General features: G+C 59.2%; 197 protein-coding genes, 1 tRNA gene and 4 pseudogenes (2 of these 202 cut by a window edge). 95 read left to right on the top strand and 107 right to left on the bottom strand.

All coding sequences use genetic code 11. The features are described 5' to 3' along the window. Nucleotides 1-101: the final stretch of a pyridoxamine 5'-phosphate oxidase family protein gene (locus H8F23_RS05435; RefSeq protein ID WP_194933656.1), read on the top strand. It extends 505 nt beyond the left edge of the window; the window shows 101 of its 606 coding nt (coding positions 506-606); its start codon lies off the left edge, out of view; the stop codon is at nt 99-101. A 120-nt stretch (nt 102-221) separates the two neighbouring features. Here the strand turns inward: H8F23_RS05435 and H8F23_RS05430 are convergent, their stop codons facing one another. From H8F23_RS05430 to H8F23_RS05420, 3 genes are all read right to left on the bottom strand, one after another. Then, nucleotides 222-710 (bottom strand): GNAT family N-acetyltransferase, encoded by a 489-nt coding sequence (locus H8F23_RS05430; RefSeq protein ID WP_194933655.1) that lies wholly within the window; start codon nt 708-710, stop codon nt 222-224. Between the two features lie 323 nt (nt 711-1,033). Continuing rightward, nucleotides 1,034-1,528, bottom strand: a complete 495-nt coding sequence (locus H8F23_RS05425) for a GyrI-like domain-containing protein (protein ID WP_194933654.1) — start codon at nt 1,526-1,528, stop codon at nt 1,034-1,036. Nucleotides 1,529-1,595: 67 nt separating this feature from the next. Next, nucleotides 1,596-2,258: a LysE family translocator gene (locus tag H8F23_RS05420; RefSeq protein WP_041479200.1), complete on the bottom strand. Its 663-nt coding sequence runs from the start codon at nt 2,256-2,258 to the stop codon at nt 1,596-1,598. 139 nt (nt 2,259-2,397) lie between these two features. Between H8F23_RS05420 and alaC the strand changes: the two genes are divergently transcribed. Beyond that, nucleotides 2,398-3,615 (top strand): alanine transaminase, encoded by a 1,218-nt coding sequence (gene alaC / locus H8F23_RS05415; RefSeq protein WP_093099119.1) that lies wholly within the window; start codon nt 2,398-2,400, stop codon nt 3,613-3,615. Nucleotides 3,616-3,791: 176 nt separating this feature from the next. On the opposite strand, the gene H8F23_RS05410 is transcribed toward alaC, so the two are convergent. Together H8F23_RS05410 and H8F23_RS05405 are read right to left on the bottom strand one after the other, a co-directional pair. Then, the gene (locus tag H8F23_RS05410) at nt 3,792-5,147 is read right to left on the bottom strand and encodes a GntP family permease (protein ID WP_099756982.1); all 1,356 of its coding nucleotides are present in this window, start codon (nt 5,145-5,147) and stop codon (nt 3,792-3,794) included. Between the two features lie 82 nt (nt 5,148-5,229). Further along, nucleotides 5,230-5,763 (bottom strand): gluconokinase, encoded by a 534-nt coding sequence (locus H8F23_RS05405; protein WP_095048167.1) that lies wholly within the window; start codon nt 5,761-5,763, stop codon nt 5,230-5,232. Between the two features lie 216 nt (nt 5,764-5,979). Between H8F23_RS05405 and gntR the strand changes: the two genes are divergently transcribed. After that, nucleotides 5,980-7,011, top strand: a complete 1,032-nt coding sequence (gene gntR, locus H8F23_RS05400) for an HTH-type transcriptional regulator GntR (protein WP_194933653.1) — start codon at nt 5,980-5,982, stop codon at nt 7,009-7,011. Between the two features lie 192 nt (nt 7,012-7,203). Here gntR and H8F23_RS05395 read toward each other — a convergent pair whose 3' ends face one another. Further along, nucleotides 7,204-8,076 carry a LysR family transcriptional regulator gene (locus H8F23_RS05395; protein WP_194933652.1) on the bottom strand — a complete coding sequence of 291 codons (873 nt, stop codon included), beginning with the start codon at nt 8,074-8,076 and terminating at the stop codon, nt 7,204-7,206. Nucleotides 8,077-8,198: 122 nt separating this feature from the next. Here H8F23_RS05395 and H8F23_RS05390 point away from each other — a divergent pair, with 122 nt between their 5' ends. The 4 genes from H8F23_RS05390 to H8F23_RS05375 all read left to right on the top strand — a co-directional run bounded on the left by H8F23_RS05390 (nt 8,199) and on the right by H8F23_RS05375 (nt 11,518). Continuing rightward, complete coding sequence (locus H8F23_RS05390; RefSeq protein ID WP_034153370.1) at nt 8,199-8,639, top strand: PACE efflux transporter; 441 nt, start codon at nt 8,199-8,201, stop codon at nt 8,637-8,639. 125 nt (nt 8,640-8,764) lie between these two features. Next, the gene (locus H8F23_RS05385; protein ID WP_194933651.1) at nt 8,765-10,189 is read left to right on the top strand and encodes an MFS transporter; all 1,425 of its coding nucleotides are present in this window, start codon (nt 8,765-8,767) and stop codon (nt 10,187-10,189) included. Nucleotides 10,190-10,344: 155 nt separating this feature from the next. After that, nucleotides 10,345-10,890: a hypothetical protein gene (locus tag H8F23_RS05380; protein WP_194933650.1), complete on the top strand. Its 546-nt coding sequence runs from the start codon at nt 10,345-10,347 to the stop codon at nt 10,888-10,890. Nucleotides 10,891-11,089: 199 nt separating this feature from the next. Continuing rightward, entirely contained in the window at nt 11,090-11,518 is a 429-nt protein-coding gene (locus tag H8F23_RS05375; RefSeq protein WP_194933649.1) for a hypothetical protein, read from the top strand. 67 nt (nt 11,519-11,585) lie between these two features. Here the strand turns inward: H8F23_RS05375 and H8F23_RS29220 are convergent. From H8F23_RS29220 to H8F23_RS05350, 6 genes and pseudogenes are all read right to left on the bottom strand, one after another. Continuing rightward, nucleotides 11,586-12,011 (bottom strand): annotated as a pseudogene (locus tag H8F23_RS29220) (methyl-accepting chemotaxis protein); the annotation flags it as partial. Nucleotides 12,012-12,128: 117 nt separating this feature from the next. After that, nucleotides 12,129-12,905: pseudogene (locus H8F23_RS29215) on the bottom strand (PAS domain-containing protein); the annotation flags it as partial. 565 nt (nt 12,906-13,470) lie between these two features. Next, nucleotides 13,471-14,484, bottom strand: coding sequence for an ABC transporter substrate-binding protein (locus tag H8F23_RS05365; RefSeq protein ID WP_194933647.1), 1,014 nt, complete (start codon nt 14,482-14,484; stop codon nt 13,471-13,473). After that, a complete protein-coding gene (locus H8F23_RS05360) occupies nt 14,481-15,008 on the bottom strand; it encodes a sigma-70 family RNA polymerase sigma factor (protein WP_194933646.1) in 528 nt (175 codons plus the stop codon). Before H8F23_RS05360 ends, H8F23_RS05365 begins: the two co-directional genes overlap by 4 nt. Nucleotides 15,009-15,196: 188 nt before the next feature. Then, nucleotides 15,197-15,988: a phosphate/phosphite/phosphonate ABC transporter substrate-binding protein gene (locus tag H8F23_RS05355; RefSeq protein ID WP_194933645.1), complete on the bottom strand. Its 792-nt coding sequence runs from the start codon at nt 15,986-15,988 to the stop codon at nt 15,197-15,199. Between the two features lie 140 nt (nt 15,989-16,128). After that, complete coding sequence (locus H8F23_RS05350) at nt 16,129-17,070, bottom strand: fatty acid desaturase (protein ID WP_194933644.1); 942 nt, start codon at nt 17,068-17,070, stop codon at nt 16,129-16,131. 325 nt (nt 17,071-17,395) lie between these two features. On the opposite strand from H8F23_RS05350, the gene H8F23_RS05345 reads away from it, so the two are divergent. Then, nucleotides 17,396-17,812, top strand: a complete 417-nt coding sequence (locus H8F23_RS05345; protein WP_194933643.1) for a GNAT family N-acetyltransferase — start codon at nt 17,396-17,398, stop codon at nt 17,810-17,812. A 123-nt stretch (nt 17,813-17,935) separates the two neighbouring features. Here the strand turns inward: H8F23_RS05345 and def are convergent, their stop codons facing one another. The 3 genes from def to H8F23_RS05330 form a co-directional block, all read right to left on the bottom strand. Continuing rightward, nucleotides 17,936-18,475, bottom strand: coding sequence for a peptide deformylase (gene def, locus H8F23_RS05340; protein ID WP_194933642.1), 540 nt, complete (start codon nt 18,473-18,475; stop codon nt 17,936-17,938). Nucleotides 18,476-18,477: 2 nt separating this feature from the next. Then, nucleotides 18,478-19,428, bottom strand: coding sequence for a YihY/virulence factor BrkB family protein (locus H8F23_RS05335; protein WP_007917840.1), 951 nt, complete (start codon nt 19,426-19,428; stop codon nt 18,478-18,480). 164 nt (nt 19,429-19,592) lie between these two features. Then, a complete protein-coding gene (locus tag H8F23_RS05330; protein ID WP_093430455.1) occupies nt 19,593-19,784 on the bottom strand; it encodes a CsbD family protein in 192 nt (63 codons plus the stop codon). 197 nt (nt 19,785-19,981) lie between these two features. Here H8F23_RS05330 and H8F23_RS05325 point away from each other — a divergent pair, with 197 nt between their 5' ends. Beyond that, nucleotides 19,982-20,359: a hypothetical protein gene (locus H8F23_RS05325; RefSeq protein ID WP_007917843.1), complete on the top strand. Its 378-nt coding sequence runs from the start codon at nt 19,982-19,984 to the stop codon at nt 20,357-20,359. Nucleotides 20,360-20,710: 351 nt separating this feature from the next. Here H8F23_RS05325 and fadD1 read toward each other — a convergent pair whose 3' ends face one another. Then, a complete protein-coding gene (gene fadD1 / locus H8F23_RS05320; protein ID WP_095048180.1) occupies nt 20,711-22,408 on the bottom strand; it encodes a long-chain-fatty-acid--CoA ligase FadD1 in 1,698 nt (565 codons plus the stop codon). Between the two features lie 347 nt (nt 22,409-22,755). After that, complete coding sequence (gene fadD2, locus H8F23_RS05315) at nt 22,756-24,444, bottom strand: long-chain-fatty-acid--CoA ligase FadD2 (RefSeq protein ID WP_095048181.1); 1,689 nt, start codon at nt 24,442-24,444, stop codon at nt 22,756-22,758. Nucleotides 24,445-24,642: 198 nt separating this feature from the next. On the opposite strand from fadD2, the gene H8F23_RS05310 reads away from it, so the two are divergent. Together H8F23_RS05310 and H8F23_RS05305 are read left to right on the top strand one after the other, a co-directional pair. Next, nucleotides 24,643-25,587, top strand: a complete 945-nt coding sequence (locus H8F23_RS05310; protein WP_194933641.1) for an alpha/beta hydrolase — start codon at nt 24,643-24,645, stop codon at nt 25,585-25,587. A 42-nt stretch (nt 25,588-25,629) separates the two neighbouring features. Further along, nucleotides 25,630-26,100, top strand: a complete 471-nt coding sequence (locus H8F23_RS05305; protein WP_003227420.1) for a MaoC family dehydratase — start codon at nt 25,630-25,632, stop codon at nt 26,098-26,100. Nucleotides 26,101-26,377: 277 nt separating this feature from the next. Here the strand turns inward: H8F23_RS05305 and H8F23_RS05300 are convergent, their stop codons facing one another. Further along, the gene (locus H8F23_RS05300; protein WP_038369175.1) at nt 26,378-26,845 is read right to left on the bottom strand and encodes a ferritin-like domain-containing protein; all 468 of its coding nucleotides are present in this window, start codon (nt 26,843-26,845) and stop codon (nt 26,378-26,380) included. Nucleotides 26,846-27,049: 204 nt separating this feature from the next. On the opposite strand from H8F23_RS05300, the gene H8F23_RS05295 reads away from it, so the two are divergent. Both H8F23_RS05295 and H8F23_RS05290 read left to right on the top strand, forming a co-directional pair. Continuing rightward, nucleotides 27,050-27,286, top strand: coding sequence for a DUF3820 family protein (locus H8F23_RS05295; protein ID WP_003227425.1), 237 nt, complete (start codon nt 27,050-27,052; stop codon nt 27,284-27,286). 31 nt (nt 27,287-27,317) lie between these two features. Then, complete coding sequence (locus tag H8F23_RS05290) at nt 27,318-28,499, top strand: aminotransferase class V-fold PLP-dependent enzyme (protein WP_194933640.1); 1,182 nt, start codon at nt 27,318-27,320, stop codon at nt 28,497-28,499. Here H8F23_RS05290 and H8F23_RS05285 read toward each other — a convergent pair. From H8F23_RS05285 to zwf, 4 genes are all read right to left on the bottom strand, one after another. Further along, nucleotides 28,496-29,071, bottom strand: a complete 576-nt coding sequence (locus H8F23_RS05285) for a peptidase associated/transthyretin-like domain-containing protein (protein ID WP_194933639.1) — start codon at nt 29,069-29,071, stop codon at nt 28,496-28,498. The genes H8F23_RS05290 and H8F23_RS05285 overlap by 4 nt on opposite strands. A 172-nt stretch (nt 29,072-29,243) precedes the next feature. After that, a complete protein-coding gene (locus tag H8F23_RS05280) occupies nt 29,244-29,909 on the bottom strand; it encodes a bifunctional 4-hydroxy-2-oxoglutarate aldolase/2-dehydro-3-deoxy-phosphogluconate aldolase (protein WP_008082815.1) in 666 nt (221 codons plus the stop codon). A gap of 17 nt (nt 29,910-29,926) precedes the next feature. Continuing rightward, nucleotides 29,927-30,637 carry a 6-phosphogluconolactonase gene (gene pgl / locus H8F23_RS05275; protein ID WP_194933638.1) on the bottom strand — a complete coding sequence of 237 codons (711 nt, stop codon included), beginning with the start codon at nt 30,635-30,637 and terminating at the stop codon, nt 29,927-29,929. Then, complete coding sequence (zwf, locus tag H8F23_RS05270) at nt 30,624-32,090, bottom strand: glucose-6-phosphate dehydrogenase (protein WP_064119140.1); 1,467 nt, start codon at nt 32,088-32,090, stop codon at nt 30,624-30,626. The genes pgl and zwf overlap by 14 nt, the downstream gene beginning before the upstream one ends. A gap of 226 nt (nt 32,091-32,316) precedes the next feature. On the opposite strand from zwf, the gene H8F23_RS05265 reads away from it, so the two are divergent. Continuing rightward, on the top strand, nt 32,317-33,177 hold the full coding sequence (locus tag H8F23_RS05265; protein WP_171057240.1) for a MurR/RpiR family transcriptional regulator: 861 nt from the start codon (nt 32,317-32,319) through the stop codon (nt 33,175-33,177). Nucleotides 33,178-33,385: 208 nt separating this feature from the next. On the opposite strand, the gene H8F23_RS05260 is transcribed toward H8F23_RS05265, so the two are convergent. From H8F23_RS05260 to edd, 11 genes are all read right to left on the bottom strand, one after another. Continuing rightward, entirely contained in the window at nt 33,386-34,240 is an 855-nt protein-coding gene (locus tag H8F23_RS05260) for a D-hexose-6-phosphate mutarotase (RefSeq protein ID WP_093430701.1), read from the bottom strand. Between the two features lie 114 nt (nt 34,241-34,354). Beyond that, a complete protein-coding gene (locus H8F23_RS05255) occupies nt 34,355-35,704 on the bottom strand; it encodes a carbohydrate porin (protein ID WP_093430461.1) in 1,350 nt (449 codons plus the stop codon). Between the two features lie 191 nt (nt 35,705-35,895). Further along, complete coding sequence (locus H8F23_RS05250; protein WP_038369188.1) at nt 35,896-37,056, bottom strand: ABC transporter ATP-binding protein; 1,161 nt, start codon at nt 37,054-37,056, stop codon at nt 35,896-35,898. Nucleotides 37,057-37,058: 2 nt separating this feature from the next. Then, on the bottom strand, nt 37,059-37,904 hold the full coding sequence (locus H8F23_RS05245; protein ID WP_007917872.1) for a carbohydrate ABC transporter permease: 846 nt from the start codon (nt 37,902-37,904) through the stop codon (nt 37,059-37,061). Beyond that, entirely contained in the window at nt 37,897-38,805 is a 909-nt protein-coding gene (locus H8F23_RS05240) for a carbohydrate ABC transporter permease (RefSeq protein WP_095048188.1), read from the bottom strand. The genes H8F23_RS05245 and H8F23_RS05240 overlap by 8 nt, the downstream gene beginning before the upstream one ends. Nucleotides 38,806-38,955: 150 nt before the next feature. Continuing rightward, nucleotides 38,956-40,257 (bottom strand): ABC transporter substrate-binding protein, encoded by a 1,302-nt coding sequence (locus tag H8F23_RS05235; RefSeq protein ID WP_007917875.1) that lies wholly within the window; start codon nt 40,255-40,257, stop codon nt 38,956-38,958. A 118-nt stretch (nt 40,258-40,375) separates the two neighbouring features. Further along, complete coding sequence (locus tag H8F23_RS05230; protein WP_194933637.1) at nt 40,376-41,635, bottom strand: D-mannose isomerase; 1,260 nt, start codon at nt 41,633-41,635, stop codon at nt 40,376-40,378. Nucleotides 41,636-41,944: 309 nt separating this feature from the next. Then, nucleotides 41,945-43,414, bottom strand: a complete 1,470-nt coding sequence (locus H8F23_RS05225) for an ATP-binding protein (protein ID WP_194933703.1) — start codon at nt 43,412-43,414, stop codon at nt 41,945-41,947. Continuing rightward, complete coding sequence (locus tag H8F23_RS05220; protein ID WP_003227460.1) at nt 43,404-44,135, bottom strand: response regulator; 732 nt, start codon at nt 44,133-44,135, stop codon at nt 43,404-43,406. Before H8F23_RS05220 ends, H8F23_RS05225 begins: the two co-directional genes overlap by 11 nt. Before the next feature lie 179 nt (nt 44,136-44,314). Continuing rightward, a complete protein-coding gene (locus tag H8F23_RS05215) occupies nt 44,315-45,274 on the bottom strand; it encodes a glucokinase (RefSeq protein WP_194933636.1) in 960 nt (319 codons plus the stop codon). After that, on the bottom strand, nt 45,271-47,097 hold the full coding sequence (edd, locus tag H8F23_RS05210; RefSeq protein WP_007917882.1) for a phosphogluconate dehydratase: 1,827 nt from the start codon (nt 47,095-47,097) through the stop codon (nt 45,271-45,273). The genes H8F23_RS05215 and edd overlap by 4 nt, the downstream gene beginning before the upstream one ends. A gap of 220 nt (nt 47,098-47,317) precedes the next feature. Between edd and gap the strand changes: the two genes are divergently transcribed. The 9 genes and pseudogenes from gap to H8F23_RS05170 all read left to right on the top strand — a co-directional run bounded on the left by gap (nt 47,318) and on the right by H8F23_RS05170 (nt 57,963). Further along, nucleotides 47,318-48,319 carry a type I glyceraldehyde-3-phosphate dehydrogenase gene (gap, locus tag H8F23_RS05205; RefSeq protein WP_034153396.1) on the top strand — a complete coding sequence of 334 codons (1,002 nt, stop codon included), beginning with the start codon at nt 47,318-47,320 and terminating at the stop codon, nt 48,317-48,319. 187 nt (nt 48,320-48,506) lie between these two features. Then, a complete protein-coding gene (locus H8F23_RS05200) occupies nt 48,507-49,025 on the top strand; it encodes an RNA polymerase sigma factor (protein ID WP_093430467.1) in 519 nt (172 codons plus the stop codon). A gap of 125 nt (nt 49,026-49,150) precedes the next feature. Then, nucleotides 49,151-50,116, top strand: a complete 966-nt coding sequence (locus H8F23_RS05195; protein ID WP_095048194.1) for a FecR family protein — start codon at nt 49,151-49,153, stop codon at nt 50,114-50,116. 122 nt (nt 50,117-50,238) lie between these two features. Then, nucleotides 50,239-52,824, top strand: a complete 2,586-nt coding sequence (locus tag H8F23_RS05190) for a TonB-dependent receptor (protein ID WP_194933635.1) — start codon at nt 50,239-50,241, stop codon at nt 52,822-52,824. 111 nt (nt 52,825-52,935) lie between these two features. Then, nucleotides 52,936-53,532: a biliverdin-producing heme oxygenase gene (locus H8F23_RS05185; RefSeq protein WP_194933634.1), complete on the top strand. Its 597-nt coding sequence runs from the start codon at nt 52,936-52,938 to the stop codon at nt 53,530-53,532. 165 nt (nt 53,533-53,697) lie between these two features. Then, the gene (locus H8F23_RS05180) at nt 53,698-54,108 is read left to right on the top strand and encodes a YbaN family protein (protein ID WP_194933633.1); all 411 of its coding nucleotides are present in this window, start codon (nt 53,698-53,700) and stop codon (nt 54,106-54,108) included. A 190-nt stretch (nt 54,109-54,298) separates the two neighbouring features. Next, nucleotides 54,299-55,579, top strand: a pseudogene (locus H8F23_RS29210) (PDC sensor domain-containing protein); the annotation flags it as partial. Between the two features lie 102 nt (nt 55,580-55,681). Beyond that, a complete protein-coding gene (locus tag H8F23_RS29205; RefSeq protein WP_407692549.1) occupies nt 55,682-56,437 on the top strand; it encodes a methyl-accepting chemotaxis protein in 756 nt (251 codons plus the stop codon). 179 nt (nt 56,438-56,616) lie between these two features. Next, nucleotides 56,617-57,963 carry a CoA transferase gene (locus tag H8F23_RS05170; protein WP_194933631.1) on the top strand — a complete coding sequence of 449 codons (1,347 nt, stop codon included), beginning with the start codon at nt 56,617-56,619 and terminating at the stop codon, nt 57,961-57,963. 126 nt (nt 57,964-58,089) lie between these two features. Here H8F23_RS05170 and H8F23_RS05165 read toward each other — a convergent pair whose 3' ends face one another. Both H8F23_RS05165 and arcD (H8F23_RS05160) read right to left on the bottom strand, forming a co-directional pair. Further along, complete coding sequence (locus tag H8F23_RS05165; RefSeq protein WP_194933630.1) at nt 58,090-58,953, bottom strand: DNA-3-methyladenine glycosylase family protein; 864 nt, start codon at nt 58,951-58,953, stop codon at nt 58,090-58,092. Continuing rightward, entirely contained in the window at nt 58,950-60,377 is a 1,428-nt protein-coding gene (gene arcD / locus H8F23_RS05160) for an arginine-ornithine antiporter (RefSeq protein ID WP_194933629.1), read from the bottom strand. Before arcD (H8F23_RS05160) ends, H8F23_RS05165 begins: the two co-directional genes overlap by 4 nt. A 438-nt stretch (nt 60,378-60,815) precedes the next feature. Between arcD (H8F23_RS05160) and arcD (H8F23_RS05155) the strand changes: the two genes are divergently transcribed. The 12 genes from arcD (H8F23_RS05155) to H8F23_RS05100 all read left to right on the top strand — a co-directional run bounded on the left by arcD (H8F23_RS05155) (nt 60,816) and on the right by H8F23_RS05100 (nt 75,610). After that, entirely contained in the window at nt 60,816-62,243 is a 1,428-nt protein-coding gene (arcD, locus tag H8F23_RS05155; protein ID WP_194933628.1) for an arginine-ornithine antiporter, read from the top strand. Nucleotides 62,244-62,276: 33 nt separating this feature from the next. Further along, entirely contained in the window at nt 62,277-63,533 is a 1,257-nt protein-coding gene (arcA, locus tag H8F23_RS05150) for an arginine deiminase (protein ID WP_194933627.1), read from the top strand. A gap of 69 nt (nt 63,534-63,602) precedes the next feature. Continuing rightward, the gene (locus H8F23_RS05145; protein WP_008086805.1) at nt 63,603-64,613 is read left to right on the top strand and encodes an ornithine carbamoyltransferase; all 1,011 of its coding nucleotides are present in this window, start codon (nt 63,603-63,605) and stop codon (nt 64,611-64,613) included. 150 nt (nt 64,614-64,763) lie between these two features. Continuing rightward, complete coding sequence (gene arcC / locus H8F23_RS05140; RefSeq protein ID WP_194933626.1) at nt 64,764-65,693, top strand: carbamate kinase; 930 nt, start codon at nt 64,764-64,766, stop codon at nt 65,691-65,693. A gap of 62 nt (nt 65,694-65,755) precedes the next feature. Then, on the top strand, nt 65,756-66,118 hold the full coding sequence (locus tag H8F23_RS05135) for a DUF5064 family protein (RefSeq protein WP_194933625.1): 363 nt from the start codon (nt 65,756-65,758) through the stop codon (nt 66,116-66,118). A 262-nt stretch (nt 66,119-66,380) separates the two neighbouring features. Further along, entirely contained in the window at nt 66,381-67,889 is a 1,509-nt protein-coding gene (locus H8F23_RS05130; protein ID WP_141126306.1) for a sigma-54-dependent transcriptional regulator, read from the top strand. Nucleotides 67,890-68,326: 437 nt separating this feature from the next. Further along, complete coding sequence (gene gcvH, locus H8F23_RS05125; protein ID WP_016983835.1) at nt 68,327-68,710, top strand: glycine cleavage system protein GcvH; 384 nt, start codon at nt 68,327-68,329, stop codon at nt 68,708-68,710. Nucleotides 68,711-68,721: 11 nt separating this feature from the next. Next, nucleotides 68,722-71,574 (top strand): aminomethyl-transferring glycine dehydrogenase, encoded by a 2,853-nt coding sequence (gcvP, locus tag H8F23_RS05120; protein ID WP_194933624.1) that lies wholly within the window; start codon nt 68,722-68,724, stop codon nt 71,572-71,574. A gap of 186 nt (nt 71,575-71,760) precedes the next feature. Then, entirely contained in the window at nt 71,761-73,137 is a 1,377-nt protein-coding gene (locus H8F23_RS05115) for an L-serine ammonia-lyase (RefSeq protein ID WP_194933623.1), read from the top strand. Nucleotides 73,138-73,283: 146 nt separating this feature from the next. After that, nucleotides 73,284-74,408 carry a glycine cleavage system aminomethyltransferase GcvT gene (gcvT, locus tag H8F23_RS05110; protein ID WP_194933622.1) on the top strand — a complete coding sequence of 375 codons (1,125 nt, stop codon included), beginning with the start codon at nt 73,284-73,286 and terminating at the stop codon, nt 74,406-74,408. A gap of 403 nt (nt 74,409-74,811) precedes the next feature. Beyond that, on the top strand, nt 74,812-75,024 hold the full coding sequence (locus H8F23_RS05105) for a cold-shock protein (RefSeq protein WP_003227496.1): 213 nt from the start codon (nt 74,812-74,814) through the stop codon (nt 75,022-75,024). A gap of 97 nt (nt 75,025-75,121) precedes the next feature. Continuing rightward, nucleotides 75,122-75,610: an RDD family protein gene (locus tag H8F23_RS05100; RefSeq protein ID WP_194933621.1), complete on the top strand. Its 489-nt coding sequence runs from the start codon at nt 75,122-75,124 to the stop codon at nt 75,608-75,610. A 134-nt stretch (nt 75,611-75,744) separates the two neighbouring features. Here the strand turns inward: H8F23_RS05100 and nadA are convergent, their stop codons facing one another. The 19 genes from nadA to H8F23_RS05005 form a co-directional block, all read right to left on the bottom strand. Then, on the bottom strand, nt 75,745-76,803 hold the full coding sequence (gene nadA / locus H8F23_RS05095; protein WP_024014083.1) for a quinolinate synthase NadA: 1,059 nt from the start codon (nt 76,801-76,803) through the stop codon (nt 75,745-75,747). Between the two features lie 271 nt (nt 76,804-77,074). Further along, nucleotides 77,075-77,150: transfer RNA gene (locus tag H8F23_RS05090), tRNA-Lys, on the bottom strand. A 62-nt stretch (nt 77,151-77,212) separates the two neighbouring features. After that, nucleotides 77,213-77,905: a 7-cyano-7-deazaguanine synthase QueC gene (gene queC, locus H8F23_RS05085; protein WP_194933620.1), complete on the bottom strand. Its 693-nt coding sequence runs from the start codon at nt 77,903-77,905 to the stop codon at nt 77,213-77,215. 1 nt (nt 77,906) lies between these two features. Then, complete coding sequence (queE, locus tag H8F23_RS05080) at nt 77,907-78,554, bottom strand: 7-carboxy-7-deazaguanine synthase QueE (RefSeq protein ID WP_007951198.1); 648 nt, start codon at nt 78,552-78,554, stop codon at nt 77,907-77,909. Between the two features lie 166 nt (nt 78,555-78,720). Then, complete coding sequence (gene ybgF, locus H8F23_RS05075) at nt 78,721-79,554, bottom strand: tol-pal system protein YbgF (protein WP_007912724.1); 834 nt, start codon at nt 79,552-79,554, stop codon at nt 78,721-78,723. A 6-nt stretch (nt 79,555-79,560) separates the two neighbouring features. Then, nucleotides 79,561-80,058 (bottom strand): peptidoglycan-associated lipoprotein Pal, encoded by a 498-nt coding sequence (pal, locus tag H8F23_RS05070; RefSeq protein WP_003178634.1) that lies wholly within the window; start codon nt 80,056-80,058, stop codon nt 79,561-79,563. 52 nt (nt 80,059-80,110) lie between these two features. Next, nucleotides 80,111-81,391, bottom strand: a complete 1,281-nt coding sequence (tolB, locus tag H8F23_RS05065) for a Tol-Pal system beta propeller repeat protein TolB (RefSeq protein ID WP_016983828.1) — start codon at nt 81,389-81,391, stop codon at nt 80,111-80,113. 17 nt (nt 81,392-81,408) lie between these two features. Then, nucleotides 81,409-82,491: a cell envelope integrity protein TolA gene (tolA, locus tag H8F23_RS05060; protein WP_093430487.1), complete on the bottom strand. Its 1,083-nt coding sequence runs from the start codon at nt 82,489-82,491 to the stop codon at nt 81,409-81,411. Continuing rightward, a complete protein-coding gene (tolR, locus tag H8F23_RS05055; RefSeq protein WP_161806672.1) occupies nt 82,491-82,943 on the bottom strand; it encodes a protein TolR in 453 nt (150 codons plus the stop codon). The genes tolA and tolR overlap by 1 nt, the downstream gene beginning before the upstream one ends. A 23-nt stretch (nt 82,944-82,966) precedes the next feature. Continuing rightward, nucleotides 82,967-83,662 (bottom strand): protein TolQ, encoded by a 696-nt coding sequence (gene tolQ, locus H8F23_RS05050; protein WP_008080223.1) that lies wholly within the window; start codon nt 83,660-83,662, stop codon nt 82,967-82,969. After that, nucleotides 83,652-84,119 carry a tol-pal system-associated acyl-CoA thioesterase gene (gene ybgC / locus H8F23_RS05045; protein ID WP_194933619.1) on the bottom strand — a complete coding sequence of 156 codons (468 nt, stop codon included), beginning with the start codon at nt 84,117-84,119 and terminating at the stop codon, nt 83,652-83,654. Before ybgC ends, tolQ begins: the two co-directional genes overlap by 11 nt. Before the next feature lie 127 nt (nt 84,120-84,246). Continuing rightward, nucleotides 84,247-85,308: a Holliday junction branch migration DNA helicase RuvB gene (gene ruvB, locus H8F23_RS05040; protein WP_007912736.1), complete on the bottom strand. Its 1,062-nt coding sequence runs from the start codon at nt 85,306-85,308 to the stop codon at nt 84,247-84,249. Further along, nucleotides 85,309-85,917, bottom strand: coding sequence for a Holliday junction branch migration protein RuvA (gene ruvA / locus H8F23_RS05035; RefSeq protein ID WP_034153418.1), 609 nt, complete (start codon nt 85,915-85,917; stop codon nt 85,309-85,311). A gap of 114 nt (nt 85,918-86,031) precedes the next feature. Continuing rightward, nucleotides 86,032-86,559 carry a crossover junction endodeoxyribonuclease RuvC gene (gene ruvC, locus H8F23_RS05030; protein ID WP_007962095.1) on the bottom strand — a complete coding sequence of 176 codons (528 nt, stop codon included), beginning with the start codon at nt 86,557-86,559 and terminating at the stop codon, nt 86,032-86,034. A 156-nt stretch (nt 86,560-86,715) separates the two neighbouring features. Beyond that, nucleotides 86,716-87,462 (bottom strand): YebC/PmpR family DNA-binding transcriptional regulator, encoded by a 747-nt coding sequence (locus H8F23_RS05025; RefSeq protein ID WP_007912738.1) that lies wholly within the window; start codon nt 87,460-87,462, stop codon nt 86,716-86,718. Nucleotides 87,463-87,591: 129 nt separating this feature from the next. Then, the gene (aspS, locus tag H8F23_RS05020; protein ID WP_053123083.1) at nt 87,592-89,367 is read right to left on the bottom strand and encodes an aspartate--tRNA ligase; all 1,776 of its coding nucleotides are present in this window, start codon (nt 89,365-89,367) and stop codon (nt 87,592-87,594) included. 100 nt (nt 89,368-89,467) lie between these two features. Then, the gene (locus H8F23_RS05015) at nt 89,468-89,689 is read right to left on the bottom strand and encodes an FmdB family zinc ribbon protein (protein WP_093430491.1); all 222 of its coding nucleotides are present in this window, start codon (nt 89,687-89,689) and stop codon (nt 89,468-89,470) included. Nucleotides 89,690-89,821: 132 nt separating this feature from the next. Beyond that, nucleotides 89,822-90,160, bottom strand: coding sequence for a ribbon-helix-helix domain-containing protein (locus H8F23_RS05010; RefSeq protein WP_093430492.1), 339 nt, complete (start codon nt 90,158-90,160; stop codon nt 89,822-89,824). 184 nt (nt 90,161-90,344) lie between these two features. After that, a complete protein-coding gene (locus H8F23_RS05005; protein ID WP_038366640.1) occupies nt 90,345-90,815 on the bottom strand; it encodes a Dps family protein in 471 nt (156 codons plus the stop codon). A gap of 311 nt (nt 90,816-91,126) precedes the next feature. On the opposite strand from H8F23_RS05005, the gene H8F23_RS29105 reads away from it, so the two are divergent. Continuing rightward, nucleotides 91,127-91,729, top strand: a complete 603-nt coding sequence (locus H8F23_RS29105; RefSeq protein WP_007912746.1) for a cold-shock protein — start codon at nt 91,127-91,129, stop codon at nt 91,727-91,729. A gap of 70 nt (nt 91,730-91,799) precedes the next feature. Here H8F23_RS29105 and H8F23_RS04995 read toward each other — a convergent pair whose 3' ends face one another. Then, on the bottom strand, nt 91,800-92,006 hold the full coding sequence (locus H8F23_RS04995) for a SlyX family protein (RefSeq protein ID WP_194933618.1): 207 nt from the start codon (nt 92,004-92,006) through the stop codon (nt 91,800-91,802). 3 nt (nt 92,007-92,009) lie between these two features. Further along, nucleotides 92,010-92,435, bottom strand: a complete 426-nt coding sequence (locus H8F23_RS04990; protein WP_194933702.1) for an HIT domain-containing protein — start codon at nt 92,433-92,435, stop codon at nt 92,010-92,012. An 890-nt stretch (nt 92,436-93,325) separates the two neighbouring features. On the opposite strand from H8F23_RS04990, the gene H8F23_RS04985 reads away from it, so the two are divergent. Continuing rightward, nucleotides 93,326-94,675 carry an OprD family porin gene (locus H8F23_RS04985; protein ID WP_038366660.1) on the top strand — a complete coding sequence of 450 codons (1,350 nt, stop codon included), beginning with the start codon at nt 93,326-93,328 and terminating at the stop codon, nt 94,673-94,675. A gap of 119 nt (nt 94,676-94,794) precedes the next feature. Here H8F23_RS04985 and H8F23_RS04980 read toward each other — a convergent pair whose 3' ends face one another. Together H8F23_RS04980 and H8F23_RS04975 are read right to left on the bottom strand one after the other, a co-directional pair. Continuing rightward, nucleotides 94,795-95,637: a mechanosensitive ion channel family protein gene (locus H8F23_RS04980; protein WP_034153426.1), complete on the bottom strand. Its 843-nt coding sequence runs from the start codon at nt 95,635-95,637 to the stop codon at nt 94,795-94,797. 181 nt (nt 95,638-95,818) lie between these two features. Next, on the bottom strand, nt 95,819-96,304 hold the full coding sequence (locus tag H8F23_RS04975) for a YajQ family cyclic di-GMP-binding protein (RefSeq protein WP_007912755.1): 486 nt from the start codon (nt 96,302-96,304) through the stop codon (nt 95,819-95,821). A gap of 140 nt (nt 96,305-96,444) precedes the next feature. Here H8F23_RS04975 and H8F23_RS04970 point away from each other — a divergent pair, with 140 nt between their 5' ends. The 3 genes from H8F23_RS04970 to H8F23_RS04960 are packed head-to-tail and all read left to right on the top strand — an operon-like array spanning nt 96,445 to nt 100,032. Next, nucleotides 96,445-97,362 (top strand): putative 2-dehydropantoate 2-reductase, encoded by a 918-nt coding sequence (locus H8F23_RS04970; RefSeq protein ID WP_194933617.1) that lies wholly within the window; start codon nt 96,445-96,447, stop codon nt 97,360-97,362. Nucleotides 97,363-97,407: 45 nt separating this feature from the next. Then, nucleotides 97,408-99,444 carry a sensor histidine kinase gene (locus H8F23_RS04965; protein WP_194933616.1) on the top strand — a complete coding sequence of 679 codons (2,037 nt, stop codon included), beginning with the start codon at nt 97,408-97,410 and terminating at the stop codon, nt 99,442-99,444. 3 nt (nt 99,445-99,447) lie between these two features. Then, nucleotides 99,448-100,032: a cob(I)yrinic acid a,c-diamide adenosyltransferase gene (locus H8F23_RS04960; protein ID WP_194933615.1), complete on the top strand. Its 585-nt coding sequence runs from the start codon at nt 99,448-99,450 to the stop codon at nt 100,030-100,032. A gap of 113 nt (nt 100,033-100,145) precedes the next feature. On the opposite strand, the gene H8F23_RS04955 is transcribed toward H8F23_RS04960, so the two are convergent. From H8F23_RS04955 to secA, 4 genes are all read right to left on the bottom strand, one after another. Then, nucleotides 100,146-101,093 carry a Nudix family hydrolase gene (locus H8F23_RS04955; protein ID WP_194933614.1) on the bottom strand — a complete coding sequence of 316 codons (948 nt, stop codon included), beginning with the start codon at nt 101,091-101,093 and terminating at the stop codon, nt 100,146-100,148. Continuing rightward, complete coding sequence (locus tag H8F23_RS04950) at nt 101,090-101,722, bottom strand: glutathione S-transferase family protein (protein ID WP_194933613.1); 633 nt, start codon at nt 101,720-101,722, stop codon at nt 101,090-101,092. Before H8F23_RS04950 ends, H8F23_RS04955 begins: the two co-directional genes overlap by 4 nt. Before the next feature lie 158 nt (nt 101,723-101,880). Then, nucleotides 101,881-103,098 (bottom strand): bifunctional glutamate N-acetyltransferase/amino-acid acetyltransferase ArgJ, encoded by a 1,218-nt coding sequence (gene argJ / locus H8F23_RS04945; protein ID WP_194933612.1) that lies wholly within the window; start codon nt 103,096-103,098, stop codon nt 101,881-101,883. Between the two features lie 122 nt (nt 103,099-103,220). After that, entirely contained in the window at nt 103,221-105,956 is a 2,736-nt protein-coding gene (gene secA / locus H8F23_RS04940) for a preprotein translocase subunit SecA (RefSeq protein ID WP_093430502.1), read from the bottom strand. Nucleotides 105,957-106,264: 308 nt separating this feature from the next. Between secA and H8F23_RS04935 the strand changes: the two genes are divergently transcribed. Next, nucleotides 106,265-106,720: a DUF721 domain-containing protein gene (locus H8F23_RS04935; protein WP_194933611.1), complete on the top strand. Its 456-nt coding sequence runs from the start codon at nt 106,265-106,267 to the stop codon at nt 106,718-106,720. 120 nt (nt 106,721-106,840) lie between these two features. Here H8F23_RS04935 and H8F23_RS04930 read toward each other — a convergent pair whose 3' ends face one another. Continuing rightward, nucleotides 106,841-108,328: a helicase HerA-like domain-containing protein gene (locus H8F23_RS04930; protein ID WP_194933610.1), complete on the bottom strand. Its 1,488-nt coding sequence runs from the start codon at nt 108,326-108,328 to the stop codon at nt 106,841-106,843. 190 nt (nt 108,329-108,518) lie between these two features. On the opposite strand from H8F23_RS04930, the pseudogene H8F23_RS29200 reads away from it, so the two are divergent. The 5 genes and pseudogenes from H8F23_RS29200 to H8F23_RS04910 form a co-directional block, all read left to right on the top strand. Next, nucleotides 108,519-109,550 (top strand): annotated as a pseudogene (locus tag H8F23_RS29200) (HAMP domain-containing protein); the annotation flags it as partial. Nucleotides 109,551-109,643: 93 nt separating this feature from the next. Further along, a complete protein-coding gene (locus tag H8F23_RS29195; protein ID WP_371043227.1) occupies nt 109,644-110,408 on the top strand; it encodes a methyl-accepting chemotaxis protein in 765 nt (254 codons plus the stop codon). Between the two features lie 254 nt (nt 110,409-110,662). Further along, entirely contained in the window at nt 110,663-111,775 is a 1,113-nt protein-coding gene (locus H8F23_RS04920) for a glycosyltransferase family 4 protein (RefSeq protein ID WP_194933608.1), read from the top strand. Next, nucleotides 111,768-112,544: a DUF2334 domain-containing protein gene (locus tag H8F23_RS04915; RefSeq protein ID WP_194933607.1), complete on the top strand. Its 777-nt coding sequence runs from the start codon at nt 111,768-111,770 to the stop codon at nt 112,542-112,544. Before H8F23_RS04920 ends, H8F23_RS04915 begins: the two co-directional genes overlap by 8 nt. Next, nucleotides 112,541-113,536 carry a lysylphosphatidylglycerol synthase transmembrane domain-containing protein gene (locus H8F23_RS04910; RefSeq protein WP_194933606.1) on the top strand — a complete coding sequence of 332 codons (996 nt, stop codon included), beginning with the start codon at nt 112,541-112,543 and terminating at the stop codon, nt 113,534-113,536. Before H8F23_RS04915 ends, H8F23_RS04910 begins: the two co-directional genes overlap by 4 nt. A 36-nt stretch (nt 113,537-113,572) precedes the next feature. On the opposite strand, the gene H8F23_RS04905 is transcribed toward H8F23_RS04910, so the two are convergent. Both H8F23_RS04905 and purU read right to left on the bottom strand, forming a co-directional pair. Then, on the bottom strand, nt 113,573-113,749 hold the full coding sequence (locus H8F23_RS04905; protein ID WP_194933605.1) for a hypothetical protein: 177 nt from the start codon (nt 113,747-113,749) through the stop codon (nt 113,573-113,575). An 84-nt stretch (nt 113,750-113,833) separates the two neighbouring features. Continuing rightward, entirely contained in the window at nt 113,834-114,682 is an 849-nt protein-coding gene (gene purU, locus H8F23_RS04900) for a formyltetrahydrofolate deformylase (protein ID WP_007912774.1), read from the bottom strand. A gap of 336 nt (nt 114,683-115,018) precedes the next feature. On the opposite strand from purU, the gene mvaT reads away from it, so the two are divergent. Further along, nucleotides 115,019-115,396 carry a histone-like nucleoid-structuring protein MvaT gene (gene mvaT / locus H8F23_RS04895; protein WP_007912775.1) on the top strand — a complete coding sequence of 126 codons (378 nt, stop codon included), beginning with the start codon at nt 115,019-115,021 and terminating at the stop codon, nt 115,394-115,396. A 97-nt stretch (nt 115,397-115,493) separates the two neighbouring features. Here mvaT and sbcB read toward each other — a convergent pair whose 3' ends face one another. Continuing rightward, a complete protein-coding gene (gene sbcB, locus H8F23_RS04890; protein ID WP_194933604.1) occupies nt 115,494-116,924 on the bottom strand; it encodes an exodeoxyribonuclease I in 1,431 nt (476 codons plus the stop codon). A 181-nt stretch (nt 116,925-117,105) separates the two neighbouring features. Between sbcB and H8F23_RS04885 the strand changes: the two genes are divergently transcribed. Genes H8F23_RS04885 through H8F23_RS04860 form a run of 6 tightly spaced genes read left to right on the top strand, consistent with a single transcriptional unit; the run spans nt 117,106 to nt 123,825 of the window. Beyond that, entirely contained in the window at nt 117,106-117,831 is a 726-nt protein-coding gene (locus H8F23_RS04885) for an RDD family protein (RefSeq protein WP_194933603.1), read from the top strand. Next, entirely contained in the window at nt 117,828-118,805 is a 978-nt protein-coding gene (locus H8F23_RS04880; RefSeq protein WP_194933602.1) for a stage II sporulation protein M, read from the top strand. Before H8F23_RS04885 ends, H8F23_RS04880 begins: the two co-directional genes overlap by 4 nt. Then, on the top strand, nt 118,792-120,339 hold the full coding sequence (locus H8F23_RS04875) for a DUF4129 domain-containing protein (RefSeq protein ID WP_194933601.1): 1,548 nt from the start codon (nt 118,792-118,794) through the stop codon (nt 120,337-120,339). The genes H8F23_RS04880 and H8F23_RS04875 overlap by 14 nt, the downstream gene beginning before the upstream one ends. Next, complete coding sequence (locus H8F23_RS04870) at nt 120,336-121,499, top strand: DUF4350 domain-containing protein (RefSeq protein WP_194933600.1); 1,164 nt, start codon at nt 120,336-120,338, stop codon at nt 121,497-121,499. The genes H8F23_RS04875 and H8F23_RS04870 overlap by 4 nt, the downstream gene beginning before the upstream one ends. Beyond that, nucleotides 121,496-122,497: an AAA family ATPase gene (locus tag H8F23_RS04865; protein ID WP_034153443.1), complete on the top strand. Its 1,002-nt coding sequence runs from the start codon at nt 121,496-121,498 to the stop codon at nt 122,495-122,497. Before H8F23_RS04870 ends, H8F23_RS04865 begins: the two co-directional genes overlap by 4 nt. Continuing rightward, a complete protein-coding gene (locus H8F23_RS04860) occupies nt 122,494-123,825 on the top strand; it encodes a DUF58 domain-containing protein (RefSeq protein WP_194933599.1) in 1,332 nt (443 codons plus the stop codon). The genes H8F23_RS04865 and H8F23_RS04860 overlap by 4 nt, the downstream gene beginning before the upstream one ends. Nucleotides 123,826-123,832: 7 nt before the next feature. On the opposite strand, the gene H8F23_RS04855 is transcribed toward H8F23_RS04860, so the two are convergent. From H8F23_RS04855 to H8F23_RS04830, 6 genes are all read right to left on the bottom strand, one after another. Next, nucleotides 123,833-127,861 carry a hypothetical protein gene (locus tag H8F23_RS04855; RefSeq protein ID WP_194933598.1) on the bottom strand — a complete coding sequence of 1,343 codons (4,029 nt, stop codon included), beginning with the start codon at nt 127,859-127,861 and terminating at the stop codon, nt 123,833-123,835. Continuing rightward, the gene (locus H8F23_RS04850; protein ID WP_194933597.1) at nt 127,854-131,915 is read right to left on the bottom strand and encodes a Tc toxin subunit A-related protein; all 4,062 of its coding nucleotides are present in this window, start codon (nt 131,913-131,915) and stop codon (nt 127,854-127,856) included. The genes H8F23_RS04855 and H8F23_RS04850 overlap by 8 nt, the downstream gene beginning before the upstream one ends. A 50-nt stretch (nt 131,916-131,965) precedes the next feature. Then, nucleotides 131,966-135,613: a Tc toxin subunit A gene (locus H8F23_RS04845; RefSeq protein WP_194933596.1), complete on the bottom strand. Its 3,648-nt coding sequence runs from the start codon at nt 135,611-135,613 to the stop codon at nt 131,966-131,968. A gap of 121 nt (nt 135,614-135,734) precedes the next feature. Then, nucleotides 135,735-138,869, bottom strand: coding sequence for a hypothetical protein (locus H8F23_RS04840; protein WP_194933595.1), 3,135 nt, complete (start codon nt 138,867-138,869; stop codon nt 135,735-135,737). 324 nt (nt 138,870-139,193) lie between these two features. Continuing rightward, on the bottom strand, nt 139,194-139,550 hold the full coding sequence (locus H8F23_RS04835) for a PilZ domain-containing protein (RefSeq protein WP_194933594.1): 357 nt from the start codon (nt 139,548-139,550) through the stop codon (nt 139,194-139,196). 228 nt (nt 139,551-139,778) lie between these two features. Then, the gene (locus H8F23_RS04830; RefSeq protein WP_042560673.1) at nt 139,779-140,165 is read right to left on the bottom strand and encodes a tetratricopeptide repeat protein; all 387 of its coding nucleotides are present in this window, start codon (nt 140,163-140,165) and stop codon (nt 139,779-139,781) included. Between the two features lie 170 nt (nt 140,166-140,335). Between H8F23_RS04830 and pyk the strand changes: the two genes are divergently transcribed. Further along, nucleotides 140,336-141,787 carry a pyruvate kinase gene (pyk, locus tag H8F23_RS04825; protein ID WP_194933593.1) on the top strand — a complete coding sequence of 484 codons (1,452 nt, stop codon included), beginning with the start codon at nt 140,336-140,338 and terminating at the stop codon, nt 141,785-141,787. A 177-nt stretch (nt 141,788-141,964) separates the two neighbouring features. Here pyk and H8F23_RS04820 read toward each other — a convergent pair whose 3' ends face one another. From H8F23_RS04820 to H8F23_RS04810, 3 genes are read right to left on the bottom strand one after another with little or no spacing between them, the layout of a single operon-like run. Beyond that, nucleotides 141,965-142,714: an enoyl-CoA hydratase-related protein gene (locus H8F23_RS04820; protein WP_194933592.1), complete on the bottom strand. Its 750-nt coding sequence runs from the start codon at nt 142,712-142,714 to the stop codon at nt 141,965-141,967. 29 nt (nt 142,715-142,743) lie between these two features. Continuing rightward, entirely contained in the window at nt 142,744-143,679 is a 936-nt protein-coding gene (locus tag H8F23_RS04815) for an iron-sulfur-binding ferredoxin reductase (protein ID WP_194933591.1), read from the bottom strand. Then, nucleotides 143,672-144,778: a GGDEF domain-containing protein gene (locus H8F23_RS04810; RefSeq protein WP_194933590.1), complete on the bottom strand. Its 1,107-nt coding sequence runs from the start codon at nt 144,776-144,778 to the stop codon at nt 143,672-143,674. Before H8F23_RS04810 ends, H8F23_RS04815 begins: the two co-directional genes overlap by 8 nt. 531 nt (nt 144,779-145,309) lie before the next feature. On the opposite strand from H8F23_RS04810, the gene H8F23_RS04805 reads away from it, so the two are divergent. From H8F23_RS04805 to H8F23_RS04775, 7 genes are all read left to right on the top strand, one after another. Further along, a complete protein-coding gene (locus H8F23_RS04805; protein ID WP_133340783.1) occupies nt 145,310-146,833 on the top strand; it encodes a fumarate hydratase in 1,524 nt (507 codons plus the stop codon). Nucleotides 146,834-147,035: 202 nt separating this feature from the next. Next, nucleotides 147,036-151,553 carry a SpvB/TcaC N-terminal domain-containing protein gene (locus H8F23_RS04800; protein ID WP_194933589.1) on the top strand — a complete coding sequence of 1,506 codons (4,518 nt, stop codon included), beginning with the start codon at nt 147,036-147,038 and terminating at the stop codon, nt 151,551-151,553. Continuing rightward, nucleotides 151,550-154,282, top strand: coding sequence for an RHS repeat domain-containing protein (locus tag H8F23_RS04795; RefSeq protein WP_194933588.1), 2,733 nt, complete (start codon nt 151,550-151,552; stop codon nt 154,280-154,282). The genes H8F23_RS04800 and H8F23_RS04795 overlap by 4 nt, the downstream gene beginning before the upstream one ends. 32 nt (nt 154,283-154,314) lie before the next feature. Beyond that, nucleotides 154,315-157,017 carry an RHS repeat-associated core domain-containing protein gene (locus tag H8F23_RS04790; protein ID WP_324187877.1) on the top strand — a complete coding sequence of 901 codons (2,703 nt, stop codon included), beginning with the start codon at nt 154,315-154,317 and terminating at the stop codon, nt 157,015-157,017. A 76-nt stretch (nt 157,018-157,093) separates the two neighbouring features. Next, a complete protein-coding gene (locus tag H8F23_RS04785) occupies nt 157,094-158,854 on the top strand; it encodes an ATP-binding protein (protein ID WP_194933586.1) in 1,761 nt (586 codons plus the stop codon). Then, a complete protein-coding gene (locus H8F23_RS04780) occupies nt 158,854-160,182 on the top strand; it encodes a sigma-54-dependent transcriptional regulator (RefSeq protein WP_194933585.1) in 1,329 nt (442 codons plus the stop codon). The genes H8F23_RS04785 and H8F23_RS04780 overlap by 1 nt, the downstream gene beginning before the upstream one ends. A gap of 385 nt (nt 160,183-160,567) precedes the next feature. Then, nucleotides 160,568-161,887: an MFS transporter gene (locus tag H8F23_RS04775; RefSeq protein WP_007912608.1), complete on the top strand. Its 1,320-nt coding sequence runs from the start codon at nt 160,568-160,570 to the stop codon at nt 161,885-161,887. A 157-nt stretch (nt 161,888-162,044) separates the two neighbouring features. On the opposite strand, the gene H8F23_RS04770 is transcribed toward H8F23_RS04775, so the two are convergent. Continuing rightward, on the bottom strand, nt 162,045-162,803 hold the full coding sequence (locus H8F23_RS04770) for a COG4705 family protein (protein WP_194933584.1): 759 nt from the start codon (nt 162,801-162,803) through the stop codon (nt 162,045-162,047). A 341-nt stretch (nt 162,804-163,144) separates the two neighbouring features. Here H8F23_RS04770 and H8F23_RS04765 point away from each other — a divergent pair, with 341 nt between their 5' ends. Both H8F23_RS04765 and H8F23_RS04760 read left to right on the top strand, forming a co-directional pair. Next, complete coding sequence (locus tag H8F23_RS04765; protein ID WP_194933583.1) at nt 163,145-163,504, top strand: hypothetical protein; 360 nt, start codon at nt 163,145-163,147, stop codon at nt 163,502-163,504. Nucleotides 163,505-163,763: 259 nt separating this feature from the next. Further along, entirely contained in the window at nt 163,764-164,393 is a 630-nt protein-coding gene (locus H8F23_RS04760) for a flavin reductase family protein (RefSeq protein WP_108225540.1), read from the top strand. Between the two features lie 4 nt (nt 164,394-164,397). Here the strand turns inward: H8F23_RS04760 and H8F23_RS04755 are convergent, their stop codons facing one another. Both H8F23_RS04755 and H8F23_RS04750 read right to left on the bottom strand, forming a co-directional pair. Continuing rightward, a complete protein-coding gene (locus tag H8F23_RS04755; protein WP_095048247.1) occupies nt 164,398-164,640 on the bottom strand; it encodes a hypothetical protein in 243 nt (80 codons plus the stop codon). Between the two features lie 43 nt (nt 164,641-164,683). Further along, nucleotides 164,684-165,037, bottom strand: a complete 354-nt coding sequence (locus H8F23_RS04750) for a putative quinol monooxygenase (RefSeq protein WP_093430529.1) — start codon at nt 165,035-165,037, stop codon at nt 164,684-164,686. Nucleotides 165,038-165,434: 397 nt separating this feature from the next. Here H8F23_RS04750 and H8F23_RS04745 point away from each other — a divergent pair, with 397 nt between their 5' ends. Beyond that, a complete protein-coding gene (locus tag H8F23_RS04745) occupies nt 165,435-166,364 on the top strand; it encodes an AraC family transcriptional regulator (RefSeq protein WP_095048249.1) in 930 nt (309 codons plus the stop codon). 134 nt (nt 166,365-166,498) lie between these two features. On the opposite strand, the gene H8F23_RS04740 is transcribed toward H8F23_RS04745, so the two are convergent. The 6 genes from H8F23_RS04740 to H8F23_RS04715 form a co-directional block, all read right to left on the bottom strand. After that, nucleotides 166,499-167,554, bottom strand: coding sequence for an ABC transporter ATP-binding protein (locus H8F23_RS04740; RefSeq protein WP_194933582.1), 1,056 nt, complete (start codon nt 167,552-167,554; stop codon nt 166,499-166,501). Between the two features lie 13 nt (nt 167,555-167,567). After that, nucleotides 167,568-168,416 carry an ABC transporter permease gene (locus tag H8F23_RS04735; RefSeq protein WP_093430532.1) on the bottom strand — a complete coding sequence of 283 codons (849 nt, stop codon included), beginning with the start codon at nt 168,414-168,416 and terminating at the stop codon, nt 167,568-167,570. Then, nucleotides 168,413-169,321, bottom strand: a complete 909-nt coding sequence (locus tag H8F23_RS04730) for an ABC transporter permease (RefSeq protein ID WP_194933581.1) — start codon at nt 169,319-169,321, stop codon at nt 168,413-168,415. Before H8F23_RS04730 ends, H8F23_RS04735 begins: the two co-directional genes overlap by 4 nt. Before the next feature lie 190 nt (nt 169,322-169,511). Beyond that, entirely contained in the window at nt 169,512-170,615 is a 1,104-nt protein-coding gene (locus H8F23_RS04725) for an ABC transporter substrate-binding protein (protein WP_093430534.1), read from the bottom strand. A gap of 217 nt (nt 170,616-170,832) precedes the next feature. Further along, a complete protein-coding gene (locus H8F23_RS04720; RefSeq protein ID WP_194933580.1) occupies nt 170,833-172,284 on the bottom strand; it encodes an aldehyde dehydrogenase family protein in 1,452 nt (483 codons plus the stop codon). Further along, nucleotides 172,281-173,918 (bottom strand): 5-guanidino-2-oxopentanoate decarboxylase, encoded by a 1,638-nt coding sequence (locus H8F23_RS04715; protein WP_194933701.1) that lies wholly within the window; start codon nt 173,916-173,918, stop codon nt 172,281-172,283. The genes H8F23_RS04720 and H8F23_RS04715 overlap by 4 nt, the downstream gene beginning before the upstream one ends. Nucleotides 173,919-174,055: 137 nt before the next feature. Here H8F23_RS04715 and H8F23_RS04710 point away from each other — a divergent pair, with 137 nt between their 5' ends. Further along, nucleotides 174,056-174,937 carry a LysR substrate-binding domain-containing protein gene (locus H8F23_RS04710; protein WP_194933579.1) on the top strand — a complete coding sequence of 294 codons (882 nt, stop codon included), beginning with the start codon at nt 174,056-174,058 and terminating at the stop codon, nt 174,935-174,937. A 196-nt stretch (nt 174,938-175,133) separates the two neighbouring features. Here H8F23_RS04710 and H8F23_RS04705 read toward each other — a convergent pair whose 3' ends face one another. After that, nucleotides 175,134-175,748 (bottom strand): NAD(P)-dependent oxidoreductase, encoded by a 615-nt coding sequence (locus tag H8F23_RS04705; RefSeq protein WP_194933578.1) that lies wholly within the window; start codon nt 175,746-175,748, stop codon nt 175,134-175,136. Nucleotides 175,749-175,793: 45 nt separating this feature from the next. Continuing rightward, nucleotides 175,794-176,672 (bottom strand): MBL fold metallo-hydrolase, encoded by an 879-nt coding sequence (locus tag H8F23_RS04700; RefSeq protein WP_194933577.1) that lies wholly within the window; start codon nt 176,670-176,672, stop codon nt 175,794-175,796. Nucleotides 176,673-176,786: 114 nt separating this feature from the next. Between H8F23_RS04700 and H8F23_RS04695 the strand changes: the two genes are divergently transcribed. Both H8F23_RS04695 and H8F23_RS04690 read left to right on the top strand, forming a co-directional pair. Then, a complete protein-coding gene (locus tag H8F23_RS04695; RefSeq protein WP_228759116.1) occupies nt 176,787-177,692 on the top strand; it encodes a LysR family transcriptional regulator in 906 nt (301 codons plus the stop codon). Between the two features lie 218 nt (nt 177,693-177,910). After that, nucleotides 177,911-178,087, top strand: coding sequence for a hypothetical protein (locus H8F23_RS04690; RefSeq protein ID WP_007912636.1), 177 nt, complete (start codon nt 177,911-177,913; stop codon nt 178,085-178,087). A 120-nt stretch (nt 178,088-178,207) separates the two neighbouring features. Here H8F23_RS04690 and H8F23_RS04685 read toward each other — a convergent pair whose 3' ends face one another. Then, nucleotides 178,208-179,092 (bottom strand): helix-turn-helix domain-containing protein, encoded by an 885-nt coding sequence (locus H8F23_RS04685; RefSeq protein ID WP_194933576.1) that lies wholly within the window; start codon nt 179,090-179,092, stop codon nt 178,208-178,210. Between the two features lie 177 nt (nt 179,093-179,269). On the opposite strand from H8F23_RS04685, the gene pobA reads away from it, so the two are divergent. Both pobA and H8F23_RS04675 read left to right on the top strand, forming a co-directional pair. Next, nucleotides 179,270-180,463 carry a 4-hydroxybenzoate 3-monooxygenase gene (gene pobA / locus H8F23_RS04680; RefSeq protein ID WP_194933575.1) on the top strand — a complete coding sequence of 398 codons (1,194 nt, stop codon included), beginning with the start codon at nt 179,270-179,272 and terminating at the stop codon, nt 180,461-180,463. A gap of 79 nt (nt 180,464-180,542) precedes the next feature. Then, on the top strand, nt 180,543-182,060 hold the full coding sequence (locus tag H8F23_RS04675) for an MDR family MFS transporter (RefSeq protein WP_194933574.1): 1,518 nt from the start codon (nt 180,543-180,545) through the stop codon (nt 182,058-182,060). 85 nt (nt 182,061-182,145) lie between these two features. Here H8F23_RS04675 and H8F23_RS04670 read toward each other — a convergent pair whose 3' ends face one another. The 4 genes from H8F23_RS04670 to H8F23_RS04655 form a co-directional block, all read right to left on the bottom strand. After that, nucleotides 182,146-182,994, bottom strand: a complete 849-nt coding sequence (locus tag H8F23_RS04670; protein ID WP_194933573.1) for a cache domain-containing protein — start codon at nt 182,992-182,994, stop codon at nt 182,146-182,148. A gap of 130 nt (nt 182,995-183,124) precedes the next feature. Next, entirely contained in the window at nt 183,125-183,979 is an 855-nt protein-coding gene (locus H8F23_RS04665) for an ATPase (protein ID WP_093430545.1), read from the bottom strand. A 116-nt stretch (nt 183,980-184,095) separates the two neighbouring features. Beyond that, the gene (locus H8F23_RS04660) at nt 184,096-185,088 is read right to left on the bottom strand and encodes an NAD-dependent epimerase/dehydratase family protein (RefSeq protein WP_194933572.1); all 993 of its coding nucleotides are present in this window, start codon (nt 185,086-185,088) and stop codon (nt 184,096-184,098) included. Between the two features lie 96 nt (nt 185,089-185,184). Then, nucleotides 185,185-186,084, bottom strand: a complete 900-nt coding sequence (locus H8F23_RS04655) for a LysR family transcriptional regulator ArgP (RefSeq protein ID WP_194933571.1) — start codon at nt 186,082-186,084, stop codon at nt 185,185-185,187. A 96-nt stretch (nt 186,085-186,180) separates the two neighbouring features. Here H8F23_RS04655 and H8F23_RS04650 point away from each other — a divergent pair, with 96 nt between their 5' ends. The 10 genes from H8F23_RS04650 (at nt 186,181) to H8F23_RS04605 (ending at nt 200,299) form a co-directional block, all read left to right on the top strand. After that, a complete protein-coding gene (locus H8F23_RS04650; protein WP_186622841.1) occupies nt 186,181-186,582 on the top strand; it encodes an ACT domain-containing protein in 402 nt (133 codons plus the stop codon). Between the two features lie 5 nt (nt 186,583-186,587). Beyond that, nucleotides 186,588-187,190 carry a LysE/ArgO family amino acid transporter gene (locus tag H8F23_RS04645; RefSeq protein WP_194933570.1) on the top strand — a complete coding sequence of 201 codons (603 nt, stop codon included), beginning with the start codon at nt 186,588-186,590 and terminating at the stop codon, nt 187,188-187,190. Nucleotides 187,191-187,366: 176 nt separating this feature from the next. Beyond that, nucleotides 187,367-187,963 carry a superoxide dismutase gene (locus H8F23_RS04640; protein WP_007918933.1) on the top strand — a complete coding sequence of 199 codons (597 nt, stop codon included), beginning with the start codon at nt 187,367-187,369 and terminating at the stop codon, nt 187,961-187,963. A gap of 436 nt (nt 187,964-188,399) precedes the next feature. After that, on the top strand, nt 188,400-190,451 hold the full coding sequence (locus tag H8F23_RS04635; RefSeq protein WP_095048267.1) for a putative bifunctional diguanylate cyclase/phosphodiesterase: 2,052 nt from the start codon (nt 188,400-188,402) through the stop codon (nt 190,449-190,451). A 226-nt stretch (nt 190,452-190,677) separates the two neighbouring features. Next, nucleotides 190,678-192,021: an imelysin family protein gene (locus H8F23_RS04630; RefSeq protein ID WP_194933569.1), complete on the top strand. Its 1,344-nt coding sequence runs from the start codon at nt 190,678-190,680 to the stop codon at nt 192,019-192,021. Between the two features lie 274 nt (nt 192,022-192,295). Continuing rightward, nucleotides 192,296-193,723 (top strand): di-heme oxidoreductase family protein, encoded by a 1,428-nt coding sequence (locus tag H8F23_RS04625; RefSeq protein WP_194933568.1) that lies wholly within the window; start codon nt 192,296-192,298, stop codon nt 193,721-193,723. 27 nt (nt 193,724-193,750) lie between these two features. Next, nucleotides 193,751-194,815: an imelysin family protein gene (locus tag H8F23_RS04620; RefSeq protein ID WP_099757042.1), complete on the top strand. Its 1,065-nt coding sequence runs from the start codon at nt 193,751-193,753 to the stop codon at nt 194,813-194,815. 14 nt (nt 194,816-194,829) lie between these two features. Further along, nucleotides 194,830-195,930: a DUF1513 domain-containing protein gene (locus H8F23_RS04615; protein ID WP_194933567.1), complete on the top strand. Its 1,101-nt coding sequence runs from the start codon at nt 194,830-194,832 to the stop codon at nt 195,928-195,930. 180 nt (nt 195,931-196,110) lie between these two features. Then, nucleotides 196,111-197,259, top strand: coding sequence for an efflux RND transporter periplasmic adaptor subunit (locus H8F23_RS04610; RefSeq protein WP_194933566.1), 1,149 nt, complete (start codon nt 196,111-196,113; stop codon nt 197,257-197,259). A gap of 13 nt (nt 197,260-197,272) precedes the next feature. Next, nucleotides 197,273-200,299, top strand: coding sequence for a multidrug efflux RND transporter permease subunit (locus H8F23_RS04605; protein WP_194933565.1), 3,027 nt, complete (start codon nt 197,273-197,275; stop codon nt 200,297-200,299). 131 nt (nt 200,300-200,430) lie between these two features. Here H8F23_RS04605 and H8F23_RS04600 read toward each other — a convergent pair whose 3' ends face one another. The 5 genes from H8F23_RS04600 to colR form a co-directional block, all read right to left on the bottom strand. After that, on the bottom strand, nt 200,431-200,658 hold the full coding sequence (locus tag H8F23_RS04600) for a hypothetical protein (RefSeq protein WP_093430557.1): 228 nt from the start codon (nt 200,656-200,658) through the stop codon (nt 200,431-200,433). 2 nt (nt 200,659-200,660) lie between these two features. Next, nucleotides 200,661-201,377 (bottom strand): lipopolysaccharide kinase InaA family protein, encoded by a 717-nt coding sequence (locus H8F23_RS04595; RefSeq protein ID WP_194933564.1) that lies wholly within the window; start codon nt 201,375-201,377, stop codon nt 200,661-200,663. Nucleotides 201,378-201,381: 4 nt separating this feature from the next. After that, on the bottom strand, nt 201,382-202,050 hold the full coding sequence (locus tag H8F23_RS04590; RefSeq protein WP_093430559.1) for a class I SAM-dependent methyltransferase: 669 nt from the start codon (nt 202,048-202,050) through the stop codon (nt 201,382-201,384). A gap of 161 nt (nt 202,051-202,211) precedes the next feature. Further along, on the bottom strand, nt 202,212-203,486 hold the full coding sequence (locus H8F23_RS04585; protein WP_194933563.1) for a sensor histidine kinase: 1,275 nt from the start codon (nt 203,484-203,486) through the stop codon (nt 202,212-202,214). Continuing rightward, a complete protein-coding gene (gene colR, locus H8F23_RS04580) occupies nt 203,476-204,159 on the bottom strand; it encodes a two-component system response regulator ColR (RefSeq protein WP_041068401.1) in 684 nt (227 codons plus the stop codon). The genes H8F23_RS04585 and colR overlap by 11 nt, the downstream gene beginning before the upstream one ends. 202 nt (nt 204,160-204,361) lie before the next feature. Here colR and H8F23_RS04575 point away from each other — a divergent pair, with 202 nt between their 5' ends. Both H8F23_RS04575 and H8F23_RS04570 read left to right on the top strand, forming a co-directional pair. Then, complete coding sequence (locus H8F23_RS04575; RefSeq protein ID WP_194933562.1) at nt 204,362-206,311, top strand: LTA synthase family protein; 1,950 nt, start codon at nt 204,362-204,364, stop codon at nt 206,309-206,311. 54 nt (nt 206,312-206,365) lie between these two features. Further along, nucleotides 206,366-207,109 (top strand): phosphatase PAP2 family protein, encoded by a 744-nt coding sequence (locus H8F23_RS04570; RefSeq protein WP_194933561.1) that lies wholly within the window; start codon nt 206,366-206,368, stop codon nt 207,107-207,109. 98 nt (nt 207,110-207,207) lie between these two features. On the opposite strand, the gene groL is transcribed toward H8F23_RS04570, so the two are convergent. The 4 genes from groL to H8F23_RS04550 all read right to left on the bottom strand — a co-directional run bounded on the left by groL (nt 207,208) and on the right by H8F23_RS04550 (nt 210,732). Next, nucleotides 207,208-208,854 (bottom strand): chaperonin GroEL, encoded by a 1,647-nt coding sequence (gene groL / locus H8F23_RS04565; RefSeq protein WP_093430563.1) that lies wholly within the window; start codon nt 208,852-208,854, stop codon nt 207,208-207,210. A gap of 50 nt (nt 208,855-208,904) precedes the next feature. Beyond that, the gene (locus H8F23_RS04560) at nt 208,905-209,198 is read right to left on the bottom strand and encodes a co-chaperone GroES (RefSeq protein WP_007916610.1); all 294 of its coding nucleotides are present in this window, start codon (nt 209,196-209,198) and stop codon (nt 208,905-208,907) included. Between the two features lie 260 nt (nt 209,199-209,458). After that, a complete protein-coding gene (locus H8F23_RS04555; protein WP_194933560.1) occupies nt 209,459-209,935 on the bottom strand; it encodes an FxsA family protein in 477 nt (158 codons plus the stop codon). A gap of 65 nt (nt 209,936-210,000) precedes the next feature. Continuing rightward, a complete protein-coding gene (locus tag H8F23_RS04550; protein WP_194933559.1) occupies nt 210,001-210,732 on the bottom strand; it encodes a HugZ family pyridoxamine 5'-phosphate oxidase in 732 nt (243 codons plus the stop codon). A gap of 165 nt (nt 210,733-210,897) precedes the next feature. Between H8F23_RS04550 and H8F23_RS04545 the strand changes: the two genes are divergently transcribed. Further along, nucleotides 210,898-211,656: an SDR family oxidoreductase gene (locus tag H8F23_RS04545; protein ID WP_064391936.1), complete on the top strand. Its 759-nt coding sequence runs from the start codon at nt 210,898-210,900 to the stop codon at nt 211,654-211,656. Between the two features lie 131 nt (nt 211,657-211,787). On the opposite strand, the gene apbC is transcribed toward H8F23_RS04545, so the two are convergent. After that, nucleotides 211,788-212,882 carry an iron-sulfur cluster carrier protein ApbC gene (gene apbC, locus H8F23_RS04540; RefSeq protein WP_095048283.1) on the bottom strand — a complete coding sequence of 365 codons (1,095 nt, stop codon included), beginning with the start codon at nt 212,880-212,882 and terminating at the stop codon, nt 211,788-211,790. 225 nt (nt 212,883-213,107) lie between these two features. On the opposite strand from apbC, the gene metG reads away from it, so the two are divergent. From metG to H8F23_RS04500, 8 genes are all read left to right on the top strand, one after another. Next, entirely contained in the window at nt 213,108-215,159 is a 2,052-nt protein-coding gene (metG, locus tag H8F23_RS04535) for a methionine--tRNA ligase (RefSeq protein WP_194933558.1), read from the top strand. A gap of 131 nt (nt 215,160-215,290) precedes the next feature. Beyond that, on the top strand, nt 215,291-215,860 hold the full coding sequence (locus H8F23_RS04530) for an electron transport complex protein RnfA (RefSeq protein ID WP_194933557.1): 570 nt from the start codon (nt 215,291-215,293) through the stop codon (nt 215,858-215,860). Further along, complete coding sequence (gene rsxB / locus H8F23_RS04525) at nt 215,857-217,065, top strand: electron transport complex subunit RsxB (protein WP_194933556.1); 1,209 nt, start codon at nt 215,857-215,859, stop codon at nt 217,063-217,065. Before H8F23_RS04530 ends, rsxB begins: the two co-directional genes overlap by 4 nt. After that, nucleotides 217,052-218,035, top strand: coding sequence for an RnfABCDGE type electron transport complex subunit D (locus tag H8F23_RS04520; RefSeq protein ID WP_194933555.1), 984 nt, complete (start codon nt 217,052-217,054; stop codon nt 218,033-218,035). The genes rsxB and H8F23_RS04520 overlap by 14 nt, the downstream gene beginning before the upstream one ends. After that, the gene (locus H8F23_RS04515) at nt 218,032-218,637 is read left to right on the top strand and encodes an RnfABCDGE type electron transport complex subunit G (protein WP_194933554.1); all 606 of its coding nucleotides are present in this window, start codon (nt 218,032-218,034) and stop codon (nt 218,635-218,637) included. Before H8F23_RS04520 ends, H8F23_RS04515 begins: the two co-directional genes overlap by 4 nt. Then, nucleotides 218,634-219,215 (top strand): Rnf-Nqr domain containing protein, encoded by a 582-nt coding sequence (locus H8F23_RS04510; protein WP_194933553.1) that lies wholly within the window; start codon nt 218,634-218,636, stop codon nt 219,213-219,215. The genes H8F23_RS04515 and H8F23_RS04510 overlap by 4 nt, the downstream gene beginning before the upstream one ends. Further along, the gene (gene nth, locus H8F23_RS04505; protein ID WP_008079405.1) at nt 219,212-219,850 is read left to right on the top strand and encodes an endonuclease III; all 639 of its coding nucleotides are present in this window, start codon (nt 219,212-219,214) and stop codon (nt 219,848-219,850) included. Before H8F23_RS04510 ends, nth begins: the two co-directional genes overlap by 4 nt. Before the next feature lie 106 nt (nt 219,851-219,956). Continuing rightward, entirely contained in the window at nt 219,957-220,133 is a 177-nt protein-coding gene (locus tag H8F23_RS04500) for a PA3496 family putative envelope integrity protein (RefSeq protein ID WP_194933552.1), read from the top strand. 89 nt (nt 220,134-220,222) lie between these two features. Here the strand turns inward: H8F23_RS04500 and H8F23_RS04495 are convergent, their stop codons facing one another. Beyond that, a complete protein-coding gene (locus tag H8F23_RS04495; RefSeq protein ID WP_064119001.1) occupies nt 220,223-220,849 on the bottom strand; it encodes a response regulator transcription factor in 627 nt (208 codons plus the stop codon). Nucleotides 220,850-221,360: 511 nt separating this feature from the next. Here H8F23_RS04495 and H8F23_RS04490 point away from each other — a divergent pair. Then, on the top strand, nt 221,361-222,077 hold the full coding sequence (locus tag H8F23_RS04490; RefSeq protein WP_095048288.1) for a hypothetical protein: 717 nt from the start codon (nt 221,361-221,363) through the stop codon (nt 222,075-222,077). Between the two features lie 133 nt (nt 222,078-222,210). Here the strand turns inward: H8F23_RS04490 and H8F23_RS04485 are convergent, their stop codons facing one another. Together H8F23_RS04485 and H8F23_RS04480 are read right to left on the bottom strand one after the other, a co-directional pair. Beyond that, nucleotides 222,211-223,428, bottom strand: a complete 1,218-nt coding sequence (locus tag H8F23_RS04485) for an argininosuccinate synthase (protein WP_007916658.1) — start codon at nt 223,426-223,428, stop codon at nt 222,211-222,213. A 129-nt stretch (nt 223,429-223,557) separates the two neighbouring features. After that, nucleotides 223,558-224,466 carry a flagellar protein MotY gene (locus tag H8F23_RS04480; protein WP_186622884.1) on the bottom strand — a complete coding sequence of 303 codons (909 nt, stop codon included), beginning with the start codon at nt 224,464-224,466 and terminating at the stop codon, nt 223,558-223,560. 160 nt (nt 224,467-224,626) lie between these two features. On the opposite strand from H8F23_RS04480, the gene pyrC reads away from it, so the two are divergent. Together pyrC and rnt are read left to right on the top strand one after the other, a co-directional pair. Then, nucleotides 224,627-225,673 (top strand): dihydroorotase, encoded by a 1,047-nt coding sequence (gene pyrC / locus H8F23_RS04475; protein ID WP_194933551.1) that lies wholly within the window; start codon nt 224,627-224,629, stop codon nt 225,671-225,673. Beyond that, nucleotides 225,670-226,347, top strand: coding sequence for a ribonuclease T (rnt, locus tag H8F23_RS04470; RefSeq protein WP_007916667.1), 678 nt, complete (start codon nt 225,670-225,672; stop codon nt 226,345-226,347). The genes pyrC and rnt overlap by 4 nt, the downstream gene beginning before the upstream one ends. A 78-nt stretch (nt 226,348-226,425) precedes the next feature. Here the strand turns inward: rnt and H8F23_RS04465 are convergent, their stop codons facing one another. Beyond that, nucleotides 226,426-227,028: a peroxiredoxin gene (locus H8F23_RS04465; RefSeq protein ID WP_003227723.1), complete on the bottom strand. Its 603-nt coding sequence runs from the start codon at nt 227,026-227,028 to the stop codon at nt 226,426-226,428. Between the two features lie 314 nt (nt 227,029-227,342). On the opposite strand from H8F23_RS04465, the gene H8F23_RS04460 reads away from it, so the two are divergent. Together H8F23_RS04460 and bfr are read left to right on the top strand one after the other, a co-directional pair. After that, entirely contained in the window at nt 227,343-227,561 is a 219-nt protein-coding gene (locus tag H8F23_RS04460; RefSeq protein WP_093430580.1) for a bacterioferritin-associated ferredoxin, read from the top strand. Between the two features lie 201 nt (nt 227,562-227,762). After that, nucleotides 227,763-228,236, top strand: coding sequence for a bacterioferritin (bfr, locus tag H8F23_RS04455; RefSeq protein WP_007916671.1), 474 nt, complete (start codon nt 227,763-227,765; stop codon nt 228,234-228,236). A 188-nt stretch (nt 228,237-228,424) separates the two neighbouring features. Here bfr and grxD read toward each other — a convergent pair whose 3' ends face one another. Both grxD and H8F23_RS04445 read right to left on the bottom strand, forming a co-directional pair. Further along, nucleotides 228,425-228,766, bottom strand: a complete 342-nt coding sequence (gene grxD / locus H8F23_RS04450) for a Grx4 family monothiol glutaredoxin (protein WP_008079424.1) — start codon at nt 228,764-228,766, stop codon at nt 228,425-228,427. A 97-nt stretch (nt 228,767-228,863) separates the two neighbouring features. Continuing rightward, nucleotides 228,864-230,686, bottom strand: partial view of a molybdopterin oxidoreductase family protein gene (locus H8F23_RS04445; RefSeq protein ID WP_194933550.1) — the 3' portion only. It continues 283 nt past the right edge of the window; the window shows 1,823 of its 2,106 coding nt (coding positions 284-2,106); its start codon lies off the right edge, out of view — the gene reads right to left on this strand; it ends in the stop codon at nt 228,864-228,866.

Below are 230,686 nucleotides of genomic sequence, written 5' to 3'. Positions count from 1 at the left end.
CCTCTGCCGGCGCTTTCCACAAGCGCCTGAATGACGGGCAGTTCGATGCCGACACTTACGATCGGGAAGCGCCGAAACGGGTAAGCGATACCCTTTACTGACACAACACGGTCCCCCGTGTAGGAGCTGCTGAAGGCTGCGATCTTTTGACCTTGCTGTTAAAAATCAAGATCAAAAGATCGCAGCCTTCGGCAGCTCCTACAGTGGAGATCGGTGTGGGGTTAGAGGGTCAGGATCATCTCGTGCCACGCCATGCCGCCGTGATCAGACTCCGACGGTTTGATGTAGGCAAAACCAAACCCGGCATACAACGCAATGTGCTTTTCCTTGCACATCAGATGAATCGTCGCCTTGTCCATCCCGCGCATGCGCTCGATGAACTCGCCCATCAAACGCTTGGCCAAACCCTGCCCCTGATAATCCGGGTGCACCACCACCGACATGATCACCACGTTCGGCCCTTTCGGGTCGTGGCCAATCAGTTCCTTGAACGCCTCGTCGGACATTTGCACATCAAACGCCGCGCCGGAATTGACGAAGCCTGCCACCACGCCATCCACCTCGGCAACGATAAAACCTTCCGGCCAGGTGGCAATGCGCGTGGCGATCTTCTCGCGGGTGGCCGCTTCGTCACCTTCGTAGGCAACGGTTTCGATGGCGTAGCAGCGGTCCAGATCGGCGGCGGTGACGTTGCGGATAACGGTGTTCATGGCGGCTCGGAAATCGGCAGAAGAAAGTGCCGAAAGCATAAAGGAATAAGGCCTGCATATCGATGCGCACGGGCGGCGTAAAGCCTGCGTATAAGTGCTTTTCTTCGGGTTCGCGGCGGGCTATTTCTCAGGTGTGTCTCTGATCACCCTTGGGGGAAACCGTTTATGAGCAGCGTTGAAATCGGCCTGTTGATGGTGTTGGGCATCAGTACGTTCGGCTTTATCACCCTGGGCATCGACCTCTTGCGGGCGCGACGGTTGGGCAAGGGTAAACGCGGTTGAAACCATGAGGCGGATCAGTGATCCGCCTCATGTCTGTTGGTTCAGGCCTTGTTATCGACCGGCACGCAGATTTCCAGTTTGCCGGTGTGCAGCCGCGGATTGAAATCGGCGCTATAGCGCTCCAGTTCCGGGGCATTGAGCTCTACGTAGTGCGAGGTCGGCAGCCAGGTCTTGTAGATGTATTGCAGGGTTTGCGGCAGCTGTTCGAGCGGTCCTTTGTGCTCGAACACTGCGTACTGGCGAGGCAGCACTTCGACCCACTGGTAGACCTTCTGGTCGAGGTCATCGAGCTTGCTGATTTCCACACCGGCGATGTAATCGAAGCCGCCCTTGCCGTCGAAATTGCTGCAGACACCGTAGGTCACTTCGTTCTTTTGCCCCTGGATCTTTCCCAGGTGCGGCAAGAATTTTTCCCACAGCGTCGGAATGTCCTTGGCTGTGTCTTGGGTAAATCGACCGCGAAAACCTGCAATCAGCAAGAAGTGTCCATGTTCGAAGCGAGGTTCAGCCACTTCGACGCGTTTTTGCTCATCCATGACTCGACTCCTGGAACAAAAAAAGGGTTCGGCTGGGAGTATAGAAAGCCCGATCCAAATCGCACGGTTACAGCGCGTGCAACTGCTCGACGGCGCCCGAGCCGACAAACTCGTTGTAACCAGATACGATCACGTAGACTGCGAAATAGCAGAAGATCGCTGCAGATGCCAGGTAGGAATAGCGCAATAGCTTATCGCCCAGCAGCTTGCCACCATGGCTCGCAGCGAAGCACAAACCGGCGGACCACAGTAATCCGGCGCAGAGGAACCCACCGAGGAACAGCGCCGAACTCAAAGGACCGCCACCACCGGAACGCGCAATCAAGGTGCCGCCCACCGCCGCGAACCAGAGAATCGCGCTCGGCGACGACATGGCGAGAAAAATCCCCCGGAAGAATTCCTTGCGATGGGAGTTCTGCCCCACCTCCGCCGTCTCGGCCAGCAGCGCTTCGTGATGGATCGCCGAGTAAATCATCTTTGCCGCAAAGTAGATCAGCAGCGCCGAACCACCAATCCACAACACCCAGCGCACGGTCTCGTATTGCAGCAAAACAGTCATGCCGGCCAGCGCCAGCACCGCATAAATCAGGTCGCCAACACAGGTGCCGAGGCCCAGCGCAAAGCCCTGAAAGTAACCGCGCTGCATCGCCAGGGTGATCATGGCGATGTTGGCCACGCCGATATCCAGGCACAGCGAAAGGCTCAGCAAGAAGCCGCTGGTGAATTCCATCTACCGATTTCCTTGGGACAAAATTGTTTACAAACGGGCTGGACAGTATGCCATCACTGACCTTATCTTCCGCCACAGGTCACCGCAGTGACCAGCGTCGCTCGGACGGTTCCGGGCGCTTACGTTATCCGAGGCAACAATGGCTGAACAAGGTTCGCCGCGCCGCTTTGCGCGCATAGATCGACTCCCCCCTTACGTTTTCAACATCACCGCCGAGCTGAAAATGGCTGCCAGGCGTCGTGGTGAAGACATCATCGACTTGAGCATGGGCAACCCCGACGGCGCCACGCCGCCGCATATTGTCGAAAAACTCGTGCAAGTTGCCCAACGCGAAGACACCCACGGTTACTCCACGTCAAAAGGCATTCCACGCCTGCGCCGGGCGATTTCCAACTGGTACAAGCAACGCTACGAGGTCGACATCGACCCGGAAAGCGAAGCCATTGTCACCATCGGTTCCAAGGAAGGCCTGGCGCATTTGATGCTGGCGACCCTGGATCAGGGCGACACCGTATTGGTGCCCAATCCGAGCTACCCGATTCACATCTACGGCGCGGTGATTGCCGGTGCCCAGGTGCGTTCGGTGCCGCTGGTGCCTGGCGTGGACTTCTTCGACGAACTGGAACGGGCCATTCGCGGTTCGATTCCGAAACCGAAAATGATGATCCTCGGCTTCCCATCGAATCCGACTGCGCAGTGCGTGGAACTGGATTTCTTCGAACGGGTGATCGCCCTCGCCAAGCAGTACGACGTGCTGGTAATTCACGATCTGGCGTACGCCGACATCGTCTACGACGGCTGGAAAGCCCCGTCGATCATGCAGGTGCCCGGCGCCAAGGACATTGCGGTGGAGTTTTTCACCCTGTCCAAGAGCTACAACATGGCCGGCTGGCGCATCGGTTTCATGGTCGGCAACCCGGAACTGGTCAACGCGCTGGCGCGGATCAAGAGCTACCACGACTACGGCACCTTCACCCCGCTGCAAGTGGCGGCGATTGCCGCGCTGGAAGGCGATCAGCAGTGTGTGCGCGACATCGCCGAGCAGTATCGCCAGCGCCGCAACGTGCTGGTCAAAGGCCTGCATGAACTGGGTTGGATGGTTGAGAATCCGAAGGCGTCGATGTACGTCTGGGCGAAGATTCCTGAGGCCTACGCGCATCTGGGTTCGCTGGAGTTTGCCAAGAAACTGCTGGCCGAGGCCAAGGTCTGCGTCTCGCCGGGGGTGGGGTTTGGCGAGTATGGCGACGATCACGTGCGCTTTGCGCTGATCGAAAACCAGGACCGCATTCGTCAGGCGGTGCGCGGGATTCGCGGGATGTTCCGGGCGGATGGCTTAGTCGCAAAAACTGGCGGCTAACACAAAACCTGTAGGAGTGAGCCTGCTCGCGATAGCGGTGTGTCAGTCACCGTAAATGGCACTGATACACCGCTATCGCGAGCAGGCTCACTCCTACAAGGGAATGTGTCCGGCCTCGAAATTTCACCCACAAAAAAACCGCATCGCTGCGGTTTTTTTGTGCCTGCGATAAGCGCTTAAACGAACAGCGACAACAGCAGGATAAAGCCCAACGCAACGATGGACAGGATGGTTTCCATCGCCGTCCAGGTCTTGAACGTCTCGGCCACGGTCATGTTGAAGTACTGCTTCACCAGCCAGAAACCGGCGTCGTTCACGTGGGACAGGATCAGCGAACCGGCGCCGGTAGCCAGTACCAGCAGCTCACGGTTAACGCCCGGGATCATCCCCACCACCGGCACGACAATGCCCGCGCCAGTAATGGTCGCCACCGTTGCCGAACCGGTCGCGATACGAATCACCGCTGCCACCAGCCACGCCAGCAGGATCGGCGAGATCTGTGCGCTGACCGCCATGTGGCCGATCACGTCGCCCACGCCGCTGGTCACCAGCATCTGCTTGAAGCCACCGCCAGCACCGATGATCAGGATGATCGCCGCGGTTGGCGCCAGGCTCGCATCCAGCCACTTGAGCATTTGCTGGGAACCGATGCCCTGTTTGTGGCCGAAGGTGTACAGCGACAGCAGCAACGCCAGCAGCAGTGCCGAGATCGGGTGACCGATCATGTCCATCCAGGTGCGGAAGAAGTGACCGTCCGGCAGCGCCACGTCAGCGAAGGTTTTCAGCAGCATCAGGAACACCGGCAGCAGCACGGTGATCAGGGTGATGGTGAAGCTCGGCAGCTTGGCCGAGTCGTCGTTTTCGCGGGCCAGTTGATCGACCAGTTCCTGATTCGGGTGACCCGGAATGTGCTTGGCGATAAACGTACCGAAGATCGGACCGGCGATGATCGCGGTCGGCAGCGCAACGATCAGACCGTAAAGAATGGTCTTGCCGATGTCAGCGCCAAACACGCCGATGGCCAGCAACGGACCCGGGTGCGGTGGCACCAGGCCGTGCACGGCGGACAGACCGGCGAGCAGCGGGATACCGATCTTGATGATCGACACGCCGGTGCGGCGCGCAACGATGAACACCAGCGGAATCAGCAATACGAAGCCGATCTCGAAGAACAGCGGAATGCCCACCAGGAACGCGGCGAACATCATCGCCCACTGGACTTTATCCTTACCGAACGCACGGATCAGGGTCTGGGCGATCTGATCCGCCCCGCCCGACTCGGCCATCATTTTGCCGAGCATGGTACCCAGCGCAAGGATGATGCCGACAAAACCGAGCACGCCACCGAAGCCGTCCTGGAACGCTTTGATGATGGTGCCGATCGGCATGCCCGACGTCAGGCCGAGGAACGCGGCGGCAATGGTCAGGGAAATGAACGGGTGAATCTTGAATTTGGTGATCAGGATAATCAGGCCGATTACCGTGACCACTGCATCGAGCAGCAGGTAGGCGTCGTGGGACATGCCAAACATTGGGGGTGTCTCCTGGATTGTTGTTGTTATTAAAGCGGGTTAAACAGAAGTCGGGAGGACAGCGCTATCTCTTTCAACACACTCATACCGCCTGTTTCAGACCGTGGGCCTGCCACCAGACGTGAGCCTGGGACGCCAGTTCTTCAACACTGTGGATCGAAGCATTCAGCGCCAACGTCAACGGCTCACCCTTCGGCGATTCGAGGGTGGCGAACTGGCTTTCGATCAACGTCGCGGGCATGAAGTGGCCCGGACGGTGGGACACACGTTCAGCGGCAACTTCAGGGGTCAATTCAAGAAACACGAAACCCAGGCCCGGCAAGGCGCTGCGCAACACTTCGCGATAACTGTGTTTAAGGGCCGAGCAGGTCAGCACCGGGCGTTTGCCCAGCGCGTCGACGCGACGCAGTTCATCGCACAGGCTGTCGAGCCAGCCGGCACGGTCGTCGTCGTTCAGGGGGATCCCCGCGCTCATCTTTTCGATGTTCGCGGCCGGATGGAAAGTATCGCCTTCAATGGCAGTGGCGCCGCTCAATTGGCACAGGGCCTCGCTGACGCACGTCTTGCCGCAACCGGCAACGCCCATGATGACCAGGGCGGTGATGGGATGACTCATATAACACCTCAGCGCGCAGACAGCGCTACCTTTGCTAGCTATGACTCTAGTGCACAGGCAGAAGTTGCCGACGCCTTCTTGTCGTTTTTTTGGGTTGCAGCAGGTTTGTTCCCAACGCCAAAAAGCGAAGATCAGGCAGGACCTCGCTTACGCATTTACAGCTGCATCAGGACAGCGCTACCTTAGTGCCTTGATTTTTGTTTGGCAAGCCGCCCGATGACCTCCCCTAAAAACGATAAAAACACTCGCACCACCGGCCGTCCCACCCTGAATGAAGTTGCCCGCCTGGCCGGTGTCAGCCCGATTACTGCCTCCCGGGCCTTGCGCGGTGTCAGCACCGTGGCCACTGACCTTGTGGAAAAAGTCCAGAAAGCCGCGCTCGAACTCAACTACGTGGTCAACCCTGCCGCCCGCGCATTGGCCTCGGCGCAGAGCCATTCGGTGGTGGTTCTGGTGCCTTCGTTATCCAACTTGCTGTTCATCGATACGCTGGAAGCCATTCATCGGGTACTGACGCCCAAAGGCTTCGAAGTGCTGATCGGCAACTTCCACTATTCACGCGATGAAGAAGAAAACCTGCTGCGCAACTACATGGCCTATCAGCCACGTGGATTTTTGCTGACCGGGTTTGATCGCACGGAAAGTTCGCGACGGATGATCGAGGCGAGCAATATTCCCTGCGTGTACATGATGGAACTGGACAGCGCTGCCGGGGTGAATTGCGTAGGGTTCTCGCAACTGAGTGCCGGTGAAACGGCGGCCGAACATTTGCTTTCGCGTGGGCGCAAGCGTCTGGCTTACATCGGTGCGCAACTTGATCAGCGCACGTTGTTGCGCGGTGAAGGTTTTCGCAAAGCGTTGCAGAAGGCCGGGCGTTACGACCCGGATCTGGAAGTACTGACGCCTCGTTCTTCATCGGTGGGCTTGGGCGGGGAGTTGTTTTTGCAATTGCTCGCGGCGCATCCGGACGTTGATGCGATCTTCTTCGGTAACGATGACCTGGCGCAGGGTGCGTTGCTGGAGGCGCTGCGCAACGGCATCAAGATTCCCGAGCAGGTAGCGATTCTCGGTTTCAACGACTTGCCGATGTCCGAACACATGGTGCCGCGCCTGAGCAGCATCAACACCCCGCGCGAAGCGATTGGCCGGCGCGCGGCGGAGCAGATGCTGACGTTGATGGCCGGTAACAGCGTGGCGCGTCCGGTGGAAGACATGGGCTTTGAACTGAGAATCCGCGAGAGCACGTAACCCCTGAAACTCCTGTGGGAGCTGGCAAGCCAGATCCCACAGGTTTTTGTGGTGGTCACAAAACTCAAGATTGAAACACGATCCCTGTAGGAGTGAGCCTGCTCGCGATAGCGGTGTGTCAGGCGACGCATGTGTTGAATGACACACCGCTATCGCGAGCAGGCTCACTCCTACAGGGGATCTGCGGCGGGTTCAGTGGCTGAGCAGGTCGACGAGGGCCAAGGCGCCCTTTTGTAAGGGCTGACTCTTGAGCCATACCGCATGCACCGGCATCACCAGACCATTTTCGATGTTGCGGAAATTCAGCCGTTTCAGTCGCCCGGACTCAATCCGCGACTGCACCACCGACAGCGGAAAATTACCCCAGCCCAATCCTGCCTCGACCATTTCCATGGCCGTCTCGAGATTGTCCGTGCGCCAATAAGACTCAGCCACCAACGGTCGAGTTTCGCTGATCGGCAAGTCACGACTGGCGACGATGATTTGCCGTACATGCACCAGATCCTCGAGAAACAGATCCTGCCCCTGCAACAACGGACTGTCCGCTGCCAGCGTGGCGATCATCCGTTCGCTGCCGACAAACTGAAAACGCTCCAGTACGTTCATGCTCAACCCGGCGAACGCCAGGCACACGCTGACCCGGCCGCTGTACAGCATCGCCAACACGTCGTCCTGCGGCGCGGTCAGCACTTCGATATCGAGCAGCGGATGCCGCTCGGCGATCAGCTTGATCGCCGCCAGCAAACGGCGCCGGTCGATGTCGGCGACCACGCCGATCGACAGCTTGCTCTCCAGCCCCAGCGACAGTTCCACCGCGTGTACTTGCAGTTGCTTGAGCTGCTCGGCGATCAGCCGCGCATGCGGCACCAGCGACAGCGCCATTGCCGTGGGTTGTGGTTCGCGATGGCTACGGTCGAACAGCAGATAACCGAGTTCCGCCTCAAGGTTGCCGATACCCATACTCACGGCCGACGGGACTTTGCCCAACGCACGCGCCGCTGCCGAAAATGAGCCGCGTTCGATTACGGCAAGAAACAGCTCGATGCTGTCACTGTTGAAATTCACTTTGCACACCTATCAACAAAACTGAAAGCTACTGACTTTTTCTGTCAGCGCTATTGAAGCTATCTTTTGCCGCCTTCGCCAGTCCCGCTGGCCAACAAACGGCAAGAAAGAGGCAACTCCCCATGCAAGGCGTCAAACGCAAACTGGTCTATGTGTCGCTCTATGAAGTGATCGGCATGACCTTCTCTGCCCTCGGTCTGGCGTTGTTGTCCGGCACTTCACCGGGCAGCACCGGGCCACTGGCGGTGATCATCACCACCATCGCCGTGACCTGGAACTTCATTTACACCTCGTTGTTCGAGCACTGGGAAAGCCGTCAGCAATCGCGCACGCGCACAGTGAAACGCCGTATCGCTCACGCGGTGGGCTTTCAACTGACGCTGATCGTGTTTCTTATTCCGTTGATCGCGTGGTGGATGAACATCAGTCTGGTGCAGGCGTTTCTGCTGGATCTGGCGCTGATCATTTTCATCCCGTGCTACACGTTCGCCTTCAACTGGCTGTTCGACCGGATCTTCGGACTGCCAGCCTCGGCGTTGCCGGATTCAGCGGCTGCGGCATAAATCGTTAATTCGTAAGCGGATATTGCGAGAATTCAGCGGTTTATCTGTTCAATCCGCCGATATTCACAATCCGTGAACTCCGATAGCAGGCTAAGCTTTTCCATCAATAAAAAATGGACCCGCCCATGACTGCTCACGCCCCCGCCGCCGCGCAAAGCGACGGCATCGACCCGATACGCGCCGCCCAGGTGTCCGCCCGCATCGATCGCCTTCCGGCGGTCGCGACGATTTGGCGGCTGGTGGCGCTGCTGTCGATCGGTGGTTTTTTCGAACTCTACGACCTGTTCCAGACCGCCTACATCAGCCCCGGGCTGATCCGCGACGGCATCTTCGCCACTGGCAATCAGGGCGTATTCGGTTTCTCCGATCAAGCGGCGTTTGCCTCGGCGACATTCCTCGGCCTGTTCCTTGGCGCCAGCCTGCTCAGCCCGTTGGCCGATCGTTTCGGGCGTCGCGCGATCTTCACCTTCGCGCTGGTCTGGTACACGGTGGCGACGGTGCTGATGGGGATTCAGAGTTCGGCGCTGGGTATCATCTGCATGCGCTTTCTGGTTGGCATTGGCCTGGGCATCGAGCTGGTCACCATTGATGCTTACCTCTCGGAACTGGTGCCGAAACGCATGCGCAGCTCAGCCTTTGCCTTCGCGTTTTTCGTGCAGTTCCTGTCGGTGCCGGCGGTGGCATTGATGTCGTGGTGGCTGGTGCCGCAAGCGCCATTCGGAGTCTCCGGCTGGCGTTGGGTGGTGTTGGCCAGTGCGGTGTTTGCGCTGTTTATCTGGTGGCTGCGCAAGCGACTGCCGGAGTCGCCGCGCTGGCTCGCGCAGCATGGCCGTTTTGATGAAGCCAACCGGATTCTCGATGGCATCGAAGCACGCTGCGAGAAGGATCACGGCAAACCGTTGGATACACCGGAAACGGTACCGGTCGACGTCGAAGGCAAGGGCCGTTTTGCCGATATCTGGCAACCGCCCTATCGCCGTCGCGCGTTGATGCTGATCGTCTTCCACATCTTCCAGGCCATCGGCTTCTTCGGTTTCGGCAACTGGCTGCCGGCGCTGCTGTCCGGCCAAGGCGTCAGCGTCACCCACAGTTTGATGTACGCCTTCATCATCACCCTCGCCTACCCGCTCGGGCCGCTGCTGTTCGTGAAGTTCGCCAACCGATTCGAAAACAAATGGCAGATCGTCGGCTCGGCCCTCGGCGCGATGACCTTCGGCACCTTGTTCGCCCTGCAGACCAGCGCATTCGGGCTGATCTTCTGCGGGGTGATGATCACCTTCTGCAATGCCTGGTTGAGCTTCAGTTATCACTCGTACCAGAGCGAACTGTTCCCGACCAACATCCGCGCGCGCGCCGTGGGTTTCTGTTATTCGTTCAGTCGCTTGTCGACGGTGTTCAGCAGCCTGTTGATCGGTTTGTTTCTGGACAATTTCGGTACGCCGGGGGTGTTGGCGTTTATCGTCAGCAGCATGCTGATCGTGATGCTGACCATCGGCTGGTTCGGCCCGCGCACGCGCAATCTGGCGCTGGAGAACATTGCCCATCGCTGAGAGTGGCAACGGTCACCCTCTGCCGCTTATCGGCAAGGGATGACCGCCGCGAACACCTGATAAATGATCAACCTGTTGAAATGAAAGGATTTATTCAGAAGGCATGGTAATTGCTGCGATACGCGAGTCAGCAATTACCTACAGGTCCGCACATCATGTTGATCAGTGCCAAACAACAGCAAATCATTCATCTGCCAAAAGCGCTGAATGATGATGCGACGTCCATCGCCGCAGCCGGTCTGCAAGGTGGCCTGCACGGCGCCATGCTGCAAACCCTGCAAAACCAGACCCAGGCGCAAACCGCCGAAGCCACTGCCAAAGTGCAGGACTCGGCCACACAGATCGCCACCCAGCAAGTCAGCGAAGCCACACGCATCAGCGATAACGTCGACGAAGCGTTCGCCAAGACCCGCGTCAACCTGCAAGCCACTGATGCCACCACGGCTTCGGCAAAATCTGCCACCGACGAATTCAAGGATTACATGAGCAAAACGCCGGAGCAGCGTCTGCGCGACAGTATCCTGCAGTCCATGGGGCTGACCGAGGACGACATCAAAGCCATGCCGCCGGAGAAACAACTGGCCATCGGCAAGGAGATTGCCGAGCGCTTGCAGGACAAGATGAAGCTGGCGCAGGCGGAAAAAGACAACGATGTGAAGGACAGCGACAAGCAGGCGGGCAAGTTTCTCGCTGCGCTCTAAGTTTCATAACATTGAAAGAAGGCCCCACGAGGGCCTTTTTTTCCGTTTGGGGCTTTGCGCCTTTCATCGGTTAACCGGTAATCAGCCCCTTTACCTGTAATTTCTGACAGTAGACAGCGGATTCTGCTTGCCGAAGTATGACCTCGAGCGCGTCCTGGCGTCGACGTGCTCCCACCTACTATCGACAAGGAAGAAAGTCATGATCAATAAAATGAAAAATGCAGCTGTCAACGCCAGCGGACACTTTGCCCTCTACGTGAATGAGAACGGCAATGGCGAAGAGCTGGTTGCTACCAGCCGGCTCGTAATGGATTTAAATTCTGACCATTCATACATAGCCGGGAGGGCGAGTGAAGTCCTCACCGCTCAGGGGATTGATATCTATATCGCTAAAAAAATCGAGGCAAACCAGACTTACGCCTTCGAAGAAGGAGCCGTCGGTGGCAACTACAACCCGAAAAACTTTCAGGGTGCTTCCTGGGATTCAATTTCTGAGGGCGGTTCGGTCACAATCGATGAAGTAGATTTGGTTAATGGCACCGTAAAGGGCAGTTTCAAGTTCACCGCCAGATCGCTGGACAACAGCCAATTCGCAGACGTCCGTGGAAACTTCAATTTGCGAAAATAGGTCGGCTGTCTTGTTGATGCCTACAGGTAACAGCCCCTCAATTTCGAAGGGCTGTTACTTGGCATCTTCAATTCAACTGCAACGTCTCATTGAACTGACTGATCGCATCCACCACATGCCGCGAGCCCTGCTGAATTTCCAGAATCACCTCCCCTGCTTCATTCGCCAGCTCCACACCTAGCCCGGTGCGACTCAGGCTTGACTGCATACTCGACACCGCGCTCAGCGACAGGTCATGGTTCTTGCGCACTACCTCGACAATTTCCAAGGTTGCCTGACTGGTTCGCGCCGCCAGACTGCGCACTTCATCCGCAACCACGGCAAACCCGCGTCCATGTTCACCGGCTCGCGCCGCTTCGATGGCGGCATTGAGCGCCAGCAGGTTGGTCTGATCGGCAATGCCGCGAATGGTCTGGACGATGGTGCCGATGATGTCCGATTGCTTGCTCACCGCATCGATACTCGCCGCCGCTTCGTTGAGGTCGCGGGAAATGTCCTGAATGATCTGCACGGTTTGCTGCACGACCTGTGAGCCTTTTTGCGCGCAGGCGTCGTTTTGTACCGAGGTGCTGTGGGCCGATTCGGCAGCGTTCTGCAACGTGGTCATCTGATGGGTGATGTCGCTGGCGAATTTCACCACTTTGTACAGGCGGCCCTTGGCGTCGAACAGTGGGTTGTACGACGCTTCCAGATAAACCATCTGCCCGGACTTGTTCTTGCGCTCGAAACGGTGCGAGTGATATTCGCCGCGATTGAGCGACGCCCAGAATGCCTTGTATTGCGAGGACTCGGCTTCGGCGCGATGGCAGAACAGGCTGTGATGATGGCCGACGATTTCGTTGAGCGAGTACTGCATGGTCTTGAGGAAGTTGTCGTTGGCGGCGATGACATTGCCTTCCGGAGTGAACTCGATCACCGCCATCGAGCGGCTGATCGCGGCCAGCATGCTTTCTTCTTCATGTTCCTTGTTGATCCGCGCGGTGATGTCCGCCGCTACTTTGATCACGCTTCTGACTTGCTTGTCCGGGCCATACACCGGCATGTAACTGGCTTCGAGCCAAACCTCCCTGCCGGCCTTGTTCAAGCGCAGAAAAGTCCCGCTGATCGGCTCACCGCGAGCCAGGTCACGCCACAATTTGGCGTACTCCTCGCTGCGATAGAAAGCCTCTTCACAAAACACCCGGTGATGTTTGCCGCGCACCTCATCGGCGCTGTAGCCCATGGTCTTGCAGAAGTTTTCATTGGCATCGATAACGATGCCGTCAGGGCTGAACTCGATCATTGCCATCGAACGGCTGATCGCCGCCAACTTGGCATTGGCCTCGGTCAGGGCGCAGCTGAAGCGCTCGATTTCCTGCAGGTCAGCCTTGTGATGTAGGTTGAACATGGTTGTATCACCTTCCGCGCGGACTTTTGATTTGATGAAAGTTCAGTTCTTTCACGATCCACCACTACGTTCCACAGAACAGGCACACGCATTCCTCCACGGGAGGAAGTTGTCAGGTGATAAATGATGATCAATCGGAGCGTCCATGCAGCGACGCTCTAATCAAGACATCCTTCTCTTGATAGCCCGCACGCGGGCCAGCCCTAACGCGTTGAAGAACTTCCATGTAAGCGACGCTCCTTGTTGGTTCAGTGTCGGTGCCTTGGCTTGCGCACTCTGGCAGCATGAATTCACGGACCAACGCTGTGCATCCGGCATTTTTTGCATGACGGTCGACATAGTTAGTTACAGGAAGCATAGCCAGCGGCAAGCCTTGCGCAAGGCCACTAGTCGGCCAGTATCTGGCACTTTTTGCACAAGAAACGGTTCAGCGCGGGGAGAATTGTTGCCGGGGCAGGCGCTTTCGCGATCAAGCTCGCTCCCACAGGAGAAACGCATTCCAATGTGGGAGCGAGCTTGCTCGCGAAGGCAAAAGTTATAGCGCTACAAAAACAACAGAAATGACTTACAGACTTCCAGCCACCTTGGTCGCCACATCCGCAGGCACCCAAGGCTTCCAGACCTGCGGCTGATCACGCAAAAACGCCTCTGCCACCACCCTCGGCTGCAAACGTTTTTCGCTCATCCCGGCCAATGTTTGGTTCAACAGATCAATCGGCAAATCGACCTTTTCAAAGAACGTCACCAGTTCCGGGTAGTGCGCCTTGAACGGCGCCGACACGCCGATCGCCAGGCTCGCCGGCATCGAACGGGTGCCCTTGGGGTTGGGATTGTTGGCATCGGCCAGCGTTTTCCAAGCCTCGGCATCGAACGGCGGTTCTTCCAGTTTGACCAGTTTGAATCGGCCGAGCAGCGGCGTCGGTGACCAGTAGTAGAACAACACCGGTTTACCGCGTTTGATCGACGACGCCACCTCGGCATCCAGTGCCGCGCCGGAACCGGTGCGGAAATTCACGAAGCTGTCGTTCAGCGCATAGGCCTTGAGCTTCTGGCTGTTGACGATTTCCGAGGTCCAACCGGTCGGGCTGTTGAGGAAGCGCCCGCGAGACGGATCTTCCGGGTCGCGGAACACGTCTTTGTAGCGCGGCAGATCGGCCACAGATTTCAACTCCGGTGCCAACGCTTTGATGCCGCGCTCGGGGTCGCCCTTGATCACATACTCCGGCACCCACCAGCCTTCAGTCGCGCCTTTTACCGTATCGCCCAAACCAAATACCTTGCCCTCGGCGGCCGCCTTGACCCACGCCGGACTACGTCCGGCCCACTCCTCGCCGATCACCTGAATATCGTTTTTCGCCAGCGCTGCTTCGAGGCTGACCGTGCTGCCGGGCAACGTGTCGGTCGGGTAGCCGTAGCCTTTTTCAACGATCAGGCGCAGCACTTCGGTGATAAAGCTACCGCTCTCCCAGGTGATGTCGCCAAAGTGGATCGGCGCGGTTTTTTCCGTCGCCGAAACAGCGCCGACACTCAGGCTCAACGCCAGCAACGACGTGCCGAGCAGGGTTTTGATCGATCTCATGCGGACCTCTTGTCTTGCAGGGATTGGTTGGCGCTGTGGCGATCGCACAGCGCTTGGGAACGACTCATGTACTCGCTGACCGAGCGCTGGGAAATGCCCAGCTCGGCGGCGATTTGCGGGTAGGTCAGGCCGTCGATGCGGGCGAGCAGAAATGTCGTGCGGACCTTGTCGGGCAGGCGCTGCAAGCTGTGATCGAGGCGGTTGAGGGTTTGCGATAGCGTGACGAGGTCTTCAGGCGAAACGGCGTAATCGACAGCAAGCTGCTGGCGATGACGACGCTCCAGATCACCGCGTCGCCAGCGCTGATAAAGCAGGCGTTGGGCGATGGTCGTCAGCAAGGCGCGAGGTTCGCGGATGGCCCTCAGCCCCGGGGCTTCGAGCAATTGCGCAAAGGTTTCGGCGGCGATGTCTTCGCTGCCGGCCGCGTCGTGCAGATGACCGCGCAGATAAGCACAGAGCCAGCGATAGTGGGCGCGAAACAGATCGTCCAAGGTGTTGCGATGGGAAAGCTCGGCGCCGGACATGGGGGCTCCTGGTTAAGGGTCGCTGAATGTCCGGTGTTCCGGTGGCGCGATCGTAGCAAGGCGCCTTATTCGTTAAAAATACTTAAAACGAATTTTTATATTCCATTTACAAATAAAAAATCAAAAGATCGCAGCCTTCGGCAGCTCCTGCACCGATCCCCTGTAGGAGCCGCCGAAGGCTGCGATCTTTAGCGCAAGCGCCCATAGCCAAGTCCTTCAGCCTCACGCTGATAGTCGAGGAGGATCTGATAATCGCTCTCGCTAGCCGCAAGCACCTCAGGTAATCCCAAGGTCTCCACGACATCAGGGAGTTCGCGCAAGGTTTCATTCATTACCTGTCGGAGTTGCTCGATCTGCTCATCCGTAGCGCTACCGACGGTAATGAACGGCAAGGTCGGGCTCAGGGCACTGCGCGCGACCACCCGCAAGGCACCGACTTCTTCCGGCGCATGTTGCGCCAGATAGGCGTAGGTGACGCTGTCGATGGCGGCCAGATCGGCGCGGTGTTCGCGCAACCAGCGCAGGCTCTCGCGATGGCCGCCGCTGATGCCGACCGAGGCAAAGAATTGTCCGTCCTGATTCAGTGGCGCCAGACGCTGACGCAGCAGGTTCATGCCACTGTTGGAGTCCTCACTGTTGATCACCCCGCGACTGTTGCGGAACTCTGCCAAGGTTTTGCGAGGGTCGTCAGCGCGGCCGAGGATCAGGCTGCAATGGTTGCCGGCGCTGGCGTCGGGGAGTTCGTAACGGGGCCGCCCGACGATGCGCACTTGTCCGCGCAATGCCGTCATCAGCGGATAGCCGCAGGTTTGTGTGAGCAGCAGATCGGGGGATAACCAGAGTTCGGGCAATGACAGGCCTTCAGCACTCAGGCGGGTGTGGCCAAGTTGCTCGAGAATGCGCGCAATCCAGCGTTCATTGGCCGCGCGGATTGGCTCGGGGGCGACGTACATCAGGAGTTCGGTGTGGTGTTGGGTCATCAGTGCTTTCCCATACAACGATTTTCCAATGTGGGAACGAGCTTGCTCGCGAAGGCGGTGTGTCATTCAAAACATTTGGGACTGATAAGCCGCCTTCGCGAGCAAGCTCGCTCCCACAGGGGTCGGTAGTGTTCTTGAGATTAGTGGAACGGGTGCTGTGGGCTGTCGATTGGCTTGAAGCCATGGCGCCGCCAGAACTCGCCATACCCCTGGACCAGAAACCCGCCACTGCGTGCGATCCATTGCTCGCGATGCATTCGGTAAACCGTCGGCAAGTCGTACCATGCCAGCTTCGGCAAGTCGTGATGCACCAGATGAAAATTCAGATTCAGAAACAACCAGCGCCACGGCCAACCCGCTTCGTTCAACACCGTGCGCTGCTCGGGTTGCACATGCGGGCGATGTTCGTAGTAGGAGCGGATCATCGCGATCGACAGCGCCGGCACGCTGATCAGCAGCAGGTAATGCCATACCGGCAGCGCGCTGAAACGGGCGACGAACCACAGCATCAATAACGTGAACAGGCCGTGGGTCAGCCACATCAACCAGGCTTGGCGTTCGCCATTCTTCAGCCGCAGCAACTCTTCTTTGGCCAGCGCCATCAGCGCCAGCGGAGCACCGATCACAAAGCGCCCGAGCACGGTTTTGTTCAACCAGTGCAAGCTGCGTTCAAACAGCGAACTGCCCTGCCAGCCAGCGCGGGTCAGGTAACGGCTTTCCGGATCGACGCCGGGCACGGTCAGATGCTCATCGCGGTGATGCAACAAATGGCTGTCGCGATACAGCGTGTACGGATACCACACGGCAAAAGGCGCGTAGCCAAGGATCTTGTTGAAGCGCACCCAGCGCGTCGGATGCCCGTGCAGCAACTCGTGCTGCACCGACAGCCACAACACCAGCAGCGGGATCAGCAACAGCGTGCTCAAGGCACGGCCCAGCCAGTGACTGTTGAGCACAATGGCGAACCAGCCAGCATAGACGCCAATCAGCAACAGCCAGGTCGGCCACTCGGTACGGGCGGTGAAACGTTGGCGCAGGGTTTCGATCTGCTGACGATGGGCGGCGTCGAAGTAATGGGGCATGGCGTTGCTCGGAACGGGGATCGTCCCCTTCTGTGCAACGACGCAGTGCAATCTTGCAGATTATTTTCGGATGCAGGCAGGAGCCCGAGAACCGGGCTCCCGAAAGGCGTGATCAGTGACCGAAGATGTCGACTTTCTTGGCTTTCTTCTCTGCGCGTTTTTCAATCGCAGTCTTGGCCGGTTTCTTCTTCGCCGCTTTCTTTGAATCCATACCTTTGGACATGATGCGTACTCCACTCACAGGGGATGTGAGGTCAGGTATACACCTATCCAGAGCCGTACGTTCTTTTATAATCGGCGCTTTGCACGCCGACAGTCCGATCCCATGCCCGACACTCAATACAGCCTGCTCGACGAGTCATTATGGCCGTTGATGAACAAGTTTTACCGCAGCCACCAATCCTCGATGAAAGCTGTTCGCGATGCGCGACTTTGGGTCGCACGGCGGGGAGAGATCGTTGGCGCGCTGTGCTTGCGCCCCGTGTCCGGCGGACAATGGCTGACCGGGCTGTTTGTTGATCCGGGGTGTCGTGAGCAGGGGATTGCAGCGCAGTTGATCGCAGCGGCGGTGCAGGATGTGAGTGAGCCGGTGTGGCTGTTCTGCCATCCGGATTTGCGCGGTTTTTATGAGCGACGCGGATTCACGTTCGACCCGGCCCTGCCCCAGGCGATGGCGGAGCGGTTGAGCCGGTATGCGCGGAGCAAGCCGATGATTGCGATGGAGCTGACACCCTCCATCTGACGCAAAACCTTGTAGGAGTGAGCCTGCTCGCGATAGCGGTGTGTCAGTCACCGAAAATGTCACTGACAGACCGCTATCGCGAGCAGGCTCACTCCTACAGGGGGGGTGTGGTGTTCTCGGGGATCAGTCGTCTGCTGTCGGATCAAGATCCGGGAACATCACTTCGGTAAAACCGAATTTGCTGAAGTCGGTGATGCGCGATGGGTAAAGTCGGCCGATCAGGTGATCGCATTCGTGCTGCACGACCCGTGCGTGGAAACCTGAAGCAATGCGCACAATCGGCTCGCCCTTCGGATCAAACCCTTCGTAGCGGATCTGCTGATAACGATCTACCGCCCCCCGCAAACCCGGCACCGACAGACACCCTTCAAAGCCCTCCTCCATCAACGGACTCAACGGCGTGATCAGTGGATTGATCAGGATCGTCTGCGGCACCGCTTCAGCGTCCGGGTAACGTTCGCTGTGTTCAAAACCAAAGATCACCAGTTGCAGATCGACACCGATCTGCGGCGCCGCCAGGCCGACGCCGCCGACGCTTTCCATGGTCTGGAACATGTCGTCGATCAGCTGCCACAGCTCAGGGCTGTCGAACATCTCGACCGGCACGGGCGGGGCAATGCGCAGCAGGCGCACGTCGCCCATTTTCAGAATTTCACGGATCATGATCAGACTTCGTCAGTGTCCGGCTTGAGCGAATGATCGCGGCCCAGGCCCGAGACGTGTTGTTTGGGATGTTCATCGAGTTCGCCGGGGACTTTCTCACCCGCATCCTTGCCCTCGCTGGACATGTGCTCGATCACCGCGTTCATCTCGGCACCGAGCAACAGCACCGCAGCGGAAATGTAGAAGTACAGCAACAGCACGATGATCGCCCCGATGCTGCCATACATCGCGTTGTAGTTGGCGAAGGTCTTCACGTAGAAGGCGAAACCCAACGAGGCGATGATCCACACCACCACGGCCAATACCGAACCGGGGGTGATGAAGCGGAATTCCTGTTTGACGTCGGGCATGACGTAGTAGATCAGTGCCACCGCGACCATCATCAGAATCACGATCACCGGCCAGCGCGCAATGGTCCACACGGTGACGATGAAGTCTTCCAGCCCCACCTGCGCGGCGATCCAGCCCATCACCTGCGGCCCGAGCACCATCAGCGCAGCGGCCACCAGGAGCATGCCGGCAATGCCGACGGTGTAGACAATCGACAGCGGAAAACGCTTCCAGATCGGCCGGCCTTCTACCACGTCATACGCGGCGTTCATCGCGCTCATCATCAAGCGCACGCCCGCAGAGGCGGTGTACAGGGCGATAACGATACCGACGGAAAGCAGGCCACCCTTGGACTGCTGCAACTGGTCGATCACCGGGTTGACCTGCTCCAGCGCCTGCGGTGGCAGGACCAGTTCCGATTGCAGGCGCAGCCAGGAGAAAAAGTCCGGCAGGTGCAGGAAACCGATCAGGGCGATCAGGAACAGAATGAACGGGAACAGCGAGAACAGCATCTGGTAGGCCAGTGCCGAGGCATAGGTCGACATCTCGTCGTCGACGAATTCAGTGACCGTGCGCACCATCACCCGATGCAGGGGCAGACCTTTCATGTCTGGAAATATCATTCGCGTCTCCTTTCGCCGCAATACAGGTTGAAGTCGTGGCGACTCAGGGGCCGTTTTTTACATCACGGTAGCCTGTTTGGCGAACCTCGTCGGGTTGCTGCAGGCTTTTGACACAAAAACGGCCATCCTTGGATGGCCGTTCATGTATTTCGTTCAAGGCTGAATTACGCCTTGTCGACGCCTTTTTTGACCGCGTCCTTGGCTTTACCGACTGCTTGCTGGGCTTCGCCTTTCTTCTCTTGAATCTTGCCTTCGGCTTGCAGCTTGGTGTTGTCGGTGGCTTTACCGACGCCTTGCTTGATGTTGCCGACTGCTTCGTTGGCCATGCCTTTTACTTTATCGCCTGTGCTACTCATGGTGTTTCTCCTTGGTGCAATTAGGGGGAAAAGTCAGTACGTAATGATTGACTGGCCGGGTTTGCGCCAAGTTTCATTTATTTTCAGCGGCTCATTTCGTCGCGGCGTGCAGGTTGGGCTTTATGTTTGCGTGCGTAGCCCCGAGAATGCGCAACATATGGGCGTCAAGCGCCAGGAACCGATCCCGCAGGAATGTTATGAAACTCGATAAAACGCAGGCCATCGCCCGTCGCAACAAGGAACTGGGCGGCGCCGTGCTCGGCACCAACAACTGCCACTTCGCCGAACTGAACCGTAACCGCAACATCTGGTGGTTCGACCTGCCGGTGTCGCGTTTGGCCATCGGTCAGTACGAGTGGATTCACTTGCTGATGCACACGCCAGCCACTGACGAACTGCTGCACCTGAAAGTGCCGACGGTTTTCCTCCGCGAAAAGCTTGAAGGGCTGGTGATTCGTAACGAAGGCAAGCGTAAAGCGGCGTTGAGCCTGGAACTGAGTGCGGACAAGGATTCGTATCTGCAGGACATGCGTCCGGCGGGGACTAATGTGAATTTTGCGCCGTTTCGTCAGTAGGATTTGTGCTGTCCCCTTTTCCCCTCACCCTAGCCCTCTCCCAAGGGAGAGGGAACTGACCGAGGTGCTCGGGCAAGGTACGCCGACCTGAGATATCGAGTCGAACTCAGGTTTTGAAAAGCCCCCGATCGGCTCCCTCTCCCAAGGCGAGGGGACTGACCGAGGTGTCTGGACGAGGTACACCGACCTGAGATATCGAGTCGAACTCAGGTCTTGAACTGCACGCGATCGGCTCCCTCTCCTTCGGGAGAGGGCTGGGCGGGCGGCGTTCCGATGAGGGGCAGGTTCACCGCATAACTCAAGCCCTGCCCCGCTCCAACAAAAAGCCCCGCATCTGCGGGGCTTGGTGTTTTAGGCGGCGGACTTGGCCTTGATCTTCTTCAGCTCTTCATCCCGCAACTCGCGGCGCAGGATCTTGCCGACGTTGGTGGTCGGCAGCGCATCGCGGAACTCCACCGAACGCGGCACCTTGTAACCCGTGACGTTGGCGCGCATGTGTTCCATCACGGTTTCCTTGGTCAGCGTGACACCTGGTTTGGCGACGATGAAAATCTTGATCGCCTCGCCCGACTTCTCGTCCGGCACGCCGATGGCCGCGCACTGCAACACACCCGGCAGGGTCGCCAGCACGTCTTCCAGTTCGTTCGGGTAGACGTTGAAACCGGAGACCAGAATCATGTCTTTCTTGCGATCAACGATGCGCATATAGCCGTCCGGCTGGATCAGCGCGATGTCACCGGTCTTCAGCCAGCCTTCGCTGTCGAGCATTTCATCGGTGGCTTCCTGACGCTGCCAGTAGCCTTTCATCACTTGCGGGCCCTTGACGCACAGTTCGCCGATTTCACCCAGCGGCTGCTCGACACCGGCATCATCGATGACTTTGCACAGGGTCGATGGCACCGGAATACCGATGGTGCCGATCTGGATGTTCTGGATCGGGTTGACCGTGGCCACCGGGCTGGTTTCGGTCATGCCGTAACCTTCGCAGATGGCGCAACCGGTGACCGCTTTCCAGCGCTCGGCAGCAGCCAGTTGCAAGGCCATGCCGCCGGACAACGTAACTTTCAGCGCCGAGAAATCCAGCTTGCGGAAACCTTCGTTGTTGCACAGCGCGACGAACAGCGTGTTGAGGCCGACGAAACCGCTGAACTTCCACTTCGACAGTTCCTTGACCATCGCCGGCAGGTCGCGCGGGTTGCTGATGAGGATGTTGTGGTTGCCGATCAGCATCATCGCCATGCAATGAAAGGTGAACGCGTAGATGTGGTACAGCGGTAGCGGCGTGATCAGGATCTCGCAACCTTCGTTGAGGTTGGAACCCATCAGCGCCTTGCACTGCAGCATGTTGGCGACGAGGTTGCGATGGGTCAGCATCGCGCCTTTGGCCACGCCGGTGGTGCCGCCGGTGTATTGGAGCACCGCAACGTCGCCGCTGTCAGGATTGGCTTCGGCCACCGGTTGGCCTTGGCCCTTGCTCAGCACGTCATTGAACTTGACGGCTTTTGGCAAGTGATAGGCCGGGACCATTTTCTTCACGTACTTGATGACACTGTTGATCAGCAGGCGCTTGATCGGTGGCAGCAGGTCGGCGACTTCGGTGACGATGACGTGTTTGACGCCGGTTTTCGGCACCACGGTTTCAGCCAGATGCGCCATGTTCGCCAGGCAAACAAGGGCTTTGGCGCCGGAGTCGTTGAATTGGTGTTCCATTTCCCGCGCGGTGTACAGCGGGTTGGTGTTGACCACGATCAGCCCGGCGCGAATCGCACCGAAGACGGCCACCGGGTACTGCAGAACGTTGGGCAGTTGCACGGCGATTCGATCGCCGGGCTGCAAATCGGTATGCTGTTGCAGATACGCGGCAAACGCACCGGACAATTCGTACAACTCACCGTAGGTGATTGTCTTGCCCAGGTTGCTGAAAGCCGGTTTGTTGGCGAAGCGTTGGCAGGACTGCTTCAACACTGCCTGAATGTTCGGATACTCGTCCGGATTGATGTCGGCAGCAATTCCAGCCGGGTATTTATCCTTCCAAAAGTCTTCGATCATGGAAGCCCACTCCTCAGCAACGCGAATTCTTCACCGCATTTGATGCGATTATTATTGGTGTGTGTTTGGTATTGGTGAATCTGGCTTTTATATAGGCCGAGAAGTCACAAAGCGCGCCGAGAGTAGCAGCTTTGCCAAGGGTCGACTAGAGCCAAAAGCGGCCCCTACAGTCATTATCATGACTCAAGACTATCTAGCAGTCATTTTAGAGCAAAAATCCTAGAACACCTTTGAAGCCCCGGTTTTCGGGGACTTTAAGCAAAAGATCGCAGCCTTCGGCAGCGCCTACAGGAAATGCATTCCAAGGTAGGAGCTGCCGAAGGCTGCGATCTTTGTGTTTTTGACTTTTACGCGATATCGCGCAATTCACGCCGCAGAATTTTCCCGACAGGCGTCATCGGCAATGACTCACGCAACACAATGTGTTTCGGCACTTTGTACGCGGTGAAATTCTCTTTGCAGTAGGCCTTGAGCTCTTCGAGGCTGACCCCGGTTTCCCGCGCCACCACAAACAGCTTCACCGCCTCGCCCGAACGCTCGTCCGGCACGCCGATGACCGCGCAGTTGGCGACTTTCGGATGGGCCATGACCACGTCTTCGATTTCATTCGGATAAACGTTGAAACCGGAGACGATGATCATGTCCTTCTTGCGATCGACGATGCGCACGAAACCGTCCGGATCGATCACCGCGATGTCACCGGACTTGAACCAGCCCTCGGCATCCAGCACTTCGGCCGTGGCCTCAGGCTTGTGCCAGTAGCCCTTCATGATCTGCGGACCTTTGATGCACAACTCGCCGCGCTCACCCATCGGCTGTTCGACACCGTCATCGTTGATGACTTTGAGTAACGTGCCCGGCACCGGCAAGCCGACCGTGCCCAGCCGCGACTGGTCGCCGTACGGGTTGGTGCAGGCCACTGGTGAGGTTTCGGTCAGGCCGTAACCCTCGGTGATGCGGCAACCGGTCATCTGTTCCCAGCGCTCGGCGGTGGCTTTGACCAGCGCGGTGCCGCCGGAGTTGGTGAGCTTCAGGCTGGAGAAATCGAGGGTCTTGAAATCCGGGTGATCCATCAGCGCCACGAACAAGGTGTTCAGGCCCAACAGCGCGGAGAAGCGCCAGTTCTTCAGCTCCTTGATGAAACCGGCAATATCGCGCGGGTTGGTGATCAGCACGTTGTGGTTGCCGGAAACCATCATGCACATGCAGTTCGCGGTGAAGGCATAGATGTGATAAAGCGGCAGCGGCGCGATCATCACTTCCTGGCCTTCGCGCAGCAGCGGCTGCCCGTCCGGGCCGAGTTGCGCGAGACAGGCGCGCACTTGCTGCATGTTCGCCACCAGATTGCCGTGGGTCAGCATCGCGCCTTTCGCCAGCCCGGTGGTGCCACCGGTGTATTGCAGCACGGCGATGTCGTCGAGGCTGACCTTCAGCGGCTTGATCCCCAGGCCGCGACCCATGCGCAGTGCGCTCTTGAAGGAGATCGCCTGCGGCAACGAATACGCCGGGACCATTTTCTTCACTTTGCTGACCACGGTGTTGACCAGCCAGCCCTTGGCGGTGGGCATCAGGTCGCCCATCTTCGCTTCGATCAGGTACTGAATGTCGGTATCGGCCAGCACTTCCTGGACTTTCTGGCCGAACATGTTCAGGTACACCAACGCGCGTGCACCGGAATCCTTGAACTGGTGGCGCATCTCCCGCGCGGTATACAGCGGATTGGTGTTGACCACGATCAGCCCGGCACGCAGTGCACCGAACACGGCAATCGGGTAGTGCAGGATGTTGGGCATCTGCACGGCGATGCGATCCCCGGGAACCAGATCGGTATGCGCCTGCAGGTAACCGGCGAAGGCGGCGCTCTGGCGCTCTAGCTCGGCGTAGGTCAGGGTGATGCCCATATTGCTGAACGCCGGGCGATCGGCGAACTTCTTGCAGGAACGCTCGAACACTTCGATCACCGACTTGAACTCACCCATGTCGATGTCCAGCGGTACGCCGGCCGGGCGTTTGTCGTTCCAGAAATCAGGTTGCATTGTTCTTGTCCTCTTTACCTGAGCCGATCCGGGCCGCTTTCTGTCATTTCTGAAAAGCGGAGCTTCACGGACACTAGCAGCTATGGCCATTGAGGCAAATATGGACAAAGCCGTCATTGACCGTGTGAATCTTCCTGCCGTGGCGTGGGCTGATCAGACGCGCTATACAATGATCCGACTCTGAGCAAAGGAATCGCCATGATCCACGACACTTTATGGCTGGACGCGAGTGACCGCAGCCGCCTGTTCGTCAATCAATGGCTGCCGACGGCGCCGTTGAAAGCGGTGATCCTGCTGGCCCATGGCATGGCGGAACACAGCGGCCGCTATGCGCGACTGGCCGACACGTTTTGCGACAAAGGATATGGCGTGTACGCCCCGGATTTACGCGGACATGGCAAAACCGCCAATCACGGTACCCTCGGCCACTTCGCCGATGACGACGGCTGGTGCAAAGTGCTCGGCGATCTGGCCAGCCTCAATCAGTACATCGGCCAGCAGCACCCCGGGGTGCCGATCATCCTGCTGGGGCACAGCATGGGCAGCTACATCGCCCAGGGTTATCTGCTGCATCACAGCGCCAGCCTGCACGGGGCGATTCTCAGTGGCTCCAACTTTCAACCCGTTGCGCTGTACCGCGCTGCGCGGCAGATCGCTCGCCTGGAAAAACTGCGTCAGGGTGGCAAGGGTCGCAGTACGCTGATCGAGTGGCTGTCGTTCGGCTCGTTCAATAACAAGTTCAAACCGGTGCGCACACCGTTCGACTGGCTGAGCCGTGATGCGGCGGAGGTCGACAAGTACGCCGCCGATCCGTTGTGCGGCTTTCGCTGCACCAATCAACTGTGGATAGACCTGCTCGGCGGCTTGCAGCAGATCAGCAAAGCGTCCAATCTCGCCCAGATCGACCCGGGCCTGCCGCTGCTGGTAATCGGCGGCGAATGTGATCCGGTGAGTGAAGGCAAGCGTCTGACAGATCTGGCCAATGCCTTGCGCACGGCCGGCAGCCAGCACCTGCAACTGAAGATCTACCCGCAGGCGCGGCACGAATTGTTCAACGAAACCAACCGCGACGAAGTGATCGCTGATGTGCTGGCCTGGATCGATCAGGCCTTGAGCCATCCGCGCCCTCATCGCAGCGAATAATTTTTTGTGGATTCACTGAATCCGTCACAGGAATCGAGACCGATGACCCAGGTTACCAACATCCCTTACGAAGCCCTCGAAGTCGGCCAGACCGCCAGCTACAGCAAGACCGTCGAAGAACGCGACATCCAGCTGTTCGCCGCGATGTCGGGCGACCACAACCCGGTGCACCTGGACGCCGAGTTCGCTGCCGCCAGCATGTTCAAGGAGCGTATCGCCCACGGTATGTTCAGCGGTGCGCTGATCAGTGCCGCCGTTGCCTGCGAGCTGCCTGGGCCGGGCACTATTTATATCGGTCAGCAGATGAGCTTTCAGAAGCCGGTGAAGATCGGTGACACGCTGACCGTACGCCTGGAAATTCTCGAGAAGCTGCCGAAGTTTCGTGTACGCATTGCCACTCGTGTGTTCAACCAGCGTGATGAGCTGGTGGTGGATGGCGAGGCTGAGATTCTGGCGCCGCGTAAGCAGCAGACTGTGACGTTGCCTACGTTGCCGGCGATTAGCATTGGTTGATTGATTTTTGGTGTGTCAGTGGGAGCTTTTCCCCCTCACCCCAGCCCTCCCGAAACGTCGGACCGCCCCCAAGGGGGCGAGGGGGAAAGGGAGCCGATCTATATGGATTTCAAATCCCAAGTTCGACTCGGTATCTCAGGTCGATGTACCTCGACAGAACACCTGGATCAGTCCCCTCTCCCCCCGGGAGAGGGCTAGTGAGGGGCTCTTGCTTTGGCTTTCCCCCAGACATAAAAAAACGCCAGACTAGCTGGCGTTTTTTGTTACCGACAAGCGCTTAAGAACGAGCACGAGCCTGGTTACGCAGGGCTTTCACCTGGTCGTGGTTGCGTTGTACGCCGTGGTACTGGCGTTCAACCAGATCACGAATGCCGACCAGATTGTGCTTGTTGATTTTCTCAAGAGCTTCTTTGTAGGCCTTCAGCGCATGGTCTTCACCGCGCTCGGCTTCGTTCAGCACAGCCTCTTCGTCTTTGCCGGTGAACATGGCTTTGACGTCGACCCAGCGACGGTGCAGGTCACCGCTGACGCTGGTAGAGGTTTCCGGATCGCCGCCCAGCTTGCGAACTTCGGCTTGCAGTTCTGCTGCAGCGGTGGCGCAATCAGCGGAGCGAGTTACAAACAGGGTTTTCAGTTCTGGGTGCTTGATGTCTTCAGCGCAAGTCTTGAACCCTTCCTGACCGTCCTTGCTGGTTTCAATCAGGTCATTGAGTACAGAGATGGCTTCTTTATTCATGTCGGTCATTTTTCAATTCCTTGCGATTGGTTGAAGATGCAAGGGATATTGCAGTGTGCATGCCAGCATTTTTATTTTAAAAAAAACTTATAAATCAGTTAGTTAAAGATAAGTGAACTATCTGTATCACGGTTATTTGCATGATCTGTCATTTGGCCTGCATGCAGAATGCCTGTATTTTCCAAGCTGATTTGAAGCCAGACGATCTCACCGATGAATCCTGAAAAACTCGAACTGCTGATCACCCGCGAAATGCCCTTCGGTAAATACAAAGGCCGGATCATTGCCGACCTGCCGGGGCCATACCTGAACTGGTTTGCCCGTGAAGGTTTCCCGCACGGCGAACTCGGTGGCTTGCTCGCACTGATGCAGGAGATCGACCATAACGGCCTCTCGGACCTGCTCGAACCGCTGCGTGCCAAACACGGCAAACCCGCACCGCGCCATTGACGCGCCCTCCTCTCTCTTGAGTCAGCCGACCATGCCCGATAACACCCGCCGCGCCCGTGACGAAGCCTTTTGGCGAACGTTCGCCGATCGCTACGACGTTCAACCCGGTCCCGTGAACCTGGAAAACGGTTATTTCGGGCGCATGTCGCGCACGGTGATCGAGGAATACCAGCGCAACATCGAGCTGATCAACACCAGCAACTCGGTGTACGTGCGCCAGCGTTTCGAGCAGCACGACAACCTCGATATCCGCGCGCAACTGGCCGAGTTGATTGGCGTACGCGCGCAGTGTGTGGCGTTCACCCGCAATGCCACCGAAGGCCTGCAGTCGCTGATTCGCAACTACAACCGCTTGCAACCGGGCGATCAGGTGCTGATCAGCGATCTGGAATACGACACGGTCAAAGGCGCCATGCGCTGGCTCGCCAGGCAGCGCGGCGCCGAGGTGATCGAGATTGCTCACGCGCACCCGGCGAGCTACGACAGCCTGGTGGAGACTTACCGCGAAGCCTTCGTCGGTCATCCGCAAATCAAACTGATGGCCCTGACTCACGTCACTCACCGCACCGGTCTGGTCATGCCGGTGCAAGCCATCGCCGCGCTGGCCAAAAAGCATGGTGTCGATGTCATCCTCGACGGCGCCCATGCGCTCGGTCAGATCGAGTTCGATCTTGATGCCCTCGGCATCGCTTTCGCCGGATACAACCTGCACAAATGGATCGGCGCACCGCTCACCCTCGGATTCCTCTACATCGCGCCGCAACGCTTGGCCGATATCGATCCGGACATGGATGAAATGCATTACCCGGCCAATGATATCCGTGCGCGCACGTCGTACAGCACGCCCAACATTCCGGCGCTGATGACCCTGCCGCTGGTGTTCGAAGAGCACCGTTCCCTCGGCGGCGCTCCGGCCAAAGGTGCTCGCCTCAATTATCTGCGCAACCTCTGGGTCAGTGCGGTGCGGCACTTGCCGGGCATCGAAGTGATGACGCCAGACGACCCTCGGCTGTATTGCGGCATCACATCCATGCGCTTCACTCGACATGACGATCAACAGGCGATGGCCGAACGTCTGCTCAACGACTACAACCTGTTCACCGTGGTGCGCCATGGCGCAGCCAGCGGGCCGAGCATCCGCATTACACCGGGGCTGACCACCACCGCTGCCGACATGCAGTTACTGGTGCGGGCGCTGAACGAGCTGCGCTAAAACACCGTGATCAGGTATTTGTCATAGCCCGCCACGCCGATCTGCGATGACAGTGCAAAGGTGTCGACGCCGATCGTCAGGTTGCCGAAGTAGCCGTCCTCCGGGCCATCGTCTGTGATCGGCCGCAACGCCAGCCGAACGGCGTCTTTATCAGTGGCTGTGCAATTGCAGGCACAGGGCAGATGCAGGCGCCCCGCCCAGGCCTCCTGGTACAGCTGCGGCTGTTGATCGTCATTGGCGATGGCGACGCTCAGAGCGATGCATGAAAAGGCAGTTTGCCGATCCGGGTAAAGGCTGGTGAAACGAACGATGCCTTTACTGTCGGTCGACTGACTGCCGCACAGTGTGTCGGTGCCAAGGTGCTGCTCGATGCGGACCACGGCGCCACTGACCGGCTCGCCGGTCATGGCATCGACCAGGGCCAGCCGCAATAGAAGAGGCAAGCCTTCGATGCCCGCGCTGATGTTGCGCACCTTGCCCTTGCTGTTGTGCCAATCGAAACTGCCAACCACGGGCAACTGCCGCGGGTGCAGAGCGTTGACTGATAAAGCTAAAGATTGATGGTCGTCCATGAGGCGTTCTCTCTTCCGTAAGATGAACGCAGATTAGCGCCACGCAAACGCGGCTGTGCGGTAACTATGTATCGCGTGATGTCCTGACACTTTCTTCAAGGCAAAAAAAAACGGTGCACCGACCAAGCGCACCGTAAAGCCGTAGAACACACAACGAAGTGTCTGGTAACAATCAGTCCAGCAGCGCCAGTGCCTCAGCGGTGCATTCCTGAATACGGGCCCAGTCGCCGTTCTTGATCCACTCCGGATCAAGCATCCAGCTACCGCCCACGCACATGACGTTTTTCAGCGCCATGTAGCTCTTGATGTTGGCCGGGCCGACACCGCCAGTCGGGCAGAATTTCACTTCGCCGAACGGACCGCCGAGGGCTTTGATTGCCGCCACGCCACCGCTGACTTCAGCCGGGAACAGCTTGAAGCGGCGATAACCCAGACCGTAGCCTTCCATGATGCCGGAGGCGTTGCTGATGCCCGGCAACAGCGGAATCGGGCTGTCGACACTGGCTTCGAGCAGGTCACGGGTGATGCCTGGGGTGACGATGAACTGCGAGCCAGCGGCTTCGGCAGCCGCGAGCATGTTGCGATCGAGCACGGTGCCGGCACCGGTCATCAATTCCGGACGCTGGTCGCGCAGGATCTGGATGGCCTTGAGGCCAAACTGCGAACGCAGGGTCACTTCCAGCGCGGTCAGACCACCGGCGGCCAGGGCGTCGGCCAGTGGCAGCACGTCCTGTTCGCGGGCGATGGTGATCACCGGCAGGATCCGCGCCTTGGCGCAGAGGCTGTCGATCAGGGCAACTTTGTCCGCCATGGAAACGGTCGGGGATGGGGTTGTCATAGCGGCTGTTCCTTGGCTCATGGGCACCAGTAAATCTCTAACGTAGGTTGCAGAAACGCGCGCACCGGCATGGCGGCGACGTCGGATGCCAGTGCGGCATTCAGGGTGGTCAGTTTCGACTGACCGGAAATCGACAGAATCTTGTGTTTGGCCGAGGCCAGCAGCGCACGGCTCATGGTCAGACGCTGACGCGGCACGCTCGGCGCCAGCATCGGCCAGCAACGGCGCGTGCCATCAGCCTGCAGCGCTTCGGCGAGGTTCGGGCTGTCGGGGAACAGCGACGCCGTGTGGCCGTCATCACCCATGCCCAGCACCAGCACGTCAATCGGCGGCAATTCGGCAAGCAAGCGATCAGCCTGTTCAGCAGCCTGCTCGACGTTGGCCGCCGCGCTATACAGGCTGAGGAACTGCGCCTTGGCCGCCGGGCCTCTGAGCAGATACTGCTTGAGCAGACCGGCATTACTGTCGGCATGTTCAACCGGTACCCAGCGCTCGTCGGCGAGGGTCACGACGACCTTCGACCAGTCCAGTTCCTGCTTGGCCAGGTGCTGGAAAAACGCCACCGGGCTACGACCGCCCGACACCACCAGCACCGCGTTGCCGCGTGCCGCAATGGCCTCGCTCAATTGCTTGGCGACGTTCAGCGCCAGACCTTCGGCCAACAACACCGGGCTTTTGAATTCGTGAGCGTTCACGCCCGCAGGCAGTTGCACATCAGATATCGCCATACCACGACCTCCCGTCCCGCGTGATCAATGCAATGGAGCTCATCGGCCCCCACGACCCGGCCGCATACGGCTTGGGCGCGTCACCGGATTTTTTCCACCCGGCGATCAGTTGGTCACACCACTTCCACGCGGCTTCGATTTCATCTTTACGGACAAACAGGTTCTGATTGCCGTTCATCACTTCCAGCAACAACCGCTCATAGGCATCGGGGATCCGCGCGCTACGCCAGGTGTCGGAGAAATTCAGTTGCAGCGGGCCGCTGCGCAGTTGCATGCCTTTGTCCAGGCCCTGCTCTTTGGTCATCACGCGCAAGGAAATGCCTTCGTCCGGTTGCAGGCGAATGATCAGTTTGTTGCTGATCTGCAAACGCTGCTCAGGGGCGAAGATGTAGTGCGACGGTTCCTTGAAGTGGATGACGATCTGCGACAGTTTTTGCGGCATGCGTTTGCCGGTGCGCAGGTAGAACGGCACGCCGGCCCAGCGCCAGTTGCGGATATCGGCACGCAAAGCGACGAAGGTTTCGGTGTCGCTCTGGGTGTTGGAATTCGGTTCTTCGAGGTAACCCGGTACCGATTTGCCTTCGCTGTGGCCAGCGATGTACTGGCCGCGCACCACCTGAGTGGTGAGGCCTTCCGGACTGATCGGCGCGAGCGCCTTGAGCACTTTTACCTTTTCGTCGCGGATGCTGTCGGCGGACAGGTCGGCCGGCGGGTCCATGGCAATCAGGCACAGCAACTGCAACAGGTGATTCTGGATCATGTCGCGCAGTTGGCCGGCCTTGTCGAAGTAGCCCCAACGGCCTTCGATACCAACCTTCTCGGCCACGGTGATTTCCACGTGGGAGATGTAATTCTGGTTCCACTGGGTTTCGAACAGGCTGTTGGCGAAACGCAGGGCGATCAGGTTCTGAACGGTTTCTTTGCCCAGGTAGTGGTCGATGCGGTAGGTGCGGTTCTCCGGGAAGAACTGCGCTACGGCGTCGTTAACCTTGCGCGAGGATTCGAGGTCGGAGCCGATCGGTTTTTCCAGTACCACGCGGGTGTTTTCCGCCAGACCGACTTTCGCCAGGTTCTCGCAGATCGCGCCATACACCGCTGCTGGTGTGGCGAAATAGGCAATCATGCGTTGCGTGCTGCCGGCCAGTTCGGCCAGCGCCACGTAGTCTTCGGATTTGAGGAAGTCGACGTGCAGGTAGGTCAGGCGTGCGAGAAAACGCTCAGCGACCGCCTCGTCCAGCTCTTTGCCCACATAGCGGCGCAGTTCGGCGGCGATGAACGCCATGTGCTGTTGCTCGGAACCTTCTTCACGGGCCAACGCGATGATGCGCGTGTCCTCGTGCAACAGATCGGCGCCATCGAGGTGATAAAGGGCAGGAAACAGCTTGCGCAGGGCCAGATCGCCAAGCGCGCCGAACAAGGCAAAGGTGCACGGTTCAACCGTAATCGAAGGCATGATGTTTGTTCTTTTATCAAGTTAAGCTACAAATACCTTTTTTCAAGGCATCACTCAAGGGAAAATGTAGTAATAACCACAACATTTTCGCAAAATACAGATTCCGAGTGGTGGTCGGTCGGAGCCATCAGTAGGATAGGCCACCGTTACGGGCCATATCAAAGGCCCAATTTGCATAGCCCGGCGCACCTTTGCGCAGGTGAATTAGGAATTCCATATGGACCGCGTGCGAAATTTACTGGAACAGATCCAGAGTCGCCTTGAAGACCTGAACAAGGCCGAACGCAAAGTCGCCGAGGTGATCCTGCTCAACCCGCAGCAGGCCACCCGCTTCAGCATCGCCGCCCTCGCCCAGGCAGCCTCGGTGAGCGAACCGACGGTCAACCGTTTCTGCCGTTCGTTCGGTGTCAGCGGCTATCCCGAACTCAAACTGCAACTGGCGCAGAGTCTGGCCAGTGGCGCGGCGTATGTCAGCCGCGCGGTCGAGGCCGACGACAATCCCGAGGCGTACACGCAGAAGATTTTCGGCAGCGCCATCGCCTCGCTGGACAGTGCTTGCCAGGCGCTCGATCCGAACCTGATCAGCCGCGCCGTCGACCTGTTGATTCAGGCGCGGCAGATCCACTTCTTCGGCCTCGGCGCTTCGGCACCAGTGGCACTGGATGCGCAGCACAAGTTCTTCCGCTTCAACCTCGCCGTCACCGCGCACGCCGACGTGTTGATGCAGCGAATGATTGCTTCGGTGGCGCACACCGGTGAGTTGTTCGTGATCATTTCCTACACCGGACGCACCCGCGAGCTGGTCGAAGTGGCGCGCATTGCTCGCGAGAACGGCGCTTCGGTATTGGGTTTGACGGCGGAGAACTCGCCGCTGGCCAAGGCGAGCACCTTGAGCCTGAATATTCCGCTGCCGGAAGACACCGACATTTATATGCCGATGACGTCGCGGATCATTCAGTTGACCGTGCTGGATGTGTTGGCGACGGGGATGACCTTGCGTCGTGGCGTGGATTTCCAGCCGCATCTGCGCAAGATCAAAGAGAGTTTGAATGCCAGCCGGTATCCGGTTGGAGATGAATTCAACTGAAGATCAAAAGCCCCTCACCCCAGCCCTCTCCCGGAGGGAGAGGGAGCCGACCGAGGTGTCTTGCGCTGTACATCGACCTGAAACACCGAGTCGATTATGGATTCAGCGCTGCACTTTCACGTCGGCGTAACTCTTAAGCATCCCCCATTCGGTCCCCTCTCCCCCCGGGAGAGGGCTAGGGTGAGGGGCTATGATGTGACTGACACACTCAAGCCGCCGCCCACGCCTGCAAACTCAAATGCGCCTTCTCCCCCGGCGCCAGATGCAGACTGTCAGTCCCACCCGCCGCCGCTTCCACGCAGACAAACTCCGAAATCTCATCCCACGTCACGCCCAACAACGGCCGCGCGCCCGGATGCCACACCACCGTATCCGCACTGTCACCGGTATCAATGCACAACTCGCGCTGCCAGGCGTGATCTTTCAGCTGCAATTCACCGTCATGCTGGAACACCCGCTGACAGCCGCCATCGACCCGCAACTCGCCTTCCTGCTGACAAATCTGCCGATTCAACTGGTCATAGCCCTGCGCCCCTTCAAGCCCAGACAGCGCTATCTCACCGACATCACCAATACGCCAGTAAGCGTGCAAAGCCTGGCTCAACTGGCACGGCATGTCATCCTGATGCTCGGTACTCAGGCGTAATTCCATGCGTTCGCCAAGGTGTGCGTGCAGGTCAACCTGCCAGTCGCATAGCTGCAATTGCCAATGCAGGCGCACGCCATCTTCGGCGCTGCTGCTGTCGAGCAGCTTCCAGTCGAGCAAGCGCGCCCAACCATGCGATGGCCAGGCGTTTTCGCTGGGATGACGGCCATACCACGGCCAGCACACCGGCACACCACCGCGAATAGCGCCGACATGCGGCCACTTCGCCGCACACCACAACCACGGCTTTTGCCCGCGCGGCTGAAAGTGCAGCAACTGCGCACCCTGACGACTGAACACCGCCTGACACAGCGGATGATCGATCACCAACACGTCGCGCATCTGATAGCGCTCCCAGGCGAACACCGGTTGTTCACGCAGGGATTTGAAGAAGCGTTGTAGCGGATGCTCATGCATTTGCCACGGTTCCGAATTCAACTGTCATGGGCTGCGCAAACCCCCCAAAAAAAAGCGGACAGCCTGGGCTGTCCGCAAATATGCGCACATAGAGAGGAGCTTATCGCAGACGCGTTAGAACGTAGACTGAATTTTCAGGCCAGCGACCAAAGCGTTGTCCACTTCATCCACACCGCCCGGGTGAGTGATGTACTGCAGGTTAGGACGTACGGTCAGCCAGTTGGTGACGTGGAAGCCGTAGTTGATCTCGTAGTTGTATTCGGTTTCACGAATCGGCGAGAACACCGGATTGTCGTAGTCCGAAACACCGTTGGAAGCATTCAGCAGCTCGGCGTTTTTCTTCACGTCGTCGTTGACGTGGATACGCGCCGCGCCAATGCCGACGTCATCCTTCGGACGCGCGTCGAACGGGCCTTTGTAGACAAACATCACCGACTGGTAGTTGTCGATGAAGTTGGTGTCTTTGTCGTGGAACGTGGCGTTGGCCGCGATATTCAGACCGCGAGAAGCATCACCGTTGTGGCTGGTGAGTTGCTGTTGCGCCACGAACCAGTAGCCGCTTTTGCTGCTGTGGGTTTTGTACGCGTCGCCAGTGGTGGCGGCGTCGAAACCGTTGACGTCTTCACGAACGTCGTCGGCGTCCGCCGTGCTCTTGTAGTAACCGACGCGGTATTCGCCCGGCAGGCTGTTGACCTTCGGCGACCAGACCAACTCAACCGGCAACACAGTACCTTTGGTGCCGCTGCCGCTGAGCTTGAAGCCGTTGCCGTGTTCCAGCTGCGACGGGTTCTGGTTGTACGCACCGATCTGCGCGTAGAGCTCGTCGTTGATGTTGTACTTCACGCGGATCGCGGCCTGGCTGACCGGCCAGTTGTACCAGATGTTGGTTGCCCAGTTACCCACTTGGGAACCGCAGAACGCGAGGTTCTGGAAGTCGCACGGGAAGGTGTTGAAGTCTTCGCCTTCACCGAAGTAACCGGCCTTGACGTCGAGTTTGTTGTCGAAGAACTGGTGCTGAATCCACAACTGGGTCAGACGCACCATGTGGCCACGGCCGTAAACTTCTTGCGACGAACTCAAGGTGCCGGCACGCGGATCGCCAACGCGGTCGTTGGAGATGTTGTAGCCGTTACGGTTGGTCAGCTGGATCTTCGCCTGAGTGTTATCCCAGCCCCACAGCTTTTGCAGATCGAGTGCCACGCCCAGACCGAACTGGTCAGCGTAACGCGCGGTCTTGTCGTCGTTGTAGCCACCGTGCAGGTTGCCACCGACTTCCCCAACGTAGTCAGCCTTGATGTCGATACCCTGCTCGATCAGCTTGGTACGCTCGCCACCCCAGTCGCCGGTCATCCATTTCGAATCGGAACTGAAGGCATCCGCCGCCATGGCGTTACCGGCCAGCACCAAGGCCGCCGCAGCCGACACTTGGCAGATCAACCGGGCATTGACGTGTTTCTTTTTCATCCCTACATCCTCGTCTTTATTGTTATTAACTGTTTTTATCTAACGCGGTTTACATAAAGTGCGATGGATTACAGGCAATCCACCGCGTGCTCCTTGTAGGAGTGAGCCTGCTCGCGATAGCGGTTTTACATTCAACATCTCTGTCGACTGATACACCGTCATCGCGAGCAGGCTCACTCCTACACTGTTCTTCAGCGGCCTTTGAATTGCGCCACGTTCGCAGACCGCGCATCGGTCTGTGGTTGACCGGCAGTGCCGAGGCGCTCACCGGTGTTGGCATCAAACAACAGCACTTTCGACGGATCGAATTGCAGCGTCAGGTTCTCGCCCACCTGCGGTGCCACATCCGGCGCCAGACGGCAGCAGACTTTGGTGTCATTGAGGTTGACGAACACCAGGGTGTCCGGACCGGTCGGCTCGGTGACCTGCACTTCGGCACGAATGCTCGGCAGACCATTGCCCTCGCCGTTCGCCAGCACGATTTGCTCCGGGCGCAGGCCGAGGATCACTTCGCGATCTTCAAGGCCGGCGTCCTGCATACTCATCGGTAACTCGCAGCGCGCCTGACCGCTGTCGAGCAGCGCCAGCAGACGACCGTCCTTGCGCTGCAGGCGCAGCGGAATGAAGTTCATCGGCGGCGAACCGATGAAACTCGCGACGAACAGGTTGGCCGGATCGTTGTAGATCTCTTTTGGCGTGCCGAACTGCTGGATGATGCCGTCCTTCATCACCGCCACCTTGTCGCCCAGAGTCATTGCTTCGATCTGGTCGTGGGTCACGTAGACCGTGGTGGTTTTCAGGCGCTGGTGCATCAGTTTCATTTCGGTGCGCATCTCGACGCGCAGCTTGGCGTCGAGGTTGGACAGCGGTTCATCGAACAGGTAGATCTTCGGCCGACGCGCCAGTGCACGGCCCATCGCCACGCGCTGTTGCTGACCACCGGAGAGCTGACCTGGCTTGCGGTTCAGCAGGTGTTCGATCTGCAACAGCTTGGCGACGCGCGCGACTTCTTCGTCGATCGCCGACTGCGGCATCTTGCGGATCTTCAGACCGAATTCGATGTTCTCGCGCACGCTCATGGTCGGGTACAGCGCGTAGGACTGGAACACCATGGCGATGTCACGATCCTTCGGGCTCATGCCGCTGACGTCCTGATCGCCGATCATGATCGCGCCGCCGGTGATGGTTTCCAGACCGGCGATGCAGTTCATCAGGGTCGACTTGCCGCAGCCCGACGGGCCGACGAGGATCAGGAATTCACCGTCCTTGATCGACAGTTCGATGTTCTTCAGGGTGTCCGGCAGGCCGGCACCGTAGGTCTTGTTGACGTTGCGAAGTTCGAGCGTTGCCATGATTACCCCTTGACTGCGCCGGCTGTCAGCCCGCGCACGAAATACTTGCCTGCGACCACATAGACCAGCAGGGTCGGCAGGCCGGCGATCATCGCCGCTGCCATATCAACGTTGTATTCCTTGGCGCCGGTGCTGGTGTTTACCAGGTTGTTCAGCGCCACCGTGATCGGTTGCGAATCGCCGCTGGAGAACACCACACCGAACAGGAAGTCGTTCCAGATCTGGGTGAACTGCCAGATCAGGCAAACCATGATGATCGGCGTCGACATCGGCAGAATGATGCGGCGGAAAATCGTGAAGAAACCCGCGCCGTCGAGGCGTGCAGCTTTCACCAGCGCATCCGGAATGCTCACGTAGTAGTTACGGAAGAACAGCGTGGTGAACGCCAGACCGTAAACCACGTGGATAAACACCAGACCGGTGGTGGTGCTCGCCAGGCCCATCTTGCCGAGGGTGAACGAGGCCGGCAGCAGCACGGTCTGGAACGGCAGGAAGCAGCCGAACAACAGCAGACCGAAGAACAACTGCGAACCACGGAAGCGCCAGAACGACAGCACATAACCGTTCAATGCACCGATGGCGGTGGAGATGATTACGGCCGGAACGGTGATCTTGATCGAGTTCCAGAAGTAACCGTCAACCGTGGCCCAGGCCTTGACCCAGCCAATGCCGCTGACCACGGTCGGCCAGCTCAACAGGTTGCCGGTGCTGATGTCTTCCGGGGTCTTGAAGCTGGTCAGCAACATGACCACCAGCGGCACCAGATAAAGCAGTACGGCGAGGATCAGCACCGCGTAGATCGCGATGCGACTCAGGCTGATCGCAGGTTTGGCAGCGAGACTAGTCATTGCGCTTGGTCCTCAGCTCGGAATACAGGTAAGGCACGATGATCGCGAGGATCGCACCGAGCATCAGAATCGCACTGGCCGAGCCCATGCCCATCTGGCCGCGACTGAAGGTGAAGGAATACATGAACATCGCCGGCAGGTCGGAGGAATAACCCGGGCCACCAGCGGTCATCGCCGCGACCAGGTCGAAGCTCTTGATCGCGATGTGCGCGAGGATCATCACCGCGCTGAAGAACACCGGACGCAGGCTTGGCAGCACCACTTTCCAGTAGATCGTCGGCATGCTCGCGCCGTCGATCTGTGCAGCGCGGATAATCGATTGGTCAACGCCACGCAGGCCGGCGAGGAACATCGCCATGATGAAGCCCGAGGCTTGCCAGACAGCGGCGATCACCAGGCAGTAAACCACGCGATCCGGGTCGATCAGCCAGTCGAGACGGAAGCCTTCCCAGCCCCAGTCACGCAATAATTTGTCCAGGCCCATGCCCGGGTTGAGCAGCCATTTCCATGCGGTACCGGTAACGATCATCGAGAGCGCCATCGGGTACAGGTAAATGGTGCGGATAAAGCCTTCGCGACGAATACGCTGGTCGAGGAACACCGCCAGCAACACGCCAATCACCAGGGTGATGCCGATGAACATACCGCCGAACACCGCGAGGTTTTTGCTCGCGACCCACCAGCGGTCGTTGTCGAACAACCGTGCGTATTGCGCCAGACCGGCCCACTTATAGTTGGGCAGGAAGGTCGAGGTGGTGAACGACAGAATGAACGTCCACAGGATGTAGCCATAGAAGCCCACCAGCACGATGAACATGCTCGGCGCCAGCACCAGTTTGGGTAGCCAGCGTTGCAATGCATCGAACGGCGAGGCCTTGCTGAACACAGCAACAGAACTCATGGGGAAATCCAGTACGAGAGAAAAGGACTACATGGGCAACTCGCCCCCTTGTAGGAGTGAGCCTGCTCGCGATTGCGGTGTGTCAGTTGATGAATCTGTTACCTGACCAACTGCTATCGCGAGCAGGCTCACTCCTACAGGGGCCAAGCATTACTTGGCGGACTTGATCGCGGCGCCAAGTTTCTTGGCGGTGTCGGCCGGGTCGGCTTTCGGGTCGTTGATGTAGTTGGTCACCACATCAAAGAACGCGCCTTGCACCGCCAGCGTGGTCGCCATGTTGTGCGCCATGCTTGGCTGCAGGCCGCCGGACTTGGCGTCCGCCAGGAAGTCTTTGGCTGCAGTCTGTGCGCAGGAGTCGAAACCGAGCTTGTCCATGTTGTTCAACATGTCGTTGCGCACCGGGATCGAGCCTTTGTTGATGCTGAAGACTTTCTGGAAGTTTTCACCCAGCACGACTTTGGCGATGTCCTGCTGACCGGCCGCAGTGCCTGCGTCCTTCTGCTTGAACACGGCCAGCGAGTCGATGTTGTAGGTGAACGCCTTGTCGGTGCCCGGGAAGGCTACGCACTCGTAGTCCTTGCCGGCGACTTTCTTGGCGGCGGTCCATTCGGACTTGGCCCAGTCACCCATGATCTGCATGCCAGCCTTGCCGTTGATGACCTTGGCCGCTTCCAGGTTCCAGTCCTGCCCCTTGCCATCGGCGTCCATGTAGGTCGCGACTTTCTTCAGCTCGGTCAGCGCCTTGACCATTTCCGGGCCGGTCAGCGCGGCGTTGTCCAGGTCAACCAGGGCTTTCTTGTAACCATCGACACCCATGACCGAAAGCACTACAGCTTCGAACACGGTGCTGTCCTGCCAAGGCTGACCGCCGTGAGCCAGCGGAATGAAGCCCGCAGCCTTGAGCTTGTCGCCAGCGGCATAGAATTCTTCGAGGGTAGTCGGGTTCTTGGTGATCCCGGCTTTCTTGAACACTTCCGGGTTGATCCACAGCCAGTTCACACGGTGAATGTTCACCGGCACGGCCACATAATCACCGTCGTACTTCACGGTATCGGAGACTTTCTTGTCGAGCAGGCTGTCCCACTTTTCCGACTTGGCGACGTCTTTCAACACGTCGGTGTCGAGCAGGCCAGTGGATGCCCACTCCTGAATGTCCGGGCCTTTGATCTGGGCAACGCCCGGCGGGTTGCCGGCAACGGCACGGCTTTTCAGCACGGTCATGGCCGTTGCACCGCCACCACCGGCGACAGCGCCGTCTTTCCAGGTGAAACCGTCTTTTTCGACTTGGGCCTTGAGCACATCAACGGCAGCTTTTTCGCCACCGGACGTCCACCAATGCACGACTTCAACCGAACCTTTGGATTCGGCAGCAGAAACACTGAGAGGCAGAATTGCGAGCGGGAACAGGGAGGCGACAGAAATGACAGTAGCGAGGCGAGAAATCGCATTCATCTGAGATGTACCTTTCTTGTTGTTATGCATGCAAGTCTGGTGCTTGCGCTGCACAGGAGTTTAAACAGGACGTTTCCCTTCGCAGGTAACGAAGGGACGCGCGAATGTCACTACATGGTTACACAGGACTGCTCTGGGATAACTGTGCCAGCGCAGTCGCCATACTGGGTGACAAGGGTAGACGAGGGATCAGCACGGCTTGCCAGGCGTGATACAGATCGGGTTTGCCTGACCAGATATCAGCGCTCGGGATGTTTTGCGGGTTGAGTTCGTGGTGCCAGCTACCGTTGCTACGGTCGATGAAATTCACTTCGCAGAATTCCCAGAACAGCCGGTACCAGGTTTCGTATTGCGCATCACCCGTGCGTTTGAGCAAAGCACTGGCAGCGGCGCTGGCCTCGGCGTGTGTCCAGTGCAGGCGATGGCGGACGACGGCTTTGTTGTTCCAGTCGAGGGTGTAGACGATGCCCGGCAGACCATCGACATCCCAACCGTTGCGGCAATTGTTCTCGAACAGTTTTTGCGCGTCGGTGGCGAGCCAACCGGGCGTGAGCATGCCGGCCTGAACCCGCGCCGCTTCGAGGTGCAGCAGCAGCCGCGCCCATTCGAAACCGTGGCCCGGCGTGGTGCCATAAGGGCGGAAACCATCGGCGGGATTGTCGTGGTTGTATTCACGCAGCGGCTGCCAGTCGCGGTCGAAATGTTCGATGACCATGTAACCGTTGGCGGCGGCGTGACCGTGGATCACCCGCTCGACGATGCGTTGCGCGCGAATCAGCCAGCGCGGATCTTCAGTGACATCGGCCAGCGCGAGAAACGCTTCGGTCGCGTGCATGTTGCTGTTGGCGCCGCGATAGGCTTCTTCTTCGCTCCAGTCGCGATTGAAGAATTCGCGCATGGCGCCCTCTTCTTCGCTCCAGAAATACGTGTCGATGATGTCGATGGCGTCATCCAGCAACGCCTGGGCACCAGGACGTTGTGCGACCACCGCAGAGCTGGCAGCCAGTGCGACAAAGGCATGCAGATAGGCATTCTTGCCGGTGTTGTCATCGCGGTGTTCGGCGACCGCAAACCAGCCACCCTGCAGGGCGTCACGCAACGGCCCGCGCAAGGCGGCAATGCCGTGATCGATTAGTTCGGCAAAACCCGGCAAACCCTGAATGTGGGCCATGGCGAAGCTGTGGGTCATGCGCGCGGTGTTCATGGTTTCGGCTTGTGCGTTCGCTGGCAAACGGCCGCGTTCGTCGAGGTTGCCGAAGCCTTGCGGCAGTTTTGCTGCCTTGGCGAAATCCAGCAGACGCAGGCCTTCAGCGGCGAGCCATTGCTGGTGGGCAGGGGCATTCAGCCAACTGCTGAAGCCGGGTTGGAAGAGATCCATGGGTGGCCTTTTTTGTTGTTATGACTGCGGGGAGTCTAAACAACGGGCCGGGGTGGGCTTGTAACGAAGGGGGCGGGGTTTGTCACTGACCGGTGACAAAGAGCTACCCTCACCCCAGCCCTCCCGAAACGTCGGACCGCCCGTAGGGAGAGGGGGCCGACCGAGTGGTGCTAAGTTATCCGCCGACCTGATACATCGAGTCGATTATGGATTCGCTAACGGACTTCCAGGTCGGCGTATCTCTTCAGCATCCCCCGATCAGTCCCCTCTCCCCCCGGGAGAGGGCTAGGGTGAGGGAAAGCTTTTGACTCAATCCGCCGAACGCGGCAATTGCAGGGTCACCCGCAACCCACCCTCACGCAGATTCTGCAACGTCACCTCCCCACCATGGCTGTGGGCAATATTGCGCGCGATGCCCAACCCCAAGCCATAACCCTGCTGCTGCCCCGCCAGACGGAAGTGCGGTTCGAACACTTGCTCCAGCCGCTGCTCCGGAACACCCGGCCCTTCATCGTCGACGTGCAGAACAAACGCGCGCTCATCGTCGTCGATGTGCAAATGCGCGTTTTGCCCGTACTTCAACGCATTGTCGATCAGGTTACCGATGCAGCGCTTCAACGCCAGCGGCTTGCCCGGATAAGCCGCCAGCGCCTTGCCCTGCTGCGTCACGCGGCCATTGCCGTTCGGCGCCAGATACGGCTCCACCAGACAGTCGAGCACATGGTTCAAGTCCACCGGTTCGATGTTCTCGTGGATGTCGGTGTCCTTCACGCATTGCAGCGCGCCTTTGACCAGCAGTTCCAACTCATCCAGATCACGGCCGAACTTGGTTTGCAGCGTTTCGTCTTCAAGCAATTCGACGCGCAAGCGCAAACGGGTAATCGGCGTGCGCAGGTCATGGGAGATCGCGCTGAACAACTGGCTGCGCTCGGTCAGGTAACGGCTGATGCGCTCGCGCATGGTGTTGAAGGCGCGGCCCACTTCCACCACTTCACTGCCGCCGCCCTCGGCCACTGGCTCGACGTCGGCACCCAGCGACAAATCCCGCGCCGCCCGCGCCAGACGCTTGAGCGGCCGGCTCTGCCAATGCACCAGCAGGCCGATAAACAGCAGCAGGAATCCGCTGGTGAGGACGATGAACCACACCTGCTGCGACGGCAGGCCTTGCTCTTCAAGACTGGTGTACGGCTCCGGCAACAGCGAGGCGATGTACAGCCACTCGCCCGGGGCCATTTGAATCTGCGTGACCAGCACGGGTGGGTTCACCGGTTCCAGAGTCAACGCGTAATGCGCCCAAGAGCGCGGCAGCTCATCAAGCTTCAGCCCGGCGTTGAAAATCCGCAGATCTTCGGGGCTGACAAAGGTCACCGAAATATCCGTGTCATTGCCGAGCGTCTGACGCAGCACTTCGTCGACCGCTTTCATCACCGCCGCTTTACGCGGCGTCACCGGCAGCACATCCATGCCCAACGGCTTGTCGTTGAGCGTCACCACGAATCGCGTGCCGCCCATGCTGCGCAATTGGTCGAGCACCAATGGCCGATAAGCCACCGGCAACGAGCGGAAGTAACTGACGCTGGCGGTCATCGAATGGGCGAGGCTGCGGGCGCTGGTGACCAGGCCTTCGAGCTGCGTAGCGCGCAGTTGCGAGACCCAGATCACGCTCGACAATGTTTGCGCGAACAGCACCGCGAGCAACGTCAGCAGCAACATCCGCCCGAGCAGCGAACGCGGCATCGGCACTTTGCCGGCGAATTTGCGCAGCGACTCAGTGACCATTGCCGGCAACCACGTTGGCTGCCAGTTGGTAGCCACTGCCGCGCACGGTACGAATCAGCCGTGGCGGTTTTTCCGTGTCGCGCAGGCGTTGGCGCAAACGGCTGACGGCCATGTCGACGATGCGATCGAGCGGCATCAGGTCGCGGCCCCGGGTGGCGTTGCCGATGGTGTCGCGGTCGAGGATTTCCTGCGGGTGATCGAGGAACAGTTTCAGCAGGGCGAAGTCGGCGCCAGACAGAATCACCTCCTCGCCGTCGGTGTGAAACAGGCGATGGCTGACCATGTCCAGCCGCCACTCGTCAAAGGCCAGCACATCGCTGCCACTGCGCTCCTGACCGAATTGCGCACGCCGCAGCAACGCCTTGATGCGCGCTTGCAGTTCGCGGGGGCTGAAGGGTTTGCCGAGATAGTCGTCGGCGCCGAGTTCCAGACCGATCACGCGGTCGGCTTCGTCAGAACTGGCGGTGAGCATGATGATCGGCACCTGCGCCTGACGCGGATGCTGACGCACCCAACGGCAGAGGCTGAAGCCATCTTCGTCGGGCAGCATGACATCGAGGATCACCAGATCGCTCGGCGCCTCGTTGAGGGCCTGGCGAAAACTGGCGCCATCGGCGGTGGCCCGTACCTGAAACCCGGCGCGGGTCAGGTAGGTTTCCAGCAACTCGCGTATTTCCTGGTCGTCATCGACCAACAATATCGACTTGTTGACTGAGCTCACTTCGAAGGCATCCTTGTTGTTGGAATTGGGGCGGATTATGCCTTAAGCACTGATTTTACAAACACCACAAAACAACTGTAGGAGTGAGCCTGCTCGCGATAGCCGTCTTACATTCAACACATTGGTTGACTGACATATCGCTATCGCGAGCAGGCTCACTCCTACAGTTTGATTGCATTTCAGGTTGGGGTTGATTGGTCCAGGGCCACGCCAGCACCGACAAGCCCGGAATACGGCGCTGTCACCAGCCACACCGGGATGCCTTTGAAGTAATCGCTCATGCAGCCTTTGTCAGCAAAGCTGCGGGCAAAACCGCTTTCGAGGAAGAAATCGGCAAACCGGGGAATCACCCCGCCGACGATATACACCCCGCCACGTGCGCCCGTGGTCAGCACGTTGTTGCCGGCGACACGGCCGAGCCAGCAGCAGAACTGCCCGAGCACTTCCAGGGCAATCGGATCACCCGCCAGCCCGGCCGCCGTGATCGCTTCCGGCGTATCAAGCGTTGGCTCATGCCCATCGACCGCACAGATCGCCCGGTAAACCCGTGGCAAACCGCCGCCGCTCAACGCAGTTTCCGCGCTGACATGGCCGATTTCGCTGTGGATGTGCTGCCACAGCTGGGTTTCACGCGGGCTGCTCAACGGCAGATCAACATGCCCACCCTCGCCCGGCAACGCCGCGAAACGGCCCTCGCCAAGATCGAGCAAGGTGCCGACGCCGAGGCCAGTGCCCGGGCCGATCACCACCGCCGGGCGCAACGGCTCCGGCGTACCCTCGCAAACCACGCGGAATTCGCCGGGCTGCAAACGGGTCATGCCCAGCGCCATCGCCGAGAAGTCGTTGACCAGCAACAACTGCTTGACCTGCAAGGTTTTGCAGAACGCTGTGCGACTCAAGCGCCAGTGATTGTTGGTGAATTTGAATTCATCACCACTGACCGGACCTGCCACCGACAGGCACACCGAACCGATCGAACCCGGCGCCAGACCGAGCCCGTTCAGATAGAGGCTGATTGCCTCTTCCAGGCTGGCATGGTCGGCCGTGGCCAGCACCTGAACCGATTCCAGTTGCTGGTTTTTCCACAACGCAAACCGCGCGTTGGTGCCTCCGATGTCACCGACCAAAGCCAGTTTCAATTAAGCGTCTCCAGGGCAGAAGTGAAGGCGCTGGCGCCCTGCTCCGCCGAGCTGAAGGCCAAACGCATAAAGCCAAACAGTTCGCGACCGCTGCCGATGTTGTTGCCCAACAGGCCTTTGGCGGGTTCGCGCGCTGCAAATTCTGCGGCGTCGACCTTGAGTTCCAAAGTGCCTTTGACGCCATCGACGCGGATGATATCGCCCTCTTGCACGCGCGCCAAAGCACCACCGACATAAGCTTCGGGGCTGACGTGAATCGCGGCGGGGATTTTCCCCGAGGCACCGGACATCCGGCCGTCCGTCACCAGCGCGACTTTGAAGCCGCGATCCTGCAACACGCCGAGGAACGGCGTCATTTTGTGCAGCTCCGGCATGCCGTTGGAACGCGGCCCCTGGAAGCGCATCACGGCGACGAAATCTTTTTCCAGCAGACCGGCCTTGAACGCGTCGGCCAGATCTTGTTGATCCTGGAACACCATCGCTGGCGCTTCGACGATCTGGTTCTCCAGGGCGACGGCGGACACCTTCATCACACCGCGACCGAGGTTGCCTTCCATCACGCGCAAGCCACCCTCCGCCGAGAACGCACGGGCGACCGGACGCAGGATGTTTTCGTCGAGGCTGTCGACCGGGCCTTCACGCCAGACCAGTTCACCGTTATCAAGGAACGGTTCCTTGGTGTATTTGCTCAAGCCGTGGCCAAGCACGGTGTTGACGTCTTCGTGCAGCAGACCGGCGCCGAGCAGTTCGCGGATCAGGAACGACATGCCGCCCGCTGCCTGGAAGTGGTTGATGTCGGCTTTGCCGTTCGGATAAACGTGGCTCAGGGTCGGCACGACTTCGGAAAGGTCGGCCATGTCCTGCCAGGTCAGTTGAATACCTGCCGCCATGGCGATGGCCGGCATGTGCAGGGTGTGGTTGGTCGAGCCGCCGGTGGCGTGCAGCGCAACAATCGAGTTGACCAGCGACTTCTCGTCGACGATTTCACCGATCGGCATGAAGTTGCCATTTTGTTTGGTCAGACGCGTGACCTGGTGCGCGGCTTCGCGGGTCAGCGCATCACGCAGCGGCGTGTTCGGGTTGACGAACGAGGCGCCCGGCAAGTGCAGGCCCATGACTTCCATCAGCAACTGGTTGGTGTTGGCGGTGCCGTAGAAGGTGCACGTGCCCGGGCTGTGGTAGGACTTCATCTCCGATTCCAGCAGCTCTTCGCGGGTGGCTTTGCCTTCGGCGTACTTCTGACGGACGTCGGCTTTTTCCTTGTTGGAAATCCCCGAGACCATCGGCCCGCCCGGGACGAATATCGTCGGCAGGTGACCGAAACGCAGCGAGCCCATCATCAGGCCCGGGACGATCTTGTCGCAGATGCCGAGCATCAGCGCGCCGTCGAACATGTTGTGCGAGAGCGCCACGGCAGTCGACATGGCAATGACTTCGCGGCTCGGCAGGCTCAGTTCCATGCCCGGCTCGCCTTGGGTCACGCCGTCGCACATCGCCGGAGTGCCGCCAGCGAACTGGCCGACCGAGCCGATTTCGCGCAGGGCATTCTTGATTTGTTCCGGGAAGACTTCGTACGGCTGGTGCGCCGAGAGCATGTCGTTATACGAAGAAACAATGGCGATGTTCGCCGAGTTCATCATCCGCAGGCTGTGCTTGTCTTCGCTGCCGCAACCGGCCACGCCGTGGGCGAAGTTGGCGCATTGCAGCTTGCCGCGCATCGGCCCGTCGGTGGCGGCGCCGCGAATCAGTGCAAGGTAAGCCTGACGCGTTGCGCGGCTGCGGGCGATAAGCCGTTCGGTGACCTCAAGGACGCGGGGATGCATGTGTAGAACTCCAGGCTAACGGATGTGGCGACCTGATTGTCTATGCTGATCAAACGCCGTTGTTGTTGGAATGACAGACGGCTTTTTTGACCATTCGGACCAGTTGATTCAGGTCACTCGTTGTAGATAAAACAAAATATTGCCACTAAAAAGGCTTGTTTTCTATTTTTATGCGAATAATCTTGTAATTCCAACAACAAAACGACGGCGGCGCTGTTCCATGACTCTTCGAATCGCAATCAATGGTTTTGGCCGCATCGGCCGTAATGTCCTGCGCGCACTGTATACCCAAGGCTATCGACAGGATTTGCAGATCGTCGCCATCAACGATCTGGGCGACAGCTCGATCAATGCTCATCTGCTCAAATACGACACCGTTCACGGCACGTTCGACGCGCAAGTCGAGCATGACAATGAAAGTCTGACCGTCAATGGCGACCGCATTGCGGTCAGCGCGATTCGCAACCCGGCCGAACTGCCATGGGCGGCGGAAAAGATTGATGTGGTGTTCGAATGCACCGGTCTCTTTACCGATCGCGCCAAAGCGGCCGCGCATATTACTGCCGGCGCGCGCAAAGTGATCATTTCAGCCCCGGCCAAAGGCGCCGACGCCACGGTTGTCTATGGTGTGAACCACGACATTCTGCGCCAGTCGCACCAGATCATCTCCAACGCTTCGTGCACCACCAACTGCCTGGCGCCAGTGGCGCAAGTGCTGCACCGCGAGCTGGGGATCGAAAGCGGTTTGATGACCACGATTCACGCCTACACCAACGATCAGAACCTCACCGACGTTTATCACACCGACCCGTACCGCGCGCGCTCGGCCACGCAGAACATGATCCCGAGCAAGACCGGCGCTGCTGAAGCCGTGGGCCTGGTGCTGCCGGAGCTGGCGGGCAAATTGACCGGCATGGCCGTGCGGGTGCCGGTGATCAATGTGTCGCTGGTGGACCTGACCGTGCAGCTGAAAAAAGAAGCCAGCGCCGAGGAAGTCAACGCGCTGATGAAAGCTGCGAGCCAGCACTCGAAGATTCTCGGCTTCAACACCCTGCCGCTGGTGTCCAGCGACTTTAACCACAACCCGTTGTCGTCGATCTTCGACGCCAACCACACCAAATCCAGCGGCAAATTGCTGAAGGTGCTGGCGTGGTATGACAACGAGTGGGGCTTCTCCAACCGTATGCTGGATAACTGCCTGGCGCTGTGTAACGCCGAGTAAGGTTGTCCTGATCCCCTGTAGGAGCTGCCGAAGGCTGCGATCTTTTGATCTGGTTTTTAAGATCAACATCAAAAGATCGCAGCCTTCGGCAGCTCCTACATTTATCTGCGTCGATCACAAAACAATACTTGACCATTCAACTAGATGATAAGCATTATCATTCGCTTGAAATCGATCAGGTCCTCCCGTGAGTCAATCGCGCTTCAACCACGTCTTCCTCACCCAGCGCACATCCTTGCTGCGAACGCTGGAACGGATGGTCAACAATCACAGCACCGCTGAAGACCTGTTGCAGGAGACCTACCTGCGTGTGACGCGGGCGTTGAGCGAGCGGGCCATCGATCACCTCGAACCTTTTGTCTTCCAGACCGCGCGCAATCTGGCGCTGGATCACTTGCGTGCGCGCAAGATCCATTCGCGAACCATGGTCGATGATGTGCCGCAGGATGTCGTGCACAGCGTCGCCGCCCCCGCCAGCAGCGCCGAAGACGCCGCCCACGCCGAACAGATGCTGGAGCGCCTGAACGTGAGCCTCAGTCAACTCAGCCCCCGCCAGCAACAGATTTTCATCCTCAGCCGTTTGCACGGAAACAGTTATCAGGAAATCGCCGATGAGCTGAATGTTTCCCTCAGCACCGTGCAAAAAGAACTGAAGCTGATCATGAGCATTTGCATCGGCGTCGCCGAGCGTCTGAATGGCGACTGAGGTCGTAGGCCTTTTCTGTAAGTGCCAGGATCGACTGCACGGATCATCGGGCTTTGTTACCCTTGCCCGACTTTTACGCTTCACTTGAAAAAACAGCCGTGCGCAGACACTGCCGAGGAAACACCGTGACGGACACCCACCGCTCGCCTTCGCCGGATTCGGTGCAGGACGCTGCCAACGCAATGGACCAGGCACTCGACTGGCTCATCGTACTCGGCAGCCCGGACGAGGAGCAGACCCGGCAATTTCATGCCTGGCTGGCGGCCGATCCGTTGAATGCCGAAGCGTTCGCCAAGGCCCAGGCGATCTGGGATGGCCCGCAAGTCGCCCAGTGCGCGCAAAGCCTGGCGGCCAAACCTGCGAAGGTCACTTTTCTCAAGCGTCTGCGTCCGCACTGGAAACCACTGGCCACTGCCGCCGTGCTGATCCTCGGTTTGTTCAGTTTCAGCAATTTGCCGATGCGCCTTCAGGCCGATCACCTCACGGTGGTTGGCGAGCGCCAGCGTCTGCAACTGGAGGACGGCTCGAAAGTCCTGCTCAATACCAATTCGGCATTCTCCAGCACCATCAACGATCAAAAACGTGTCGCGCGGCTGTACCAGGGCGAAGCGTTTTTCGAGATTGCCAGTGGCCGCAGCCAACCCTTGGAAATCGACGCCGGTCCGGTTCGCGCCAGCGTGCGCGATACCGCATTTGCCGTGCGTTATCTCGATGGCGTGGCGCAGGTCAACGTGCAGCGCGGCGATGTCGATCTGCAGGCGACGCATAACGACGCTCGCGTACGTCTGACGGCGGGTGAGAGTATTCGTATCGGCCCCAACGGTTTCGACCGCCCGGCCAAACTCGACGCCAACACGGATCTGGCCTGGGTCCAGGGCCGACTGGTGTTCGAGAACTGCCCGCTGAATCAGGTGCTGGCAGAATTGCGCCGCTACTATCCGGGCTGGATCATCAACAACAACGAGCAGTTGGCCGACGTCGCCGTAACCGGCAATTACCGACTCGACCAGCCGCTCGACGTGGTCCGCTCCCTCGCTCAGATCACCTCGGCGCAACTGAAAGAATTCCCCGCCCTGGTCATCCTGAACTAAATGAGAATTATTTTTACTCGATAGCCAACGTCAGTACGTCTCGTTATAGCCAATGCAATTGATTCGCAACACGCGAAGCCAATCAGCCCCTATAAAGATTCGTGCGACACGGAGCGCTATCGATGTCCTCACGCCTTACCCGCCAGACCTCCTCCCCTTCCCGCGTGCTGTCGCTGCTGACCGCTGCCATCCTGATGGCCGGTGCTGCGCCGCTGATGGCCGCGACCGAGCAACCGTCGCGCAACATGGGCGATTACTCGTTCGCCATCGGCCAGCAGCCGCTGGTGTCGGCGCTCAATGCCTTCACCGCCGTGACCGGTTGGCAGGTTGGCTTGCCGGCAGAACTGGGTCAGGGCGTATCGTCGCCGGGCGTGCGTGGCTCGTTGCCCCCGGAAAAAGCCCTGGAGCGCCTGTTGGTGGGGACCAACCTGAGCTTCCGCAAAATCAGCAACAACAACGTCGTACTGGAAAAGCGCAACGCCAGCGGCACGCTCAATCTGGATCAGGTGACCATCAGCGCCACCCGTCAGGAGCAGTCGGTCAACAGCGTGCCGGCCACTGTGACCGTGCAGACCCGTCAGGATCTGGACCGCAACAACGTCAACACCATCAAGGATCTGGTCCGCTACGAACCGGGTGTTTCCGTCGGCGGCGCCGGCACCCGCGGCGGCATCAGCGGCTATAACATCCGTGGCATCGACGGCGACCGCATCCTGACTCAGGTGGATGGCGTCGAAGTCCCGGACGGTTTTTTCAACGGTCCGTACGCCAAGACCCAGCGCAATTACGTTGACCCGGAAATCGTCAAACGCGTGGAAATCCTCCGTGGTCCGGCCTCGGTGCTGTACGGCAGCAACGCCATCGGCGGCGCCGTCAGCTATTACACCCTCGATGCCGACGACATCATCAAGCCGGGCAAAGACGTCGGCGCGCGTCTGAAAACCGGTTACAGCTCGGCCGATGACAGCTGGCTGAAGTCCGCCACCGTCGCCGGCCGCGCCGACCAGTTCGACGGTTTGCTGCACTACAGCCAGCGTGACGGTCACGAAACCGATTCCTACGGCAGCAACAATGGCACTGGCCTTGAGCGCACCGCCGCCAACCCGGAAGACGTCAACGCCTACAACGTGCTGGCCAAGATCGGCTGGAACTACAACGAAGATTCGCGTCTGGGCCTGACCTACGAAAAGTACAAGGATGATCGTGACACCGATCAGAAAAGTGCTTACGGCGGCCCGTACTTCAACGGCGCACCGACCATCCCCAACAGCGTACTGCCCGGCGGCATGTACCAATGGCGCACCGGCAACGACACGATCACCCGTGAGCGTTTCGGCATTGAGCACTCGTTCGCCCTCGACAGCCTGCTGGTCGATAACGTGAAGTGGAGCCTCAACCACCAGATCGCCAAAACCGACCAGAGCACCACTGAGTTCTACTACCCGATCACCCGTAAAGTGCTGCGTACTCGCGACACCATTTACGAAGAAAAGCAGTGGGTCTTCGATGCGCAACTGGACAAGGCGTTTGCCATCGGCGACACCGATCACGTGCTGACTTACGGCACCACCCTCAAGCAACAGAAAGTCACTGGCTCGCGCAGCGGCGACGGCACCTGCCTGGCCGTCGGTCGTGGCTGCACCGCCATCGGTGCGACCAGCACCGCTGACGTGTTGGCCAAAGCCACCGACTTCCCGGACCCGACCATCAACACCTACAGCGTGTTCGCTCAGGATCAGATCAGCTGGAACAACTGGACCTTCCTGCCGGGCCTGCGCTACGACTACACCCAGCTCAAGCCGCACATCACTCAGGAATTCCTCAACACCGTGGCGGCTGACGGCCAAGGCACGGTCAGCGACGAGAACAAGACCTGGCACAAAGTCTCGCCGAAATTCGGCCTGACCTACGCCCTGACCGAAAACTACACCTGGTACGGTCAGTACGCTGAAGGCTTCCGCACCCCGACCGCGAAAGCCCTGTACGGCCGCTTCGAAAACACTACCACCGGCTACAGCGTGGCGCCGAACCCGGACCTCGAACCGGAAAAAAGCAAAAGCTACGAAACCGGCCTGCGCGGCAACTTCGAACACGGCTCGTTCGACGTGGCGGTGTTCTATAACAAGTACCGCGACTTCATCAACGAAGACGCCGTGACCCCGGGCCGCAACGAGCTGACCTTCCAGTCGGCCAACATCAAACACGCCACCATCAAAGGTGCGGAAGTCAAAGGTCGCCTGAATCTGGATGCGTTCGGCGCACCGCAAGGCCTGTATACCCAAGGCTCGATTGCCTACGCCTACGGTCGCAACAACGACAACGGCGAGCCGATCAACAGCGTCAACCCGCTGACCGGCGTGTTCGGTCTGGGTTACGACCAGGACAACTACGGCGGCCTGCTGAGCTGGACGGTGGTGAAGAAAAAGGATCGCGTCGACGACAGCAACTTCAAGTCGCCGGATGGCGTCAGCAGCCAGTTCAAAACCCCGGGCTTCGGCATTCTTGATCTGGCCGGGTACTACAAAGTCACCGACGACGTCACCGTCAGCGGCGGCATCTACAACCTGACCGACAAGAAATACTGGCTGTGGGATGACGTCCGTGGTTACGACAGCGTCGGCGAAGCATCGGTAACGCAACCGGCCAACCTCGATCGTCTGACCCAACCGGGCCGCAACTTCGCGATCAATCTGATCTGGGACATCTGATCCGGCGAACCTCACGGCGCGTGTTCAGGCACCGCGCCGTGAGGTTTTTTTACGCTTGCACAGCGTCTTGTTCGTCTCGTTATCAAGCGCCTCTTTTATCAAGGACATGTCATGACCACTTCGGAAAAAGCCCTGCGTTCGCAACGCTTGAACCAGATCACCAATGAACCGCACAGCAAACTCGATGCATTGGTGAAGGCCCACGCGCCGTTCGAGACCCGCGCCAACTTCGCCCGTTTCGTCGTCGCGCAGTACCTGTTCCAGTCAGAGCTGGTCGACCTCTACAACGACGCCGAACTGACCGCCATCGTCCCGGATCTGCCGGCCCGTTGCCGTGCCGAAGCGGCCAAGGCTGACCTCGCCGACCTCGACACCGAAGTGCCGGCGCCGGTCGCGGGCGCCGTAAAAAACCCAAGCAAGGCTCGTGCACTGGGCTGGATTTTCGTTTCCGAAGGCTCGAAGCTCGGCGCGGCGTTCCTGATCAAACGCGCCGTGGCGCTGGAGCTGAGCGAAACCTTTGGCGCCCGCCATCTCGGCGAGCCTGAAGGTGGCCGTGCCGAGGGCTGGAAGAGCTTCGTGCGCACCCTCGACTCGCTGCAGTTCACTGCCGAAGAAGAAGCCGAAGTCGAGCAAGGCGCGATCGACGCGTTCAACCGCTTCACCGTGTTGCTGGAACAGGCCTACGCCACAGAAGCCGAATTGGCCTGAAGCAACACACATACCCCTGTAGGAGTGAGCCTGCTCGCGATGGCGTCCTGTCATTCAACATGAATGTCGACTGATACACCGCTATCGCGAGCAGGCTCACTCCTACAGGTGTCCTGCGTAAGCCTGTAAGATCTCCCTTCCGCTTCAGAAGCCACCGCTGAGCCCATGCCGCAACCCGCCTCCTCGAAACTCGCCCGTGTGCTGTTCGGCCTGCTGGCCTACGTCAGCCTCGGCATTGGCCTGATCGCCATCGTCGTGCCTGGCCTGCCGACCACCGAGTTCATCCTTCTTGCCGCCTGGGCCGCGACCCGCAGCTCGCCGCGCCTGAGTGCCTGGCTGGAAAACCATCGCTTGTTCGGGCCGATCCTCAGCAACTGGCGCAACGGCAAGATCATCGCGCGCAAGGCCAAAGTCAGCGCGACAGTGAGCATGCTGCTTTGCGCAACGTTGATGCTGGTGATGCTCGATCACGGCTGGCCAATCTATCTGGCGATTGCCGGGATGACCCTTGGCAATCTGTGGATCTGGTCGCGCCCGGAATCCATTCGGGTCTGCACTGACCCGACTTCACACTGAAACATCCCTGTAATTAATCCCCTTTTCAGCACTTTCCCCTGCGCAAACGTTTAGCGCTGACCGTTCGTCGGCACGCGACTCATGCCCTCTGCTCCCGCGCCGATGAGCATTGAATGGCGCTGAATGGATTTGGCGAACCGGATAGTTCATATCCGCCTGCCACCCGTTTATTCATTCGCGAGATCGCCCCATGTTCGACTCTCTGTCCATTCGCCTGAAAATCGTCCTGCTCTCCGGTCTGTGCCTGCTCGGTGTGGTTGCGCTGATCGTCGGCATGAACATTTACCAGACCAACCAGAACGACGAACTGGTCAGCAACTCGAGCAACAAATTGCTCACCGCCAGCGTCGAGAATCTGCTGCAAGCCAAAGCCGCCGAGCAAGCAGTGCGGGTGCAGAAGACCTTCGGCGAAAGCCTGACGGTGATCACAGCCGTAGCGGATCAGATCAAGGACATGCGCGTCATGGCCGCCAAGCGTTCGCTGGACGCCGGCGCCTTGCGCGAAGAGTTGAACCTGAGCCTGAAAACCGCTTTTGAGCGCAACGACAAAGTGCTCGGCATCTGGCTCGCTTTCGAGCCGAATGGCCTCGACGGCAAGGACAGCGAATTCGCCAACGATGCCGCTCGCCAGTCCAACGAAGCCGGACGTTTCGCCACCTACTGGAGCCGCGCTGGCGGCGCCTCGCTGAACACCATCATGGTCGAAGAAGACCTGACCAAAACCACCCTCAGCGTCAGCGGCACGCCCTATAACAGTTGGTACACCTGCCCTCGCGACAACAAGCGTACCTGCCTGCTCGACCCGTATGCCGACACTGTCGGGGGCAAGGAAATGCTCATGACGACCATTTCCGTGCCGTTGATCGTCGACGGTAAAGCCATCGGCGTGGTCGGTGTCGACATTGCCCTCGATGCCCTGCAAGCAGCGGCCGTGGATTCCCAGCGCAACCTGTTCAACAACGCTGGGCACATGCTGATTGTCTCTGGCAGCGGCGTGCTCGGTGCCGACAGTTCCGACGCGACCAAGGTCGGCAAGAAAATCAGCGACACCCTCGGCGCCGATGGCAAGGATGTGCTGCAACTGCTGACCTCCGGCACACCGAAGATTCTTGAACAGGGCGACCTGATTCGCGCCGTTTACCCAGTCGATCCGATTGGCAATTCACGCGCCTGGGGCGTGGTCATCGACCTGCCGAAACAAGTGCTGCTGGCCGACTCGGTCAAGCTGCAAGCGGTGCTCGACGATGCTCAGGAAACCGGTGTGATTACTGCGCTGCTGGTTGCTGTAGTCGCCGGTCTGGTTGGCCTGCTGCTGATCTGGCTGACCGCGTCCGGCGTCACCCGGCCGATCAACAGCGTCGCCGAAATGCTGAAGAACATCGCCAGCGGCGAAGGCGATCTGACTCAGCGGCTGAACTACAGCAAACAAGATGAACTGGGCGAACTGGTGAACTGGTTCAACCGCTTCCTCGACAAGCTGCAACCGACCATCGCGCAGATTAAACAGAGCATCACCGAAGCACGCGGCACCGCCGACCAGTCTTCGGAGATCGCCCGCCAGACCAGTGAAGGCATGCAGGTGCAATTCCGCGAGATCGACCAGGTCGCCACCGCGTCCAACGAAATGAGCGCCACCGCCCACGACGTCGCCAACAGCGCATCGAACGCCGCCAATGCGGCGAAAGGTGCCGATCAGTCGGCGAAGGACGGCATGTCGATCATCGAGCGCAGCACCCGCGACATCAATCAACTGGCCGATGAAGTCAGCAAGGCAGTGACCGAGGTTGAAGCACTGGCAGTCAACAGCGAACAGATCGGCTCGGTGCTGGAAGTGATCCGCAGCATCGCCGAACAGACCAACCTGCTCGCCCTCAACGCGGCGATTGAAGCAGCCCGTGCCGGTGAGAGTGGCCGGGGCTTTGCCGTGGTTGCCGACGAGGTGCGCAACCTGGCCAAACGTACGCAGGATTCGGTGGAAGAAATTCGCATCGTGATCGAGCGCATTCAGACGGGAACGCGTGGCGTGGTCGCGACCATGCATTCGAGCCAGACCCAGGCGCACAACAACGCCGGGCAGATTCGTCAGGCCGTCGATGCACTGGGCAAGATCAGCGATGCGGTGACGGTGATCAGCGACATGAACCTGCAGATTGCCAGCGCGGCTGAACAGCAGAGCGCGGTGGCCGAAGAGGTTAACCGCAACGTTTCGGCGATTCGCACCGTGACCGAAACCCTGACCGGGCAAGCCACCGAGTCGGCGGCGATCAGCAGCCAGCTCAATGCCCTGGCGAGTCAGCAGATGAAATTGATGGATCAGTTTCGCGTCTGACGCCACACCGTTGAACCTTGCTCGCGAATGCGGTCTGCCATTCAGTAATGATGTTGAATGTAACGGCCCCTTCGCGAGCAAGCTCGCTCCCACAGGGGTGAGTGTTCACCCGCTGGCGTTTTCATCTGACTCGGGATTGTTTTGCACTATCATCGCCCTCTCGCTCCGGAGGGCCTTCGATGACTGATTTACTCACGTCCATTCAAGCCGCACTCGGCTTGCCACACACGCCGATTCCGTTCACCGACCGAGGCGCCCTGCCCTCGGCGTTCGCCGTCACCGAGCTTGCCTGTGCCAGCATCGCCACGGCCGGTCAGGCCGTCAGCGAATTGCTCCGGCAGCAGACCGGTCACCTGCCAGCCGTTGCAGTCGACCGACGTCTGGCCTCGTTCTGGTTCTCGACCTCGATCCGCCCCCTCGGCTGGCAAGTGCCGCCACTGTGGGACCCGATCGCAGGCGACTACGCCACCCAAGACGGCTGGATCCGCCTGCACACCAACGCTCCACATCACCGCGCCGCCGCTGAACGCGTGCTCGGTGCCTGCGCCGACCGTGCTGCGATGGCTGCCAAAGTCGCGCAATGGGCGAGTACGGATCTGGAGCAAGCGGTGGTCGAGGCCCAGGGTTGTGCCGCGCAAATGCGCAGTTGGGTGCAGTGGCAGACGCATCCGCAGGGGCTGGCGGTGAATGCCGAGCCGCTGGTGCATTTCCTGGATTCGTCGGATGAGAACAACCCAGCGTGGCAAGGCTCGGTGGCGCAACCGTTGGCCGGGATCAAGGTGCTGGATCTGACACGCGTGCTCGCCGGCCCCACCGCCAGCCGTTTTCTCGCCGGCCTTGGCGCCAACGTGTTGCGCATCGATTCCCCGACCTGGAATGAGCCTGGTGTCGTTCCGGAAATGACCCTCGGCAAACGTTGCGCGCGGCTGAACCTGCATGATCCGGTTGATCGCGCGGTGTTCGAAGGATTGTTGAAAGACGCTGACATTCTGCTGCACGGTTACCGCGCCGATGCGCTGGAGAATCTTGGTTTCGGCGTTGAGCGCCGTCGCCAGCTCGCGCCGGGCCTGATCGACGCCGGCCTCAACGCCTACGGCTGGAGCGGTCCGTGGCAGAACCGTCGAGGTTTCGACAGTCTGGTGCAGATGAGCAGCGGCATTGCCGAGGCTGGGCAGCGCTGGAAGCAAGCTGACAACCCGACGCCGTTGCCGGTGCAGGCGCTGGATCATGCGACCGGGTATTTGCTGGCGGCGAGTGCGCTCAGGTTGCTGACTGAGCGGTTGGCGAATGGCCGCTCGGGCTCGGCGCGATTGTCGCTGGCGCGTACGGCAAAGTTGTTGATCGAGCATGGGCCGGGGACAACGCAAGCGTTGCGCGTCGAGGATGAACAGGACCAGAGCACGTCGATAGAGCAGACCCCGTGGGGCCCGGCGCATCGCTTGCAAGTGCCGGTGAAGATCAGCGGCACACCGATCCAGTGGGTGTTGCCGGCTACAGAACTGGGGTCGCACCGGCCACAGTGGTGAATCTGAAACCGATATCGCGAGCAGGCTCACTCCTACAGTTGACCGTATTTCTACTGATGGAACGCGGTTAACTGTAGGAGTGAGCCTGCTCGCGATGAGGCCTGAATTGACCAAGCGACATTCGGATCAGTCCGCCCGGCTCAAAGATGTCCACAAAAGCTGCGCCGCATAACCTCGATAAGGCCGCCAATCTTCTGCCCGCAAAGACAACTCCCGCGTCGTCGGCCGCACGCCCTCCAACACTTCCAATGCCCGCAACAACCCGACATCGCCATAGGGAAACCCATCCAGATCACGCAACTGCCGCAACGCAATGTACTGCGCCGTCCACTCGCCAATCCCGTGCAACGCCAACAACCGCGCCACCCCACTGTCACGATGCGGTTCAAACAAGTCAGGCTCATCGAGCAACGCCTGCGCCACACCTGACAGCGTCCGCCCGCGACTTTTCGGCATGCCCAGCGTTGCCAGATCTGCCGCCGCCAACACGTTCGCCTCGGGAAACACGTGAGTCAGCCCCGGCACGCCCGAATCCAGCGGCGCGCCATATTGCGCAACCAGTTTCCCCGCCAGGCGAATCGCCGCAACCACGCTAATCTGCTGCCCGAGCACCGCGCGAAAGGCCAATTCCAAACCATCCCACGCCCCGGGAATCCGCAACCCCGGGCACGCGGCGATCAACCGCGCCAGCAACGGATCATTGGCCAGATGCCCTTGCATCAGCGCCAGATCCGCATCCAGATCAAACATCCGCCGCAACCTGACAACGATCTCGGGCACCACCAACGGATCAGGAAAATCCAGCTCAACGGCCAAGGCATTCCCTGCCTCAGGCCAAATTGAAACCGTGCCATGAAGCCCGTCCAAACCGATGCTGCGTGAATACACACCGTCGACCACGACCTCCATCCCGACCACCGCCCGTGCCGCCAGAAACCCCAACATCGCGTCCCAGTCATACGGCGGCCGATACTCAAGCGACAACCTCACAACGACAGCACGCCGCTGTACAACCCGTACGCCGCCAGCCCCGCGCCGATGACCACGCAGGTAAAAATGCCCTTCTCGACATGAGTGAACAGTGGCTCACCCGCCTCATGTTTGGCCTTGGCAAACAAAATCACCCCTGGCGCATACAACAGCGCCGACAGCAGCAAATACTTCACCCCACCGGCATACAACAACCACACCGCGTAACCGAGGGCAATGCCACCGATCAGCAGATCCTTGGTGCGCTCGGCCGAGGCGTGTTCGTAGGTTTCGCCACGCCCGCTGAGCAGAACCGCGTAAGCCGCCGACCACAAGTACGGCACCAGAATCATCGACGACGCCAGATAAATCAGACTGGTGTAAGTGCCCGCCGAAAACAGCGTGATCAACAGGAAGATCTGGATCATCACGTTGGTCAGCCACAACGCATTGACCGGGACGTGATTCTTGTTTTCCTTTTTCAGGAACGCCGGCATGGTCTTGTCCTTCGCCGTGGCGAAGAGAATCTCCGCACACAGCAGCGCCCACGACAACAACGCGCCGAGCAGGGAAATCGCCAGGCCAATGCTGATCAACAAGGCGCCCCACGGGCCGACGATGTGCTCAAGCACCGCCGCCAGTGACGGGTTCTGCAAATTCGCCAGTTCCGGCTGGCTCATGATTCCTAGCGACAGCACGTTGACCAGCACCAGCAGCGCCAGCACGCCGATAAAACCGATCACCGTGGCGCGGCCGACGTCGCTGCGTTTCTCCGCCCGCGCCGAGTACACACTGGCGCCTTCGATGCCGATGAACACAAACACCGTGACCAGCATCATGTTGCGCACCTGATCCATTACCCCGCCGAAATTCGGGTTGCTGGTGCCCCAGATGTCGCGGGTAAAAATGTCGGCCTTGAACGCCACCGCCGCGATGACGATGAACATGATCAGCGGCACGACTTTGGCCACCGTGGTCAGTTGATTGATCAGCGCCGCCTCCTTGATCCCGCGCATCACCAGAAAATGCACGGCCCACAGCAACACCGAGGCACAGCCGATGGCGATTGGCGTGTTGCCCTGACCGAACACCGGAAAGAAATAACCGAGGGTACTGAACAGCAGCACGAAATAGCCGACGTTGCCCAGCCACGCACTGATCCAGTAACCCCAGGCGGACGAGAAACCCATGTAGTCGCCAAACCCGGCCTTGGCGTAGGCATAGACGCCCGAGTCCAGTTCCGGCTTGCGATTGGCCAGGGTCTGAAAGACGAACGCCAGAGTCAGCATGCCGATCGCGGTAATCCCCCAACCGATCAGGATCGCCCCGGCATCGGCGCGCGCCGCCATGTTCTGCGGCAGCGAGAAAATCCCCCCGCCAATCATCGAACCCACCACCAGGGCGATCAACGCGCCTAATCGCAGCTTTTGCGTCGGTTGCGACATTTCAGTTTCCCTTTGAGGTGTGGTGAGCGTGCATTTGTAACAACTATTAACTAAACGGATAAAGGTAGATGACGTTTATCAGGTAACGCCAATTAACGCCTGTTTATATATAGCGGATGACGCTAACGCCTAGCACGTTAAGACAGTTTTGTGCGCTGATCCCGATAATTCAATTCTGTACTGAAAACAGAGGCAGAAAATTTGCCAAAAGCTGAAAAAGAACTAGCGTGATAATTCGAAAGTAATAATAGCCATTCCCAAAGATGTAGCCACAACGCCTCTAGGACGGGCCTTGCGGGCAGGATCTTTATGCCTTCAGCCGAAGCCTAAGTCATTCATTAACAATGGAATGTGACCATGCACTGATCTACGTCAGCTGTTTGAACAGACAACAGAACTACGCTGTGATCTCTTCTCTCCTGCAATGGAGTCATGCAAATGTCTGAAGCTCCCGGAAAACTACGACTAGGTGCACTGGTTGCATTGGTAGTCGGTTCAATGATCGGTGGCGGGATATTCTCCTTGCCTCAAAACATGGCCGCCAGCGCCGACGTCGGTGCGGTACTTATCGGTTGGGCCATCACTGCTGTCGGCATGCTCACCCTCGCTTTTGTCTTTCAAACCCTCGCCAATCGCAAGCCTGACCTGGACGGTGGTGTCTACGCCTACGCCAAGGCCGGATTTGGCGATTACATGGGTTTCTCGTCCGCTTGGGGTTACTGGATCAGCGCCTGGCTGGGTAACGTCGGTTACTTCGTTCTGCTGTTCAGCACTCTCGGCTATTTCTTTCCGGTTTTCGGTGAGGGCAACACCGTTGCTGCGGTGATTGGCGCCTCGGTGCTGCTGTGGGCCGTGCACTTTCTGGTGCTGCGCGGGATCAAGGAAGCGGCGTTCATCAACCTGGTGACCACGGTCGCCAAGGTCGTACCGCTGCTGCTGTTCGTGTTGATCGCGGTGTTCGCCTTCAAACTGGACATCTTCACCGCCGACATCTGGGGCATCAAAAACCCGAATCTGGGCAGCGTGATGAACCAGGTGCGCAACATGATGCTGGTCACCGTGTGGGTGTTCATCGGTATCGAGGGCGCGAGCATCTTCTCGGCCCGCGCCGAAAAACGCTCCGACGTGGGTAAGGCCACCGTGATCGGTTTCATCACCGTGCTGCTGTTTCTGGTGCTGGTCAACGTGCTGTCGCTGGGCATCATGACCCAACCGGAACTGGCGAAACTGCAGAACCCGTCGATGGCCGCCGTGCTTGAGCATGTGGTCGGTCACTGGGGGGCAGTGCTGATCAGCGTCGGTCTGATCATCTCGCTGCTGGGGGCGCTGCTGTCGTGGGTGCTGCTGTGTGCGGAGATCATGTTCGCCGCTGCCAAAGACCACACCATGCCCGAGTTCCTGCGCAAGGAAAACGCCAACCACGTACCGGTCAACGCCCTGTGGCTGACCAACGCGATGGTGCAGATTTTCCTGATCATCACGCTGTTCTCGGCCAGTACCTACCTGTCGCTGATCTACCTCGCCACTTCGATGATTCTGGTGCCGTACCTGTGGTCGGCGGCCTATGCCCTGCTGCTGGCGGTGCGCGGCGAAAGCTACGAAGGCTTCGCGGCTGAGCGGCGCAAGGACCTGATTATCGGCGGCATCGCGCTGATCTATGCGGTGTGGCTGCTGTATGCCGGCGGGATCAAGTATCTGCTGCTCTCGGCCCTGCTCTACGCACCTGGCGCGATCCTGTTCGCCAAAGCCAAGCTGGAACTCAAACAACCGGTTTTCACTAACGTCGAGAAGCTGATTTTCGCCGCAGTGGTCGTGGGTGCCCTGGTGGCGGCCTACGGTCTCTACGACGGCTTCCTGACTCTGTAACCCCTGATTATTTTGTTATCTGGAGGATCTGAAATGACCACGGAAAAAGTTAAGTACGGCGTCCATTCCGAAGCCGGCAAACTGCGCAAAGTCATGGTGTGCTCCCCAGGTCTGGCCCATCAGCGGCTGACCCCGAACAACTGCGATGAACTGCTGTTCGACGACGTGCTGTGGGTGGCCCAGGCCAAGCGCGACCACTTCGACTTCGTGACCAAAATGCGCGAGCGCGGCATCGACGTGCTGGAAATGCACAACCTGCTGACCGACATCGTCGCCATCCCTGAGGCGCTGGACTGGATTCTCGAGCGCAAGGTCACCGCCGATTCGGTGGGCCTGGGCCTGATCAACGAAGTCAAATCCTGGCTGAAAAGCCTCGAGCCGCGACACATCGCCGAATTCCTCATCGGCGGCGTATCGGCCGATGATCTGCCGGACAGTTTCGGCGGCAAGACCATCCAGATGTTCCGCGACTTCCTCGGCCATTCGAGCTTCATTCTGCCGCCGCTGCCGAACACCCAGTTCACCCGCGACACCACCTGCTGGATCTACGGTGGCGTGACGCTGAACCCGATGTACTGGCCGGCGCGTCGTCAGGAAACCCTGCTGGCCACCGCCATCTACAAATTCCACCCGCAGTTCACCAATGCCGATTTCGAGATCTGGTACGGCGACCCGGACAAGGATCACGGCAGCTCCACCCTCGAGGGCGGCGACGTCATGCCAATCGGCAACGGCGTGGTGCTGATCGGTATGGGCGAACGTTCGTCCCGTCAGGCCATCGGCCAACTGGCGCTGAACCTGTTCAAAAACAAAGCCGTGGAAAAAGTCATCGTTGCCGGCCTGCCGAAGTCCCGCGCGGCGATGCACCTGGACACCGTGTTCAGCTTCTGCGACCGCGACCTGGTGACAATTTTCCCGGAAGTGGTCAACCAGATCGTCGCCTTCACCCTGCGCCCTGACGAAAGCAAACAGGGCGGCATCGACATCCGCCGCGAAGAAGGCACCTTCCTCGACACCGTGGCCAAAGCCCTCAATCTGCCGAAGCTGCGCGTGGTGGAAACCGGCGGCAACAGCTTCGCCGCCGAACGCGAGCAATGGGACGACGGCAACAACGTGGTGGCCGTGGAACCGGGCGTGGTCATCGGCTACGACCGCAACACCTACACCAACACCCTGCTGCGCAAGGCCGGCGTGGAAGTCATCACCATCAGCGCCGGTGAACTGGGCCGAGGCCGTGGCGGTGGCCACTGCATGACCTGCCCGATCATCCGCGACCCGATCGATTACTAAACGACCATCTCCCCGGCCGCACACACCCCGTAGCGGCCGGGCCGATTACCGAATCCAAGGAGAATCATCATGGCGTTCAACATCCACAACCGTAACCTGCTCAGCCTCGAACACCACACCCCACGTGAGCTGCGTTACCTGCTCGATCTGTCCCGCGACCTCAAACGCGCGAAATACACCGGCACCGAGCAACAGCACCTGAAGGGCAACAACATCGCCCTGATCTTCGAAAAAACCTCGACCCGTACCCGTTGCGCGTTCGAAGTGGCGGCCTATGACCAAGGCGCCAACGTCACCTACATCGACCCGAACTCGTCGCAGATCGGCCACAAAGAAAGCATGAAAGACACCGCCCGTGTGCTGGGGCGCATGTACGACGCCATCGAGTACCGTGGCTTCAAACAGGAAATCGTCGAAGAGCTGGCCAAGTTCGCCGGTGTGCCGGTGTTCAACGGTCTGACTGACGAGTACCACCCGACGCAAATGATCGCCGACGTGCTGACCATGCGTGAACACGCCGACAAGCCGATCCACGAAATCAGCTACGCCTACCTCGGCGATGCGCGCAACAACATGGGCAACTCGCTGCTGCTGGTCGGCGCCAAACTCGGCATGGACGTGCGTATCTGTGCACCGAAAGCCCTGTGGCCACTGGATGATCTGGTCGAGCGTTGCCACAAATATGCAGAAGAAAGTGGCGCACGTATCACCCTGACTGAAGACCCGAAAGCGGCGGTCAAAGGCGTCGACTTCATCCACACCGACGTTTGGGTGTCGATGGGCGAGCCGGTGGAAGCCTGGGCCGAGCGTATCCAGCAACTGCTGCCGTATCAGGTCAACGCTGAACTGATGAAAGCCAGCGGCAACCCGCGCACCAAGTTCATGCACTGCCTGCCGGCGTTCCACAACAGTGATACCAAGGTCGGCAAACAGATCGCCGAGCAGTATCCGCACCTGAAAAACGGCATCGAAGTGACCGACGACGTGTTCGAGTCGCCAGCCTGCATCGCCTTCGAGCAAGCGGAAAACCGCATGCACACGATCAAGGCGATTCTGGTCTCGACCCTGGCTGATCTGTAACTGGCTGATCAGGTTCTCCTGATCAACCAACAACCTGTAGGAGCTGCCGAAGGCTGCGATCTTTTGACTTTGCTTGTTCAAGATCAAGATCAACAGATCGCAGCCTTCGGCAGCTCCTACAGGGTCATCGAACTCTGAAAGGATTGCATTATGCGTATCGTCGTAGCGCTGGGCGGTAACGCCCTGCTCCGCCGTGGTGAACCGATGACCGCTGACAATCAGCGCGCCAACATCCGCATCGCCACCGAGCAAATCGCCAAGATCCATCCCGGCAATCAACTGGTCATCGCCCACGGCAATGGCCCACAAGTCGGCCTGTTGTCGCTGCAAGCGGCGGCCTACACCTCCGTCACCCCTTACCCGCTGGACGTGCTCGGTGCCGAAACCGAAGGCATGATCGGCTACATCATCGAACAGGAACTGGGCAACCTGCTCGACTTCGAAGTGCCGTTCGCCACCCTGCTCACCCAGGTGGAAGTCGACGCCAAGGATCCGGCCTTCCAGAACCCGACCAAGCCGATCGGCCCGGTTTACGAGAAGGCTGAAGCAGAAAAACTCGCCGCCGAAAAAGGCTGGGCGATTGCCCCGGACGGCGACAAATTCCGCCGAGTCGTCGCCAGCCCACGGCCAAAACGCATCTTCGAAATCCGCCCGATCAAGTGGCTGCTGGACAAGGGCAGCATCGTGATTTGCGCCGGTGGTGGCGGCATTCCAACCATGTATGACGAGAACCGCAATCTCAAAGGTATCGAAGCGGTGATCGACAAGGACCTGTGCTCGTCGCTGCTCGCCGAGCAACTGGAAGCCGATCTGCTGGTGATTGCCACGGACGTCAACGCGGCGTTCATCGATTACGGCAAACCGACGCAGAAAGCCATTGCCGAAGCGCACCCGGATGAGCTGGAACGCCTCGGCTTCGCTGCCGGCTCGATGGGGCCGAAGGTGCAGGCAGCCTGCGAATTTGCGCGCCATACTGGCAAGGTTGCGGTGATCGGTTCGCTGGCGGACATCGAAGCGATTGTCCAGGGTACTGCCGGTACTCGAGTGACCACGGCGAAGCCCGGCATCACTTACCGATAATTAGAAACTCCGGGGGCAGACCGAGGGTCTGCCCTTCTCCCATGCCTTGAAAGGAGAAAACCATGGCCCAATTCGAACCCGGTCGCCTGCACATCGAGCGGCATGCGTTGACGCCGGATGACGTCAGTTACAACGTGCACCTCGACTATGAAGTTTTCAGCCATCCGCAAAAAGGCAAAGGGATACAGTTCACCCTGCATGGCAACATGCAGGGCAAGGACATGAAAGAGACCTTCTTCCTGCCCAAAGAGGAGGCCTACAACTTTGCCAACAATGTGACGAAAATCGCCGAGAAGTACGGCATTCCCAAGACGCACAGCCAGATCGGCTCGGTTCACAAGCATTACGACATGATGTTTGAAGACATCCGCAAGCAACTTGATATGAAGTCCGGCGACCCGGTCAATCTTGAGCACTTCGAATAACTCGCAAAAGCCCCTCACCCTAGCCCTCTCCCAAAGGGAGAGGGGACTGACCGAAGTGTCTGATGGCAGACATCGACCTGAAAGACCGAGTCGATTATGGATTCACAGCCGTATTTTCAGGTCGGCGTACCTCGTGAGCATTCCACAATCGGCCCCCTCTCCCTCCGGGAGAGGGCTGGGGTGAGGGTGCTTTTGCTTTCACCTCTCTCCAAGCCCAAGGCATACTTGCCACCCTCCGCTCTGCAGATCACTGAACCGCCCCATGCGTATCCACGTCAGCTTCATCGACCGCGTCGGCATCACCCAGGAAGTCCTGGCTATCCTCGGTGGGCGCAATCTCAATCTGGATGCGGTGGAGATGATCCCGCCCAACGTCTATATCGATGCGCCGACCCTGAGCCCGCAAGTGCTCGAAGAGCTGAAAGATGCTTTGTTTCGCGTGCTCGGCGTGGAGGCGGTGACCGTGGTCGACATCCTCCCCGGCCAGCGTCGGCACTTGCAGCTCGATGCCTTGCTCGCGGCGATGACCGATCCGGTGCTCGCCCTCGACAGCGCCGGTAAAGTGCTGCTGGCCAACCCGGCGTTGATCGCACTCTATGGTCGTGAGCCTGCGGGTGAAAGCGTCTCTGAACTGTTCAACGACCCCGGCCTGCTCGACACCCTGCTCGAACATGGCTTCCGTCTGCCGCTGCGCGAGATCACCGTCAACGGCCAGACTTTGCTGCTCGACGCCACGCCGATCACCGACGCCGGCGCCCTGCTGACCCTGTATCAACCAAACCGCATCGGCGAACAACTCTCGGCGCTGCACCACGACCATGCCGAAGGTTTCGATGCGCTGCTCGGCGAGTCCCCAGCGATCCGCACACTCAAGGCTCGTGCGCAACGGGTTGCCGCCCTCGATGCGCCGCTACTGATCCAGGGCGAAACCGGCACCGGTAAAGAACTGGTCGCCCGCGCCTGCCACGCCATCAGCACGCGACACAGTGCACCGTTTCTGGCCCTCAACTGCGCGGCCCTACCGGAGAACCTCGCCGAAAGCGAACTGTTCGGCTACGCCCCCGGCGCCTTCACGGGAGCAGCGCGCGGCGGTAAACCGGGGCTGATGGAACTGGCCAACCAGGGCACGGTATTCCTCGATGAAATCGGCGAGATGTCGCCGTACTTGCAGGCCAAGCTGCTGCGTTTCTTGAACGACGGCAGCTTCCGCCGCGTGGGCGGTGATCGCGAAGTGAAGGTCAACGTGCGCATCCTCAGCGCGACCCACCGCGATCTGGAAAAAATGGTCAGCGAAGGCTTGTTCCGTGAAGACCTGTTCTATCGTCTCAACGTGCTCAACGTTGAAGTGCCGCCGCTACGCGAGCGCGGGCAGGATATTTTGCTGCTGGCGCGCTATTTCATGCAGCAGGCCTGCGCGCAGATCCAGCGCCCGGTCTGCCGCCTCGCCCCGGGGACTTACCCGGCCCTGCTCGGCAACCGCTGGCCGGGCAACGTGCGGCAATTGCAGAATGTGATCTTCCGCGCGGCGGCGATTTGCGAGAGCAGCCTGGTGGATATTGGCGATCTCGATATTGCCGGCACCTCGGTCGCACGGCAGTCAGACAGCGATGTCGACAGCCTCGAACAAGCGGTCGAGTCCTTCGAAAAAACGCTGCTGGAAAAACTCTACGTCAGCTATCCCTCGACCCGCCAACTGGCCAGCCGCCTGCAAACTTCGCACACGGCCATCGCCCATCGCCTGCGCAAGTACGGCATCCCCAACAAACCCTGAAAAACCACAAATCCCCTGTAGGAGCTGCCGGAGGCTGCGATCTTTTGACTTTGGATGTGTATTGCCCGGGACAGGATCGCAGCCTTCGGCAGCTCCTACAGTCCGGGTTTCCAATTCAAAAAATCAGGGTTCCCAGTTTAAAAACGACCTCCAGCTGTACTGAAAGCGCTACAGCGGAACGATATCGCTACACTCTCCTCCGATCACCGCTGTGCAAGGCTTTGATCCCGTTCAGCTTTTATCCTCGCCCCATGCTGTAGCGATTTCGCTACACGCGTCGGCACGCACCACACGCGAAAACAACACAAATCATTGATTTATAACAACAAATCAACATTGGCCACATTCTTGCTAATCAACCCCTCATAAATAAGGGCCTTCGCGCCCGACTATTCCACCGCGTCCACCAGACGAGTCTGGCCCCCTGAGGAGTTTCCATGAGCGAGTTGCGTTTTACTGAAGATCACGAATGGCTGCGCACCGAAGCTGACGGCAGCGTTACTGTCGGCATCACCGCTTTCGCGCAGAACGCCTTGGGCGACGTGGTGTTCGTGCAACTGCCTGAGCTGCAGGCTTACGAAAAAGGCGCTGAAGCCGCCACCGTGGAATCGGTGAAAGCCGCCAGCGGCGTGTACATGCCCCTCGACGGAGACGTACTGGCAGTCAACCCGGCGCTCGAAGACGCCCCGGAACTGGTCAACGAAGATCCGCTGGGCGAAGGCTGGTTCTTCCGCTTCCAGCCTAGCGACGCCGCCGCTGTCGGCAAATTGCTCGATCAGGACGCGTACGACCGTCTGATCAAAGCCCAAGCCGAAGCCTGAGGAACACCGACATGACTCAAGTAAACCTTGGCACCGCCAACGAATTCATCGCCCGTCACATCGGCCCGCGCGCCGGTGACGAGCAAGCCATGCTCAACAGCCTCGGCTTCGACTCGCTTGAAGCCCTGAGCGCCAGCGTCATCCCGGAAAGCATCAAGGGCACCAGCGTGCTCGGCATGGACGACGGCCTCAGCGAAGCCGATGCCCTGGCGATGATCAAATCCATCGCCGGCAAGAATCAGCTGTTCAAGACCTACATCGGCCAGGGCTACTACAACTGCCACACGCCGTCGCCGATCCTGCGCAACCTCCTGGAAAACCCGGCCTGGTACACCGCGTACACTCCGTACCAGCCAGAAATTTCCCAAGGTCGTCTCGAAGCGCTGCTGAACTTCCAGACCATGATCAGCGACCTCACCGGCCTGCCGATTGCCAACGCCTCGCTGCTCGACGAGGCCACCGCCGCTGCCGAAGCCATGACCTTCTGCAAACGCCTGAGCAAGAACAAGGGCAGCCACCAGTTCTTCGCCTCGATCCACAGCCACCCGCAAACCCTCGACGTGCTGCGCACTCGCGCCGAGCCGCTGGGCATCGACGTGGTTGTTGGCGATGAGCGTGAACTGACTGACGTGACGCCGTTCTTCGGCGCGCTGCTGCAATACCCGGCAAGCAACGGTGATGTGTTCGACTATCGCGAACTGACCGAACGCTTCCACGCCGCCAACGCCTTGGTGGCCGTGGCCGCTGACCTGCTCGCCCTGACTCTGCTGGCCGCCCCGGGCGAGTTCGGCGCGGACGTCGCCATCGGTTCGGCACAACGCTTCGGCGTGCCGCTGGGCTTCGGTGGCCCGCACGCGGCTTACTTCTCCACCAAAGATGCGTTCAAACGCGACATGCCGGGCCGTCTGGTCGGCGTTTCGGTTGACCGCTTCGGCAAGCCGGCGCTGCGTCTGGCGATGCAAACCCGCGAGCAACACATCCGCCGCGAGAAGGCCACCTCGAACATCTGCACCGCGCAAGTGCTGCTGGCCAACATCGCCAGCATGTACGCCGTCTACCACGGCCCGAAAGGCCTGACCCAGATCGCCAACCGCATCCATCACTTGACCGCGATTCTGGCCAAGGGCCTGACCGCGTTGGGCGCGACAGTTGAACAAGCCAGTTTCTTCGACACCCTGACCGTCGCCACCGGTGCGCAAACCGCCGCACTGCACGACAAGGCGCACGCTGCACAGATCAACCTGCGCGTGATCGACGCTCAGCGTCTGGGTCTGTCGGTCGACGAAACCACCACCCAAGCTGACATCGAAACCCTGTGGGGCCTGTTCGCCGACGGCAAGACTCTGCCGGATTTCGCTGCTCTCGCCGCCTCGGTGCAGAGCACCATCCCAGCATCGCTGGTACGTCAGTCGCCGATCCTCAGCCACCCGGTGTTCAACCGTTATCACTCGGAAACCGAGCTGATGCGCTACCTGCGCAAACTGGCGGACAAGGATCTGGCTCTGGATCGCACCATGATCCCGCTGGGTTCGTGCACCATGAAACTCAACGCTGCCAGCGAAATGATCCCGGTGACCTGGGCTGAATTCGGTGCCCTGCACCCGTTCGCCCCGGCCGCGCAAAGTGCCGGTTACCAGCAACTGACCGATGAACTGGAAGCGATGCTCTGCGCCGCCACCGGTTACGACGCGATCTCGCTGCAACCGAACGCCGGTTCGCAAGGCGAATACGCAGGCCTCTTGGCGATCCGCGCCTATCACCAGAGCCGTGGCGATGAGCGTCGCGACATCTGCCTGATTCCGTCGTCCGCCCACGGCACCAACCCGGCCACCGCCAACATGGCTGGCATGCGCGTCGTCGTGACTGCCTGCGATGCCCGTGGCAACGTCGACATCGAAGACCTGCGCGCCAAAGCCATTGAACACCGCGACCACCTCGCCGCGCTGATGATCACTTACCCGTCGACCCACGGCGTGTTCGAAGAAGGCATCCGCGAAATCTGCGGGATCATTCATGACAACGGCGGCCAGGTGTACATCGACGGCGCCAACATGAACGCGATGGTTGGCCTCTGTGCACCGGGCAAGTTCGGCGGTGACGTTTCGCACCTGAACCTGCACAAAACCTTCTGCATCCCGCACGGCGGTGGCGGCCCTGGCGTTGGCCCGATTGGCGTCAAGTCGCACCTGACCCCGTTCCTGCCGGGCCACGGCCAGATGGAGCGCAAGGAAGGCGCGGTCTGCGCAGCACCGTTCGGCAGCGCGAGCATTTTGCCGATCACCTGGATGTACATTCGCATGATGGGTGGCGCAGGCCTGAAACGCGCTTCGCAGCTGGCGATCCTCAATGCCAACTACATTTCCCGCCGTCTCGAAGAGCACTATCCAGTGCTGTATACCGGCAGCAACGGTCTGGTAGCGCACGAATGCATCCTCGATCTGCGTCCGTTGAAAGACAGCAGCGGCATCAGCGTTGATGACGTCGCCAAGCGCCTGATCGACTTCGGCTTCCACGCCCCAACCATGTCGTTCCCGGTCGCCGGCACGCTGATGATCGAGCCGACCGAAAGCGAATCCAAGGAAGAACTGGATCGCTTCTGCGACGCCATGATCCGCATCCGCGAAGAAATCCGTGCGGTGGAAAACGGCACGCTGGACAAGGACGACAACCCGCTGAAAAACGCTCCGCACACGGCGGCAGAGCTGGTTGGCGAGTGGACTCACCCGTACAGCCGCGAGCAGGCCGTGTACCCGGTCGCCTCTTTGATCGAAGGCAAGTACTGGCCGCCGGTCGGTCGTGTCGACAACGTTTTCGGTGATCGCAACCTAGTGTGCGCCTGCCCGTCGATCGAAAGCTACGCTTAAACCAGAAAGAGGCGAACCACTCGCCCCCACCGCTTAACCTGTAGGAGCTGCCGAAGGCTGCGATCTTTTGATCTTGCTGTTGAAAGATCAGGATCAAAAGATCGCAGCCTTCGGCAGCTCCTACAGGGGAACGCATCAAGCCTGATGTTTCGCCAATTCCTATAACAAGAAACCGGAGAACCACTCATGTCGTTAAGCGTGTTCGACCTGTTCAAGATTGGCATCGGCCCCTCCAGTTCCCACACCGTCGGCCCGATGCGTGCTGCTGCGCGGTTCGCCGAAGGCCTGCGACGTGAAAATCTGCTGACCACCACCGCCAGCGTTCGCGTTGAACTCTACGGCTCCCTCGGCGCCACCGGTAAAGGTCACGGCAGCGACAAAGCCGTGCTGCTCGGCCTCGAAGGCGAACATCCCGATACCGTCGATACCGAAACCGTCGCCGCGCGCCTGCAAGAAATTCGCGGCAACGGCCGGCTGAACCTGCTCGGTGAGCACAGCATTGCGTTCAACGAGAAAGAACACCTGGCGATGATCCGCAAACCGCTGGCCTATCACCCCAACGGCATGATCTTTCGCGCCTTCGATGCGGCGGGGATTCAGATCCGCAGCCGCGAGTACTACTCGGTTGGCGGTGGTTTCGTGGTCGACGAGGACGCGGCCGGTGCCGACCGCATCGTCGAAGACGCCACGCCGCTGACCTTCCCGTTCAAAAGCGCCAAGGACCTGCTCAGTCATTGCGCCACCTATGGTCTATCGATCAGCCAGGTGATGCTGACCAACGAAAGTGCCTGGCGACCGGAGGCGGAAACCCGCGCCGGCCTGTTGAAAATCTGGCAGGTGATGCAGGACTGCGTCGCTGCGGGCTGCCGTAACGAAGGTATTTTGCCCGGCGGCTTGAAGGTCAAACGCCGTGCGGCAGCGTTGCATCGGCAACTGTGCAAGAACCCGGAATCGGCGTTGCGCGATCCGTTGTCAGTGCTCGACTGGGTCAACCTCTACGCTTTGGCGGTCAACGAAGAAAACGCCAATGGCGGACGTGTGGTCACCGCGCCCACCAACGGCGCGGCGGGGATCATTCCGGCGGTGCTGCACTACTACATGCGTTTTATCCCCGGCGCGAATGACGACGGCGTCGTACGGTTTCTGCTGACCGCTGCGGCCATCGGCATTCTCTACAAGGAGAACGCATCGATCTCCGGCGCTGAAGTCGGCTGCCAAGGTGAAGTCGGCGTGGCCTGTTCGATGGCGGCCGGTGCGTTGTGCGAAGTGCTCGGTGGCAGCGTGCAGCAAGTCGAGAACGCTGCGGAAATCGGTATGGAGCACAACCTCGGCCTGACCTGCGACCCGATTGGCGGACTGGTGCAAGTGCCGTGCATCGAGCGCAATGCCATGGGCTCGGTGAAAGCCATCAACGCAGTGCGCATGGCCATGCGAGGCGACGGCCAGCATTTCGTCTCCCTCGACAAAGTCATCCGCACCATGCGCCAGACCGGTGCCGACATGAAAAGCAAATACAAAGAGACCGCCCGCGGCGGTCTGGCGGTCAACATTATCGAATGCTGATCAGCCCCGTAACTGCCCCCTCTCCCTCCGGGAGAGAAACGTAACTAACTCCCTCTCCCTCCGGGAGAGGGCTGGGGTGAGGGGCTTTTGATCTTGATCTTGATCTTGCCGCTTACCCCCAAACTCAAATTTTCAAGGAGCCACGCATGTCCACCGAACAACTGTCGAAAACCCCGCTGCACGCTCTGCACATCGAACTCGGCGCCCGCATGGTGCCGTTCGCCGGCTACGACATGCCGGTGCAATACCCGCTCGGCGTGATGAAAGAACACCAGCACACCCGTGAGCAGGCCGGGCTGTTCGACGTCTCGCACATGGGCCAGATTCGCCTGACCGGCGCCAACGCCGCCAAAGCCCTGGAAAGCCTGGTGCCGGTGGACATCATCGACCTGCCGGTGGGCATGCAGCGCTACGCGATGTTCACCAACGACAACGGCGGCATTCTCGACGACCTGATGGTGGCAAACCTCGGTAATGACGAATTGTTCCTGGTGGTCAACGCCGCGTGCAAGGATCAGGACCTGGCCCACCTGCAAAAACACATCGGCGATCAGTGCACCATTACGGCGCTGTTCGAAGAGCGCGCTCTGCTGGCATTGCAAGGTCCGGCGGCGGTCACCGTGCTGGCGCGGCTGGCACCATCCGTTGAAAAAATGACTTTTATGCAGTTCGCCCGTGTCAATCTGCTGGGCGTCGACTGCTTTGTCAGCCGTTCGGGTTACACCGGTGAAGACGGTTTCGAAATCTCGGTACCGGCCGCCGATGCGGAAAAACTCGCGCGCGCCCTGCTCGCCGAACCGGAAGTCCAGGCCATTGGCCTCGGCGCTCGCGACTCACTGCGTCTGGAAGCCGGTCTGTGCCTCTACGGCCACGACATGAACACCGAGACCACGCCGATCGAAGCCAGCTTGCTATGGGCGATCTCCAAGCCACGTCGCGCTGATGGCGCGCGGGCCGGCGGTTTCCCGGGCGCGCAGAACATTTTCGGCCAGCAACAGAATGGCGTGGCGCGCAAACGCGTCGGCTTGCTGCCGCAGGAGCGTACACCCGTGCGTGAAGGCGCAGAAATCGTCAACGAAGCCGGCGAAATCATCGGCAGCGTGTGCAGCGGTGGTTTCGGTCCGACCTTGGGCGGGCCGTTGGCGATGGGTTACCTCGACAGCGCATATGTCACCCTCGACACGCCGGTTTGGGCCATTGTTCGTGGGAAAAAGGTGCAAATGCTTGTAAGCAAAATGCCATTTGTTCCACAACGCTACTATCGCGGCTGATTGACTGTTTCTATAAGTAACGCGATTGCGTTATGCGTGCACTAATGTGTAACGCAATCGCCACAAAAAAGTGCATTTTCTATCAACTGATTCGAATATGAACTTTGCTTATAACGATCGAAAACAATTGAACCGGCTAATCGTCTAAGCCCGCACTAGCGAGAGGATTAACTTGCTCAAGCTCAGTAAAACCGGGGGCTTCGCAGGGCTTGTTTTTTCTCCCGTAGTTGGCGTAGAGTTTCTCCACTGTGTTTGCATGGGTCAGCTTGGAATCGTGACCTGGGCAGTAGCCTACAAGTTAGCTACATCCCGTTCGACGTCTTCTTACTCTCCTGCAACCAGCCCCAGTACTCTTTCATGAGAAAGAGACTGTCATCAATTTTTGCGTCAAAGGAAATAAGAAATGTCCACACGTCAGAGCGGTACCGTCAAGTGGTTTAACGACGAGAAAGGTTTTGGTTTTATCACTCCAGAAAGCGGTCCGGATCTGTTCGTGCATTTCCGCGCCATTCAGGGCAACGGCTTCAAGAGCCTGAAAGAAGGCCAGAAAGTGACCTTCGTTGCTGTGCAGGGCCAGAAAGGCATGCAGGCTGACGAAGTACAAGCAGAAGCCTGATTTTCTGTTACGAAAAAGCCCCTGATGTTGATATCAGGGGCTTTTTTGTGCGCGCGAATCCGTAAAATGGCGCTTCATTTTGCGTCCAGAGGCTGCCATGTCGAAAAACCTGCTCACCCCACAGGGCGATTTTCCTGCCGTTGGTCTAGGCCGGCGTCTGGCGGCGATGTTCTATGACTTTCTGTTGTGCACAGCGCTGCTGATCGTCACCGGTTTCGTTTACAAACTGATCCAGGCCGCGATCATTGGCGAAGAACACCTGCGTGTGCTGACTGATGCCGGAAAAATGGACGGCGACCCGCTCTACTCCACCGTGCTGCTGTTGGTGTTGTTCGCGTTCTTCGCCAAGTTCTGGACCCACGGCGGGCAGACGCTGGGCATGCAGGTGTGGGGCATTCGCGTGCAGAACGCCAATGGCACGGCAATCAGTCTGTGGCAGGCGCTGTTGCGGTTTATGGTGTCGATTGCGTCGTGGGCGTGCGTAGGGCTGGGATTCTTATGGTCGCTGTATGACAAGCAGAAGCGCACGTGGCATGACATCTATTCCGATACCCGCGTGGTGCGGATCCCGAAGAAAACAAAGTAATTCCAGACACCAGATACCACTGTAGGAGTGAGCCTGCTCGCGATAGCGGTATGTCAGTCAATGTTTAAGTCGACTGATACACCGCTATCGCGAGCAGGCTCACTCCTACAGGTTTATTTGTTGCCTGAAAGACCTTAAGCGTTACCGGCCAGCTTCATCCGCGCTGCCTGGGTGAAATCGAGCATGCGCTTCAACGGCCGGATCGCCTGCGGAATCAACGCTGGATCAACAAAGATCTCGTTCGTCCCTTCCTTCAAGCTCTTGAGCGTGCGCTCAAGGGTGTTCATGGCCATCCACGGACAATGTGCGCAACTGCGGCACGCCGCGCCGTTACCGGCGGTTGGCGCCTCGATGAAGACCTTGTCCGGACACAGTTGCTGCATCTTGTAGAAGATGCCACGGTCGGTCGCAACGATCAGGGTCTTGTTCGGCAGCGATTGCGCGGCAGCGATCAACTGGCTGGTGGAACCCACGGCATCCGCCAGTTCGATCACCGACGTGGGCGACTCCGGGTGCACCAGAATCGCAGCGTCCGGGTACAACGCTTTCATGTCTTCAAGCTGCTTGGACTTGAACTCTTCGTGAACGATGCAGGCACCGTCCCACAGCAGCATGTCGGCGCCGGTCTTGCGCTGAATGTAGGTGCCGAGATGCTTGTCCGGCCCCCAGATGATGGTCTCGCCGTTGTCCATCAGGCTTTCGACGATCTCCAGTGCGCAACTTGAAGTCACCACCCAATCAGCTCGAGCCTTAACGGCTGCGGAGGTGTTGGCATAGACCACCACCGTGCGCTCCGGGTGCTGATCGCAGAACGCCGAGAACTCGTCGACCGGGCAACCCAGGTCCAGCGAGCACGTCGCTTCCAGGGTCGGCATCAGCACGCGTTTTTCCGGGTTGAGAATCTTCGCGGTCTCGCCCATGAACTTCACGCCGGCGACCACCACGGTTTTGGCCGGGTGAGCATTGCCGAAGCGGGCCATTTCCAGGGAATCGGAGACGCAACCGCCGGTTTCTTCGGCCAGAGCCTGAATCACCGGGTCGCAATAAAAGTGGGCCACCAGCACCGCGTCCTGAGCCCTGAGCTCGGCGGCGATGGCGGAACGGTAATAAGCCTCTTCCTCGGCCGTCAGCGGTTTGGGCTGTTTGGCATCGAGGTGGGCTTGAACCAGAAGGCGTTCGGAAATCTGCGTCATGTTCGCAAGACCTGCAGGCGCGTTCGCGCGAAAGTCGAGTATACACCCGGCTCCGGACCGCTTGAGGGTACCGCCGGGAGAGTGAGTATTATCAGGCACGGACAGCATTGAAGCTGCGCAAGGCTACAGAATATCCCGTTGATACAAAAGATGATTCTGACCTGCGTCAGCGCTGCGGGCGGTGAAACAACGCATAGCGAAATTGCAGGCAAAAAAAAACCCGGAAATCCTCACTTTCGTGGGCCTTCCGGATTTTCTAAACCGCCAAATATGGTGGGTCGTGTGGGATTCGAACCTACGACCAATTGGTTAAAAGCCAACTGCTCTACCAACTGAGCTAACGACCCGCTGTGTGGTGGCGCGTATAATACTGATTTTTAAGGACTATTCAACACCTTTTTGAAAATAATCAAAAATAAGCTGTTGGGTCGTCCACACCAGCGGCCGCAAAGCCCTCTGCGCGCAGGCGGCAGCTGTCGCATTTACCGCACGCGCGGCCTTCATCGTCGGCCTGATAGCAGGAAACGGTGAGGCCATAATCAACGCCGAGCTTCACGCCCGCCTGGACGATCTGCGCCTTGCTCAGGTTCTGCAGTGGCGCCTGAATGCGGAAGCCGTTGCCTTCGACGCCAGCCTTGGTCGCCAGATTGGCCATGCGCTCGAACGACTCGATGAACTCCGGACGGCAATCCGGGTAACCGGAATAGTCCACGGCGTTGACACCAATGAAGATATCGCGGGCACCCAGCACTTCTGCCCAGCCCAACGCCAGCGAAAGGAACACCGTGTTACGCGCAGGCACGTACGTCACCGGAATGCCTTCGCCCAGCTCCTCCGGAATATCGATGCTGCTGTCGGTCAGGGCCGAACCGCCCATGCCATTCAGATTTAGGCCGATCACCTTGTGCTCCACCACTCCCAGGTCGCGGGCGACGCGGGCAGCGGCGTGCAATTCAGCGTGCGAGCGCTGACCGTAATCGAAACTCATGGTGTAGCAGCTGTAGCCTTCGGCGCGAGCCATGGCCACGACGGTGGCGGAATCGAGGCCGCCGGACAACAGGATAACGGCACGCTTTTCAGTGGTGTTCAGTGGTTCTGTCATATCAGCGCCCCGGCTCGTCATTCCAAAGGTATTTATGCAGCTGCAATTGCAAACGCACGGGCAGGTTGTCAGCCACCACCCAGTCCGCCAGATCCCGAGCATTCAGGTCGTGGTGACTTGGGGAGAACAGCACTTCACCGGCTCGCCGTTCAAGACCGTACTGGATCAGCTTGGACACGGCCCAGTCATAGTCTTCCCGCGAACAGATGACAAACTTCACCTGATCGTTGGGGGTCAGCAGTTCGATATTCTCGTAACGGTTGCGATGGGCTTCTTTCGAGTCCGGCGTTTTCAGATCGACAACCCGACTGACGCGCGGATCGACGGCCGAAATGTCGAGTGCGCCACTGGTTTCCAGCGAAACCTCGTAACCGGCGTCGCACAACTGCTTGAGCAAAGGAATGGCGTTCGGCTGCGCCAGCGGCTCACCGCCGGTGACACAGACGTAGCGCGGACGAAATCCGGCCACTTGCTCGAGGATGTCGTCGAGGGTGCGGATGGTGCCGCCACTGAACGCATAGGCGCTGTCGCAGTATTGGCAACGCAAAGGACAACCGGTCAGGCGCACAAAAACCGTGGGCAGCCCGGCAGTCCGCGTTTCCCCCTGCAACGAGTAGAAAACTTCGGTGATTCTCAATGTGTCTTGCATAGTCGCCACGGGCGTAACAGCTAAACAGGCTGTCCGCCTCCGTCAGGCACTTCAGGCAATCCCGCCAACGCGTAGACCGCAAGAAGCGTGTTTCAGAAAAAGGGCGTGAATTCTAACGAAAAAACCCGCGACAAGCGCGGGTTTCTTCTAAACGGGTAACACGACCTTACATGCGTTGCAGATCGCGTTGAGCCAACTGAGCGGCGGAGGTACCCGGATATTGGGCCACCACCTGCTGCAGAATGCCTTTGACCTTGTCGGTGTGACCGAGGCGGCGCTCTACGTCAGCCAGCTTGTACAGCGAGTCCGGCACTTTAGCGTGCTTGGGATACAGCTGCGAAACCTTGGCGAAAGCCTGACCTGCACCTTGCAGATCGCCTTTGGCCAGATTGACTTCGCCCAACCAGTACTGGGCGTTGCCCGCGTATTGGCTGTTCGGGTATTTGCGCAGGAAAGCGGCAAAAGCCTGGCTGGCCTTGTCGAAATCCTTGGCTTTGATCAGGTCGAAAGCGGCATCGTAATACAGCTTTTCCTTGGCCGGATCACCCGGTTCGCTGCTTGCAGCAGGTGCCTGGGCAGCAGCCCCGGCGCCAGCGGCAGCACCGGCAGCAGCACTTGCATCGCCACCGGCAGAAGAATTCTCAGGAGTCGCGGCAGGTGCAACGCCGGATCCTATGCGCCGATCAAGATCCTGGTATCGCTCCAGGGATTCCTGCTTCATGCGCGCAACCTGATTCTGCAGTTCTTCGATCACGCCTTGCTGGCGAGAAATCTGATCCTGCATCTGTTGCAATTGGTTGAACAGCATGCCTTGTGCCGAGGCAGGGGCCGAAGCCGCTCCCCCGGCATAGGCGCCGTTCGTACCGTAACCTGCAGGCGGATAACTGCTCCCGCTATTGTTATAACCGGAGTTGTCATCGACCACAGGAACCGCAGCCCACGCCGCAAGCGGCGCAAGGCTGAGAGCCAGAACAGTTACAGCACGACGGCACGTTCGCATATCGAATTACTTACGCAGTTCGACGCGACGGTTTTGAGCCCAGGACTGCTCGTCGTTGCCGGTAGCAACTGGACGCTCTTCGCCGTAGGAAACCAGTTCCAGCTGAGCTGGGGAAACACCTTGCAGTACCAGGTAGCGCTGAACGGCTTTCGCACGACGCTCGCCCAGTGCCATGTTGTACTCACGAGTACCACGTTCGTCGGTGTTGCCTTCCAGAACAACGCGAGCGCCGTTTGCTTTCAGGTCTTTGGCGTGAACGTCCAGAGCGCGCATGGCTTCTGGCTTCAGGTCCGAGCTGTCGTATTCGAAGTAGAAGGTGGTGATTGCGCGCAGAGCAGCTTCTTCGCTCAGGGAACCGTCAACGGCACCAGTGTTTGCGCCGTAACCAGCGTTTGGATCAACAGCGCCTTCACCGGCGTTGTCGCCGCCTTTGGACGAGCAACCTACAGCTACAGCCATGGCCAGAGCCAGCGCAGCAAATTTACCAAACTTCAGCATTTCCATCGTGAAACTCCTAATGAACCCCAGTGTGTTAAGTAAAACGTGTAGCGCCCGCTCACTTCAGGTAAGGGGACCAGGACGGTTCTCTGACTTCGCCTTGAGCGGTAGGAAGCGGGAGCCTAACGCGTCCATTAATGGACACGAGCATCAAGACTCCCCGGCCCTGTTGGCGGGTGGCGTAGATTACCATGGTGCCGTTGGGCGCAACAGTAGGTGACTCGTCCAGAGTGCTATCAGTGAGGATCTTTACACTCCCTCGCTGCAGATCCTGAGCTGCCACCTTGAAATTGGTGAAGCCATCCTGACGATGGATCATCACCAAAGTCTTTTCATCAGCCGACAGTTTCGGGTTGGCGTTGTAATTACCTACAAACGTCACCCGCTCGGCACCACCGCCACTGGCGCTGGTTTTGTAGATCTGAGGCTTGCCGCCGCGGTCCGAGGTGAAGTAGATGGTCGAACCATCCTTGCCCCAGTACGGTTCGGTGTTGATGCCAGGACCTGCGGTCACACGGGTGATCTGACGCGAAGCCAGGTTCATCACGTAGATGTCCGGGTTACCGTCCTTCGACAGTACGAACGCCAGGCGATCACCGTTGGGCGACCAGGCTGGCGCGCCGTTCAGACCTTCGAAGTTGGTGATCTGCTCACGGCGACCGGTGTCGATGTTCTGCATGAAGATGCGTGGGCGCTTTTGCTCGAACGACACATAGGCGATGCGCTTGCCATCCGGTGCAAAACGCGGCGACAGGATTGGCTCACGCGATTGCAGCAGAGTCACTGCGCGGGCGCCGTCGTAGTCGGAGCGTTGCAGGGTGTAACGGGTGTTCTTCTCGGAGAAACGCTCAGCCGTCACGTACAGCAGACGCGTCGAGAACGCACCTTCAATACCGGTCAGTTTCTGGAACGACTGGTCGGAGATGAAGTGTGCCATGTCACGCAGTTGCTCGGTGGTACCGGAAACACTGCCGTCAGCCACTTTCTGTTCGGTGGCCACGTTGAACAGTGCCCACTGCACCTGCAGGCGACCGCCGGCTGGCGCAATGCTGCCGACCATCATGTATTGAGCACCCACCGCCTTCCAGTCACGGAAGATGATTTCGCTCGGCTGGCTTGGCTGGCTGATCATGTTTTGCTTTGGAATCGGCGAGTAGTAGCCCGAGTTGCGCAAATCGTTACCAATGATTTCTGCCATGTCGTCCGGCAGAACTGCACCGCCCTGCATACCGAACGGTACAACGGCGATCGGAGTAGCCCGATCGCTGCCGCTGGTAACCAGAATGTTCTTTTCATCCGCCATCGCGATCCCTGCCATGCAGCAGATCACGACCAGCATTCCTCGAAGAAGGTTTCTCACAAGGCTAGATCCTCAGGTGTGAATGTCATCTTGAATGAACGATACGGAGCGAAATCGCTCGGCTTCATTCCCTGCATTTCTGTCAAACGTCCAATATTCTTAACTGCCGCGACTGCCGACGCATCGAACGGACCATCGCCACTGGACTTGGCCACGCTGACCGAAGTCACCGTACCGTCCGGCAACATGCCGATCTGCAGTACAACTGTCATGCCTTTGCGTGCCGAAGGTGGACGGGCCCAACCTTCTGCCGCTCGCGCACGAATCAGGTCATCGAAACTGCCCGCGACTTCGTCACCCTGCTCATCGGCCAAGGCTTGCTGGCGCTGCGGCGTATCGGAAAGCAAGTCGGCCAAGGCCTGAGCCTTTTTGTCTTCAGTCGATTTACGTGCCGCATCCTGCGCTTTCTTCTTCGCAGCATCGGCAGCAGCTTTCTTCTTCGCTTCGTCGGCGATTTTCTTCTTCGCCTCTTCAGCTTCAGCTTTCTTCTTGGCGTCTTCGGCGGCTTTCTTCTTCGCGTCTTCGACGATCTTCTTCTTGGCTTCTTCAGCAGCGGCTTTCTTGGCCTCTTCTTCAGCAGCCTTTTTCGCTTCTTCTTCAGATTTCTTCTTGGCTATATCAGCCAATTTTTTCTCTTCAGCCTTCTTGGCTTCGGCGGTCTTCTTGGCTTCGTCGGCTTTTTTGGCTTCATCAGCCTTTTTCGCCTCGTCTGCTTTCTTCGACTCGTCGGCCTTCTTGGCTTCCTCGGCTTTTTGAGCCGCTTCTTCTTTCTTTTGTTCCGCAGCGGCCTTGATCTCTTCCTGCTCGACCTTCTTCTGCTCCATCTGCTCGACTTCGGTCTGGCGCGCGGCGGATTTCTTCGCCTCACCCGCAATCTTCTGATTGGTCTGGGTGGTTGCCTGACTTTTCGATTTCAGCTGGTAGAGGGTCGCCTGGACAATCGGTTTGGCCGGCGGCAGCTCTGGTGTAAAGGCAAAACTGACGAACAGCATGCCGAACACCAGCACGTGCAGGACAATTGCCAGAACACTAGGCCAGAAGTAGCTTTCCGAGGCGGACGGCTCTCGCTGTTGCTGCATCAGGGGGCCTCGGTAATCAAACCAACATTACCGACCCCGGCTTTCTGCAACCCGCCCATGGCGCCCATGACGGAACCGTAGTCGACGGTCTTGTCACCGCGGATGAAGACCTGGGTACGCTTGCCGCCTTCAGTGCCGGCACGAATGATCTTGGTCACCGCGTCGGTCATTTGCGGCAGGGTCATGGCCCTGTCCTGTTGCTTCTCGGTATCGACTTCGCTGCCAAGGTTCCAGTAGTAGGTCTTGTCAGCCTTGATCGAAATGGTCAGGACCTGTGTGTTGTTGTCCTGCGGCAAGGCTTCGCTGGAAACCTTGGGCAGATCAACTTTCACGCCCTGATTGAGCATCGGCGCGGTCACCATAAAAATGACCAGCAGTACCAACATCACGTCGATGTAAGGCACCACGTTCATCTCGGCGACCGGCTTGCGCTTTTTGCGAGCTCGAGCGATTAAAGCCATTGGAAAATACCTGCTTATTCTTCGCTGGTGTGCACTTTGCGGTGCAGGATCGCCTGGAATTCATCGGCGAAGGTGTAGTAGCGGCCCAGCAGGGTTTCGCTGCGAGCGGCGAAACGGTTGTAGGCGATTACTGCAGGGATCGCCGCGAACAGGCCGATCGCGGTGGCGATCAGGGCTTCGGCGATACCCGGGGCCACGGTGGCCAGGGTTGCTTGCTGGGCGCTGGCCAGACCGCGGAAGGAGTTCATGATGCCCCACACCGTACCGAACAGACCGATGTACGGGCTGACCGAACCGACGGTGGCGAGGAACGGCAGGCTCTGCTCCAGTTTCTCTTCTTCACGGGAGATGGCTACACGCATGGCACGGGCCACGCCTTCCATGACCGCTTCAGGATCGACACCTGGCTGCTGACGCAGACGGGAGAATTCCTTGAAACCGGCGCGGAAGATCTGCTCCACACCCGAATCAGGGTCAGGGTTGCTGCCCGCCTGACGGTACAGCTTGGACAGATCGATACCCGACCAGAAGCGCTCTTCGAAGCTCTCCAGGGCACGTCGACCGGCACGCAGCAGATTGCTGCGCTGAAAGATCATGATCCATGAGGTCACCGATGCGGCCACCAGGGTCAACATTACCAACTGCACCACGATGCTGGCATTGCTGACCAGGCTCCACATGGAGGAATGGTCGACGACGTTAGCTTCCACGCTTTATCTCCTGCTTTGAGTGTGTACCCGGGCCGACCGCGTCGGCGAAGGCCGCACGCAAGTCTTCGGGAAGGGCCCGGGGTTTCAAACTGTTAGTGCGCACACAGGCCACCAGAAACTGCCCTTCACAGAGCAGCACATTATCCGTAGCCCGCCTGACCTGCTGTTTGAAGCGCAGGCTGGCACGGTTCAATTCGATTACTTCAGCGCTTACCAGCAGTTCGTCGTCCAGTCGCGCCGGCGCGTGATAGCGCGCTTCGCTGGAGTGCACGACGAACAACAGGTCCTCCCCGGCAAGCGCAGATTGGGCAAAGCCCAGTTCGCGGAGCCGCTCGGTTCGAGCCCGTTCCATAAACTTGAGGTAATTAACGTAATACACGATGCCGCCCGCATCGGTGTCCTCGTAATAAACGCGACAACGATGTGCGAACGACTCAAGCCCGTTTTGCGCGCGCATACTCTAGTGCTTACTCCTCAGGTTGCCAATCCGGCCAGGCAACTGTTTTTCATGGTTTCAGGGCTTTACCGCAAAAGTACCGTCCTATGACCGTACAAACCCTGAATAAATCGACAAAAAATGTGTATCAATCGTCCACGGCATCGAGAAACTCGTCTGCCACGGGCATTTCACCCATTCGTGACGGGATGTTTAAACCAAAGTGCAGGTACGCATGGCGCGTCACCACCCTGCCCCGTGGTGTGCGCATGATGTAACCCTGCTGAATCAGATACGGCTCCAGCACATCTTCAATCGTGTGGCGCTCTTCGCTGATTGCAGCAGCGAGGCTGTCGATACCAACGGGGCCGCCATCGAACTTCTCGATCATGGTCAACAACAGACGCCGGTCCTGATGATCGAAACCGTGCTCGTCGACATCCAGCAGGTTCAGCGCCAGGTCTGCCACCGCTTTGGTGATATGGCCCTTGGCACGCACCTCGGCGAAGTCGCGCACACGGCGCAGGAGACGGTTGGCGATCCGCGGCGTGCCCCGGGCGCGGCGCGCGATTTCGAACGAGCCTTCCGGATCCAGCGGCAGACCGAGGATGGCCGCGGAACGGCTGACAATCGTCGCCAGATCAGCCGTACTGTAGAACTCCAGGCGCTGGACGATACCGAAGCGATCACGCAATGGATTGGTCAGCATGCCGGCGCGAGTCGTCGCGCCGACCAGCGTGAATGGCGGCAGATCGAGCTTGATCGAACGTGCGGCCGGCCCTTCACCGATCATGATGTCGAGCTGGAAATCTTCCATCGCCGGGTACAGCACTTCTTCAACGATCGGCGACAGACGATGGATTTCGTCGATGAACAACACGTCATGCGGTTCAAGATTGGTCAGCAGCGCCGCCAGATCACCCGGACGCTCAAGCACCGGCCCTGAAGTACTCTTGATCGATACGCCCATTTCCTGGGCGATGATGTTGGCCAGCGTGGTCTTGCCCAGACCCGGCGGGCCGAAGATCAGCGTGTGGTCGAGGGATTCGCTACGGCCACGGGCGGCCTGGATGAACAGTTCCATCTGCTCGCGCACGGTCGGCTGGCCAATGTAGTCGGCCAGACTGACCGGGCGAATGGCGCGGTCCTGGACTTCTTCGCGCTCGCGCGGGCTGTGCGCGGCGGTGATCAGACGATCAGCTTCAATCACTTAAATCATTCCCTTCAGGGCGCGGCGGATCAGGTCTTCACTGCTCAAGTTCTTGTCCTTGATAGCGGTAATCGCCTTGCTTGCTTCTTGCGGTTTATAGCCCAGAGAAATCAGCGCGCTGACCGCATCGTTCTCAGCGGTATTGACCGGCGCCGGGCCATCCGGCTGGTTCGGCACGAGCGCGAACATGGCCGGCGTCGTTTCCCAGGCCTTGAAGCGATCCTTGAGTTCGACCAGCAGACGCTCAGCGGTTTTCTTGCCGACACCCGGCACCTTGGTCAACGCCGAGGTGTCCTGAGACTGCACGCAGCGGATCAACTCGTCGACTTCCAGACTCGACATCAAGGCCAGGGCCAATTTTGGCCCGACACCATTGAGACGGATCAACTCGCGAAAAAAGTCTCGCTCACGCTTGCCGGCAAAACCATAGAGTAATTGCGCGTCTTCGCGTACGACCAAATGCGTGTGCAAGGTCAGCGGTTCACCGACCGACGGCAGGCGATAAAGCGTGGTCATGGGCACTTCCAGCTCATACCCGAGGCCGTTTACATCCAGAATCAGGTGCGGCGGCTGTTTTTCAGCCAGGGTGCCGCGCAAGCGTCCAATCACGTTTCAGATCCTTGAGCGTTGGCCAGCCGTGGGCTGGCGACTGTCGAAAGGCGGATTTCGGGCCGACGACCCAGGCGCCAAAAACCGCTTTCAGGAAAATTGATGCTGATGCTATCAGAGACGCAGGCGCCCGCCACGACTGCGTGCCGTTCCCAGACCGTGCGGCAGCAGACTGGAGCGCGTATGCGCGTGACAAATGGCAATGGCCAGGGCGTCCGAGGCATCGATTTGCGGTTTGCTGGTCAGTTTGAGCATGTGCATGACCATCATCTGCACTTGTTCTTTATTGGCGGCGCCGGTGCCGACTACAGCCTGCTTGACCTGAGTGGCCGTGTACTCGGCGATCTCCAGGCACTCTTCCGCACCGGCGACGATCGCTGCACCGCGCGCCTGCCCCAGCTTCAGCGCCGAGTCGGCGTTTTTCGCCATAAACACCTTTTCGATGCCCATGGTTACCGGTCCGTAGGTCTGGATGATCTCGCGTACACCGCGATAGACGATTTGCAGGCGCTCATGCAACTCGCCCGCACCGGTACGGATGCAGCCCGAGGCCACATAGATACAGCCGCCACGTCCGGTATCACGAACAATCCCGTAACCGGTAATGCGCGAGCCGGGGTCGATACCAAGAATTAAAGTCATAACGCCTGCAGAAATTGATGCGAAAGCTGAGGGTACATGTAGGAGCTGCCGAAGGCTGCGATCTTTTGATCTTTCAAAAACACAAAGATCGCAGCCTTCGGCAGCTCCTACAGGTGAAGTGTAGAGCCAGCAAAAACTGCGACCTTTCTATTTACATCAACCGAGCTGAGCAGCTACGTCTTCCGGAATATCCGCGTTGGAATAAACGTTCTGCACGTCATCCAGATCCTCAAGCATGTCGATCAGCTTGAGTACCTTCTCCGCGCCTTCCAGATCCAGTTCGGCACTGGTGGTTGGCTGCATGACGATTTCCGCATCATCACCCTTGAAACCCGCAGCTTCGAGCGCGTTACGCACGGCATAGAAACTGGTGAACGAGGTGAACACATCGATCGAACCATCTTCGTGGCTGACCACGTCATCGGCATCGGCTTCCAGCGCCGCTTCGGTCAGTGCATCCTCATCAACGCCCGGTGCGAAGCTGATCTGACCTTTGCGCTCAAACAAGTAAGCGACCGAACCGTCGGTGCCGAGGTTACCACCGCACTTGCTGAACGCATGGCGCACAGCTGCGGCGGTACGGTTGCGGTTGTCGGTCATGCACTCGACCATCACCGCCACACCGCCCGGGCCGTAACCTTCGTAGGTCAGCTCTTCAACGTTATCCGCTTCGGTGGCACCAGCGCCGCGCGCCACGGCACGGTCGATGATGTCACGGCTCATGTTCGCGCTCAGCGCCTTGTCCAGGGCCAGACGCAGACGCGGGTTGGAACCCGGATCACCGCCGCCCTGACGGGCTGCAACGGTCAGCTCGCGGATCCACTTGGTGAAGATCTTGCCTCTCTTGGCATCCTGACGTTCTTTGCGGTGCTTGATGTTCGCCCACTTGGAATGACCTGCCATAACTCGCTCCGAATTCTCTTTGAAACGTTGCCCGCCCTGCTCATGCAGCGGCCAGCAAACAAAAAAATCTCGACCTGCTCTTTATAGAAAGAAAAAAGGCGCATCCGAAGATGCGCCTTCAGGCCCGTCTTACTCAGCCTTTGGCGTTTCGCGCAAACGAATGTGCAGCTCGCGCAGTGCCTTGGCATCCACCACACCCGGCGCTTGCGTCATGACGTCGGCAGCACTCTGGGTTTTCGGGAAGGCGATCACTTCACGGATCGACTGGGCGCCGGTCATCAGCATCACCAGACGGTCCAGACCGAAGGCCAGACCACCGTGCGGCGGTGCACCGTATTTCAGCGCGTCGAGCAGGAAGCCGAATTTCTCTTCCTGTTCTGCTTCATTGATACCCAGCAGACGGAACACCGCTTGCTGCATTTCCTTGCGGTGGATACGGATCGAACCGCCACCCAGCTCGGTGCCGTTCAACACCATGTCGTAGGCGCGGGACAGAGCGCCAGCCGGGTTGGCTTCCAGCTCTTCAGGAGAGCACTTCGGCGCGGTGAACGGGTGGTGCAACGCAGAGAAGCTGCCGTCGTCGTTTTCTTCAAACATCGGGAAGTCGACGACCCACATCGGTGCCCACTTGCAGGTCAGCAGGTTGAGGTCGTGACCGAGCTTGATACGCAGTGCGCCCAAGGCTTCGCTGACGATCTTGGCCTTGTCGGCACCGAAGAACACGATGTCGCCGTCAACGGCGCCAACGCGATCAAGGATGGCGTTCAGGTTTTCCAGCGGGATGTTTTTCACGATCGGCGATTGCAGACCTTCAACACCGGCAGCGCGCTCGTTGACCTTGATGTATGCCAGGCCCTTGGCACCGTAGATGCCGACGAACTTGGTGTAATCGTCGATCTGCTTGCGTGGCATGCTTGCGCCGCCTGGTACGCGCAGAGCAGCGATACGGCATTTTGGATCGTTGGCCGGGCCGCTGAACACTTTGAAATCAACTTCTTTCAGTTGATCGGCGACGTCAACCAGTTCCAGCGGAATACGCAGGTCTGGCTTGTCGGAACCGTAGCGGCGCATGGCTTCTTCGAAGGTCATGTGCGGGAATTCGCCGAATTCCAGATCCAGCACTTCCTTGAACAGGTTGCGGATCATTTGTTCGGTCAGGCCCATGATCTCTTTTTCATCGAGGAAGCTGGTTTCGATGTCGATCTGGGTGAATTCAGGCTGACGGTCAGCACGCAGGTCTTCGTCGCGGAAGCACTTGGCGATCTGGTAGTAACGGTCGAAACCGGCAACCATCAGCAGTTGCTTGAACAGCTGTGGCGATTGCGGCAGGGCGAAGAACGAACCGGCGTGGGTACGGCTTGGCACCAGATAGTCACGCGCACCTTCAGGGGTGGCACGGGTCAGGATCGGCGTTTCAACGTCAAGGAAGCCGTTTTCGTCGAGGAAGCGACGGATGCTGGTGGTCATGCGCGAACGCAGACGCAGCTTCTCGGCCATTTCCGGGCGACGCAGGTCGAGGAAGCGGTAGCGCAGACGGGTTTCTTCGCCCACGTCGGAGAACTCGTTCAGCGGGAACGGCGGGGTTTCCGACTCGTTCAGCACTTCCAGCTCGTAGCCCAGCACTTCGATCATGCCCGACGCCATGTTGGCGTTGGTCGCACCGGCCGGTCGCAGACGCACCTTACCGGTGATCTTTACGACGTATTCGCTGCGCACGCGATCGGCGGCGGCGAAGCTCTCGGCGCGATCCGGATCGAAAACCACCTGGGCCAGACCGTCACGATCACGGATATCGAGGAAAATCACCCCGCCGTGGTCGCGACGACGGTGAACCCATCCGCAAAGGGTAATTTCCTGGCCTTCCAGGCTTTCGTTCAGTTGGCCGCAATAGTGGCTGCGCATCATGATAATGGTTCGCTTCTCGTCATTCGATATTCGGTGGAGATCCCGTTGCTTTCAAAGCAATACAGAAACTCACGCGTGTCGTTCAACCTGGGGTTGAACCCTAGTCAGATTTGTCGCCACCGGCCAGATTCTTCTTGGTCCCGGTCTTGAAATCGGTTTCGTACCAACCGCTGCCGCTGAGGCGAAAGCCTGGCATGGACAGCTGTTTCTTGAGCTCTGGCGCCTGGCAGGCAGGGCAGTCGACCAGCGGTGCATCGCTGATCTTTTGAATGGCTTCCAACTGATGACCACAGGAAGCACATTGGTAATCGTACATCGGCATGGGGGGTGTCTCGGCGATCAGATTGCCACCGCGCGCAGGGCTTTGCGGCGAAAGAGCGGGATTATATCGATTAAATGCAGCCTGTGCAGCCGTAAGACTGCACAGGCCGAGACCTCGTTTGCAACCGCCGTTTCAGAGCGATTCGGCAGTTGCCGCCTGCTTGACGCCGTTCATGACGCACACCACCCGCACCAGCGCGCTGAAATTTCTCACCCCGCCGTGACGCAGATGCACTTCGCGGTCAACGTGGGACAACAACGAGCTGATCGAACAGCAGTTATCTGCGGCCATATTGCCGAGGATGTTCCAGTAGACCCGCTCCAGCCGCAGGCAGGTCGCATAACCGTTCAGACGCACGGATCGTGACGATGGCTGAACCAGTGCCATGTCGAACTCGCTGACGAACGGATCAACTTTCAATTCATGGGGCAAGCCGACAATCCTGTCGCCTCGCCTGTCTCCCTCTGCCATATCGGTGACACTCCTTTGCCATCTCTGCTTGTTTGAAAAGTCACATCCTGTGGCTTTCATAAAAGCGCAGACACAAAGTTATAGCCAGACGACTTATTGACCGACACCGTAGGATAAGCCAACGACACAGGTAGGATTGCGGACAGCGCACGAGCCCTGCTGGCGGGCCCGCGCGCCGGGGGGATTACGCCTCCAGCAGCGAGCGCAGCATCCACGCCGTTTTTTCGTGAACCTGCATGCGCTGGGTCAGCAGGTCTGCGGTCGGTTCATCGCTGACCTTGTCGAGCAGCGGGAAGATGCCACGGGCCGTGCGGGTCACGGCTTCCTGACCATCGACCAACTGTTTGATCATGTCTTCGGCACTCGGTACGCCCACCTCTTCCTTGATAGAAGAAAGCCGCGCGTACGTGGCATAGGCGCCCGGCGCCGGAAAGCCCAATGCGCGAATACGCTCGGCGATAGAATCCACGGCCAGCGCCAGTTCGTTGTATTGCTCTTCGAACATCAAGTGCAGCGTACGAAACATCGGGCCGGTGACGTTCCAGTGGAAGTTGTGGGTTTTCAGATACAGCACGTAGGTGTCCGACAGCAGACGCGACAAGCCTTCGACGATGGATTTGCGATCTTCTTCACTGATACCGATATCGATTGCCATGTTTACCCCCTAACGGCGATTGAATTCATCCAACAGGTGCAGACCCACTCTAGCAAGCCTGCCGACACCCCGCAGCCCGGATCGGGTGCAGGTGCTGCGACAAATCGACCGACGCATGCCGCTGGCCGGGCTGATTTGAGTAGCCGCAGGCTTTGCTGTTAAATAGGCAGTGTGTCGCCATGCCCCATTTTTCGGGGCGTTGCGCATAGGCTGATGCCGTGAACGTGTCCACCGCCTCTTATTTTGTTCCGAAGCGAACCGTGCGCCTTCAGCTCTTCCTTGTGAGCCGTCATAAACGTGAGCCAATCAAAATGTTGAAAATCGTCCACCTGCTAATGGGCGCAGCGGCACTGCTGCTGTCGTTCATACCCAGCTTGAAATCCGAAGCCGTTCCCTACCTGCAACAACCCGATGCACTTTACCTGGCCTTTTTCGGCCTGCTGAACCTGGTGATTGCTCCAGTGATTCCTTTCTGGAACAAAGGCCCTCGTCAGCATCTGCAAAACCTGGTCAGCGCGCTGCTGGTACTGACCGTCGTCCTGCAAACCTTGACCCTGATCGCCCCGATGCCCGTCATCGCCGGCCAGCCAGCCGTGCTGTTCACTCTGGTGATCGCGCTGGTTGCCGTGGTCCTGCACCTGGCCGTCAGCTTCTATCGTTCTTCACCGGCTGCTGCTCCAACCAGCTATGACATGACCAATCGTGATACCGGTACCGTCAAGTGGTTCAACACCTCCAAAGGCTTCGGCTTTATCTCCCGCGATTCCGGCGATGATATCTTCGTGCACTTTCGCGCGATCCGTGGCGAAGGTCACCGCGTCCTGGTCGAAGGCCAGCGCGTGGAGTTCTCGGTAATGAACCGGGACAAGGGCCTGCAAGCCGAGGACGTGATCGCCGCGCTGCCGCGACGCTGATCCAGGCATAAAAAAACCGCGAGCAGCGTGCTGTTCGCGGTTTTTTTACGCCTGATGAAAAGTGCCTGCCTCAGTAATGTGGCGGTGGCGCCTCATCCTCGAAGGACTCGAACTGGCCGACCATCTCTTCCTGACGCTTGAGCAGCGCCGCCATCTGCAATTGCAGGCGCTCGACCACGCGCTGCTGCGCCACCAGCACGTCGTTCAACGACTGAATGGTGTCATCCTGAAACGCCAGACGGCTTTCCAGATCGGTAACGCGATCTTCCAGGCTCATGACTCAGCCCTCCAAAAAAGTGAAATGCTCAGTCAGGACCAGACGTAACCGTTCGCGAATGGTGGCGACCTGCTCGGTACTGTAAGGCTTGGCCGGGTGTTTGCCCCAGACCGGCGCCGGCCAGGCTGCGTCGTCACGTTTGCGCACAATCACATGCATATGCATCTGACTGACAACGTTACCCAAGGTCGCGACGTTCATTTTGTCGGCATCGAACAGATCCTTGAGCAGCTCAGCCAGCGCGGTGGTTTCCTGCCAAAACTGCTGTTGATCGGCGACATCCAACTGAAACAACTCACTGATATCGTCCCGACGAGGCACCAGAATGAACCAAGGGTAATTGGCATCATTGGACAACAGCAGTCGGCAGAGAGGGAAATCACCGATCGTCAGCGTGTCCTGTTGAAGTCGTGAATCTAAAGCAAACACTGCGCGCACTCCCGGCTGATCATTATTCAGCTTAGCGGCCATCCCGATGGGCAGCGCACCAAGCGACAGGACGGCAGCATACCTGCGAATGCGCCAGCCTTCACGACGACGGTGAACCCATCGCTCTGCCAACGCCCCGAGATGTGACATTTGCGAGCGCGCCGCACCAGCACGGAACCAACATCGACGTTCAACACAAAAAAATGACCAGAATCAGCAGAGACGTACAGCGTCATGTCCCTTCAAGCTGTATGAATTCAGAACAGCTGTAAATTTTTTTGCACCAAAACCGCACAGTGCGTCTACGCTCACTGCGTCGGGCATCCGCCAAATACTCACTGGCGGGGTGAACCGGTAACGTTTTTGGTTGTCACGCGCGTTTCTCGGTGTGGCAACACCATAGGAGGAATGGCGTCAAGCACGGAAAAAATCAGGCTTGAAGCCCAGCTTTCACAAGGTTTTCACAAGCGCAGGCGGGTGTTCAGAAAAATAACCGCAACGAAATTGCGGTTTGTGCACGCTTGTTGCATTCGTACCCATATGGACTATAAGCGCACCACCGGACGTGGATGCCTTAAGCCCCATAAGAACAGTGGCAGGGTTGCCCGATGGAGATTCAAGTGTTTTGCCAGGGACTCTTTTTTACCGATGCAAAAAGGCCCATAAACAGCGAGAAAGTTGTCAGTCCGGCTGCGTCGGTACTGTGAATTTGCGACATCCACCACGCCATTTGCGACACCGTCGTAAAGAAGCTGAAAGGTTGGATTAGCAAGTATCGCCAACATTGTCGGCGTGATATAAGTTTGCGCCGACACAAAAAGAAAGAGCCGCCCAGATAATAAAACAGGTGGGACGGCAGTACTCTTCTAAAACCAAAGGAGCAAATCACGATGCGCGTGATGAAGTGGAGCATGATCGCACTGGCAGTTGCTGCAGCCGCCAGTACTCAAGTGGCTACGGCCGCACCGTTTGTAAGTGACCAGGCTGAAGCGAAAGGCTTTGTTGAAGACGCGAAGCTTGATGTGTTGCTGCGCAACTATTACTTCAACCGCGACAAGAAGAACACCACCTCCAATGATTCGAAAGACTGGACCCAGGGTTTCCTGAGCAACTTCAGCTCCGGCTACACCCAAGGCACCGTCGGTGTTGGTGTTGATGCATTCGGTTACCTGGGCATCAAGCTTGATGGCGGCGACGGCACCACCGGCTCGGGCAACATGAGCACTGACTCCCAAGGTCATAACCACGACTCCCTCGGTAAAGCAGGCGCAGCAATCAAGGCCCGTATCTCCAAGACCGAGCTGAAATTCGGTGAGTTCCAGCCAAGCACCGCTCCAGTCTTCGCCGTCGGCGGCTCCCGTCTGATTCCTCAGACCGCTACCGGTTTCCAACTGCAGAGCAGCGAAATCCAGAATCTGGACCTGGAAGCAGGTCACTTCTACTCGGCCTCCAGCCAGGACGAGATGAACAGCAGCGGCGAACTGCACTCGCAGTACTCCAGCACCACTGAAAACCCTGTCACTGGCAAAACCATGGACTTCGCCGGTGGTAAATACGGCATCACCGACAACCTGAGCGTCTCGCTCTATGGTTCGAAGTTCAAGGACATCTGGAACCAGTACTACAGCAACGTGAACCTCACCACCCCGATCAGTGGTGACACTTCGCTGAACACCGATTTCAACATCTATCGCACCACCGACACCGGGGATGCAAAAGCAGGCGAAATCAGCAACACCACGTTCTCCCTGGCAACTGCGCTCTCGTTCCTGAAAGCACACACCGTTACCCTGGCCTTCCAGAAGGTCAACGGTGATACGCCGTTCGACTACGTCGGTGTGGGTGACAACAACCGCGGTGGCGACTCGATCTTCCTGGCCAACTCCATCCAGTACTCCGACTTCAACGGTCCGAACGAAAAATCTGCACAGGTTCGTTATGACCTGAAAATGGCTGAGTACGGCGTTCCGGGCCTGAGCTTCATGACCCGTTACGTGAAGGGCTGGGACATCGACGGCGACAAGATGGCTGCTGACAGCCCATACCGTGCTTACGGTTATGGCGAAGATGGCAAGCATCACGAAACCAACCTTGAAGCCAAATACGTTGTTCAGGCCGGCCCTGCCAAAGACCTGTCCTTCCGTATTCGTCAAGCATGGCACCGTGGTAACACCGACCAGGCTGAAGGCGATGTCAACGAGTTCCGTTTGATCGTCGACTACCCACTGTCGATCCTGTAATCGCCAACATTTAGTTTGCGGTAACAACAAAAAGGCCCATCTTGCGATGGGCCTTTTTTATTGCCTGTCACTTGCAATAGTTGCCTGACCGATAAGTCAGGCAATTAATTAGCAACCTATCATTGTGTTGCCGATTCCTGCACCACACGAATCACCCGCTGTGGAAACGGAATATCAATGCCGGCAGTCTTTAAACGATCACGCGACTGTTCGTTAAACATGAACATTACGTCCCAGTAATCTGCAGTTTTAACCCACACACGCAGGGAAACAGTGATCGAACTGTCGCCCAACGTCGAAATCACGGCCTGAGGTGCAGGATCCTGCAACACACGCTCATCCTTGGCCAGGTCCAGCAGCACCTGACGGGCCTTCTGCAGATCGGCTTCGTAATCAACGCCTACATCAAATACGACTTTGCGAGTCGGCTGACGGTTGGTGTTAGTAATGATGCCGTTCGACAGGTTGCCGTTTGGCACGATGATGGTTTTGTTGTCGCCAGTACGCAGCACGGTGTGGAAAATCTGGATGCTGTCGACCGTACCCGATACGCCTTGCGCTTCGATCCAGTCACCGATACGGAACGGACGGAACAGCAGAATCAGCACGCCACCAGCGAAGTTCGCCAGACTGCCCTGCAACGCCAAGCCGATTGCCAGACCGGCCGCACCGATCGCAGCAACGAAGGAGGTAGTTTCAACGCCGATCATCGAAGCGACGCTGACAATCAACAGCACTTTGAGAATGATGTTCGCCAGGCTGCTGATAAAGCCTTGCAGCGCCAGATCGGCATTACGCAGGGCCAGCAGGCCACCGAGCTTTTGCGTGACCTTGTTGATCAGCCACCAGCCGATGGCCAGGGTAATCACGGCCAGCAGCACGCGGCTGCCGTATTCCATGATCATCGGAATCCACGCCTGGGACGCCTTGACCAGGTTGTCCACCTCAGCATTCAAATCCATGTTCTATCTCCTGATTTCCGGCCATTCGGCACGCGAAAAATAAGCGGCAGAAAACCGCCGGGTGTACACAAAACAATGTGGGAGCGAGCTTGCTCGCGAAGGCGGTGTGTCAGTCAACACATTGCTGAACGACATACAGCTTTCGCGAGCAAGCTCGCTCCCACAGATCATCTGACCGAGCTTAGTCGCGGAAGTTGTTGAACTGCAGGGGCATGCCGAACTCTTTGGCCCGCAGTGCCGCGATGGCCTCTTGCAGGTCATCACGCTTCTTGCCGGTCACGCGTACCTGCTCGCCTTGAATGGCGGCCTGCACTTTCAGTTTGGCGTCCTTGATGTGGCCGACGATTTTCTTCGCCAGTTCCTTGTCGATGCCTTCTTTGAGCACGGCGTCCTGCTTCATCAGCTTGCCCGATGCGTAAGCGTCCTTGACCTCAAGGCACTGCACGTCGATCTTGCGCTTGACCAGCGCCAGCTTGAGGATTTCGATCATTGCTTCCAGCTGGAATCCGGCTTCAGCAGTCAGGCTGACGGTGAGGTCCTTTTCCTTGAACTCGAAGCTGCCTTTGCCTTTCAGGTCATAACGACGATCGAGTTCCTTCACGGCGTTCTCGACCGCGTTGGTGAGTTCGTGTTTGTCCAGTTCGGATACCACGTCGAACGACGGCATGTAATCTCTCCAATAAAAAGGCGCGCTCGATGTGGATGGAGCGCGCTTGGCTTGCGGTTAAAATCGGGCTCATTATAACGGGTCTTTTCCCACCGACACGGCGAGCCGCACATGCCTGTACGCAATCGAGCAAAAAACTGATGGCCACCCCCTGGCACGTTCTTGGCGCCGGCAGCCTCGGCATGTTGTGGGCCACACGTCTGGCCCGGGCCGGCCTGCCGGTCCGGCTGATCGTGCGTAACGCCGAGCGCTTGCGCAGCTATGAAGCCGTGGGCGGATTGACGCTTGTCGAACAAGGTCAGGCCAGCACCTATGCCGTGCCCGGGGAAACACCCGACAGCCCCGAGCCAATCCGCCGTTTGCTGGTGGCCTGCAAAGCCTACGACGCCGAAAGCGCCGTCGCCCGCCTCGCCCCACGGCTGACTGCGGACGCCGAACTGATCCTCCTGCAAAACGGCCTCGGCAGTCAGGACGCCGTCGCCAACCGTGTACCGCTGGCACGCTGCATCAGCGCTTCAAGCACCGAGGGTGCCTTTCGCGATGGCGACTGGCGTGTGGTGTTCGCCGGTCACGGATTCACTTGGCTGGGCGACGCGGGCCATCCGGTCGCGCCGATCTGGCTGGACGATCTGGACGCGGCAAAGATCCCCCACGAATGGAGCACCGATATCCTTACGCGGTTGTGGCGCAAACTGGCGCTCAACTGCGCGATCAATCCGCTGACCGTGCTGCACCATTGCCGCAACGGTGGCTTGCAGGAGCACCATTGCGAAGTCGCCACCCTGTGCGCCGAACTCGCCGAATTGCTCGAGCGCTGCGGCCAACCCGCCGCCGCCGACAACCTGCAACAGGAGGTCGAACGGGTGATCCACGCCACGGCTGCCAACTACTCGTCGATGTATCAGGACGTCGCCAACCAGCGCCGCACCGAAATCAGCTATCTGTTGGGTCACGCCTGCAAAGTCGCCACGCGCCACCAGTTGAACCTGCCGCACCTCAATCGATTGCAGCAACGACTGGTCGCTCATCTGCACAGCCTCGGATTGCCCAGCGACTGAGCAGCGGCTACGCTGGCCACTTGTTCCTTTGTTGCGATAAACCTGATGCCATTGCGCCAGCGTCTCGAAAACCTGCCGGTCGGCCAGAAACTGCTGGCCGCCCTCCTGGTGCTGTTGACCACTGTATTGCTGGTCGCCAACCTGACATTCATCAGTGCCGCCTATTACATCTCTCAGGAAAGCATGGCACCACAGGCCTTGCAGACCATCGGCCGACTGATTTCCAACCCGAGCCTGGTCAGCGAAGCGCTGCAATCACCGCAAAGCGCCGAGCGTCTGCTCAAAGAACTCGATAGTTATTCACCACTGCGCGCCGCCGCGTTGTATGACGGCAAGGGCGAACGCCTGGCGCAAGTCCAGCGCGGCGACAAACTCAGCCTGCCAGAACGCTATCGGCACATCGAAGCGTGGCAACTGACCGAGTTTCGCAGCAACCAGTTGATCACCCTGCCCCGCCCCGGCACTGCGCCGGGCCATCTGTTGCTGGTAGCCAGCAGCGAGCTGCCGATGGCGTTCTACACCGGCACCCTGACCGCAAGCCTCGGCATCCTGATTTTCAGCGTGTTGCTGTGGCTGGTGATTGCCCGGCAGATCAAACGCCTGATCACCCGGCCGATTCATCAACTCGAGGAATTGTCGCGCCAGGTCACCCGCGAGGAGAACTACGCCCTGCGCGCTTCACGCGGCAATCATGACGAAATCGGCAGCCTCGCCGAAGCGTTCAACACCATGCTGTCGCGCATCGAAGCCCGCGAGCAGCAGCTCAAGCGTGCCCGCGATGACTCGCAAGCCGCCTACGATCAGGCCCAGGGGCTGGCCGAGGAAACCCGTCACACCAACCGCAAGCTGGAACTGGAAGTCCAGGTGCGCAGCAAGATCGAAAAGAAGCTCACCGGTTTCCAGAACTACCTCAACAGCATCATCGACTCGATGCCCTCGGCGCTGATCGCCCTCGACGAGCAGCTTTACGTCACCCAATGGAATCAGGAGGCCAGCGCCCTTTCCGGCACGCGACTGGACGAAGCGCTGAACCAGCCAATTTTCCTTGCCTTCGAACCGCTCAAACCGTTTCTGCCGCAACTCAAGCAGACCGTCGAGCAGCATACTGTGGCGAAAATCGAGCGGGTAACCTGGTTCAAGGATGAAGAACCGAAGCATTACGCGCTGACGTTCTATCCATTGATGGGCGGTGCCGGGCGTGGCGTGGTGATCCGCATCGATGACATCACCCAGCGTCTGTCGCTGGAAGAAATGATGGTGCAGTCGGAAAAAATGCTCTCGGTCGGTGGCCTCGCCGCCGGCATGGCCCACGAAATCAACAATCCGTTGGGCGCGATCCTGCACAACGTGCAGAACATCCGGCGACGCCTGTCCGCGGATCTGCCGAAGAACCTCGAAACCGCCGAGCAACTGGGCATTGAACTGGACACGGTGAACCGCTATCTGCAAGGTCGCGAAGTGCCGCAACTGCTCGACGGCATCCAACAGGCCGGCGCCCGCGCGGCGAAAATCGTCACGCACATGCTCAGCTTCAGCCGTCGCAGCACCCGACAAATGGCGCCGTGCGACTTACCGGCACTGATCGACCAAGCCGTGGACATCGCCGGCAACGACTTCGATCTGGCCATCGGCTTCGACTTCAAGGGCCAAGCGATTATTCGCCAGTTCGACCCGGCGCTCGGCCCGGTCCCGGGCACCGCCAACGAACTGGAACAGGTGCTGCTCAACCTGTTGAAAAACGCCGCACAGGCTATTCACCAGCGCGAAGACGACAGCGAGCCGGGGCGAATCATTCTGCGCACCAAGCTTAATCCGCCGTGGGCCGAAATTCAGGTCGAGGATAACGGCATCGGCATGAGCGAGAGCGTGCGCAAACGCACCTTCGAACCGTTCTTCACCACCAAGGAAATCGGCCAGGGCACCGGGCTTGGCTTGTCGGTGTCTTACTTCATCATTACCAACAATCACAAAGGGCAGATGGAGGTGCAGTCAGCACCGGGCCAAGGCACGTGTTTCACCTTGCGCCTGCCGCTGACGCAACCACTGCCCCTTGCTGCCGAAACCAATCCATTATCGAGGTAACCCATGGGCTTTCGCCTGTCGAAAATCTACACCCGCACCGGTGACAAAGGCGAAACCGGACTGGGCGATGGCCGCCGCGTCCCCAAGGACCATCCACGTGTCGAGGCCATTGGCGAGGTCGATACGCTGAACAGTCAGGTCAGCGTGTTATTGGCCGGGTTGATTGCCGAACGCGACACGTATCCTGGACTGAATGAACTGATCGAGGTGTTGGCGCCTTGTCAGCATCGCTTGTTTGATCTCGGTGGCGAGCTGGCCATGCCGGCGTATCAGGCGTTGAATGCGGCGGAAATCGAACGCCTGGAAACGGCGATTGACGTGTGGAATGAGGAGTTGGGGCCGCTGGAAAATTTCATTCTGCCGGGTGGCTCAATGTTGATTGCGCAGGCACATGTGTGCCGGAGTCTGGCCAGGAGTGCCGAGCGGCGTTGTCAGCATTTGAATGCGATCGAGCCATTGGCCGGGGTTGGCCTGGCGTATATCAATCGGTTGTCGGATTTGTTGTTTGTGGCGGCACGGTTGATTGCGCGGCGGCAGGGGATTGCGGAGATTTTGTGGCAGCCGGCGGCAAAACCTGCAGAAAAGTAGTGCCTTATAGGACGCCATCGCGAGCAGGCTCACTCCTACAGTTGACCGCGTTACTTCAGGTAGAACGCGGTCAACTGTAGGAGCGAGCTTGCTCGCGAATGGGCCGGCAGCCTTTACAGAGAGTCAGGCCAGAACGCGCGAATCCCCGCCACGCCTTGCGCACCAACGCCCCAGGCTTTTTCGCGCTCCGCCGGGCCAACTCCGCCCAACAGAAACACCGGTTTACTGAAACCTTCAATCAACGCCCCAGCCTGCTCCCAGCCCAGCGGCTGAGCATCCGGATGGGTCAGTGTCGGCTGCACCGGCGACAAGGTCACAAAGTCCACACCCATCTGCTCGGCCAGCGCCAGTTCTTCAGCGTTGTGGCACGACGCCGCCAACCAGCGCTCCGCCGGTAACGGCCGCCCCGCCGCCGCGTATTTGCGCAGCTGTGCTGAGGTGATGTGCCAGCCGGCAGACGGGAAATCGCCGAGCCACTCGAACGGCCCTTTGATCATCAACTGCGCCTTGCCCGCGCACAGCCCGGCTGCATCGACAGCCAGATCGCGATATTTGGGGTCATAGCCGTTCGGCGCGCGCAACTGGATCAGTTTGATCCCACCGGCAATCGCCTTCTGGATACCGCGCAGTAGAGCCGGGGTTTCCAGATCCTCAGGAGTAATCAGGTACTCCGCCGGCAAACGCGCCGCCGCAACGATCGGCTGGTTGGCGGCCGGGAATTCGTAGCTCACCAGTTCCTTCGCCGTGACCCAAGCCAACGGCTGCCCTTCGGCACCGTGAGGTTCGCCGGTGAAGGCCGAGACTTCCCAGACATCCAGCAATACCTGTTTGTCGGGGTAATCGTGACGCACTTTGATCAGCGGGCGGGCTGAGCTAACTACTATGCCCAACTCTTCGTGCAGCTCACGGGCCAGTGCGCTTTCGACCGACTCATCCGCCTCGACCTTGCCGCCGGGAAACTCCCACAGACCACCCTGATGTTGGGTGTCGGCGCGGCGGGCGATGAGGATTTTGCCACTGTTGTCACGAATGACCGCAGCGGCGACGTGTACGCGTTTCACGGATTCAACTCCTCCAGTCCAGCCTTTTGCCACGCTTTGAAGGCGGGCCATTGGTAGACGGTTTCAACATAGGCTTCGTCGGTGGCCGGCAACTGCACTTGGTAGGTGCGCAGACGCACGGCAATCGGTGCGAAGAAGGCATCGGCCAGACTCACCCGACCAAACAGGTACGGCCCGCTCTCGGTCGCGGCGGCGCGGCATTCGGCCCACAGTGCGAGCATGCGTTCGATGTCGACCTTCACTTCTGGCGGCACCGGGTTCAGCGGCGCGTCATGATTGAGGTTGAAGGGCATATGATTGCGCATGGCGAAAAAGCCGCTGTGCATTTGGGCGCAGGCGGATCGCGCCTGGGCACGGGCGAATACATCTGTCGGCCAGAGTTGCTCGGACGGAAACTGCTCGGCGAGGTACTCGGCGATGGCTAAGGAGTCAGCGATGGTGCCGCGCGAGGTTTGCAGCAGCGGGACCTTGGCGGTCGGCGAGTGCTTGAGCAGCAGCGCGCGGGTGTCGGGCTTGCCGAGTTTGATCAGTTCTTCGCTGTAGGGTGCGCCGGTCAGTTCAACGGCCAGGGCGGCGCGTAGGGACCAGGAGGAAAGCAGTTTGTCGCCGATGATCAGGTGCAGGGACATGATGGGGTGCCTTTCATCAGGAGGGACAGGCCGGAATCTTCGGTACCTGACAGGTCGCCATCGCGAGCAGGCTCACTCCTACATGGGATTTGTGAATGACACAGATCTCTGTGGGAGCCAGCCTGCTGGCGATGCAGGCGACTCGGTCTCAGATTAGATCAAGTGCGGTATTCAGCGTTGATCTTGACGTATTCATGCGACAGGTCAGTGGTCCAGATGGTTTCGCTGCAATCGCCACGACCCAGCTCGATACGGATGGTGATTTCTTCCTGCTGCATCACCGCCGAGCCTTGCGCTTCAGTGTAGGTGGCCGCACGGGCGCCACGGCTGGCAATGCACACGTCGCCGAGGAACACGTCGATCTTGCTCACGTCCAGATCCGGCACGCCGGCACGGCCGACGGCAGCCAGAATCCGGCCCCAGTTCGGGTCAGAGGCGAACAGCGCGGTCTTGATCAGCGGCGAGTGCGCCACGGTGTAGCCGACATCGAGGCATTCCTGATGGTTACCGCCACCGTTGACTTCAACGGTGACGAACTTGGTCGCGCCTTCGCCGTCACGCACGATGGCCTGGGCCACGTCCATGCACACTTCGAACACCGCTTGCTTGAGTTTGGCAAACAGCTCGCCTTCGGCACGGGTGATTTCCGGCAGAGCAGCCTTGCCGGTCGCAATCAGCATGCAGCAGTCGTTGGTCGAGGTGTCGCCGTCGATGGTGATGCGGTTGAACGACTTGTTCGCACCGTCGAGCATCAAGCTGTGCAGGACGTCGCGGGAGACTTTGGCGTCAGTGGCGATGTAGCCGAGCATGGTCGCCATGTTCGGACGGATCATGCCCGCGCCCTTGCTGATGCCGGTCACGGTGATGGTCACGCCGTCATGCTCGAACTGGCGGCTGGCGCCCTTCGGCAGGGTGTCGGTGGTCATGATCCCGGTAGCAGCGGCTTCCCAGTTGTTTTCCGACAGATCATCCAGTGCGGCTTGCAGCGCGCCTTCGATCTTCTCGACCGGCAGCGGCTCGCCAATCACACCGGTGGAGTACGGCAGAATCTGGCTGGCATCAACGCCAGTCAGCTCGGCCAGTTTGGCGGTGGTACGTTCAGCGGCGGCCAGGCCAGGTTCGCCGGTGCCGGCGTTGGCGTTGCCGGTGTTGGTCAGCAAATAACGCACGGCGTTCTGCACGCGTTTTTTCGCCAGGATCACTGGCGCGGCACAAAAGGCGTTCAAGGTGAACACGCCCGCCACGGTCGAGCCCTCGGCGCAGCGCATCACAACGACATCTTTGCGCCCGGGGCGCTTGATGCCGGCCGAGGCGATACCGAGTTCAAAACCGGCAACCGGGTGCAACGTTGGCAAAGGACCAAGACCAACAGCCATGAATGCGCTCCTTACTCAATGATGTCAGCACCGTCACTCGCAGCGACGGTGGTTTAAATGGCAAAACGCCGCGACGGCAGGAGCCGGTCGCGGCGCGGGTATTTCAGCAGTTGAAACGGGGTTTACTGGATCTGCCCGTGGCAATGCTTGAATTTCTTGCCCGAACCGCAGTAGCACAGTTCGTTGCGGCCCAGCTTCTGCTCGTTGCGAACCGGCGCGGTGGCGAGAGCCACATCGACCTCTTCACCCAGTACTTCCGGTTGCTCCAGACCAGGGGCCTCGGCGTGTTCGAACTGCATGCGGGCGGCCAGTGCTTCGGCTTCCTGACGCAGACGTTGCTCTTCGGCTTCCGGATCTTCGCGGCGCACCTGAACGTGCGACAGCACACGGATCGAGTCGCGCTTGATCGAGTCGAGCAGTTCGGAGAACAGCGTGAACGACTCGCGCTTGTATTCCTGCTTCGGGTTCTTCTGGGCGTAGCCACGCAGGTGGATACCGTGACGCAGATGGTCCATGGTCGACAGGTGGTCTTTCCACAGGTCGTCCAGTACGCGCAGTACGATTTGCTTCTCGAACGAGCGCAGTGCGTCGGCACCGGCCTGGTCTTCTTTCTCGTTGTACGCCGCCATCAGCTCGGTCATGAGCTTCTCGCGCAGGGTTTCTTCGTACAGGTGATCGTCTTCGTCGAGCCACTGCTGGATCGGCAGTGTCACGCCGAAGTCGCTGGCAATCGAAGCTTCCAGACCGGCCACGTCCCACTGCTCAGGCAGCGACTGCGGCGGAATGTGCGCGCTGACGGTGGCGTTGAGCACGTCCTGACGGAAATCGGCGATGGTTTCACCGATGTTGTCGGCGGCCAGCAACGTGTTACGCATGTGATAGATCACTTTACGCTGTTCGTTGTTGACGTCATCGAACTCGAGCAGTTGCTTACGGATGTCGAAGTTGCGGCCTTCAACCTTGCGCTGCGCCTTCTCGATCGCGTTGGTCACCATGCGGTGTTCGATCGCTTCGCCCGGCTGCATGCCCAGGGCTTTCATGAAGTTCTTCACTCGATCAGAAGCGAAGATACGCATCAGGCTGTCTTCCAGCGACAGGTAGAAGCGGCTGGAACCGGCGTCACCCTGACGGCCGGCACGGCCACGCAGCTGATTGTCGATACGACGGGATTCGTGACGCTCGGAGGCGATCACCTGCAGACCGCCGGATTCCAGCACTTGCTGGTGGCGCTTCTGCCAGTCGGCCTTGATCTGGGCAATCTGCTCAGGGGTCGGGTCTTCCAGCGACGCGACTTCAACTTCCCAGTTACCGCCCAGCAGGATGTCGGTACCACGACCGGCCATGTTGGTGGCGATGGTCAGTGCACCCGGACGACCGGCCTGCGCGATGATCTCGGCTTCTTTTTCGTGGAACTTGGCGTTCAGAACCTTGTGTTCGATGCCTTCCTTCACGAGCAATGCGGACATGTGCTCGGAGGTTTCGATGGTCGCAGTACCCACCAGCACCGGACGACCGGCCGCCATGCTTTCCTTGATGTCCGCAACAATGGCCGCGTATTTCTCTTCGGCGGTCAGGAACACCAGGTCGTTGAAGTCTTTACGCGCCAACGGTTTGTTCGGCGGAATGACCATGACTTCCAGACCATAGATCTGGTGGAATTCGAACGCTTCGGTGTCCGCGGTACCGGTCATGCCGGACAGCTTGGTGTATAGACGGAAGTAGTTCTGGAAGGTGGTCGAGGCCAGGGTCTGGCTCTCGGCCTGAATGTTCAGGCCTTCCTTGGCTTCGATGGCCTGGTGCAGGCCTTCGGACAAACGACGACCCGGCATGGTACGACCGGTGTGTTCGTCGACCAGTACGACCTGACCATCCTGCACGATGTATTCAATGTTGCGATTGAACAGCTTGTGCGCACGCAGACCGGCATACACGTGGGTCAGCAGGCCCAAATTGTGTGCCGAGTACAGGCTCTCGCCTTCAGCCAGCAGGCCGACGCGGGTGAGCATGTCTTCGATGAACTGGTGACCGGCTTCGTTGAGTTCAACCTGACGGGTCTTCTCGTCAACGGTGTAGTGGCCAGCCTTGGTGACTTCGCCTTCGACTTCTTCAACGTGCAGTTCCAGCTGCGGGATCAGTTTATTGATCTCCATGTACAGCTTGGAGCTGTCCTCGGCCTGACCGGAAATGATCAGCGGGGTACGCGCTTCGTCGATGAGGATGGAGTCGACTTCGTCGATCACGGCAAAGTTGAGTTCGCGCTGGAATTTTTCTTCCATGCTGAACGCCATGTTGTCGCGCAGGTAGTCGAAACCGAATTCGTTGTTGGTGCCGTAGGTAATGTCGGCGGCGTAGGCCAGACGCTTCTCTTCCGGCGGCTGGAACGGCGTCACGACGCCGACGGTCAGGCCGAGGAATTCATACAGCGGGCGCATCCAGTTGGCGTCACGACGCGCCAAGTAGTCGTTCACCGTCACAACGTGCACGCCCTTGCCGGACAGTGCGTTGAGGTAAACACCCAGGGTCGCTACGAGGGTTTTACCCTCACCGGTGCGCATTTCGGCGATCTTGCCTTCGTGCAAGGTCATGCCACCGACGAGCTGTACGTCGAAGTGGCGCATACCCATGATGCGCTTGCCGGCTTCGCGGGCGACCGCAAAGGCTTCTGGCAACAGCTTGTCGAGGGTTTCCCCTTTGGCGATGCGGGCCTTGAACTCAGCGGTCTTGGCGCGCAATTGATCGTCCGAAAGGGCCACCATTTGCTCTTCGAAGGCATTGACGAGCTGCACCGTCTTGAGCATGCGTTTGACTTCACGCTCGTTCTTGCTTCCAAAAAGTTTCTTTAACAAAGGCGCAAACATATCGGCAGGATCTTCCACACTAAAGGGATGGAGGGCGGCCCCGTGAGCGTCGCCCGTGCAGCCCTCATGGCCGCATGCGAACGAGCATTCTACCCGGAAACGGAAGTGAGGAAAGTGGCGATGTTCCACGATGCTGGCACTGCGCTTTGACGGGGCTCACTTAAAATAGGGGCGTTTTGCTCAACTTCAAGTCATACAAGGCAGAAGTTAGTCATTGATTTAATGGGCAAAGCGAGGGCAAAAGCAATGGGCGAGTGATTTCGGCCTTTCTGCTACCATGGCGTTTCTGTTACTTCAGGTGTTCGATCATGGCATTTCGCCCTCTTACGGCCAGAGCACCCGCCGTTCTCCTGCGCGAAGCCAAGCCGCTCAAAGCCATCCTCGGCCATGCCCAACGACTGGGGCATTTGCAGCGTCTGCTCGAGAGCCAACTGCAACCCGCCGCCCGTGAACATTGCCATGTAGCGTCGTGGCGTGAGGGCAGTCTGTTGCTGATTGTCACCGATGGCCATTGGGCCACACGTCTGCGTTATCAGCAAAAACGCTTGCAGAGGCAGCTGCAGATGTTTGATGAGTTCGCCAGTTTGACGCGGATTCTGTTCAAGGTGCAGCCGCCGACCGTTCAACGCGGAGCGGCCGGACACACGATGGATTTGTCGACGGATGCAGCGGCGACGATTCAGGCCACGGCGGACGGGATCACTGATCCGGGTTTGCGCGCGGCACTGGAACGACTGGCGGCGCACGCCAAAGCCAAGTCCTGACTTCTTTTCGGAATCTTCATGCAATACCAATGTGGGAGCGAGCTTGCTCGCGAAGAGGCCGTGTCAGACGACATCTATGTTGAATGACAGGCCGCCTTCGCGAGCAAGCTCCCACAGGTTTTAACGCCGTTTGCTGCCACCGAGTAAAGAGCCCATCAAGCCGCGTACCAGTTGTTTGCCAAGGTTATTGGCGGCCTGGCGCATGGCGGATTTCAGCGCTTGGCCGGCAGCGGTACCCAGGAACTCTCCGGCCCTGTCGGCGAGGCTTGGTTCTTCAACCGCAGGCTTGCCGGCGGGTGCCTCCGCGTCAGGCGCCAGCCCTTTACGCCCCATCAGAATTTCATACGCCGACTCACGATCTATCGGCTTGTCATAGCGGCCCTTGAACGGCGATCCGGCAATCAGCACGGTTCGTTCGGTCTCGGTCAGCGGCCCGATTCGCGATTGCGGTGGCGCGACCAGCACGCGCTGAACCATCTCCGGCGTGCCTTTCTCGGTCAGCGTGCCGACCAGCGCCTCACCAATCCCCAACTCAGTCAGCACCGAAAGGCTGTCAAACGCCGGATTCGGTCGGAAGCCGTCCGCCACCGCGCGCAGGGATTTCTGCTCTTTGGCGGTAAAGGCGCGCAAGCCATGCTGGATGCGCAGGCCGAGTTGCGCCAGCACGTCATCGGGCAAGTCCGCCGGCGACTGCGTGACGAAATACACACCAACGCCTTTGGAACGGATCAGCCGTACCACTTGCTCAAGTCGCTCCTGCAAGGCCTTCGGTGTATCGCCGAACAACAAATGCGCCTCATCAAAAAACAGCGCCAGCAGCGGTTTGTCGGCATCGCCGCGCTCGGGCAATTGCTCGAACAGTTCAGCCAGCAGCCACAACAGGAATGTCGCATAGACCTTCGGCGCCTCGTGCACCAGTCGGCTGGCATCGAGCAAATGAATGCGCCCGCGACCATCGGCGGTCGGTTGCAGAATGTCTTCAAGTTGCAGTGCCGGTTCGCCGAACAAGGCTTCGGCGCCCTGCTGCTCAAGGATCGCCAGACGGCGTAGCAGCGCCTGACTGGAACCGGTGGTCATCAGCGCCGCGTCTTCGCCCAACAGCTGCGGGTTTTCCTTGAGGTGATTGAGCAGCGCTTTCAGATCCTTCAAGTCCAGCAGCAACAGGCCTTCGCGATCGGCGACCTTGAAGGCGGCGTAAAGCGCCGATTGCTGGCTATCGGTCAGTTCCAGCAGGCTGCCGATCAGCAACGGGCCCATTTCGCTCAACGTGGTGCGCAACGGATGACCGGACTCGCCGTGGATGTCCCACAAGGTCACCGGATAGGCCTGCGGCTTGTGGTTGAGCCACGGCATCCCGGCAATGCGCTCGGCCACCTTGCCCTGCGGATTACCCGCCGCACCGAGGCCACATAGATCACCCTTGATGTCGGCGGCAAATACCGCGACCCCGGCGTCGCTGAACGCCTCGGCCAAACGCTGCAAAGTGACGGTTTTACCGGTACCGGTGGCGCCCGCGACCAGTCCGTGGCGGTTGGCCAGGCGCATGGCCTGAGCGATCTGTTGGCCTGCGAGATCAGCGCCGATTACGAGTTGCGAGGAGTCAGGCATTTTGTCACCCAATGGTTAATCTTTGATTGCGCATGGCCGATAAAGAGGAGTGAGAGACCCCGACCACAAGTCAGGCCGGACATTTCCCTAAGGAGAGACGGAAATATCAGCTTGTTTTCACCCTTGCCCATTTTGCGCGCCTCTATAAAAGCACGCCCTGGACATTAAGACCTTAGCGGAACCCCAAGCCATGAACAAAAATCTGCGCTTCAGCCATAAAATTTTGCTTGCCGCCGCCCTCATCGTCATCGCCGCCTTCGCCTCGTTTACCTTGTACAACGACTGGTTGCAGCGCAACGCGATCCGCGATGACCTGAACAACTATCTCAACGAGATGGGCGAGGTCACTGCCGGCAATATCCAGACCTGGCTCAGCGGCCGCATTCTGCTGGTCGAGAACGCTGCCCAGAATATCGCCATCAATCCCGAGCCCGCCAACGTCGCCAGTCTGCTGGAACAGAGAAGCCTGACCTCGACGTTCATGGCGACCTATCTGGGCGATGCCACCGGGCACTTCACCATCCGTCCGGACACCAAGATGCCCGACGGTTTCGATCCGCGCGTGCGCCCTTGGTATAAAGGTGCAGAGAGCAGCAGCACCTCGACCCTGACCGAACCGTACATCGATGCCGCTACCGGCCAGTTGATCATTTCCATCGCCACTGCCTCGAAAAAGGCCGGCCAGAGCGTCGGTGTGGTTGGCGGCGACCTGAGCCTGCAATCGCTGGTCGACACCCTCGCCGCCCGGGATTTCGACGGCATGGGTTATGTGTTCCTGGTCAGCGCCGACGGCAAGATCCTCGTGCACCCGGACAAGGCCTTGGTGATGAAATCACTGAAAGAAGCCTATCCACAGGACACGCCGCGCATCAGCAGTGACTTCAGTGAAGTCACCGTCGACGGCAAAACCCGCATCGTCACCTTCGCGCCGATCAAAGGCCTGCCGTCGGTGAACTGGTACATCGGCCTGTCGGTGGATAAAGACCAGGCATTCGCCATGCTCAGCCAGTTCCGCACCTCGGCGGTGATTGCCACCGTGATCGCGGTGGCGATCATCATCGCCCTGCTTGGCATGCTGATCCGTATTCTGATCCAGCCGCTACACGTGATGACCCGCGCCATGGAAGACATCGCCGATGGCGAAGGCGACCTGACCAAACGCCTGACCATCGTCAATAACGATGAATTTGGTGTACTCGGTACCGCATTCAACCGTTTCGTCGAGCGCATTCACGGCTCGATCCGCGAAGTGTCGTCGGCCACCGGCCAGGTTAACGAAGTCGCCCTGCGCGTGGTCGCGGCATCGAACTCGTCGATGTACAACTCTGATCAGCAAGCCTCACGCACCAGCAGTGTCGCCGCAGCGATCAACCAGCTCGGCGCCGCGGCGCAGGAAATCGCTCGCAACGCCGCCCAAGCTTCAAATCAGGCCAGCGACGCGCGCGGTCTGGCTGAAGACGGCCAGCAAGTGGTGGATCGCAGCATCAAGGCGATGAATCAACTGTCGAGCATGCTCAGCGCGTCGAGCAGCAACATCGAGTCGCTGAACAGCAAAACCGTGAACATCGGCCAGATTCTCGAAGTGATCACCAGCATTTCCCAGCAAACCAACCTGCTGGCGCTCAACGCGGCCATTGAAGCGGCACGTGCCGGTGAAGCCGGCCGGGGCTTTGCCGTGGTGGCGGATGAAGTGCGCAATCTGGCGCACCGCACCCAGGAATCGGCGCAACAGGTGCAGACCATGATCGAGGAGCTGCAAGTCGGCGCCCGTGAGTCGGTGAGCACCATGAGCGACAGTCAGCGTCACAGTCAGGACAGCGTCGAGATCGCCAACCTTGCCGGGGAGCGCTTGAACAGCGTGACCCAGCGCATTGGCGAGATCGACGGGATGAACCAGTCGGTGGCCACGGCGACCGAAGAGCAGACGGCGGTGGTGGAGTCGATCAACGTCGACATCACCGAGATCAACACGCTGAACCAGGAAGGCGTGGAGAACTTGCAGGCGACGTTGCGCGCGTGTTCGGACCTGGAGCAGCAGGCTTCGCGTCTGAAACAACTGGTTGGCAGTTTCCGCATCTGAAGATCAAGAGCCTTACCCCCTCACCCCAGCCCTCTCCCCCAAGGGGGCGAGGGGGAAAGGGAGCCGATCTTCGTGCTATTCAAAACCTGTGTTCGACTCAGGCCTCTCAGGTCGGCGTATCTCCAACATCCACCTCGGTCAGTCCCCTCTCCCTCTGGGAGAGGGCTAGTGAGGGGGCCGCGCAATCCCGACCGAACATCTATTCTTGATAAAGGTCAACCAAGGGAGAACTACGCAACGGAGGGTTGATCACCGTGCATATCGCCGACATCACCATGTTCTACGCCCCGGCCAGCGGCGGTGTGCGTACTTATCTGGATGCCAAACACCGCCGGCTCGGAGTCAAATCCGGCACCCGCCACAGCCTGCTGATTCCCGGTGCCCACTTCGGCGAACACGACGGCGTTTACACGGTTCCCGCCCCCGCCCTGCCCTTCGGCAAAGGCTATCGATTCCCCCTTCGCCTCGCGCCATGGCGAAACGTCCTGCAGGATTTACAGCCCGATCTGATCGAAGTCGGCGACCCTTATCTGACCGCCTGGGCCGCCCTTGATGCGCGACGACAGCTGGATGTGCCGGTAATCGGTTTCTATCACTCGGATCTGCCCTTGCTGATCGGCAATCGCATGGGCCATTGGGTCACACCGAATATAGAGGCGTATGTCACCAGGCTTTACGGCAACTTCGATCGGGTTCTGGCGCCCAGTCAGATCATGGCTGACAAGCTCAGCAGCCTCGGTGTACGCAATGTGTTCGTGCAACCGCTGGGCGTCGACCTGCAAACCTTTCACCCCAAAGCCCGCGACCCGCAACTGCGTGCAGAACTGGGCATCGCCGAAGACACCCGGCTGTTGATTTTTGCCGGGCGCGGCTCGAAAGAGAAAAACCTGCCGGTATTGCTCAAATGCATGCAACGACTCGGCCCGCGCTATCACCTGCTACTGGTCGGTTCGTCGATGCCCACCGCAGTGCCGGCCAATGTCAGCGTGATCGATGAATTCTGCCCCGCGCCACGCGTCGCGCAGTTGATGGCCAGTGCCGATGCCTTGCTGCATGCCGGCGACCAGGAAACCTTCGGCCTGGTGATCCTCGAAGCCATGGCCTGCGGCATTCCCGTGGTGGCTGTGGCCGCCGGGGCTTTCGAAGAGATCGTCACTGATTCCTGCGGCCTCCTGTGCGCACCGAACAACCCGCAAGCGATGGCCAATGCCGTGCGCGAACTGTTCAGTCGCGGCTGTAGCAAACTTGGCACACAGGCGCGCCAGCATGTCGAAACCCACTATGCGTGGGATACGGTGGTCGACAGTTTGTTGGGCCACTATCACGCCGTACTCGGACATACGCTGCCCAAGGTGGCCAATGGTTGAATCGATGAACAACCGCGCCGTCTTGCTGGTGCTGCACGACGTCGCTCCGTCGACGTGGGCGGATTACCAGCCGTTTGTCGAGGCCGTCGACGCCTTGGGCAACGTACCGATGACGTGGTTGGTCGTTCCGAATTTCCACCGGCACAACGCCCTCGACGATCACCCGGCATTTTGCCGACGGCTCGATGAGCGCGTCGCCCGTGGCGATGAGTTGGCGTTGCACGGTTATTTCCACGATGACCAGGAGCCCGGCCCGACGGCGCCGCACGACTGGTTCATGCGCCGCGTTTACACCCATGAAGGCGAGTTTTACCGTTTGTCCCGTGAAACCGCCCTCGCCCGCCTGCGCACCGGCATCGAAGTCTTCCAGCGCCACGACTGGCCGCTGCACGGTTTCGTTGCCCCGGCGTGGTTGATGAGCGAAGGCACCCGCCAGGCCCTGCGCGAGTTGCCCCTGTGCTACACCAGCGATCCGCAGCATCTGTATCGGTTGCCGGATTTCACCGCGATCGATGCGCCGGGTCTGGTCTGGAGCGCTCGCAGCGCCTGGCGAAGGGGCCTGTCGAAGATTGTCAGCGAGCAACGGCAACAGCGTTGGCGTCGGGCGCCGATGATTCGTCTAGGCTTGCATCCCGTTGACATGCGCCACGGTTTTTCCCGTGATTACTGGCTGCACACCCTCGAACGACTGCTGAGCGAAGGACGCGTACCGATGACCAAAATCCACTGGCTCGCCCAACAGCGCGGTCAACTGGGAAGCGCCGCATGAGTCGCGGCATTCTCTTGCTGATCGGCCTGCTCGCGGCGGTGCTGATTCCGGTTGTGCTGGGTGGCGGCGACACCTGGGCGCGGCTGCAGAGTTTCCCGTTGCACTGGCTGTTGATCATGTTCGGCATGATCCTGCTTTGCTGGGGCATCAATACCTTGCGTCTGCGCCTGCTACTCGGTGATCAGCGCGAGCGCGTCACGCCGCTGCAAAGCCTTGGTGTAGTGATGGCCGCCGAATTCGCCTACTGCGCGACTCCCGGTGGCAGCGGCGGGCCCTTGACGATCATGGCCCTGTTGGCCCGCTCCGGCGTGCGGCCGGCGCGGGGCAGCGCGGTGTTTGCCATGGATCAGCTCAGCGATTTGCTGTTCTTTCTCTGCGCCCTCAGCGGCATTTTGATTTATGCGCTGTTCCAGCATCTCAGCGATCGCCTCGAGTGGTTGCTGACCGTCAGCGCGATTTCGCTGTTCGGCGGTTTATTCAGTTGTGTGCTGGTCGCGCGCTATCACCGCACCTTGATCCGCCTGAGCGGTCGCCTGCTGGCAAGGATGAACGTCAGGGCCAGTACCCGCCGTCGCTGGGCGCGCAAGTTGCTGCATTTTCTCGCGGCGTTTACCGATACGTTGAAGTTGCCCTGGCAAACATTGATCAAAGTATTTGCCCTGACGTGTGTGCATTGGTTGCTGCGCTACAGCGTGCTGTACCTGGCGTTACGCGGCCTGGGCGCGGACTTGCAGTGGGCGTGGAGTTTTCTGGTACAGATGCTTTCGCTAGGCGCCGGGCAATTCAGCCTGCTGCCGGGCGGCGCGGGGGCGGCGGAGCTGACGTCGGCGGCACTGTTAGCGCCGATGGTGGGGAAATCCACCGCTGCGGCGGCGATTCTGATTTGGCGGGTGGTGACGTATTACTTTTATCTGCTGGTCGGGGGGCCGGTGTTTTTGTTGATGCTGGGCCGGCCGCTGTTGAGGAAACTGATGAAGGTGAGGCAGGCTTGATTGTCCGGTCGCGCCCTGCGCCTGCATGATCGCGCTTCAGGCATCGTCTTTGTTGTCGTCGGACTTCTCTTGCAATTGTTCCCACAGCTGCGCAGCGCCGGGAAACTCGGTGCCATCCTCCGGGCTCATGTCCTCGGGATCATATCGACTCAAACACCCTTCGCCCAACGTCGCCGGCGCTTTGGAAGTGGCTTTGTCCAGTGGATCGGCCATGGCTTATCCTCACAGCTGAAATGAAAAAGGGTCTGGACGATTGAACGCCCAGACCCTTGGTTTTTCAAGCCCATGGGGTTGAGATCAGAACACCACAGTCTTGTTGCCGTGCACCAGCACGCGGTCTTCGAGGTGATAACGCAGGCCACGAGCCAGCACCATTTTCTCGACATCACGACCGAAACGCACCATGTCTTCGATACTGTCACTGTGGCTGACACGCACCACGTCCTGCTCGATGATCGGGCCGGCATCCAGCTCTTCGGTCACGTAGTGGCAGGTCGCGCCGATCAGCTTCACGCCACGCAGCGACGCCTGGTGATACGGCTTGGCACCAACGAACGACGGCAGGAAGCTGTGGTGAATGTTGATGACCTTGTGCGCGTATTCGCGGCACATGTCTGGCGGCAGGATCTGCATGTAACGCGCCAGCACCACCACTTCGGCATCATGCTGCTTGACCAGACGCGACACTTCGTCGAAGGCCGGTTGCTTGTCCTGCGGATTGACCGGGACGTGGTAATAAGGAATGCCGTGCCACTCGACCATGCTGCGCAGGTCGTCGTGGTTGGAAATCACGCAGGAGATTTCGCAGTCCAGTTCATCGCTGTGCCAGCGGTGCAGCAAGTCCGCGAGACAGTGCGATTCGCGGCTGGCCATCAGCACAACGCGTTTTTTCTGCTCGGTGTCGGTGATGCGCCAGTCCATCGAGAACTCTTCGGCAATCGGCGCAAACTTCTCGCGCAGCACTTCAATACCGAAAGGCAGCGAATCGGCACGAATTTCGTGACGCATGAAGAACCAGCCCACCTGGTTGTCCGAGTGGTGGCTCGCTTCGGTGATCCAGCCGTTGTGGGCTGCCAGAAAATTACTGACTTTGGCAACAATGCCAACGCGGTCCGGGCAAGATATCACCAGCCGAAAAGTGCGCATGAGGGGGAAACTCCAGAACTTCGCAAAGGCCGCCATTCTAGCGGCTGCGCAGGAAAACTGCAGTATTGATCAGCAACGGGAGGCGCCAGGCTCAGTGCGACGGATTCTTGATGAGTAACCATCAGACTGGTGCTGATCCTGCGGGATCGCTTGATCAGACAACTGTGAATATCTGTGATGACTCGATCACACTATTTAACTGAATATTCAATAGAGAGCAGTTTCTCGTAACTAATTTAAATAAAAACCCCGGTTAAATGTTTACTTGATGAAACAGCCTGACTATTATTGCGGCACTGTCCCCCTGCCATCCCGCACTCTACTAAGGTAGTAATCATGTCCTTGATCAACGAATATCGCGCCACCGAAGAAGCCATCAAAGAGCTGCAAGCCCGTTTGAAGAACCTGTCCCAAGACGACAAACTGCAAGCCGAGCTGGAATTCGAAGGCAAACTGCGCACCCTGATGGGCGAATACTCCAAATCCCTGCGTGACATCATCGCGCTGCTGGATCCGGAAGCTAAAACCAAAGCAGTACGCGGCGGCGCAGTAAAAACTACCGGCACCAAGCGTGCTCGCAAAGTTAAACAATACAAAAACCCGCACAACGGCGAAGTCATCGAAACCAAAGGTGGCAACCACAAAACTCTGAAAGAGTGGAAAGCCAAGTGGGGCGGTGACGTGGTTGAAGGCTGGGCTACCCTGCTGGGCTAAGCCGCAACGTCTTCGCAGAGCGATCCGCGAAAAAACAAACGCCAGCGAATGCTGGCGTTTTTTTATGCCCGGGATTTAAGCCCGGTCATGTTCGATTTCAAAGATTCAAACGTTTGCGCAATGCCTGGACATAATTCTGCCATTCATTGAGCACCTCACTCTGCATCGGCGTGGCATTAATCGACCATTGCTCGGCCGCCTCGGTAAAAGATTTCAAGGTATTCGGTGCGCCGCACTCAGGCGTGGACAAACGCTGCTGACAAAATATTCTCCAGCGTTCTTGCTCTTCGAAATTCAACGTCTCGGGAAAGTTGCGTGCGCGATATCGAAAGAGTAATTCAGGCAAACGTTCGTCATCGAAAGGCCATTGCTCTTGCGCTAGTTGTGCCGGGTCAGCGCTCCTCACTTGCTCACATAGACGTCGGTCGCGATCACCGATAAATCCGTCGTACAACTGTTGTTCCGGATCCTCGCTCGGAATGAAATCTTCGCTGACATAAATCTCTGCAACTTTATCTTTCCAAACTTGCTGTGCGTCAGTTAGCCGCAGTGCTCGCTGTTGATAAAGCGCCATGTCCAGCCCCAGACGTTGCTGATCCTGCGCACGCAAAACCGCAAGCGGCGCCACCACCGGACAACGGTTGATGTGAATCAGCTTGAGCGGCACCGGCAATTCGCCTTCCAGCAAATCATCACGACGCGTGTACAAACGCTGGCGCAGGGTTTGCGCGTCCAGATCGAGCAAACCCTGCGGGTCGAGATGCAGGTCACAGACGATCAGGGCATTGCGGTTTTTCGGGTGCCAAGCCAGTGGCAGCACCACGCCGATATAACTGCGCGCCGCCGAGAAACGCCCCGAGACATGCACCATGGGTTGCAACAGGCGAATCTGATCCATGACCTTTTGCTTGCTGCGCAACTGGAACAGCCAGTCATAGAGTTTTGGCTGTTTCTCGCGGATCAACCGTGCCAGTGCAATGGTCGCGCGCACATCCGACAACGCTTCGTGAGCATGCCCGTGATCGATATTGTTCGCGGCGGTCAGGCGTTCGAGCTTGAGTGTCACCCGGCCTTCGTCATCGCTCGGCCAGACCAGTCCGTCGGGACGCAACGCATAGGCGGCGCGCACCACATCGATCAGATCCCAGCGACTGTTACCGCCCTGCCACTCCCGGGCGTACGGGTCGAAAAAGTTGCGATACAGGCTGTAACGGGTCATCTCGTCGTCGAAACGCAGGGTGTTGTAACCCGCGCCACAGGTGCCGGGGGCCGCCAGTTGGGCATGCACCCGCGTCATGAAATCAGCCTCGCTCAAGCCTTTTTCGGCCAACTGGCTCGGGGTGATGCCGGTAATCGCGCAGGCCGCCGGATGCGGCAGGATGTCTTCGCTGGGCTGGCAATAGAGGTTGACCGGCTCGTCGATCTCGTTGAGCGCATGGTCGGTGCGAATTCCGGCCACTTGCAACGGGCGGTCGTTACGCGGATTGATGCCAGTGGTTTCGTAGTCGTACCAGAAGATTGAAGTCACGGGCGGTTCCTGAACTGAAGATCGGCAAAGTCTAGGCGCTCGACCGCGCTCGCGGCCAGCATCGCGTCATTCAAACACTTCGCACTTCACGATGTGCAATACATAGTTATGTCGTTTTCCCCCGAGAGGCTGCTAGCATCGACCTCACTTGCACCCCGAACAGGCGAACACCAGGTAGCCCATGCTCGAGCCCACAGCACCGCCAAGGAAAGCACCGCTGGCCCCGCCGCTGGATACGCGGCATCAGGTCGAAACGCCGGAAGGCATCGACCTGCCGTTGCGTCCCGCCGGGTTAATGGTGCGTGCCGTAGCCTTTGCGATCGATCTGGCCCTGCGCGGCGTGATCATGGGGGTGCTGTTCATCGCCCTGGCGTTTCTCGGCAAGCTCGGCATGGGCCTCGGCTCGCTACTGCTGTTTGCGATCAGTTGGTGGTACATGGTGCTGTTCGAAGTGCTGCGTCAGGGCCGCTCGCCGGGTAAACAATGGATGGGGTTGCGCGTGGTGCACGATGACGGCACCCCGGTTGGCTGGTCGGCCTCGTTGCTGCGCAACCTGCTGCGTTTTGTCGATCTGCTGCCCTTCGGCTACTTCCTCGGCACCCTCAGTTGCCTGCAACACCCGACCTTCAAACGCCTTGGCGACATCGCCGCCGGCACATTGGTGGTCTACAGCGAACGCCCGCTCAGTCGTCCGCAACTGCCTGATGCCGAACCTCGACGCTCACCGGTGCCCCTGACACTCGCCGAACAACGCGCCGTGCTGGGCTTTGCCGAGCGCCAAAGAGAATTATCGCCTGCACGGGTCAATGAACTGGCAGCCCTGCTCGCCCAGCCATTGCACATTTCTGCGCCCAAGGCTGTGGCTGAACTCAATGGCATCGCTCGCGGCTTGTTGGGCCCGACATGAAGCAAAGTCTTTTCGAAACGCGGCACAAGGCCGAATGGGAGCGTTTTGCGCTAGCCCTTGAACGCCTTGAGCGCGGCAAGGAGACCTCGCAAGTCGCCGGTTTCCCCAAAGCCTACCGCCGGCTTTGCCAGCATCTGGCGTTGGCGCAGGATCGCGGCTACAGCAGTTTCCTCATTGATTCGCTGCAACAACAAGTGCTGCGCGGACATCAACAGCTTTACCGTCACCGCAGTCGACTCGGCGCCAATCTGCTGAGTTTCATCCTCGCCGACTTCCCCCGCCTGGTCCGCGCCGAATGGCCCTTTGTACTGGTCTCCAGCCTGCTGTTCTTCGGCAGTCTGATGGGCGTCGGCGTGTTGGTGTATTTCTTTCCCGAACTGGTCTACAACCTGCTCCCCGCCGATCAGGTGCGCGAGATGCAAGGCATGTACGACCCGGTCGCCGGACACCTCGGACGCCCCGCCGAACGTGCGGCCAGCGAGGACTGGGTGATGTTCGGTTACTACGTGATGCACAACATCGGCATTGCCTTTCAGACTTTCGCCAGTGGCCTGTTGCTAGGCGTCGGCAGTGCGTTCTTTCTCTTTTACAACGGAATGGTCATCGGTGCGGTGGCCGGGCACCTCAGCGAGATCGGTTTCGGCCAGACCTTCTGGTCTTTCGTCATCGCCCATGGCGCCTTCGAACTCAGTGCCATCGCCCTCGCCGGGGCCGCCGGCCTGGAACTCGGCTGGGCAATGATCGCGCCCGAGCGGCTGACCCGCAGCGAAGCGCTGAAACGGGCCGCACGCAAAAGCGTGTTGCTGGTGTGCGGCGTGATGTTGTTCCTGTTGATTGCCGCGTTTATCGAAGCTTACTGGTCGTCGAAAACCAGCGTCACACCACTGACCAAGTATCTGGTCGGCGCCGCGCTTTGGGCTCTGGTCGCGGTCTATCTGTTGTTCGCCGGAAGGACCCGCCATGCGCCTGAGTGACGCCACTGTGGTGATCCGCCCGCGCACGACCTGGGAAGCCATGGACCTGGGCGTGCTGATGAGCCAGCAACATCGGCGTCTGCTGATGACCAGTTGGGCGATTGTCACCCTGCCGCTGTTCGCCTTGCTCAGTCTGTTGCTGTGGGATTCGCCGTCACTGGCGGTGTTTATCTTCTGGTGGCTGAAACCGGCGTATGAGCGCCTGCCGCTGTATATCCTGTCGAAAGCGCTGTTTGGCGAAACGCCGACACTCAAGCAAGCCCTGCGTGAATGGCCGCGCCTGCTCAAGCCGCAATTGCTGGCCAGCCTGACCTGGCGCCGTCTGAGTTTCAGCCGCAGCTTTCTGCTGCCGGTGGTGCAACTCGAAGGCCTCGATGGCAGCGCCAGACAACAACGCCTGCACGTGCTCCTGCAACGCAACGCCGGTGCCGCGCAGTGGTTGACCATCATCGGCGTGCACCTGGAAACCGCGTTGTGGATCGGCCTGATGGTGCTGTTCTACATGCTGCTGCCGCAGCAAATCGAAACGGACTGGAGCTGGCAGTCGCTGATACTCGCGGCAGATCAGGACTGGCGCTGGCTCGAACACTTGACCAATGCTTTCTATGCGCTGGTGCTGGTGGTGTGGGAGCCGATCTACGTCGCCTGCGGCTTCAGCCTTTATCTGAACCGGCGCACACAACTGGAAGCGTGGGACATCGAACTGGTGTTCCGCCGCTTGCGCCAGCGTCTGAACAACGCTGTGTTGGGACTGCTGCTGGCGGTCTGTCTGGTGCTACCGAATATGCCGTCGACCTGGGCGGCCGAGCCTGATGACAGTCCGCAGGCACCGCGCTTGTTGAATCAACCACTCACCAGCCAGGCCTCACGGGACAGCATCAAGGCATTGCTTGAACAGCCGCCGTTCAAGAACAAGGAAGTCGTCACCCGCTATCGCTTTGGCGACGACCCGGCGAAACCTGCCGAAGCGCAGAAGCCGGGTGAAGCGCCACAGTGGCTGAAAACCCTGCTGGGCTGGCTCGACGGGCAACACTTGAATGGACTGGCGAAGATTATTGAAGTGCTGTTGTGGAGCACGGTGATTGCTGCGTTCGGCTGGTTGATCTGGCGTTATCGCGACTATCTCCAAGCGTTCGTCAGCCGCCGTCCGAGACTGCCTGCCAAACCGAAACGCGCGCTGCCGCAACAAGCCTTCGGTCTGGACTTGAACCGTGACACCTTGCCTGACGACATTGCAGGCAGCGCCGAACACCTCTGGCAGAGCCAACCTCGTGCAGCGCTCGGCCTGCTGTATCGAGGGCTGCTCAGCCATCTGCTCCACGACTTCGACATGACCCTGAAACCCGCCGATACCGAACTTCAGGTACTCGCGCACGTTGAACAATTGCAACGCCCGGAACTGCTCGCCTTTAGCCGCAGCCTGACCACCCATTGGCAGAACATGGCCTATGGGCATCGCGTCCCGGCAGCCTCCCTGAAGCAGGAGCTGTGCGATGGCTGGCGCGCCTTGTTCGGTCCCGGAGCCGCCCGTTGAATCGCCGGACACTGTGGTGGGTGGCTGCGTTGATGGCCCTGTTAATCGGCACGCTGAGCGTGTTCCTCTACCTCAATGCCACGCCTTATCAGGAAGAAGTCGATCACGGCCCCTCGCCCGCCGCGCAAGCCAATCCGTATCTGGCCGCCGAGCTGTTTTTACGTGAACGCGGGCTCAACGTCAGCCATGCCGAAGGCCTCGCGGCACTCCCCGATATCGACCCGCGCCGCCACACGTTGCTCTTGTTCAACGACCGCTCACGCATGACCCCGCGTCAGGTTGACCAAGTGTTGAACTGGACCCGGGCCGGTGGGCGACTGGTGTTCGTCGCCGAGTCGCTGTGGGACGAGCAGACGAAACAGAGTAACGACCTGTTGCTCGATCGCGTGCAACTGCATCAATCCCTGAGCAAGGATCTGAAAGACTTAACCGCAGACGCTGAACCAGAGCGCTTCCCGCAACTGACCAGACTCTATCTGGAAGACGAAGACGCACCGGCCTACGCTGGCTTCGACACCGACTTCCACCTCGACGACCCGAAGAATCTGGCGCAAGCGTGGGCCAACAGCGCCAAGGCCACGCACATGATGCAGCTGCCCTTCAGCCTGGGCACGATCACCGTGGTCACCGACGCCGAGTTGTGGAAGAACAAGACCATCAGCCAATACGACAACGCCTGGCTGCTCTGGTATTTGAGCGCCGACACCGACGTCACGTTGATCTACAACACCGAGCACGATGGCCTGCTGACCTTGCTCTGGCGCTACTTCCCGCAAGCCATCGTCGCTTTGCTCGCGTTGATCGGCCTGTGGCTCTGGCACGTCGGCGTACGTCACGGCCCACTGCAATTACCCGCCCCGAGTGGACGCCGACAATTGCAGGAACACCTGCGCGCCAGCGCCGATTTCCTGTTGCGCCACAACGGCCAGCAGGCGTTGCTGCAAGCACTGCAACAGGACGTTCTGCGCCGTGCCCGTCGCCGTCACCCCGGCTTTGACCAATTGAACGTTGCCGAACAATGGCTGGCGTTGTCGCGTCTGACCCGACAACCCACCCGCGCCATCAGCCAGGCCCTGAGCCCGGTGCCGGATCGGCGCCTGTCCAGCGCCGATTTCTGCCGCCAGGTCGCCCACCTGCAAACCTTGAGGAACACGCTATGACTGAACAGATCGAGCCCGGCAGCGCCAGTCACGCCGCCCAGCAACGCCAGCGTGCCAGCCAGTTGGCGCAAGCAGTACGTGGCGAATTGCAAAAAGCGTTGATCGGCCAGAACCAGGTGATCGACGACGTGCTGACGGCGCTTATCGCCGGCGGTCACGTGCTGCTTGAAGGCGTGCCGGGACTGGGCAAAACCCTGCTGGTGCGAGCGTTGGCCCGTTGTTTCGGCGGCGAGTTTGCGCGGATTCAATTCACCCCGGATCTGATGCCCAGCGACGTCACCGGCCATGCCGTGTACGACCTGCAAACCGAGCAGTTCAAGCTGCGCAAGGGCCCGCTGTTCACCAATCTGCTGCTGGCCGACGAGATCAACCGCGCCCCGGCGAAAACCCAGGCTGCCTTGCTCGAGGCGATGCAAGAGCGTCAGGTCACACTCGAAGGTCGTGCCCTGCCCATCGCGCAACCGTTCATGGTTCTCGCCACGCAAAACCCGATCGAACAGGAAGGCACTTATCCCCTGCCGGAAGCCGAGCTCGACCGGTTCATGCTCAAGGTGCGCATGGACTACCCCGACGCCGATCAGGAGCTGAACATGGTGCGTCAGGTCTGCCGCTCGACCCGTGCCGACATGCTCGATGTGCAACCACTGCGCACCGTGTTGCAGGCCAAGGATGTGCAAGCCCTGCAACGGATTGCCAGTGATTTGCCACTGGACGATCAGGTTCTCGACTACGCCGTGCGCCTTGCACGCAGCACGCGCACCTGGCCGGGGCTGACCCTCGGCGCCGGGCCACGCGCCTCGATTGCCCTGGTGCGTTGCGCCCGTGCCCGCGCCTTGTTGCGGGGCGGTGAGTTCGTGATTCCCGACGATATAAAGGGCTGTGCGCTGGCCGTGCTGCGCCATCGCGTACGCATCGCCCCGGAGCTGGACATCGAAGGTCTGCAGGTCGATCAGGTACTTGCGCAATTACTCGACCAAGTCCCGGCGCCGCGCCTGTGAAACCCTCGCGCCTGCTGTTGATCTGGCTGTCATTGCTGCTGGTCATCGGCATTGTGCTGGGCACTTTGCGCGCACTGGAAATCAACATCCCGGCCAGCCTGATATCGATCAACTGGGGTCTGCTGCTGGCCCTGTTAGCCCTGGCGGCGCTGGATGCGCTACGCCTGCAACGTCTGCCAACACCGCGCATCACTCGACAGATGCCCGGCAGTCTGGCGCTCGGCCGATGGAGTGAGGTGCGCCTGGAAGTCGAACATGACTTCAGAGCGCCGATGCACATTCAACTGTTCGACCACCCGCCAGAAGGCCTGAGCTTCGAAAACCTGCCGTTGTCGATTGAATTGCAACCCGGCCAGCGCAGCCTGCTCGGCTACCGTCTGCGACCGCTCAAACGCGGTCATTTCAACTTCACCCAGTGCGAAATCAACCTGCCCAGCCCCTTGGGATTATGGTCAGGCAAACGCTTGCTCAGGGTCAGCGACCAGACCCGCGTCTACCCGGACTTCGCCCGGCTCTACGGCGGTGAGTTACTGGCGGTGGACAATTGGCTCAGCCAGCTCGGCGTGCGCCAACGGCAACGGCGCGGTCAGGGCCTGGAATTCCATCAACTGCGCGAGTTTCGAGAAGGCGACAGCCTGCGCCAGATCGACTGGAAAGCCACCGCGCGCCAACGCACGCCGATTGCCCGTGAATATCAGGACGAACGCGACCAGCAAATCATCTTCATGCTCGACTGCGGCCGACGCATGCGCAGCCAGGACAATGAACTGTCGCACTTCGACCACGCGCTCAATGCCTGTCTGCTGCTCAGTTATGTCGCGCTGCGCCAGGGTGATGCGGTGGGTTTGAGTACCTTTGCCTGCGAGCAGCCGCGCCATCTCGCGCCGGTAAAAGGCAGCGGCCAACTGAACGTGCTGCTGAACACGGTTTATGACCTCGACAGCACGCAACGCCCTGCCGATTATCAGGCCGCCGCCAATCAACTGCTGACGCGACAGAAGCGCCGGGCCTTGGTGGTGCTGGTAACCAATCTGCGCGATGAGGACGATGAGGAACTGCTGAGCGCGGTCAAACGGCTGAGCGCACAACATCGGGTGTTGGTGGCCAGTCTGCGTGAAGAGACGCTGGATACGTTACGCCAGACCCCGGTGCAAACCCTGCCCGAGGCGTTGGCTTACTGCGGCACGGTGAACTACATGAATGAACGGGCAGAACTCCATGAGCGGTTGAGCGCTCATGGGGTTCCGGTGGTGGATGTTCGGCCTGCCGAGTTGGGGGCCGAACTGGTGACGCAGTATCTCAGTTGGAAACGCAGTGCCGCGCTTTGAAGCTCGATCAACTTGTGACTTTCACAGTAACGGCACCACTTTCGGATGTGCCATCAGGGTTGTTGACCTTGACGGCGAGGGAAACGGTTTCCGTTATAGAAGTCGGCCTCCAGTGAGATTCATATCGCCCCTTGTGATCGGTCTTGCTTTCGATAAACGGTGCTCCATTATTCGAGACCTGGATTTTTCTGTCAGGCATTGGCTCTCGCGAGTCCTTATCCACGATCAGCGCAGTCATGGAGACGTATTTCTGCAAGGGAACCGGATTAGGCGAGGCGACAACGGATGCCACAAGCGCGGGACGCTCACTGACGCTGAACGACAACGCTTTCACATCCCAGCCAGCCAAGCCGCCTTTTACCGACGCCCACAACCCAGTCTCAGCAGCAGAGCCCAGGAAAAAGCGCACCGTTGCCATGCCATCTTTATCCGTCAGTGTGGCCGGTAAAGATTTGTTGTCGTACTCCCACATCACTTCAACATTGGCCAACGGTTCCCCTGTATTGGCTGAAACCACCAAAGCCTGAGCTGAAATTTCTTGCCCCGGATAACCGGTCAAATCATCGCTGAACAGTTCCTTGATCTGTCGAGGCTCATGCTGGAAATACGACAACGAAACCGATTCCGAATACTGCGCGTCCCCCACCGTCGCGGTCAGTTGCGCCGCTCCGGGAGTCTTGGGCACAAAGCGGATCCGCGCTTCGCCGTAGAAGTTGGTGGTCGTCGTCACCTCGCCAAGATCCGCACTGCGCCAGACAACTAGCATCCCCGCCATCGGCCTGCCACTGATGGTCGAAACAACGGTGATCTGCTCGGACACCGCCTGGCCCCAAAGCAACGTCTGACCGACCCGCGAGCGCTCGGCGATTTTCACCACCTGGGCGCCTTCGCCCAAAGACATTGCGTTGACGGGAGAGAGATTCGCCAGTCGTTCGCAGGCAAAGGACAGTCCGAAGCGGCCGTTTTTCAGATCGCCGGCGGAATAGAGGTAGGTAAGACCCTCCTCGGTTAAGCGCTGGAATTCGCCGAGCATGGTTCCATCGAAGCGTATGCCCAACTCCTCCGGACCGGTTCCCGTCATACCAAGGGCCAGACTGCAATCGAGCAACGCCCTGTTGGCCGCGGCTTTCACATCGATCCGATGCTGGCCCTTGCGGCGCGGGAAACAGGTTTTCTCACCCCACAGCTGCGCCGGCTTATTGTCGAAACTGACCCACAATTCGTTCCACGGATCCGTTAGCTGCGCTTTGACGGCTACCGTGCGAGCATCTTCGAAGTTGTCAAAGTAGCTCTCTACCAGCGCCGTCACCGAATGCATATCGCCGGTGTCCGGACGGAAGCCGAAACCGCTCCAACCCTCGGCATCAGTCAACGTCGTCGCGCCATCCATGCCGTCCCACCATTTCACCGGAACCTGCCCCACCGCGCGGTCGGTAAAATGCGAGTACACCTGAACCCACAGCCAGGCGGGTGTCTGCCCCACGACCGGATCCACGGCAGCTTCGCGCACGGCGTGGATCTTCACTTTGTTATGGCCCAACACCATCGGTTTGGCCTGGGTGACATAACCCAGCTCAGGCAAGGCGAGGGTCAGCGCAAATTGGCCGGACTGCTCGCTGGCGGAAAAGTCCAGCTCCCAGATCGCGCCCCCATCGCTCAATGTCTGTGAAGTATCCAACGAGGGGCGGACGCTGGCGTCGAGGTCATCCATCGAAGTACCTGACCAGCTCAGCGCGGCCTGCAAACCCAGCAGCGGGCTTAACTCATTGGGTAGAACATTGAAACGGTGGGTGGCGCCCAGACACGGATAAAGCACATGATCATTCGGCGCCGCCCGGATCTGATCCAGCAGCAGGCTGACTTCCGTACTCAAATCGGCAGCTAGCAGGCGCCCGGACAACTCTCGAACAATCGAGACACTTTCCAGACGCAGCTCCAGTTCAAACAGACTGCTTATGCTGTCTTCTGCCGCTGAACTCAATGTCCATTGCACCCCCGCGGCCGTCAGGGGTTTGCTGACTCCCGGTTCAGAGAACTGCAAGCCGATGTCAGGGGGATCATCGTCACGCCATTGCAGGCTGATACCTTTGCCAATCCACGAGCTGCCGGCGACAGGCGTGACGCTCATGGTGTGCGGCAGACCTTTTTTACACACCAGACCGAGCGTATTGCGCTGGACTATTTCCCCGTCCAGCCGGATCTCGACCTCGGTTTTCCAGGGGCTCGTAGCGATTGCACGGACCTCGAACTCCCGAGTGACCGGCACGGCTTCCGGATGGGCCTTGACGTGGGCCATGACCTTCAGATCCCCGGCCCTCAGCGGTGTGTAGAACACGTTCGCCCAACCACCGTAGCCCGTATAGGTCGTAATAACGTCTTCAGGCGTGTGCCATTCGACCAGCGCGTTACGAACCGGGTCACCGTCAGCGGATGCCGTTTCATGCAGCACTTGCACGCGTAACAGCACGCTTTCCTGTTCGTCGACGAGCGGAAATTTGTTCGCTTCGCGCACCTCGCCGACCCTGACCCGATTGCGCGCCAGCGACATCGGTTTGCCCGGCGATGGCAGCAGCAATTTCGAGCAAACCAGCGACAGCAGAAATCGGCCGTCGAGTTCATCATCACAGGTCAGCGTCCAGAGCATGTCGGGCCGGGCGACCTGTACCGGCTCCTCCAGTGGCGGGTTGACGTCAACACCCAGTTGTTCATGACTGTCGCCGCTCCAATGCAAAGACAGCTCTGTATCAAGCAATGGACTGTTATCGGGCAGACGCACCAGCAGGTCATGGGGGCTGCCACGGTTCGGATAACCGTTTGCATCCCAGGCTGTTTCGACTTCATCGACAACGGCCCGCAGATCTTTCCACGGATCAGTGTCCAATACCCGCACGTTGAACTGTTCGGTGTAAACGCCGCTGGAGTAATAAGGGCTCCCGACCGACGCTTCGATAAGTGCTTCTTCCGCCACTGTCGGCTGAAAATCAAAGTAGGCCCAACCGTACTCATCGGTAACAGAGGCTGCTGTCACACGCTCTGCCATCGACCAATTGACCGTCACGCCTGCGACGCTCTGCTGGGTATAGAAAGACGCCACCTGCACGCCCAGACGCACGCTGTGCTGATATTCCAGTACCGGGTAATACGCAGCTTCGAGTCTCTCGCGAAACTTCAGGCGGTGGTGCCCCAGCGATACCGGGATCGGATAAGGCTCTGCGTTGTAGCGGTTGATCAGGTTCAGCGTGAATGAATAATGATCTTCGTCACCGACCACCGGACAATCGAGCGACCAATGCTCGGTCAGCAGCTGTTCAAACTCCGGCCCCGGTTTGACGATGATCGCTTGCTGTGGATTATCAGTAAGCGTCAGTGCCGCCTCGGTATTCTCCCAGGCATTCTGCGGTTCAGGTTCGAAGGTCAAACCGTGTGGGTTGGCGTCCGTTGCCCCCAGACAAAAATACAACGTGCTGCCCTCGTCCAGAACCTGATCATCCAGTTTCATAGTTCGCAGTTTCAACGGGGCCAGGTGCAACTGGAGGTTGAGGCGGGTAATGCGGACTTTCGAGTAATAGTCGTTATCGGCGTTTGGCGGACTCTTGATCTCTATGCGCAGCGTATCGCCGGCGTCGAACGATGAATCCAGCGTTTTTTCGTATTCAATCGGGACAAAAACCAGAGGTTGCCCGACCGCCAGTCGCGCCGGATCCTGCTCAAGGTTGCGGCCAGTCCCGGGTTTCAGCTCTACCTTCAAGAGCTCTTCCGAGCCCTTGAAGAGGAATAGCCATCCAGACTGTTCGTGGTTCGTCTCGCACAGGAAACTCAGCCGGTATTGCGCATCACTGGAGGTTTTTCTGGGAACTTCAAACTCCTGGCTGACATAACTTTCATGAGAAAGGTGCAGAAGCAAAATTCGATCCCCGGCGTACCAGTCTTCCGATACAGCGATTGAAGTACCATTTTTTTTCCAGCCGTCTATCCCTTCGCTGAAATCACCATTGAACAGCAGACTCCGGTTGGCTTGAACGATCGGCTCATTCATGACGACTCACCCCTTTAACCTGAGGGTTACGCGCAGCACTCTCGATTTCGTTGACCAGGTCTTTGACCTTGCTGAAAAAGGTCGGCTCGCCAACCTTGACCGAGTAGCGGATACGCAGGATGACGTCGTTCATGGAACGCAGCATGTCTGCTTGCGGTTGTTTCAAATGCCAGGGGAACGTCAGTTGCCATTTCGACACTGCGCCCGTTTTTTCAAAAGGATTGAGCAAGCCATCATCGGGTTTCATGGCCGTCAGACCGTTGTCGGCGATCCCTGCCGACAACACGATTTGCTGGCCACTGCGCAAATTGATCAACACGTCGCCAGGCGCCACGCTCCCTGGTTTATGCAAGTACTGCACTGACTGCGTGGTTGCCCGGGTCGCCGTCTTGCTTGAGATCTGCAGCAAGGTCGCCCGCACATCCTCATACGGTCCGGTCAGGACCGGCAAGTCGACTTCCACCGAGTCGATCTGCCGGCAGAAGTGGCCTGGGTGATCACGATCAAAGAGCAACTGGGTCAGCTGGAATTCCAGTGTGCCGGTGGTCTGCAACTGCGTGAGCGCAGCCTCCCAGCTGTCGATACCTGGCTGCGGGTCAACCGTGTCGTTGAACAATTTGCGCAGGGAAACGGTTTTCAACAACTCCGGCCGACGCTCGTAGCGCTGCAGATATTCGCGCTCCATCCGCAGCAAATGCGCACGCAAGTGCTCGCCGGCCGTCAAACCATGGCGCTGTTCCAGAAAGACGTTCGGCAAAGGGATCTGCGCGTCATAATCGCCGGTTTCGGCATTCAGAGAAGCCTGGGCACTGAGACACAGGCTGATCACGGCGTCATAGGCCTGATAGTGCAAAGCCTTGAACTGGCCAAGCATCCAGCCAAACAACTCGGCATTGCTCGCGCGTTTTTTCAGGAAGTTGTAAACCGTCAGGGCCTGAGCGTTGGCCCGCAGGGTTTGTGCAAGGTTTGAGCGAGCTGAAGCAACCGCATGGCGCTGCGCCTCGATCTGCGCATTGAGCGCGTCGACTTCGGCCAAGGCCTGATCACGTTGCAGCCCCCATTCGTTGCGGCGGCGACGGTAACCCTCGGTAATGGCCTGATCGTCGGCGTCGATTTGCAACATTGACGAGGCGATTTCCAGGCCGAAACACACCGCGTCAATCGCATTTTCGGGTTTCATCCCGCCATTGGACGTGCCATAGATTTTCGGCAACGCTGCGATAAACGCCCCGGTGGGTCTGAGTATTTTGGCGGTCAAGGCTTGAGTCTTCGACTCCTTCAGGCTCGCCATGACCTGATATTCAACCGCCGAAACGTTCTCGTTGTAGCGCTGCGCGTAGGCATCCGCTCGCTGTTGCGCCACGACCCGGCTCTGTTCGAGCGCCGTAACGCTGGCCTCCAATTGAGCAATGGATTGCTCCTGGACGGTCTGGGCGTAGTCGCCCAGTTCCACCAGATGCGTTTGCTGCAATTCTTCCTGCTCGGCACGATCGCGTCGCTCAAGCATATTGAGCACCTGACTGCCGAAATCCTGTAGCACCTGCACCGCACGCGAGGCAATTTCGTGGACCGGACGCCAACGGAATGCGCCGACCACCAGCCGCCCGCCCATCGGCCGTGGCCCACCGACGCCACCCGAGGCCAGAAAACGCAGCAACTCGTTCGGATCGGACGGTGGACTGAACAACGGGATATCCAGCGGTTTGCCATCGAGAGTGAGGTTGTTACGCAAGTTATGCAGGCGTTGACCGGGTGCAGCAAACAAGTCCAGCAGCGAGTGATCGATCGGAATCCTGAATGGCCCGGAAGCCAACAAACCGAGCCCTGGCGCACTATCGGAACCGGCCGGGATATCCGCCAGACTGAATTCGAGCGATTGTTCAAACGCCTCCAGCGCCGGACGGCTAATGCTTGCGTCTAAAAGTTCTTTCACCGTCGAGGTTTGCCAACGATTCACCGCACGGGCCAGCGGCGGCTTGCCCATCAGGAACTCGGCTTGCACGTAACACAACTTGGCCGCCACCAGGCTATCGCGGGTCAGTTGACGGTAATACCAGTCGCCCCAGGCCATAAGGTTTTTCACGTACTCACAGAACATCAGAATCCTGAAGTGCTTGGGCGCCGCATAGCCGATGGCATCCGGATCGGTGGGGGCCAGCGCCTCACAACCGGCATTACCGGCATCGAGGGCCAACGGCCGGCAACGCCAGTAATTGGGCGCGCCGCTGTCCGGTTCCGCGATGGCTTGCGGGTCGAACACGTAGTGCAAACATTTCTGCGCTTCGGCAAAACGCCCTTCAACGTGCAGACGCGTGTACAACAGGTGCGCTACATGAAAAAACAACTCCCAGAAAAACAGGCCGTTGGCGCCATCGAAGGCTCCGTTGGGCTCGTTGAACTCAATACCCGTCGGCGGTGGTTCCGGAAGAAACTGCGTATCCCAGTGCAGTACGGCTTCAACGGAAATACTGGCACGCTGCACCAGTTCAGGGCCGAACTGTGAGTTCAGGCGGCTGTATTTGAGGTAGGGATCCGGCAACTCGTAGGCAATGAACTGCGCTGCATCGCGGGTGTTTTTCACCAGCTTTGGCGGGGTAAAGTCCGCCAGATTGACGATCTTGAGTTTGAACTCCTTGCCGCCATATTTCGTCTCTGTAGCTTTGAGAGTGACGGTGGTGTCTGCGGGCCATGAACCTTTGTCACGTTTGAATTCCAGCGATGCAGTGGCCCAGTCTCCGGCTTGCGAAAACTTCGCTTTTACAGGCGCAGGGTCTGTACCGGTTCTGCCGACCAGCGTCAACTCGAACTCTGGCGTAACGTCGCCGGACAACCCGGTAGGCCTGCAAAACCCGTTGACGGTCAGCACATCCTGGTCGTTTATACGCTGGGCCGTGGCCCGAAGGCCGAGATAACGGGACATGGAGCCGGGCGGTTGATCCTCCGAGGTCATCGTCACTTGGCTGCTGAAGGAATGCTGCACCGTCTCGGGCGTGGAAAACCGGACTTTCGCGTTATCCAGCCAGCCGCCCGCGTCCGTGGTGTCGGGCCGCATCAGTACGTCATAAATCCTGTATATCGCCGGTTTTTCTGGAGTTGACTTATTCGGTATCAACACCCCCAGCTTGCCCTTGGGAGATTCCATATCGATCCACACCGTGGCAATCAACTGAAATCCCTCGTCATCACCCGGCTCTGCTTGTGCACTGTACAAATTCAGCGGCGCCGACCACTGACCGTTCTGCTTCATGAACGCCAGGTTGACACTCAGTTTTTCGGGGATGAATTCCCCTTCCGGTTTACCTTCAACCCTGTCACTCCACTCGGCCCAGACCAGGCACAACCGGCCGTTCCAGAATACCGGGCGAATATCCAGCACCCGATACGCTGGCTGAATCTCCACCGCCTGCCATTCACCCCAGGCAGCCGGATTGACAGCGACGCAGCTCTCCGTGAGTTCGATCTCGGCCTTGCGCCAGAAGTACTGGTAGGGCGGCACCCGCTGACGGCCGACAAAGTAGTAATCGGCGCGGTCAGGTGTGACGCCGTCCATGTAGCAACTGATGACATCCAGGTCACAGACCTGCTCGAACGCTTGCAGATAGTTCTGCAAGGCCACCTGTACTGAGTCAGTCGTCAAACGGGTCTGATTAAGATCGTTTTCAAGGATCTTGAACAGACTGCTCTTGCGTTGGCGGACAGACGGGATAGTGACGTTTTCCGGGTAGAGCCGGATCAACTGCACCGCCGCCCAGTCGGGATAGTTGTTGCACAATTCCCACTCGGCCAGATGGCTGGCGGGAAACTGGTGGGGGGTATATCCGGGTTCAAGCTTGCGGTACACCGCATGAATGTACTGCTGCGCGCAACTGGTCGCTTCGGCCACCCAGGAGCTTTGCACGGCGAAGGTGTCCAACGGGTCCATGCGCAGCAGTTCGAACAGGTCTGCCGGCGTTTCCACAAAGGGATACTTCACCCGGCTGGTCCGGCCGATGCAGTATTCAAGCAAAGCGGAACGCCGTTTTTCCTGCAGATCGCCAATGTAATTCAATGCCATGATCCTTGCTCCTTGATCAATTTCCGGGGTGCGTGCTGCACGGGGCTTTGTCACGCCGGTGATCCACTACCCTCGAACGTAATGGCTTCGAAGTGCCCCTTCAGTTCACTTGCATGGCAGAGCACGCTTAGCCTGAATGTGCCGCCCGTAGCGCTGGAAACGTACACGCGCGTGAGCCCTTCCTGATTCGTCTTCCCGTGCCGTCCCCGGAAGTCCACCCTGGTTGTTTCTCCCTCACCACTTTCGACGAACCAGTCCACTAGCTCGCCTACACCCAGGTTGCCAAACCTATCCATCAACGTTGCGTAGAGTTCGACTTCCTGGCCGCTTGGCACAGGCCCCGATGGCACCGGCGACTTCAGCATCGTTACGAAGTCCAGGCTGTCTTTGTCGGGAATGAGTTCGATGGTCGGGGCGTTCTCGGGCTCAAACAGGTCCAGCCAGAAAACGGGCGTGTCCTCGCCCATTTTGTCGCCGGGGGTGTATGTGGCCACGAATTGCCCGTTGTGATCGGTATCGCCTGTTTCTTCGATGTCGCCCAGGCTGGCGCGAAAATGCACGCCGATACCGCTCAAAGGCTCTCCTTCGGGGTCTCTGAGCGTTACCGTGTAAGTAGCGGTTTCGGTCGAGCGAGCTACCACCTGGGTAGGTTGCACAACGCAGGTCATGATCACCAGTTGCCGCAGATCCCCCGGCACTTGAGCGAGCGGCGTACGCGCCTCGGACTGACTCAGCAAGGCCAGTTCAGCGGCCTCGGCGTAGGCGCCCTTGTCCACCGCTTCAGGCAAATGGCCCATCAGGAAAATCGTCAGCGCATCCATTCCCGTTTTCCTGGACATCTCATGGACGCGGATAAGCACAGCCAGCTGGCTAAGGTTTCGCAGTATCAGCCGATTCGGATCCAGGCGATTGACGCACTCACGCACCTCCTGCACGCTCCAGTCGAAAAACTCGGCCAGACGCAGGGTAGAAGCCTGGTGCGCCAGTTGCCGCGCCTCCACACCAAGAGCTTCTTTCAGTGCGTTGACTTCGCGCAGGTAGTCGAGCAACTGTTGCGCCGGCTGTGTGCTCAAGCCAAATGCCCGGGTCAACGTGGTCAGGTGATAAAGCCTGGTGACCGTGAGGGCATACTTGTCGGTCTGCCCCATCCAGGCCCGATAACCGTAATCCAGATAATCCTGGAGCAGAGTGGCACTCAGCCCCAGCGTTGAAACCACCTCACTGCGCCGCCGAACCTCGGCCAACAGCGTAAGCAACAGATCGGCATCCGGATTGCGCCTGGATGGTTCGGTATTCGAATCGATGCGAGATTTCACCTGGCGCAAAAACTGGTAAACCGTTTTGTCGGCCCAGTTCAGTACCGGTATTGCCTGATCCGGTTCAATACCGGCATAGACCGCCAGCGTTTCCTTCACCAGGGATGCCTGAGCGTCCCTGGCCTCGAGCAGAACGTTGAGCAGGGTGTTGGCCAAATTCGTGCGCACCCCGGGTTCCAGGGTACCCAGGGCCTGATCGACTGCCCATTCGACCTTTCTCTGCATCTCGATCAAATACTGCTCCGGCGTGCCGATGGGCGCCAGCAACAACCCATCGGCATCGACAACAGGCGCCGGTCCGTCCTCAGTTGCTACCAGGAAATCCAGCCAGCTGGCCGCACCGGCGGGCGGTAAACCAGCCATCAATACCGCCGCGTTGGAGAACAGCACCGTAGGCAACAGATTACGTATCTGATCAAACAGCTGCTGGTCCTGCTCGGTGGCTTCACGAGCGGGTTGCGCTGTTGCCGCGTGTTGCAACATCCACAGCACAGGCAAGTTGTTTTGCTCGCACCACTGCACGCACGATTGCAGGGCGTCAATGATGTTCAGAACGTCCGGTGTCTCGCTGGCGCTCGAACCAATCTTTGGAGTGCCCGCCAACTCATTGAGCCAGGTCTCCCCCCCCATCAGTAGCAGCATCAGCACGCCTTCAACGGGGGTCATGCCCAGCAATCGGGACAACCGCACCAGCCGATAGAAACTGGAAATGATCGGCAGGTTGCGTTTGAACGTGTTGTTGTTGATGCCGTGGGCCTTGGCCACTTGCAACGCCAGATACTGGTAAGTCTGTGTGTCGATCCCCAGGCCACTGCACAACTGGCTGATGGTCAGGTGGACTTGGCCCGGTGCAGGCGTTACCGGAAACTCGCCGTCATCCAGAACCAAAGGCTCCCGGTAGCGGCCTTGACTGTTGAACACCTGGTCGAATTGCGATAACGCTTCGCCGCGCCCGCAAATGGCCAACTGATCGATGAATACCGCAAAGTCTGCCGCTGTGCAGTTGTAGCGTTCGCGCAAGGTCTGGAACAGCCCAATGGCATGCACGACGTTGTCCGTGATCCACCACTTCGTTTCATCCGCACCGCCGCGCACTTCAGCCCTGATCGCAGCAGCCAGCAAGGCGTCCACCTGGTCACTGGGCAGTTCCAGCCAGTTGCACAGGCGTATCATGCGGTTCATCCGGTCGAAGGCGGCAAGCCCTTCATCATTGTCGTGAACAACAGACAATCGATGCAGAGACGCAGGACTTTCATCCGCAATGTTGATATTCACGCCGGGATAGGCATTGGCATTGATGTAGACCGACCCGGAACGCCCGCTTTCGACGGGATCTTCGGGCCAGATCACATTGGCCGAACGTACCGGGGCGAAATCACGGATGGACAGCAGACGTTCAATCGCCAGCGTGTCAAGCTTGGTGTGTTCGCCGAAGTACGGAACCTGACTCAGGTTCTGCGGCCCCGCATCATGCTCTATGTCTGAGCCGTAGTTGTCCCGATAAAATGCGTTACGGTCTGCAAACGGTACGGGAGGCTCCGTTAACACGTTCCGCTGATAGGGCCCGAATCGCGAGGAATGCGCCAGCGCACGTTCGGCGAAACCAATCCAGGTACCGGACTGCAAAAAGTAGGGGTAGTCCAAATGGACCGCGTGGGCAAAATCACCCACTGACAGATTGTTGAGTTGCGCAACACCGTCAACGGTGACCCAGTGTTGGAAGTACGGCAGGCCATTGGGATAACGCGCTTCAATCATCGCGTCTTCGATTGTCTCTGGTGGATCGGTTTCTGTTGAATGTTCAGCAATGAAGCGCTCCAGAACCGAGACGATAATGTCCACCGAAGACACCGGCCGGAACACTGCATTGAAATCCACGGACAGATCCATCAGATCAGCACGCCGCTCTTCGAGGGGGAAGCCCGGTGGATCAAGCTTTACGGACTCGATCCGGTCGCGGATCCAGAGCAACAGAAAGATCAGGTAGGCCACCGGGGATGCCATGGACTCCAGAGACTCCGGCAGAGCCATCCTGTCGAACTCGGTATTGAAAAGCAGCTCATATCGTGGCCCCGTCACCCACGATAGCAATCCGTCCGCTGGCTCAGGCACGCCATCGCCACCGCTCAGTTGCTGCTCGATGAACTGACGGCTCAGGTAAGTGGCCATGCTGTTGGCTCGACGTAAAAACCGTCGGGCGTCCTCCCGGTTCATCTGATACTGGCTGGCCAGGTGCTCCACCCCCTTCTCTACCAGCGGGAAAATCGAGCCACCGTTTTTCAGGTAGGCGTGGAGTGGTTGCAGAACAGAGTCCTTAGCGTTTTCCTCTTCTGGAAACAACTGCGTATACAGTTGCAGACCGGGACGGCGCGAATCAGCCATGATCGGATTCCTTGGGTCGAGAGCTGGCCTGAACTGCCCGACGTATTCGTCAGGCTGCACATGTATTCAGGTCAATTTGGCGCTGGAAAGCCAGAAGCGTCTACTGTCAGAAATGACAGGTTTAATGACCATTCGTCGGCTTTTCGCGACTCAGTGGTTCGGAAGGAACCTGCACAACTTCGAAGCGTGCGCTCTCGGCCCAATCGGACACCCTTGTTCCCGGCGTGAGGGTCTGCCGGAAACGGCACCATTTGCCGCCCGGTGCTAGCGACACAGCGGACTCACCGCGCCATGCGTTGCCGGAGACGGTAATCAGCGGCGTCCATTTCTGCTCCGGGTTGAACCAGCTCACGATTTGCCCGACACCGCCCTCGCCCGTACCGGCAAAAGCCACCGGATGTTGCACCCAGCGTCCCGCTGCCGGTTCAGCGATGACGGGCAGATACAGCCCCGCCACGACCTTGCGCGAGGCAGCGCCTGACTCGAAACCATCAAGCACTGATGTCACTTGAAGAACCATGTCGCCGTCGATCTGAGCTTCCACGTTGATCGACCAGGTTCGGTCATCCAGCACGACAGTGCTTGGCGCGGCGCTCCCCAGCGTCACCGTGACGGTATCGCCGGGCACACCGAAGCCTGACACCACCACTTGCCGACCGACTTGTTCGCCTTCGATCGGGGTTTCGACAAAAGGCGCTGCCGGGACCACGTCATAGGTCAAGTCTTCTGTGAAGGAAGATTCATGTGTCCTGTTGTTTTCCGTGAACAATTGTCGGGCCTGGATAATGTAATTGCCGACTGGCAGCGTCACTTCGCGTTGCCAGTTACCGCTCGTCGGCACCGTAATATCGCTCAACCACGGTGCGTCAGCGCCCTTGAACCAGACCTCGACCTGCGCTGAAGGGAAGCCGGTGCCCCTGAGCGTCGCAGTGCGCGTCAGTTTGTCGCCCGCCTGCGGCGTGGTGATCTGCGGTGGTGGCACCACCACGTTGAAAGTTCGATGGTCGCTTCTTTCGGACGGACGCCCGTTGCGCTCCTGTTGCGCGAAGATCGTGAACTCACCGAACTTCAAACCAGTGAGCTGGATTGCCCATGTGCCGCCCTCGACAAGCTGAGCTTCTGCTATTTCTTGTTGAAACTGCGACTCGTGCAGTTTCATCGTGGCGCCGCTCACACCTTCGATGCCCTGGATCATCACGTCCGGCTCCACGTCAGCGCTTTCGACCGGATACGTAATGACCGGTTTGAGCATGGCCGGTTGAAGCGTGAAGTCTCTGGATTGCGCCTCCGAGTTTTGCCCGGCGGCCGCTTGGGTAACGTAGATGGTTTGGGAGACATCCGCGGGAAACGGCTCTGGTCGCTGGAAGGTCCATGTGTCCTTTTCAACGATCCCGCTATAGACGTTGTCGTCGCCGCGGAAGGTGATGCTCACCGTGGCGCCTTCCAGGCAGGTGCCGCGGAACGTCGGTGTCAGGCCTTCCCGGGGTGGCTCGTCCACTGTGGGTGGCAGGGGTGGAATCGAGACCTTCAACACCACACGGTTGAGTGAACAATGCTCCTCGATACACTGCTGGATATGGACTTCCCGATCCTTCACCGGCCCCCAGTATTCATTGGCTGTGCTCGACCAGATCCCACCGCTCACGACTGCATCAGGGGCAACCTTGAGGTCACCACCAGGATGGTAAAAACTCACGGTGGCGCCGTTGTAACCCTTGCCGCTGAAGACCGGCCGGTAGGCTTTGGTGTATGTCACGTCGGTGACATCCGGCATGTTGTTGCGGATTTCCAACTCATAAGGCTGCGACTCGATCCAGCCACTGGCGTTGTCCTGAATCTTCAGCACGACCTCGACTGAATAAATTCCAAACGTCCAGCCTGTCGATGTCGTTGTCCAGGAACAATCGGCTCGCACAATGACATTGGGCGGCGTGTTCGGTGGCTTTTCGCCCGGGTAACGCTTGATGGCGAACTGAATTTGCGTTTCGAGGTGCTGGTCGTAATAGCCGCTACCGGAAAACGTCATGGTTTCTTGATTGAAGGTGTACTCGACCGTCGGTTTGCCCGGGCGCACCCGTATGCCGAAGGGTTCGCTGTTTATTGAGGTAATTCCCTTGACTGTCTGCGTGCCGAAAATCGAATGAGGGCCAGGTGTAAGGGTGCCTTCTCGGCGCCATACACCCGTATCAGGATGTGGCCAGCCCACAACCACAGGATCGCTCCCCATTTGCTCTGAATAGACGTCGACCCTGTTCTGATAGAAACCGGTGGCACCGGTTCCCTCGAACATTGATTTCATGTCCACGATTGGCGGCGAAGCGGGGTTGGGCTTGGGTGCTGTGAACACGGGAGGGCCAATAAGATAAAACTCTTGCGGGTCCCCCCAGTCGGAGTGGCCGCCGTTCAGACTCTGTTGGGCAAGAATGGTATAGCGTGCCCCTCGCGCAAAAGTATGGGTACTGGTTGTGAGCCATTCGCCGTCGGAAACCGCCTGGTAAGAGGCCACCGACTCCAATGAGCCGGATATGTAAACCCTGATGTTGGCTCCTTTCAACGCCCCGCTGCCCTTGATCACGGGTCGAACACTCTCGACGGGCAGATTGATGTCCGGGGACGTAATCCTGATTTTGCCTAGAACGGTGAACGTCTTCGTCTGGGTATATCGGCCCACCGTTCCTTCGACATCTTCGCGGATCAGTAGCTCGTGCACGCCTTGGGGAAGGCCCGTCGATAATGTGACAGTCCATCGCCCAACATATGGAGTAGTGGACGTGGTACTGATTACGGCTTTGTCGGCAGCACGCACAAGCTTGATCACACTGCCAGGACGGGCAGTACCTGATACCGTCCCGGCAATCCAAACCACGCTAGTGGCATCGAACGCGGCGGGCTTCCTCACTTCAACATGCTGGGAAGTCCACGGAGCCCAATCGTCACCTCGCCTCCACACACCATCAAACTTGGCCTTCCCTTCCACGAGTCCATTGATCTGAATAGTGTTCCAATGAACTGCCTGGAACCAAGCTCCATCAAGAATCATCCTGCTTGAGTTTGCGGAATGAAAGTCCATCCACACCTGATTATGTTCACCGGTATACGATGGAATACTGAATGTAATCGGCGTATCGGGGCTGACAAGAATCGTGCTGTTTCTGTAAAGAAACTGGAGAGGTTGCCAAGCCTGAGCTTCTGAATCCCCGTCATCCTCCTTCGAAGCATGCTCAACCTTCTCAGGAATAAAAGTACCCTCTGACATGATCGCTCTCCTTTGACCAGGGTTCTGGCAGCTAGGTCTTGTTTTTACAGAACTCGCGAATACCCAGGCACCTGTAAAACCTGACAGTCCCGACGAACGGTAAATGCTGCAGCAGAGCAACTGAAAGCGTTCTGCATCGGCTAACGCCGCTTGGTTATTGGCAGAGAAAACGCTGGGTGACGAGTGGACGATTGCGATGGTTTAACGCGTGGGTGGGGTACCCAAAAGGATGCTTTCGCGAGCAGGTTCGCCCTCACAGGATTTGCGCAAAGCACAAATCGAAGGTGTAGCGAACCTGCTCGCGAAGCTTTTAGCGGGTTTGAATCAGGCAGAAGCCGGCAATGGCTGAAAACTGAAATAGCGCTGCAACGCCTGCACCAGTTGCCCGAATTCCGGCGGGGCGCGTTGCAGGACGAAGCCGGCGTCGTAGTGCATCGGCGTGGCGTCCTCATGGCACCACACGCAACACGCGGTGAAGTCGATCACCTGTTGGCAGCCATCGCTGGCGGGGATTTTCAGGCGTAACTGGAAGTCCACGCCGACCATCATGGGCAATTGGCTGATGAGCATCAGCCCGTCTTCGGAGAGGTTGCCGAGAAAACCGATGGGCTTGTCGGTGACGCTGTTGAACACTCTGAGGAAATACGGCAACTGATGCCGTTCGATCCGTTCGGTAAACATGCGCAGTTCGCCATGCAAGGCTCCGTCACAGAGCCGCACCTTGCTTCGGAACGTGCCTGCATCGCAGGCTCGCTCTCCCCGCTTCCGGTGTAACGGTCGCTACGTCGCCGTCACCTTACAACTGCCAGTCGCAGGTGTTGCTCCGGATTCAGAACGCGGTGCCGAATCCGGGTTATTCGACTATAGCTCAGCTTGTACACACGGCCAGATTTTGTATGACAACTGTCATCAGAAACGGGTCGGGCGCACCACGGCAGCGGCGCTGCGCGTCGGGTAATGGCCCAGGCTCTGCAAGGTTTCCAGACGGGCACGGGCGCGATAGGCGTATTCGCTGTTCGGGTACGAGGCGATGATGAATTGATAGGTCTGCGCCGCGTCGACAAACATTTTCTGCCGTTCCAGGCACTGGCCGCGCATCATCGACACTTCCGGCCACACGTACGGGCGGGCACGGCTGGCGCGTTCGACCTTGGACAGTTCGAGCATGACCTGCTCGCAGTTGCCACGATCGTAGGCGCTGTAGGCGTTGTTCAAATGATGGTTCATCGACCAACGGGTGCAGCCCGTCACGGCGAGGACGCTGAGGGCAAGGGCGGCAATGGGCAACAATCGCATGGGGGTTCTCCTGTCTTGTGCTCTGTATCGACCCTTGCCGAGAAATCTTCAGAAGTGTTTACGCCAATCGTCGTGTTCAATAAAGAAAGTAATAAGTAGTGCATTCGAACAATGACTACACCCCAAGAGCATAGTAGCCTTCGCTAGCGCTTGAACTCAGGAGTCTTTGCATGTCCGTCCGTCGTACCAAAATCGTCGCTACCCTTGGCCCGGCCAGTAACTCGCCGGAAGTTCTCGAACAGCTGATTCTGGCTGGTCTGGACGTTGCCCGTCTGAACTTCTCCCACGGCACCCCCGACGAGCACAAGGCTCGCGCGAAGCTGGTGCGTGACCTCGCTGCCAAGCACGGTCGCTTCGTCGCCCTGCTCGGCGATCTGCAAGGCCCGAAAATCCGTATCGCCAAATTCGCCAACAAGAAGATCGAGCTGAAGATCGGTGACAAGTTCACCTTCTCCACCAGCCATCCGTTGACCGAAGGCAACCAGCAAGTGGTCGGCATCGACTACCCGGATCTGGTCAAGGACTGCGGCGTGGGCGACGAGCTGCTGCTCGACGACGGCCGCGTGGTGATGCGCGTTGATACCGCCACTGCCACCGAACTGCATTGCACCGTGACCATCGGCGGCCCGCTGTCCGACCACAAAGGTATCAACCGTCGCGGTGGCGGCCTGACCGCACCGGCCCTGACCGAAAAAGACAAGGCCGACATCAAGCTCGCCGCGGAAATGGAAGTCGACTACCTCGCGGTGTCCTTCCCGCGTGACGCTGCCGACATGGAATACGCCCGTCAACTGCGCGACGAAGCCGGCGGCACTGCCTGGCTGGTGGCGAAGATCGAACGCGCCGAAGCCGTAGCGGACGACGAAACCCTCGACGGCCTGATCAAGGCATCCGACGCGGTGATGGTTGCCCGTGGTGACTTGGGTGTGGAAATCGGCGACGCCGAGCTGGTGGGCATTCAGAAGAAAATCATTCTGCACGCACGCCGCCACAACAAGGCCGTGATCGTCGCGACCCAGATGATGGAGTCGATGATCCAGAACCCGATGCCGACCCGCGCCGAAGTGTCCGACGTGGCCAACGCCGTGCTCGACTACACCGACGCCGTGATGCTCTCGGCCGAATCCGCCGCTGGCCAGTACCCGCTGGAAGCTGTTCAGGCGATGGCGCGCATCTGCGTCGGCGCTGAGAAGCACCCGACCGGTAAAACCTCCAGCCACCGTATCGGCAAGGAATTCAGCCGCTGCGACGAAAGCATCGCGCTGGCGACCATGTACACCGCCAACCACTTCCCGGGCGTCAAAGCGATCATCGCGTTGACTGAAAGCGGCTTCACCCCGCTGATCATGTCGCGCATCCGTTCTTCGGTGCCGATCTACGCGTTCACCCCGCACCGCGAAGCCCAGGCCCGCGCGGCGATGTTCCGTGGCGTGTACACCATTCCGTTCGATCCGGCTTCGCTGGAACCGCACGAAGTCAGCCAGAAGGCCATCGACGAGCTGACCAAACGCGGCGTTGTGGAAAAAGGCGACTGGGTCATCCTGACCAAGGGCGACAGCTACCACACCACCGGCGGCACCAACGGCATGAAGATCCTGCACGTGGGCGACCCGCAGGTCTGAGTGACGCGCTGAAAAACCAAAGCCCCGCCATGTGAATGGCGGGGCTTTTTGTTTACTGCTCTGGAAAATGTGCCGATTGATCCGGCCTCTTCGCGAGCAAGCTCGCTCCCACAGGGAACGCATTCCAATGTGGGAGCGAGCTTGCTCGCGAAGAGGCCGGCACAGTCAGCGAAAATCTCAATGTCGTTTGATGAATCCGGTCAACGCCACCATTGCTTCTGGCGAACGAAGGCGCTGGGTGAACAATGCGCCCTCCTCCTCGATCACCTTACGAATCAAGTCGCGATCCGGCGCTCGCATCAATTGCTTGCTGATACGCACCGCTTCGGCCGGCAGTTCATCGAAACGCAGCGCCATTTCCCGCGCCTTGCTTAGCGCCGCAGCGCCGCTACCCAATGCTTCGGTCGCAATCCCCCATTGCGCCGCCTGTTCACCGCTGAAGCCTTCGCCCAGTAACAACAACTCCGCCGCTTTGGCCTGCCCAAGCAGACGTGGAAGGATCAGGCTCGAGCCGAACTCCGGGCACAAACCCAGGTTGACGAATGGCATACGCAACCGCGCATCGCCGGCCACATAAACCAGATCGCAGTGCAGCAACAATGTGGTGCCGATGCCCACCGCCGCGCCGGCTACAGCGGCGATCACCGGTTTGCGGCACTCAAGCAGGTTGAGCATGAAATGAAACACCGGGCTGTCGAGGTCACTCGGCGGTTGCTGGATGAAGTCGGCAATGTCGTTGCCGGCGGTGAAGCATTCGGCGCTGCCGGCAATCAGCACGGCGTTGATCGTAGGGTCGCCATCGGCCTGTTTCAGCGCCTCGGCGAGGCGACTGTACATGGCGCGGGTCAGGGCGTTCTTCTTGTCCGGGCGGTTGAAGCGCAGGGTCAGCAAACCGCGTTCGCGTTCCAGCAGGATGGCTTCGGTCATGATGTGTCTCGCGTCTGAAATATCAGCGCTCAACCACGGGACAGGAACACGTCGGCCAGCAGTTGATTGCGCGGCAATCCGGCCAGGTACAGACGTCGGGCGAAGGCGTCGACGCTGGCCGTCGAACCGCAGACTAAGGCCAGGGTTTGCCGGGAGACAAGGCGCAGTTGCGCCAAAGCGGCGGCTGACTCGGCCGCCGTCCACAGCTCGACACTGAGGTTTTCCCGCTGCGCCGCCAGTGCCGCCAGGGGTTTGGCCAGATAGTGCTCGCGATCGTCATGAGCCACGTGAATGACGCGGATCAGGCCTTGGTGATCCTGGCGCAAGGCTTCGCGCAGCACGCCGAACAAAGGGCCCAGACCGGTGCCAGCGGCCAGCAGCCACACGGGGCGATTGTGCCAGTCCGGATCGTAGTGCAAGGCGCCACCGCGCAGTTCACCGAGACGGATCGGATCGCCGATCTGCAATTTTCGTGCGGCATCGCTGAATTCGCCAGGCTGACGGCAATCGAGATGGAATTCGAGAAAGCGGTCTTCCTCCGGCAGGCTCGCCAGCGAATACGGCCGCGCAATGTGCCCGATCCACAACACCAGATGTTGCCCGGCGCTGTAGCGCAACGGCCGTTGCGGGGTCAGACGCAAGCGCAGGACGCTGTCGCTGAGCCAGTCCAGCGCTTCGACCACTGCCGGGCGACCATCGGTGATCGGGTCGAAGGTGTGCACCTGCAAGTCTTCGACGACCTGACACTGACAGGCCAGGCGCCAGCCTTGCTGACGCTGTTCGGCGCTCAAGGCGTCCGGCCGATTGTCGGCAGGCAGGCCTTGCACACATTGCACCAGACAGGCATGGCAACTGCCGGCGCGGCAACTGTAAGGCACGGCGACGCCATTCTGATTGAGGGCATCGAGCAGATTGCTGCCCGCCGCCACTGACCATTGTCGTTCACCGACGCGAAGTTCAGGCATCGACGTTCTCCCACGCGGCCGCACAACGATTGCGCCCGTCTCGCTTGGCCCGATACAAGGCCTGATCGGCGCGCTGCAAGGCGTCGTCCAGATCATCGCCCAACGCCAACAGCGTCATGCCGGCCGACAAGCTGAGGTTGCGCACATTCAGGCCGACCAGTTCAACGTCAGTAAAGGCAATACGCAGACGTTCACAGCAAGCAGTCAGCCGTTCGGCGTCGCAATCGGGCAACAACACAACGAATTCCTCACCACCATAACGCGCCAGCACATCACCGTCGCGCAGACACGCCTGGGCAACGCCGGCGAAGGCCTGTAACACCTGATCGCCGGCGGCATGGCCGTGCAGGTCGTTGATGCGTTTGAAGTGGTCGAGGTCGATCAGCGCCAAGCCGTGCACGACATCGTCGTCCATTTCATCCAGCTCTCGCGTGGCCAGACGCAGAAAATGCCGACGATTGAACAGCCCGGTCAGTTCATCGGTGGCAACCAGATCTTCCAGTTGGCGCATCATCCCGCGCAGAGTGTCCTGATGCGCCTGCAAGGCAAACCGGCGCTGGCGCTGGCGTTGTCGCGAAACCTGGACGAAGCGCGCGTAAAGCACCAGCCACGCCAGCACCATTGCCAGAATGCACACCTGCAAAGCGGCAAGCGCCGGCTCGCGCAAGCGGAAGTTGTAACCGTCCCACAGCGTGATGGCACAGAAACTGAAGAACACCAGCAATGCGCAGCGGATGAACGCCCGTCGACTGAGATGGAACAGGCCGAACAGCAGGATCAGTACGTAGAACACCAGAAAGGCGCCGCGGGCTTCATCCAGATGGGCGATCAGCCAGGTCTGCCAGCCGAGACCGATCAACACCTGCGCTTCGGTCAGGCTGGGATCGGCAAAGCGCAGGTTGCGCCCACTCCAGAACAGTGCGAACAGCACCGACTGGCTGATCACCACCAGCGCACTGCCGACGGCCACAGAAGTCAGGGACTGCTCGTAGTGCCCCGTGAAAAACGCCAGCCACAGCAGCAGCAAAGCCAATCCATAGGTGGCCGCAGCGAGGGCAAAGCGTTTGAGCAAAAGACGTTGAATGGCGTTATGGGTCAATCGTTGACTCACCGTGCGATAAGAGGCTGACCGAGTGTCCTACTCTACAGACCGGCTGCCACTTTAGAGGCGTAGTCGATAAATGACCACCGATTTTCGGGCCCGAAAATTGACGTCAAAAGTGTGGCCTGCGTATACCGCCAAAAGCCCCTCAACCCTAGCCCTCTCCCAGAGGGAGAGGGGACTGATCGAGTCGATTGTTGGCGATACGCCGACCTGAAATACCGAGCCGGACTCAGATTGGAACAGCATGAAGATCGGCTCCCTTTCCCCCTCGCCCCCCTGGGGAGAGGGCTGGGGTGAGGGGGTGAATCTTGAAGTGCAAACCCGCTGTCCGATATTCGCCCACCCATGCGACCAACGAATGACTGCCGGCGCGTGTACGCCCCACCGAGGCGCGGTATACTGCCGCGCCTTTTTAGCGTCGCGCCAGCAGCCCCGGCGTGCCTTGAAAGGTGTCTGCGACCGACCGATGCACCCAAGCCGCAGGCACCTTATTGAATGTTCCCGTCTTTTAGAGGAGCGCGACTCATGACCGTGATCAAGCAAGACGACCTGATTCAGAGCGTTGCCGACGCCCTGCAGTTCATTTCCTATTACCACCCCGTGGATTTCATCCAGGCGATGCACGAAGCCTACCTGCGCGAAGAATCGCCAGCGGCCCGTGACTCGATGGCGCAGATCCTGATCAACTCGCGCATGTGCGCTACCGGCCATCGCCCGATCTGCCAGGACACCGGTATCGTCACCGTGTTCGTGCGCGTCGGCATGGACGTGCGTTGGGATGGCGCCACCATGGGCCTGGACGACATGATCAACGAAGGCGTGCGTCGCGCCTACAACCTGCCGGAAAACGTCCTGCGTGCCTCGATCCTCGCCGACCCGGCGGGCGCTCGGAAAAACACCAAGGACAACACCCCGGCCGTGATTCACTACTCCATCGTCCCGGGCAACACCGTGGAAGTGGACGTGGCGGCCAAGGGCGGCGGTTCCGAGAACAAGTCGAAAATGGCCATGCTCAACCCGTCCGACTCGATCGTTGACTGGGTACTGAAGACCGTTCCGACCATGGGCGCCGGCTGGTGCCCACCGGGCATGCTCGGCATCGGCATCGGCGGCACCGCCGAAAAAGCCGCCGTCATGGCCAAGGAAGTGTTGATGGAATCCATCGACATCCACGAACTGAAGGCCCGTGGCCCGCAGAACCGCATCGAAGAAATGCGCCTGGAGCTGTTCGAGAAGGTCAACCAGCTGGGCATCGGCGCCCAGGGCCTCGGTGGCCTGACCACCGTGCTCGACGTGAAAATCATGGACTACCCGACCCACGCCGCCTCGCTGCCGGTGTGCATGATCCCGAACTGCGCCGCCACCCGTCACGCACACTTCGTGCTCGACGGCTCCGGCCCGGCCTCGCTGGAAGCGCCACCGCTGGACGCCTACCCGGAAATCGTCTGGGAAGCCGGCCCGTCGGCTCGCCGTGTCAACCTCGACACCCTGACCCCGGAAGACGTGCAGAGCTGGAAGCCGGGCGAAACCGTCCTGCTCAACGGCAAAATGCTCACCGGTCGCGACGCCGCGCACAAGCGCATGGTCGAGATGCTCAACAAGGGTGAAACCCTGCCGGTCGATCTGAAAGGTCGCTTCATCTACTACGTCGGCCCGGTTGATCCGGTCGGTGACGAAGTGGTTGGCCCGGCTGGCCCGACCACCGCGACGCGGATGGACAAGTTCACCCGGCAGATCCTCGAGCAGACCGGCCTGTTGGGCATGATCGGCAAATCCGAGCGCGGCCCGACTGCGATCGAAGCGATCAAGGACAACAAAGCCGTGTACCTGATGGCCGTTGGCGGCGCTGCTTACCTGGTCGCTCAGGCGATCAAGAAGTCGAAAGTGCTGGCGTTCGCCGAACTGGGCATGGAAGCGATCTACGAGTTCGAGGTCAAGGACATGCCGGTCACCGTTGCGGTGGACAGCAACGGTGAGTCGGTGCACATCACTGGTCCTGCGATCTGGCAACAGAAGATCAGCGAAAGCCTGGCGGTAGAAGTGCAGTAAGCCCTTCGCTGCCATAAAAACGGCCGGTTCATCTGCAACGATGACCCGGCCGTTTTCACAGGGGTCAACCGTTCGCGATAAAAAAAGCGCCGAAGCATACAAAATGATCTTGCGCACCTGTCAGATCTGACAGGTTCATTTACCTGCCATTCTTGTTAGCGTCAGTCCATTCACGCCCACCCCGTGCGCAATGGATTCGACCATGCCTGATCAACAAGAGTTGAGCATCACCACCCCTTCCATCGCCAAAAGCGCATCGATCGCCACCATCGGCAAAAGCTGGGGCGCAGTGGGGCCGACCGGAGCGGCCTCGTTCGAACTGCCGATTCCGACGTCTGCCGGGCGCGGCTGGGATCCGCAGTTTTCGCTGAATTACAGCAGTCAGAGCGGCAACGGTCCGTTCGGCCTGTCCTGGCACTTGGGTGGCGTAGGTCATATCAACCGCAGAACCAACAAAGGCGTGCCGCGTTACTCCGACCAAGACGAGATCATCGGTGTCGACGGCGAAGTGTGGATGCCAGAGCTGGATGAGCACGGCGAGCTCAAATTCCGTGAGGAAAGCGTCTACAACGGCGTCAACATCGGCCCGCACAGAGTCGTGCGCTACTGGCCTCGAGTCGAGAGCGATTTTGCCTTGCGCGAACGCTGGCAGCGCCAGACCCGAGAAGCCGATCCACCGGTGTTCTGGCTGATACACGGCGCCGACGGCTCACTGCACCTTTACGGCAAGACGGAAGCCACACGCGTCGCCGACCCCGACGCTCCCGGACGCATCGCCGCTTGGCTGCTGTGCGAAAGCATGAACGCACGTGGTGAACACATCTGTTTCGAGTACAAGGCCGATGATCAGGATCCCGACCCGCTGCATGACTACCGCGCCCAGCGCTACTTGCGTCGCGTGTGCTACGGCAACTTCAGCGCCAGCAGCGATCTGTACAGCTGGACGACGGACAATCCCGCCGAACTGGGCTGGCACTTTCATCTGCTGTTCGATTACGGCGAGCGCAGCACATCACTGACCGATATTCCTGCGTACGACGATGATCCCCTAAAACCCTGGACGGTCCGCCCGGATCGTTTTTCAACCCATGGTCAGGGTTTTGAACTGGGCACTCGCAGGCTCTGCCAACAGACGTTACTGTTTCATCACTTCCCCGAGCAATCGACTGACCAACCGAAACTGGTACGCCGCCTGCTGTTGGAATATCACCAACCGCAAAATATCGCGCAGTGGGCCTACAGCCAGATCAGCGCGGCGCACTATCAGGCATTCGATGCGAGCGGCATTGTCGAAAACACACCGCCGGTCGAGTTCGACTATGCCCCCTTCGACATCAATAAAACCCCGGCGCGCTTCTTCGAACCCGATGTCCAGCCGAGTATCGAGGACGGTGGTTTTTACCAGTGTGTGGATCTTTATGGCGAAGGTGTGCCGGGTTTCCTCTGCCGCTATGACCAGGCCTGGTACTACCGCGAACCATTGCGTGCGACCAAGGGCACCGATGAAATCGGCTATGGCCCATGGACCGCACTGGACAAGATTCCGGTGGCCGATCGCAACCGTCCGGTACAGCAACTGCTAACCGACCTGACGGGGGACGGCAGGCTCGATTGGGTCACCGCGCAACCGGGTATCAGTGGTTTTCGCTCGCTGACAGCGCAACGCGAGTTTGCCGACTTCGTGCCCTTCGGTAAATTCCCGCCGGAGTTTTTCAACACCCTCTCGACACTTGGCGATTTGAGCGGTGACGGGCTGAGTAGCCTGGCGTTGATCGGACCGAATTCCGTGCGGTTGTATGCCAACGCGCGTGAACAAGGCTTCGCCGCGCCTGAAGAGGTCGCTCACCATCCCGACGACGACCGCTTGCCACTGTTCAGCAATTCACGCACAGAACTGGTGCTGTTGGGCAACCTGCTGGGCAGCGACATGCCCGATCTGTGCCGGATTCGCCACGACGAAATCCGCTGCTGGCCGAACCTGGGCCATGGCCGCTTTGGCAAGGGGCGCAAGATCAGTGAGTTGCCCTTCAACTACGAACAATTCGACTCGTCACGCGTGCGCCTTGCCGACCTCGACGGCTCCGGTGCCGCGTCGCTGATTTATCTGCAATCGGAGGCCTTCGAGATCTACCTGAATCGCGGCGGCAACGGCCTGCAGCAGACACCGATCAGCGTGCCATGGCCCGACGGCGTGCGCTACGACCGTCTCAGTCAAGTCAGTTTCGCCGACCTGCAAGGCCTGGGCTGCGCGAGTCTGATCCTGACGGTCACGCACATGCAGCCGCAGCATTGGCGCTACGATTTCGTTTCGGCCAAACCGTATCTGCTAACCAGCAGCAACAACAACATGGGTTGCAGTGCCAGTGTGGTCTACCGCAGCTCGGCCCAGGAATGGCTGGATGAAAAACACCGCTTGCTCACCCTCAAGCGTTTACCGGTGTGTCACCTGCCGTTCCCGGTGGCGGTGGTTAACAAACAGCAGCAACTGGATGAGATCACCGGCAACTGTCTGACGCAGACGTTCACGTGGCGCGAAGGTTTCTACGACAGCCGTGAGCGCGAGTTCCGCGGTTTCGGCCTGTTGCAGCAAACCGACAGCGAGAGCGCCGGCAGCAATGAAAGCGAAGGTTTCAGCGAGCCGATGCGGGTCTTCACCTGGTTTCATACCGGGCAATCGATGGACCGGCCGCGCGAGGCCTATTTCCATGAAGATGCGCAAGCGGTAGCGCTGGGCAACACCCTGTTCAGTCGCCATCACCCGGAAGACGACGTCGATCAGATCATTGCTCCGCACACTGATGACACCCGGTATCAAAGCGCCCGGGCACTGATCGGCCGGCCCGCACGCATCGAAACCTATGCCGATGCAGACGTGGACGTCCCCGGAATCGCCACGCCTTACGCAGTCGAAGAGTTTAGATATCTGGTGCGCGAGGTGCGCGAGCAAGGGGCTTATGCCGCCGCTGTACTGCTGCCATTGGTGGTGGAACAGATCAGCTATCAGTACGACGGTTTCGTCGATGATCCACTCTGCCGCAATGAAGTCGTCCTGCGGTGGAATACCTATGGCCAGCCGACGCACACCATCACAGTGAGCTACGCACGACGGCTCACCGAAGCGGATACGCCACCGTTCGACGACCCCGATGAACAGCAATGGTGGTACGACGCCCATGACCAGGCGCAACAATGCAGCTACCTGAATGAAAGTCGCGCTACGTTCATTGATCTGGACAAGGACCTGCAGCATTGGCGCCTGGGGCTGCCTTATCAACAGCGCGGCAATGCTCTGGTTTTGCTCAAAGGCGCCCTGCCCACCAGGCTTGCGCCTGCGCAGGTGTCCTATGAGTGTCTGTTGGAGCACGAGGATTCGGCACACTGGAACGCCGAGCGCGTTCTGACCATGCAATCCGTGCAGCGTTACCTGGATATTGAAGGCCGGGCGCTGGACGATGGCGTCGCCGGGTTTGAAGCGCTGGTCGGTCCATTGGAAGTGGCACAACTGGACAAGGCCGCGCTGGACGCCTACAGCGTGCTGTCGAATTTCGACGTGAGAAACGAACTGACAAAAATCGGTTATACGCCGATGCCGTTTCTGTTCGGGACTCAGCCGTCGAGCAGTACAGAACAAGACCTGTGGTCGGCGAATTTTGGCTACGCCGAATACGCCGGACTCGACGGGTTCTACAAGGTGCTGCGCTATCGCGAAACGCTCAGCTATGGCTTCACCCGCGCCGAATACGACACCTATGCGCTGGCCATCACCCTCGTGGAACTGGCGGATGGCTGCACGACTCGCGTCAAGTACGACTACCACGCACTGCAGCCGCTGGAAATCACCGATGCCAACGACAATATTCAGGAGGCGCTGTACGAACCGTCGGGGCAGCCGCTGGTCAGCAGTTTTCATGGAGAAGAGAACAGCAAAAAGGCGGGTTTCAGGACGCTGAGCGAATACACACTTCCCGAGGACCGGAGTCCGGCAACAGCGATAGCGCACCCGGTCGATGCCGTGCAAAAAGCCGCGAGTACCCTGCGCAAGGATCTGTTCAGCTGGATGGGGCAAATCGCCAATGACACCCGTGCCGCCTTGGCATGGATCGCTCAGGGTTATCTGCTACCCAGCGGCCACATCAGGGCCAGCACACGCCGCCAACTGGCCCGGCGCCGCGGCGCCTTGACGCCTGATGAGCAGGCACTGCAAGAAGCCCTCGCTGCGGCGCATCGCGAACCGGTGCACAGTGTGATCCTCAGTGCCGACCGTTACCCTGATGAAGAGGTGGATGCACAGATCCAGATCACCAAAGCCTGCGTCGACGGTTTTGGCCGGGCTCTGCAAACCCAGCAACTGGTCGATCCGGGCAAGGCGTATGCCGTGGACGACGATGGTTCGCTGATTGTCGAGGATGGCCAGATCAAAGAGGTTGATGCCAACCCGCGCTGGCGCATCAGCGAGCGAGTCGAATACAACAACAAAGGCTTGCCCGTTCGTCAGTACCGCGCGTTTTTCGCCAACACCTATACCTACGTCAACGATCAGTCCCTGCGCACTCTGGGCCATCACGATCAGCTTTACTATGACGCTCAGAGCCGGCTGGTCCGTACGGTCAATGCCAAAGGCGACTTCTCTCGAGAGACGTACCATCCCTGGTATCACACCAGCGAAGACTTCAACGACACCGCCGAACCGACATCGCTAACCAAGGCACCGCGGCCATGACAGCCAATGTGCATTGGCGTACGCCCGCACTGGTCGTGAGCGATGCGCGTGGCTTGCCAGTGCGGCAGGTAGGGTACTTGCGCAGTGTGACGGCCACCCCCCCCGTAGCGCTGGTAACCCGTCAGCAGCATGACTACGCCGGGCGCCTGATCGAGCAATGGGACCCGCGCCTGTCGGCACCCTGCCTGACCACGGTTTACAGCCTGGACGGCTCGCCATTGAAATCCGACAGCGTCGACGCCGGCTGGCGTCTGACCTTGCAGGGGCTGGCCGGTGAACCTTTTCGGCGCTGGGACCAGCGCGGCAGCCATTGGCAGACGACCTTCGATGAGCAACTGCGGGTGATCGCGGTCGAGGAGAATGGTCAGTCCAATGTCGACGTTTTTACTTACGCCGACGCCTCGGCCGAGGCCGGGTACAACCGCCGCGGCCAGTTGCTGGAACAAAAAGACCGTTCCGGCTCGCTGCTTACCGACAGTTATTCCCTGACCGGCCAGCCGCTGAGCGAAACCCGTACGTTCCACGACGCTGAGCCGTTCACCACTCACCAGTTGTTCAGCCCGCTCGGCGCGCTGCTGGAACAGACCGACGCCGGCGGCCATCAGCGAAGCTCGCGCTACGGCCTGGCCGGGCAACTCAAGCACGTCGAGCTGCTGATCAGTGGCGCGTCTGACTGGCAAACTGTGTTGGAGGACACGCAGTACAACGCCAACGAGCAGATCATCGAACAACTGGCCGGCAATCGCGTCCTCCGTCAGTGGACGTATGACCCGGCGGACGGCCGTTTGCACACCCAGACCAGCCGCAAGGACGGCGGCGCAGTCCTGCAGAACCTCGAATATTTCTACGACCGCGTCGGCAATATCACCCGCATCGAAGACCACGCGTTTCAGCCCCGTTACTTCGCCAACCAGTTGATCGATGGCCACCGCGATTTCACCTATGACTCGCTCTATCGGTTGACCAGCGCCACCGGCTACGACGACGCCCCGCCACCGGACATTCCCGGCCTGCCGCAACCGGGCGACCCGAACAATCGCCTCAACTACACCCAGACCTACCAGTACGACAACGGTGGCAACCTGATCGAACTGTGTCACGTACGCGCCGGCAACAACTCGACCCGGCAAATGTTCATCGACCCGAAGAGCAATCGCGGGGTGCGCTGGAAAACCGGCGACGAGCCGCCGGATTTCGATGAGCTGTTCGACAGTCACGGTAACCAGAAAGCAATGCACCCCGGCAAGCCGCTGGCCTGGAATGCCCGCGATGAGCTGGAGAGCGTGACGCTGATCCAGCGCGAGGACGGTTCCAATGATGCCGAGTACTACCGTTACAGCCAGGGCATTCGCGTGTTCAAACGTCACCAAACCTTCGCTGCCAACGCCGAACATTTCCACCAGGTGCGCTACCTGCCGGGGCTGGAAATCCGCACTCGCGACAACGGTGAAGAACTGCACGTCATCACCCTCGGCAACGCCCGTTGCCTGCATTGGGCAGCGGAAAAACCCGATGCAATCGCCAATGACCAAATGCGTTACAACCTCGAAGATCATCTAGGTTCCAGTGTGATGGAACTGGATCAAGACGCCGTGATGATCAGCCAGGAGGGCTATTCCCCCTTTGGCGAAACCGCGTGGATGGCACCAGATTCGGAAACCACGTATCGCTTCATCCGCTATTCAGGCAAGGAAATGGACGTCAGCGGGTTGTATTACTACGGCGCACGCTATTACGCGCCGTGGTTGCAACGCTGGGTCAGTGCCGATCCGGCGGGGGATGTGGATGGGCTGAATCTGTACGGATTCGTCGGCAACAACCCGTTAACTTTTGTGGATGTGCAAGGCAACAGCAAAGAGAAATTCGATATCGTCAATTTCTCAAACTTCGTGACCACTCTCGGTGATTACTCAGCCACAACGCTGGACCAAATGCTGAAAGTATCAAGCGGACAGTACGGGACTGAACTGCTGGCGAATATTGTTGCGGAATCACTGATAGGCACTGCCGGCTTCTTCGCTGGTTATTTCGGCGGCGGGTTCGCAGGCTCAACACTTACCGCCGGCATGCCCGCCGCCGTCGGCTACTTGTCCGAGATGTTTGCCATGCACGTAAGCGGCGATATCGGCGAGGCGATCGCCAGCAAATACACGTCCTTTGCAAAGATGACAGCCCCATTAATTCCACAAACTTCGGCAATGAGCGTCGCAGCCATTGATCAAAAGGTCGGCATCACAGAGCGTTCATCGAGTTTCACGCCGGCCGATGCAGCCAACACCTTATTGACCCGCGGCGTCGGAGCATATCTTCCAGGCGTAGGAGCGACACTTAATATCGGTGCGCGGGTGCAGGAGGTGGAGGACATTAAACAGGGTCTGGATCCGGTCAAGATTGAAAAAATCGAAACGATGCTCGCCGACTGGAAACAAGCCCTCACTTCGCGAATGGCCGATATTGAGAAAGCCTTCAGACGCGTAGGACAAAACACGATCAATTCGGCTGACGTGCTACCTGACAAGAGCCGCTTAATGGCTGCCAAGACCATTCGGCTCGATACCTTGCGAGAGCAGACCAGTGCAATCCTGGGATATATCGAAAGCAGCCAGACCACCCTGAAGTGGCACAAAGAAGACTTGCTGACAGACAACAGATTTCTGCGTAAACAAGCGAAACCAGCGTCGAGATTTCAGACATTTGTTCAGCCCTTCACCAAACACAAATTCACATGAGATACGACCCTGTTCATAGGCGCACTCCAACGGTGGCGGTGATCGATGGCCGGGGCTCGCCGATCCGTCAGGTCAGTTACTTGCGCACTCTGGCAGACGACACACCAAAAGCACTCGTGTCGCGTCAGCAATACGATGTGGCCGGCCGTATGGTGGCGCAGCGGGATCCGCGTCTGCCCACTGCGAACCTCATTAACGTCTACTCACTAAACGGTGATTGGGTATTGACCGACAGCGTCGACGCTGGCTGGCGCCTGATCCTGCCGGGTCTGGCCGGCGAGCCATTGCAACGCTGGGATCAGCGCGACAACCATTGGCGCACGAGCTTCGACAAGCAGCTGCGGATGATCGCGATCGAGGAGAATGGTCAGTCCAATGTCGACGTTTTTACTTACGCCGACGCCTCGGCCGAGGCCGGGTACAACCGCCGCGGCCAGTTGCTGGAACAGAAAGACCGTTCCGGTTCGCTGCTTACCGACAGTTATTCCCTGACCGGCCAGCCGCTGAGCGAAACCCGCACGTTCCACGACGCTGAGCCGTTCACCACTCACCAGGTGTTCAGCCCGCTCGGCGCGCTGCTGGAACAGACCGACGCCGGCGGCCATCAGCGAAGCTCGCGCTACGGCCTGGCCGGGCAACTCAAGCACGTCGAGCTGCTGATCAGTGGCGCGTCTGACTGGCAAACAGTGTTGGAGGACGCGCAGTACAACGCCAACGACCAGATCATCGAACAACTGGCCGGCAATCGCGTCCTCAGCCAGTGGTCGTATGCCCCCGTGGACGGCCGTTTGCACACCCAGACCAGCCGCAAGGACGGCGGCGCAGTCCTGCAGAACCTCGAATATTTCTACGACCGCGTCGGCAATATCACCCGCATCGAAGACCACGCGTTTCAGCCCCGTTACTTCGCCAACCAGTTGATCGATGGCCACCGCGATTTCACCTATGACTCGCTCTATCGGTTGACCAGCGCCACCGGCTACGACGACGCCCCGCCACCGGACATTCCCGGCCTGCCGCAACCGGGCGACCCGAACAATCGCCTCAACTACACCCAGACCTATCGGTACGACAACGGCGGCAACCTGTTCGAACTGATTCATGTGCGGGCGGGCAACAACTCGACCCGGCAAATGTTCATCGACCCGAAGAGCAATCGCGGGGTGCGCTGGAAAGCCGGCGACGAGCCGCCGGATTTCGATGAGCTGTTCGACAGTCACGGTAACCAGAAAGTAATGCACCCCGGCAAGCCGCTGGCCTGGAATGCCCGCGATGAGCTGGAGAGCGTGACGCTGATCCAGCGCGAGGACGGTTCCAATGATGCCGAGTACTACCGTTACAGCCAGGGCGCGCGCGTATTCAAACGTCACCAAACCTTCGCTGCCAACGCCGAGCACTTTCATCAGGTGCGCTACCTGCCGGGGCTGGAAATCCGCACCCGCGACAACGGCGAAGAACTGCATGTCATCACCCTCGGCAACGCCCGTTGCCTGCATTGGGCAGCGGAAAAACCCGATGCAATCGCCAATGACCAAATGCGTTACAACCTCGAAGATCATCTCGGCTCCAGCGTGATGGAACTGGATCAAGACGCCGTGATGATCAGCCAGGAAGGCTATTACCCCTTTGGCGAAACCGCGTGGATGGCACCGGATTCGGAAACCACGTACCGCTTCATCCGTTATTCGGGCAAAGAGATGGACGTCAGCGGGTTGTATTACTACGGCGCACGCTATTACGCAGCGTGGTTGCAGCGCTGGGTCAGTGCCGATCCGGCGGGGGATGTGGATGGGCTGAACCTATATGGGTTTGTGCGCAACAACGCTATGACTTACGTCGACCGGACAGGCAACGAAACAGAAGTAGCTCAACCGTCAAGCGGAGGCGTTCTGGCATTTATTACCGGAAACACTCCCAGAGAGCGTATGCAGAAGCAACTGGCCTTCCATAACGAGCTGCTTTCAGCCGTCGATCTGGCTGTCAGGGATGTCACCACTCAAATACTCAATCATCGTTCTGAGCCCAACAGCAGGGTATCAACCGCGAAACGTACAGGTTTTTTTCTTGCGGAAAAGGGCACATCCAATGCGGTTGGCATAGGCATGAGCGCAGCCGGGGTAGCACTGGGAATCCCTGGCGGCCCTCTGGGAATGCTGATTGGCGGGGCTCTTGGTTTCGTAGTCGGAAAAACCGTGAGTAAAACGACGAAAGCGATCGGCAAAATAACCGGTTTGAACACCTCCATCAGCTTGCAACCGGATCGATTGAGAGGAACCAGGCTGTTAAAGCAAACACAGGCTGAACAAGGGCCCGTGGTTAACTTTAAAGCTATCGCCGATTACAACCCGCTCAACCCCGAAGGACGGCAAGAGATCAAACAAGGCGGCATCGCGGCTAGCAAGGAATTGGCGCTGGCAGGCGCTGGCAAGATCCCTTACGTCGGCCCAGCCATCAAGGTGATTCCGGACACCATCGATCTCTTGAATGAAATAAAAAACAGCGCAAATGATCTTACCGAGGATGAGGTGACTGCACTGGATGCCGACATTACCGGCACGATAAATATGCTGCAGCATGGCTCCGAACATTTAATCGAAACGGTCAAGACCCTAAGTCCTACTGACACCGCTAAACGCATTGATCGCATTGAAAACGAAACTGGACAGCGAATAAAAATGCTTCGAAACCTGAGAACAGTCCTTCATTCCAACTCGTCGACTTTTACTGCCGTATGAAAAGGTGACGACGCGACTCCTGGCCTGAACAGTGCTCATGGTAAGGTGCCTGCCCGTCCTTATTCCTGCGCCCAGCATGCTGCCGACTTCCCGTACCTTGCGTCTGTCGTTGTATACCCTGCTGATCATTGCCGGCGCAGCGCTTGCCGCCACGCTTGCGATCCGCCACGCCGAACGTCAGGCGCTGGAGGAAGACGCCGCCCGCGCCAACCAGCAACTGGCGTTGTACGCCAACTCCCTGCACACCCTGATCGACCGCTACCGCGCCCTGCCCGCCGTGCTGGCGCTGGACCCGCAATTGCGCGCGGCGCTGGCCGGGCCGGTCGATGCCGCCGAACAGGCGGCGCTGAACCTGAAACTGGAAAAAATCAACGGCGCGGCGCAATCCTCGACCCTTGAATTGCTCGACCACACGGGCCTCGCCGTAGCGGCGAGCAACTGGCGCTTGCCGAGCAGTTACGTCGGCCACAATTACGGTTTCCGCCCCTACTTCAGTCAGACCCGCACCCAAGGCACCGGGCGTTTTTACGCGGTGGGCGTGACCAGCGGCATTCCCGGCTATTTCCTCTCCAGCGCGGTGCTCGGCGACAACGACGAGTTCCTTGGCGCGATGGTGGTCAAGCTGGAGTTCCCCGAACTGGAACGCGAGTGGAGTCAGGGCAATGACACGCTGCTGGTCAGCGATGCGCGCGGGATCATCTTCATCGCCAACCAGCCCGGCTGGCGCTATCGCTCGCTGCGGCCATTGAGCGCCCGCGACATGGATGAAATCAAAGCCACCCGGCAGTACGACAAGCAGTCGCTGCAGCCCTTGACGCATTTGTCGCTGCGAAGCTTCGATGACAACAGCGACCTGCGCCGCGTCGAAGGCCCGCAAGGCACGGCCGATTATCTGTGGGAATCACTGCCCCTCAGCGCCGAAGGCTGGACCCTGCACCTGCTGCGCCATCCGCAAGTGGCGTTCGAAGACCTGCGCAACGCCGGGCTGGCCGCCGCCGGGGTGTGGCTGGCGCTGGTGTTTCTGTTGCTGTTTCTCAACCAGCGCTGGCGCCTGTCGAAAATCCGCCAGCGCAACCGCGAAGAACTTGAACAATTGGTGGAAGAACGTACCCGCGACTTGCGCACCGCGCAGGACGGTCTGGTGCAATCGGCCAAACTCGCCGCGCTCGGCCAGATGTCCGCTGCGCTGGCCCATGAAATCAATCAACCCCTGACCGCTCAGCGCATGCAACTGGCGACGCTGCGCCTGCTGCTCGAACATGGCCGGGTCGACGATGCTTATAAAGCCTTGAAACCGGTGGACGAGATGCTCACGCGCATGGCCGCCCTCACCGGCCACCTCAAGACCTTCGCGCGCAAGAGTCCCAGCGGCTTGCGCGAACGGCTGGATCTGGCAACCGTGGTTGATCAGTCGTTGCAGTTGCTCGATGCCCGGCTGCGCGATGAACAAGTCAGTCTGGTGCTGCACCTGACGCGTCCGGCGTGGGTGCGCGGCGATGCGATTCGACTTGAACAGGTGCTGATCAACCTGCTGCGCAACGCCCTTGATGCGATGCAAGGCAAGCAATGCAAACGGTTGGAAATCCGCCTGGAAGCCGATGAGCAACTGTGGCGTCTGAGCGTCAGCGACAATGGCGGCGGGATTGCCGAAGAGCATTTGGGCCAGGTCTTCGATCCGTTCTTCACCACTAAACCGGTGGGCGACGGCCTGGGCCTCGGCTTGGCGGTATCCTTCGCCATCGTGCATGAATCCGGTGGACGCCTGAGTGCTGAAAATGGCGACAGCGGCGCCGTGTTCAGCCTGACTTTGCCGATCGATCTGGAGGCACACATCTGATGCTCAATTCAGTGATGGTGGTCGACGACGAAAGCAGCATTCGCAGCGCCGTCGAGCAGTGGCTGAGCCTGTCGGGGTTCGCGGTGCAGTTGTTCAGCCGCGCCGAAGAATGCCTCGCCGCCCTGCCCGCGCACTTTGCCGGGGTGATCCTCAGTGATGTGCGCATGCCCGGCATGGGCGGCCTGGCGTTATTGGCCGAAGTGCAGAAACGCGACTCTGATCTGCCAGTGATTCTGCTCACCGGTCATGGCGACGTGCCGATGGCGGTCGAGGCGATGCGCGACGGCGCTTACGACTTTCTGGAAAAACCGTTCAGCCCGGAAACCCTGCTCGGCAGCTTGCGCCGGGCGCTGGACAAACGCCGGCTGATTCTGGAAAACCGTGCGCTGCACGAGCAGGCCGACAACCGCGCGAAACTTGATGCGACGTTGCTCGGTGTGTCCCGTGGTTTGCAGACGCTGCGCCGGCAAGTGCTGGATCTGGCGGCGTTGCCGGTCAATGTGCTGATCCGTGGCGAAACCGGCAGCGGCAAGGAACTGGTCGCGCGCTGCCTGCATGATTTCGGCCCGCGCGCGGCCAAGCCGTTCGTGGCGCTGAACTGCGCGGCGATTCCTGAGCAGCTGTTTGAAGCGGAGTTGTTCGGTCACGAGAGCGGCGCGTTTACCGGAGCCTCGGGCAAGCGCATCGGCAAGCTGGAATATGCCGATGGCGGCACCTTGTTTCTCGATGAAATCGAAAGCATGCCGCTGGCACAACAGGTGAAACTGCTGCGCGTGTTGCAGGAGCAGAAGCTTGAACGGCTGGGCTCGAACCAGAGCATTCGCGTTGACCTGCGCATTGTCGCAGCGACCAAACCCGACCTGCTCGATGAAGCCCGGGCCGGACGTTTTCGCGAGGACTTGGCGTATCGCCTGAACGTTGCCGAACTGCGCTTGCCGCCCTTGCGCGATCGCCGCGAAGACATCCCGTTGCTGTTCGAAACCTTTGCCCACAATGCCGCTGAACGCTTGGGCCGCACCTTTCCGCCCTTGAGCGGCGCGCAGTTGAGTCATCTGCTCAGCCACGACTGGCCGGGCAACGTGCGCGAACTGGCGAACGTCGCCGAACGCCAGGTGTTGGGCCTGGATGAGCCGGCGCCGGGGATCGATCCGGGGCAATCGCTGGCGGCGCAGCAGGAAGCGTTTGAGGCGCAGTGTTTGCGCGCGGCGCTGACCCGGCACAAGGGCGATGTGAAAGCGGTGCTTGAAGAACTGCAACTGCCGCGCCGCACGTTCAATGAAAAGCTGCAGCGACATGGGTTGAGTCGGGAGATGTTTTTGGCTGAGTGAGGCTGGGTCGGGATTTTTGGCGTGGCTGAAATCCATCCCCCTCACCCCAGCCCTCTCCCCCAGGGGGGCGAGGGGGAAAGGGAGCCGATCTTCATGCTTTTCGAAACCTGAGTTCGACTCGGTATCTCAGGTCGGTGCAACTCGAACAATCCACTCGGTCAGTCCCCTCTCCCCTTGGGAGAGGGTTAGGGTGAGGGGCTTTTGATCTTCGCCCCAATAAGCGGAAATCCGCTCATCGAACAAAATCCTTCGGCAATATCCCGCTCACCCAATCCCGTCACCCCCTCTAAACCGGCCCTCTCCCCGTTGGCACACCTCCTGCTATAGCCCTCGCAGGCTGCGTTTCTACGCGCTCCACAAAAACAATTAAACGAAGGATCCTTCAATGGATAACTCCAACGCCCTGCCTCTTGGGTCGGCTGCCGTGCCTGCCAAAGAAAGAACCACCGCCAGCCGGATCAAATCGATCTTCAGCGGTTCCGTCGGCAACATGGTCGAGTGGTACGACTGGTACGTGTATGCCGCCTTCTCCCTGTACTTCGCCAAAACCTTTTTCCCCGCCGGCTCCACCACCGCCCAACTGATGAACACCGCCGCGATTTTCGCCGTGGGTTTTCTGATGCGTCCAATCGGCGGCTGGCTGATGGGCATGTACGCTGACAAGGTCGGACGTAAAAAAGCCCTGATGGCCTCGGTCTACCTGATGTGCTTCGGCTCGCTGCTGATCGCCCTCAGCCCGAACTACGAAACCATCGGCATCGGCGCGCCGATCCTGCTGGTGTTCGCCCGCTTGCTGCAAGGCCTGTCGGTCGGTGGCGAATACGGCACTTCGGCGACCTATCTCTCGGAGATGGCGACCAAGGAACGTCGCGGCTTCTTCTCCAGCTTCCAGTACGTAACCCTGATCTCCGGCCAGCTCATCGCGCTGGGCGTCCTGATCGTGCTGCAGAACGTGCTGACCACTGAACAGCTGTACGCGTGGGGCTGGCGTATTCCGTTCGCCATCGGCGCGCTGTGTGCGGTCGTGGCGCTGTATCTGCGTCGCGGCATGGAAGAAACCGAGTCGTTCACCAAGAAAGAGAAGTCCAAGGAAAGCGCCATGCGCACCTTGATGCGCCATCCCAAAGAGCTGTTGACCGTGGTCGGCCTGACCATGGGCGGCACCCTGGCGTTCTACACCTACACCACCTACATGCAGAAATACCTGGTGAACACCGTCGGCATGAGCATCTCCGACTCGACCACCATCTCTGCCGCCACGCTGTTCCTGTTCATGTGCCTGCAACCGATCATCGGTGGCCTCTCGGACAAGATCGGCCGTCGTCCGATCCTGATTGCCTTCGGCGTGCTGGGGACGATCTTCACTGTGCCGATCCTGATGACCCTGCACACCATTCAGACCTGGTGGGGCGCGTTCTTCCTGATCATGGCGGCGCTGATCATCGTCAGCGGCTACACCTCGATCAACGCGGTGGTAAAAGCCGAATTGTTCCCGACCGAAATCCGCGCGCTGGGCGTTGGCCTGCCGTATGCACTGACCGTGTCGATCTTCGGCGGCACTGCCGAATACATCGCGCTGTGGTTCAAGAGTATCGGCATGGAAACCGGTTACTACTGGTACGTGACGGCGTGCATCGCGGTGTCGTTGCTGGTGTACATCACCATGAAAGACACCCAGAAGCATTCGCGGATCGTTACTGACTGATCGGTTTTTTACAGCCACTGCAATGGTGGCTGTGATGGACTCTTCGCGAGCAGGCTCGCTCCCACATTGGTCGGTGGTGTTCACATATTCTGTGGGCACCCCATTACCCTGTGGGAGCGAGCTTGCTCGCGAATGCCTCAACCCGGTTTCGGATCAATCAAGACATTTCGGCAGCCGCACCCTGTCTGCCGTAACGCTTCTGCGCATACGAAGCACCGACAATCATCACTAGCAGAATCCCCGCCAGCACCGCCGACGAACCGATGGTGCCGAAGTCCAGCCCGCCCTTCTCATGGGACTTGGTCATCAAGTCGCCCAACGTCGCACCAAACGGCCGGGTCAGCACGAACGCCACCCAGAACAGCACCACCGTGGAAATCTTCGTGAAGTATTTCAGCAGCACGACCACGGCAATTGTCGAGCCGATCAGTAACGCACCACCGGCAAATCCCAGGCCCGAGTCGTCGGCCAGGTAATCGCCCAGCGCGGTGCCGAGGGTGTTGGAGAACAGAATCGCCATCCAGTAGAACATCTCGCCACGGAAGGTCTGCACCTTGCTGACGTTGAGCGAATCACCGCTCAGGCGCCAAGCGGCGAAGATCGCCAGCAGGATCGCGATAAGGATCATCGAGCCGGTGGCGTAACCGAGTCCGAGGGTGCGGTCCATGAAGTCCGACATGGTCGTGCCGGCGGTGCTGGTGGACAGGATCACCATCCAGTACAGCAGCGGCTTGTAGGTCTTGGCCATCAACTGCGTGATCAGCGTCAGCACAAACACGCTGATCAGGATCAGCGAGCTCATGGCGTAGCCGACGTTGAGGGTCATCGACAACAAATCGCCCGCGGTTTCCCCCAAGGTCGTCGCGCAGATTTTCATGACCCAGAAGGCCAGGGTGATTTGAGGCAGTTTATTCATTGCAGGCAACGCTCCAGTGTGTGACGGCCGGTTCTTGGTTTTCTGGCCACGGGCAGACTGGCGTTGCAACGGTGAAAAAGCGGTCGGCAAAGTATGAAAAATCTGTCATGCCGCACAAAACAACGATTAATCGCTAATTAATGCTGCCCCCTCATCCTGCAATCACCTGATCGATGACCTGCGCGACGCTCGCTGCGACGACGAAAGCGAATTCAACTCGCCGCCCTTAACATCTAGTTAATCGATTGTTTTTAGCATTATTTTGCGCTTTTTAATCAATTTATTTGGCGTAGCATTAGACCCATGCAACACACATCGCCAACGAATCTGGAGTAACCACCATGAAAACCAAACTGATCCTCGCCCTGACCCTGTCCGTACTGGCTGCCCACACTTTCGCTGCCGATGGCTCGGACAAAACCAAATCCGCTGACTTCATCAACGGTGCCAGCGCCGCCATCGAAACCAGCCACACCGGCACTTACGCTGCTGATGGTTTTGATAAAACCAACATGGGTAAAGCTGTTGCTGCCGATGGTTTCGACAAAACCAACCTGGGTAAAACAGTCGCTGCCGATGGTTTCGACAAAACCAACCTGGGTAAAACAGTCGCTGCCGATGGTTTCGACAAAACCAACCTGGGTAAAACAGTCGCTGCTGACGGCTTCGACAAAACCGGCACCGCCGCTGCCATCAGCTAAGTACCAGCAGTCCTCCCACAGCCCGGCCTTGGCCGGGCTTAGTCATTTCTGGGAGATGAAGATTTCTGAATTCCACACAACCCCCTTGTAGGAGTGAGCCTGCTCGCGATAGCGGTGGGTCAGTCAAACATCTATCAACTGCCACACCGCTATCGCGAGCAGGCTCACTCCTACAGGGGTTTTGCGTCTGGCTGGAAATATGCCGGGCGTCCTTGCACTATGACTGCATCCGAAACGCAGCCTCAGGAACTCACCCGCCATGCCCGATGACATCCATTTCTACGAACCCGCCAACGGCCACGGTCTGCCCCACGATCCGTTCAACGCCATCGTCGGCCCACGCCCGATCGGCTGGATTTCCTCGCAGGATGCCGACGGCCGCTTGAACCTGGCGCCATACAGCTTCTTCAATGCCTTCAACTACATTCCGCCGATCATTGGCTTTTCCAGCGTCGGGCGCAAAGACAGCCTGAACAACATCGAGCAGACCGGCGAGTTCGTCTGGAACCTCGCCACCCGGCCGCTGGCCGAGCAGATGAACCAGAGCTGCGCGATGGTCGCGCCTGAGGTCAACGAGTTTGAATTGGCGGGTTTGACGACAGTGGCGTCAAAGGTGATTTCAGTACCACGGGTCGCAGAAAGTCCGGTGTCCTTTGAATGCAAGGTCACGCAGATCATTCAGTTGCAGCGCGCCGATGGCGAAACCGTGCCGAGCTGGCTGATCCTCGGCGAAGTGGTCGCCGTGCATATCGCCAAGTGGCTGTTAAAGGACGGCATTTACGACACCGCCGCGGCAGAACCGATTCTGCGCGGCGGCGGGCCGGCGGATTATTTCCAGTTGGGGCCTGAGGCCCTGTTCAAGATGTGGCGTCCGGGCGCAAACAAGTAACGCGTTACCAGATCAACTCGGCGTCTTCAGTGACGCCTTTGAGGTTATCCAGCTCATTGATGGCCGCTTCATCAGCGGCAATGGCGCCGGGGAAGATCTGGTCATTCAACAGTTTGTGAAAGCGTGGTGCACCGCCATCGACCAGGGCCTTGACCGCGATTGCCGCGTGATAGCCCTTGTTGCCGCCCAACTCGACGGGGACGACTGCGGAAACTGCTTCGAAGTGTTCGAACTCTTTACGTGCCATGTCACATATCCCGGCTCAGACAAACAAGCCGGACATTAAACCCTCAACCGACGAGTTTGTGTACCGGCGCCGGGCATTGACCGAGGGCTTGCGCCGCCGACACGTCCTTGAACGTGTGGAAGTCGAGGCTGTTGACCACCAGTTCCTGCACCAGCTCGGCGAAGATTTCCATCGATGGGCTGTTGAAATAGTTGGTCATCATTTGTTGGCTGCTCCAGAAGCCGGAGACCAGCCACAACTCGGGATCACACTGCGAATGCTGCAAGGCAAAGCTCAGGCAACCGGGGGCGGCGCGGGACGGCTCGATCAACGCGCTCAGGCGTACACCGAGTTCCGCCGAACGCCCGGCGCGCGCTCGAACGAAGGCCATATGACTGACGGGAATCTGCTTGGACATGTTCAACCCTCCCAGGGAGTCGCGTGGCAGCCGGGGGACGGGCTGCGACAGGATCAAAGGTTAAGGGCCGCACGCCAGCCGCCGTTAGTCGATTCCTGTCGCTGCGTTGCACAATCCTGCGAGACTGCGCAGAAGACCTGTAACAACCTGTAAAACTGCGTCACACGGTTGTCATACGCGTTTTGTGTAGGAGCTGCCGAAGGCTGCGATCTTTTGATTTTGCCTTGAAGATCAACAGATCGCAGCCTTCGGCAGCTCCTACAGGGTTGGATCGCGGCAGGCGCGGAAACACCCCGGGGCAGGATCAGGCAAGCATTTCGCAGGATGTGTCTACCGCTGGCGCTTGCACAAACATATGCTCTGCTCCATTCCACCTCCCCTGCCGAGGATGCCGTGCATGACGTCATTCGATCGTTTTCAAGCCGAACCCAGCGCTGACATGGAAAAACAGCGCGCGGAACTGGCGGCGATCATCCGCCGCAACACCACCGACGATGGCAGCTACGAGACCGCCATCGGCTCGCTGTTCATGTCGCGTCACACCCGATCCCACGACTTTGCCCCGGTGCTCGCGCAACCGGCGCTGTGCATCATGGCGCAGGGACGCAAAGAGGTGCGGCTGGCCGACGAGTTCTTCAATTACGATCCGCTGAATTATCTGGTGGTGTCGGTTTCGATGCCGCTGAGCGGGCGCGTGGTCAACGTCTCGCCGGAGGAACCGATCCTCGCCGTGCGTCTGGACATCGATCCGACAGAAATCACTGCATTGATCGCTGACGCCGGCCCCATGGGCGTACCGACCCGGCCGACCGGGCGTGGTTTGTATGTCGAGCAGATCGACAGTTCCATGCTCGATGCGGTGTTGCGTCTGGCGCGCCTGCTCGACGCGCCAAAAGACATCGCCATGCTCGCGCCGCTGATTCGCCGGGAGATTCTTTATCGCCTGCTGCGCAGCCCGCAGGGCCATCGTTTGTATGAAATCGCGATCGCCAATAGCCAGAGCCATCGCATCAGTCAGGCGATCAAATGGTTGAACGGCAACTTCGAACAGCCGCTGCGCATTGATGATCTGGCCAAGGAAGTGAACCTCAGCGTGTCGACCTTGCATCACCGCTTCAAGGCGATGACGGCGATGAGTCCGCTGCAGTATCAGAAGCAGCTGCGTTTGCAGGAAGCGCGGCGCTTGATGTTGGCCGAGGGGCTGGAAGCGTCGGCGGCGGGGTATCGCGTCGGGTATGAAAGTCCGTCGCAGTTCAGCCGCGAGTACAGCCGTTTGTTTGGCGCGCCACCGTTAAGGGATCTGGCGCGGCTGCGGCTTTCTGTCTGATCCGGACTTTGTGTCAAGACTGATGGCCTCTTCGCGAGCAAGCTCGCTCCCACAGGGGTTAGTGTCAATCACAAATCCCCTGTGGGAGCGAGCTTGCTCGCGAAGAGGCCGGAATGATCAGCGAAAAATCCGGATCATTCCCCCAACACCCGACAAGCCTCCACCGGCAACGTCACCGATACCGGATGGCCGATCGCCAACCCGATCCCCTGACACGGCGTACTCAACGCCGTAAACGTCACCCCGGAACACTCCACCGTGGTCTCGATGGTCGCGCCGATATCACGCACAAACGTCACCTTGCCGAGCAAGCGATTCCCCGCCGTCGCCTGCGGCGCGGACAGTTGCAGGTCTTCCGGGCGAATCAGCATCTTCACCTTCTGCCCGACGACAATGCTGCTACAGATCGGCACTTGCAGCGCGTCACCACCCGGCAGGCTGACCTTGCCATCACCCAGCGCCGTGGCCGGGAAAATATTGCCCGAGCCGATGAAGTCCGCGACAAACTCATTGGCCGGATGCCGATAGATTTCGATCGGCGTACCGACCTGCTGCACCTTGTGTTCGCCCAGCACGACGACGATATCGGCCATGGTCATCGCTTCGCGCTGATCGTGGGTGACCATGATCGTGGTGATGTTCAGGCGCTGCTGCAGTTGGCGGATTTCCACCTGCATCGACTCGCGCAGCTTGGCGTCGAGCGCCGACAGCGGCTCATCAAGCAGGAGGATTTTCGGGTGCGAAGCAATCGCCCGGGCAATCGCCACGCGCTGCCGCTGGCCGCCGGAAAGTTTCGCCACCGGGCGATCGATCATCGCTTGCAGCTGAATCAGCTCCAGCAACTCGACCACGCGCTTGTGTTGATCAGCCTTGCTGACGCCGCGCAACTTCAGCGGGTAGGCGATGTTCTCGCCGACGGTCATGTGCGGGAACAGCGCCAGCGACTGGAACACCATGCCGAAGTTGCGCAGGTGCGCCGGGGTCTGGCCGATGTCTTCGCCGTCCAGACGAATCTCGCCACCACTCAAGGTTTCCAGCCCGGCGATCATCCGCAGCAAGGTGGTTTTGCCGCAGCCGGAAGGGCCGAGGAAACACACCAGTTTGCCTTCCGGCAAATGCAGGTTGACGTCTTGTACCGCGCACGCCGAGCCGTAGAATTTCTCGACGTTTTCCAGAATCAGACCAGTCATGTTGCACCTCAAATCAAAAGGAAACGCCGCCTTCGCCCACCAGCTTCTCCAGCGCCCAGATCAGGACGAAGTCGATCAGCACGATCAGCACGGCAAACGAGAACACGGTAGGGTCGAGCGATGACACGGTGCGGCTGTACATCCAGATCGGCACGGTCATGACGTCGATGGTGTAGAGGAAATAGGTCACGGTGAATTCGTTGAACGAGACGATGAACGCCAGCAGCATGCCGGCCAGAATCCCCGATTTCATCAACGGCACCACCACATCGACAATGGCCCGCAACGGCGAGGCGCCGAGCATCCGCGCCGCTTCCTCGACTTCGCTGCCGATGGAAAGCATCGCCGCCGTGCAGTTCTTCACCACAAACGGCAGCGCCAGAATCACGTGGGCAATCACCAGCCGCGAAGTGGTCAGGTGGAACGGCAGGCTGTCGAACACCAGCAGCAAGGCCAGGCCCAACACCACCATCGGGAACACCAGCGGCAGCGACATCAGTTGCAGCGCCACGGCTTTGCCACGGAACTCGCAGCGGGTCAGCGCATACGCGGCGGGTACGGCGATCAGCGTGGCGAAAACCATCGTCAGGCACGACACCAACAGGCTGGTGGCCATGGCCTGACCGAGGCTGAGCACGTCGCTGGCATCCGGCGACACGAAGGTGTGCCAGGCCGCTTTGTACCATTGCAGGCTGTAGCTGCTCGGCGGAAAGTCGAGGTTCGACGCACCGCTGAACGACATGACGATCATGGTCAGGATCGGCAACACCGCCAGCAGCAGAATGAAGCCGGAGAGGATGCCGGCGAACTTGCCGGTTTCGCCGGGCAACAGCGCCATGCGCTTCTTGGTCAGGGCACTCATTGCGAAGCCTCCAGCAAACGCCGACGATGGCCAGTGATGTATTCGGACAAGGTCATGATCGCCAGCGTGGTGATGATCAGCACGACTCCGGCAGCGGACGCGGCAGGCCAGTTCATCAGCGGCGCGATCTGGTCATGCACCATCACCGCCAACATCGGCACGCGACGGCCACCGAGCAGCAACGGCACCACGAAGCTGCTGGCGTTGTAAGCGAACACCAACGTTGCACCGGTGATGATCCCTGGCAAACTCATCGGCAGCACCACTTGGCGGAACACTTGAAAACGGCTGGCACCGAGGGTTGCGGCTGCTTCTTCATAGCTTCGCGCGACGCCGCGCATGGCGCTGGCAATCGGCAACACCGCGAGCGGAAACGCGGTTTGCACCAGGCCCATCAGGACGCCGTTCTGGTTGTACAGCAACATGATCGGCCGCTTGATCAGGCCGAGGCCCATCAGCGCCTGATTGAGCATGCCGCCGGGACCGAGAATCACCAGCCAGCCGTAGCTTTGCAGCAGCAGGTTGACCAGCAGTGGCAACAGCACCGCTGCGAGGAAAATCCGCCGCAGAAACGGCGAGGTCAGCCGCGACATGGTGTACGCCACCGGAATCGCCAGCACCACCGCAATCACCGCGCTGATCAGCGCCAGACGCAAGGTCAGCAACAAGGATTTCAGGTAATAGGGTTCGAGCAACTGGGCGTAACTGGCCAGACTGAAACCGCTCCACTCCGCGCCTTTGGTGCCGACGCTCATGCGCAGCACCAGCAGACTCGCAGCGATGAGCACGCCGAGAAACAGCATAGACGGCGTGAGGAAAAACCACGCCCGCGCGGTCGGCGAAATACTGCGCGCCGGACGCACGGCAGCGGCGCCGACCGCTTGGGTCAGGGATTGATGTTCCATAGCAATAATCTCGTCAATGGAAAAACAACTGACGAACACAACTCTCCAAACCACCCCCGCCCCCTTGTAGGAGTGAGCCTGCTCGCGATAGCGGCGTGTCAGCCACCTAATAGGTTGACTGGTATGACGCTATCGCGAGCAGGCTCACTCCTACAGGGGATTTGTGGTGCTCTGAAGGTTGGTGTTCGGCTCAGGAAGAAAAGATTTCCGTATAGCGACGAATCCATTGGTCATGCACGGTGGCCAGGAAAGCGTTGTCGTGCATGATCGCCTTCTCGGCGATCTGCTCCGGCGTCAGAATGAACGGGCTCTTGCGCGCTTCGGCGGAAATGATCGCCTTGGCGTTGACCGGGCCGTTGAAGATGTCTTCGGCCATCTTGCCCTGCACCAGCGGGTCGAGGGAGTGGTCGATAAACGCGTAAGCCAGATCGGTATCCCCCGGCCGATTCTTCGGCATCACCGAAAGCATCAGGTCGGTGTAGAAACCTTCCTTCATGCCGAACGTAGCGCCAAGGCCGTAGTTCGGATCGCGGATCTGCTTGGGAAAAAAAGCCGGGGCATAGAGGCCGCCCATGTCCAGCGAACCGGTGCGGAACAGCTCGGCAATCTGGTTCGGGTTTTCGCCCAACGTCACCACGCGATCCTTGAGTTCGGCGAGTTTCTTGAAGCCCGGTTCGATGTTGTGTTCGTCACCGCCGGCCAGTTTTGCGGCGATGATGATCAGGTCCATCGCCTCGGTCCAGTTCGGCGGAGGCAGGAAAATGTTCGGCGCCAGATCGGCATCCCACAACGCGGCATAACTGCTCGGCGCCTCTTTCTGGGTGCGAGTGCTGTAGACCAGACTGTTACACCACAACAAGTAACCGATGCCGTGGCCATTGGCGCCAGTGCGGTATTTTTCCGGGACGTCGACCAGGTTGGGAATACGGTTGAGGTCGGGTTTTTCCAGCAGCCCGGCGGCCGCCAGACCTTCGGCGCCGACGCCTGCCAACGTGATGATGTCGTACTGCGGACGATCACCGCCGGCCTTGAGTTTGGCGACCATTTCCGAAGTGCTGCCGGTGCGGTCGGCGATGACCTTGGCGCCGGTCTTGGCTTCGAACGTGGCGGCGATGTTGCGCAGTGCCGCGAGGCCGGTGTCATCCGACCAGGTCAGCAAACGCAGGGTCTTGCCGGCGAACCGCGTGTCGCTGGCGCTCGCCCGGATGAAGGGCATGCTCAGGGCAGCCGCCGCCACCGAGGCAACGCCGACGGTTTTAATGAATTGACGCCTGTTCAGATCGTGCTCGCCCATGACGGACTCCCTTTGTTCTTTTAAGTATGAGGTTGGTCGCAACCGTTGCATCCGCGCGGCCGGTTCCGCTGAAAGCCTTGTTTTCAAAGGCCTGCAGCGCTGCCGACGGGTTCATCCTGAGGTCGTGCAAAACACCTGACTATCGATAAAAACTCATTGAAGCCATGACGCCGACGCATGCCTCGTTGCGAGGCATGCGCTGACCTTTTTCGGGCGTTCAGAGCGCCCGGATCACGTGTTTGATTTCCTGAAACGCGGCCAGGCCCCACGGCCCCAATTCGCGGCCGATACTGCTCTGCTTGTAACCGCCCCACGCGGTTTGCGGGAAGATCACTTGCGGCGCGTTGAGCCACACCAGCCCCGCCTGCAGGGCGTTGGCGACCCGCTCGGCGGTCTCGGCGTTACGCGTCACCACACTGGCGACGAGGCCGAATTGACTGTCGTTGGCCAGGACGATTGCCTCGGCTTCGCTGCTGAAACGGCGCACGCACAACACCGGGCCGAAAATCTCTTCGCACCACAGCGCACTGTCGAGGGGCACGTCGGTGAACACGGTTGGCTGCAAAAAATATCCGCGCGGCAGATCTGCCGGACGATTGCCGCCGCACACTAGCTTCGCGCCAGCGCTCAGACCCCGGTCGATGTGACCAAGCACGCGCTGGTATTGCGCCTGATTGACCAGCGCGCCCATCTCCACGTCCGGGTCGAACGGATCCGCCACGCGAATCGCCTGCGCACGCTTTTGCAAACGTTCGAGGAATTCGTCTGCCAGCTCATCGGCGACCAACACGCGGCTGGTGGCCGAGCACATCTGTCCGGCATTGAAGAAACCGCCACCGCAAGCCAGTTCCACCGCCAGTTCCAGATCAGCATCGTCCAGCACCAGCAACGAAGATTTGCCGCCCAGTTCCAGGCTCACGCCCTTCACCGTTTCAGCGGCGCGCTGCATCACCTGGACACCGACGGCGTTGCTACCGGTGAAGGAAATCTTGGCGATACGCGGATCCGCCGACAGTGGCGCACCGACCGCCAGACCGGTACCGCAGACGACGTTGAACACACCGTTGGGCAGACCGGCTTCAGCGATGATCGCCGCCAGTTCCAGCTCCGGCAGCGGCGTGACTTCCGACGGTTTCAGCACCACGCAGCACCCGGCGGCCAGCGCCGGCGCGAGTTTCCACGCGGTGGTGACCATCGGGAAATTCCACGGCACGATCAGCCCGACCACACCGCACGGCTCGCGGCGCAGGCGTGCGCTGAAATCATCGCTGGGCAGCGGCACGTTGCTGTCCTGTCTGGCGTCGAGGCCTTCAGCGAGTTCGGCGTAGTACTCGAAGGTGGCGATCACATCGTCGACGTCGATGGCCGCTTCGAACTGCGGTTTGCCGTTGTTGCTCGATTGCAGTTTCATCAAGTGATCGCGACCGTTGCGCACGCCATTGGCGATGTTGCGCAGGATTGCGCTGCGCTCGGCACCGCTGGTTTGTGACCAATCCTTGAACGCGGCAGTGGCAGCGGCGACGGCTTGCTCGACCGCGTGCTCGTCACCACCATTGACCGTGGTCAGCAACGCCTCGGTGGCCGGGTTGATCACCCGCAGATGTTCGCGGCCGGCTGACCATTGGCCGTTGATGTAGAGGCCGTCGAGTGTGGTTGGAAAACTGATCATTGGGCCACCGCCTGCATCCACTGGTTCTGGTCGATTTCGATCACGGTCGGGCCTTGGCGATCGGTGGCGGCACGCAGTGCACTGCGCAGTTGTTCCACCGAGCTGATCGCTTCGGCGGCACAACCGAGGGCCTTGGCCACTCCGACGAAATCCGGGGTGTAGATGTCGACGCCGACCGGTTCGATGGCGCGGTTGACCATGTATTTCTTGATCTCTTCGTAACCCTGGTTATTCCACAGCAGGACGATCACCGGGGTGCGCGCTTCGACGGCGCTGGCCAGTTCCGGCAGGGTGAACTGCAGACCGCCGTCGCCGATCAGGCACACCACTGGTGGCCGTGCACCTTTATCGGGTTGTCCACCGAGCCATGCGCCAATCGCTGCCGGCAATGCATAGCCGAGGGTGCCGTAGCCGGTCGATGAGTTGAACCAGCGACGCGGACGTTCCGGGTTGAAGGTCAGGTTGCCGGTGTACACCGGTTGCGTGGAGTCGCCGACGAACACCGCGTCGGGCAATTCGTGCAGTACGGTTTCGAGGAAACGGGTTTGCGCCAGCGTCGGTGCATCCCAGGTCGCGGCCAGATCATCACGCAGACGCGCGGCGCGCACCTGGCCCCAATCGTTGCGGCGCTCGGCCAGCGCTTTGTGCGACAAGGCGCTGAGCAATGCCTGCGCGGCATTACGCGAATCGGCAACCAGTGCCACATGTGGCGGATAGTTACGCACGGTCTGATCGGCATCGATGTCGATGCGCAGCAGTTTGCCGGGAATCTCGAAGCCACCGGCAAAGGTCACGTCGTAATCGGTTTCGGCCAGTTCAGTGCCGATCGCCAGCACCACATCGGCATCGGCGACCAGTGCGCGGGTGGCAACCAGGCTTTGTGTCGAGCCGATCAGCAGCGGATGCGTCGACGGCAGCATGCCTTTGGCGTTGATGGTCAGCGCCACCGGTGCGTCGAGCAGTTCGGCCAGTTCAGTGAGTTCAGCAGCGGCATCGATCGCACCGCCACCGGCGAGAATCAACGGACGTTGGGCGCCAGCGAGCAACTCGCTCATGCGGCTCACGGCAGCGGGGGCAGCACCGGCGCGGTCAATGTTGACCGGGACGCTGGCGAGCAAGTCATCGGCTTCTTCTACCAGCACGTCCAGCGGGATTTCGATGTGCACCGGACGCGGACGGCCGGCCTGGAACAAGGCGAATGCGCGAGCGAGCACGCCGGGCAATTCCGACGCCGACATCAGGGTGTGAGAGAACGCTGCGACACCAGCGACCAGTGCGCTCTGGTTCGGCAACTCGTGCAGCTTGCCGCGCCCGCCGCCCAACTGATTGCGGCTCTGCACGCTGGAAATCACCAGCATCGGGATCGAGTCGGCGTAAGCCTGGCCCATGGCGGTGGTGATGTTGGTCATGCCCGGGCCGGTAATGATGAAGCACACACCCGGTTTGCCGCTGGTGCGCGCATAACCGTCGGCCATGAAACCGGCGCCCTGTTCATGCCGTGGGGTGACGTGGTTGATGCTCGAACGGGCCAGCCCGCGATACAGCTCCACGGTGTGCACGCCGGGAATGCCGAACACCTGCTCGACCCCATAACCTTCGAGTAACTTGACCAGTACTTCGCCACACGTCGCCATGTCATTGCCCTTCTTGTTCGTTTCAGACACAAGGCCCACGCAGGCCTTCAATGGGCTCATTGAACGGTCGGCAGGTAGCGGCAACAATCGATTAAAAGTCATACTAGCCATGTCCTCACGTCATACCTTGGATCCCCATGAAACGACTGCCTCCCCTGCCCGCCCTGCACACGTTTCTGATCACCGCGCAGTGCTGCAACTTCACCCGGGCCGCTGAGCAGTTGCATATCACCCAGGGCGCGGTGAGCCGGCAGATCGCCGGGCTGGAAGATCATCTGGGGTATGAATTGTTCATCCGTCTGGCCCGTGGTCTGGAGCTGACGGCCGAAGGCCGGGAGTGGTTGCCACGGGTGGAGAAGGTCTTCAGTCTGATCACTGAGGCCACCGAGCAGATCGGTCTCAAGCGCGAAACCCTGCAACTCAAGGCGCCCAGTTGCGTGATGCGCTGGCTGGTGCCGCGCTTGCTGCAATGGCAAAAGGAACGCCCGGATGTGCCGGTCAAACTGACCACGACGTTGGCCCATGGCGTGGATTTTCAGCGCGAGCAGTTCGACGCGGCGGTGATCTACGGTACGCCGCCGGACAACTCCTCGACCGCGCTGCATCTGTTCGATGAACAACTGACCCCGGTCTGCTCACCGGCACTTTTGAAAGGCCCACCGGAACTGTCCGACCCGGCCGATCTGCAACAGCATCTGTTGTTGCATCCGACCCGCGACATCCAGGACTGGACGGTGTGGCTGACGGCAGCCGAGTTGCAATTGAACAATGTGAACATGGGCCAGCATTTCGAGACGCTGGACCAGGCGATGTCGATGGCGTCGCATGGGACGGGGGTGGCGATTGGCGACTGGTCGTTGATCGGCGACGACTTGCGTGCCGGACGGCTGGTGATGCCGTTTGAATTGAAGGTGAGGACGGGGTTGGCGTATTACGTGGTGGTGCCTGCGGGAACCGAGCCTTCGCCGCAGCTGGAAGAATTGATGATCTGGCTGGTTGAGCAGGCGCATTTGCGGTGAGGCTATTTCCCCTCACCCTAACCCTCTCCCAGAGGGAGAGGGGACTGACCGGGTTGTTTTGTCGAGCTACACCGACCTGAAGGTGCTGTACCGAATCCATAATCGACTCGATCACTCAGGTCGATGTACAACGCCAGACACCTCGGTCGGCTCCCTCTCCCTCGGGAGAGGGCTGGGGTGAGGGGCAAGGATTCACTCAGTACCCGACAGTAAACCGCTGACGCGAATGCTTCGGCGTTTCCACCTCGTCGATCAGCGCAATCGCGTAATCGGCAAAGGTGATCCAGCTACGCCCATCAGCGCTCACCAGCAAGTGATCCTGGCCGACACGGAAACTACCCGTACGCTCACCTTCGACAAACTCCGCCGAAGGCGACAGAAAGGTCCAGTCCAGGTCCTGCTCCTGACGCAACGCGTCAAGAAACGCCGCACCCGCACTGGCTTCAGTTTTGTACTCGGCCGGAAACCCCGCACTGTCGATCACTCGCGTGTCGTCCGGCAGCAACAACGAACCGGCACCGCCCACTACCAGCAAACGCTGAACGCCTGCCTGCTTAATTGGCCCGACAATAGCGCTCGCGGGAACAGTGGCAAAATGCGCAGCGGTGATCACCACATCATGACCGGCCACGGCATCCTGCAACGCGGCCGAATCCAGCACATCGACATTCTTGCTGACCACACCGGCACGCGCGCCGATCTTCGAGGTATCGCGGGCAATAGCGGTAACGCTATGGCCGCGACGCAGGGCTTCTTCCAGAAGTTGGCTACCGGCACGGCCGGTGGCACCAATGATTGCGATCTTGCTCATGACATTCTCCAGTTGGCTTGAGAGTGCTGCGTTTTCAGAATCGGCTTACCACTGCATTTCGCCCTTGGCGACTTTCGCGCTCAGCTCCAGCGAACTTTCTTCGCCGAGTGTCGGGTAACGCTTTTTCATCGCGGCGATCAGTGTGGCGGAATCTTTGGCCTTGGCGGTTTCCGCGTCGAACGCCTTAATGTAGTCGGCGGTGAATTTCACGCTGGCCAGCGAGCGGCGGCTGTCACCCAGGTAGTGACCCGGCACCACGGTGTTCGGTTTGAGGGTTTCGATCGAGTGCAACGTTTCCAGCCAGTCGGCGTGGGATTGCGCGCTCTGGGTATCGGCCATCCATACGTGGATATTTTCGGCGACAACCACACCACCGACCACGGCTTTGAGCGACGGGATCCACACAAAACTGCGATCCGGTTGTTTGCCGTCGAGGCCGATGACCTGCAATTTCTGCCCTTCGAGCATCAGGGTGTCACCCTTGAGCACGCCCGGCACGATGGTTTTCGCCGGCACGTCGGCGCCCATTTTCGGGCCCCAGAAGGCCAGTTTGCCGGCGACGGTTTTGTTGATGTGATCAACCGTCGGTTGCGAGGCCAGTACCTTGGCCTCCGGGAATGCCTTGGTCAGGGTATCAAGGCCAAAGTAGTAATCCGGGTCGCCATGGCTGATGTAGATGGTGGTCAGATGCTTGCCGCTGGCGCGGATCTTTTCCACGACTTTCTCGGCCTGGGATTTGCCGAATTGCGCATCAACGAGGATCGCGTCTTTCTCACCGCTGACCAGCACCGAGGTCACCGGGAAAATCGCGTTTGTCCCTGGGTTATAGACATCCAGGGTCAGATTGGCAGCCGCTGCATGCGCGGCGAAACCCAGGGAAGCAGTGGCGAGCAGAACGCGTTTGAGTGTGGTGAAACCGATCATCTGTTACTCCGGTGTCCGAATGCCGTGTTTGGCGATGGAACAGAGCTTAGTTGCCTGACTCAGTACAAAAAATGCGATGCTTGAACATAGTTTGTTTCTGAAAGCGGGCAAATCATGGATCGTCTCCAAGCAATGCGGGTGTTTGTCACGGTGGTGGACCTGGGCAGCCAGTCGGCAGCGGCCGATCATCTGGACCTTTCGCGGCCGGTAGTTTCACGTTATCTGGCAGAGCTGGAGGACTGGGTCGGCGCACGCCTGATGCACCGCACCACGCGCAAGTTGAGCCTGACCGCCGCCGGCAGCGAAATCCTGCCGCGCTGCCGGCAAATGCTTGAACTGTCGACCGACATGCAAGCCGCCGTCAGCGAACCCCACGACACCCCGCGCGGGCTGCTGCGGATCAGCGTCAGCACTTCGTTTGGCCAGGCGCAATTGGCGGATGCGATGGCCGCCTACGTCAAGCGCTATCCGGGGGTTAGCATCGATCTGCAAATGCTCGATCGCACGGTGAATCTGGTGGATGAACGCATCGATCTGGCGATTCGCACCAGTAATGATCTTGACCCCAATCTGATTGCCCGACGCCTGACCGTTTGTCGTTCGGTTGTCTGCGCCGCCCCGGCCTATCTGCGAGAACAGCCGGCGCCATTACGGGTCGAAGATCTGAGCAGACACAATTGCCTGACGCACTCGTATTTCGGCAAAAGCCTGTGGCATTTCGAGGAGGATGGCGAACCGGTTTCAGTGCCGGTGCAGGGCAATATCAGCGCCAACGAGGCCAGCACGTTATTGCGCGCGACACTGGCTGGCGCGGGGGTGGCGATGCTGCCGACCTATCAGGCCGGGGTGCATATTCACAGCGGCGAACTGGTCCGCCTGCTGCCCCATGCCGAGCCTCGAAAGATGAGCATCTACGCCGTCTATGCCTCGCGCAAACACATGCCGGTGGCGCTGCGCAGCATGCTGGATTTTCTGGTAGAGCGCTTTCCTGAGCATCCGCAATGGGACGTTGATCTGTAAACCGATCCCCTGTAGGAGTGAGCCTGCTCGCGATAGCGGTGTGTCAGTCGGATAGATGTTGCCTGACACTCCGCTATCGCGAGCAGGCTCACTCCTACAGGGGGCTATGGGTGTGCTGAATACCGGGTTACAACCCGTAGCACACTCGCTGGCAACTCCCCACCGCTGACCTATGCTGAAAGTAATACCGCAGGGTATGTCGTTCAGAGGTCAACGCCATGAACATCAAAACAAGAAGGTACGTCGCGATTTTCATCACCTGCGCCGCCACCCTGGCACTGTACGGCACCGCTGCCTGGCGGGTCGAACAGCTGCGACAGCTGCCGCGCGAGTATGCGAGCTGCAACTTCGAGCGCTGCATTCCGCACAATGCCACGCTGAACGCGCTGCGCTGATATTCAATGGTCGGAGTGAGCCTGCTCGCGATAGCGGTGTGTCAGTCAAACTTTATTTGACTGACACACCGCTATCGCGAGCAGGCTCACTCCTACAGGTGGTTTTGTGATGTCAGTGGATTACTGCTCGGCCTTGAGGCTGTCGCGGAAAGCCTTTGGTGAAATCCCCACCCGGCGCCGAAACAGGCGCGTGAAGTTGGTCGGATCGGAAAACCCCAACAACTCCGACATCTCGTAAATCGTCATGCTGGTGTAGGTCAGCAAGCGCTTGGCCTCCAGCAACTGACGCTCGTGCATGATCTGCAACGCCGGTTGCCCCGCCAGTTCACGGCAAGTGCCGTTGAGGTGCGATACCGAAATCCCCAGCCGATGCGCCAGGTCTTCAACCTTCACATGCTGGCGATAAGTTTCCTCGACCAATTGAATAAAGCCATTGAGGTATTCGCGCTGACGTTGCGGCCGCTGACTGGCTTTGTGCCGCACGATCGCCTGACGGCTGACCCAGACCATGATCACGCTGACCAGCGAATGCATGAGCATTTCCCGCGCCGGCTGATGGCCGTTGTACTCAGCCTGCAACGCCGAAAACAGGCTGTTGAGGTAATCACCGTCGGTGCCTGCCGGGTAGTTTTCTGCACTGGCCAGTGCGTGCACCGAATCGCCCAGTTGCGCCTGCAAGTGATTGATCAGCGGTGTGGCGAGGGTAACGATGAATCCTTCGACGTCTTCGGAAAAGCGAAAACCGTGCACCGATAACGGTGGCAGCACTTGAATCGCCGGGGTTTGGAGTTGCGTGCGCTGCCCTTCGATCTCAAGCTCTGCCTGACCTTTGAAGACGAAGAGCAACTGGCACAAATCAGCATGGCGGTGGGGTTTGATTTCCCACTCATGTTCGCGACTGCGGGAGGAAATGGTTTCACAGTGCAGCAAGTCAGGGGTCGGCCAGTCCAGGCTTTCACCGTAGAGCTTGAACACTGGAATCGAAGGCAGCTCAGGCTTGTTCATCACTTCAATCCAGGCCTCGGGGTTGTGGGCGATAATCGCACCGATTGGCAGAATGTACAGGTATCAGCTCAGTTTTCACCTTCAATTGACAGACCCGCAAGGGAAAAATGCAAGCACTCGATCCATAAAAAATATTCACCGGCGCTTGTCGCGTGAAGCTTGCGAGCCATAAAAACAATGAAAACGCTGAAAACCCAAGTCGCCATTATCGGCGCCGGTCCGTCCGGATTGCTCCTCGGCCAGTTGCTGCACAACGCTGGTATCGACACCCTCATCCTTGAACGCCAGACACCTGATTACGTGCTCGGACGCATTCGCGCCGGGGTACTTGAACAAGGCATGGTAGAGCTGTTGCGTCAGGCTGGAGTGAGTCAACGCATGGACGCCGAAGGGCTGGTGCATGGCGGTTTCGATCTGGCCCTGGACGGACGTCAGGTGCACATCGATCTGCACGCGCTGACCGGTGGCAAGAGCGTGATGATCTACGGCCAGACCGAAGTCACCCGCGACCTGATGGCCGCTCGTCGGGAGGCTGGTGCGCCGACCATTTACCAGGCGAGGGATGTCGTTCCTCACGGCATGAAAAGCGACGAGGCATTTGTCACCTTCGAAAAGGACGGCGAAACCTTTCGCGTCGATTGCGATTACATCGCCGGTTGCGATGGTTTCCACGGGGTCGCGCGGCAGTCGATTCCAGCGGATAGCCTGAAGGTCTTCGAGCGGGTTTATCCGTTTGGCTGGCTGGGGATTCTGGCCGACACGCCGCCGGTGCATGAGGAGTTGGTCTACGCCCGCCATGAACGTGGCTTCGCCCTGTGCAGCATGCGTTCGGCGACGCGCACCCGGTATTACCTGCAAGTGCCGGCGGATGAAAACGTCGACGATTGGAGCGATCAACGCTTCTGGGATGAGTTGAAAAATCGCCTGCCGGTGGCGCTCGCGGAGAAACTGGTCACAGGCCCTTCGATCGAGAAAAGCATCGCGCCGCTGCGCAGTTTTGTCGTCGAGCCGATGCAGTACGGGCGGATGTTTCTGGTCGGCGACGCCGCGCATATCGTTCCGCCGACCGGCGCCAAGGGTTTGAATCTGGCCGCCAGCGACGTCAGTACGCTGTTCAATATTCTGTTGAAGGTTTATCGCGACGACCGCACCGATCTGCTGGAGAAATACTCGGAAATCTGCCTGCGCCGCGTATGGAAAGCCGAGCGGTTTTCCTGGTGGATGACCTCGATGCTGCATCGTTTCGACGATCACGATGACTTCAGCCAGCGCATCAGCGCCTCGGAACTGGACTACTTTGTCAGTTCAGAAGCAGGGCGAAAAACCATTGCAGAAAATTACGTCGGACTTCCTTATGAGGCTATCGAATAGCCTGCTACCGACTTACACTGGCGAGCATCCACCCGCGCGCAATGGCCGCGCGGGTTCATCACTGCCCGCAGGCTCGCCCGTGACCAATCTCAATCACCCCGAAACGCCCAAACTGGCCATTCGCAGCGTGCTGGTCGCGCTGATGATGGCGATCTTTCTCGGCGCGCTGGACCAGACCATCGTTGCCGTGTCGATGCCGGCCATTTCTGCGCAGTTCAAGGACGTCAGCCTGCTGGCCTGGGTGATTTCCGGGTACATGGTCGCGATGACGGTGGCCGTGCCGATCTACGGCAAGCTCGGCGACTTGTACGGGCGGCGCAAACTGATGCTGTTCGGTATGGGCCTGTTCACCCTCGCCTCACTGTTTTGCGGCATGGCGCAGAGCATGGAGCAACTGGTGCTGGCGCGGATCCTTCAGGGCATCGGCGCCGGCGGGATGATCTCGGTGAGTCAGGCGATCATCGGCGACATCGTGCCACCGCGTGAGCGTGGTCGCTATCAGGGTTACTTCAGCAGCATGTACGCGGTGGCCAGTGTCGCCGGCCCGGTACTCGGCGGTTACATGACCGAATACCTGTCATGGCGCTGGGTATTTCTGATCAACCTGCCGCTGGGCCTCGGTGCCTGGTGGGTGGCGCGGCGCAATCTGCGCGGGCTGCCGATACCGCAGCGCAAACCGATCATCGATTACCTCGGCACGCTGCTGATGATCATCGGCCTCACTGCCCTGCTGCTGGGCATCACTCAGGTTGGCCAGGGTCATTCGTGGCGCAGCAGCGAAGTGCTCGCTCTGTTCGCGTGTGCGGTGGTGGTATTGGCGCTGTTTGTCTGGCACGAACGCCGGGCGCGGGAGCCGTTGCTGCCGATGCACCTGTTCGCCAATCGCAACGCCCTGCTGTGCTGGTGCACGATTTTCTTCACCAGTTTCCAGGCGATTTCGTTGATCGTGCTGATGCCGCTGCGCTTTCAGAGTGTCACTGGGGCCGGGGCCGACAGTGCCGCGTTGCACTTGTTGCCATTAGCGATGGGGTTGCCGATTGGTGCATTCTTCGCTGGGCGGCGCACGTCGATCACCGGGCGCTACAAACCGCAGATTCTGACCGGTGCGATGCTGATGCCGGTTGCGATCTTCGGTATGGCGTTCAGCCCACCCGAGGCGACGCTGGTCAGTGGTCTGTTCATGTTGCTCTGTGGTATTTCCAGCGGCATGCAGTTCCCGACCTCATTGGTCGGCACCCAGAATTCGGTGGAACAACGCGACATCGGCGTTGCGACCAGCACCACCAACCTGTTTCGTTCCCTCGGCGGCGCAGTGGGCGTGGCGCTGATGTCGGCGCTGTTGCTGGCGTTGCTGCAGGATTCCAGCTTCGCCCATCTGGCGAACAGTTCGCTGATGAGCGAGGGCCATTCGGGCAACGTCCTGCTCGATGGTCTGAACGCCGCGCCGGGTGATGCGCAGAACGCCTTGCGTGCGGAGTTGCTGGTGACGTTCCGGCACCTGTTGTGGGTGAGTGCGGCGGTGTCGTTGCTTGGGTTGGCAGCGGCGATTGCCATGCCGAACAACCTGCTGCGCGGGCGCGAGCACGGCGCCAAATAACCGCAAAAGATCGCAGCCTTCGGCAGCTCCTACAAGGGCATGCATAACCCTGTAGGAGCTGCCGAAGGCTGCGATCTTTTGATCTTCAAGGGCTGTAGTAACCGACTGCAACGAGGAAATGCCCGGCCTTCTTCAGGTAGGCATGTTTATCCTCAACCTTGCCGGTCACCGGGTTCTTCCAGCGGTATTCATATTCACCCTCATCCTGCTTGCCGATCAGCGCCAGAATCGGCTCGCCCACCGGTTTGCCTTCCGGGTCCTTGACCTTGCCGAAGTCGGTATTGATCAAGCGCAGGTTGGTGCCGTGGGCGACATAACGCTGGGTATTCAGATCAACGACGAACACGTACAAGTCATCCTGCAAGTAGCCGCCCTTGAGCGAATTGATAGCGGTCAGCGTGCCCTTCTCGTCTTTGCCCAAATCAGTCGCCGCTTTATCGAGCAACGCCTTGGCCTGCTCGGCCGAGGCTCGCGGCAAGTAGTAACCCACCGCCAGAATCCGCTGACCGATGCGCTGGTAATACACATGCTTGCGCTCGACCTTGCCGTCCGACCAGTTCTGCCAACGGTATTCGGCCTGCTGGATGCCGTTGCCTTCCGGCACTTTCAACGCGTCCTTGAAGGTTTTCTGCAAATCCGGGCCGAGCACTTCACTGACGTCACGACCGATCAACGCTGATGAAGGCCCGCCGCTGGCGAGCATCACGCCTTTGGTGTCGACTACGAACACGTAGCGATCCTTGTCGACGAACTCGCCCTGCCGGCTGAACGCGGCGAACGCCTTGTCGCCATTGTCGTGGTAATAGGCCAGGGCTTTTTCCAGCAAGGCGATGGCAGCCTGACTGTCATCCTTGGCGGTCGTGGCGGCGCTGGCCTGGCCGAAACCGGCCAGTAACATCACGCCGAGCCAGGCCACTTTATGCAAAAACCCCATAGCGCATCCCTCGTTCTTGTTGGTGTTTCAAGAGCGTAGACGGCTTGGGCTGATGTATGGATATTCAGAGGGTTTCTGAACGTTTCGCGGCTTGAGTGGTGAGGCAAGCCTCACCACCGTTGAGCAAGTCTTACGGGCGGGAATTGATCTGCTGCTGCAGATTCTGGATTTGCGCCTGCAGCGTATTGATGTTGCGGGTCATCTGCCCGCGGAAAGCGTCGAACTCGGCGGTATTGCCGCCGCCTTGCGGGGCTGCCGGGCGGTTGTCCTGCTCGCTTTTGAGGACGACGATTTCCTGTTCGAGGCGATCAATCGCCGCGCTCGGGTTGCCCTGCTTCTTCAACGCCGCGATATCGGCACCGAGGCTTTTGAACTGAGCATCGAAGGCTTTCAACTGTGCGTCGACCTTGCTGGTGTCGGCCGGCGTGCTTTTCACCGTCGCCAGTTCCGCAGTCAAGGCTTTGACCTGCGCCTGCAACTGGGTATTGGCGTTCTGCTGCTCAGTGGTCTGCGCGGTCATCTGTGCCAGTCGTTTGTCCAGATCACTGGCCTGCCCCGCGACGCCTTGCTGCTGTTTGCTCTGATCGAGGAGCTTGCCTTCGAGCTGTTTGATCTGCAGCTTGAGGGCTTCGCTGTCGCTGGTGACGTTGGACTGGCTGGCCACGACCTTGCCGGAAATGTCCTGCAAGCGCCCCGCCGCTTCTTCACTGATGCGCGCGAAGCTTTCCTGGGTTGCGACCAGTTGCTGCTCCATCAACGAGATTTGCTGGAAACTCCACCAGGCCAGACCGACGAAGGCGAAGAACAGTGCGCCGACCAACGCCCACAACGGGCCGGTGCTGGCCGCCTTGACCTTGACCACGGGCGGCGTGCGCGAATGCACGGAGGTGCGAGCGGTGGTCGGAATGTCATCGTCGTCGAAGGTGTCGGCCCGCAGGCTCGGAACATCATCGAAATCGTCGTGGGCATCATTACGCATGGACATTGAGGCAACCTTTGTGAAACGCGGTGATGGCTAAATGCTGCGAAGTATAACCGCCGCAGCCGCAGGGATTGACCCCCAAGCGGCTACACGGTTCATTGCCGCCCGGCCGAATCGTTTCAACGGATGTCCTGAGCTTTCCACCAGCCGCAGAACTCATCCAGCGCCGACCACAGGCTGACTTTCGGATCGTAGTCCAGATAATGCCGGGCGCGGCTGATGTCGAGGGTGAAATTTTTTTTCATTACCTGCATGCCGAGCCGCGACAGGGTTGGCTCCGGACGCCCGGGCCAGAGCTTGCATGCACCTTCGTTGAGCGCCGCGACGCTGTAGGCCAGACCATACGAGCGGTATTTGGTGACCTGTGGCACTTCCATCTTGCGCATCACGTAATTGACCACATCCCACAACGGTACCGGCGCACCATTGCTGATGTTGTAGGCCTTGCCCAGCGCGGAACCGGCGGCCAGCAAACTGCTGAGCATCGCTTCGTTGAGGTTCTGCACGCTGGTGAAATCGACTTTGTTCAGGCCATTGCCGATGATCGCCAGGCGGCCCTTGCGCTGCATATTAAGCAGGCGCGGGAAGATGCTCATATCACCGGCGCCGGTGACGAAACGCGGGCGCAGGGCAATGGTTTCCAGGCCGAATTCCTGCGCGCCGAAGATCTTTTGCTCGGCCAGATATTTGGTCGCGGCGTAGTGATGCTTAAAGCGCTTGGGTACTTGCTCTTCCGTCAGGTTGAAATGATCATGGCCATCGAAATAGATCGATGGCGATGATAGATGCACCAAGCGCCGGACGCGCTGCTTCAGGCAGGCTTCGACGACGTTTTCGGTAACCTGCACGTTGCCCTGATGAAAGTCCTGATAGCGCCCCCACAGCCCGACGGCGCCCGCGCAATGCACCACGGCTTCAACTTCGGAACACAGCTCGCGGACCAGATCGGGATCGGTCAGGTCGCCGGGGACAAATTCGGCGCCACGGCGCACCAGATGTTCGACGCTCTCGGCCCGGCGACCGTTGACCCGCACGTCCAGGCCCTGCTCCAGGGCGAAACGCGCAAAGCGTCCGCCAATGAAGCCGCTTGCGCCGGTGACCAGAATTTTCATGCAAAACTCCAACAAAAAGCAGCTGCAAGCATCAAGCCTCCATCTGCAAGTAAAAACGGTGCGCAAGCCCACAACTTGCCGCTCGCAGCTTGACGCTTATGGCTGTTTTAAAGGCACTAGCCATTGCGCCGATGAACGCACCAATTGCTCGGTCAGCAAGCCTAGAAGCTGACCGCCATTGCGCCAATGATGCCAGTACAACGGCACATCGATCGGTTTATCTGGCAACAACTCGCACAACACCCCGCGTTGCAACTGATCGCGAACTTGCAGTTCCGGCACCAGTCCCCAACCGAGACCGGCTTCGGTCAGGCGGATAAAACCTTCCGAGGACGGGCACAGATGGTGCTCGAAACCGCCGTCGACGCCCAACGAGGCGAGATAACGATGCTGGAGAAAGTCGTCCGGGCCGAACACCAGCGCCGGCGTGCGTGGCAGTTGCTCGGCGCGCACGCCGTCGGGGAAATGCCGTGCGATGAACGCCGGGCTGGCCAGCGCGCGATAACGCATCGCACCCAGCAAGACACTGCGCGCGCCGGCTACCGGTCGTTCACTGGCACAAAGGCACGCGGCCACTTCACCGGCGCGCATGCGTTTGAGGCCGACGGTCTGGTCTTCAACAACCAGATCGAGCAGCAAATGTTGTTCGGCGCAGAAATCCCCCACTGCTTCGGCCCACCACGTGGCGAGGCTGTCGGCATTCAACGCGATGCGCAGACGCTCAGGCAGGCCCTCTTCGTCCAGCGCGGGCACGAGAGTCTGCAAGTCGCGCTCAAGCAGACGCACCTGTTGCACATGGTTGAGCAGACGCCGGCCTATTTCGGTCGGCGACGGTGGCGTGCCGCGAATCAACACCGGCTGGCCGACCCGCGCTTCGAGCAGTTTGATCCGCTGCGAAATCGCCGATTGCGACAAACCCAGCACCTGCGCGGCCCGTTCGAAGCCGGCCTGCTCGACCACGGCGGCCAGAGCAGATAGCAATTTGTAGTCGAACATCAGTTTTCCTAATGAGCGATCAGCACTATTGGTTTTTCTTATACAGGTTTCGCCCGGAGAATAGCCAGCAAGCACTCTTTATCAAGGATCACTGCAATGGCTGGCGAAACCTCACTTACAACCTTGTTGCGCAGCATGAGCCCGCAACTGAACGCCGGCGAATACGTATTCTGCACCCTGCCCGACGGCGTGTTACCGAGGGATCTGGAGATCGTCGGCAGCTTCCGCGAACAGGAAGGCCTGACCGTGATTCTCGAACGCTCCCAAGCTGAACAGGCCGGTTTCAGTTTCGACTACGTCGCCGCGTGGATCACCCTCAACGTGCACTCGGCGCTGGAAGCCGTGGGCCTCACCGCCGCATTCGCCACGGCACTGGGCAAGGCCGGGATCAGTTGCAACGTGATCGCCGGTTACTACCACGACCATTTGTTCGTCGGCCAGGCCGACGCCGAACGCGCCATGCAAGTGCTGCGCGATCTCGCAGCCAACGCGGAGTAATTGTTATGTGGCAAAGCTATGTGAACGGCCTGCTGGTGGCGTTCGGGCTGATCATGGCGATCGGCACGCAGAACGCTTTTGTATTGGCGCAGAGCCTGCGTCGTGAACATCACCTGCCCGTGGCGGCGTTGTGCGTGATCTGCGATGCACTGCTCGTGGCGGCTGGGGTATTCGGCCTGGCGACGATTCTGGCGCAGAACCCGACGCTGCTCGCCATTGCCCGTTGGGGCGGCGCGACGTTTCTGATTTGGTACGGCAGCCAGGCGCTACGCCGGGCCTGTTCGAAACAGAGCCTGGGTCAGGGCGAGAACCAGACCGTGCGCTCCCTGCGGGCGGTGATGCTCAGCGCTTTGGCGGTGACGCTGCTCAATCCGCACGTTTACCTGGATACGGTGTTGTTGATCGGCTCGCTCGGCGCGCAACAATCGGTGCCAGGGGCTTATGTCGTCGGGGCGGCGAGTGCTTCGCTGTTGTGGTTTTTCACCTTGGCATTGGGCGCAGCGTGGTTGGCGCCCTGGCTGGCCCGGCCGAGTACCTGGCGGATCCTTGATCTGGTGGTGGCGTTGATGATGTTCACGGTCGCGGGGCAATTGATATTGGCATCCTGATTTATTCCAAAAGGCTCTGGAACCTCTATCCCACACAGTTGTTGCGTGGTTATGGCGCAACCCCGGTGCTATGATCGAAACCCTGCGCCGCAAAGAGTAAAAACTCGCCGGTGCATTTCTGGCCGCCCGTGATCGGCCTTGCGCTCACCGCAACAGACCTGATTAGGAGAATCATCATGGCTTTCGAATTGCCGCCGCTGCCTTACGCACACGATGCCCTGCAGCCGCACATTTCCAAGGAAACCCTGGAATACCACCACGACAAGCACCACAACACCTATGTCGTGAACCTGAACAACCTGGTGCCAGGCACCGAGTTCGAAGGCAAGACCCTGGAAGAAATCGTCAAGACTTCCTCGGGCGGTATCTTCAACAACGCCGCTCAGGTCTGGAACCACACTTTCTACTGGAACTGCCTGGCGCCAAACGCCGGCGGTCAACCAACCGGCGCGCTGGCTGAAGCCATCAATGCTGCTTTCGGTTCGTTCGACAAGTTCAAGGAAGAATTCAGCAAAACCTCGATCGGCACCTTCGGTTCCGGCTGGGGCTGGCTGGTGAAAAAGGCTGACGGTTCCCTGGCTCTGGCCAGCACCATCGGCGCCGGCAACCCGCTGACCAGCGGCGACACCCCGCTGCTGACTTGCGACGTCTGGGAACACGCTTACTACATCGACTACCGCAACGTTCGTCCGAAGTATGTCGAAGCGTTCTGGAACCTGGTCAACTGGAAGTTCGTTGCTGAGCAGTTCGAAGGCAAAACCTTCACCGCGTAAGCTGCGCGCCAGTCAAAAAACCCGGCTTTTGCCGGGTTTTTTTATGGGCGTTTGATGATCGTTCCCACGCTCCTGTGTGGGAATGCATACCGAGACGCTCCGCGTCACTGGACGCAGAGCGTCCCTGGAGGCATTCCCACGTGGAGCGTGGAAACGATCAATAGCGTTTTTCTCACGCTGAAAGCTGTCTGGCGCTGCTTGCCGCCATGCCACAGCGGGCTAACATCAAAAAAAGGAAAAAATACTGCGAACCGCTCAAGTTGAGGGGCGAAACTACCGACATAGTACGAATTAGGGCTAATACTCCAGACAGCAGCATTTCGGCCAAGGCTATGGGCGAATCGTCCCCGGTCTGATTGTCCCTTTGACTGCCAACTCGGGATTGCCAATACTCATGGCAACTTGACGCTACCCGCACGGAACAAGGAATAACCCTTTGAAGCTGGAACTCAAGAACAGCTTGTCGGTGAAGTTGCTCCGGGTCGTGCTCCTGTCGGCATTGATCGTCGGCGTAGTCTTGAGCTGCGCACAGATCGTTTTCGATGCTTACAAAACCCGCCAGGCCGTTGCCGGCGACGCCGAACGCATCCTCGACATGTTCCGCGATCCCTCGACCCAGGCGGTTTACAGCCTTGACCGGGAAATGGGTATGCAGGTGATCGAAGGCCTGTTCCAGGACGATGCCGTGCGTCAGGCTTCTATCGGCCATCCCAACGAAGCCATGCTCGCGCAGAAATCCCGCGAATTGCAGCAGTCCAACAGCCGCTGGCTGACCGACCTGATTCTCGGCCAGGAACGCACCTTCACCACGCAACTGGTAGGGCGTGGTCCGTACAGCGAGTACTACGGTGACCTGAGCATTACCCTCGACACCGCCACCTATGGCGAGGGCTTTATCGTCAGTTCGGTGATCATCTTTATTTCCGGAGTTTTGCGCGCACTGGCGATGGGCCTGGTGTTGTATCTGGTCTATCACTGGCTGTTGACCAAGCCGTTGTCGCGGATCATCGAACACCTCACCGAGATCAACCCCGATCGCCCCAGCGAACACAAGATTCCGCAGCTCAAGGGCCACGAAAAAAACGAGCTGGGGATCTGGATCAACACCGCCAATCAGTTGCTTGAATCGATCGAACGCAACACCCATCTGCGTCATGAAGCGGAAAACAGCCTGCTGCGCATGGCCCAGTACGACTTCCTCACCGGCCTGCCGAATCGCCAGCAACTCCAGCAGCAACTGGACAAGATTCTGGTCGACGCCGGCAAGCTGCAACGCCGGGTCGCGGTGTTGTGCGTGGGGCTGGATGATTTCAAAGGCATCAACGAGCAATTCAGCTACCAGACCGGCGACCAATTGTTGTTGGCCCTGGCCGATCGTCTGCGCGCCCACAGCGGCCGCCTCGGCGCCCTCGCCCGCCTCGGCGGTGACCAGTTCGCACTGGTACAAGCGGATATCGAGCAACCTTACGAAGCGGCCGAACTGGCGCAAAGCATCCTTGATGATCTGGAGGCGCCGTTCGCCCTCGACCATCAGGAAATCCGCCTGCGCGCGACCATTGGCATCACCCTGTTCCCGGAGGACGGCGACAGCACCGAGAAGCTGTTGCAGAAGGCCGAGCAGACCATGACCCTGGCCAAGACCCGCTCACGCAACCGCTATCAGTTCTATATCGCCAGCGTCGACAGCGAGATGCGCCGTCGTCGCGAGCTGGAAAAAGACTTGCGCGATGCACTGTTGCGCGATCAGTTCTATCTGGTTTATCAACCGCAGATCAGCTATCGCGATCACCGCGTGGTCGGCGTCGAAGCGCTGATTCGCTGGCAGCATCCGGAACACGGTCTGGTGCCGCCGGACTTGTTCATCCCGCTGGCGGAGCAGAACGGCACGATCATCGCCATTGGCGAATGGGTGCTCGATCAGGCCTGTAAGCAATTGCGCGAATGGCACGATCAGGGCTTTGTCGACTTGCGCATGGCGGTCAACCTGTCGACGGTTCAGTTGCACCACGCCGAGCTACCGCGAGTGGTCAACAACCTGCTGCAGATGTACCGCCTGCCACCGCGCAGTCTGGAACTGGAGGTCACCGAAACCGGCCTGATGGAAGACATCAGCACCGCCGCCCAGCACTTGCTCAGCCTGCGCCGCTCTGGCGCATTGATCGCCATCGATGACTTCGGCACCGGCTATTCATCCCTGAGCTATCTGAAAAGCCTGCCGCTGGACAAGATCAAGATCGACAAGAGCTTCGTTCAGGACCTGCTCGATGACGACGACGATGCGACCATCGTTCGCGCGATCATTCAACTGGGCAAGAGCCTCGGCATGCAGGTGATCGCCGAGGGCGTGGAAACCGCCGAACAGGAAAGCTACATCATCTCCGAAGGCTGCCACGAAGGTCAGGGTTACCACTACAGCAAACCGCTGCCGGCCCGGGAACTGGGCGCCTATCTCAAACAGGCGCAACGCAGTAACGCAGCAATTCTCTAAAAGCAAAGATCGCAGCCTGCGGCAGCTCCTACATGAATCGCATTCCCCTGTAGGAGCTGTCGAGTGCAACGAGGCTGCGATCTTTTGATCTGTGCCATCACACCGACGTAAATAAGAAATATTTCCAGCCACAACCCTTTACACATAATGCGAAAGATTTGCATTATGTCGCAGTTTTGCGCGCCCCCGCGCCAGTCCAATCAACTACCGAAGCAGGATGTTCGCCATGATTCGTATGCCTCTGGCTACCGCCAGTCTGCTGGCCATCGCTATTTCCCTCGCCGGTTGCGGCGAAGGCAAAGACAAGGCCGCCGCTCCGGCCGCACCGACGCCAGCCGCCAGCACCAGCGCACCTGCGGCGCCTGCCGCTGCCGGTAAAGTCGACGAAGCCGCCGCCAAGGCTGTGGTCGCGCACTACGCCGACATGGTCTTCGCCGTTTACAGCGATGCCGAATCCACCGCGAAAACCCTGCAGACCGCCGTCGACGCCTTCCTCGCCAAGCCGAACGCCGACACCCTGAAAGCCGCCAAGGCTGCCTGGGTCGCCGCGCGCGTTCCGTACTTGCAGAGCGAAGTGTTCCGCTTCGGCAACACCATCATCGACGATTGGGAAGGTCAGGTTAACGCCTGGCCACTGGACGAGGGTCTGATCGACTACGTCGACAAATCCTACGAGCACGCACTGGGTAACCCGGGCGCCACCGCCAATATCATCGCCAACACCGAAGTCCAGGTCGGCGAAGACAAGGTCGACGTCAAAGACATCACTCCGGAAAAACTCGCCAGCCTCAACGAGCTGGGCGGTTCCGAAGCCAACGTCGCCACCGGCTACCACGCGATCGAATTCCTGCTGTGGGGCCAGGACCTCAACGGCACCGGCCCTGGCGCTGGCAACCGTCCGGCCTCCGACTACCTGGAAGGCGCCGGCGCCACTGGCGGTCACAACGATCGTCGTCGTGCTTACCTGAAGTCCGTGACCCAACTGCTGGTCAGCGACCTCGAAGAAATGGTCGGTAACTGGAAGCCGAACGTGGCTGACAACTACCGTGCCACCCTGGAAGCCGAGCCGGGCGAAAGCGGCCTGCGCAAAATGCTCTTCGGCATGGGCAGCCTGTCCCTGGGTGAACTGGCGGGCGAGCGTATGAAGGTTTCCCTGGAAGCCAACTCCCCTGAAGACGAGCAGGATTGCTTCAGCGACAACACCCACAACTCGCACTTCTACGATGCCAAAGGCATTCGTAACGTTTACCTGGGCGAGTACACCCGTGTTGACGGCACCAAAATGACCGGCGCCAGCCTGTCGTCGCTGGTGGCCAAGGCTGACCCGGCTGCCGACACCGCACTGAAAGCCGATCTGGCCGCTACCGAAGCGAAGATCCAGGTCATGGTCGATCACGCCAACAAGGGTGAGCACTACGACCAACTGATCGCTGCCGGCAACACTGCGGGCAACCAGATCGTTCGCGACGCCATCGCCTCGCTGGTCAAGCAGACCGGTTCGATCGAAGCCGCTGCCGGCAAACTGGGCATCAGCGACCTGAACCCGGACAACGCTGATCACGAGTTCTGATCACTGCGTCCGATTCAAAAAAAGGCGACCTTCGGGTCGCCTTTTTCATATCTGCCGTACACGGCCCACTGTAGGAGCTGCCGAAGGCTGCGATCTTTTGACTTTGCTTCTAAAAAAGACAGATCAAAAGATCGCAGCCTTCGGCAGCTCCTACAGGGTTTTGCATTGCTCTTCAGATTTGCGCTGTATCAAGCAAACGATAATTCCTCTTATTCAAACCCCTTCGCCCTGTTAGACTTTGCGCCTTTATTTTCGCCCGTCCGCAGGATGTCTGATGCCCTCGCTGCCTCTTCGCTTGTCCGCACTGTTGCTGGCCCTGGGCCTGAGTGCCTGCGATGACGCCCCGCGTTTCACCAAAGCCGAGCCTGGTGAAGCACGTTCGGGCGGTGCAGCGACTGTGCGCAAGACCGATCAGAACGCATTCTCCCTGCCCTCGGCCAACCTGCCACCGTCACGGCGAGTGGACTTCAGTGTCGGCAACAGCTTTTTCCGCAGCCCATGGGTGATCGCACCGTCGACCACCACGGCGCGCGATGGCCTCGGCCCGTTGTTCAACACCAACGCCTGCCAGAACTGCCACATCAAGGACGGTCGCGGCCACCCACCGACGCCGGATGCGGCCAACGCGGTGTCGATGCTGGTCAGGCTGTCGATCCCCGACGCGCCGGAATATGCCCGGCTCATCGAGCAGGCTGGCGTAGTGCCGGAGCCGGTCTACGGCGGCCAGTTCCAGGACATGGCCGTGCCCGGCGTCGCCCCGGAAGGCAAAGTGCGCGTCGATTACACGCCAGTGCCCGTGCGTTTCAAGGACGGCACCGAAGTCGAATTGCGCAAGCCAGTGTTGCAGATCACCCAACTGGGCTACGGCCCGATGCACCCGGACACGCGCTTCTCGGCCCGCGTTGCCCCGCCGATGATTGGTCTGGGCCTGCTCGAAGCGATCCCCGAAGAAGCGATTCTGGCCAACGCCACCGCGCAAGCCAAAGACAACAAAGGCATCAATGGCCGTCCCAATCAGGTCTGGGATGATGCGTTGCAGAAGACCGTCATGGGCAGATTCGGCTGGAAGGCCGGGCAACCGAACCTCAATCAACAGAACGTCCACGCGTTTTCCGGTGACATGGGCCTCACCACCAGTCTGCGCCCCTTCGATGACTGCACCGAGGCGCAAACTGCCTGCAAACAGGCACCGAACGGCAATGGCCCGGACGGCGAGCCGGAAGTCAGCGATAACATTCTGCGTCTGGTGCTGTTCTACAGCCGTAACCTCGCTGTGCCGGCACGTCGTGGCGTCAACGATGCAGAAGTGCTGGCCGGCAAGAACCTGTTTTTCCAGGCCGGCTGCCAGTCGTGTCATACACCGAAATACACCACCGCCGCCAACGCGGCCGAACCTGAACTGGCCAATCAAGTGATTCGCCCGTACAGCGATCTGTTGCTGCATGACATGGGCGACGGTCTGGCCGACAACCGTACGGAATTCCAGGCTTCCGGCCGCGACTGGCGCACACCGCCGTTGTGGGGGATCGGCCTGACGCAAGCCGTCAGCGGCCACACACAGTTTTTGCATGACGGTCGCGCGCGCAATCTGCTCGAAGCGGTGCTCTGGCATGGCGGCGAAGCGCAAGCCGCGCAGCAACAGGTTTTGTCTTTCAATGCTGAGCAGCGTGCCGCGCTGCTGGCGTTTTTGAACTCACTTTAAACACTGAAAAAGAATCGGGAGCCCGACATGTTCCGTCCCAAGCTACTGTTCACCAGCCTTGCCGCGCTCGCCCTCGGCGCCTGCTCGCCACAGGATCCGCAAGCGGTCACGTCGGCGGCCATCGCCAAATCGGTGATCCTGCCGACCTACACCCGTTGGGTCGAGGCCGACAAGCAACTGGCGGTCAGCGCCCTCGCCTATTGCCAGGGCAAGGAAACCCTGGAAACCGCCCGCGCCGACTTCCTGCACGCACAGAAAGCCTGGGCCGAGCTGCAACCGCTGCTGATCGGCCCGCTGGCCGAGGGCAACCGTTCGTGGCAAGTACAGTTCTGGCCGGACAAGAAGAACCTCGTCGGCCGTCAGGTCGAGCAATTGGTCGTCGCGCAGCCGCAGATCGACGCCGCAGCCCTGGCCAAATCGAGCGTAGTCGTTCAAGGTCTGTCGGCGTACGAGTACATCCTGTTCGACGCCAAGCCTGACGTGGCCAACGCCGAGCAGAAAGCCAAGTACTGCCCACTGCTGATCGCCATTGGCGAACGACAGAAGCAACTGGCCGAAGAGATTCTGCAGGGCTGGAACAACACTGACGGCATGCTCGCGCAGATGACCAAGTTCCCCAACCAGCGCTACGCCGACTCCCACGAAGCGATCGCCGATCTGCTGCGTGTGCAAGTCACTGCGCTGGACACTCTGAAGAAAAAACTCGGCACGCCAATGGGCCGTCAGAGCAAAGGCGTGCCTCAACCGTTCCAGGCCGATGCCTGGCGCAGCCAGTCCTCGCTGACCGCACTGGAAGCCAGCCTCGCCGCTGCCAAAACCGTCTGGGAAGGCGTCGACAACAAAGGCCTGCGCAGCCTGCTGCCAAGCGATCAGAAGCCATTGGCCGACAAGATCGACGCAGCCTACGCCGCTTCGCTGAAACTGTTCGACAGCACTCAGCGTTCGCTCGGCGAAATGCTCGAAGACGACGCCGGTCGTCAGCAACTGAACGACATCTACGACAGCCTCAACGTCGTCCATCGTCTGCACGAAGGCGAACTGGCCAAGGCGCTGGGCATCCAACTGGGCTTCAACGCCAACGACGGTGACTGATGAGGGCAAGTGCCATGCTGCGACGTCAGGTTCTGACTTTAGGTAGTGCACTGCTGGGAGCAGTGACGCTGGGCGGCTGGACGCTGTTCAAACGCAAGGATCAGAGCCCGCTGTTGCTGTCGGCGCGCGACGACACCGACGGCAAGCACTACGCCGTCGGCTATCGGCTGGATGGCACGCGGGTGTTCGCCACCGAAGTCGGCCAGCGTTGCCACGACATCATCAACCACCCGACGCAGCCAATCGCGCTGTTCGTCGCCCGTCGTCCGGGCACCGAAAGCTACCTGATCGACCTGCGCGACGGTAAGTTGCTGCAGACCGTGACCTCGCAGCCGAACCGGCACTTCTACGGCCACGCCGTGGTGCACAAGGACGGCGAATACCTGTACGCCACCGAGAACGACACGACCGATCCTGGCCGTGGTTTGCTCGGTGTATACAAGTTCGAAGGCGAACGGCTGGTGCACACCGGCGAGATTTCTACCCACGGTCTCGGCCCGCATCAGGTGTCGTGGATGCCCGATGGCGAAACGCTGGTGGTGGCCAATGGCGGGATTCGTACCGAGGCAGAAAGCCGCGTCGACATGAACCTCAACGCCATGGAGCCGAGCCTGGTCTTGATGCAGCGCGACGGCACGTTGCTGAGCAAGGAAACCCTCACCCAGCAGATGAACAGCGTGCGCCATCTGGGCATCGCCAGCGACGGCACCATCGTCGCCGGTCAGCAGTTCATGGGCGCCTCGCATGAGCGTTCGGAGTTGCTGGCGATCAAGCGTCCGGGGCAGCCGTTCGTGGCGTTCCCGGTGCCGGAGCATCAGTTGCAGTCGATGGGGCATTACACCGCCAGTGTTGCGGTGCACAGCGACTTGCGCCTGGTTGCGCTGACGGCGCCGCGTGGCAACCGCTTCTTTATCTGGGATCTGGACAGTGGCGAGGTGCGCCTCGATGCGCCGTTGCCCGATTGCGCGGGTGTGGGTGCGGTGAAGGACGGTTTTGTCGTGACCTCCGGGCAAGGACGTTGCCGTTACTACGATTGCCGTCAGGATGAGCTGCTGGCCAAGCCACTGGAATTACCGACGGGGCTCTGGGACAACCATCTGCATTTGATGGCGTAAAACTGCCTTAAAAGATCGCGGTCTGCGGCAGCTCCTACATTGGAATGCACTCCTCTGCAGGAACTGCCGCAGGCTGCGATCTTTTTGCGCCCCCCTGTAAGAACTGCCAGTTGGAATCCCCCCTGTACTCGGAGTAATGTGCCCGCCTGTCTCACCTGATTTATCCAAGGAACTGGAAATATGCTGCGTCGCCGCATGCTGATCATGTTGGGTGTTGTTTTGTTGATCGTCCTGGTGCTGGGCGGATACAAAGCCTTTTCGATCTACACAATGATCCAGGGCTTTTCCAAGCCGAAACCGCCGATCAGCGTTGCCGTGGCCAATGCCACCGAGCAGCCGTGGCAGATGCGTTTGCCCACCGTCGGCTCTCTCAAGGCGCTGCAAGGTGTCGAGCTGAGCCTGGAAGTCGCCGGCACCGTTACCGAACTCAAGTTCGAGTCCGGACAGAAGGTCAAGGCCGGGCAACCCTTGCTGCAACTCGACAGTGGCGTCGAAACCGCCCTGCTGGAAACCGCCAAGGCTGATCTCGGGCTGGCGCAACTGGACTTCGGTCGTGGCGCGCAACTGGTCGACAGCCGCGCCATCTCCAAAGGCGAGTACGACCGGCTCTCTGCCGTTCTGCAAAAGAACAAGGCCACGGTCAATCAGCTCAACGCTTCGCTGGCGAAAAAACGCATCCTCGCACCGTTCAGCGGCACCATCGGCATCCGTCAGGTCGACGTCGGCGACTACCTCGCCAGCGGCAGCAAAATCGCCACGCTGCAAGATCTGAGCAGCCTCTACGCCGACTTCTACCTGCCCGAACAATCGGTGCCGAAACTGGCCATCGGTCAGCCTGTGCAGATCGCTGTCGCCGCGTATCCCAAGCAAAACTTCGCCGGCAAGATCAGCGCGATCAACCCGATCGTCGAAAGCACAACGCGCAACATTCTGGTTCGCGCCACGCTGGCCAACCCCGACGGCAAATTGCTCCCGGGCATGTTCGCCAGCCTCGAGGTATTGCTGCCGGATCCACAGAAACACATTGTCGTGCCGGAGAGCGCGATCACCTACACCCTCTACGGCAACTCGATCTACGTGGTCGGGCAAAAGAAAGCCGAAGACGGCAGCGTCGAAAAGGACGACAAGGGCCAACCGGTGCTGATCGCCGAACGCCGCTTCATCGAAACCGGTGAACGCCGCGATGGCCTGGTGATGATCAAAAAGGGCGTGCAAAGTGGCGAACAAGTAGTGACGGCTGGCCAGATCAAACTGGACAACGGTGCCCACATCGCCATCAGCGACGACAAGACCCTCGGCGAGCAGAACAGTCCGCCGCGCGCCGACTGATCAAGGAATCCCCATGGCTTTTACTGATCCGTTCATCCGCCGCCCGGTGCTCGCCACCGTGGTCAGCCTGTTGATTGTGCTGCTGGGCTTTCAGGCCTGGAGCAAGTTGCCGCTGCGCCAGTACCCGCAAATGGAAAACGCCCTGATCACGGTGACCACCGCTTATCCCGGAGCCAACGCCGAAACCATTCAGGGCTACATCACCCAGCCGATGCAGCAGAGCCTCGCCAGCGCCGAGGGCATCGACTACATGACTTCGGTCAGCCGGCAGAACTTCTCGGTGATCTCGATCTACGCGCGCATCGGCTCCAACACCGACCGTTTGTTCACCGAACTGCTGGCCAAAGCCAACGAGGTGAAAAACAAGCTGCCACAGGACGCCGAAGACCCGGTACTGAGCAAGGAGTCCGCCGACGCGTCGGCGCTGATGTACATCAGTTTCTTCAGCAAGGACTTGAGCAACCCGCAAATCACCGACTACCTGTCACGGGTGATCCAGCCAAAACTGGCGACCTTGCCGGGCATGGCCGAGGCGGAGATTCTCGGCAATCAGGTGTTCGCCATGCGCTTGTGGCTCGACCCGGTGAAACTCGCCGGTTTCGGCCTCAGCGCCAGCGATGTGACCAACGCCGTGCGCCAGTACAACTTCCTCTCCGCCGCCGGCGAAGTGAAAGGCGAGTATGTGGTCACCAGCATCAACGCCAACACCGAACTGAAATCCGCTGAAGCCTTCGCGGCGATTCCGCTCAAGGTCAGTGGCGACAGCCGCGTGTTGCTGAGTGATGTCGCGCGGGTGGAAATGGGCGCGGAAAACTACGATTCGATCAGCTCGTTTGGCGGCACGCCGTCGGTGTACATCGGCATCAAGGCCACCCCGGGCGCCAACCCGCTGGATGTGATCAAGGAAGTGCGCAAGCTGATGCCCGAGCTGGAAGCGCAACTGCCGCCGAACCTGAAAAGCGAGATCGCCTACGACGCCACGCTGTTCATTCAGGCCTCGATCGATGAAGTGGTAAAAACCCTGTTCGAGGCGGTGCTGATCGTCATCGTCGTGGTGTTCCTGTTCCTCGGCGCATTGCGCTCAGTGCTAATCCCGGTGGTGACCATTCCGCTGTCGATGATCGGCGTGATGTTCTTCATGCAGATGATGGGCTACTCGATGAACCTGCTGACGCTGCTGGCGATGGTGCTCGCCATCGGTCTGGTGGTGGACGATGCGATTGTCGTGGTGGAAAACATTCACCGGCATATCGAGGAAGGCAAGACGCCGTTTGATGCGGCGCTGGAAGGCGCACGGGAAATCGCCATGCCGGTGGTGTCGATGACCATCACCCTGGCGGCGGTGTATGCGCCGATCGGTTTCCTCACCGGGCTGACCGGAGCGTTGTTCAAGGAGTTTGCGCTGACCCTCGCCGGCGCCGTGGTGATCTCCGGGATTGTCGCCCTGACCCTGTCGCCGATGATGTGCGCGTTTTTGCTGCGCCACGAGGAAAATCCCAGCGGCCTCGCGCATCGCCTCGACCGCATTTTTGACGGCCTCAAGCGCCGCTATCAGAGCATGCTGCACGGCACGCTGAACACGCGGCCGGTGGTGCTCGTGTTCGCAGTCATCGTGTTGTGCCTGATCCCGGTGTTCCTCAAGTTCACCAAATCGGAACTGGCCCCGGACGAAGATCAGGGCATCATTTTCATGATGGCCACTGCGCCGCAGCCAACCAACCTCGATTACCTGAGCACCTACACCGACGAGTTCATCAAAATCTTCAAGGAGTTCCCGGAGTACTACTCGTCGTTCCAGATCAACGGCTACAACGGTGTACAGGCGGGGATCGGCGGCTTCCTGCTCAAGCCGTGGAATGAGCGCAGTCGCACGCAGATGCAAATCCTCCCCGAGGTACAAGGCAAACTGGGTGCCATCCCCGGCCTGCAGATTTTCGGTTTCAACCTGCCCTCCCTGCCCGGCACCGGTGAAGGCCTGCCGTTCGAGTTCGTGGTCAACACCGCCAACGACTATGAACTACTGCTGCAAGTGGCAGACCGGATCAAAAAACGTGCAATGGAGTCGGGCAAGTTCGCCTTCGTCGATCTCGATCTGGCGTTCGACAAACCCGAGGTGGTGGTCGATATTGACCGCGCCAAAGCAGCGCAGATGGGCGTGTCGATGCAGGATCTCGGCGGCACGCTGGCGACGCTGTTGGGCGAGGCGGAAATCAACCGCTTCACCATTGATGGGCGCAGCTATAAGGTCATTGCCCAGGTCGAGCGCCCCTATCGCGATAACCCGGACTGGCTGAACAACTACTACGTGAAAAACACTCAGGGCGAGTTATTGCCGCTGTCGACGCTGATCAAGGTCAGCGACCGCGCACGACCGCGCCAGCTCAATCAGTTCCAGCAACTTAACGCCGCAAAGATCTCCGGCTTCCCGTTGGTGAGCATGGGTGAAGCTATCGACACCGTGTTGCAGATTGCCCGCGAGGAAGCACCGGCCGGGTTTGCTTTCGACTACGGCGGCGCCTCACGCCAGTTCGTGCAGGAAGGCAGTGCCCTGTGGGTAACCTTCGCGCTGGCGCTGGCGATTATCTTTCTGGTGCTGGCGGCGCAGTTCGAAAGCTTCCGCGATCCGCTGGTGATTCTGGTGACAGTGCCGTTGTCGATCTGCGGCGCGCTGATACCGCTGTTCCTCGGCTGGTCGAGCATGAACATCTATACCCAGGTCGGGCTGGTGACGCTGATCGGGCTGATCAGTAAACACGGGATTCTGATCGTCGAGTTCGCCAACCAGTTGCGCAAGGATAAAGGCCTGACGGCGCGTGAAGCCGTTGAGGAAGCGGCAGCGATTCGTTTACGACCGGTATTGATGACCACGGCGGCGATGGTGTTTGGCATGGTGCCGTTGATTCTCGCCACGGGTGCCGGCGCGGTCAGCCGTTTTGATATCGGCATGGTGATTGCCACGGGGATGTCGATTGGCACGTTGTTTACGCTGTTTGTGCTGCCGTGCGTTTACACCTTGCTGGCGAAACCCGATAAGCCTTGAAAGCAAAAGATCGCAGCCTTCGGCAGCTCCTACACCGATCCATGTAGGAGCTGCCGAAGGCTGCGATCTTTTGATCTTGCATAAAAAAAGGCCTCGCAACTGCGAGGCCTTTTATGTGGGCTTCAATCGGTTCAACTCTGCGGCCTCATCCCTTGAGAAAGTCCGAACATGAACAACAACAGATCATGATCGGGTTTGGTCGCCACGGAGGCTTTTGCCACCCGTGGGACTGCGCAGTGGGCGTCGTCTACGGACGAGCCCACTACCTGCATGCGGGGCTGCTCCCAGGCAGCCACCGCCAATGACGCAACTGCCAAGGCTCCAACCAAAAACAAACCTCGTGCAATTTCTAGTTTCATCGCTATAAACCTTTGATAGCGCTGCCAAACGCCGTCTCATAAAAGTAGACGAGTTTTTTCCAGTCCGCGTCGCGGAACGACGAGTGGCGGCGCAATTGCTTCATGTCGTGGGAAGCGGCGCGATAGGCGGTCAGACGCTGGCGGCATTTCTCCAGATCGATCAACGCGACTTCGACCTTGGCCGACTCGCCTTCGCCCGTCACACGCACAAACACGTGTTTGATGTAGATGCAGCTGTGCTGCCAACGGCCCTTGTGCATGCGCGCCAGGTTCTCGGCGAGGTCCTTGAGCACGCGCTCATAAACCATATCACCGCACTGATCGCGACCGCCGGCAGCCGCCAGCCAATGTTCCAGTTCCTGGAAACCGTCCAGGGACTTGGTGACCAGCAGAGCGCGCCATTTGTGCTGCGGATCAGGCTGAGCGCCGCAGAAAACGATTTGCGGCACACGCACACCGAGCTTGCTCACGCCGGTCAGCGCATCAAGTTCACGCAAAACAGTAGGACGGCCAAAAGGATGCAACCAACTGCGATAGATGTGACCGGTCTGGCGCTTGGCATACAGCAGTTGACCATCGCGCCCCACGACCCTTTGCACGCCACTTTCCCCGCCCCGTCGAACATTGGGTTCTTCCACCCACTCGCCGCGCTGGTTCCAGTAAAAGTCAAAGCGATCTTGCGGAGCGACATCCGTTTCTGCTGCAAATTGCACTGCCATCCTGTTACCTCTTGCGTAATACGTAAACCCGCCACATGGCGTAGAGCGGAATAAAGTCCAGTTGTTCCTGAATCCGAAAACCTGCTTCCTCGAACTCCTTTTCCACCGTAGCGGCCGGTAACACAAAGCGATTCTGATACTCGCGTTTGTCACGGTTGCGCTCGGCTCGCTGGCGTTTCCAGGCTTTGAAATTGCCATCAACCCACAGCGAAACGATCACACTGTCCCGGGTAACGCGCTCGAATTCGCGCAGAATCGCCCGGCGATGCTCGGCTTCACCGATGTGGTGGAGCAGACGCATGCAGAAAATGCTGTCGACGGCGTTGTCAGGCAAGGCAATATCGAAGGCAGAGGTGTGCAAGGGTTGTACCCGTTTCACCACATCGGCCGGTTGCGACTGCATTGCCGTCTTGATCATCGACTCGGAATTGTCCGCGCCGATAATCACCCGGTTGGCCTTTTCGCCCAACAAGGGCCAGAAACGCCCGGCACCGCAAGGCAGATCCAGCACCAGTCCCGGTTCACCCACCGACGCCAGCGCCTTGCGGGCCAGCTGTTCGTCACGCCAATGGGAGAGACGCCGTCCAAGGCTTTCTTTGTGCTTGCGCAGGTATTTCTGCGCGTGTTGATCGTCGTACTTCTCGGAAAAATCGAGTTTGATCGGACCGGCCATCACCTGGACTCCTGAATTGCTGATGACACCACCTTAAGGAGCGGCGTGTCAGCGTCAGGTCATCCATTTGTGAAAAAAATGTCCGGTAAACAGACAAATTATTACAGCGTTATACAGGAATTAGACAGGTAGGAGGGAGTAGCATCGAGCCACTCCGTGCGTCAGATTTTGCCCAGATCCACCTCGAAGCGGCAGCCATTGGGTTCCATCGTGCTCAGGCTGACGGTCCAGCCCTGGTTCTCGCAGATCCGCTGCACCAGCGACAATCCCAACCCCAGGCCTTCGCCGCGCTTTTCGCTGCCACGCACGAAAGGCTCGAACATGGCTTCGCGTTTTTCTTCCGGAATGCCGACACCGGAGTCTTCCACCACAAAGCCGTTGGCCGTGAGTGTCAGGCGAATGAAGCCCTTCTCGGTGTAGTGACAAGCGTTGCGCAACAGGTTGCCCATCACCGCCGTCAACAACGTTGCGTTGTAGCACGTGGTCGGCGGATTTCCCGGTTCGAACTGCAAGGTCAGCCCTTTGCTTTCGATCGGCTCACGCCACACGCACAACAAGCTGTCCGCGACTTGGGCGAGATTCTGTTGCGGCGCCGAACCAGCATCTTCGCGTTGAGAGCGGGCGAGCATCAGGAAGGTCTGCACCAGCTCGCGCATTTCCTCACTGGCCCGGGCAATGCGCTCGACCTGATTGCGCCCACGCTGATCGATGGCCGGGTTTTCCATCAGCAGCTCACAGGAGCTGGCCAATACCATCAACGGCGTGCGCAACTCGTGACTGACATCGCTGGTGAACAATCTTTCACGTGTCAGCGCCTGACGCAGACGCCCCAGCGTGGCATCGAACGCCACCGCCAGTTCGCCCACTTCGTCTGCCGCGTAATCCGGTGCCAGCGGCGGCGCCAGACCGAGCAACTGATCGCGATGGCGAACCTGCCGGGCCAGGCGCACCACCGGCGCCATTACCTTGCGCGCCAGCACCCAACCGAGGAATACCGCCAGGGCCAGGCTGAGCACAAAGCCCACCAGTACCACGGCAAACAGCACCCGCTCGCGCTCTTCGAAATCGCTTTGATCCTGCAGCAGCACATAACGCCGACCGTCGACGACTTCGACCATCGCGTGATACGACAGCTGCTCGCGGAACACTTCATGGAAACCCGCATCGAGGTGACGCAGGTCCTTGGGCAGCTCGAAATCGCCCGGGCCGCCACTGAAATAGAACAGCTGGTCGGGTTCCGGGCGATGGCTCCAGTCTGAAACGTTGTCCATCAGCAGAAGCCGTTGCAGATCGCCGCCCAGCCCCGCCGAAATCAGTTTTTCTTCCACCAGGTGCACGGTCGCGACGATGCCCATGGCAAAGGCCCCCGCGACCAGCGCGCTCATCAGCGCAAAGGCAATGATGATCCGCTGGGAAAGGCTTTGCTTAAACTCCATCGCGGCCCTCGGCCAAGCGATAACCGACGCCGTGCACGGTTTGCAGCAATGGCTTGGCAAACGGTTTATCGATCACCTGACGCAATTGGTGGACGTGGCTGCGCAGGCTGTCGCTGTCCGGGCAATCATCGCCCCACAGCGCTTCTTCGAGAATTTCCCGCCGCAGGACGTGCGGGCTCTTCTGCATCAACACCGCCAGCAGCTTGAGGCCGACCGGATTGAGCTTCAGCAGTTTGCCTTCGCGGGTAACCTCGAGCGTATCGAGGTCATAGCTCAGATCACCGACCTGCAACGCCCGGCGCCCGCCACCCTGGGTCCGACGCATCACTGCTTCGACGCGCGCGGCCAACTCGGACAAGGCGAAGGGTTTGACCAGGTAATCGTCAGCCCCGGACTTGAAACCCTGGAGACGATCGTCCAGTTGATCGCGAGCGGTCAGCATGATCACTGGCGTGTCCCGACGAGCGTCTTCACGCAGACGTTTGCACAGGGTGTAGCCATCGATGCCGGGCAACATGATGTCGAGCACGATCAGGTCGTAATGCTCGGTGGCGGCCAGGTGCAGGCCCGACAGACCGTCCTGGGCGCAATCGACGGTATAGCCTTTGAGACCCAGGTAATCGGCCAGATTGGCGAGGATATCGCGGTTGTCTTCAACCAATAGAATTCGCATGGGCACTCCTCCGTACACAGTAACGGCCGTCATGGCTCGCGCAGCTTAAGGCCATCGCCAGCTCAGAGCTAGGGCTGAAAGCCTCGTAAATCAACTCTCTCAAGCAAATTCAAACCTTAACGAGTTTTTCACTATTGGTTCACAACCTGACTACAGTGACAACGCGAGACTCTCGCGCCATTAGATATAAGGAATGTAGACAATGGACTTTTTCAAGACGGCGCCCATGCGCCTTCTGTTGCTGGTCACCGGTGTGTGGCTGCTGGTATTTCTCCTGACTCGAACCGTTCTGCTGCTGACTCATCTGGATGAGGCCGGCGGTGGCACGCTTTCGCTGTTTGGCATCGGCTTGCTGTATGACTTGGGGTTTCTTGCCTATGCGGCGTTGCCGATGGGCCTGTACCTGTTGCTCTGCCCGCCGGCCCTGTGGCGCCGCCGTGGCCATCGCTGGTTTCTGCAAGGGCTGCTGACCGTCAGCCTGTTCGCCATGCTGTTCGTGGCGGTGGCCGAGTGGCTGTTCTGGGACGAGTTCGGTGTGCGCTTCAACTTCATCGCGGTCGACTATCTGGTGTATTCCGACGAAGTGCTGAACAACGTGTTGGAGTCTTACCCGATCGGCACGCTGCTGAGTATTCTGGCGTTGCTGGCCGTCGCGCTCGGTTTTGCCCTACGCAAGCCGTTCAATGCCGCGCTGAATGCGCCATTGCCGCCGCTGCGTGGACGCCTGCTCAATGCCTTGGGGCTGTTGATTATTGCCGGTCTGAGCCTGCAACTGCTCAGCCAGGATGCGCCACGTGCGCAAGGTGGCAATGCCTATCAGAACGAATTGGCCAGCAATGGCCCGTATCAGTTCTTCGCCGCGTTCCGGAACAACGAACTGGATTACACGCAGTTCTACAGCAGCCACACGCCTGAGGTGGTCGCCCGACAGATTCGCGCCGAACTGAGCGAGCCCAACGCGCGCTTCATCGGCCAGGACCCACAGGACATTCGCCGGATGATCGACAATCCCGGCACTGCGCGCACACCCAACATCGTCCTGGTCACCATCGAAAGCCTCAGCGCCAAATACCTGGGCAGTAACGGCGATAAACGCGACCTGACGCCCCATCTGGATGCGCTGCGTAAACAGAGTCTGTATTTCAGCAATTTCTACGCCACCGGCACCCGCACCGACCGCGGCCTGGAAGCCATCACCCTGGCCATCCCACCAACCCCGGGGCGTTCGATCGTCAAGCGCATCGGTCGCGAGAGCGGTTTTGCCAGCCTTGGCCAGCAACTCAGCGCGGTGGGTTACGACAGCGTGTTCGTTTACGGTGGCCGCGGCTACTTCGACAACATGAACGCGTTCTTCAGTGGCAACGGCTATCGGGTGGTCGACCAGAGCAGCGTTGATGAAACCGAGATTCACTTCAAGAACGCCTGGGGCATGGCCGACGAGGATCTGTACAAACAGACGCTGAAGCTGGCCGATGCCGACTATGCCAAACAGCAACCGTTTCTGTTGCAGTTGATGACCACCTCCAACCATCGTCCCTACACCTACCCGGACGACCGGATCGACATCAAATCCGGTAACGGTCGCGATGGCGCGGTGAAATACACCGACTATGCGATTGGCCAGTTCCTCGACCAGGCGCGGCAAAAACCGTGGTTCGACAACACGATCTTCATCTTCGTCGCCGATCACACGGCGGGCAGCGCCGGTAAGGAAGACTTGCCGATTGCCAACTATCAGATTCCGCTGTTCATTTATGCACCGAAGCTGATCGAGCCTCGCGAGAATGGCCAACTGGCGAGCCAGATCGACCTGGCACCGACGCTGCTGGGCTTGTTGAACATGGATTACGAGTCGACGTTCTTCGGTCGCAACCTGCTGCAGGACAACCCGCTGCCACCACGCGTCGTGGTCGGCAACTACCAGCATCTGGGCCTGTTTGATGGCAAGGATCTGGCGATCCTCAGCCCGCGCCAAGGCTTGCGTCGGCATGACGATGCGCTGACCGAGAGCCGCGAATCGCGGGCCTCCAGCGATGATCCGTTGATCAGCCGCGCCATCACCTATTACCAAACCGCCAGTTATGGCTTCAAGCAACAGCTGCTTGCCTGGAAAGCACCCAAGGAGGGTGTTCCACAAGTCAGCGAACGTTAATCGAAACGCCCCGGGCTGATGCCCCGGGGCGTTTTCTTTTGTTCAGGATCCGACATGTCATCAAGTGTTGTACGCCCTACCCCTCGCCCGCTGAATCTGTGGCTGTATCTGGGTATTCCAATCATCGCGGCGATAAGCCTGATTCTGCTGGAAATGACCGACCTGGACATGGTGCTGGCGCGGTTGTTCTATGACCCGGTGGCTGGCGACTTCATTGGCCGCCACAGTTTTTTCCTGGAAGACATCCTGCACGATCGCGCCAAGCAGGTGGTGATCGCGTTTTCGGTGTTTGCGGTGCTGGGGTTTCTCGGCTCGTTCTTCGTCGGCAGACTGAAACCGTTCAAGCGCGAACTGGGTTGTCTGGTGCTGTCGCTGGGCTTGGCGACCTCGTTCGTCACCCCGGTCAAAGCCGTGACGGCGGTGCAGTGCCCATGGAGCCTGGAGCAATTCGGCGGCCATGAAACCTACAGCAAACTGATGGAGCATCGTCCACAGACCGACAAACCCGGCCGTTGCTGGCCTGGTGGTCATGCGGCGACGGGGTTCACCTTGTTTGCGCTGTTCTTTGTCCTGCGTGATCGCCGTCCGCGTCTGGCCCGTCAGGCGTTTATCTTTGCCTTTGCGCTGGGTTCGGTGTTTTCGATCAGCCGGATGATGCAGGGTGCGCACTTCTTTTCGCACAACGTGTGGACGGCGATTTTCTGCTGGCTGATTTGCCTGGGCTCGTATTACTGGGTGCTGTATCGCCCGGCGGTGAAAACCGAGGGTGTCGTCCAGGCACAACCGGTCAGCGTCTGAAACGCAAATCCGATGTAGGAGTGAAGCTGAAATCTGGGCAATAAAAAACCCCGCTGACTTTCGTCAGCGGGGTTTTGCGTTACAGGGGTAAGGCTGGCTTACATCATGCCGCCCATGCCACCCATGCCGCCCATGTCTGGCATGCCGCCGCCTGCAGCGCCGTCTTTCTTCGGCGCGTCAGCTACAGCTGCTTCGGTGGTCAGGATCAGACCGCCGATCGACGATGCCGCTTGCAGAGCGGAACGAGTCACCTTGGTTGGGTCCAGGATGCCCATTTCGATCATGTCGCCGTATTCGCCAGTCGCAGCGTTGTAACCGAAGTTACCTTTGCCGTTCTTGACTTCGTTGACGACAACGCTTGGCTCGTCGCCGCTGTTGGCAGCGATCTGACGCAGCGGAGCTTCAACAGCGCGGCGCAGAACAGCGATACCCACGTCCTGATCAGCGTTGTCGCCTTTCAGGTCAACCAGGGTTTGCAGAGCGCGGATCAGCGCAACGCCACCGCCAGGTACCACGCCTTCTTCAACGGCTGCACGGGTTGCGTGCAGGGCGTCTTCAACGCGGGCTTTCTTCTCTTTCATTTCAACTTCGGAACCAGCGCCAACCTTGATCACTGCAACGCCGCCGGACAGTTTGGCCAGACGCTCTTGCAGTTTTTCACGGTCGTAGTCCGAGGAAGTTTCAGCAACCTGAGCACGGATCTGAGCGATACGCGCCTGGATGTCGGAATCTGCACCGGCACCGTCAACGATGATGGTGTTTTCCTTGGAAATGGTCACACGCTTGGCGCTGCCCAGGTTTTCCAGGGTAGCGGCTTCCAGGCTCAGGCCGATCTCTTCGGAGATAACGGTACCGCCGGTCAGAACTGCGATGTCCTGCAGCATGGCCTTGCGACGGTCGCCGAAGCCTGGCGCCTTGACGGCTGCGACTTTGACGATGCCACGCATGTTGTTCACAACCAGAGTCGCCAGGGCTTCGCCTTCAACGTCTTCGGAAACGATCAGCAGTGGACGGCCGGCTTTGGCAACGGCTTCCAGCACTGGCAGCATTTCGCGGATGTTCGAGATCTTTTTGTCGACCAGCAGGATCAGCGGGCTGTCCAGCTCGGCAACCATGGTCTCTGGCTTGTTGACGAAGTACGGGGACAGGTAGCCACGGTCGAACTGCATGCCTTCAACAACCGACAGTTCGTTTTCCAGGCCAGTGCCTTCTTCAACGGTGATCACGCCTTCTTTACCGACTTTTTCCATGGCTTCGGCAATGATGTCGCCGATGGAGTTGTCGGAGTTGGCGGAGATGGTGCCTACCTGAGCGATTGCCTTGGTGTCAGCGCATGGCTTGGACAGGTTCTTCAGCTCTTTGACGATAGCGATGGTCGCTTTGTCGATACCGCGCTTCAGGTCCATCGGGTTCATGCCGGCAGCGACGGCTTTCAGGCCTTCGTTGACGATCGACTGAGCCAGAACGGTAGCGGTGGTAGTACCGTCACCAGCGTCATCGTTGGCACGGGAGGCAACGTCTTTGACCAGCTGCGCGCCCATGTTTTCGAAGCGATCTTCGAGTTCGATTTCTTTGGCGACGGAAACGCCGTCCTTGGTGATGGTCGGAGCGCCGAAGCTCTTCTCGATGATCACGTTACGGCCTTTCGGGCCCAGGGTCGCTTTTACTGCGTCAGCCAGGACATTGACGCCCTTGAGCATTTTTTTACGGGCGGAATCGCCAAACAGAACTTCTTTAGCAGCCATGATCGATATTCCTTAAATACTTTGTAGTAGCGGGAAAATGAACGGGGTTATCAGCCTTCGATAACAGCGAGGATTTCGTTCTCGCTCATTACCAGCAGGTCTTCGCCGTCGACTTTCACTGTGTTGCTGCCGGAGTAAGGACCGAACACAACCTTGTCGCCTTCTTTCACGGACAGTGCACGCACTTCGCCGTTTTCCAGAGCTTTGCCCGGGCCTACAGCGAGAATCACACCGTGGTTGGCTTTTTCAGCAGCCGAACCTGGCAGGACGATACCGCCAGCGGTTTTCTTTTCTTCTTCGCTGCGACGGATTACGACGCGGTCATGCAGAGGACGAAGCTTCATTGTCGATCTCTCCTAATTGTGGTTTTCATCGGCCGGTGCAGTCCCGGCGGGTTTAACAAATCCGGCCTGCGCCGGTTGCGGTTCGTCGAGCGAACCGCGGAAGTCTGTCCGGTTCAAATACCGGAAACCTTTCGGTGACCGATACATAAGGGCGCATAAGCTTATTACAAGGGCGAGGCGAAAATTTTTTCACCGATATGTTGCACAAAAGCAGCCCATAAACGAACACGGCACCCGAAGGTGCCGTGTCGATGCAGATGTTACTTGGAGTCGCGGTGTTCGAACTCGCCTTCGATCACATCACCCTCGCGCCCCAGAGGCTGGCGCGGTGCAGGACCGCCACGGGGTTGCAGGTCGTCGGCGAACGCACGCTGGCGCATGGCCTGTTCCTCAGCGCGCTGGCGCATTTTGTTCGCCAGCAATCGACGGCTGACTGGCAACAACATGACCAGACCGACCACATCGCTGATGAAGCCTGGCAGGATCAACAGGCCACCGGCCAGAGCCAGCATCAGCCCTTCGAGCATGGTTTGCGCGGGCAGTTCGCCGCGGTTCAGGCTTTCACGGGCACGCAGTGCCGTGGCCAGACCGGCGACGCGCAGCACGAACACGCCGAACATCGAGCCGAGAATGATCAGCAGCAGGGCCGGGAAAAACCCGATAGAGCCTGCCACTTTGACGAATACGAACAGCTCCAGCACTGGAAACAGCAGAAAGAGCAACAGAAAAGGGCGCATCAAAGTTTCCTCAACGCAAGAAATGCCTTGCAGTAAGCCTTAGATGACGTCGCCCTTTCGTGAATTCAAGCGTCGACCACTGCATTTTTTGGCCATACCTGGGCGTGAGCCAATGAAACCAAGGCTTCGCGCACTTGTGTCGGCGTATTACAAGGTGCCGGGAACGGCAGCCAATATAGCGCCTGACCGATGCGCAGGTGCATGCCCTCAGTGTCGATCCCGGCCAGTTGCGCCGGCACGGTTTTCGGCAGACCAGCCAGGTCGACGTAGTGCGCGATGGCTTTGGCGTGGTCACTGTTCATGTGCTCGACCATGCTGATTTCGGCCTTGCCGGCAAACGGGTTGGCCAGCGTCAGTTGGTCGACCCAGTGAATCGCGCCGAAACCGCCGATGTAGCGATGACGTACCGGGTTCAACACCCAGAAGTCAAAATCATGGGCCTTGTGGTAGTTCTGCGAATCCGGGAAATAACGGTAGTAACGCTCGGCGGCGGCTTCGATGGCAGCCGCGTCTTCAAGCTTTTGTGCTTCAGCCAGATAAGTCAGGCGGCCAACGGCCTGCACGTCGTCAGCCTCACGTTCGCCGACGAGCATCGAGCACTTCGGATCTTTTTGCAGGTTATGAGTGTGCTGCGCAATGCGGCTGATCAGGATCAGCGGCCGGCCCTGCTCGTCCAGGCAGTACGGCACCACGGAGCCAAAAGGAAAACCGGGCATCGATTTGGAGTGGGTCGACAGCACTCCACGGTATTCCTTGAGAAGCAATTCTCGGGCATTCTTCGCCACTTCAACGCTCAATTTATGACTCCTTAAATAGTATCCGTCGAAAAAACGGACGGGCGCCCGGGATCAAGTCCCAGTCACGCCAGCGGGCAATTCTCATGTGCACCCCTGCCACGGCCGGTGCAGATCGGGAGTCGCTGAAAACAAAAAACTACTCAGACCTGCTATCGGGGCATGCGAATGCAACTCAACGACAAAGTAATCATTATCACTGGCGGTTGCCAGGGTTTGGGCCGCTCGATGGCCGAGTATTTCGCCGGCAAAGGCGCGAAGCTTGCGCTGGTCGACCTCAATCAGGAAAAACTCGACGACGCGGTCGCGGCCTGCAAAGCCAAGGGCGTCGAGGCGCGCAGCTATCTGTGCAACGTCGCCAATGAAGAGCAGGTCGAGCACATGGTCGCCCAGGTCGCCGCCGACTTCGGCGCGATCCACGGCCTGATCAACAACGCCGGGATCCTCCGTGATGGCCTGCTGCTCAAGGTCAAGGACGGCGAAATGACCAAAATGAGCCTGGCACAGTGGCAGGCCGTCATCGACGTCAACCTGACCGGCGTGTTCCTCTGCACCCGTGAAGTGGCGGCAAAAATGGTTGAGCTGAAGACCAGCGGCGCGATCATCAATATCTCGTCGATCTCGCGTGCGGGCAACGTTGGCCAGACCAACTACTCCGCGGCCAAAGCTGGCGTGGCAGCAGCCACGGTGACTTGGGCCAAAGAGCTGGCGCGTTATGGCATTCGTGTGGCGGGCATCGCGCCGGGCTTCATCGAAACCGAGATGACCTTGGGCATGAAGCCGGAAGCGCTGGAGAAAATGACTTCGGGGATCCCGCTCAAGCGCATGGGCAAGCCGGAAGAGATTGCGCACTCGGCGGCGTACATCTTCGAGAACGACTACTACACCGGGCGGATTCTGGAGATGGATGGCGGGCTGCGTATCTAACTGCCACCGCAAAACAACTGTAGGAGTGAGCCTGCTCGCGATAGCGGATTAACATTCAACAAATGTGTTGAATGATCGACCGTTATCGCGAGCAGGCTCACTCCTACAGGGTTATCGGTGTTGCTGATGTATCAATCGTCGCTGATGGTGATATTCGGCATCGCCGGGGTAGCGGCTTCCTGCAACACAATCCGCGCGCCGACATGGCGAGCCAGTTCCTGATAGACCATGGCGATCTGGCTGTCCGGCTCGGCAATCACCGTTGGCTTGCCGCCATCGGCCTGCTCGCGAATCAGCATCGACAGCGGCAGCGAGGCCAGCAGTTCCACACCGTACTGGGTCGCCAGTTTCTCACCACCACCCTCACCGAACAGATGCTCGGCATGCCCGCAGTTCGAGCAGATGTGCACGGCCATGTTTTCCACCACGCCCAGCACCGGAATGTTGACCTTGCGGAACATTTCCACGCCTTTGCGCGCGTCGAGCAAGGCCAGATCCTGTGGCGTGGTGACGATCACCGCACCAGCCACCGGGACTTTCTGCGCCAGGGTCAGCTGGATATCGCCGGTGCCGGGCGGCATGTCGATGACCAGATAATCCAGATCGCCCCACGCGGTTTGCGTGACCAGTTGCAGCAACGCCCCGGAAACCATCGGCCCACGCCAGACCATCGGTGTGTTGTCGTCGGTCAGGAACGCCATCGACATGACTTCCACGCCGTGCGCCTTGAGCGGCACAAACCACTTCTGATCCTTGATCTCCGGGCGGGTGCGCTCGGGAATGCCGAACATGATGCCTTGGCTCGGGCCGTAGATATCGGCGTCGAGAATGCCGACCTTGGCGCCTTCACGGGCCAGGGCCAGGGCGAGGTTGGCGGCGGTGGTCGATTTGCCCACGCCGCCCTTGCCGGACGCCACGGCGACCACGTTCTTGACGTTGGCCAGCCCGGGAATCTGCGCCTGCGCCTTGTGCGCGGCGATCACGCTGTTCACTTCAACCTTGGCGATCACCACGCCGTCGAGGTTTTCGATGGCCAGTTGCAGCAGTTGCGCCCAGCCGCTCTTGAACAGACCGGCGGCGTAACCGATTTCCAGCTGCACGTTGACGCGATCACCGACGATCTCGATGTGCTTCACGCAACCGGCGCTGACCGGATCCTGGTTAAGGTAAGGGTCGGTGTATTGGCTGAGGACGGCTTCCACCGCTGCGCGAGTGACGGCGCTCATGGGCAACTCCGATAACAAGACTGGGAATAGATGCCGGGTATCGTACCTGAAAAAGATCGCAGCCTTCGGCAGCTCCTGCAGGAGATCGACGTACATCTGCAGGAGCTGCCGCAGGCTGCGATCTTTTCCGTCTGCTCATCCAATGAAACAGGCGCACAGGGTGAAAAATATGCGCCAGCGCTTTATAGTGGCCGACCTCCGTTTCATCAAGTAGCGAAGCCCCACATGTCCGAACCACGCAAGATCCTCGTCACCAGCGCCCTGCCCTACGCCAACGGTTCGATTCACCTTGGCCATATGCTGGAATATATCCAGACCGATATGTGGGTGCGCTTCCAGAAGCATCGCGGCAACCAGTGCATTTATGTCTGCGCCGACGACGCCCACGGTTCGGCGATCATGCTGCGCGCGGAAAAGGAAGGCATCACCCCGGAACAACTGATCGCCAATGTACAGGCTGAACACAGCGCCGACTTTGCCGAGTTCCTGGTCGATTTCGACAACTTCCACTCCACTCACGCCGAAGAAAACCGTGAGCTGTCGAGCCAGATCTACATCAAGCTGCGTGACGCCGGGCACATTGCCCAGCGCTCGATCACCCAGTATTTCGACCCGGAAAAGAAAATGTTCCTGGCCGACCGCTTCATCAAGGGCACCTGCCCGAAATGCGGCACTGAAGACCAGTACGGCGACAACTGCGAAAAATGCGGTGCAACCTACGCTCCAACTGACCTGAAGGATCCGAAGTCGGCGATCTCCGGCGCCACGCCGGTGCTCAAGGATTCCCAGCACTTCTTCTTCAAACTCCCAGACTTTCAGCAAATGCTGCAGACCTGGACCCGCAGCGGCACACTGCAAGACGCCGTGGCCAACAAGATCGCCGAATGGCTCGACGCCGGCCTGCAGCAGTGGGACATCTCCCGCGATGCGCCGTACTTCGGTTTCGAGATTCCGGGCGAGCCGGGCAAGTATTTCTACGTGTGGCTGGACGCGCCGATCGGCTACATGGCCAGCTTCAAGAACCTCTGCGACCGCACGCCGGAGCTGGACTTCGACGCGTTCTGGGGCAAGGATTCCACCGCCGAGCTGTACCATTTCATCGGCAAGGACATCGTCAACTTCCACGCGCTGTTCTGGCCAGCGATGCTCGAAGGCGCGGGCTACCGCAAGCCGACCGGCATCAACGTGCACGGCTACCTGACCGTCAACGGCCAGAAAATGTCCAAGTCGCGCGGCACATTCATCAAGGCCCGTACGTATCTGGATCACCTGTCGCCGGAGTACCTGCGCTACTACTACGCGGCCAAACTGGGCCGTGGCGTCGATGACCTCGACCTGAACCTCGAAGACTTCGTGCAGAAGGTCAACTCGGATCTGGTCGGCAAAGTGGTCAACATTGCCAGCCGATGCGCCGGTTTCATCCAGAAAGGTAACGGCGGCCTGCTGGTCGACCAAAACGCTGCACCGGAGTTGACCGAGGCTTTCCTCGCCGCTGCGCCAAGCATTGCCGACGCCTATGAAGCCCGCGACTTCGCCCGCGCCATGCGTGAAACCATGGCCCTGGCCGACCGCGCCAATGCCTGGATCGCCGACAAGGCCCCGTGGTCGCTGAACAAACAGGAAGGCAAGCAGGATGAAGTCCAGGCGATCTGCGCCACCGGCATCAACCTGTTCCGCCAACTGGTGATCTTCCTCAAACCGGTGTTGCCGTTGCTGGCCGCCGATGCCGAGGCATTCCTCAACGTCGCCCCGCTGACCTGGAACGACCACACCACCCTGCTGGCCAACCACCAGTTGAACGAATTCAAACCGTTGATGACCCGCATCGACCCGGTAAAAGTGCAAGCCATGAGCGATGCCTCGAAAGAAGACCTGACCGCCAGCCAGACCGACACCGGTGCAACCGCTCCGGCCGGCAACGGCGAACTGGCCAAGGATCCGCTGTCGCCGGAAATCGATTTCGACGCGTTTGCCGCGATCGACCTGCGCGTCGCACTGATCGTCAAAGCCGAACACGTCGAAGGTGCTGACAAGCTGCTGCGCCTGACCCTGGACATCGGTGACGAGCAACGCAACGTGTTCTCCGGGATCAAGAGCGCTTACCCGGATCCGTCGAAACTCGACGGTCGCCTGACCATGATGATCGCCAACCTCAAGCCACGGAAAATGAAGTTCGGTATCTCCGAAGGCATGGTGATGGCGGCTGGCCCTGGCGGTGAAGAGATTTACCTGCTGAGCCCGGACAGCGGCGCCAAGCCGGGTCAACGCATCAAGTAAGGCCCGGCAACAAATCGATCCCACCGGCGTGCCCCGCATGCCGGTGGGATTTTTCATATCTGGCCCACCCTGCGTGGCTGCCGGATAATGCCTAACCTTATGAGATAGCCGACCGTTTCTCTGGCAGAACCATGACCGAACTCGTGCTTACGCTTATCAGTGCTGCGCTGCTTAACAACTTCGTGTTGCACTGGCCCTTGGGCGTCGATCCGCTGCTGGCGGGCAGTCGTCGTCAGGTGCATGCGCTGGGACTGGCGACGTTGTGCCTGATGCTGGTTGTGGGTGTAGCCGCTTACGGGATCTGGCATTGGCTACTGGTGCCGCTTCACCTTGAAGCCCTGCGGCTGTTCGTGTTTCTGCCCTTGAGTGTGTTGCTGATCGCACCGCTGCTGAAATTGTTGTCCAGCGGCTTTCCCGGTCTGCCTTTCGACGGGCTATGGCCATTGTTGCTGGGCAATGCCGGAGTGCTTGGGCTGGCACTGATCAACGCGCAAAACGATCAAGGCCTGCCGCAGGCAATAGCGCTAAGTCTTGGCGCCGGGCTGGGTTTCTGGCTGGTGCTGAGCCTCTTCAGCGATTTGCGCGAGCGCACGGCCGACAACGATATCCCCCTGCCCTTTCGTGGCCTGCCGATTGATCTGATCGGCGCCGGACTGATCGCAGTGATTTTTCTCGGATTCAGTGGACTGATCAAAACATGAGTCTGATTCAACGCATCGATGCCCTCCTGCCGCAGACCCAATGCGGCAAGTGCGGCCATCCCGGATGCAAACCGTACGCACAAGGCATCGCCGAGGGCGAGCCGATCAACAAGTGCCCGCCGGGCGGTGACGAAACCATCGCGGCGCTGGCTGAACTGTTGAAAGTGCCGGTGCTGGAACTGGACATCAGTCGCGGCTCGGCACCGCCGCAAGTGGCGTTTATCCGTGAAGCCGAATGCATTGGCTGCACCAAGTGCATTCAGGCCTGCCCGATCGACGCGATCGTCGGCGCGGCGAAACTGATGCACACGGTCATCGTCGACGAGTGCACCGGTTGCGATCTGTGTGTCGCACCGTGCCCGGTGGATTGCATCGAAATGCATCCATTGTCGCCGGGCACGTTGCCGGTGGTGGGCGGCCTCGCCGTCAGTCTCGACGAGCAGCGCGCGCGCGCGGCCAAACGCGATCACGCGCGTCAACGCTTCGAGCGCCGAAACGAGCGCTTGCACCGCGAAGAACAACAGAAACAGGCTGAGCGTGAAGCGCGGGCGAAACGGGCGGCGCAGCCTCAAGTGACCGCGACCGATCCGGTGCAGGCAGCATTGGAACGCGTGCGTGCGCAGAAAGCCGCCACCGTTGACGCGGCGCTGAAGAAAGCCAAAATCGATGTAGCGATGAGCCGCGCGCAATTGCACAAATCGTTGAAAGCCTTCGGTCATCCGCCGACGTTCGAGCAGCAGGCACAATTGATCGTGTTGCAGCAGCAGTTCGGCGCGGCTGAGGAGGCCTTGGCGAAAATTGAAAGCAGCGCCCCGCCTGCCCCGGCAGTCACGGTCCCGGCGAAAGATGCCGACTTGAAACGGGCAAAAATCCAGTTGGCAATGCGTCGTGCCGAACTGAAAAAAGCCCAAACCGCCGAAGCGGCGCCCGAACAGATCGCCGCGCTGGAACAAGCACTGCGCGATGCCGAACAGGCCCTGCACGCCGCCGAAGCTACAAGCGATCAGCCGTTGCCTGACCTGGTGCGCGTCGAAAAACGTCCGGTCGACAGCCAGCTTCGCCAGTTGAAAACCGAATTGGCCTACGCCCGCGCCGACCTCAACAAACTCGAACGGCGCGCCGACACGCCTACCGAAATCCTCGCCAAGGCCCGCGCCCGCCTGCAAGACGCCGAGCGCCAGGTGCAAGATCATGTTGCCCCTTGAGGCACCGGACAATCGCCTGCAACAGGCAATGAAGCTGGTGCTGCTGGCCGCTTTGCCAGGGCTGCTCGCACTGTTCTGGCTGTACGGTTGGGGGGTGTTGATCAATCTGATTCTGGCGGCCACCACAGCATTGATTGTCGAAGCAGCCATCCCGCACCTGCGTCGACAGCCCCTGCAGCCAGCGCTGAGCGACGGCAGCGCGCTTGTCAGCGCGACATTGCTGGCTGCCGCCCTGCCACCTTATTGCCCCTGGTGGCTGACGGTAACAGCCATGGCTTCGGGTCTGCTGTTTGGCAAGCACGTGTACGGCGGCGTCGGCAAAAACCCGTTCAATCCGGCAATGCTCGGGTTTGCCTTGGCCATGGTGATGTTTCCGCAACCGATGACCCATTGGCCGGCTCATGGCCTGGATCTGACGGCAACGTTTCAACAAGTATTCGGCGCAGGTCAGGCGCCGGATGCTTGGGTCCAGGCCACCGTACTGGACAGCCTGCGCATCAATAAAAGCCTGACCATGGACGAGTTGTTCACCAGCAATCCAGGCTTCGGTCGATGGGGCGGACACGGTGTGGAATGGGTGAATCTGGCGTTCCTCGCCGGTGGGTTGTTTCTGCTGCAGCGCCGCGTTTTCAGTTGGCATGCGCCAGTGGGCATGCTCATCAGCCTGTTTGTCATCAGTCTGCTGTGCTGGAACGGTTCCGGGTCGGACTCGCATGGGTCACCGCTGTTTCACCTGCTCAGTGGCGCGACCATGCTGGGGGCGTTCTTTATCATCACTGAACCGGTCTCTGGCGCTAAAAGCGCGCTTGCCCGTCTGCTGTTCGGAGGCAGTGTCGGGCTGCTGACTTACGTGATTCGAACCTGGGGTGGATACCCGGATGGCGTGGCGTTCGCAGTGCTGCTGATGAATCTTTGCGTGCCTGCGCTGGAGCGATTTGCCGCGAGCCGTCAGTCAGAGGTGCGCCCATGAATCGCACGGCCAGCGCGTCTATTGTGCTGCTGTTGGCGGTCATCGGCGTCGCTGTGACTTATGTTGTATACCGTAGTACTGCAGCGCAAATTGCCAGCGAGCAGCGTTTGATCGAAAGCCGCAAACTGCTGGATCTGCTTCCACTCGATGCCTACGACAATCAACCGCTCGAGCAGCCTTTGGCCTTGGCAGACTTGAACTTGAGCCATAGCACCTTGACGGGTGGTTATCGCGCGACCGAACGCGGCCAGACCGTCGCAATCTTGCTACACAGTCAGACCCAGGGTTATGCGGGCGCCATCGAACTGTTGATCGCCATAGATGCCAACGGCAAATTGCTCGGTGTGAAAACCCTTAAACAAAGCGAAACGCCAGGACTCGGCGGGCACCTGGGGGACTGGCCGAATACCTGGCTACAGTCGTTTATCGGCACATCGAGCAAGGAGCCAACAGATGCGGGATGGGCGCTGAAAAAGGATCAGGGACAATTTGATCAAATAGCTGGCGCGACCATCACCTCGCGCGCAGCCATCAGCGCGATCCATGATGCCCTGCGCTACTTCGATGAACATCGGGCCGCGCTACTGGGGAGCGGAACATGAACCGACCAGTAGTTCTCTCGAACACTTTGATGCTGACATTGCTGCTTGGCACTAGTGACTCACTGGCAGGTGGTGTGGGGACATTGTTGATGTTCGTTACTGTCGCAGGCATGTATGGCCTGTGCATGGCTGCTATGCGACCACGGCTCACAGAAAAAAGCGTGTTGCTCGCCAGCGTGTTGCTCGCCGCGACCCTCACCAGTTGCGCAGATCTTTTGGCGCAACGCTGGTTTCTGCCCTGGCAGCAAACCTTCGGCCTCTATGTCGGCCTGCTCGCCTTGCAATGCGTGGTGCTGGAGCACAACGGGTTCTGGCGGCAGTCGTGGATCGAGCGGCTCAAACTCTGCGGCATGTTCGGCGGATTGCTGCTCGGGCTCGCCGGGCTGCGTGAACTCGTCGGTCACGGCAGTCTCGGCCGGGGACTGTTCGAACACTGGCCAGGTCTTGTTGTATTTGGCGAAGGGCTGCACCTGATCACGTTGATCCCCGGTGCTTTTATTTTGTTGGCGCTGCTGCTGGCGGCGCGTCAGGCGATAGTTCGCCCGAACTCGATATCCAAGGAAACACATCGCTCATGAATGCAGCAAAACGCCTGGAGATTTTCCGCCGCCTGCACGAAGACAACCCGGAACCGAAGACCGAACTGGCCTACTCCTCGCCGTTCGAGTTGTTGATCGCGGTGATTCTTTCGGCGCAATCGACAGACGTCGGCGTCAACAAGGCCACGGCAAAGCTGTTTCCGGTTGCCAACACACCAGCGGCGATCCACGCTTTGGGCGTCGAGGGGCTATCCGAATACATCAAGACGATCGGCCTCTACAACAGCAAGGCCAAGAACGTCATCGAAACCTGCCGCTTGCTGGTCGAACGCCATGGCAGCGAAGTCCCGCAAACCCGTGAAGAGCTCGAAGCCCTGCCGGGAGTGGGCCGCAAGACCGCCAACGTCGTACTCAACACGGCTTTCCGCCAACTGACCATGGCCGTCGACACTCATATATTTCGGGTCAGCAACCGCACCGGCATTGCACCGGGTAAAAACGTGGTCGAAGTGGAAAAGAAGCTGATGAAGTTTGTACCCAAAGAATTCCTTCTCGACTCTCATCACTGGCTGATACTTCATGGCCGTTATGTGTGTCTGGCCCGCAAGCCACGCTGCGGCAGCTGCCGGATCGAAGACCTGTGCGAGTACAAGGACAAAACTTCGGACGATTGACCGGCTATTGGAATAATTGATAAGTCGATTGAAAAAATCTTTTTTACCCGCCGCAGGAATATCGATATAAGGGGCGCCAAAGGCATTCTTAGCCGGGAGTTAGCTGATGAGTAGCGACAAAGAGCCACTTGATGTAGATGATGATATCGCTGCGGAATCTGAGGACACCGAACCTGTGGTCGAAGTCGCCAAGACCAATCTCAGCAAGCGCCGTACGATCGATAACCTGCTTGAGGAGCGCCGACTGCAAAAGCAATTGGCCGATTACGATTTTGATGACTGATATTTGAAAGCCTCCCGAAATGGAGGCTTTTCACTTTCTGCGGCTAGCGGAGTTCGACCGGCCCACCACCCTGTCAGCCCTCGATACATTCAGACCAGACCATTACGCTGCGCCAGCTCGATCAGATCAACCAGGGACCGCGCATTGAGCTTCAACAACAAGCGCGTCTTGTAGGTGCTTACGGTTTTGTTGCTCAAAAACATGCCATCGGCGATTTCCTTGTTTGTCTTGCCTCGCGCCAACTGCTGCAACACCATCATTTCCCGACCGGACAGACGATCCACCATGTCAGCCTCACTGGCATTGCCCAGACTGGTGCGGACTGTATGCAAAGCCTGATTGGGAAAATAACTATAGCCCGACAATACCGCCTTGATCGCACTGAGCAACTCGGTCAGGTCCTGTTGTTTACAGACATAGCCGGCCGCCCCCGACTGCATGCAGCGCATTGAAAAGTGCCCGGGAGCCTGGGAGGTCAACACCAGAACTTTAATAGGCATGGCCGTCGTAGTCAGGCGCGCGATAACTTCCAGACCATCTAGCTTCGGTATTCCAATATCCAGAATGACAATATCCGGCATTTGTTCTCGAGCAAGTTGTAACGCATCCACACCGTTATCAGTTTCTGCGATGACTTCGTAGCCATGACGTTCCATCAGCATACGTACCGCAAGACGAATGACAGGGTGATCATCCACGATCAGCACTTTATTCATGGGCAAGTCCAGTTTCGCTGTTCGAATTTTTAGAACACGCACAATAGCCCAGTCACTTGCTCTATGGCATGCCAGGGTTAACACGCACCTGCATCGAGAGACATACCCTACAGTCATTGCGGACTATTCCTACAAAATACCGCCACCCCCAGTAAACATCCGACGTTATTTCCTCCTCCGCTCACGGAAATAGTTCGCTTTTAACTTGTTACAGACTACGGCTAACGACACAGAAATCATGCCTTGTCGTTGAGTTTCACGGTGCCCGAAAGGCCATGACACCTGCGAATCTGCGTTCGGCCGAGAACTTTGATTATCAACCCGAAACACCATGCAACAGCCGACACACCCACCTCACAACTTCAAACCCGATATAAACACTTGAAACAAGATATTTATACCCAACACAATACTTTTGCTATAAATACAAGTATTTGAAACCCGATTACCAGGCCACTCAACTCATACCAACTTATCACCAACGAGACAGATCAAACACAAGAGCACAAGCATGCTGAAAATAAAAAACAAAATCACTAACCCAATGACGGTAATTGCCATATTCGCAGCCATTTCGGAAACATCAGCCGCTATTTCGCTGCCTTTCCTAGACAATAAGGACAGAGAGATCTACGTGTGGTTTCTGATCAGCTTCCCGTTCTACTTGCTGTTTCTATTCTTTATAACTTTAAACTTTAACTACCGTTCCCTTTACTCACCTTCGGACTTCGGCAAGGACAAAAACTTTCTTAAGGTAATCGATAACAACGACCGCGAGAACAAACGAAACACACCACCCCTGGAGCCAGCCACACAAGGGACATTTGGACTATCAAGTTGTATCGTGCCCAGCGAGTCAGGCCCAACCGAATGCAAGGACGCGTGCAAAGTCCACAACGCGCCTGACCCGCCCTCGGCCATCAACTCAAAATCGAACCTGATTGTTCAGCACAACATTCAGTTGCCCGCATGGGTCAGTGACCTGCACCTCATCGACGTTCGGGGTGTCGATGCATCGAGAGAGTTAGCCACGATTCTGGAAAACATCCGGAACCTGGACCGGAAAACTCCCCGAGTGGTGGTGTTTCTTTCCAATCATGTATCGGACGTTTTACTGACGCAGCATTCATTGCTGAAGATCAGGCACGTCAGGAAAGGCTCAGGCAAAACGATTTGTATTGTTTATAACCTTTGCGCACAGGCGGTAACGCTGCTGGGACGGGCATAAAGGATGAGTCGTAGCCACAGATGCCAAGACCAGGAACAGGCTTCAATCAGACGCAAACAAAGAATCATGCAAAAAGGGCGGCCTTGTCTCGATGACAAGGCCGCCCTTTTCATTACGCTTCAGACCAGAACGCTTAGAACAGCTTGCGGCCCTTGTTGGCAGCAATGCGCATGCGCAGCGCGTTGAGCTTGATGAAGCCCGCTGCGTCGGCCTGGTTGTAAGCACCGCCGTCTTCTTCGAAGGTCGCGATGTTGGAATCGAACAGCGAATCGTCGGACTTGCGGCCGGTAACGATCACGTTGCCTTTGTACAACTTCAGGCGCACAACGCCGTTCACGTTGACCTGCGAAGCGTCGATCATCTGCTGCAGCATCAGACGCTCTGGGCTCCACCAGTAACCGGTGTAGATCAGGCTGGCGTATTTCGGCATCAGCTCGTCTTTGAGGTGAGCGACTTCGCGGTCCAGGGTGATCGATTCGATGGCGCGGTGAGCGCGCAGCATAATGGTGCCGCCCGGGGTTTCGTAGCAGCCACGGGACTTCATGCCGACGTAACGGTTTTCGACGATGTCGAGACGGCCGATACCGTGAGCGCCACCGATCTTGTTCAGCGTCGCCAGCACGGTGGCCGGAGTCATTTCGACGCCGTCCAGTGCAACGATGTCGCCGTTGCGGTAGGTCAGTTCCAGGTATTGCGCTTTGTCAGGAGCGTTCTCCGGGGAGACGGTCCATTTCCACATGTCTTCTTCGTGCTCGGTCCAGGTGTCTTCCAGCACGCCACCTTCATAGGAGATGTGCAGCAGGTTGGCGTCCATCGAGTACGGGGACTTCTTCTTGCCGTGGCGCTCGATCGGGATCGCGTGCTTCTCGGCGTAGTCCATCAGCTTCTCGCGGGACAGCAGGTCCCACTCGCGCCAAGGGGCAATCACTTTTACGCCAGGCTTGAGCGCGTAGGCACCCAGTTCGAAACGCACCTGGTCGTTACCCTTGCCGGTGGCGCCATGGGAAATGGCGTCAGCGCCGGTTTCGTTGGCGATTTCGATCAGACGTTTGGCGATCAGCGGACGTGCGATGGAAGTACCCAGCAGGTACTCGCCTTCGTAAACGGTGTTGGCGCGGAACATCGGGAACACGAAATCACGCACGAACTCTTCGCGCAGGTCGTCGATGTAGATTTCTTTGACGCCCATGGCCTGAGCCTTGGCGCGGGCCGGCTCGACCTCTTCGCCTTGACCGAGATCAGCGGTGAAGGTCACCACTTCACAGTTATAAGTATCCTGCAGCCACTTGAGGATCACCGAAGTGTCCAGGCCGCCGGAATACGCCAGAACGACCTTGTTTACGTCCGCCATGCCATCACTCCACGGGGTTCTACGGAAAGCCGAGGAGTCTACCGCCCAAACGCGATAATTTACAGAGGCGCGACAGCTTAAGACGACAAAGCGACAGAATCTGTCGAGAGCGCGACGATGACCGGCGGGTCAGGAAGTCGCCGCAGTATTGGCTGGCGTGCTCGCTTGCGGTGCCGGAGCCGCGACCGGCGCCACGCGTGCGAGCTTGACATTGACCCGACGGTTCTTCGCGCGATTGGCCGCATTGGTGTTGGGCACAATGGGATATTGCTCGCCATGGAAACGCACGGTGATCTGCGATTCCTGAATGCCGTTGGCCTTGAAGAAGTCGACCACCGCCAGCGCGCGGCGGCGCGACAGTTCACGGTTGGTCAGGCGATTACCGCTGTTGTCGGAATGGCCGTCGAGCTCGATGTGATTGACCGTCGGATCGGCCTTCATGTATTCGAGCATCACTTGCAGCTTGGCTTTAGCGGCAGGATCCAGGTCAACGCCTTCGCCGGGGAAGCCGATCTGCGACTGTTTGATCTGGTCGAAATTCTGCGGCAGCAATTTCGCTACACACGTCTGGTAATCGTTGAAGGCCTTGCTGAACTTGACCGGCAACAGGCGTACTTCAGAGACACGGCCATCGCCTGAAGCGCGCCGTACGACCGGGCTGCGACCGTCCAGCAGGCCACTGATCAAACCGCCGGCCTGGGACTGCGAACTGCTGAACAAGACGTTGCCGCTACCGAGCCTTACAGAGCCCAGATTGATGTCACCACGGCCCGGCTGCCAAGGCGCAGCCGCTGCCAGCAACGTTGCAGAGCCGCCGCCGAGCATGGCGTTGTAGGCGTTCAGACGGAATATCGCCTGCTCGCCGGCCTTGCGCACGAACTCACCCGAGCCGAAATCAGTGATCGGTTGGGTCAGACGACATTCGAACTTGTCGCCGGCGACCGTCCACTCAATGTTCTCCAGACGGGTCTGGTACGTGAGCGCCATCGCCGGAAGGCTGGCAAACACACTGAGCAAGGCTAAATAACGCTGGCGCACGGGAGGCTCCATTGGCTTCTGAAACACAAAGACCGATTCACACTATGTTTACGGCATACCTACGGGATATCGGAAGGTTCCGGCAAAACTTGATAGCGAGTGCCTGCAAGAGTCTTTTCCGGTAGCATTCGCCTCAGTTTGACCCGCCTGGAATCCCCTCATGTCCGACCGCCTGACCCTGCTGCGTCCCGACGACTGGCACATTCATCTTCGCGATGGTGCCGTGTTGACCAATACCGTTGCCGATGTTGCGCGCACTTTTGGCCGCGCCATCATCATGCCCAACCTGGTACCACCGGTGCGCAACGCCGCTGAAGCCGACGGCTATCGCCAGCGGATTCTCGCTGCCCGCCCGGCCGGCAGTCGCTTCGAACCGCTGATGGTGCTGTACCTCACCGACCGCACCCAGCCCGAAGAAATTCGTGAAGCCAAGGCCAGTGGTTTTGTGCACGCAGCCAAGCTGTACCCGGCCGGCGCGACCACCAACTCCGATTCCGGCGTGACCAGCATCGACAAGATCTTCCCGGCACTGGAAGCCATGGCCGAAGTCGGCATGCCGTTGCTGATCCACGGTGAAGTCACCCGTGGCGACGTCGATGTGTTCGACCGCGAAAAGATCTTCATCGACGAGCACATGCGCCGCGTGGTCGAGCGCTTCCCGACGCTGAAAGTGGTGTTTGAACACATCACCACCGGTGACGCCGTGCAGTTCGTCAACGAGGCTTCGGCCAACGTTGGCGCGACCATCACCGCGCATCACCTGCTGTACAACCGCAACCACATGTTGGTGGGCGGGATTCGGCCGCACTTCTATTGCCTGCCGATCCTCAAGCGCAACACGCACCAGGAAGCGCTCCTCGACGCCGCCACCAGTGGCAGCGCGAAGTTCTTCCTCGGCACCGACTCGGCGCCGCACGCCCAGCACGCCAAGGAAGCCGCTTGCGGCTGTGCCGGCTGCTACACCGCGTACGCCGCCATCGAGTTGTATGCCGAAGCCTTCGAACAGCGTAACGCGCTGGACAAACTCGAAGCTTTCGCCAGCCTCAATGGCCCGCGCTTCTACGGCCTGCCGGTGAACACCGATCGCATCACCCTGGTTCGTGAAGAATGGACCGCCCCGACCAGCCTGCCGTTTGGCGAGCTGACCGTTATCCCGCTGCGCGCCGGTGAAAAACTGCGCTGGCGCCTGCTGGAGGAACACGCGTGAGTGAAGACCATTTCGACGATGAACTGGACGGTCAAAGTGGCGGCGGCGGTTCCCGTCACCCGATGGCAGCACGCTTTCGCGGCTACCTGCCGGTTGTCGTTGACGTAGAGACCGGTGGCTTCAACTCGGCCACCGACGCTCTGCTGGAGATTGCCGCGACCACCATCGCCATGGATGAAAAGGGTTTTGTATACCCGGATCACACCTACTTCTTCCGCGTTGAGCCGTTCGAAGGCGCCAACATCGAAGCAGCGGCGCTGGAGTTCACCGGAATCAAGCTGGACCATCCACTGCGCATGGCGGTCAGCGAAGAAACCGCACTGACTGACATCTTCCGTGGCATTCGCAAGGCGCTGAAGGCCAATGGCTGCAAGCGCGCGATTCTGGTCGGGCACAACAGCAGCTTCGATCTTGGCTTCCTCAACGCGGCCGTTGCGCGTCTGGACATGAAACGCAACCCGTTCCACCCGTTCTCCAGTTTCGACACTGCGACGCTGGCTGGTCTGGCATACGGTCAAACCGTACTGGCGAAAGCCTGCCAGGCCGCCGACATCGATTTCGACGGTCGTGAGGCGCACTCGGCGCGTTACGACACCGAGAAAACCGCTGAGCTGTTCTGCGGCATCGTCAATCGCTGGAAGCAGATGGGCGGCTGGGAAGACTTCGACGACTGATTGAGGGTCGTCGGGTAAATCCCGCGCATGAAAAAACCGGCCACGTGGGCCGGTTTTTTTGTACCTCGACGTTGCGCCTTACAGGGCAGCAGCGTTCTCGGTCAGGTAAGCCGCAACGCCTTCTGGCGAAGCGTTCATGCCTTTGTCGCCTTTTTTCCAGTTGGCAGGGCAGACTTCGCCGTGCTCTTCGTGGAATTGCAGAGCGTCGACCAGACGGATCAGCTCTTCCATGTTACGGCCCAGCGGCAGGTCGTTGATGATCTGCGAACGGACAACGCCTTTGTCGTCGATCAGGAACGCGCCACGGAAAGCCACGCCGCCTTCGGATTCAACGTCGTAAGCCTTGGCGATGTCGTGCTTCATGTCGGCAGCCATGGTGTATTTCACCTGGCCGATGCCGCCATTGTTTACTGGAGTGTTGCGCCATGCGTTGTGAGTGAAGTGCGAGTCGATCGACACTGCGATCACTTCAACGTTGCGTGCCTTGAAGTCGGCCATGCGGTTGTCCAGAGCGATCAGCTCGGACGGGCAGACGAAGGTGAAGTCCAGTGGGTAGAAGAACACCAGGCCGTATTTGCCTTTGATGGCCGAGGACAGGGTGAAGCTGTCAACGATCTCGCCATTGCCGAGTACGGCCGGGACGGTGAAGTCAGGGGCTTGTTTGCCTACGAGTACGCTCATTGATATCTCCTGGTGTAAAAACTTGAAGTTCAGGGTCCGCGCCAGCCTGCCACCCTCAGGCGACAGCCCTGTGACACGAACCCCCTTCGCAAGGGCCGACCATCATACACTGCGAATTTGGCCTGTCCTTAACGGTTTTTCAAAGCAGGCGCAGAACGGCGCTGCATTTACGGGGCCAGGCAAAACTCCAGCAAATACCGTTCGTCAGTCACGGCTGGGAATCAGCAAAAGCCTTCCGAAAGCACTTTGACAATCATTCTCGTTAACATTAAGATCCATCGCAATTGAGTCACAACCAGCGACGGTTCTCACTTATGTATGTTTGTCTCTGCACTGGCGTCACCGACGGACAGATCCGCGATGCGATCTATGAAGGTTGCTGCAGCTATAAAGAAGTCCGCCAGGCCACCGGCGTCGCCAGCCAATGCGGCAAATGCGCGTGCCTTGCCAAGGAAGTCGTTCGCGAAACCCTGACCAAGCTGCAAACCGCTCAGGCTGCGATCCCCTATCCCGTAGAATTTACCGCCGCTTGATTGCCCCCCATTTTAAAGAACCGGACTTATGTCCGGTTTTTTTATGCCTGTAAATCAACTGCTTAGCACCCAGACGCGGAACACAAACATTCTTATTCCGATTAATTTTCATATATTATTCAATAACTTAGGTTTGACACTTATAAGTACGAAGCTCAAACTCCGCCGTATATACAGCTAATACAGGGCAGGACTCCGATCATGAAAGGCGACATTACAGTCATCCAGCATCTCAACAAGATCCTTGCCAATGAGCTGGTCGCGATCAATCAGTACTTCCTACATGCACGCATGTACGAAGATTGGGGTCTGAACAAGCTCGGCAAGCACGAGTACAAAGAATCCATCGACGAGATGAAACACGCGGACAAGCTGATCAAGCGCATCCTGTTCCTCGAAGGCCTGCCAAACGTACAGGACTTGGGCAAGCTGCACATCGGCGAGCACACCAAGGAAATGCTGGAGTGCGACCTGCGTATCGAGAAGACCGGCCACGCTGACCTGAAAACCGCGATCGCGCATTGCGAAACCGTCGGTGACTTCGGTAGCCGTGAACTGCTCGAAGACATTCTCGAATCCGAAGAAGAACATATCGACTGGCTGGAAACCCAACTGGGCCTGATCGACAAAGTCGGTCTTGAGAACTATCTGCAATCGCAGATGGGCGAAGAGTAGGAGCTGCCGAAGGCTGCGATCTTTTCAGATTGCACCGGCAATTTGCAGTAACTTTTCGAACGCACTAAAAAGCCCCGCCCTCTTTCGAGATGCGGGGCTTTTTATTGGCTGAAGATCAAGAGATCGCAGCCTCGTTTCACTCGACAGCTCCTACACAAGCAGGAGGTGTCGGGTGAAACCCAGCCTTATCAGGCTTCGGACTTGTTCGCCGCTGCCGCTTCAACAGCCGACTTGATGGTGCTTTGCAGCGAACCGTCTGCGGCCATCTCGGTCATGATGTCGCTACCGCCGACCAGCTCACCGCCGACCCACAGTTGCGGGAAAGTCGGCCAGTTGGCGTACTTCGGCAGGTTGGCGCGGATTTCCGGGTTCTGCAGGATGTCCACGTACGCAAACTTTTCGCCACACGCCATCACAGCCTGCGCAGCTTTCGCGGAGAAGCCACACTGCGGGGCATTCGGCGAGCCTTTCATGTAAAGCAGAATGGTGTTGTTGGCAATCTGCTCTTTAATCGTTTCGATGATATCCATGGAGCACCTCGGCTGAACTTTCCGACTCACGGGTCGGCACGGTGACGCATTGTAACGGAATCCCGAGCGCCATGCTCGGTCTCCCCGACGGTCACATTCAGGCCGCCGCCACCGTCACCGGCACACCATTAAGTGCGGCGTTACCCGACAGTTCATCTAGCTGGCATTCATCGGTCAGATCGTTTGCGCTCGACCCAGGCTGACTGCTGGCAATCGCCATTTGCACGCCCGGCCGCGCATGCCCCCAACCATGCGGCAGGCTGACCACGCCTTTCATCATGTCCAGACTGCCGAGCACCTCGACCTCGATCTGCCCCACCCGCGAACTGACGCGCACCAACTGACCATCGTTAAGCCCACGGCTGGCGAGGTCATCCGGATGCATCAGCAGTTGATGGCGCGGCTTGCCTTTCACCAGACGGTGATAGTTATGCATCCACGAGTTATTGCTGCGCACATGACGACGGCCAATCATCAACAGCTCATCGGCGGCCGGCGCCTGCAATGCAGCAAAGCGTGCGAGGTCAGCAAGGATCTCTGGCGGAGCAGCCTGCAGGCGCTGATTCGGCGTTTTCAGGCGCGCAGCCAGGTTCGGCTTCAACGCGCCCAGATCAATCCCGTGTGGATGATCGAACAACGTCGCCAACGAAAGCTTTTGCTCGGACGCGTCACCGTAGAGGCCCATTCGCAGGCCCATGTCGATCATCTTCGCCGGTGGCATGGTCGGTTTCAGTTCCTTGCCGGTCTTCTCGGCGAAGGCCTTGGCCAGGCCTACGAAGATCTCCCAGTCATGCAAGGCGCCCTCGGGCTTGGCGAGGATCGCGCGGTTGAAGCGGCTGACGTTACGCACCGCGAACAGATTGAAGGTGGTGTCGTAGTGATCATTCTCCAACGCCGAGGTCGACGGCAGAATCAGGTCGGCATAGCGCGTGGTTTCATTGATGTACAGGTCGACGCTGACCATGAACTCCAAGCCATCCAGCGCCTGCTCCAGTTGCCGCCCGTTCGGCGTCGACAACACCGGGTTGCCAGCGACGGTGATCAGCGCACGAATCTGGCCCTCGCCTTCGGTGAGCATCTCTTCGGCCAGGGCCGAGACCGGTAGCTCGCCGCCGTACTCGGGACGCCCGGAAACGCGACTCTGCCATTTGTTGAAATGCCCGCCCGAAGTCGACGCCACCAGATCCACTGCGGGTTCAGTGCACAGTGCACCGCCGACGCGATCAAGATTACCGGTGACCAGGTTGATCAATTGCACCACCCAGTGACACAAGGTGCCGAAGGCCTGCGTCGAAACGCCCATGCGTCCGTAGCAAACGGCACTCGGCGCGGCGGCGAAATCCCGGGCCAGTTGGCGGATCTGCTCGGCAGGAACCGCACACAGCGGGCTCATGGCTTCAGCGGTAAACGCAGCGACAGCGGCGCGCACGTCATCCAGCCCATCGACCGGCAAATGACTTTCGCAGGCCAGACCTTCGCTAAACAGGGTGTTGAGCACGCCGAACAACAATGCCGCATCGCCACCGGGACGCACGAACAAATGCTGATCAGCCATGGCCGCCGTCTCGCTGCGCCGTGGATCGACGACCACCACTTTGCCGCCGCGCGCCTGAATCGCTTTCAAACGCTTCTCGACATCCGGCACGGTCATGATGCTGCCGTTGGACGCCAGCGGATTACCGCCGAGAATCAGCATGAAGTCGGTGTGATCGATATCTGGAATCGGCAACAGCAAACCATGGCCGTACATCAGATAACTGCTCAGGTGATGCGGCAACTGATCGACCGAGGTCGCCGAGTAGCGATTGCGCGTCTTCAGCAACCCCAGGAAATAATTGCTGTGGGTCATCAGCCCGTAGTTATGCACGCTTGGGTTGCCTTGATAGACCGCCACGGCGTTCTGGCCATGACGTTCCTGGA

The organism is Pseudomonas neuropathica (genome assembly GCF_015461835.1).
Classification (GTDB): Bacteria; Pseudomonadota; Gammaproteobacteria; order Pseudomonadales; family Pseudomonadaceae; genus Aquipseudomonas; species Aquipseudomonas neuropathica.
The sequence above is the reverse complement of the archived record's forward strand: the minus strand, read 5'-3'. Positions and strand labels throughout refer to the sequence as shown.

Excerpts from the sequence above, each read along its gene's own strand:
- H8F23_RS05430 (WP_194933655.1), bottom strand. The coding sequence starts at position 710 with ATGAACACCGTTATCCGCAACGTCACCGCCGCCGATCTGGACCGCTGC.
- H8F23_RS05425 (WP_194933654.1), bottom strand. The coding sequence starts at position 1,528 with ATGGATGAGCAAAAACGCGTCGAAGTGGCTGAACCTCGCTTCGAACAT.
- H8F23_RS05420 (WP_041479200.1), bottom strand. The coding sequence starts at position 2,258 with ATGGAATTCACCAGCGGCTTCTTGCTGAGCCTTTCGCTGTGCCTGGAT.
- alaC (WP_093099119.1), top strand. The coding sequence starts at position 2,398 with ATGGCTGAACAAGGTTCGCCGCGCCGCTTTGCGCGCATAGATCGACTC.
- H8F23_RS05410 (WP_099756982.1), bottom strand. The coding sequence starts at position 5,147 with ATGTTTGGCATGTCCCACGACGCCTACCTGCTGCTCGATGCAGTGGTC.
- H8F23_RS05405 (WP_095048167.1), bottom strand. The coding sequence starts at position 5,763 with ATGAGTCATCCCATCACCGCCCTGGTCATCATGGGCGTTGCCGGTTGC.
- gntR (WP_194933653.1), top strand. The coding sequence starts at position 5,980 with ATGACCTCCCCTAAAAACGATAAAAACACTCGCACCACCGGCCGTCCC.
- H8F23_RS05390 (WP_034153370.1), top strand. The coding sequence starts at position 8,199 with ATGCAAGGCGTCAAACGCAAACTGGTCTATGTGTCGCTCTATGAAGTG.
- H8F23_RS05385 (WP_194933651.1), top strand. The coding sequence starts at position 8,765 with ATGACTGCTCACGCCCCCGCCGCCGCGCAAAGCGACGGCATCGACCCG.
- H8F23_RS05380 (WP_194933650.1), top strand. The coding sequence starts at position 10,345 with ATGTTGATCAGTGCCAAACAACAGCAAATCATTCATCTGCCAAAAGCG.
- H8F23_RS05375 (WP_194933649.1), top strand. The coding sequence starts at position 11,090 with ATGATCAATAAAATGAAAAATGCAGCTGTCAACGCCAGCGGACACTTT.
- H8F23_RS05365 (WP_194933647.1), bottom strand. The coding sequence starts at position 14,484 with ATGAGATCGATCAAAACCCTGCTCGGCACGTCGTTGCTGGCGTTGAGC.
- H8F23_RS05360 (WP_194933646.1), bottom strand. The coding sequence starts at position 15,008 with ATGTCCGGCGCCGAGCTTTCCCATCGCAACACCTTGGACGATCTGTTT.
- H8F23_RS05355 (WP_194933645.1), bottom strand. The coding sequence starts at position 15,988 with ATGACCCAACACCACACCGAACTCCTGATGTACGTCGCCCCCGAGCCA.
- H8F23_RS05350 (WP_194933644.1), bottom strand. The coding sequence starts at position 17,070 with ATGCCCCATTACTTCGACGCCGCCCATCGTCAGCAGATCGAAACCCTG.
- H8F23_RS05345 (WP_194933643.1), top strand. The coding sequence starts at position 17,396 with ATGCCCGACACTCAATACAGCCTGCTCGACGAGTCATTATGGCCGTTG.
- def (WP_194933642.1), bottom strand. The coding sequence starts at position 18,475 with ATGATCCGTGAAATTCTGAAAATGGGCGACGTGCGCCTGCTGCGCATT.
- H8F23_RS05335 (WP_007917840.1), bottom strand. The coding sequence starts at position 19,428 with ATGATATTTCCAGACATGAAAGGTCTGCCCCTGCATCGGGTGATGGTG.
- H8F23_RS05330 (WP_093430455.1), bottom strand. The coding sequence starts at position 19,784 with ATGAGTAGCACAGGCGATAAAGTAAAAGGCATGGCCAACGAAGCAGTC.
- H8F23_RS05325 (WP_007917843.1), top strand. The coding sequence starts at position 19,982 with ATGAAACTCGATAAAACGCAGGCCATCGCCCGTCGCAACAAGGAACTG.
- fadD1 (WP_095048180.1), bottom strand. The coding sequence starts at position 22,408 with ATGATCGAAGACTTTTGGAAGGATAAATACCCGGCTGGAATTGCTGCC.
- fadD2 (WP_095048181.1), bottom strand. The coding sequence starts at position 24,444 with ATGCAACCTGATTTCTGGAACGACAAACGCCCGGCCGGCGTACCGCTG.
- H8F23_RS05310 (WP_194933641.1), top strand. The coding sequence starts at position 24,643 with ATGATCCACGACACTTTATGGCTGGACGCGAGTGACCGCAGCCGCCTG.
- H8F23_RS05305 (WP_003227420.1), top strand. The coding sequence starts at position 25,630 with ATGACCCAGGTTACCAACATCCCTTACGAAGCCCTCGAAGTCGGCCAG.
- H8F23_RS05300 (WP_038369175.1), bottom strand. The coding sequence starts at position 26,845 with ATGACCGACATGAATAAAGAAGCCATCTCTGTACTCAATGACCTGATT.
- H8F23_RS05295 (WP_003227425.1), top strand. The coding sequence starts at position 27,050 with ATGAATCCTGAAAAACTCGAACTGCTGATCACCCGCGAAATGCCCTTC.
- H8F23_RS05290 (WP_194933640.1), top strand. The coding sequence starts at position 27,318 with ATGCCCGATAACACCCGCCGCGCCCGTGACGAAGCCTTTTGGCGAACG.
- H8F23_RS05285 (WP_194933639.1), bottom strand. The coding sequence starts at position 29,071 with ATGGACGACCATCAATCTTTAGCTTTATCAGTCAACGCTCTGCACCCG.
- H8F23_RS05280 (WP_008082815.1), bottom strand. The coding sequence starts at position 29,909 with ATGACAACCCCATCCCCGACCGTTTCCATGGCGGACAAAGTTGCCCTG.
- pgl (WP_194933638.1), bottom strand. The coding sequence starts at position 30,637 with ATGGCGATATCTGATGTGCAACTGCCTGCGGGCGTGAACGCTCACGAA.
- zwf (WP_064119140.1), bottom strand. The coding sequence starts at position 32,090 with ATGCCTTCGATTACGGTTGAACCGTGCACCTTTGCCTTGTTCGGCGCG.
- H8F23_RS05260 (WP_093430701.1), bottom strand. The coding sequence starts at position 34,240 with ATGCATGAGCATCCGCTACAACGCTTCTTCAAATCCCTGCGTGAACAA.
- H8F23_RS05255 (WP_093430461.1), bottom strand. The coding sequence starts at position 35,704 with ATGAAAAAGAAACACGTCAATGCCCGGTTGATCTGCCAAGTGTCGGCT.
- H8F23_RS05250 (WP_038369188.1), bottom strand. The coding sequence starts at position 37,056 with ATGGCAACGCTCGAACTTCGCAACGTCAACAAGACCTACGGTGCCGGC.
- H8F23_RS05245 (WP_007917872.1), bottom strand. The coding sequence starts at position 37,904 with ATGACTAGTCTCGCTGCCAAACCTGCGATCAGCCTGAGTCGCATCGCG.
- H8F23_RS05240 (WP_095048188.1), bottom strand. The coding sequence starts at position 38,805 with ATGAGTTCTGTTGCTGTGTTCAGCAAGGCCTCGCCGTTCGATGCATTG.
- H8F23_RS05235 (WP_007917875.1), bottom strand. The coding sequence starts at position 40,257 with ATGAATGCGATTTCTCGCCTCGCTACTGTCATTTCTGTCGCCTCCCTG.
- H8F23_RS05230 (WP_194933637.1), bottom strand. The coding sequence starts at position 41,635 with ATGGATCTCTTCCAACCCGGCTTCAGCAGTTGGCTGAATGCCCCTGCC.
- H8F23_RS05225 (WP_194933703.1), bottom strand. The coding sequence starts at position 43,414 with ATGGTCACTGAGTCGCTGCGCAAATTCGCCGGCAAAGTGCCGATGCCG.
- edd (WP_007917882.1), bottom strand. The coding sequence starts at position 47,097 with ATGCATCCCCGCGTCCTTGAGGTCACCGAACGGCTTATCGCCCGCAGC.
- gap (WP_034153396.1), top strand. The coding sequence starts at position 47,318 with ATGACTCTTCGAATCGCAATCAATGGTTTTGGCCGCATCGGCCGTAAT.
- H8F23_RS05190 (WP_194933635.1), top strand. The coding sequence starts at position 50,239 with ATGTCCTCACGCCTTACCCGCCAGACCTCCTCCCCTTCCCGCGTGCTG.
- H8F23_RS05185 (WP_194933634.1), top strand. The coding sequence starts at position 52,936 with ATGACCACTTCGGAAAAAGCCCTGCGTTCGCAACGCTTGAACCAGATC.
- H8F23_RS05180 (WP_194933633.1), top strand. The coding sequence starts at position 53,698 with ATGCCGCAACCCGCCTCCTCGAAACTCGCCCGTGTGCTGTTCGGCCTG.
- H8F23_RS29205 (WP_407692549.1), top strand. The coding sequence starts at position 55,682 with ATGCAGGTGCAATTCCGCGAGATCGACCAGGTCGCCACCGCGTCCAAC.
- H8F23_RS05170 (WP_194933631.1), top strand. The coding sequence starts at position 56,617 with ATGACTGATTTACTCACGTCCATTCAAGCCGCACTCGGCTTGCCACAC.
- arcD (WP_194933629.1), bottom strand. The coding sequence starts at position 60,377 with ATGTCGCAACCGACGCAAAAGCTGCGATTAGGCGCGTTGATCGCCCTG.
- arcD (WP_194933628.1), top strand. The coding sequence starts at position 60,816 with ATGTCTGAAGCTCCCGGAAAACTACGACTAGGTGCACTGGTTGCATTG.
- arcA (WP_194933627.1), top strand. The coding sequence starts at position 62,277 with ATGACCACGGAAAAAGTTAAGTACGGCGTCCATTCCGAAGCCGGCAAA.
- H8F23_RS05145 (WP_008086805.1), top strand. The coding sequence starts at position 63,603 with ATGGCGTTCAACATCCACAACCGTAACCTGCTCAGCCTCGAACACCAC.
- arcC (WP_194933626.1), top strand. The coding sequence starts at position 64,764 with ATGCGTATCGTCGTAGCGCTGGGCGGTAACGCCCTGCTCCGCCGTGGT.
- H8F23_RS05135 (WP_194933625.1), top strand. The coding sequence starts at position 65,756 with ATGGCCCAATTCGAACCCGGTCGCCTGCACATCGAGCGGCATGCGTTG.
- H8F23_RS05130 (WP_141126306.1), top strand. The coding sequence starts at position 66,381 with ATGCGTATCCACGTCAGCTTCATCGACCGCGTCGGCATCACCCAGGAA.
- gcvH (WP_016983835.1), top strand. The coding sequence starts at position 68,327 with ATGAGCGAGTTGCGTTTTACTGAAGATCACGAATGGCTGCGCACCGAA.
- gcvP (WP_194933624.1), top strand. The coding sequence starts at position 68,722 with ATGACTCAAGTAAACCTTGGCACCGCCAACGAATTCATCGCCCGTCAC.
- H8F23_RS05115 (WP_194933623.1), top strand. The coding sequence starts at position 71,761 with ATGTCGTTAAGCGTGTTCGACCTGTTCAAGATTGGCATCGGCCCCTCC.
- gcvT (WP_194933622.1), top strand. The coding sequence starts at position 73,284 with ATGTCCACCGAACAACTGTCGAAAACCCCGCTGCACGCTCTGCACATC.
- H8F23_RS05105 (WP_003227496.1), top strand. The coding sequence starts at position 74,812 with ATGTCCACACGTCAGAGCGGTACCGTCAAGTGGTTTAACGACGAGAAA.
- H8F23_RS05100 (WP_194933621.1), top strand. The coding sequence starts at position 75,122 with ATGTCGAAAAACCTGCTCACCCCACAGGGCGATTTTCCTGCCGTTGGT.
- nadA (WP_024014083.1), bottom strand. The coding sequence starts at position 76,803 with ATGACGCAGATTTCCGAACGCCTTCTGGTTCAAGCCCACCTCGATGCC.
- queC (WP_194933620.1), bottom strand. The coding sequence starts at position 77,905 with ATGACAGAACCACTGAACACCACTGAAAAGCGTGCCGTTATCCTGTTG.
- queE (WP_007951198.1), bottom strand. The coding sequence starts at position 78,554 with ATGCAAGACACATTGAGAATCACCGAAGTTTTCTACTCGTTGCAGGGG.
- ybgF (WP_007912724.1), bottom strand. The coding sequence starts at position 79,554 with ATGCGAACGTGCCGTCGTGCTGTAACTGTTCTGGCTCTCAGCCTTGCG.
- pal (WP_003178634.1), bottom strand. The coding sequence starts at position 80,058 with ATGGAAATGCTGAAGTTTGGTAAATTTGCTGCGCTGGCTCTGGCCATG.
- tolB (WP_016983828.1), bottom strand. The coding sequence starts at position 81,391 with ATGCTGGTCGTGATCTGCTGCATGGCAGGGATCGCGATGGCGGATGAA.
- tolA (WP_093430487.1), bottom strand. The coding sequence starts at position 82,491 with ATGCAGCAACAGCGAGAGCCGTCCGCCTCGGAAAGCTACTTCTGGCCT.
- ybgC (WP_194933619.1), bottom strand. The coding sequence starts at position 84,119 with ATGCGCGCGCAAAACGGGCTTGAGTCGTTCGCACATCGTTGTCGCGTT.
- ruvC (WP_007962095.1), bottom strand. The coding sequence starts at position 86,559 with ATGACTTTAATTCTTGGTATCGACCCCGGCTCGCGCATTACCGGTTAC.
- H8F23_RS05025 (WP_007912738.1), bottom strand. The coding sequence starts at position 87,462 with ATGGCAGGTCATTCCAAGTGGGCGAACATCAAGCACCGCAAAGAACGT.
- aspS (WP_053123083.1), bottom strand. The coding sequence starts at position 89,367 with ATGATGCGCAGCCACTATTGCGGCCAACTGAACGAAAGCCTGGAAGGC.
- H8F23_RS05015 (WP_093430491.1), bottom strand. The coding sequence starts at position 89,689 with ATGCCGATGTACGATTACCAATGTGCTTCCTGTGGTCATCAGTTGGAA.
- H8F23_RS05010 (WP_093430492.1), bottom strand. The coding sequence starts at position 90,160 with ATGGCAGAGGGAGACAGGCGAGGCGACAGGATTGTCGGCTTGCCCCAT.
- H8F23_RS05005 (WP_038366640.1), bottom strand. The coding sequence starts at position 90,815 with ATGGCAATCGATATCGGTATCAGTGAAGAAGATCGCAAATCCATCGTC.
- H8F23_RS29105 (WP_007912746.1), top strand. The coding sequence starts at position 91,127 with ATGTTGAAAATCGTCCACCTGCTAATGGGCGCAGCGGCACTGCTGCTG.
- H8F23_RS04995 (WP_194933618.1), bottom strand. The coding sequence starts at position 92,006 with ATGAGCCTGGAAGATCGCGTTACCGATCTGGAAAGCCGTCTGGCGTTT.
- H8F23_RS04985 (WP_038366660.1), top strand. The coding sequence starts at position 93,326 with ATGCGCGTGATGAAGTGGAGCATGATCGCACTGGCAGTTGCTGCAGCC.
- H8F23_RS04980 (WP_034153426.1), bottom strand. The coding sequence starts at position 95,637 with ATGGATTTGAATGCTGAGGTGGACAACCTGGTCAAGGCGTCCCAGGCG.
- H8F23_RS04975 (WP_007912755.1), bottom strand. The coding sequence starts at position 96,304 with ATGCCGTCGTTCGACGTGGTATCCGAACTGGACAAACACGAACTCACC.
- H8F23_RS04970 (WP_194933617.1), top strand. The coding sequence starts at position 96,445 with ATGGCCACCCCCTGGCACGTTCTTGGCGCCGGCAGCCTCGGCATGTTG.
- H8F23_RS04965 (WP_194933616.1), top strand. The coding sequence starts at position 97,408 with ATGCCATTGCGCCAGCGTCTCGAAAACCTGCCGGTCGGCCAGAAACTG.
- H8F23_RS04960 (WP_194933615.1), top strand. The coding sequence starts at position 99,448 with ATGGGCTTTCGCCTGTCGAAAATCTACACCCGCACCGGTGACAAAGGC.
- H8F23_RS04950 (WP_194933613.1), bottom strand. The coding sequence starts at position 101,722 with ATGTCCCTGCACCTGATCATCGGCGACAAACTGCTTTCCTCCTGGTCC.
- argJ (WP_194933612.1), bottom strand. The coding sequence starts at position 103,098 with ATGGCTGTTGGTCTTGGTCCTTTGCCAACGTTGCACCCGGTTGCCGGT.
- secA (WP_093430502.1), bottom strand. The coding sequence starts at position 105,956 with ATGTTTGCGCCTTTGTTAAAGAAACTTTTTGGAAGCAAGAACGAGCGT.
- H8F23_RS04935 (WP_194933611.1), top strand. The coding sequence starts at position 106,265 with ATGGCATTTCGCCCTCTTACGGCCAGAGCACCCGCCGTTCTCCTGCGC.
- H8F23_RS04930 (WP_194933610.1), bottom strand. The coding sequence starts at position 108,328 with ATGCCTGACTCCTCGCAACTCGTAATCGGCGCTGATCTCGCAGGCCAA.
- H8F23_RS29195 (WP_371043227.1), top strand. The coding sequence starts at position 109,644 with ATGTACAACTCTGATCAGCAAGCCTCACGCACCAGCAGTGTCGCCGCA.
- H8F23_RS04915 (WP_194933607.1), top strand. The coding sequence starts at position 111,768 with ATGGTTGAATCGATGAACAACCGCGCCGTCTTGCTGGTGCTGCACGAC.
- H8F23_RS04910 (WP_194933606.1), top strand. The coding sequence starts at position 112,541 with ATGAGTCGCGGCATTCTCTTGCTGATCGGCCTGCTCGCGGCGGTGCTG.
- H8F23_RS04905 (WP_194933605.1), bottom strand. The coding sequence starts at position 113,749 with ATGGCCGATCCACTGGACAAAGCCACTTCCAAAGCGCCGGCGACGTTG.
- purU (WP_007912774.1), bottom strand. The coding sequence starts at position 114,682 with ATGCGCACTTTTCGGCTGGTGATATCTTGCCCGGACCGCGTTGGCATT.
- mvaT (WP_007912775.1), top strand. The coding sequence starts at position 115,019 with ATGTCCTTGATCAACGAATATCGCGCCACCGAAGAAGCCATCAAAGAG.
- H8F23_RS04885 (WP_194933603.1), top strand. The coding sequence starts at position 117,106 with ATGCTCGAGCCCACAGCACCGCCAAGGAAAGCACCGCTGGCCCCGCCG.
- H8F23_RS04880 (WP_194933602.1), top strand. The coding sequence starts at position 117,828 with ATGAAGCAAAGTCTTTTCGAAACGCGGCACAAGGCCGAATGGGAGCGT.
- H8F23_RS04875 (WP_194933601.1), top strand. The coding sequence starts at position 118,792 with ATGCGCCTGAGTGACGCCACTGTGGTGATCCGCCCGCGCACGACCTGG.
- H8F23_RS04865 (WP_034153443.1), top strand. The coding sequence starts at position 121,496 with ATGACTGAACAGATCGAGCCCGGCAGCGCCAGTCACGCCGCCCAGCAA.
- H8F23_RS04855 (WP_194933598.1), bottom strand. The coding sequence starts at position 127,861 with ATGAATGAGCCGATCGTTCAAGCCAACCGGAGTCTGCTGTTCAATGGT.
- H8F23_RS04850 (WP_194933597.1), bottom strand. The coding sequence starts at position 131,915 with ATGGCATTGAATTACATTGGCGATCTGCAGGAAAAACGGCGTTCCGCT.
- H8F23_RS04845 (WP_194933596.1), bottom strand. The coding sequence starts at position 135,613 with ATGGCTGATTCGCGCCGTCCCGGTCTGCAACTGTATACGCAGTTGTTT.
- H8F23_RS04840 (WP_194933595.1), bottom strand. The coding sequence starts at position 138,869 with ATGTCAGAGGGTACTTTTATTCCTGAGAAGGTTGAGCATGCTTCGAAG.
- H8F23_RS04835 (WP_194933594.1), bottom strand. The coding sequence starts at position 139,550 with ATGTTTACCGAACGGATCGAACGGCATCAGTTGCCGTATTTCCTCAGA.
- H8F23_RS04830 (WP_042560673.1), bottom strand. The coding sequence starts at position 140,165 with ATGCGATTGTTGCCCATTGCCGCCCTTGCCCTCAGCGTCCTCGCCGTG.
- pyk (WP_194933593.1), top strand. The coding sequence starts at position 140,336 with ATGTCCGTCCGTCGTACCAAAATCGTCGCTACCCTTGGCCCGGCCAGT.
- H8F23_RS04820 (WP_194933592.1), bottom strand. The coding sequence starts at position 142,714 with ATGACCGAAGCCATCCTGCTGGAACGCGAACGCGGTTTGCTGACCCTG.
- H8F23_RS04815 (WP_194933591.1), bottom strand. The coding sequence starts at position 143,679 with ATGCCTGAACTTCGCGTCGGTGAACGACAATGGTCAGTGGCGGCGGGC.
- H8F23_RS04805 (WP_133340783.1), top strand. The coding sequence starts at position 145,310 with ATGACCGTGATCAAGCAAGACGACCTGATTCAGAGCGTTGCCGACGCC.
- H8F23_RS04800 (WP_194933589.1), top strand. The coding sequence starts at position 147,036 with ATGCCTGATCAACAAGAGTTGAGCATCACCACCCCTTCCATCGCCAAA.
- H8F23_RS04795 (WP_194933588.1), top strand. The coding sequence starts at position 151,550 with ATGACAGCCAATGTGCATTGGCGTACGCCCGCACTGGTCGTGAGCGAT.
- H8F23_RS04785 (WP_194933586.1), top strand. The coding sequence starts at position 157,094 with ATGCTGCCGACTTCCCGTACCTTGCGTCTGTCGTTGTATACCCTGCTG.
- H8F23_RS04780 (WP_194933585.1), top strand. The coding sequence starts at position 158,854 with ATGCTCAATTCAGTGATGGTGGTCGACGACGAAAGCAGCATTCGCAGC.
- H8F23_RS04775 (WP_007912608.1), top strand. The coding sequence starts at position 160,568 with ATGGATAACTCCAACGCCCTGCCTCTTGGGTCGGCTGCCGTGCCTGCC.
- H8F23_RS04770 (WP_194933584.1), bottom strand. The coding sequence starts at position 162,803 with ATGAATAAACTGCCTCAAATCACCCTGGCCTTCTGGGTCATGAAAATC.
- H8F23_RS04765 (WP_194933583.1), top strand. The coding sequence starts at position 163,145 with ATGAAAACCAAACTGATCCTCGCCCTGACCCTGTCCGTACTGGCTGCC.
- H8F23_RS04760 (WP_108225540.1), top strand. The coding sequence starts at position 163,764 with ATGCCCGATGACATCCATTTCTACGAACCCGCCAACGGCCACGGTCTG.
- H8F23_RS04755 (WP_095048247.1), bottom strand. The coding sequence starts at position 164,640 with ATGGCACGTAAAGAGTTCGAACACTTCGAAGCAGTTTCCGCAGTCGTC.
- H8F23_RS04750 (WP_093430529.1), bottom strand. The coding sequence starts at position 165,037 with ATGTCCAAGCAGATTCCCGTCAGTCATATGGCCTTCGTTCGAGCGCGC.
- H8F23_RS04745 (WP_095048249.1), top strand. The coding sequence starts at position 165,435 with ATGACGTCATTCGATCGTTTTCAAGCCGAACCCAGCGCTGACATGGAA.
- H8F23_RS04740 (WP_194933582.1), bottom strand. The coding sequence starts at position 167,554 with ATGACTGGTCTGATTCTGGAAAACGTCGAGAAATTCTACGGCTCGGCG.
- H8F23_RS04735 (WP_093430532.1), bottom strand. The coding sequence starts at position 168,416 with ATGAGTGCCCTGACCAAGAAGCGCATGGCGCTGTTGCCCGGCGAAACC.
- H8F23_RS04730 (WP_194933581.1), bottom strand. The coding sequence starts at position 169,321 with ATGGAACATCAATCCCTGACCCAAGCGGTCGGCGCCGCTGCCGTGCGT.
- H8F23_RS04725 (WP_093430534.1), bottom strand. The coding sequence starts at position 170,615 with ATGGGCGAGCACGATCTGAACAGGCGTCAATTCATTAAAACCGTCGGC.
- H8F23_RS04720 (WP_194933580.1), bottom strand. The coding sequence starts at position 172,284 with ATGATCAGTTTTCCAACCACACTCGACGGCCTCTACATCAACGGCCAA.
- H8F23_RS04715 (WP_194933701.1), bottom strand. The coding sequence starts at position 173,918 with ATGGCGACGTGTGGCGAAGTACTGGTCAAGTTACTCGAAGGTTATGGG.
- H8F23_RS04710 (WP_194933579.1), top strand. The coding sequence starts at position 174,056 with ATGAAACGACTGCCTCCCCTGCCCGCCCTGCACACGTTTCTGATCACC.
- H8F23_RS04705 (WP_194933578.1), bottom strand. The coding sequence starts at position 175,748 with ATGAGCAAGATCGCAATCATTGGTGCCACCGGCCGTGCCGGTAGCCAA.
- H8F23_RS04700 (WP_194933577.1), bottom strand. The coding sequence starts at position 176,672 with ATGATCGGTTTCACCACACTCAAACGCGTTCTGCTCGCCACTGCTTCC.
- H8F23_RS04695 (WP_228759116.1), top strand. The coding sequence starts at position 176,787 with ATGGATCGTCTCCAAGCAATGCGGGTGTTTGTCACGGTGGTGGACCTG.
- H8F23_RS04690 (WP_007912636.1), top strand. The coding sequence starts at position 177,911 with ATGAACATCAAAACAAGAAGGTACGTCGCGATTTTCATCACCTGCGCC.
- H8F23_RS04685 (WP_194933576.1), bottom strand. The coding sequence starts at position 179,092 with ATGAACAAGCCTGAGCTGCCTTCGATTCCAGTGTTCAAGCTCTACGGT.
- pobA (WP_194933575.1), top strand. The coding sequence starts at position 179,270 with ATGAAAACGCTGAAAACCCAAGTCGCCATTATCGGCGCCGGTCCGTCC.
- H8F23_RS04670 (WP_194933573.1), bottom strand. The coding sequence starts at position 182,994 with ATGGGGTTTTTGCATAAAGTGGCCTGGCTCGGCGTGATGTTACTGGCC.
- H8F23_RS04665 (WP_093430545.1), bottom strand. The coding sequence starts at position 183,979 with ATGTCCATGCGTAATGATGCCCACGACGATTTCGATGATGTTCCGAGC.
- H8F23_RS04660 (WP_194933572.1), bottom strand. The coding sequence starts at position 185,088 with ATGAAAATTCTGGTCACCGGCGCAAGCGGCTTCATTGGCGGACGCTTT.
- H8F23_RS04655 (WP_194933571.1), bottom strand. The coding sequence starts at position 186,084 with ATGTTCGACTACAAATTGCTATCTGCTCTGGCCGCCGTGGTCGAGCAG.
- H8F23_RS04650 (WP_186622841.1), top strand. The coding sequence starts at position 186,181 with ATGGCTGGCGAAACCTCACTTACAACCTTGTTGCGCAGCATGAGCCCG.
- H8F23_RS04645 (WP_194933570.1), top strand. The coding sequence starts at position 186,588 with ATGTGGCAAAGCTATGTGAACGGCCTGCTGGTGGCGTTCGGGCTGATC.
- H8F23_RS04640 (WP_007918933.1), top strand. The coding sequence starts at position 187,367 with ATGGCTTTCGAATTGCCGCCGCTGCCTTACGCACACGATGCCCTGCAG.
- H8F23_RS04630 (WP_194933569.1), top strand. The coding sequence starts at position 190,678 with ATGATTCGTATGCCTCTGGCTACCGCCAGTCTGCTGGCCATCGCTATT.
- H8F23_RS04625 (WP_194933568.1), top strand. The coding sequence starts at position 192,296 with ATGCCCTCGCTGCCTCTTCGCTTGTCCGCACTGTTGCTGGCCCTGGGC.
- H8F23_RS04620 (WP_099757042.1), top strand. The coding sequence starts at position 193,751 with ATGTTCCGTCCCAAGCTACTGTTCACCAGCCTTGCCGCGCTCGCCCTC.
- H8F23_RS04615 (WP_194933567.1), top strand. The coding sequence starts at position 194,830 with ATGCTGCGACGTCAGGTTCTGACTTTAGGTAGTGCACTGCTGGGAGCA.
- H8F23_RS04610 (WP_194933566.1), top strand. The coding sequence starts at position 196,111 with ATGCTGCGTCGCCGCATGCTGATCATGTTGGGTGTTGTTTTGTTGATC.
- H8F23_RS04605 (WP_194933565.1), top strand. The coding sequence starts at position 197,273 with ATGGCTTTTACTGATCCGTTCATCCGCCGCCCGGTGCTCGCCACCGTG.
- H8F23_RS04600 (WP_093430557.1), bottom strand. The coding sequence starts at position 200,658 with ATGAAACTAGAAATTGCACGAGGTTTGTTTTTGGTTGGAGCCTTGGCA.
- H8F23_RS04595 (WP_194933564.1), bottom strand. The coding sequence starts at position 201,377 with ATGGCAGTGCAATTTGCAGCAGAAACGGATGTCGCTCCGCAAGATCGC.
- H8F23_RS04590 (WP_093430559.1), bottom strand. The coding sequence starts at position 202,050 with ATGGCCGGTCCGATCAAACTCGATTTTTCCGAGAAGTACGACGATCAA.
- H8F23_RS04585 (WP_194933563.1), bottom strand. The coding sequence starts at position 203,486 with ATGGAGTTTAAGCAAAGCCTTTCCCAGCGGATCATCATTGCCTTTGCG.
- colR (WP_041068401.1), bottom strand. The coding sequence starts at position 204,159 with ATGCGAATTCTATTGGTTGAAGACAACCGCGATATCCTCGCCAATCTG.
- H8F23_RS04575 (WP_194933562.1), top strand. The coding sequence starts at position 204,362 with ATGGACTTTTTCAAGACGGCGCCCATGCGCCTTCTGTTGCTGGTCACC.
- H8F23_RS04570 (WP_194933561.1), top strand. The coding sequence starts at position 206,366 with ATGTCATCAAGTGTTGTACGCCCTACCCCTCGCCCGCTGAATCTGTGG.
- groL (WP_093430563.1), bottom strand. The coding sequence starts at position 208,854 with ATGGCTGCTAAAGAAGTTCTGTTTGGCGATTCCGCCCGTAAAAAAATG.
- H8F23_RS04560 (WP_007916610.1), bottom strand. The coding sequence starts at position 209,198 with ATGAAGCTTCGTCCTCTGCATGACCGCGTCGTAATCCGTCGCAGCGAA.
- H8F23_RS04555 (WP_194933560.1), bottom strand. The coding sequence starts at position 209,935 with ATGCGCCCTTTTCTGTTGCTCTTTCTGCTGTTTCCAGTGCTGGAGCTG.
- H8F23_RS04545 (WP_064391936.1), top strand. The coding sequence starts at position 210,898 with ATGCAACTCAACGACAAAGTAATCATTATCACTGGCGGTTGCCAGGGT.
- apbC (WP_095048283.1), bottom strand. The coding sequence starts at position 212,882 with ATGAGCGCCGTCACTCGCGCAGCGGTGGAAGCCGTCCTCAGCCAATAC.
- metG (WP_194933558.1), top strand. The coding sequence starts at position 213,108 with ATGTCCGAACCACGCAAGATCCTCGTCACCAGCGCCCTGCCCTACGCC.
- H8F23_RS04530 (WP_194933557.1), top strand. The coding sequence starts at position 215,291 with ATGACCGAACTCGTGCTTACGCTTATCAGTGCTGCGCTGCTTAACAAC.
- rsxB (WP_194933556.1), top strand. The coding sequence starts at position 215,857 with ATGAGTCTGATTCAACGCATCGATGCCCTCCTGCCGCAGACCCAATGC.
- H8F23_RS04520 (WP_194933555.1), top strand. The coding sequence starts at position 217,052 with ATGTTGCCCCTTGAGGCACCGGACAATCGCCTGCAACAGGCAATGAAG.
- H8F23_RS04515 (WP_194933554.1), top strand. The coding sequence starts at position 218,032 with ATGAATCGCACGGCCAGCGCGTCTATTGTGCTGCTGTTGGCGGTCATC.
- H8F23_RS04510 (WP_194933553.1), top strand. The coding sequence starts at position 218,634 with ATGAACCGACCAGTAGTTCTCTCGAACACTTTGATGCTGACATTGCTG.
- nth (WP_008079405.1), top strand. The coding sequence starts at position 219,212 with ATGAATGCAGCAAAACGCCTGGAGATTTTCCGCCGCCTGCACGAAGAC.
- H8F23_RS04500 (WP_194933552.1), top strand. The coding sequence starts at position 219,957 with ATGAGTAGCGACAAAGAGCCACTTGATGTAGATGATGATATCGCTGCG.
- H8F23_RS04495 (WP_064119001.1), bottom strand. The coding sequence starts at position 220,849 with ATGAATAAAGTGCTGATCGTGGATGATCACCCTGTCATTCGTCTTGCG.
- H8F23_RS04490 (WP_095048288.1), top strand. The coding sequence starts at position 221,361 with ATGCTGAAAATAAAAAACAAAATCACTAACCCAATGACGGTAATTGCC.
- H8F23_RS04485 (WP_007916658.1), bottom strand. The coding sequence starts at position 223,428 with ATGGCGGACGTAAACAAGGTCGTTCTGGCGTATTCCGGCGGCCTGGAC.
- pyrC (WP_194933551.1), top strand. The coding sequence starts at position 224,627 with ATGTCCGACCGCCTGACCCTGCTGCGTCCCGACGACTGGCACATTCAT.
- H8F23_RS04465 (WP_003227723.1), bottom strand. The coding sequence starts at position 227,028 with ATGAGCGTACTCGTAGGCAAACAAGCCCCTGACTTCACCGTCCCGGCC.
- H8F23_RS04460 (WP_093430580.1), top strand. The coding sequence starts at position 227,343 with ATGTATGTTTGTCTCTGCACTGGCGTCACCGACGGACAGATCCGCGAT.
- bfr (WP_007916671.1), top strand. The coding sequence starts at position 227,763 with ATGAAAGGCGACATTACAGTCATCCAGCATCTCAACAAGATCCTTGCC.
- grxD (WP_008079424.1), bottom strand. The coding sequence starts at position 228,766 with ATGGATATCATCGAAACGATTAAAGAGCAGATTGCCAACAACACCATT.